Annotated in this window: 213 protein-coding genes, 1 other RNA gene and 1 pseudogene (2 of these 215 cut by a window edge); 77 read left to right on the forward strand and 138 right to left on the reverse strand. The window is 36.7% G+C overall.

Annotated elements, in window-relative coordinates:
* From COMX_RS04200 to COMX_RS04210, 3 genes are all read right to left on the reverse strand, one after another.
* Window positions 1–472, reverse strand: partial view of a hypothetical protein gene (locus tag COMX_RS04200; protein WP_051461857.1) — the 5' portion only. Its footprint begins 389 nt before the window's first position; only the first 472 of its 861 coding nucleotides appear in the window; the start codon lies at window positions 470–472; its stop codon lies off the left edge, out of view.
* A gap of 74 nt (window positions 473–546) precedes the next feature.
* The gene (locus tag COMX_RS04205; protein ID WP_034337362.1) at window positions 547–1,029 is read right to left on the reverse strand and encodes a kinase inhibitor; all 483 of its coding nucleotides are present in this window, start codon (window positions 1,027–1,029) and stop codon (window positions 547–549) included.
* Between the two features lie 79 nt (window positions 1,030–1,108).
* On the reverse strand, window positions 1,109–2,197 hold the full coding sequence (locus tag COMX_RS04210; RefSeq protein ID WP_034337366.1) for an aldose epimerase family protein: 1,089 nt from the start codon (window positions 2,195–2,197) through the stop codon (window positions 1,109–1,111).
* A gap of 123 nt (window positions 2,198–2,320) precedes the next feature.
* Here COMX_RS04210 and COMX_RS04215 point away from each other — a divergent pair, with 123 nt between their 5' ends.
* A complete protein-coding gene (locus COMX_RS04215) occupies window positions 2,321–4,435 on the forward strand; it encodes an FUSC family protein (RefSeq protein ID WP_034337369.1) in 2,115 nt (704 codons plus the stop codon).
* 32 nt (window positions 4,436–4,467) lie between these two features.
* Here the strand turns inward: COMX_RS04215 and recO are convergent, their stop codons facing one another.
* The 7 genes from recO to cydD form a co-directional block, all read right to left on the reverse strand.
* Window positions 4,468–5,208 carry a DNA repair protein RecO gene (gene recO, locus COMX_RS04220; RefSeq protein WP_034337372.1) on the reverse strand — a complete coding sequence of 247 codons (741 nt, stop codon included), beginning with the start codon at window positions 5,206–5,208 and terminating at the stop codon, window positions 4,468–4,470.
* Between the two features lie 29 nt (window positions 5,209–5,237).
* Window positions 5,238–6,143 carry a translation elongation factor Ts gene (gene tsf, locus COMX_RS04225; RefSeq protein ID WP_034337374.1) on the reverse strand — a complete coding sequence of 302 codons (906 nt, stop codon included), beginning with the start codon at window positions 6,141–6,143 and terminating at the stop codon, window positions 5,238–5,240.
* A gap of 118 nt (window positions 6,144–6,261) precedes the next feature.
* Window positions 6,262–7,050, reverse strand: coding sequence for a 30S ribosomal protein S2 (gene rpsB, locus COMX_RS04230; RefSeq protein WP_034337377.1), 789 nt, complete (start codon window positions 7,048–7,050; stop codon window positions 6,262–6,264).
* Window positions 7,051–7,465: 415 nt separating this feature from the next.
* Complete coding sequence (recQ, locus tag COMX_RS04235; protein WP_051461858.1) at window positions 7,466–9,301, reverse strand: DNA helicase RecQ; 1,836 nt, start codon at window positions 9,299–9,301, stop codon at window positions 7,466–7,468.
* A gap of 12 nt (window positions 9,302–9,313) precedes the next feature.
* Window positions 9,314–9,703 (reverse strand): OmpA family protein, encoded by a 390-nt coding sequence (locus COMX_RS04240; protein WP_034337380.1) that lies wholly within the window; start codon window positions 9,701–9,703, stop codon window positions 9,314–9,316.
* A gap of 88 nt (window positions 9,704–9,791) precedes the next feature.
* Window positions 9,792–11,474, reverse strand: coding sequence for a thiol reductant ABC exporter subunit CydC (gene cydC, locus COMX_RS04245; RefSeq protein WP_034337383.1), 1,683 nt, complete (start codon window positions 11,472–11,474; stop codon window positions 9,792–9,794).
* Between the two features lies 1 nt (window position 11,475).
* Window positions 11,476–13,179 carry a thiol reductant ABC exporter subunit CydD gene (gene cydD / locus COMX_RS04250; protein WP_034337386.1) on the reverse strand — a complete coding sequence of 568 codons (1,704 nt, stop codon included), beginning with the start codon at window positions 13,177–13,179 and terminating at the stop codon, window positions 11,476–11,478.
* Window positions 13,180–13,393: 214 nt separating this feature from the next.
* Here cydD and COMX_RS04255 point away from each other — a divergent pair, with 214 nt between their 5' ends.
* The 10 genes from COMX_RS04255 (at window position 13,394) to arsH (ending at window position 23,913) form a co-directional block, all read left to right on the forward strand.
* Window positions 13,394–14,134, forward strand: coding sequence for a glycosyltransferase family 2 protein (locus COMX_RS04255; protein ID WP_034337389.1), 741 nt, complete (start codon window positions 13,394–13,396; stop codon window positions 14,132–14,134).
* Window positions 14,135–14,140: 6 nt separating this feature from the next.
* The gene (locus COMX_RS04260; RefSeq protein WP_235176754.1) at window positions 14,141–14,857 is read left to right on the forward strand and encodes a TVP38/TMEM64 family protein; all 717 of its coding nucleotides are present in this window, start codon (window positions 14,141–14,143) and stop codon (window positions 14,855–14,857) included.
* A gap of 51 nt (window positions 14,858–14,908) precedes the next feature.
* Window positions 14,909–16,231, forward strand: a complete 1,323-nt coding sequence (locus tag COMX_RS04265; RefSeq protein ID WP_034337392.1) for a hypothetical protein — start codon at window positions 14,909–14,911, stop codon at window positions 16,229–16,231.
* 8 nt (window positions 16,232–16,239) lie between these two features.
* Window positions 16,240–17,496 carry a hypothetical protein gene (locus COMX_RS04270; protein WP_034337394.1) on the forward strand — a complete coding sequence of 419 codons (1,257 nt, stop codon included), beginning with the start codon at window positions 16,240–16,242 and terminating at the stop codon, window positions 17,494–17,496.
* A gap of 35 nt (window positions 17,497–17,531) precedes the next feature.
* Window positions 17,532–18,797 carry a hypothetical protein gene (locus COMX_RS04275; protein ID WP_034337397.1) on the forward strand — a complete coding sequence of 422 codons (1,266 nt, stop codon included), beginning with the start codon at window positions 17,532–17,534 and terminating at the stop codon, window positions 18,795–18,797.
* A 15-nt stretch (window positions 18,798–18,812) separates the two neighbouring features.
* Complete coding sequence (locus tag COMX_RS04280; protein WP_034337400.1) at window positions 18,813–19,913, forward strand: acyltransferase family protein; 1,101 nt, start codon at window positions 18,813–18,815, stop codon at window positions 19,911–19,913.
* A gap of 61 nt (window positions 19,914–19,974) precedes the next feature.
* On the forward strand, window positions 19,975–21,780 hold the full coding sequence (locus tag COMX_RS04285; RefSeq protein WP_200867621.1) for an ABC-F family ATP-binding cassette domain-containing protein: 1,806 nt from the start codon (window positions 19,975–19,977) through the stop codon (window positions 21,778–21,780).
* A 98-nt stretch (window positions 21,781–21,878) separates the two neighbouring features.
* Complete coding sequence (locus COMX_RS04290; RefSeq protein WP_051461859.1) at window positions 21,879–22,154, forward strand: metalloregulator ArsR/SmtB family transcription factor; 276 nt, start codon at window positions 21,879–21,881, stop codon at window positions 22,152–22,154.
* A gap of 8 nt (window positions 22,155–22,162) precedes the next feature.
* The gene (arsB, locus tag COMX_RS04295; RefSeq protein ID WP_034337406.1) at window positions 22,163–23,212 is read left to right on the forward strand and encodes an ACR3 family arsenite efflux transporter; all 1,050 of its coding nucleotides are present in this window, start codon (window positions 22,163–22,165) and stop codon (window positions 23,210–23,212) included.
* Window positions 23,209–23,913 carry an arsenical resistance protein ArsH gene (gene arsH / locus COMX_RS04300; RefSeq protein WP_034337409.1) on the forward strand — a complete coding sequence of 235 codons (705 nt, stop codon included), beginning with the start codon at window positions 23,209–23,211 and terminating at the stop codon, window positions 23,911–23,913. Before arsB ends, arsH begins: the two co-directional genes overlap by 4 nt.
* A gap of 49 nt (window positions 23,914–23,962) precedes the next feature.
* On the opposite strand, the gene COMX_RS04305 is transcribed toward arsH, so the two are convergent.
* Window positions 23,963–24,961: a Gfo/Idh/MocA family protein gene (locus COMX_RS04305; RefSeq protein WP_034337412.1), complete on the reverse strand. Its 999-nt coding sequence runs from the start codon at window positions 24,959–24,961 to the stop codon at window positions 23,963–23,965.
* A gap of 77 nt (window positions 24,962–25,038) precedes the next feature.
* Here COMX_RS04305 and COMX_RS04310 point away from each other — a divergent pair, with 77 nt between their 5' ends.
* Window positions 25,039–26,094, forward strand: a complete 1,056-nt coding sequence (locus COMX_RS04310) for a SecDF P1 head subdomain-containing protein (RefSeq protein ID WP_152534152.1) — start codon at window positions 25,039–25,041, stop codon at window positions 26,092–26,094.
* Window positions 26,095–26,232: 138 nt separating this feature from the next.
* Here the strand turns inward: COMX_RS04310 and COMX_RS04315 are convergent, their stop codons facing one another.
* Entirely contained in the window at window positions 26,233–29,346 is a 3,114-nt protein-coding gene (locus COMX_RS04315) for a Hint domain-containing protein (protein WP_051461860.1), read from the reverse strand.
* 385 nt (window positions 29,347–29,731) lie between these two features.
* Here COMX_RS04315 and secD point away from each other — a divergent pair, with 385 nt between their 5' ends.
* Both secD and secF read left to right on the forward strand, forming a co-directional pair.
* Window positions 29,732–31,291: a protein translocase subunit SecD gene (secD, locus tag COMX_RS04320; protein ID WP_084051506.1), complete on the forward strand. Its 1,560-nt coding sequence runs from the start codon at window positions 29,732–29,734 to the stop codon at window positions 31,289–31,291.
* Between the two features lie 10 nt (window positions 31,292–31,301).
* Window positions 31,302–32,240, forward strand: coding sequence for a protein translocase subunit SecF (gene secF / locus COMX_RS04325; RefSeq protein WP_034337420.1), 939 nt, complete (start codon window positions 31,302–31,304; stop codon window positions 32,238–32,240).
* A 63-nt stretch (window positions 32,241–32,303) separates the two neighbouring features.
* Here secF and COMX_RS04330 read toward each other — a convergent pair whose 3' ends face one another.
* The gene (locus COMX_RS04330; RefSeq protein ID WP_034337422.1) at window positions 32,304–32,633 is read right to left on the reverse strand and encodes a hypothetical protein; all 330 of its coding nucleotides are present in this window, start codon (window positions 32,631–32,633) and stop codon (window positions 32,304–32,306) included.
* A 40-nt stretch (window positions 32,634–32,673) separates the two neighbouring features.
* The gene (mscL, locus tag COMX_RS04335) at window positions 32,674–33,081 is read right to left on the reverse strand and encodes a large-conductance mechanosensitive channel protein MscL (RefSeq protein WP_051461976.1); all 408 of its coding nucleotides are present in this window, start codon (window positions 33,079–33,081) and stop codon (window positions 32,674–32,676) included.
* A 272-nt stretch (window positions 33,082–33,353) separates the two neighbouring features.
* Here mscL and rpmE point away from each other — a divergent pair, with 272 nt between their 5' ends.
* From rpmE to COMX_RS04355, 4 genes are all read left to right on the forward strand, one after another.
* On the forward strand, window positions 33,354–33,581 hold the full coding sequence (gene rpmE, locus COMX_RS04340) for a 50S ribosomal protein L31 (protein ID WP_034337426.1): 228 nt from the start codon (window positions 33,354–33,356) through the stop codon (window positions 33,579–33,581).
* A 180-nt stretch (window positions 33,582–33,761) separates the two neighbouring features.
* Entirely contained in the window at window positions 33,762–34,433 is a 672-nt protein-coding gene (locus COMX_RS04345) for a DUF1013 domain-containing protein (protein ID WP_034337430.1), read from the forward strand.
* A gap of 6 nt (window positions 34,434–34,439) precedes the next feature.
* Entirely contained in the window at window positions 34,440–34,937 is a 498-nt protein-coding gene (purE, locus tag COMX_RS04350; protein WP_034337433.1) for a 5-(carboxyamino)imidazole ribonucleotide mutase, read from the forward strand.
* 31 nt (window positions 34,938–34,968) lie between these two features.
* Window positions 34,969–36,096, forward strand: coding sequence for a 5-(carboxyamino)imidazole ribonucleotide synthase (locus tag COMX_RS04355; RefSeq protein WP_034337435.1), 1,128 nt, complete (start codon window positions 34,969–34,971; stop codon window positions 36,094–36,096).
* Here COMX_RS04355 and COMX_RS04360 read toward each other — a convergent pair.
* The gene (locus COMX_RS04360) at window positions 36,065–36,700 is read right to left on the reverse strand and encodes a JAB domain-containing protein (RefSeq protein ID WP_161631844.1); all 636 of its coding nucleotides are present in this window, start codon (window positions 36,698–36,700) and stop codon (window positions 36,065–36,067) included. The two genes, COMX_RS04355 and COMX_RS04360, sit on opposite strands and share 32 nt — an antisense overlap.
* A gap of 168 nt (window positions 36,701–36,868) precedes the next feature.
* On the opposite strand from COMX_RS04360, the gene argH reads away from it, so the two are divergent.
* Both argH and COMX_RS11190 read left to right on the forward strand, forming a co-directional pair.
* Entirely contained in the window at window positions 36,869–38,275 is a 1,407-nt protein-coding gene (gene argH / locus COMX_RS04365) for an argininosuccinate lyase (RefSeq protein WP_034337437.1), read from the forward strand.
* Window positions 38,276–38,277: 2 nt separating this feature from the next.
* Entirely contained in the window at window positions 38,278–38,427 is a 150-nt protein-coding gene (locus COMX_RS11190) for a hypothetical protein (protein WP_200867603.1), read from the forward strand.
* Window positions 38,428–38,465: 38 nt separating this feature from the next.
* Here the strand turns inward: COMX_RS11190 and COMX_RS04370 are convergent, their stop codons facing one another.
* On the reverse strand, window positions 38,466–39,260 hold the full coding sequence (locus COMX_RS04370) for a trypsin-like serine peptidase (RefSeq protein WP_034337439.1): 795 nt from the start codon (window positions 39,258–39,260) through the stop codon (window positions 38,466–38,468).
* Between the two features lie 136 nt (window positions 39,261–39,396).
* Between COMX_RS04370 and lysA the strand changes: the two genes are divergently transcribed.
* Genes lysA through blaOXA form a run of 3 tightly spaced genes read left to right on the forward strand, consistent with a single transcriptional unit; the run spans window position 39,397 to window position 44,193 of the window.
* Window positions 39,397–40,737 (forward strand): diaminopimelate decarboxylase, encoded by a 1,341-nt coding sequence (gene lysA, locus COMX_RS04375; protein WP_034337442.1) that lies wholly within the window; start codon window positions 39,397–39,399, stop codon window positions 40,735–40,737.
* A 16-nt stretch (window positions 40,738–40,753) separates the two neighbouring features.
* Window positions 40,754–43,327: a DUF4175 family protein gene (locus COMX_RS04380; RefSeq protein WP_034337445.1), complete on the forward strand. Its 2,574-nt coding sequence runs from the start codon at window positions 40,754–40,756 to the stop codon at window positions 43,325–43,327.
* Window positions 43,328–43,368: 41 nt separating this feature from the next.
* Window positions 43,369–44,193 carry a class D beta-lactamase gene (blaOXA, locus tag COMX_RS04385; protein ID WP_034338922.1) on the forward strand — a complete coding sequence of 275 codons (825 nt, stop codon included), beginning with the start codon at window positions 43,369–43,371 and terminating at the stop codon, window positions 44,191–44,193.
* Window positions 44,194–44,242: 49 nt separating this feature from the next.
* Here the strand turns inward: blaOXA and COMX_RS04390 are convergent, their stop codons facing one another.
* Complete coding sequence (locus COMX_RS04390; RefSeq protein ID WP_034337448.1) at window positions 44,243–44,926, reverse strand: Fe2+-dependent dioxygenase; 684 nt, start codon at window positions 44,924–44,926, stop codon at window positions 44,243–44,245.
* A gap of 32 nt (window positions 44,927–44,958) precedes the next feature.
* Entirely contained in the window at window positions 44,959–47,271 is a 2,313-nt protein-coding gene (locus tag COMX_RS04395; RefSeq protein WP_034337450.1) for a TonB-dependent receptor, read from the reverse strand.
* A gap of 476 nt (window positions 47,272–47,747) precedes the next feature.
* Here COMX_RS04395 and COMX_RS04400 point away from each other — a divergent pair, with 476 nt between their 5' ends.
* The 8 genes from COMX_RS04400 (at window position 47,748) to hpf (ending at window position 54,326) form a co-directional block, all read left to right on the forward strand.
* Window positions 47,748–48,176 carry an EVE domain-containing protein gene (locus tag COMX_RS04400; protein WP_034337453.1) on the forward strand — a complete coding sequence of 143 codons (429 nt, stop codon included), beginning with the start codon at window positions 47,748–47,750 and terminating at the stop codon, window positions 48,174–48,176.
* Window positions 48,177–48,247: 71 nt separating this feature from the next.
* Window positions 48,248–48,913 carry a ribonuclease D gene (locus COMX_RS04405; RefSeq protein WP_034337456.1) on the forward strand — a complete coding sequence of 222 codons (666 nt, stop codon included), beginning with the start codon at window positions 48,248–48,250 and terminating at the stop codon, window positions 48,911–48,913.
* Window positions 48,914–48,992: 79 nt separating this feature from the next.
* Window positions 48,993–49,985, forward strand: a complete 993-nt coding sequence (locus COMX_RS04410) for a KpsF/GutQ family sugar-phosphate isomerase (RefSeq protein WP_034337458.1) — start codon at window positions 48,993–48,995, stop codon at window positions 49,983–49,985.
* Window positions 49,982–50,740 (forward strand): LPS export ABC transporter periplasmic protein LptC, encoded by a 759-nt coding sequence (lptC, locus tag COMX_RS04415; protein ID WP_034337460.1) that lies wholly within the window; start codon window positions 49,982–49,984, stop codon window positions 50,738–50,740. Before COMX_RS04410 ends, lptC begins: the two co-directional genes overlap by 4 nt.
* A 5-nt stretch (window positions 50,741–50,745) precedes the next feature.
* A complete protein-coding gene (locus COMX_RS04420) occupies window positions 50,746–51,690 on the forward strand; it encodes an LptA/OstA family protein (protein ID WP_034337463.1) in 945 nt (314 codons plus the stop codon).
* 35 nt (window positions 51,691–51,725) lie between these two features.
* Complete coding sequence (gene lptB, locus COMX_RS04425) at window positions 51,726–52,502, forward strand: LPS export ABC transporter ATP-binding protein (protein WP_051461863.1); 777 nt, start codon at window positions 51,726–51,728, stop codon at window positions 52,500–52,502.
* A 217-nt stretch (window positions 52,503–52,719) separates the two neighbouring features.
* Window positions 52,720–53,568, forward strand: a complete 849-nt coding sequence (locus COMX_RS04430; RefSeq protein WP_034337469.1) for a DUF817 domain-containing protein — start codon at window positions 52,720–52,722, stop codon at window positions 53,566–53,568.
* A 161-nt stretch (window positions 53,569–53,729) separates the two neighbouring features.
* A complete protein-coding gene (gene hpf, locus COMX_RS04435; protein ID WP_034337471.1) occupies window positions 53,730–54,326 on the forward strand; it encodes a ribosome hibernation-promoting factor, HPF/YfiA family in 597 nt (198 codons plus the stop codon).
* A gap of 56 nt (window positions 54,327–54,382) precedes the next feature.
* Here the strand turns inward: hpf and COMX_RS04440 are convergent, their stop codons facing one another.
* Together COMX_RS04440 and COMX_RS04445 are read right to left on the reverse strand one after the other, a co-directional pair.
* Window positions 54,383–54,649, reverse strand: a complete 267-nt coding sequence (locus COMX_RS04440) for a DUF1150 family protein (RefSeq protein WP_051461864.1) — start codon at window positions 54,647–54,649, stop codon at window positions 54,383–54,385.
* Between the two features lie 57 nt (window positions 54,650–54,706).
* On the reverse strand, window positions 54,707–55,234 hold the full coding sequence (locus tag COMX_RS04445) for an Hsp20 family protein (protein ID WP_051461865.1): 528 nt from the start codon (window positions 55,232–55,234) through the stop codon (window positions 54,707–54,709).
* 211 nt (window positions 55,235–55,445) lie between these two features.
* Here COMX_RS04445 and def point away from each other — a divergent pair, with 211 nt between their 5' ends.
* The 3 genes from def to truA are packed head-to-tail and all read left to right on the forward strand — an operon-like array spanning window position 55,446 to window position 57,728.
* Complete coding sequence (gene def, locus COMX_RS04450; protein ID WP_034337473.1) at window positions 55,446–55,982, forward strand: peptide deformylase; 537 nt, start codon at window positions 55,446–55,448, stop codon at window positions 55,980–55,982.
* Between the two features lie 21 nt (window positions 55,983–56,003).
* Window positions 56,004–56,939: a methionyl-tRNA formyltransferase gene (fmt, locus tag COMX_RS04455; protein ID WP_034337476.1), complete on the forward strand. Its 936-nt coding sequence runs from the start codon at window positions 56,004–56,006 to the stop codon at window positions 56,937–56,939.
* 6 nt (window positions 56,940–56,945) lie between these two features.
* Window positions 56,946–57,728, forward strand: coding sequence for a tRNA pseudouridine(38-40) synthase TruA (gene truA, locus COMX_RS04460; protein WP_034337479.1), 783 nt, complete (start codon window positions 56,946–56,948; stop codon window positions 57,726–57,728).
* On the opposite strand, the gene COMX_RS10630 is transcribed toward truA, so the two are convergent.
* Genes COMX_RS10630 through rpmH form a run of 9 tightly spaced genes read right to left on the reverse strand, consistent with a single transcriptional unit; the run spans window position 57,712 to window position 64,619 of the window.
* The gene (locus COMX_RS10630; RefSeq protein WP_051461866.1) at window positions 57,712–58,338 is read right to left on the reverse strand and encodes a hypothetical protein; all 627 of its coding nucleotides are present in this window, start codon (window positions 58,336–58,338) and stop codon (window positions 57,712–57,714) included. The genes truA and COMX_RS10630 overlap by 17 nt on opposite strands.
* Before the next feature lie 30 nt (window positions 58,339–58,368).
* Window positions 58,369–59,505: a succinyl-diaminopimelate desuccinylase gene (gene dapE, locus COMX_RS04470; protein WP_034337482.1), complete on the reverse strand. Its 1,137-nt coding sequence runs from the start codon at window positions 59,503–59,505 to the stop codon at window positions 58,369–58,371.
* A 30-nt stretch (window positions 59,506–59,535) separates the two neighbouring features.
* Entirely contained in the window at window positions 59,536–60,384 is an 849-nt protein-coding gene (gene dapD, locus COMX_RS04475) for a 2,3,4,5-tetrahydropyridine-2,6-dicarboxylate N-succinyltransferase (RefSeq protein WP_034337483.1), read from the reverse strand.
* 39 nt (window positions 60,385–60,423) lie between these two features.
* Window positions 60,424–61,353 (reverse strand): acetylglutamate kinase, encoded by a 930-nt coding sequence (argB, locus tag COMX_RS04480; protein ID WP_034337485.1) that lies wholly within the window; start codon window positions 61,351–61,353, stop codon window positions 60,424–60,426.
* Window positions 61,354–61,384: 31 nt separating this feature from the next.
* On the reverse strand, window positions 61,385–62,050 hold the full coding sequence (gene yihA / locus COMX_RS04485; RefSeq protein ID WP_034337488.1) for a ribosome biogenesis GTP-binding protein YihA/YsxC: 666 nt from the start codon (window positions 62,048–62,050) through the stop codon (window positions 61,385–61,387).
* 3 nt (window positions 62,051–62,053) lie between these two features.
* A complete protein-coding gene (gene yidC, locus COMX_RS04490; protein WP_034337492.1) occupies window positions 62,054–63,823 on the reverse strand; it encodes a membrane protein insertase YidC in 1,770 nt (589 codons plus the stop codon).
* A 43-nt stretch (window positions 63,824–63,866) separates the two neighbouring features.
* Window positions 63,867–64,085 carry a membrane protein insertion efficiency factor YidD gene (gene yidD, locus COMX_RS04495; protein WP_034337494.1) on the reverse strand — a complete coding sequence of 73 codons (219 nt, stop codon included), beginning with the start codon at window positions 64,083–64,085 and terminating at the stop codon, window positions 63,867–63,869.
* Entirely contained in the window at window positions 64,086–64,454 is a 369-nt protein-coding gene (gene rnpA, locus COMX_RS04500; protein WP_235176756.1) for a ribonuclease P protein component, read from the reverse strand.
* Between the two features lie 30 nt (window positions 64,455–64,484).
* The gene (gene rpmH / locus COMX_RS04505; protein ID WP_034337496.1) at window positions 64,485–64,619 is read right to left on the reverse strand and encodes a 50S ribosomal protein L34; all 135 of its coding nucleotides are present in this window, start codon (window positions 64,617–64,619) and stop codon (window positions 64,485–64,487) included.
* Window positions 64,620–64,812: 193 nt separating this feature from the next.
* Between rpmH and COMX_RS04510 the strand changes: the two genes are divergently transcribed.
* Window positions 64,813–65,220, forward strand: coding sequence for a hypothetical protein (locus COMX_RS04510; protein ID WP_034337499.1), 408 nt, complete (start codon window positions 64,813–64,815; stop codon window positions 65,218–65,220).
* Here COMX_RS04510 and COMX_RS04515 read toward each other — a convergent pair.
* From COMX_RS04515 to folK, 21 genes are all read right to left on the reverse strand, one after another.
* A complete protein-coding gene (locus COMX_RS04515) occupies window positions 65,213–65,566 on the reverse strand; it encodes an MmcQ/YjbR family DNA-binding protein (protein WP_034337501.1) in 354 nt (117 codons plus the stop codon). The genes COMX_RS04510 and COMX_RS04515 overlap by 8 nt on opposite strands.
* A 16-nt stretch (window positions 65,567–65,582) precedes the next feature.
* Window positions 65,583–65,981 (reverse strand): lactoylglutathione lyase, encoded by a 399-nt coding sequence (gloA, locus tag COMX_RS04520; protein WP_034337504.1) that lies wholly within the window; start codon window positions 65,979–65,981, stop codon window positions 65,583–65,585.
* A 12-nt stretch (window positions 65,982–65,993) separates the two neighbouring features.
* The gene (locus COMX_RS04525) at window positions 65,994–66,839 is read right to left on the reverse strand and encodes an LpxI family protein (protein WP_152534186.1); all 846 of its coding nucleotides are present in this window, start codon (window positions 66,837–66,839) and stop codon (window positions 65,994–65,996) included.
* A gap of 27 nt (window positions 66,840–66,866) precedes the next feature.
* A complete protein-coding gene (gene lpxA, locus COMX_RS04530) occupies window positions 66,867–67,736 on the reverse strand; it encodes an acyl-ACP--UDP-N-acetylglucosamine O-acyltransferase (RefSeq protein WP_051461867.1) in 870 nt (289 codons plus the stop codon).
* A 79-nt stretch (window positions 67,737–67,815) separates the two neighbouring features.
* Window positions 67,816–68,259, reverse strand: a complete 444-nt coding sequence (fabZ, locus tag COMX_RS04535) for a 3-hydroxyacyl-ACP dehydratase FabZ (protein ID WP_235176805.1) — start codon at window positions 68,257–68,259, stop codon at window positions 67,816–67,818.
* Window positions 68,260–68,386: 127 nt separating this feature from the next.
* The gene (gene lpxD, locus COMX_RS04540; RefSeq protein ID WP_034337509.1) at window positions 68,387–69,460 is read right to left on the reverse strand and encodes a UDP-3-O-(3-hydroxymyristoyl)glucosamine N-acyltransferase; all 1,074 of its coding nucleotides are present in this window, start codon (window positions 69,458–69,460) and stop codon (window positions 68,387–68,389) included.
* A gap of 11 nt (window positions 69,461–69,471) precedes the next feature.
* Window positions 69,472–70,383: an OmpH/Skp family outer membrane protein gene (locus tag COMX_RS04545; RefSeq protein ID WP_034337512.1), complete on the reverse strand. Its 912-nt coding sequence runs from the start codon at window positions 70,381–70,383 to the stop codon at window positions 69,472–69,474.
* A 9-nt stretch (window positions 70,384–70,392) separates the two neighbouring features.
* Window positions 70,393–72,816: an outer membrane protein assembly factor BamA gene (gene bamA, locus COMX_RS04550; RefSeq protein ID WP_084051543.1), complete on the reverse strand. Its 2,424-nt coding sequence runs from the start codon at window positions 72,814–72,816 to the stop codon at window positions 70,393–70,395.
* Window positions 72,817–73,012: 196 nt separating this feature from the next.
* On the reverse strand, window positions 73,013–74,122 hold the full coding sequence (rseP, locus tag COMX_RS04555) for an RIP metalloprotease RseP (RefSeq protein WP_034338944.1): 1,110 nt from the start codon (window positions 74,120–74,122) through the stop codon (window positions 73,013–73,015).
* A 44-nt stretch (window positions 74,123–74,166) separates the two neighbouring features.
* The gene (dxr, locus tag COMX_RS04560; RefSeq protein WP_034337515.1) at window positions 74,167–75,327 is read right to left on the reverse strand and encodes a 1-deoxy-D-xylulose-5-phosphate reductoisomerase; all 1,161 of its coding nucleotides are present in this window, start codon (window positions 75,325–75,327) and stop codon (window positions 74,167–74,169) included.
* Between the two features lie 36 nt (window positions 75,328–75,363).
* Window positions 75,364–76,242, reverse strand: a complete 879-nt coding sequence (locus COMX_RS04565) for a phosphatidate cytidylyltransferase (protein ID WP_051461868.1) — start codon at window positions 76,240–76,242, stop codon at window positions 75,364–75,366.
* Window positions 76,232–77,008: a polyprenyl diphosphate synthase gene (gene uppS, locus COMX_RS04570; protein WP_051461869.1), complete on the reverse strand. Its 777-nt coding sequence runs from the start codon at window positions 77,006–77,008 to the stop codon at window positions 76,232–76,234. The genes COMX_RS04565 and uppS overlap by 11 nt, the downstream gene beginning before the upstream one ends.
* Window positions 77,009–77,034: 26 nt before the next feature.
* Window positions 77,035–77,556: a ribosome recycling factor gene (gene frr / locus COMX_RS04575; RefSeq protein WP_051461979.1), complete on the reverse strand. Its 522-nt coding sequence runs from the start codon at window positions 77,554–77,556 to the stop codon at window positions 77,035–77,037.
* 89 nt (window positions 77,557–77,645) lie between these two features.
* Window positions 77,646–78,389: a UMP kinase gene (gene pyrH, locus COMX_RS04580; RefSeq protein WP_034337521.1), complete on the reverse strand. Its 744-nt coding sequence runs from the start codon at window positions 78,387–78,389 to the stop codon at window positions 77,646–77,648.
* 114 nt (window positions 78,390–78,503) lie between these two features.
* Window positions 78,504–79,382: a GTPase Era gene (gene era / locus COMX_RS04585; RefSeq protein ID WP_034337524.1), complete on the reverse strand. Its 879-nt coding sequence runs from the start codon at window positions 79,380–79,382 to the stop codon at window positions 78,504–78,506.
* A 5-nt stretch (window positions 79,383–79,387) separates the two neighbouring features.
* A complete protein-coding gene (gene rnc / locus COMX_RS04590) occupies window positions 79,388–80,134 on the reverse strand; it encodes a ribonuclease III (protein WP_034337527.1) in 747 nt (248 codons plus the stop codon).
* Window positions 80,131–80,976, reverse strand: coding sequence for a signal peptidase I (gene lepB / locus COMX_RS04595; RefSeq protein WP_034337530.1), 846 nt, complete (start codon window positions 80,974–80,976; stop codon window positions 80,131–80,133). The genes rnc and lepB overlap by 4 nt, the downstream gene beginning before the upstream one ends.
* Before the next feature lie 78 nt (window positions 80,977–81,054).
* Window positions 81,055–81,465, reverse strand: a complete 411-nt coding sequence (gene acpS / locus COMX_RS04600) for a holo-ACP synthase (RefSeq protein ID WP_034337533.1) — start codon at window positions 81,463–81,465, stop codon at window positions 81,055–81,057.
* Window positions 81,466–81,474: 9 nt separating this feature from the next.
* Window positions 81,475–83,751, reverse strand: a complete 2,277-nt coding sequence (locus tag COMX_RS04605) for a RelA/SpoT family protein (protein ID WP_084051508.1) — start codon at window positions 83,749–83,751, stop codon at window positions 81,475–81,477.
* 74 nt (window positions 83,752–83,825) lie between these two features.
* Complete coding sequence (rpoZ, locus tag COMX_RS04610; RefSeq protein WP_034337537.1) at window positions 83,826–84,230, reverse strand: DNA-directed RNA polymerase subunit omega; 405 nt, start codon at window positions 84,228–84,230, stop codon at window positions 83,826–83,828.
* Between the two features lie 61 nt (window positions 84,231–84,291).
* On the reverse strand, window positions 84,292–84,834 hold the full coding sequence (gene folK, locus COMX_RS04615) for a 2-amino-4-hydroxy-6-hydroxymethyldihydropteridine diphosphokinase (RefSeq protein WP_152534153.1): 543 nt from the start codon (window positions 84,832–84,834) through the stop codon (window positions 84,292–84,294).
* 106 nt (window positions 84,835–84,940) lie between these two features.
* Between folK and COMX_RS04620 the strand changes: the two genes are divergently transcribed.
* The 3 genes from COMX_RS04620 to COMX_RS04630 all read left to right on the forward strand — a co-directional run bounded on the left by COMX_RS04620 (window position 84,941) and on the right by COMX_RS04630 (window position 87,887).
* Entirely contained in the window at window positions 84,941–85,525 is a 585-nt protein-coding gene (locus COMX_RS04620) for a LabA-like NYN domain-containing protein (RefSeq protein ID WP_051461871.1), read from the forward strand.
* Between the two features lie 11 nt (window positions 85,526–85,536).
* Window positions 85,537–86,175 (forward strand): uracil-DNA glycosylase, encoded by a 639-nt coding sequence (locus COMX_RS04625; protein ID WP_034337540.1) that lies wholly within the window; start codon window positions 85,537–85,539, stop codon window positions 86,173–86,175.
* A gap of 236 nt (window positions 86,176–86,411) precedes the next feature.
* Window positions 86,412–87,887, forward strand: a complete 1,476-nt coding sequence (locus COMX_RS04630; RefSeq protein ID WP_034337544.1) for a PepSY-associated TM helix domain-containing protein — start codon at window positions 86,412–86,414, stop codon at window positions 87,885–87,887.
* Window positions 87,888–88,240: 353 nt separating this feature from the next.
* Here the strand turns inward: COMX_RS04630 and COMX_RS04640 are convergent, their stop codons facing one another.
* The 3 genes from COMX_RS04640 to COMX_RS04650 are packed head-to-tail and all read right to left on the reverse strand — an operon-like array spanning window position 88,241 to window position 92,839.
* Window positions 88,241–89,755, reverse strand: a complete 1,515-nt coding sequence (locus COMX_RS04640) for a Ppx/GppA family phosphatase (RefSeq protein WP_034337550.1) — start codon at window positions 89,753–89,755, stop codon at window positions 88,241–88,243.
* Between the two features lie 52 nt (window positions 89,756–89,807).
* On the reverse strand, window positions 89,808–92,027 hold the full coding sequence (locus COMX_RS04645; RefSeq protein ID WP_034337553.1) for an RNA degradosome polyphosphate kinase: 2,220 nt from the start codon (window positions 92,025–92,027) through the stop codon (window positions 89,808–89,810).
* An 11-nt stretch (window positions 92,028–92,038) separates the two neighbouring features.
* Window positions 92,039–92,839 (reverse strand): P-loop NTPase family protein, encoded by an 801-nt coding sequence (locus COMX_RS04650; RefSeq protein WP_051461980.1) that lies wholly within the window; start codon window positions 92,837–92,839, stop codon window positions 92,039–92,041.
* A 119-nt stretch (window positions 92,840–92,958) separates the two neighbouring features.
* On the opposite strand from COMX_RS04650, the gene purM reads away from it, so the two are divergent.
* Window positions 92,959–94,074, forward strand: a complete 1,116-nt coding sequence (gene purM / locus COMX_RS04655; protein WP_034337555.1) for a phosphoribosylformylglycinamidine cyclo-ligase — start codon at window positions 92,959–92,961, stop codon at window positions 94,072–94,074.
* Between the two features lie 19 nt (window positions 94,075–94,093).
* Complete coding sequence (purN, locus tag COMX_RS04660) at window positions 94,094–94,711, forward strand: phosphoribosylglycinamide formyltransferase (protein WP_034337557.1); 618 nt, start codon at window positions 94,094–94,096, stop codon at window positions 94,709–94,711.
* A 178-nt stretch (window positions 94,712–94,889) separates the two neighbouring features.
* Here the strand turns inward: purN and COMX_RS11350 are convergent, their stop codons facing one another.
* On the reverse strand, window positions 94,890–95,021 hold the full coding sequence (locus COMX_RS11350; RefSeq protein ID WP_255343273.1) for a hypothetical protein: 132 nt from the start codon (window positions 95,019–95,021) through the stop codon (window positions 94,890–94,892).
* Window positions 95,022–95,164: 143 nt separating this feature from the next.
* Window positions 95,165–95,587: a nucleoside-diphosphate kinase gene (ndk, locus tag COMX_RS04670; RefSeq protein ID WP_034337563.1), complete on the reverse strand. Its 423-nt coding sequence runs from the start codon at window positions 95,585–95,587 to the stop codon at window positions 95,165–95,167.
* Between the two features lie 124 nt (window positions 95,588–95,711).
* Between ndk and abc-f the strand changes: the two genes are divergently transcribed.
* On the forward strand, window positions 95,712–97,601 hold the full coding sequence (gene abc-f, locus COMX_RS04675; protein WP_034337566.1) for a ribosomal protection-like ABC-F family protein: 1,890 nt from the start codon (window positions 95,712–95,714) through the stop codon (window positions 97,599–97,601).
* Between the two features lie 67 nt (window positions 97,602–97,668).
* Here the strand turns inward: abc-f and COMX_RS04680 are convergent, their stop codons facing one another.
* The 5 genes from COMX_RS04680 to COMX_RS04700 form a co-directional block, all read right to left on the reverse strand.
* The gene (locus COMX_RS04680) at window positions 97,669–98,952 is read right to left on the reverse strand and encodes a hypothetical protein (protein ID WP_034337568.1); all 1,284 of its coding nucleotides are present in this window, start codon (window positions 98,950–98,952) and stop codon (window positions 97,669–97,671) included.
* Window positions 98,953–98,971: 19 nt separating this feature from the next.
* On the reverse strand, window positions 98,972–99,478 hold the full coding sequence (locus COMX_RS04685) for a hypothetical protein (protein ID WP_034337571.1): 507 nt from the start codon (window positions 99,476–99,478) through the stop codon (window positions 98,972–98,974).
* 11 nt (window positions 99,479–99,489) lie between these two features.
* The gene (locus COMX_RS04690) at window positions 99,490–100,614 is read right to left on the reverse strand and encodes a DegT/DnrJ/EryC1/StrS family aminotransferase (protein ID WP_034337574.1); all 1,125 of its coding nucleotides are present in this window, start codon (window positions 100,612–100,614) and stop codon (window positions 99,490–99,492) included.
* Window positions 100,615–100,685: 71 nt separating this feature from the next.
* Window positions 100,686–101,066 carry a VOC family protein gene (locus COMX_RS04695; protein WP_034337576.1) on the reverse strand — a complete coding sequence of 127 codons (381 nt, stop codon included), beginning with the start codon at window positions 101,064–101,066 and terminating at the stop codon, window positions 100,686–100,688.
* A 127-nt stretch (window positions 101,067–101,193) separates the two neighbouring features.
* Window positions 101,194–103,164, reverse strand: coding sequence for a polysaccharide biosynthesis protein (locus COMX_RS04700; RefSeq protein WP_235176759.1), 1,971 nt, complete (start codon window positions 103,162–103,164; stop codon window positions 101,194–101,196).
* A gap of 117 nt (window positions 103,165–103,281) precedes the next feature.
* On the opposite strand from COMX_RS04700, the gene COMX_RS04705 reads away from it, so the two are divergent.
* Window positions 103,282–104,262 (forward strand): MraY family glycosyltransferase, encoded by a 981-nt coding sequence (locus tag COMX_RS04705; protein ID WP_161631845.1) that lies wholly within the window; start codon window positions 103,282–103,284, stop codon window positions 104,260–104,262.
* Between the two features lie 46 nt (window positions 104,263–104,308).
* Here the strand turns inward: COMX_RS04705 and COMX_RS10995 are convergent, their stop codons facing one another.
* From COMX_RS10995 to COMX_RS04720, 3 genes are all read right to left on the reverse strand, one after another.
* Window positions 104,309–104,899, reverse strand: coding sequence for a hypothetical protein (locus COMX_RS10995; protein WP_152534154.1), 591 nt, complete (start codon window positions 104,897–104,899; stop codon window positions 104,309–104,311).
* 208 nt (window positions 104,900–105,107) lie between these two features.
* On the reverse strand, window positions 105,108–105,458 hold the full coding sequence (locus COMX_RS04715; protein WP_371827968.1) for a MarR family transcriptional regulator: 351 nt from the start codon (window positions 105,456–105,458) through the stop codon (window positions 105,108–105,110).
* Window positions 105,459–105,783: 325 nt separating this feature from the next.
* Window positions 105,784–107,202: an amino acid permease gene (locus tag COMX_RS04720; protein ID WP_034337582.1), complete on the reverse strand. Its 1,419-nt coding sequence runs from the start codon at window positions 107,200–107,202 to the stop codon at window positions 105,784–105,786.
* A gap of 223 nt (window positions 107,203–107,425) precedes the next feature.
* Here COMX_RS04720 and COMX_RS04725 point away from each other — a divergent pair, with 223 nt between their 5' ends.
* The 3 genes from COMX_RS04725 to fdxA all read left to right on the forward strand — a co-directional run bounded on the left by COMX_RS04725 (window position 107,426) and on the right by fdxA (window position 110,712).
* On the forward strand, window positions 107,426–109,954 hold the full coding sequence (locus COMX_RS04725) for a helicase-related protein (RefSeq protein ID WP_051461873.1): 2,529 nt from the start codon (window positions 107,426–107,428) through the stop codon (window positions 109,952–109,954).
* Window positions 109,947–110,228, forward strand: coding sequence for a S4 domain-containing protein (locus tag COMX_RS04730; RefSeq protein WP_051461874.1), 282 nt, complete (start codon window positions 109,947–109,949; stop codon window positions 110,226–110,228). Before COMX_RS04725 ends, COMX_RS04730 begins: the two co-directional genes overlap by 8 nt.
* 151 nt (window positions 110,229–110,379) lie before the next feature.
* Window positions 110,380–110,712, forward strand: a complete 333-nt coding sequence (gene fdxA, locus COMX_RS04735) for a ferredoxin FdxA (protein ID WP_034337584.1) — start codon at window positions 110,380–110,382, stop codon at window positions 110,710–110,712.
* A 122-nt stretch (window positions 110,713–110,834) separates the two neighbouring features.
* Here fdxA and cyoD read toward each other — a convergent pair whose 3' ends face one another.
* The 5 genes from cyoD to COMX_RS04760 all read right to left on the reverse strand — a co-directional run bounded on the left by cyoD (window position 110,835) and on the right by COMX_RS04760 (window position 115,983).
* Window positions 110,835–111,176, reverse strand: a complete 342-nt coding sequence (cyoD, locus tag COMX_RS04740) for a cytochrome o ubiquinol oxidase subunit IV (protein WP_034337586.1) — start codon at window positions 111,174–111,176, stop codon at window positions 110,835–110,837.
* Window positions 111,176–111,790 carry a cytochrome o ubiquinol oxidase subunit III gene (gene cyoC, locus COMX_RS04745; protein WP_034337588.1) on the reverse strand — a complete coding sequence of 205 codons (615 nt, stop codon included), beginning with the start codon at window positions 111,788–111,790 and terminating at the stop codon, window positions 111,176–111,178. Before cyoC ends, cyoD begins: the two co-directional genes overlap by 1 nt.
* Window positions 111,790–113,778, reverse strand: a complete 1,989-nt coding sequence (cyoB, locus tag COMX_RS04750) for a cytochrome o ubiquinol oxidase subunit I (protein WP_034337591.1) — start codon at window positions 113,776–113,778, stop codon at window positions 111,790–111,792. The genes cyoC and cyoB overlap by 1 nt, the downstream gene beginning before the upstream one ends.
* 5 nt (window positions 113,779–113,783) lie before the next feature.
* Window positions 113,784–114,764, reverse strand: coding sequence for a ubiquinol oxidase subunit II (gene cyoA, locus COMX_RS04755; RefSeq protein ID WP_084051509.1), 981 nt, complete (start codon window positions 114,762–114,764; stop codon window positions 113,784–113,786).
* A gap of 445 nt (window positions 114,765–115,209) precedes the next feature.
* Window positions 115,210–115,983: a Bax inhibitor-1/YccA family protein gene (locus COMX_RS04760; RefSeq protein WP_034337594.1), complete on the reverse strand. Its 774-nt coding sequence runs from the start codon at window positions 115,981–115,983 to the stop codon at window positions 115,210–115,212.
* 142 nt (window positions 115,984–116,125) lie between these two features.
* On the opposite strand from COMX_RS04760, the gene thpR reads away from it, so the two are divergent.
* A complete protein-coding gene (gene thpR / locus COMX_RS04765) occupies window positions 116,126–116,662 on the forward strand; it encodes an RNA 2',3'-cyclic phosphodiesterase (RefSeq protein WP_034337597.1) in 537 nt (178 codons plus the stop codon).
* Here thpR and COMX_RS04770 read toward each other — a convergent pair.
* Together COMX_RS04770 and COMX_RS04775 are read right to left on the reverse strand one after the other, a co-directional pair.
* Entirely contained in the window at window positions 116,654–118,750 is a 2,097-nt protein-coding gene (locus COMX_RS04770; RefSeq protein WP_161631846.1) for a lysylphosphatidylglycerol synthase domain-containing protein, read from the reverse strand. The two genes, thpR and COMX_RS04770, sit on opposite strands and share 9 nt — an antisense overlap.
* A 50-nt stretch (window positions 118,751–118,800) precedes the next feature.
* Window positions 118,801–120,417, reverse strand: coding sequence for a lysine--tRNA ligase (locus COMX_RS04775; protein WP_034337599.1), 1,617 nt, complete (start codon window positions 120,415–120,417; stop codon window positions 118,801–118,803).
* A 128-nt stretch (window positions 120,418–120,545) separates the two neighbouring features.
* Between COMX_RS04775 and COMX_RS04780 the strand changes: the two genes are divergently transcribed.
* Complete coding sequence (locus tag COMX_RS04780; protein ID WP_051461876.1) at window positions 120,546–123,365, forward strand: ATP-dependent DNA helicase; 2,820 nt, start codon at window positions 120,546–120,548, stop codon at window positions 123,363–123,365.
* 97 nt (window positions 123,366–123,462) lie between these two features.
* Here the strand turns inward: COMX_RS04780 and COMX_RS04785 are convergent, their stop codons facing one another.
* The 3 genes from COMX_RS04785 to groES form a co-directional block, all read right to left on the reverse strand.
* Window positions 123,463–123,666 carry a cold-shock protein gene (locus tag COMX_RS04785; RefSeq protein ID WP_034337601.1) on the reverse strand — a complete coding sequence of 68 codons (204 nt, stop codon included), beginning with the start codon at window positions 123,664–123,666 and terminating at the stop codon, window positions 123,463–123,465.
* Between the two features lie 1,158 nt (window positions 123,667–124,824).
* Window positions 124,825–126,480 (reverse strand): chaperonin GroEL, encoded by a 1,656-nt coding sequence (groL, locus tag COMX_RS04790; protein WP_034337603.1) that lies wholly within the window; start codon window positions 126,478–126,480, stop codon window positions 124,825–124,827.
* 68 nt (window positions 126,481–126,548) lie between these two features.
* A complete protein-coding gene (groES, locus tag COMX_RS04795; RefSeq protein ID WP_034337605.1) occupies window positions 126,549–126,839 on the reverse strand; it encodes a co-chaperone GroES in 291 nt (96 codons plus the stop codon).
* Between the two features lie 274 nt (window positions 126,840–127,113).
* Here groES and COMX_RS04800 point away from each other — a divergent pair, with 274 nt between their 5' ends.
* The 3 genes from COMX_RS04800 (at window position 127,114) to COMX_RS04810 (ending at window position 129,599) form a co-directional block, all read left to right on the forward strand.
* The gene (locus tag COMX_RS04800; protein ID WP_034337608.1) at window positions 127,114–127,776 is read left to right on the forward strand and encodes a dienelactone hydrolase family protein; all 663 of its coding nucleotides are present in this window, start codon (window positions 127,114–127,116) and stop codon (window positions 127,774–127,776) included.
* Between the two features lie 72 nt (window positions 127,777–127,848).
* A complete protein-coding gene (locus COMX_RS04805; RefSeq protein WP_034337611.1) occupies window positions 127,849–128,436 on the forward strand; it encodes a TetR/AcrR family transcriptional regulator in 588 nt (195 codons plus the stop codon).
* Window positions 128,437–128,519: 83 nt separating this feature from the next.
* Window positions 128,520–129,599 carry an alkene reductase gene (locus COMX_RS04810; protein WP_034337614.1) on the forward strand — a complete coding sequence of 360 codons (1,080 nt, stop codon included), beginning with the start codon at window positions 128,520–128,522 and terminating at the stop codon, window positions 129,597–129,599.
* 115 nt (window positions 129,600–129,714) lie between these two features.
* Here the strand turns inward: COMX_RS04810 and COMX_RS04815 are convergent, their stop codons facing one another.
* The 6 genes from COMX_RS04815 to COMX_RS04835 all read right to left on the reverse strand — a co-directional run bounded on the left by COMX_RS04815 (window position 129,715) and on the right by COMX_RS04835 (window position 133,803).
* Window positions 129,715–130,095, reverse strand: coding sequence for a hypothetical protein (locus COMX_RS04815; RefSeq protein ID WP_034337617.1), 381 nt, complete (start codon window positions 130,093–130,095; stop codon window positions 129,715–129,717).
* A gap of 363 nt (window positions 130,096–130,458) precedes the next feature.
* A complete protein-coding gene (locus tag COMX_RS11450; protein ID WP_152534187.1) occupies window positions 130,459–130,647 on the reverse strand; it encodes an alpha/beta hydrolase in 189 nt (62 codons plus the stop codon).
* Window positions 130,648–130,693: 46 nt separating this feature from the next.
* The gene (locus COMX_RS11355) at window positions 130,694–130,861 is read right to left on the reverse strand and encodes an alpha/beta hydrolase (RefSeq protein WP_152534155.1); all 168 of its coding nucleotides are present in this window, start codon (window positions 130,859–130,861) and stop codon (window positions 130,694–130,696) included.
* Between the two features lie 23 nt (window positions 130,862–130,884).
* Entirely contained in the window at window positions 130,885–131,772 is an 888-nt protein-coding gene (locus COMX_RS04825) for an S-methyl-5'-thioadenosine phosphorylase (RefSeq protein ID WP_034337620.1), read from the reverse strand.
* Window positions 131,762–132,553: a cytochrome c1 gene (locus COMX_RS04830; protein ID WP_051461877.1), complete on the reverse strand. Its 792-nt coding sequence runs from the start codon at window positions 132,551–132,553 to the stop codon at window positions 131,762–131,764. The genes COMX_RS04825 and COMX_RS04830 overlap by 11 nt, the downstream gene beginning before the upstream one ends.
* Complete coding sequence (locus COMX_RS04835; RefSeq protein WP_034337622.1) at window positions 132,550–133,803, reverse strand: cytochrome b; 1,254 nt, start codon at window positions 133,801–133,803, stop codon at window positions 132,550–132,552. Before COMX_RS04835 ends, COMX_RS04830 begins: the two co-directional genes overlap by 4 nt.
* Window positions 133,804–134,011: 208 nt before the next feature.
* On the opposite strand from COMX_RS04835, the gene COMX_RS04840 reads away from it, so the two are divergent.
* Window positions 134,012–135,085, forward strand: a complete 1,074-nt coding sequence (locus tag COMX_RS04840; RefSeq protein ID WP_034337624.1) for a hypothetical protein — start codon at window positions 134,012–134,014, stop codon at window positions 135,083–135,085.
* A 2-nt stretch (window positions 135,086–135,087) separates the two neighbouring features.
* On the opposite strand, the gene COMX_RS10635 is transcribed toward COMX_RS04840, so the two are convergent.
* The 5 genes from COMX_RS10635 to COMX_RS04865 all read right to left on the reverse strand — a co-directional run bounded on the left by COMX_RS10635 (window position 135,088) and on the right by COMX_RS04865 (window position 140,111).
* A complete protein-coding gene (locus tag COMX_RS10635; protein ID WP_051461878.1) occupies window positions 135,088–135,687 on the reverse strand; it encodes a Smr/MutS family protein in 600 nt (199 codons plus the stop codon).
* Window positions 135,688–135,782: 95 nt separating this feature from the next.
* On the reverse strand, window positions 135,783–137,198 hold the full coding sequence (locus tag COMX_RS04850) for a cytochrome c peroxidase (protein ID WP_200867604.1): 1,416 nt from the start codon (window positions 137,196–137,198) through the stop codon (window positions 135,783–135,785).
* A gap of 94 nt (window positions 137,199–137,292) precedes the next feature.
* On the reverse strand, window positions 137,293–138,135 hold the full coding sequence (locus COMX_RS04855; protein WP_051461984.1) for a DNA-methyltransferase: 843 nt from the start codon (window positions 138,133–138,135) through the stop codon (window positions 137,293–137,295).
* Window positions 138,136–138,192: 57 nt separating this feature from the next.
* Complete coding sequence (mltA, locus tag COMX_RS04860; protein WP_235176761.1) at window positions 138,193–139,386, reverse strand: murein transglycosylase A; 1,194 nt, start codon at window positions 139,384–139,386, stop codon at window positions 138,193–138,195.
* A gap of 23 nt (window positions 139,387–139,409) precedes the next feature.
* The gene (locus COMX_RS04865; protein WP_034337628.1) at window positions 139,410–140,111 is read right to left on the reverse strand and encodes a Tim44/TimA family putative adaptor protein; all 702 of its coding nucleotides are present in this window, start codon (window positions 140,109–140,111) and stop codon (window positions 139,410–139,412) included.
* A gap of 282 nt (window positions 140,112–140,393) precedes the next feature.
* On the opposite strand from COMX_RS04865, the gene secB reads away from it, so the two are divergent.
* Window positions 140,394–140,921 carry a protein-export chaperone SecB gene (gene secB / locus COMX_RS04870; protein WP_034337631.1) on the forward strand — a complete coding sequence of 176 codons (528 nt, stop codon included), beginning with the start codon at window positions 140,394–140,396 and terminating at the stop codon, window positions 140,919–140,921.
* 8 nt (window positions 140,922–140,929) lie between these two features.
* Here secB and COMX_RS10640 read toward each other — a convergent pair whose 3' ends face one another.
* Together COMX_RS10640 and hemC are read right to left on the reverse strand one after the other, a co-directional pair.
* The gene (locus tag COMX_RS10640) at window positions 140,930–141,667 is read right to left on the reverse strand and encodes a uroporphyrinogen-III synthase (RefSeq protein WP_051461879.1); all 738 of its coding nucleotides are present in this window, start codon (window positions 141,665–141,667) and stop codon (window positions 140,930–140,932) included.
* Window positions 141,660–142,733 (reverse strand): hydroxymethylbilane synthase, encoded by a 1,074-nt coding sequence (gene hemC, locus COMX_RS04880; protein ID WP_034337634.1) that lies wholly within the window; start codon window positions 142,731–142,733, stop codon window positions 141,660–141,662. Before hemC ends, COMX_RS10640 begins: the two co-directional genes overlap by 8 nt.
* Window positions 142,734–142,790: 57 nt before the next feature.
* Between hemC and tsaD the strand changes: the two genes are divergently transcribed.
* The 6 genes from tsaD (at window position 142,791) to COMX_RS04910 (ending at window position 152,702) form a co-directional block, all read left to right on the forward strand.
* Window positions 142,791–143,891: a tRNA (adenosine(37)-N6)-threonylcarbamoyltransferase complex transferase subunit TsaD gene (gene tsaD, locus COMX_RS04885; RefSeq protein ID WP_051461880.1), complete on the forward strand. Its 1,101-nt coding sequence runs from the start codon at window positions 142,791–142,793 to the stop codon at window positions 143,889–143,891.
* A gap of 10 nt (window positions 143,892–143,901) precedes the next feature.
* Window positions 143,902–144,864, forward strand: coding sequence for an NAD(P)H-dependent glycerol-3-phosphate dehydrogenase (locus COMX_RS04890; protein WP_034337637.1), 963 nt, complete (start codon window positions 143,902–143,904; stop codon window positions 144,862–144,864).
* 51 nt (window positions 144,865–144,915) lie between these two features.
* Window positions 144,916–145,407: a glutathione peroxidase gene (locus tag COMX_RS04895; RefSeq protein WP_034337639.1), complete on the forward strand. Its 492-nt coding sequence runs from the start codon at window positions 144,916–144,918 to the stop codon at window positions 145,405–145,407.
* Between the two features lie 64 nt (window positions 145,408–145,471).
* Window positions 145,472–147,025 carry a murein biosynthesis integral membrane protein MurJ gene (murJ, locus tag COMX_RS04900; RefSeq protein WP_034337641.1) on the forward strand — a complete coding sequence of 518 codons (1,554 nt, stop codon included), beginning with the start codon at window positions 145,472–145,474 and terminating at the stop codon, window positions 147,023–147,025.
* Between the two features lie 60 nt (window positions 147,026–147,085).
* Window positions 147,086–149,707: a DNA mismatch repair protein MutS gene (gene mutS, locus COMX_RS04905; protein WP_034337644.1), complete on the forward strand. Its 2,622-nt coding sequence runs from the start codon at window positions 147,086–147,088 to the stop codon at window positions 149,705–149,707.
* A 64-nt stretch (window positions 149,708–149,771) separates the two neighbouring features.
* Window positions 149,772–152,702: a [protein-PII] uridylyltransferase gene (locus tag COMX_RS04910; protein ID WP_034337645.1), complete on the forward strand. Its 2,931-nt coding sequence runs from the start codon at window positions 149,772–149,774 to the stop codon at window positions 152,700–152,702.
* Here COMX_RS04910 and COMX_RS04915 read toward each other — a convergent pair.
* A complete protein-coding gene (locus tag COMX_RS04915) occupies window positions 152,699–154,582 on the reverse strand; it encodes a tetratricopeptide repeat protein (RefSeq protein ID WP_034337646.1) in 1,884 nt (627 codons plus the stop codon). The genes COMX_RS04910 and COMX_RS04915 overlap by 4 nt on opposite strands.
* 198 nt (window positions 154,583–154,780) lie before the next feature.
* Here COMX_RS04915 and COMX_RS04920 point away from each other — a divergent pair, with 198 nt between their 5' ends.
* The 5 genes from COMX_RS04920 to COMX_RS04940 are packed head-to-tail and all read left to right on the forward strand — an operon-like array spanning window position 154,781 to window position 161,066.
* Window positions 154,781–155,917: an L-dopachrome tautomerase-related protein gene (locus COMX_RS04920; RefSeq protein ID WP_034337648.1), complete on the forward strand. Its 1,137-nt coding sequence runs from the start codon at window positions 154,781–154,783 to the stop codon at window positions 155,915–155,917.
* A 34-nt stretch (window positions 155,918–155,951) separates the two neighbouring features.
* Window positions 155,952–157,352 (forward strand): threonine synthase, encoded by a 1,401-nt coding sequence (gene thrC, locus COMX_RS04925; protein WP_034337651.1) that lies wholly within the window; start codon window positions 155,952–155,954, stop codon window positions 157,350–157,352.
* An 18-nt stretch (window positions 157,353–157,370) separates the two neighbouring features.
* Window positions 157,371–158,636, forward strand: a complete 1,266-nt coding sequence (locus tag COMX_RS04930) for a M16 family metallopeptidase (protein ID WP_034337653.1) — start codon at window positions 157,371–157,373, stop codon at window positions 158,634–158,636.
* Window positions 158,633–159,970 (forward strand): TldD/PmbA family protein, encoded by a 1,338-nt coding sequence (locus tag COMX_RS04935; protein WP_034337656.1) that lies wholly within the window; start codon window positions 158,633–158,635, stop codon window positions 159,968–159,970. The genes COMX_RS04930 and COMX_RS04935 overlap by 4 nt, the downstream gene beginning before the upstream one ends.
* 28 nt (window positions 159,971–159,998) lie before the next feature.
* Entirely contained in the window at window positions 159,999–161,066 is a 1,068-nt protein-coding gene (locus tag COMX_RS04940) for a Tim44 domain-containing protein (RefSeq protein ID WP_034337659.1), read from the forward strand.
* 829 nt (window positions 161,067–161,895) lie between these two features.
* Here the strand turns inward: COMX_RS04940 and COMX_RS11075 are convergent.
* The 4 genes from COMX_RS11075 to COMX_RS04955 form a co-directional block, all read right to left on the reverse strand.
* A complete protein-coding gene (locus tag COMX_RS11075) occupies window positions 161,896–162,054 on the reverse strand; it encodes a hypothetical protein (RefSeq protein WP_161631847.1) in 159 nt (52 codons plus the stop codon).
* Window positions 162,055–162,069: 15 nt separating this feature from the next.
* Complete coding sequence (cyoE, locus tag COMX_RS04945) at window positions 162,070–163,017, reverse strand: heme o synthase (protein ID WP_034337662.1); 948 nt, start codon at window positions 163,015–163,017, stop codon at window positions 162,070–162,072.
* A 10-nt stretch (window positions 163,018–163,027) separates the two neighbouring features.
* Window positions 163,028–164,341 carry a cbb3-type cytochrome c oxidase subunit I gene (locus COMX_RS04950; protein WP_034337664.1) on the reverse strand — a complete coding sequence of 438 codons (1,314 nt, stop codon included), beginning with the start codon at window positions 164,339–164,341 and terminating at the stop codon, window positions 163,028–163,030.
* 74 nt (window positions 164,342–164,415) lie between these two features.
* Window positions 164,416–165,054 (reverse strand): class I SAM-dependent methyltransferase, encoded by a 639-nt coding sequence (locus COMX_RS04955; protein WP_051461881.1) that lies wholly within the window; start codon window positions 165,052–165,054, stop codon window positions 164,416–164,418.
* A gap of 250 nt (window positions 165,055–165,304) precedes the next feature.
* Here COMX_RS04955 and COMX_RS04960 point away from each other — a divergent pair, with 250 nt between their 5' ends.
* On the forward strand, window positions 165,305–165,535 hold the full coding sequence (locus COMX_RS04960) for a hypothetical protein (protein WP_034337667.1): 231 nt from the start codon (window positions 165,305–165,307) through the stop codon (window positions 165,533–165,535).
* 3 nt (window positions 165,536–165,538) lie between these two features.
* On the opposite strand, the gene gshB is transcribed toward COMX_RS04960, so the two are convergent.
* Genes gshB through uvrB form a run of 4 tightly spaced genes read right to left on the reverse strand, consistent with a single transcriptional unit; the run spans window position 165,539 to window position 170,066 of the window.
* Window positions 165,539–166,510 (reverse strand): glutathione synthase, encoded by a 972-nt coding sequence (gene gshB, locus COMX_RS04965; RefSeq protein WP_152534188.1) that lies wholly within the window; start codon window positions 166,508–166,510, stop codon window positions 165,539–165,541.
* Between the two features lie 23 nt (window positions 166,511–166,533).
* Window positions 166,534–167,025: a transcription elongation factor GreB gene (gene greB / locus COMX_RS04970; protein WP_034337671.1), complete on the reverse strand. Its 492-nt coding sequence runs from the start codon at window positions 167,023–167,025 to the stop codon at window positions 166,534–166,536.
* A 14-nt stretch (window positions 167,026–167,039) separates the two neighbouring features.
* Window positions 167,040–167,927, reverse strand: a complete 888-nt coding sequence (locus COMX_RS04975; protein ID WP_034337674.1) for an aldose 1-epimerase — start codon at window positions 167,925–167,927, stop codon at window positions 167,040–167,042.
* A 9-nt stretch (window positions 167,928–167,936) separates the two neighbouring features.
* Entirely contained in the window at window positions 167,937–170,066 is a 2,130-nt protein-coding gene (gene uvrB, locus COMX_RS04980) for an excinuclease ABC subunit UvrB (protein WP_034337677.1), read from the reverse strand.
* Between the two features lie 124 nt (window positions 170,067–170,190).
* Here uvrB and COMX_RS04985 point away from each other — a divergent pair, with 124 nt between their 5' ends.
* The 5 genes from COMX_RS04985 (at window position 170,191) to COMX_RS05005 (ending at window position 175,575) form a co-directional block, all read left to right on the forward strand.
* On the forward strand, window positions 170,191–170,460 hold the full coding sequence (locus tag COMX_RS04985) for a hypothetical protein (RefSeq protein ID WP_034337679.1): 270 nt from the start codon (window positions 170,191–170,193) through the stop codon (window positions 170,458–170,460).
* A gap of 716 nt (window positions 170,461–171,176) precedes the next feature.
* Window positions 171,177–172,997: a M3 family oligoendopeptidase gene (locus COMX_RS04990; RefSeq protein ID WP_034337682.1), complete on the forward strand. Its 1,821-nt coding sequence runs from the start codon at window positions 171,177–171,179 to the stop codon at window positions 172,995–172,997.
* Window positions 172,998–173,000: 3 nt separating this feature from the next.
* Window positions 173,001–174,362: an ABC1 kinase family protein gene (locus tag COMX_RS04995; protein ID WP_034337685.1), complete on the forward strand. Its 1,362-nt coding sequence runs from the start codon at window positions 173,001–173,003 to the stop codon at window positions 174,360–174,362.
* A 358-nt stretch (window positions 174,363–174,720) separates the two neighbouring features.
* Entirely contained in the window at window positions 174,721–175,158 is a 438-nt protein-coding gene (locus COMX_RS11195) for a hypothetical protein (protein ID WP_034337688.1), read from the forward strand.
* Window positions 175,159–175,248: 90 nt separating this feature from the next.
* A complete protein-coding gene (locus tag COMX_RS05005; RefSeq protein ID WP_034337691.1) occupies window positions 175,249–175,575 on the forward strand; it encodes a hypothetical protein in 327 nt (108 codons plus the stop codon).
* Window positions 175,576–175,651: 76 nt separating this feature from the next.
* Here COMX_RS05005 and xylB read toward each other — a convergent pair whose 3' ends face one another.
* From xylB to COMX_RS05025, 4 genes are all read right to left on the reverse strand, one after another.
* On the reverse strand, window positions 175,652–177,106 hold the full coding sequence (gene xylB, locus COMX_RS05010) for a xylulokinase (protein WP_034337694.1): 1,455 nt from the start codon (window positions 177,104–177,106) through the stop codon (window positions 175,652–175,654).
* A 111-nt stretch (window positions 177,107–177,217) separates the two neighbouring features.
* On the reverse strand, window positions 177,218–179,083 hold the full coding sequence (locus tag COMX_RS05015; protein ID WP_051461882.1) for an SEL1-like repeat protein: 1,866 nt from the start codon (window positions 179,081–179,083) through the stop codon (window positions 177,218–177,220).
* A gap of 111 nt (window positions 179,084–179,194) precedes the next feature.
* The gene (locus COMX_RS05020) at window positions 179,195–180,391 is read right to left on the reverse strand and encodes an SEL1-like repeat protein (RefSeq protein ID WP_051461883.1); all 1,197 of its coding nucleotides are present in this window, start codon (window positions 180,389–180,391) and stop codon (window positions 179,195–179,197) included.
* A gap of 267 nt (window positions 180,392–180,658) precedes the next feature.
* Window positions 180,659–181,519, reverse strand: a complete 861-nt coding sequence (locus COMX_RS05025; protein ID WP_051461884.1) for an SEL1-like repeat protein — start codon at window positions 181,517–181,519, stop codon at window positions 180,659–180,661.
* A 103-nt stretch (window positions 181,520–181,622) separates the two neighbouring features.
* Between COMX_RS05025 and COMX_RS05030 the strand changes: the two genes are divergently transcribed.
* Window positions 181,623–182,096, forward strand: coding sequence for a GNAT family N-acetyltransferase (locus COMX_RS05030; protein ID WP_051461885.1), 474 nt, complete (start codon window positions 181,623–181,625; stop codon window positions 182,094–182,096).
* Here the strand turns inward: COMX_RS05030 and COMX_RS05035 are convergent.
* A complete protein-coding gene (locus tag COMX_RS05035) occupies window positions 182,079–182,336 on the reverse strand; it encodes a hypothetical protein (protein WP_034337697.1) in 258 nt (85 codons plus the stop codon). The genes COMX_RS05030 and COMX_RS05035 overlap by 18 nt on opposite strands.
* Window positions 182,337–182,561: 225 nt before the next feature.
* Between COMX_RS05035 and COMX_RS05040 the strand changes: the two genes are divergently transcribed.
* Window positions 182,562–184,751 (forward strand): TonB-dependent siderophore receptor, encoded by a 2,190-nt coding sequence (locus COMX_RS05040; RefSeq protein WP_034337700.1) that lies wholly within the window; start codon window positions 182,562–182,564, stop codon window positions 184,749–184,751.
* A 50-nt stretch (window positions 184,752–184,801) separates the two neighbouring features.
* On the opposite strand, the gene COMX_RS05045 is transcribed toward COMX_RS05040, so the two are convergent.
* The 4 genes from COMX_RS05045 to COMX_RS11015 form a co-directional block, all read right to left on the reverse strand.
* Window positions 184,802–186,301 carry a PepSY-associated TM helix domain-containing protein gene (locus COMX_RS05045; protein ID WP_034337702.1) on the reverse strand — a complete coding sequence of 500 codons (1,500 nt, stop codon included), beginning with the start codon at window positions 186,299–186,301 and terminating at the stop codon, window positions 184,802–184,804.
* Between the two features lie 106 nt (window positions 186,302–186,407).
* Complete coding sequence (uraH, locus tag COMX_RS05050; protein WP_235176763.1) at window positions 186,408–186,860, reverse strand: hydroxyisourate hydrolase; 453 nt, start codon at window positions 186,858–186,860, stop codon at window positions 186,408–186,410.
* Between the two features lie 27 nt (window positions 186,861–186,887).
* Entirely contained in the window at window positions 186,888–188,240 is a 1,353-nt protein-coding gene (locus tag COMX_RS05055; RefSeq protein ID WP_034339019.1) for an AtzE family amidohydrolase, read from the reverse strand.
* A gap of 5 nt (window positions 188,241–188,245) precedes the next feature.
* A complete protein-coding gene (locus COMX_RS11015) occupies window positions 188,246–188,413 on the reverse strand; it encodes an AtzG-like protein (protein ID WP_152534157.1) in 168 nt (55 codons plus the stop codon).
* A 204-nt stretch (window positions 188,414–188,617) separates the two neighbouring features.
* On the opposite strand from COMX_RS11015, the gene COMX_RS05060 reads away from it, so the two are divergent.
* Entirely contained in the window at window positions 188,618–189,403 is a 786-nt protein-coding gene (locus tag COMX_RS05060) for a DUF1460 domain-containing protein (RefSeq protein WP_051461886.1), read from the forward strand.
* On the opposite strand, the gene recR is transcribed toward COMX_RS05060, so the two are convergent.
* From recR to COMX_RS05085, 6 genes are all read right to left on the reverse strand, one after another.
* A complete protein-coding gene (recR, locus tag COMX_RS05065) occupies window positions 189,400–189,993 on the reverse strand; it encodes a recombination mediator RecR (RefSeq protein ID WP_034337705.1) in 594 nt (197 codons plus the stop codon). The two genes, COMX_RS05060 and recR, sit on opposite strands and share 4 nt — an antisense overlap.
* Before the next feature lie 53 nt (window positions 189,994–190,046).
* Complete coding sequence (locus COMX_RS05070; protein ID WP_034337708.1) at window positions 190,047–190,370, reverse strand: YbaB/EbfC family nucleoid-associated protein; 324 nt, start codon at window positions 190,368–190,370, stop codon at window positions 190,047–190,049.
* 26 nt (window positions 190,371–190,396) lie between these two features.
* A complete protein-coding gene (locus COMX_RS05075; protein ID WP_034337711.1) occupies window positions 190,397–192,337 on the reverse strand; it encodes a DNA polymerase III subunit gamma/tau in 1,941 nt (646 codons plus the stop codon).
* 82 nt (window positions 192,338–192,419) lie between these two features.
* An RNA gene (ffs, locus tag COMX_RS10875) (signal recognition particle sRNA small type) lies at window positions 192,420–192,514 on the reverse strand.
* Window positions 192,515–192,577: 63 nt separating this feature from the next.
* Entirely contained in the window at window positions 192,578–194,383 is a 1,806-nt protein-coding gene (gene ggt, locus COMX_RS05080) for a gamma-glutamyltransferase (protein WP_034337714.1), read from the reverse strand.
* A gap of 387 nt (window positions 194,384–194,770) precedes the next feature.
* Window positions 194,771–196,426, reverse strand: a complete 1,656-nt coding sequence (locus COMX_RS05085) for a dihydroxyacetone kinase subunit DhaK (RefSeq protein ID WP_034337718.1) — start codon at window positions 196,424–196,426, stop codon at window positions 194,771–194,773.
* A 184-nt stretch (window positions 196,427–196,610) separates the two neighbouring features.
* Between COMX_RS05085 and COMX_RS05090 the strand changes: the two genes are divergently transcribed.
* Window positions 196,611–196,892: a hypothetical protein gene (locus COMX_RS05090; protein ID WP_034337720.1), complete on the forward strand. Its 282-nt coding sequence runs from the start codon at window positions 196,611–196,613 to the stop codon at window positions 196,890–196,892.
* A gap of 311 nt (window positions 196,893–197,203) precedes the next feature.
* Here COMX_RS05090 and COMX_RS05100 read toward each other — a convergent pair whose 3' ends face one another.
* The 3 genes from COMX_RS05100 to COMX_RS05110 form a co-directional block, all read right to left on the reverse strand.
* Window positions 197,204–198,124 (reverse strand): glycosyltransferase family 2 protein, encoded by a 921-nt coding sequence (locus COMX_RS05100; protein ID WP_034337725.1) that lies wholly within the window; start codon window positions 198,122–198,124, stop codon window positions 197,204–197,206.
* A gap of 11 nt (window positions 198,125–198,135) precedes the next feature.
* The gene (map, locus tag COMX_RS05105; RefSeq protein ID WP_034337728.1) at window positions 198,136–198,924 is read right to left on the reverse strand and encodes a type I methionyl aminopeptidase; all 789 of its coding nucleotides are present in this window, start codon (window positions 198,922–198,924) and stop codon (window positions 198,136–198,138) included.
* Window positions 198,925–199,037: 113 nt separating this feature from the next.
* Window positions 199,038–200,156 (reverse strand): D-alanyl-D-alanine carboxypeptidase family protein, encoded by a 1,119-nt coding sequence (locus COMX_RS05110; protein ID WP_371827969.1) that lies wholly within the window; start codon window positions 200,154–200,156, stop codon window positions 199,038–199,040.
* Window positions 200,157–200,542: 386 nt separating this feature from the next.
* Here COMX_RS05110 and COMX_RS05115 point away from each other — a divergent pair, with 386 nt between their 5' ends.
* Window positions 200,543–200,905, forward strand: a complete 363-nt coding sequence (locus COMX_RS05115) for an ATP-dependent Clp protease adaptor ClpS (RefSeq protein ID WP_084051545.1) — start codon at window positions 200,543–200,545, stop codon at window positions 200,903–200,905.
* 146 nt (window positions 200,906–201,051) lie between these two features.
* Window positions 201,052–203,370, forward strand: a complete 2,319-nt coding sequence (gene clpA, locus COMX_RS05120) for an ATP-dependent Clp protease ATP-binding subunit ClpA (protein ID WP_034337732.1) — start codon at window positions 201,052–201,054, stop codon at window positions 203,368–203,370.
* A gap of 12 nt (window positions 203,371–203,382) precedes the next feature.
* Here the strand turns inward: clpA and COMX_RS05125 are convergent, their stop codons facing one another.
* The 3 genes from COMX_RS05125 to COMX_RS05135 are packed head-to-tail and all read right to left on the reverse strand — an operon-like array spanning window position 203,383 to window position 205,643.
* Entirely contained in the window at window positions 203,383–203,844 is a 462-nt protein-coding gene (locus COMX_RS05125; protein WP_034337735.1) for a DUF3465 domain-containing protein, read from the reverse strand.
* A gap of 8 nt (window positions 203,845–203,852) precedes the next feature.
* Window positions 203,853–204,860 carry a PPK2 family polyphosphate kinase gene (locus COMX_RS05130; protein ID WP_084051513.1) on the reverse strand — a complete coding sequence of 336 codons (1,008 nt, stop codon included), beginning with the start codon at window positions 204,858–204,860 and terminating at the stop codon, window positions 203,853–203,855.
* Window positions 204,861–204,881: 21 nt separating this feature from the next.
* Window positions 204,882–205,643 (reverse strand): SDR family NAD(P)-dependent oxidoreductase, encoded by a 762-nt coding sequence (locus COMX_RS05135; protein WP_034337738.1) that lies wholly within the window; start codon window positions 205,641–205,643, stop codon window positions 204,882–204,884.
* Window positions 205,644–205,818: 175 nt separating this feature from the next.
* Between COMX_RS05135 and COMX_RS05140 the strand changes: the two genes are divergently transcribed.
* Window positions 205,819–206,400 carry a YqgE/AlgH family protein gene (locus COMX_RS05140; RefSeq protein WP_034337741.1) on the forward strand — a complete coding sequence of 194 codons (582 nt, stop codon included), beginning with the start codon at window positions 205,819–205,821 and terminating at the stop codon, window positions 206,398–206,400.
* Window positions 206,401–206,406: 6 nt separating this feature from the next.
* Here COMX_RS05140 and COMX_RS05145 read toward each other — a convergent pair whose 3' ends face one another.
* The 11 genes and pseudogenes from COMX_RS05145 to aroA all read right to left on the reverse strand — a co-directional run bounded on the left by COMX_RS05145 (window position 206,407) and on the right by aroA (window position 223,513).
* Entirely contained in the window at window positions 206,407–206,787 is a 381-nt protein-coding gene (locus tag COMX_RS05145) for a hypothetical protein (RefSeq protein ID WP_034337744.1), read from the reverse strand.
* A gap of 10 nt (window positions 206,788–206,797) precedes the next feature.
* On the reverse strand, window positions 206,798–207,322 hold the full coding sequence (locus COMX_RS05150) for a GNAT family N-acetyltransferase (protein ID WP_034337747.1): 525 nt from the start codon (window positions 207,320–207,322) through the stop codon (window positions 206,798–206,800).
* 80 nt (window positions 207,323–207,402) lie between these two features.
* Complete coding sequence (locus tag COMX_RS05155) at window positions 207,403–208,470, reverse strand: CgeB family protein (protein WP_371827970.1); 1,068 nt, start codon at window positions 208,468–208,470, stop codon at window positions 207,403–207,405.
* A 15-nt stretch (window positions 208,471–208,485) separates the two neighbouring features.
* Window positions 208,486–213,774 carry a glycosyltransferase gene (locus COMX_RS10645; protein WP_051461887.1) on the reverse strand — a complete coding sequence of 1,763 codons (5,289 nt, stop codon included), beginning with the start codon at window positions 213,772–213,774 and terminating at the stop codon, window positions 208,486–208,488.
* A gap of 129 nt (window positions 213,775–213,903) precedes the next feature.
* Window positions 213,904–217,257, reverse strand: coding sequence for a glycosyltransferase (locus COMX_RS05165; protein WP_034337750.1), 3,354 nt, complete (start codon window positions 217,255–217,257; stop codon window positions 213,904–213,906).
* Between the two features lie 243 nt (window positions 217,258–217,500).
* A complete protein-coding gene (gene rpsA / locus COMX_RS05170) occupies window positions 217,501–219,225 on the reverse strand; it encodes a 30S ribosomal protein S1 (protein ID WP_034337754.1) in 1,725 nt (574 codons plus the stop codon).
* Between the two features lie 259 nt (window positions 219,226–219,484).
* The gene (locus COMX_RS05175; RefSeq protein WP_034337757.1) at window positions 219,485–220,543 is read right to left on the reverse strand and encodes a beta/alpha barrel domain-containing protein; all 1,059 of its coding nucleotides are present in this window, start codon (window positions 220,541–220,543) and stop codon (window positions 219,485–219,487) included.
* Window positions 220,544–220,801: 258 nt separating this feature from the next.
* Window positions 220,802–221,026, reverse strand: a complete 225-nt coding sequence (locus tag COMX_RS11420) for an aspartate/glutamate racemase family protein (protein ID WP_200867622.1) — start codon at window positions 221,024–221,026, stop codon at window positions 220,802–220,804.
* A gap of 107 nt (window positions 221,027–221,133) precedes the next feature.
* A pseudogene (locus tag COMX_RS11205) lies at window positions 221,134–221,292 on the reverse strand (aspartate/glutamate racemase family protein); the annotation flags it as partial.
* A 245-nt stretch (window positions 221,293–221,537) separates the two neighbouring features.
* Window positions 221,538–222,173: a (d)CMP kinase gene (cmk, locus tag COMX_RS05185; protein ID WP_034337760.1), complete on the reverse strand. Its 636-nt coding sequence runs from the start codon at window positions 222,171–222,173 to the stop codon at window positions 221,538–221,540.
* Entirely contained in the window at window positions 222,170–223,513 is a 1,344-nt protein-coding gene (gene aroA / locus COMX_RS05190; RefSeq protein WP_034337763.1) for a 3-phosphoshikimate 1-carboxyvinyltransferase, read from the reverse strand. Before aroA ends, cmk begins: the two co-directional genes overlap by 4 nt.
* A 158-nt stretch (window positions 223,514–223,671) precedes the next feature.
* Here aroA and COMX_RS05195 point away from each other — a divergent pair, with 158 nt between their 5' ends.
* On the forward strand, window positions 223,672–223,992 hold the full coding sequence (locus tag COMX_RS05195) for an FYDLN acid domain-containing protein (protein WP_034337765.1): 321 nt from the start codon (window positions 223,672–223,674) through the stop codon (window positions 223,990–223,992).
* Window positions 223,993–224,410: 418 nt separating this feature from the next.
* Here COMX_RS05195 and COMX_RS05200 read toward each other — a convergent pair whose 3' ends face one another.
* The 11 genes from COMX_RS05200 to thyX all read right to left on the reverse strand — a co-directional run.
* Window positions 224,411–225,211, reverse strand: coding sequence for an ABC transporter permease (locus tag COMX_RS05200; protein WP_034337767.1), 801 nt, complete (start codon window positions 225,209–225,211; stop codon window positions 224,411–224,413).
* 129 nt (window positions 225,212–225,340) lie between these two features.
* Window positions 225,341–226,339, reverse strand: coding sequence for an SEL1-like repeat protein (locus COMX_RS05205; RefSeq protein WP_255343279.1), 999 nt, complete (start codon window positions 226,337–226,339; stop codon window positions 225,341–225,343).
* Window positions 226,340–226,360: 21 nt separating this feature from the next.
* Window positions 226,361–226,618, reverse strand: a complete 258-nt coding sequence (locus COMX_RS10650; RefSeq protein WP_051461889.1) for a hypothetical protein — start codon at window positions 226,616–226,618, stop codon at window positions 226,361–226,363.
* 77 nt (window positions 226,619–226,695) lie between these two features.
* Window positions 226,696–226,851, reverse strand: coding sequence for a Sel1 repeat protein (locus COMX_RS11020; RefSeq protein WP_152534159.1), 156 nt, complete (start codon window positions 226,849–226,851; stop codon window positions 226,696–226,698).
* 39 nt (window positions 226,852–226,890) lie between these two features.
* On the reverse strand, window positions 226,891–227,016 hold the full coding sequence (locus COMX_RS11365; RefSeq protein ID WP_255343275.1) for a hypothetical protein: 126 nt from the start codon (window positions 227,014–227,016) through the stop codon (window positions 226,891–226,893).
* Window positions 227,017–227,081: 65 nt separating this feature from the next.
* Window positions 227,082–227,699, reverse strand: a complete 618-nt coding sequence (locus tag COMX_RS05210) for an ABC transporter ATP-binding protein (protein ID WP_051461890.1) — start codon at window positions 227,697–227,699, stop codon at window positions 227,082–227,084.
* A gap of 3 nt (window positions 227,700–227,702) precedes the next feature.
* Complete coding sequence (gene folB, locus COMX_RS05215; RefSeq protein WP_034337770.1) at window positions 227,703–228,104, reverse strand: dihydroneopterin aldolase; 402 nt, start codon at window positions 228,102–228,104, stop codon at window positions 227,703–227,705.
* A 12-nt stretch (window positions 228,105–228,116) separates the two neighbouring features.
* Window positions 228,117–228,923 carry an SDR family oxidoreductase gene (locus tag COMX_RS05220; protein ID WP_051461891.1) on the reverse strand — a complete coding sequence of 269 codons (807 nt, stop codon included), beginning with the start codon at window positions 228,921–228,923 and terminating at the stop codon, window positions 228,117–228,119.
* Window positions 228,924–229,153: 230 nt separating this feature from the next.
* Window positions 229,154–230,143 carry a zinc-binding dehydrogenase gene (locus COMX_RS05225; protein WP_034337773.1) on the reverse strand — a complete coding sequence of 330 codons (990 nt, stop codon included), beginning with the start codon at window positions 230,141–230,143 and terminating at the stop codon, window positions 229,154–229,156.
* Between the two features lie 274 nt (window positions 230,144–230,417).
* Window positions 230,418–230,558, reverse strand: a complete 141-nt coding sequence (locus tag COMX_RS11080) for a hypothetical protein (RefSeq protein WP_161631848.1) — start codon at window positions 230,556–230,558, stop codon at window positions 230,418–230,420.
* Window positions 230,559–230,588: 30 nt separating this feature from the next.
* A protein-coding gene (gene thyX / locus COMX_RS05230; RefSeq protein WP_034337777.1) for an FAD-dependent thymidylate synthase crosses the window boundary here: on the reverse strand, window positions 230,589–230,686 show its 3' end. 829 nt of this gene lie beyond the right edge of the window; the window shows 98 of its 927 coding nt (coding positions 830–927); its start codon lies beyond the right edge, outside the window; the stop codon is at window positions 230,589–230,591.

Genomic DNA, 230,686 nt, shown 5'->3' on the forward strand with positions numbered 1-230,686 from the left:
CTCCAAAATTCTTTAAAAACGGACTATAAGCTCCATCTTTATTTACAGCTTCAAGCAAAATCTTAATCTTTACTGCCAATTGTTCTTTAAACGCATTAATCTTGATATAGTTTAAATCTCTGGGATATTCTAAATGCTCAATTGGTGAGGTATCAAAAGAATAAGATGTACAATCATCCTTAATTATAATCGTTGGTTTATCAAATGCCAACCGCATCCCGAGCTCAAACATAACATTCGGATTTTTACAACTCACATCACAAATCACAATAGGGTTATGATATAAATTATCAATGATACGCTTTTGAATAATACCTACTTCATCAGCATAACTAACGACATCCCCTTTTAGGCCTGCAGTATTAATAACTTCTTTTAATATAGCCAACACTTCCGACCAATGAGATTCATGACAACCATCAATGGCTGAAATCGGCATAATAATTCCACATGGCTCGTTGGTTTGACTCATTTCCACATCCCTTAGGTAATTAGTTGTTCAAAATAAAGCCCTTTCTATTCAAAGAACTTTATCGCCATAAAAACTTACTTTTCTGTTTCAACAAAACACGTTAATTGTGCTGAACCCAAAGAGTGAAAATGCGTATTAAAGCCAACAAATGCTGGGGATACATCTTTGGTGATATCGAGTTTTTCAACATCCATTGCATGGATCGTTATAATATAACGATGTTTTACCCCAGGAGGTGGTGCAGCACCGCCATATTCATAAAAACTAAAATCATTACGAATTTGGATGGAATCCTCTGGCATTTTTTTAGAAGATGCACCTTCTTCAAGATGAGTTACCGTTGCTGGAATATTTACAACCACCCAATGCCACCATCCTGATCCCGTTGGTGCATCTGGATCAAACATTGTTATGACAAAACTTTTAGTGCCTTTGGGTGCATTTTCCCAAAACAAAGAAGGCGATAAATTATCTCCATCTTGACCCATGCCATTAAAGCATTGTGCTTTTGGCATAGTATCACCTTCTTTATAAGAATTACTCCATAATTTAAACATTGTCTGATCCTTTTCATAAACTTTATGGCATAAAATCTTATCATAAACCTCATGATTTAATCAGAATTATCTTTGAGAATTATTCCACAACAGAAAAATGATAAACTGTTTTTTGATCGTAAACTTCACCTGGTTTTAATATTGTCGAAGGAAAATTCGGTTGATTAGGACTGTCTGGATAATATTGAGGTTCAAAAGCAATACCTTCACACTGACGATAAGCTTTGCCAGAATATCCTTTTAAATTACCTTTCAACGCGTTTCCTGTATATACCTGCATTCCTGGTAACGTTGTATATAGATCTAATTTTCTGCCACTGGCAGCATGAACTAATTTAGCGGCAGGTCTTACTTCTTTACTAACCTTACCATCAACAACCCAGTTATGATCATATCCAATTGCTCTGTATAGCTGTTCAAAATTATCACGAATATTGGTGCCAATATGAGTTGATGCTCTGAAATCCATCGGGGTATTGGCAACAGGTGCAATTTCACCAGTCGGTATCATATTTTGATCTACTGGCGTATAATGACTACAGAATAATTGAAGACTATGATTTTCAATAGAGCCATTCCCCTCACCTGACAAATTAATATAGCTATGATTTGTTAAATTAACGACAGTTGTTTTATCAGTTTGTGCTTGGTAATGAATGGTAAATTCATCATTGTTATTTAAACTGTAAATGACACGAACGGATAAATTTCCTGGAAAACCTTGATCTCCATCCTCACTAAGTAACGATAGAGATACAGAAACTTGTTGATCATCTTGAGGTAAAATTTCTGCCTGCCAAACACGTTTATCAAAACCTATTTTACCACCATGTAAACAATTAGAATTCTCATTTAGTGATAAATTATAGCTTTTACCTTCGAGAGAAAATTTACCTGCAATACGATTACCATAACGACCTATCAATGCGCCAAAATAAGGCCTAGGGCCAGGATCATTCTCATATTGCTCTAGTGTTGAGAATCCTAGAACGACATTTTCAAAATGTCCCTTATTATCAGGAATTAACAAAGAAGTAATTGCACCCCCAAATGTGAGAAATTTGACTTCTATACCTTTGGCATTTCTGAGTGTAAATTCTTTAACAATCTCACCACCACTGGTTTTACCATATTCTTGTTCCTGAATAGAAAATTGACCGCGAGCCATGATAATTTATCCTTTGTTTCCACTATCGTTATAGAATAGATTAATTATGACTCAGCTTTGCTAATTACTGTTATATAATTTACATCACAATAAAGTGATCAATATCTATTTAAACTTTAACATATGAAATTATTCTTGCCCGTTATCAATTTAAAAAAATGGCAGTGGTTATATGCACCCAGCAAACCTGCATTGGGATTTGCATGTAGAACAGGAGTTACCTCTATTGTTGCTCTATATATTGCTTTATGGATGGAGATGAGCTCTCCTTTTTGGGCTCCCTTAACTGTATGGATGGTATCCCTTTTAACCCCAGAAGAAAGCAATGCAAAATCTCGTTGGCATTTGTTTGGTACAATCTTGGGAACATTCGCCGCAGTAACGTCGGTCGTGATTTTCCCTCAACAAGCATCCTTATTTATGATCACGCTTGCTTTTTGGGTATCGTTATGCTGCTTTTTGGCAACGCTCCTTAATAACTATCGCGTTCATGGGATGCGCGTTTCTGCTTTTACATATGCTTTGATTGCTATTGATGCCATTCCTAATCCTAATCAAGCTTTTGATATTGCTATGGCCAGAGCCTCCTATATTATACTCGCTATTATTCTTCAAAAGACTGCGACTTCTATTTGTGTAGGAGGTCAAAGAACGATACAAATACAATGGTTACAAAACAATCTAGATCAAGCCATCAGTAAAACTTGCTTTGTTTTATCAAGCTTTTTCAAAGGAAATATTTCTATCTTAGAAGATAATAAAAATATTTTTTCTATTTTTTATAAACTTAATCAACAATCTGAATTTACAGACATGGCAATTGCTCCACACAGTCATCTTGGGGCACATGGCAGAATGATATTGGCAATCGCTAATAACATTTTATTTAAAACTTTTTGTTTACAAAAACTAGCTCCAACCAGAAATACAAACAACACTATTCAAGATTTACCAAAAAAAGCAGCTATTTTTTTTACAGAATTACCTGATTTAATAAAAAGCAATACCAACGTTAACGACACATTAAAAAGAATTAAAGAAGTTAGAAATAATATATACAAACAACTTCTTAAAACTGCAGAATTTTTGCTCAATTTGCAGGATAAAACTATTTCAAAAGAAGAATTATTGTTTGCGGAGTTATCTATTGTTTATGATTCTTTATCTCATTTAGAATATATGTTTATTCAACTTAACAATCATACAAAAAGTAAAAAAGCAACCTATTATAACTATCGAATTAACACCTATAGAAATTTGAGAAAATCACTCAGCAATGGGCTGCGTGTATTTATCTCTATTATTTTAGCATCGATTATATGGCAGGTTACAGCATGGAGTAACGGAATGTTATTCGTCATGTATGTTGCGATTATCTGTGCGATTACCTCAATTGCGGATCGCCCAGCAAAAGCAGCTAAGCATTATTTAAATGGTGCTGTATATGCCATATTAAGCACTTTTTTGATCAATTTTATATTAATCCCACCTGTCAGCAATTTTGAAATATTAACCATTATTGTTCTACCTTTTATGTTTATTGCTGGTTTAGCATCTTGTAACCCAGCAATAGCACTGACTGGTATTGCTTATAATTTTTTATTTTCTGTATTAATCAGCTATAATAATCAAAGTCGTATTAACGAAATAACATATTTTAATCTTTGCCTAGCTTTGATCTGCGCCATTATTTTTACTTGGTTAATGTGCCGTTTGATTTTTCCCATTAATGACACAAAAGAATATTGCTTTACCTGTAAACAAATGATTTTAAATTTGAGCAATCTTCCCAATAAATATATTTTACCTTCAACACAAAAATGGATTGATCAACAAATCAGTAATCTTGTTTACCTTATTGACGATACCAAAAACCTACCAAAAGAAAATCAGAATATTTACTTTTACGGAGCACAATCCATTATTTTGACAGGCGTTCAAATTATTCAAATACGCATTTTCTTGCAACAAGAGAAAAATCTTCCTGTTGAATTAAAAAAAATCCTTAACTCTTTATTATATCAAATTCATATTCTTCCTAAGCTATTGAATACACAATCTATAGATAAAGATTATCAAAGATTTAAAGAATTTCTTGTCAAAGATGAAAACGCTTATCTAAAGCAAACTCTATTACCAATTTTATCTTCTATTTGTATAATCAAAAGCCAATTAAACAGTTATAAAAAATTCATAAAACTATTTTCATTGTCTCAAAAAAAATATTTTAAATTATAAAATCAAAATTTACTTCTCAGTATTATGAAAATTCAAAGCTGACTTTTGATTTTTTCAAGCAATAATACTCTAGCATTTGGCAAAGGTTTGTTCTTTAAATAAAAAATATGCTTTTCTAAAAAGTAACCAGTTAAGCGTAACCCGTCATACCAATCTTGTAAATTTCCTTGGTTCTGATCATCAATAAACAAAGCAGGCAAAGGTAATAAACGAGGCTTCCACTCTCCTGCCATTTCTTCTGTTACGACTTTTCCTGTTTTAGGGGAAACCCAATAAGAAATACCCGTTCCATATTCCTTACAAACAGAAAAATCCAAACCATATCCCAACTCTGCCAACAGCATGACTTCCCATCGAAGAAGTTGAGACAAGGCTTTTTCTTCGGCTTCCTGAGGATCTAGTGTCAGAAACGTCAATATTTTAAATAATAAACGTGCAATATCAGGTACAGACTGTCTTTCGATTAAACTGCCCTCAGCAACGGCACATATCGAAGATAAAATGGAAAAAGCAAAAGGAAATGACGCCAAAGAAGCAAAATTAGCTCTGACAAGCTCGCCTTTGAAATGACCAAGCTGATCTTGTAACCTTGCAGACCACTCTGCTGCAATAAAATTACCCATTTGCCAAATTGAGGAATTTTTACGAGCCCCCATTGCTCTCACTACGCCACGATATAATCCATGATCTAAGGACAGAACACTGACAATTCCATCGATCTCGCCATAATACCGTGTGCTTAGGATAATAGAAGGAGAAGACCATTCAAGCATGAATAACTTCTCCTCCCTTTATCGTCAGATTAGCCTTTAGCAGCCTGAGCAACTTCAGCAGCAAAATCTGTTTCTTCTTTTTCAATGCCTTCACCAAGGTGGAAGCGTTCGAAAACAACTAGCTTAGAACCACTTTTCTCAACAACAGCTTTAACTTTACTTTCGCCGTCATGAATCCAAGTTTGTTCAAGTAACACGACTTCTTCATAGAATTTGCGGATACGACCATCAATCATTTTTTCAATGATATTATCTGGTTTACCAGAAGCACGAGCTTGTTCTACAAAGATCGCTTTTTCACGCTCTAATTCTTCAGAAGATACTTCTTCAATACGCAATGCAATTGGACGAACAGCAGCAACTTGCATTCCGATTTTACGACCTAGGTCTTCAAGATCAGCAGATGCTGATGGTGCTTCAAGAGCAACCAATACCGCAATTTTACCAACAGTTGGACGAAGTGCGGAATGAACATAACTTGCAACAACACCAGAGCCAACTTCGAGAACGCTTACGCGACGAATGGTCATGTTTTCGCCAATAGTCGCAATCAAAGAAGTTAAGTTCTCAGCAACAGTTTTACCATTATCCATGGTTGCATTTTTTAATGCTTCGACGTCATTCCCTGTTGTTAATGCAACTTTTGCTGCATCTTCAACAAATTGTTGAAACTGTTCGTTACGCGCAACAAAGTCTGTTTCAGCATTGATTTCCACGATGGCTGCTTTGTTACCTGCAGTTGCAACGCCAACAAGACCTTCAGCCGCAACACGACCTGATTTCTTAGCCGCAGTAGCAAGACCTTTAGTACGTAACCAGTCAATTGCTTCTTCAACATTTCCAGCAGTTTCATTCAGTGCTTTTTTACAATCCATCATACCAGCACCGGTTTTTTCGCGCAGTTCTTTGACTAACGCAGCTGTAATTTGTGCCATATTTTTCCTCTTTTTTAAATGCAGAGGCGTCCCGATAGTTCGAGACGCCCACTTATCACTATTCAGACAAAGTTATTGGTTTTGTCTATATCAAATCAAGTTTTGATAACTATGATAATTAAGCTGGGATTTCAGATGTTTCTTCAATAGAAACTGTTTCCATCATTACTTCAGGAGGCAGTTCTTCTGAAGCACCAAGATCTTGACCTGAAGCACCTAGTTCAGCAGAAATACCATCTAAAACAGCACCAGCTACAAGCTCACAGTAAAGATTGATAGAGCGTAATGCATCATCATTTCCAGGAACAGGATAGGTAATTCCTGCTGGATCAGAGTTACTATCCAAAACAGCAACAACAGGAATACCCAGTTTATTTGCTTCTTGAACAGCTAGTTTTTCTTTGTTTGTATCAATAATGAAAAGAATGTCTGGAAGACCTCCCATTTCTTTAATACCGCCCAAAGAACGTTCCAATTTTTCACGCTCACGTGTTAATTGTAGAACTTCTTTCTTTGTTAAACCTGCTGTATCGCCATCAAGGGTTTCTTCTACATGACGTAAACGTTTAATGGAATTAGTAATAGTTTTCCAGTTGGTTAACATTCCGCCCAACCAGCGGTGATTAACATAATATTGACCACAACGTTTTGCAGTTTCAGCAACGCTTTCTGCTGCTGTACGTTTTGTTCCAACAAAAAGAACACGTCCACCATTAGCAACGGTATCACGAACAGCATTCAATGCGCGATCCAACATAGGAACGGTTTGTTGCAAATCGATGATATGAACCTGGTTACGAACCCCAAACAAAAATGGAGCCATTTTTGGGTTCCAACGACGGGTATGATGTCCAAAATGAACACCAGCTTCTAATAATTGACGTAGGGTAAAATGTGGCATCGCCATTTGACGTGCATCCTTTCTTTCTGGTTAAACCTCCGTAAAGCGCCGATCCATATTTCAGGCACCAGTGGCAAAGACTTTACGTGTGAATTTATCGAGCAATTTCGATAGAGTTTATATGTAAGAATTTCCGAAAAAAATCAAGTGATTATTTAAAGATATAAAGAATAATCTGCATCATTAATAATACATTCCTTCTAAATTTTATTTTTGAAAAAACGTAATAATCAACTCATGCAAAAAAAAGATAATCTAAATAGCCAACAATGGTATTTCCAAGATTTGTAACACTTAGTTCACCATGAACACCACAATACAAACGAAAATTACATCAATAACACGAATTAAATAGTTAACTTTAAAATGAGTGAGCTCGCTAATAAATCATATCCATAGTCTAAGAATATATAAGATTTCCTTAACGGTGAATATACTCCAACAAAATCTGACCGTAACGTTCAATTTTACTGTCTCCAATTCCTTTTACATTTTTCAATGCTTCTATATTCTGAGGGCACGTTATTGCTATTTCTCGTAAAACCGCATCATGAAAAATGATATAAGGAGGAACTTCTTGCTCTCTGGCCTCAGATAAACGCCACAATTTCAATTGATCAAAGATATGTTGCTGTTCTTGAGAAAGTTCTATTTGCTGTGGATAAGCATGCGTTTTCTCAGAGCGAACCTGAACAATATCCTCTCTTAAGTAAAGCTGTTCGTTGCCTTTTAAAAGTGGCAACGCTTTGTCTTGATTAAGAAACAAGTTAGAATGTTCTGCACCTTGCCTTAATGCATCTTTGGCCATTAATTGTCGGATGACAGCACGCCAAAACTGATTGGGTTTATCTTTACCAATACCAAATACAGGCAACTGATCATGTTGATAATTATCAATATGATCACTCTTTTTTCCTCTTAAAACATTAATAATGTGTATAGCACCAAAACGTTGGCCAGTTCTATAAACCGCTGATAACACTTTTTGTGCGGCAACCGTACCATTAAACAAAGAAACAGGATACTTACAATTATCGCAATGACCACAAGGTTCTTGTAACTCTTCACCGAAACAACGCAGTAAAATCTGTGTTCGACAATCTGTTGTCTCAGCGAATGCGATCATGGTATTTAATCTTGACCTAGCAATTCTTTTTTGTTCTTCATTACTGTTGGATTGTTCTAACCAATAACGAGCCTTAACTATATCCTCACCCCCATAGAGTAATACAGTTTCTGCTGGATCACCATCCCTGCCCGCACGGCCAATTTGTTGGTAATAGTGCTCTGGTCCTTTGGGCATATCCAAATGCACGACCAATCTTACATCAGGGCGATCAATTCCCATACCAAAAGCAATCGTAGCCACAATGATAACAGGCTCTCCTGAGCGAAATCGCAACAATACCGTTCGTTTTTCAAGAGCAGATAAGCCTGCATGATACGCCAAAGCCGTAAAGCCACGATCAACAAGCATAGCCGCAATGCGCTCTGCTTTATTACGGCTACCACAATAAATAATACAGGCTTCTTCTGAATGTTTTTGTAAAATCGTTAAAAGCTGCTTTGTTTCACCTTCTTTAGGTATTGCTCTAATGAATAAATTAGTTCGATGAAAACTAGCCTGTAAGATTTGAACATCTGGCATACCCAAAGAAACAATAATATCTTGCTTGGTTGTTGGATCTGCTGTTGCTGTTAAAGCAATTCTGGGAACGCCTGGAAATTCTTTGGATAAATTTGTCATTAATCGATATTCAGGGCGAAAATCATGCCCCCACACTGAAACGCAATGCGCCTCATCAATAGCGATTAATGATAATGGAATTTTCTTTAAAAATCGTAACATTTCATCAGAAAGCAATCGTTCTGGTGAAATATAGAGCATATCAAGTGATCCACTGAGCATATCTTGACGAATAGTCGTCGCTTCTTGAGGCTCTAGCTCTGAGTGTAAAGCCCCTGCATTAATACCCAGCTGGCGTAAGGCAGCGACTTGATCGTTCATTAATGCGATAAGTGGGGAAATAATTAACCCCATACCTGCTCTGCATAAAGATGGGATTTGATAACAAATGCTTTTTCCACCCCCTGTCGGCATTAACAACAGCACATCTTGACCTTGCATAACAAAATCAATGGCTTGTTGTTGTAAACCTCTGAAATGTTCATATCCGAAAACATGTTCCAGAACCCCTTGGGGGGAGATACCCTTCCTTATTGAATCTTCGTCATTTAATAAAGAAGGTAATATCATAAATCAGATCTGTTATTTAACTTCAATTTCAACGCGACGCGCTGCAATTTGGCTTTGTCTTTGTTCTGGTTGTTGTGCTTTGTCATCAACACGACTTTTATCAATACCCTCGGAAACGATTTGTTGTGCAACTGCTTGTGTGCGTTGAGCAGCCATCATTTCATCCAAGGATAAATCACCATAAACTGCTGCATATCCCTCTACATAAACTTTTTTCTCTGGAAAGCTTTTTGCATATCTTACTGCTTGATCAATTGTTGTCATTGCAGCATCATCCAATTCACTGGAAGCAAATGGAAAAAACACCACATAAGTTCTATCATTATTAGGTGTTAAATTTGATGGTTGTGAACAAGCCGCCAGCATAAAAGAGCCAAATATAATTGGTAAAAAACGACGCATTTAATTTTCCTTAACTTTAAAGCACAAAGCTATAATAACTTACCTCGTAACATACCCACATTTTAACATAAAAAATATAAAAATTTTTTTAATTTAAAGAAATCAAACGAGTGTCAGATAAACGCCATACTTTATCAAGCTTTTCCACGCCCGTAAGGCGATGAGCAATCAAAATAATAGTTCGATTAGAGGCAACCTGATTTAAAATATTAAAAAATTCAGCCTCTGTATCTGCATCAAGTCCTGTTGTGGGCTCATCAAGTAACAGAATCGGTGCCTTCGATAGTAAAGTTCTGGCCAACGCAATACGACGCCCCTGCCCTCCAGAAACCTTTATACCACCTTCACCCAACCAAGTATCCAATCCATCAGGCATAGCTTTAACAACATCAGCAACCGCAGCCTCGGACAAAGCCTGCCATAACTCATCATCAGTTGCCTGAGGATGGCTGAGTAATAAATTTTGACGAATCGTATCATCAAATAAATGCGTATTTTGTGAAAGCCAAGCAATTTTTGTGCGTACAGAATCCTCGCTTATAAGGGCAATATCTTTCCCCCCTAGGGTAATATTACCTTCTTGAGGTACGATGACCTTTAACAACAATGCTGCTAATGTCGATTTACCCGCACCTGAAGGGCCGATAATAGCCACTCTTTGTCCTTGAAGGATTGTAAGGTTTAAATCACGATATACAAAAGGTTGATTCTTATCCCACTGAAATCCTAAATGATTAAACTGAATATCTGTTTGCTCAGGAGCTTGCTCTGTCCCTTTGGGAATATTATCAACATGATCTTGATTAACGCCAACTACACGCGTTGCAGCATTAATAATTTGACCCGTTAATCCACCAGCTCGGGTTAAAGGAATCACGACTTCAAAAGCAGTAATAACTAAAAATAAACAAACAACAATATGAGCTGCACCTATTCCGTGAAAGCCAATATTCAAAGCTGCCGCTAAAACAAGTAAAACAGCTATTTGACTTAATACAAAAGAGATAAAACTCATCAAAGCTATTTTCTTAGCCTGATGAAATTGCTTATAAAATAGTACCTTTTCTCTATCTTCTAATAAATCCTCAATACGGCTTTCAGCACCAAAGGCACGAATTTCCCTGAGACCGTGAATAAAATCCAAAACACTTATTCTGAGCTGTGCGACAGAGTGCAGCAAGGTTTGTCCATGTTTTTTGGTAATTAATGCTGAAATAATAGGACAAACAAAGCCTGCCAGAAAATATAATCCAGCAACACATACAGCCAAAGGTATGTGAATAGACCCAATAATAACTAGTAAAACTATGAATGTTAATATTGACCCCGCAAAAGGTAACATTAACCGTAAATACAAACCATCTAACGTCTCAATATCAGAGACAAGACGGGACAAAACGTCTCCACTGTGACGAAAACCCAGGCCTGCTGCTGCCCCTTTGGATAGTTTAGAAAAAAACCAAACTCGAAGATCAGCAATCGCTTTGAACATTACATTATGAGTGTATAAACGCTCTACATAACGCATGCACAGGCGTCCGCCACCTAGCATTTTTAAGAACACAGAGCTGATAATCGCCATTCCCATCGCTGCAAATGCGATCTTACCTCCAGCAGAAGCCATTAAGGTCAAACCCAAAGCCAGTGCAATTAAAGAGAAGACAATCCCTATCATTAACGAAACGAAATGAGGTTTCCAAATTTTAAAAATTTGCTGAAAAGCTGCTTTGGGTGTTTCTTTTTGTGCCAAAGGATCTTGAAATTCAGACATCTTATTTCACCTCTGTCTGAGCAATAATATGCCCATGATCAAGTTCAATATGATTTCCCTTGAGTTTTTGTCCCAAAGCAGAATGTGTTGCCATAATAACGGTTCTGTTTTGTGCTAAATCAACCAAGCTCTTGAAAATATCTTGTTCGGTAACTGGATCTAAATGTGCTGTTGGCTCATCAAGGAATAATAAAGACGCATTTTTAAGATAGGCTCTGGCGATTGCTACTCTTTGTGCCTGCCCTCCCGACAATCCATATCCTCCCTCACCAATCACAGTATCAAGTCCTTTTGGTAAAGATTCTAAATATTGATCAATTGCTGCGGCTTTTACGGCTTTTTGTAGTTCTTCTTGTGTTGCATCAGGTTTTGCAAATAGGATATTTTCTTTGATAGTTCCTAGAAATATAACAGGTTTTTGACCAATCCAAGCCGTTAAATCAGATAGTGAATTATGATTAATCAGAGAAGCATCTTGACCATTAAATAAAATCTTGCCTGAAGTTGGTTTAATAAAACCTAGTAACATACTGATAATTGTAGATTTTCCTGCACCAGACGCCCCAATTAAAAGCGTTGTGCTATTCGGTGCAACTTCAAAACTGATCTGGTCAACTGCACGCCCTCTTTTTTTATCCCAAATATATGAGACGTTATCAAAAACAATACTAACAGGTTTATTTTTAGATAAAATTACTGTTTTTTCTACCTCATGACCAATCTCTGGCAACTCAACCGCTGAAGCCGCTGCACCTGTTAATTTCGCTTTGTCTTGGTATGCTAGGGCAAGGCTACGTAAGGGTGCAAAAAAATCAGGAATGATTAATAAAGCAAATAAAGCATGAACTACTGGAATTGTGACTGCACCTTGTTCAGCAGCTGCAAAATGTCGCACATCCATGATCGCAACCAAAATAATAGCGACAATCATAGCACAATCAATTGAGGCCGAAGATAAAAAAGCCACGCGCAACACTTTCATCGTCCTAAACCTGAGCTCATTTGCAGATTGCGCAATCTTTTTTGCTTCATCTTCAGCTCTACCAGCCAAGACAATTGTTGCAATTCCTTGAATACGGTCCAAAAATCGAGCTTGCAAGCGTGTCATTGCTAAAAATTGTTGTCTTGCCGCAACGGCAGCGCCGATACCAAAAACTGCTTGTGCAATTGGTACCATTAATCCGCATACCCCTATTACCAAAGCTGCCCATGGTTGAACTAAATAAACACAAACTAAAATAATTAACGGGGATACTAGCCATAATACTGAAGCAGGAAGCCATCTGGAAAAATAACCATCCAAAGACTCTACCTGATCGACAATTAAGGTTGCCAAGCCACCCCCTGATTGTCGATATAAAATCGATGGACCAATTTGCATAATTTGTTGAACAAAATCTTTGCGTAACCGATGACGCGCTTTTAACCCAATTTTAGCACTTAATAAATCTTCGCTATAAATAATCATCCCTTTAATTATAAATAAAATAACAAAACTAGCTAGTAATATAGATGGATCAAACCCAAGAGAAAACAATAAAGAAGGAACCAGTAAAATACCCAAGATTTGCGCAACACAACATGCCAATGCAACAGCAATAAAGCTGGATATAATTCCCAATATTATAAGTGGCAAAACTGCCTTTTTTCCAATTTTAGTTTGCTGTTTCGTCCAATTTTTAATTTTTGCTTTATTATTTTGCATGTAAATCCGCTTTGTCCAATCCACAAGACCAAGTGTTTATAGGCGTTTAACTATGGTTCTATCTATAATTAGCCGACCTAACAAGTAAAATTTATTTTTTTACTGTTACTAAAATAAAACAACTAATTTACTTTCAAACATTAATGCTTTTAAAAAATAAGTCTCATGTGTTAAACAATTATTTAATTCATAATTTAAATGAAACACAAATATCATGATGAATAATAAAAAAATAACGGTTGTTTTACCTGCATATAATGCGGCTCAGACATTACAAAGAACTTTTGATGAGATTCCTCAAGATCTTATAGATGATATTATTCTAACTGATGATGCAAGCAAAGATGAAACAGCTAAAATCGCCCAAAAGTTAAATATTTATACCATTATTCATGCCAAAAACAAAGGATATGGTGCAAATCAAAAAACCTGTTACAAAGCCGCTTTGGAAAGAGGGGCTGATGTCGTTATTATGTTACATCCTGATTATCAATACAGCCCTAAATTATTGAGAGCTATGGTCAGTATGTTAACTTCAGGCCATTATGATGCTGTTATTGCCTCTCGTATTTTGGGAAAAGGTGCTTTGAAAGGTGGAATGCCACTTTATAAATATATTGCCAATCGTGGCTTAACATTTATTCAAAATATTTTACTTAATAGTAAGCTTTCAGAATACCATACAGGATACAGAGGATGGACCAAAGAAGTCCTAAAAGCCTTGCCTCTTGATCGCTGTTCAGACGATTTTATCTTCGACAATCAGATGTTAGCACAAGCTATTAATCAAAATTTTAGTATTGGGGAAATTTCTTGCCCAACTAAATATTTTAAAGAAGCTTCTTCTATTAACTTAAAACGCAGCACTATTTATGGGCTGGGCGTATTAAAGACATCAATTGAGTATCGGTTACATAAATTGGGGCTGATTTCAAATACACTATTCAAAAAATAAATTATTATGTCTCAAAAAACTTCTAAAAAATCATTTTGTTTATTTATCTTTTTTTTGGTCGCGATTAGCATAATTGGAGCCTGGATCTTAATCAGTCGTAATACAGATACTCTTCATCAATTAATAGAATTCTATCAACAAAGAAAACAAGCCTCTACCCTCAAAGAGCTTATTATCAGCGAAATTATACAAGTTATTATTGCCTTATGTGGCGTATTACCTGCATCCACTGCTGCTTTTGGTTCTGGTGCTTTGTATGGTATATTGCAGGGGTTTATCCTTTCTGCTATTGCCACCTTGATTGGCGCTTTTATTTCGTTTTATCTTAGTCGCTCTATCTTTAGATCGTTTATAGAAAAATTTTTAAAACGATCTTCAAGAATGCAAAAACTGGATAATTTACTTCATCTTGATGGTTGGAAACTGGTGTGCTTATTACGTATTTCACCCATTATGCCTTTTGCTTTAACCAGTTATGCTTTGGGGTTGACGTCTATTTCTGTAAGAGCTTATCTCATTGGAACTCTTGCTTCTTTACCAGCCTTGTTTGGTTATGTCGTCATGGGGCATATCGCCAGCACAGAAGTTACTTCTTTACAAACACAACATATTGCTTCTATTAAACATCTATTATTAGCCATTGCTTTTATTGGAACAGGACTACTAATTTGGCATTTAGGAAAAATTGTCAATAAAATTATCAAACTCCCTGACCCTAACTAAATAAATTTAAAACGTATTTTATCTTTTAGTATATAGTGAAAGTCTTATATTTTGTCTGGCAATATATTAGATAAACGCAGTAATCAAACCAGCCTCTTACTATTTGTTTATATATTATTTCTTTTTATTCGTGCTCCTAATATCTTTACTCAAGGCCGCTTTTGGGCAGAAGAAGGATATATATTTTACGCTAATGCTTATAATATGAGCCCCTTGAACGCTTTATTTGTGGTTTTTGGTGGATATATTAATCTAGGTGCCAGCGGCGCCACCTTAATTGCCAGATATTTATATATTCCTTTAGAATTCGCACCTTACTTTACAATCTTTGTTGGATTGGTTGTTCAAATCACTCCTATATATTTGTTATTAACAGCTAGAGATGAATGGCTATCCCCTTTTTACGTTCGATTACTGGCAACTTTATTGCTATTATTCGTTCCAGAATCCTCTGAAATATCTTTACAAAGCCTTCATCTTCAATTTCACCTTGCGTTGGCCTGTACAATCATAGCATTCTTAAAAACGGACATCAAAAATAAACGTTACTTTAAGCTTTTTTTACTTTTTTTTGCCCCTTTATGCGGCTTACTCCCTGTTGTTCTTATTCCAGTTTTTGTCGTAAAATCTTGGCTAGAAAAAGAAAATTTACGCAATGAACAAACTATTGCACTTGTATTAGGTAGCTCAATTCAACTTTCCTTTTACTTATTTAACTTAGTACATAAAATCGATATTGATAACTTTGCAATCGTACGTCAACGCCATTTTTCTTATAATGATTTTTGTAGTGTTCTATATGTTAGAGATATAATCTTTCCATTTTTAGGGCATCGTTATCACGTGTCTATAGGAATTATGGCCAATATATTTCATAAAGTTGAGGCTCATCAGATTTCAATAAAAGCCTGTTTAATTTCAAGTTTTTTTATTATTTTTATCTCCAGTATTTTCATCAAATATTCCAAAACACGCAAAGGATTACTTTTTTTTATCACAGCTATACTGATGGTTTGTATTTCCATTTATGGTGTTGTTGGTGGCACAATTCAATTAGTTAATCCTTATTTTACAGAACGCTATGCATTTCTCAGCCAAGCTTTATTTGCTCTAATGCTTCTTTATTTTTCTGTAACATTACCCAGAGCAGGAAAAATTGTAGCTAATGCTACTATTATATGGGTGCTTATCGTTGGTTCTTTTAATTTTTTTCAACTGCTTCCTGAAGCTAAAGATGGCGCTGGACATGTTTGGAGGCAAGAGTTAGAAAAATGGAGAAATGATCCTGAATATCACCCTAAAATCTGGAGTAGTGGTTGGTATATGGTTATACCTAAACAACTATCTACACACACGGCACCAAAAAATAATTAGACATTCTGATGAAGATAACTATTCAAAATTATTATGACAAAAAAAAATATCAAACTTTTTTCCTATTATTAGTAATAGCCTGTATCCATATAACGCGCTCACCAGAAGTTATCATTGAAAGTCGTTTTTGGGCAGAGGAAGGCGGATTTTTTTTAAATGCTTGGCTAAGCAATCCTATAAAATCGCTATTTTTCTCTTATGGTGGTTATCTAAATCTTCCTGTTAATGGAGCAACACTTCTTGCCAAATGGTGTGTACCTTTAAAATACGCGCCTTATGTCACTATGATAATAGGCCTATTATTTCAACTTTTACCAACTTTTCTGATTTTAACCGCCAAAGATAAATGGCTGAGTTCTTTTAAAATCCGTTTGTTAGCCGCTTTATTACTTCTTTTCGTTCCTGAATCCCTGGAAATTTCATTACAAAGTTTACATATTCAATTCCAGTTAACTTTAGCAACTGCAATTATTTTAATACTAGATACCCAGCCAACACATCAAAGATGGTTTAAATTAAGTATTCTATTTTTAACCGCTCTTTCTGGTGTAATAAGCATTATTTTAATTCCTCTATATTTATGTCGCTGCCTTATTGATAAAGACCGTCCTAGAATAGAACAATTCATAACATTGCTTGTTGGTAATATCATTCAATTTTCTTTTTTTTATACCTCTTTTAATCAGCGCCAATATCATACGTCCTTTACAGATTTTCTGAGTATTTTCTTTGCTAAAGATATATATCTTCCGTTATTTGGTAATAATTCTTTATCAAATCCTTATCTATTATATTTACAATCATTAGTTAAAAATCAGCAACTACCTATATTTGCCTGTAGTGTAAGTATATTTGTTTTGCTGCTCCTAATATATTGTTTTTATAATTATCCGAGAACAAGGCTTGCTGGCTACTTATTAATTAGCGCTTTATTGAACCTTGCACTTTCCACTTTTGGAGCAATCGGTCCAAGTTACTGGTTTTTTGAACCTTATTTTAATCAACGTTATGCTTTTATAAACCAATCATTAATGTGTCTATTATTGGTTTATTTTATTTATTCTCTACCTAAATTGGGGAAATATTTTTGTATTACTTTAAGTATTTGGTTATTAATTGCCAATACTTATAATTATTATCATTTTGTCTCGCATTCTTATGGTGTCCCCCCGTGGAGACAACAGATAAAATTAATAAAACAAAATCCCAATATTAATATTGCAATATGGCCCAAAGGGTGGTTTATAAAAATACACTCTGACTGAAATTATATTCATTAAACATATTCAAAGCTTTAAATATGCCATCATTCAAACGTAACCGCTCTATCCAAACCATTGCGCTATTGTTCTTGTTTGTAATCATAATGTGCTTACGTGCACCAGACGTGTTTTTATATGGGCGCTTTTGGGCAGAAGAAGGGTATATTTTCTTTTACAATGCTTGGACTATGTCTCCTCTACAAGCATTGTTTCATCCTTTTGCTGGCTATTTAAACCTTTCTACAAATGGGGTCACCCTGATTGCAAGATGGTGTATTCCTTTTGAGTATGCACCTTATTTGACAACAATTATTGGAATTTTATTTCAACTGTTACCTTTGTTTTTACTCTTAACTGCAAAAGATGAATGGCTTGTCTCTTTTCAAGTAAGATTATTTTTAACTTTATTGCTGCTCTTTGTTCCTGAAACAGCAGAGACATCTTTACATAGTTTACATATTCAGTTTCAATTAACTTTGGCTTGTGGTGTTATCCTCATTCTTCAACCCAGTTACTCTTATCAAAGATGGTTAAAAATAATCATTTTACTGCTAGCAGGGCTTTCTGGTTTAATGGTTTTTGCTCTTTTACCTATTTATGCGATACGTTGCTGGATCGATAAAAATAAACTTCGGATTGAACAATTTTCAATTTTATTACTCAGTTGTTTAATACAGTATTTTTTCTTTTATGAGAAAGTAGACGGTCGCCTTCATGCGTTCTTTGTAAGTGATTTTTTGAATATTTTCTTTATTCATGAACTATATATTCCCTTTTTAGGTAATAATTCCTACACAGTGCCATATATGGCGTTTTTACATGATCATATGCATGATCTATATGCATTCGTATTCCCTTGTGTCATTGTGGCTTTATTCATCACAGGTATAATTTACATTTTTTATAAAAACGCAACGACAAGACCCGCTATATTCCTTTTCCTAGCGGCTTTAACACTTTTTAGCATTTCTATTATCGGATCAATCGGGGATAGAAATAGCTTTTTAATTCCATTCGCTAATCAACGTTACGTATTTATTAGCCAATCTTTATTATGTATTATGCTTGTTTACATAACATATCATTTACCTAACGTAAGACGAAAAATTGGCAAAATCATTATTTGTTGGTTGATTTTCGTTGGTGGAATTCATTTTTTTACACAACCAGCATTTATTGTCAAAGCACCTAAAAATTACTTATCTTGGCAACAGCAAGTAGCATTATGGAAAAAAGATCCAGATTACACTTTCCAAATATGGCCTTCTAATTGGGTCCAAATAAAACTTCCTGTAAAAAAATAATCAAAAGACCTAGAAATGACAAAACAAACTTTTAATAGCATACAGGCACTTCGTGGTATCGCTGCTTTATTAATATGCTGTGTACACTGCATCACATCTAAAATTGGATCTAATGAAAATACCCACTCTGTCATTTCGGAATTAGGACGTATCTTTATATCTATTGGTAATTGGGGTGTTGATTTATTTTTTATTATTAGTGGATTTATTATAACTTTGTTAATTTTTAAAACAAATGAGTGCTCCTTTAAAAATGCTTTTTGTTTTTTAATTAAAAGATTTTTTAGAATTTATCCTCTTTTTTGGATTACTATATCTGTAGCTGCTTTTATAACATTTCTAATCGGTTACCGCGGTATTGAATTTCAAAAATTATATGATTTCAAAGTTATATTATTATTAGCACATATTTATCCATTTTTAGGCGTAGCATGGACTCTTTCTTTTGAAGTTTTTTTCTACTTGGGTGTATTCTTATTTTTATGTTTTTTTAACAAAAAATACTTCATTCAATTTTTATTATGTTGGGGAGGAATTCTTTTTATATTTATAATCCTCCATCATAATAATATATTCACTTTTAATTATTATACTATGACAGACCCCAGAGTCTTAGAGTTTTTTATAGGAGGCTTACTTTTACCTATTTTAATTAGAAGAAAAAATGTTTTCTATGATAAATATATAAGTATTACATTTGGAGCAATAGTAATTCTTATTGGTGCATCAAATGCTTATGTAAATGTTCCTAAACACGCTTACCTTGGATATTGGGAGATTGTATATTTGAATGGATTTGGTTCAGCATTGCTCTTATATGGTTTTGTTGGATTAGAATATCATAATAAAATATATATACCAACATCTCTAAAAAAACTTGGTGATATATCTTACTCTATTTATTTATGGCATTTTCCGATAATAGGACTAAGTCTTCTAATAAATCTTAAGTTAAACTTCTATCAACATTTACCAATTATTTATCATTCTATTATAGAAATAATAACAACTATTTTAATTAGTATATTAAGCTATTATATGATTGAGCGCCCCAGCATTCATTACTCTCAACGACTTTCTTTTAAAATACTATCAAAAAACAAAGTTGGAAATTAAATATTTCAATATAAACTTTTTACTATATTAAAAATATAATATCTGACCTTAGGTTCTATTCATTATGTCCACACCTATTCTTTTGCTACAAGATGTTTCTTTTACCCTTGGGGGAAAACCGCTTATCGACAATGCAAGCTTCAGCCTTGGCGCAGGAGAGCGTGTGTGTTTAGTGGGACGTAATGGGTCTGGAAAATCAACTTTATTAAAAATTACAACAGGACAGCAACATGCTGATTCTGGCAGTATCTTTTTACAACCTGGGACGTCTGTGCAATATTTAACACAAGAGCCAGACCTCTCGGGATTTAATACGACATTAGACTATGTGTGTTCTGTGTTACCTGACCATGAAGACCATTATCGTGCACGAATTTTACTTGATGCGCTGGAGCTAGATGGCACCGAAAATCCAAAAAATTTATCAGGTGGGGAAGCTCGCCGTTGTGCTTTGGCCAAAGCATTGGCTCCTAAACCCGATTTATTATTGTTGGACGAACCTACGAACCATTTAGATCTCCCTGCAATTGAGTGGTTGGAAGCTGAATTAAAATCACTATCATCGGCTATGATTATCATCAGCCATGATCGTCGCTTTTTGGAAAATATAGCGAATGGTATTATTTGGTTAGATCGAGGACAAACGCGACAATTAGAGCAAAAATTCTCGCAATTTGAACAATGGAAAGAAGAATTCTTTGAACAAGAAGCCCTTGAGCAACATAAACTCAACCGTCAAATTGTTAGAGAAGAACACTGGGTTCGTTATGGTGTTACGGCTCGTCGAAAACGCAATGTTCGCCGGATGGCAGAGCTGGCTGACTTACGCACGAAACGCCAAGAGATTGTTAAAAACCCGTCTATGACTTCTATGCAAGCTACTCAAGCAGATATTTCAGGAAAATTGGTGGTAGTGGCAGAGCAAATCAACAAAGCCTATGGTGATCAGGTCATTGTTCAAAACCTTGATCTGCGTGTTTTGCGTGGAGATCGTCTGGGAATTGTTGGCCCGAATGGTGCAGGCAAGACAACTCTTTTACGCCTTTTAACAGGCTTAGAAACCCCCGATAGTGGGGAAATTAAAATTGGGGCAAACCTTGAGGTCAATACATTAGATCAACAACGCAGATTATTAGATCCCAATAAAACGCTTGCGGATACAATGACCAGTGGCAGTGGAGATTATGTTCAAATTGGAGATGAAAAAAAACATGTCGTAGGTTATATGAAAGAATTCATGTTTAACCCAGAGCAAGCCAAAACCCCTGTTCATGCATTATCTGGTGGGGAAAAAGCTCGGTTACTTTTGGCATGTGCACTGGCAAAACCCTCTAACGTTTTAATTCTTGATGAACCGACCAATGATCTAGATTTGGAAACTTTGGATTTATTACAAGAACTGCTTGCATCCTATCCTGGCACTGTTCTGGTTGTTAGCCATGACCGTGATTTCTTGGATCGCGTGGCAACCTCGACTTTGATAGCCAATGGAAATGGCGAATGGCTTGAATATGCTGGTGGTTACTCAGACATGATGGCACTGCGTAAACAAAGCCAGAAAGAAGAGGAAGTTGTTAAAAAAGCTGCCTCTAAAGCTGATAATTCTGGCAAGCCAGTCAAAAGCAAGACACAGAAACTCTCTTATAAAGATCAATATGAGCTGGATCATTTACCTGAAAAAATAGAAAAAATAGAAACTCAGATTGCGTTACTCAATGAAAAACTAGCTGATCCTGTTCTTTATGAAAAAGATCCAAAATCTTTCCATAAATTCACAGAGCAACTGACCAAAGCCCATCAAGAACATCATCAGATGGAAGAACGTTGGTTGGAGTTGGAAATGTTACAAGAAGAATTAAAACAATGATAATCTGATTTAAAATGCCTCTAAATCAGAAAGTGATTTTGTGATTGAATATATATGATTATTCGTATATATATATATTCGTATTAAAGGATATATCAATGAACCAAACAGATTTCTTCAAATGTCTTTCTGACCCTACCCGTTTGCAAATCATAAAAATGGTAATCAGCAAGAGTAATATTTGCGTTTGCGAATTCACAGAGCAACTGGCATTTAGCCAACCAAAGATTTCTCGTCATCTAGCATTACTTCGAACTCATGCGATCTTGCTGGATCAACGCCAAGGTCAATGGGTATATTATCGTTTAAATCCAGACCTTCCCATTTGGGCAAAAGAAATTTTAACTACTCTTTCCCACCATCCCTTAGCATAAAAAGCAATATGTCCCAATCAAAACTCTCTTTTTTAGATCGCAACCTGACGCTATGGATTTTTATTGCCATGGCGATCGGCATTACAATTGGAAATTTTATTCCACAAATTCCACAATTTTTAAACCAATCTAGCGTTCATAATGTCAATATTCCAATTGCTATCGGATTAATTTTAATGATATATCCACCGCTGGCTAAAATCAATTATGCAACTCTACCAAAAATATTTAAAGATAAACGAACACTAACTTTATCTTTAATTTTAAATTGGATTATTGCGCCGTGTTTAATGTTTGTGCTGGCATTTATATTTTTACGTTATAACTATGAATATATGACAGGATTAATCCTGATCGGGTTGGCCAGATGTATTGCGATGGTATTGGTTTGGAATGATTTAGCAAAAGGAGATAATCAATATGTAGCAGCCTTGGTTGCTTTTAATAGTATTTTCCAAATTCTATTTTTCAGCACATATGCATGGTTCTTTTTAACCTACCTTCCTCCATTTTTGGGAATTAAATCAGAAGTTATTTATATTGATTTTTGGTTAGTAACCCATTCTGTATTGATCTATCTAGGTATTCCCTTTTTATTAGGCTTTTTAACCAGAGTTATCTTCATCCATATAAAAGGTGCTAATTGGTATCAAGATCAATTCTTACCAAAAATCAGCCCTATTAGCCTGATTGCACTGTTATTAACAATTATTGCGATGTTTTCCCTTAAAGGCAACGATATCGTTCATTTACCTTTAGATGTCATTAAAATTGCTGTTCCTCTGATTATTTATTTTGTGCTGATGTTTATGATTAGCTTTTTTATCAGCAAATGGATGGGCAATACATATCCCATTACGACCTCAATTTCCTTTACCGCAGCAGGGAATAATTTTGAACTTGCTTTGGCTGTTGCAATTGCAACATTTGGGCTCAACTCACCCGTTGCATTTACAACCGTCATTGGCCCTTTGGTCGAAGTACCAGCTTTGATTTTATTAGTAAATGTTGCGTTAAGCTTTAACCGCAAATATTTTAAGAAAGAACAATCCGCATGATTCTTCCAAATATTCATATAGAACAAATTGAAAAACCTTCTTTTGACAAAGTGCAAGCTAAAAACTTAACCCATCCACCACGTTTTTTATTACTTTATGGGTCTAATCGTGAGAAATCTTATAGTCGATTGACAGTACAAGAAGCAGGCCGAATTCTAGAATATCTTGGTGGTGAGGTAAAAATATTTCATCCCAAAGGATTGCCTTTGCCCGAAAACGCCGAAAATACTCATCCAAAAGTCAAAGAACTTTATGAATTATTAGCATGGTCAGAGAGCATGGTATGGTGTTCTCCCGAACGCCATGGCTCAATGAGCTCTATTTTTAAAGCTCAAATTGATTGGATCCCATTAGCTGCGGGAGCTATTCGAAATACTCAAGGCAAGACCTTGGCATTAATGCAAGTTTGTGGTGGATCACAATCCTTTAATACCGTGAATCAAATGCGTATTTTGGGACGATGGATGAGGATGATTACTATTCCTAATCAATCCTCTGTTCCCAAAGCTTTTTTAGAATTTGATGAGCAAGACCGTATGAAACCATCTCCTTATTATAATCGTATCGTCGATGTGATGGAAGAACTCTACAAATTCACATTACTAACCAGAGGACAAAGTGATTATTTAACCAACCGCTATTCTGAACGCATCGAAAGTGCAGAAGAATTGTCAAAACGAGTTAATCAGAAAGAAATATAGCTCATCAACCTATCTTTTAAATGGAAAGGTTAATTTCTTCCATTTAAAATCAAAAACTCATCTTCTTCGGGCTTAACAACCCTGATGCTTGCATCCGCTCTCTTGACTCTTTCACACTATTAATCACTGCCAAGGCAGCCTCCAACGCATTTCGTCCAGCCACCGCATCGACAATCACAGGTGCGCCATCGAGGCAAGACGCAGCAAAGGCGGCGTGTTCTTGTTCTAAATTATCGTGATCTTTCCATTTAACTGCTTCGCGTCTGAACCCATTCGTGCCAGGCAGAGGCAAGCCTTTTTCTCGACCAATCATGACCAATTGTTTTTCCATAAAGTCCGCTGATAAATAGCCTTCTTCAGAGAAAATTCTCATTTTACGTTCAGTTTTTAAGGAAATCCGACTGGCCGCAATTGTGGCAACGCACCCATTGACAAAAGTCACCCTTGCATTTGCGATATCTTCGAATTCGGAAGTTACCGCAGCCCCCAATGCATCGACTTTATCTATCGGAGAATTTACAATTGCCATCACCAAATCCAAATCATGAATCATCAAATCCAAAACCACAGAAACATCTACTCCACGAGGCTTAAACGGTGCAATACGGGTTGTTTCAATATAAAGAGGACGTTTGATCCGTTCACTAATCGCTTTTTGTTCAGCGGAATAACGCAATAAATGTCCAACTTGTAAAACAATACCCGCCTTTTCAGAAAGCTCAATTAAGTGATCAGCCTGTTCTAGGGTGGAAGCAATGGGTTTTTCAATTAAAACATGTTTGCCTGCCTGAATAGCTTGAACTGCAAGTTTATAATGCTCCTCGGCAGGAGCCGCAATAATCAGAGCCTCGCATTGATCCAACAGCTTATCCAAAGGCATGTAAGGTGCACCACCTGCCTCTTTGCCTACTCGTTCAGCATTTTCAACAACAGGGTCATAAACACCAACCAACGCTTCACGTTGAGAGGCGGCCGTTTTTAATGCATGAAACCGTCCAAAATATCCTGCGCCAACAAGCCCTACTCGTAATATTGTTTTTTCTTTCATGCTGCACTCTTTTAGTTTAAAAATGTTTCTTTGTTGAAGTTAATAGCTATATGAAAATAATGATGACATACCTCAAGATGAATAAAAATATCTTTCTTTATTGTGTAAGTTTTTTTCTCTTTATTACAAACCTTGGTTATACGAAATCAGTTCAAGCAAAACCAAATTGCATTCATAGCGTTCTCTCTGATCTAGCTTCTTATCCAAACAATCTTATAAATATTTTGACTGCTAAAAAATATTTCATCATCGAAGCCAATATGGACAAAGTTATTGATTATAAATTATCAAAAATTTCTCTACAGCTCCAAAATGAAATCGATAAGCGGTCTATTCATAATATAGAAATCGCAAAAAAAAATAATGATTTAATTATTTTTTACAAAAACGCTCTAGATTCCACAAATATATTAAACATCATACAAATATTACCTAAAAATATACTTAATAATGCAGAGGTAAAAAATGAATTAATTGGTAACCAACTGCAAATGACTTTAACAATTCCCAAACAAAGCATTGAAAAAGAATTATATTTAAAGTCTAAATGGATTATTCAAGACGTTTTGATGATCAATAATATACACGCAATAATGTTGCCTATGGCGCTTAATAAATTCATAATTATACCAATAGAAGATAATAAAAATAATCTATCAAACCTTTTTCAAAATGTTGGAAATATAACATTCCATCTTGTTAATGAGAATTCTATTTCTCATAACACTTCCTCTATTGATACAATCATTCTACCTTTTTTATTTTCACAACACACCTCATTGCCAATCTATGAACAACAATTAATGAGCGGTCAGTCTATTATCAACGCAAACTCAAAATTCGACCCGTATTTAAAAAATTATTCCGTAAATATAAATTTTGATAATTCTAATAAAGAACAACTTTATAATATTACACGCCAAAATGTAGATAAAATTATAGCAACCGTTATGAACAATGAAATTATATTTGCATCACATATCAGAGCACCTATATACGGTGGAAGGGTAATGATTGAAGGGAATTTTTCACAACAGCAAGCTAATGCAATCGCTAATTTACTTTCTTTGAACTATATTCCAATCACTTTCAAAGTCACTGAAACTGAGAGGTTAACTATTTTTCAAAAATAAATTGTAAGCTCGTCTTATATTTTTATTAACTCGAAATTGATATTTATATATATTCTTGCATTTTTACTTAATACAACGAATAAAAGCCTGCTTTACAACAAGCTTTTTATCAAGAATTAAATCAACCGAATAAATCTCTTAACTTGCAAGAATAATCTCATCTTCTTGAGCAATCTCTAGATAAGGGCCACCAGCCAATATCTGCATTGAAATATACAATACTGAGTTATCTGATAAGTTCTTACTATTAATTGGTAAGAAGGCCTTTCCGTTTGTCCAACGCCCTAATTGTTCTTGTCTTGCATGCCAACCCAATAACTCCTCTTGCTCTTTATGAGCTTCTATGAACTCTAGTGCACTATCAGCATAAATTTTTATTTCATTAATCAATACACCCAGGAAATGACGGTTATCTATGAAAGGACCAATCACATCACAAAGGCGGTTTCTTCTTGAGTTAATCCAAACAAATTGAACTGTTGATGGAAGCATAAAAGTTACATAACCATTGAAAACGCGTTTTTGACGAATGATTACACCTTGATCAGTAACCAAATAAATATCTGGATCTTCTATTAGTTTGTAATTACGTCCTTGATACTCTGTTTTTACGATAGAGTTGCGTTCTTTGAGTTCATTATATAATGGTTCTACCACACCTCTATCAACAACAAGAGGTGCCGCAGCGTTCTTCGTCCAATCTTTTGCAGAGCATAAAGAAGTTTCTATTACTTTATGATGGTGATTAAAAGCATGACGATTACCTGTATCTAAATAACTCTCAGTAAGCATACCATCTGCAATAATTACAGAATGTTCCTCTAATTCAACGTGATAATATTCATACGAAGTTATAGAGTAATCATAAAAAATTGTTGATCCATTGACCAACATACGAACTGGTATGAATTTATCTTCAAAGAATAAACAATGTTCAGCGGTAATTAATAAATCTTTGTAAGGAACATTTTCAGCAATAGCCCCCTTTAATATACGTACAGGATACCCTGCCATATCATCAGGAAGATGTTTATTAACGCGACAATATTTTTGCCCAACCCACGTAACTACACGTTCAATATATTTCTTTTTAGCCCAATCATAAGTCGTTACTAAGTCACCCGATTGCAAAGCTTCAATATTTTTAACTCCTGTTTCTGTTTGAATTTCTGTTCCCGACAAGAAACAAACTGTTAGAACTAACCCTAATCCTCCATCACTTGGTGTCTGAATTGAATATCCTGTTTGCTTAATACCAACAATATTCAACGTAAGGGAAAAGCCTGTATCCATTGTAATGGTAATATGATCATTATCTGGGAATGTTACACCAGTTAATTTTCCAAATTCGATATCTTCATATTCTAATAAAATACTATCTGAATGATCTGCATCTGTTCCAGAGAATCCTTGAATTTGAGTGGTAACACTTGCATCATTCCCTTCCCAGTTAATTAATGGTGGTTCACCAATAATCGTTAATCCACCATTTGTATCACCTACTAGATTAATAACCCCACCATTAGATGTTGTTATCAACGCACTGCCACCTGGATTTAATGTAACCTCGCCTTTAATATTTGTACCCATAGATACATCTAACCAACCACCATTATTAATAGTAATATTGCCTAAATTTGAACCATCACCAGCATAAATAGCACCATTAGTCACAGTCGTATTATTTGCTGTCGCACCATCACCAACATTTTGATATCCACCACTAATAAATGTATTACTTGCAATACCTCCTGATAATATTGTTTGACTTGTTCGCCCTGTACCCTGCCCAGAACCAAGAATACTCGTATTATATACAATGGCACCAGAAGCAACTGTTTGGGAGCCACCACTAACAATATTTGTATAATCAACAGTAGCACCAAATAAAACAGATTGAACTGCTCCAAGTGAAACCGTTGTATAGCTAATATTAGCACCAGAACTTACAAACTGTTTACCCCCATTAATAAGAGTAGTATTCTCAACAATAGCACCAGATGAAATAAATTGACTACCTAAATTTCTTACAACAGTCCTATCCACAAAAGCACCGGATGATACTACCTGAGATCCAACCCATATAATGGTTCCATAAGCGCTTCCTCCACCTAAAACAAATTGTGAGGCACCGTCTCCTGAATAGGAAAAACTATTACCAGATGAAACAGAAAAATCTGCATCAAGAATTGTTCCACTCGCAACAGCACCAGATGAAATAACCTGTGTTATTCCATGCATTGTATTATTGTAAACTGCTCCACCTGATGAAATTATTTGACTTCCAGAACCACTAACAACTGCGCCACTCAAATAAACACCTGACATAATTACTTGAGAGGCATTCGTGTATAAATGCGTAATACCGCTGATTGCCCCACCATAAATAATTTGTGCGCCACTATTTACACTTGTGTCATAAACAGTTCCAGCTGAAACAATTTGAGATCCAATGTTAATATTAGTGTTAGAAACAATTCCTCCAGAAATATACTGATTGCCATTGTTTATTCTTGTATTAGTAACACTTCCACCTGAAATAGTTTGATAACCACTATTAATTTGTGTATCAACAACAATTGTGCTTTTAAGGTACCCATCAAGTTTTCCATTAGAAATAATTTGATATCCAGTATTAATACTAGTATTACTAACAACTCCAGCATGAATTATTTGAAATCCATTATCAATAAAATTATTAGTATAATTAGCTCCACCAGCTTCTTGAGATCCACTAATAAGTGTAGTATTACTAACTACTCCTGCTCCCCAATCTTTTTGCTTCCCATTACCAATTTTGGTATAAAGAACATTACCTCCCCAAATATCTTGCTCACCATTATCAATAGTAGTATTAGATACATATGCAAGACCACCAATCACTTGTATACCACTACCAATACTAGTATTTATAGCACTTCCTAGTATTCTTTGATATCCACTATTCATACTAGTGTTAGCTACGAAAGCGTCTGTTGCAGAAACAACTTGATATCCGTATCCATCATAAAAAAAATTTCCGTCAGCACTACCACCTGAAGAGATAACTTGAGATCCATTATAAAAACTTGTATTAATGGCTCTCCCTCCTGAAACGTACTGTGTTCCACTACTAATCGTTGTATCGCTAGCAATTTGTCCTTGATCAACATACTGATTACCTGTAATCACAGTAGCTCTGTTAAGATAAATGTTACCATTATCACTATTGGTGTTAATTATATTTCCAGAAGAAATTATCTTATCATTCACAGTTTTATTCCTTGACTTGTGTTTATTGCCATAAATCACAACGGCGAATATCGGCAACTCATAAAAAATATATACTGATAATTACATGAATACAGAAAAATATTTACCATCACTTAACAATTAATTTTCTAAAACAATTACTCAGAAAATAATTTGATACATATTATGGTTTTTTATCAAAAATAGTGTAAAATAGGCACGAATTTAATTATCTTATTTAATACTCTTCATTTTTGTTTTATATATCTTTAACTTTGATAAAGTTTTTGTTGTATATGCAAAACTTTATTCCACACCCTGCGTCACAACGACATCGTCGTTAAGCGTTCTCATCAACCATTTTAGTCCATGATGGTCTATAAATAAGGATTTAGTCGTTACTGCGATGATGTATTACAGCCGCAAGAAACTAGCCCTGGTTATTCTTACCTGTTTTATTGGGCTATTATTATGTTTACCGAATTTTATGTCCTCTCCCTCGCCCAAAATCCCTTGGCGCCAAGTGCATCTTGGATTGGATTTGCGAGGTGGATCTTATTTATTAATGCAGATTGATTTAAATACAATTACAAAAAATCGTCTGCAAACTCTCAGCGATAATATCCGCCAAACCCTGATTTCTAAAAATCTGGGTTATAAAGATATTCATATCTCTGATAAAACTCGTAGTGTAAACTTTACCCTACGCAGCCCTTCTGAAAAAGATGCCGTATTACAAGCTTTGCGCGCTATGCCCAAAGCTGTTGTTAATGAGTTTTCTGTTAATGACGGTGCTAATGATCAGATTTCATTAACGCTTTCAGAAACAGCCATGCAAAAGCGTGGTGCTGAAGCCATTGCACAATCTATCGAAATTATCAGAAAACGTATTGATGCCACGGGGGCCGTTGATCCATCCATTACACGTCAAGGTGAAGACCGTATTGTTGTGCAATTACCAGGCGTTGATGATCCTGAACGTATTAAGAAACTGCTGGGAACAACAGCAAAAATGACATTCCATCTATTGGATGAAAGTGCGACAAACCCAGATTTTCCTCCTCCTGGGGTTACTTTTATGCCAATGACGGAAGATCCTTCTAGAAAACTACCGATACGTGATCATGTAGAGGTCGATGGTTCAGAATTAACCAATGCCAGTGCTGGACTAAATCAAGAAAGTGGTGAATATGCTGTCAATTTTCAATTTGATACAGCTGGTGCCCAAGCATTTGCAAATGTAACCAGAGCAAACAAAGATAAACCTTTTGCTATTGTTTTAGATAATCAGGTTATTACTGCTCCAGTCATCAGAGGTATTATTCCTAATGGTAGAGGGGAAATTACAGGTGGCTTTACTGCACAAAAAGCAACAGATCTTGCGTTAATGTTACGCTCTGGTGCATTGCCTGCTCCTTTAAAAGTCGTTGAAGAACGTACGATTGGGGCTTCACTTGGTGAAGATGCTATTCGTGCAGGGGCTATCAGCTTAGTTGTTGGTTTCGCTTTTGTTATCGTCTTTATGTTAGTATTTTATGGTCGTTTTGGTTTTTATGCCGATGTTGCCCTATTTGCAAACTTGATATTAATGATGGCAATCTTATCCTTATTCGAAGCCACGCTGACTTTGCCTGGTATGGCAGGTATGTTATTAACGTTGGGTATGGCCGTGGATGCAAATATCTTGATTAATGAGCGTATCCGTGAAGAAGTTCGTAATGGACGTACCCCTTTAAATGCGCTTCAAACAGGATTTGATAGAGCCCTCAGCACTATTGTTGACAGTAACGTTACAGCATTTTTATCTCATGTCATGCTTTTTGTGTTTGGCACAGGACCAGTACGTGGGTTTGCCTTAACCATTACCATTGGTATTGTTACCACGATCTTTACGACTTTATGTTTATCTTGGATGTTGATTATCCGCTGGTATGCGGTTACTCGTCCCAAAGAGCTACCAATTTGAAAGAAAGAACATGCTAGGCCGTCCTTTATTACATTTAGTTCCTCATGGCACTAAAATTCACTTTATGCGTGGACGCTTTATTGGGCTGATTACTTCTGCAGTTCTGTCTATTGCGTCTCTTATCTTATTTTTCCACCCAGGGTTAAATCTGGGGTTGGATTTCCGTGGCGGGGTGGTTGTCGAAGCCCAGACCCAAGGTCCTGCTGATTTTTCTAAAATTAGAATGGAGCTTAATCAAGCTCATATTTCAACGGCTGGATTACAACAATTTGGTGCAAAAAATAATGTGTTAATTCGTTTGGATGCTCCCAAAGAAAATAATGCCGAAGCAACCCAAACACTGATTAACCAAGTTAAACAGGCTGTTACTTCAGCGCAAGATGGTACGAAAATTGTCAGAGCAGACGCAGTTGGTGCCTCTGTGTCTTCCGAATTGTTTTATCATGGTTTGCTAGCTCTTGGATTTAGTTTGCTGATGATCATGATTTATATTTGGTTTAGATTTGAGTGGGAGTTCGCGGTCAGTGCAATTATCACATTGCTTCTTGATTTAACCAAAGCAATCGGTTTCCTAGTCATTACTCGCTTTGAGTTTGATTTGGTTATGGTTGCTGCACTTTTAACTATTTTAGGCTATTCAACGAATGATAAAGTGGTTGTTTATGACCGTGTAAGAGAGAATTTACGCAAATATCATTCCATGCCAATTCGTGAACTTATAGATATGTCGATTAATGAAACACTAAGCAGAACCCTTGCTACTTCTGCAACTGTTTTTCTAGCTGCATTGCCTTTGGCACTATTTGGAGGCGCATCCTTATCAGGTTTTGCTTGGGTTATGTTATTTGGTATTGTCGTTGGGACATCTTCTTCGATCTTTATTGCGGCACCTTTATTACTCTTTATGGAAGAAGGAAGCCTTAAAAGAAAAGCAAAAAAGGCTTCTTAAAACTTTGATAAATTAACTCTATAAAAAAAGGTAGTTCATTATTTGAACTACCTTTTTTTGTTATCAATGATCCTGTTTATCAGAGGATATAAAAGCAATTATCTGTTTCATCAAATATTGAGCTTGCTCTAGATTAGCAGAATTGGAATGCGTTAGTGCTTTTACAACAGATAATTTAGCTTGTTGATCTAACTGAGCCAAAGCCAGAAATTGCTCTTTGGTAATTGAGGAATTTTGTAAATAGCCAACACACATACCATGAACAAATAAATAATTTAACGCAACAGAGTGCGGTGTTGGCTTATCATAAGATTTGCTATTCTGATCGATTTGACACCCTAATAGTGGGGTAACCAAAATAGCTAGGACAAACAAACATTTTATTTTTTTCATTCACTGTAATCTTTGTGTATTGGTTATACATCCTTTATCTTTAGCTATTATTTTTATTTTGCGCAACCAGAGCATCTCTGATTTCACTTAATAAAACTTCTTCTTTTGATGGTTTTTCAGGTGTTTTCTCTTCTTTTTTCTTGGTGCTTACATATAGCTTATTTAAACCTCTAACAAACCAAAAAACTGCAAAACCAACAATTACAAATTGAATAACGGCATTTAAAAATACACCTACATTGATCGTTACAGCCCCAATCTTTTGTGCTTCAGCCAAGGTTTGAACGTGTTGGCCTTTAAGTGTTATAAATAAATTACTAAAATCTATTCCACCAATAATTAATCCGATTACTGGGTTTAAAATATCTTTAACCAAGCTATTAACAATAGCCGTAAAGGCTGCACCAATAATGATACCAACAGCCAAATCAATAACGTTTCCACGCATGATAAAAGCCTGAAAATCAGCTAGCCATTTAGGTGTTTTACTTTTTACTTCTGTTTGATTTTCACTCAATTTATAGTCCCTTTCTAATACTGATGAAACAAAATCGTTTTAATATTATAATCATATATATTCATTACCTGTATAATAAAAAAGAGCAGAAATTAAAAAAGATTACATAGAATGGATTGATTTCAATTTATAAACAGATTATAAGGAAAAACTGTTTCTCCGTCTGTTGCGGAGGTTTATTTATAGTCTGTTAAGAGAAAATCATGAAAGCCGATATTCACCCAGAGTATCACGAAATTACTGTTGTCATGACAGATGGTACTGAATTTAAAACTCGCTCTTGCTATGGTAAAAGCGGGGACACCTTACGTCTTGATGTAGACCCAAAGTCTCATCCAGCTTGGACTGGTGTGCAACGTATCAATGATTCTCGTGGTCAAGTTGCCAAATTTAATAAACGTTTTGCTGGTATTGGTCAAAAAAAAGGTTAATTCCTTTTTCTTTGATTTCTATTGTCAAAATAGATTATCTAGAGTTAAGAGAAGGTTTTAACTTTTCTTAACTCTAGATTTATTTTCTTTTGCACATATAATGATTATGTAAAATAAGGTCTGTATCATATTTTATATAATCATTAACGCTTACGCCTCTATATCATTCATAGGATTAATATGACTTTACCTCTTATGCCAAAGGCAACCGCAGTATGGTTAATTGAAAAAACTGCATTAACCTTTACTCAAATTGCAGATTTCTGTGGAATGCATCCTCTAGAAGTACAAGCTATTGCTGATGGTGAAGTTGCACAAAGTATCATTGGTTATGATCCTGTATCTAATGGTCAGCTAACGCAAGATGAAATTACACGTTGTGAAGCTGATACTTCTCGTAAACTTCGTTTGTCTTCTTCCAGAATGCAAATTGTAAGACGTTCAAAAGGGGCACGATATACCCCTATTTCTAAAAGAAATGATCGTCCTGATGCTATTGCATTCTTACTTCGTAATTATCCACAATTATTGGATCAACAAATTGCTAAACTATTAGGGACAACCAAAGATACGATTGCCAAAGTTAGAGATAAACAACATTGGAACTCTTCTAATATTAAACCTCGCGATCCAGTTATCTTGGGCCTTTGTAGTCAAATGGATTTAAATACTGCTGTCGCAGAAGGTAATGAACGCTTTGCCAAAGAAGGCATTCAAGCTCCTGCTCCCGTACAAGATTTAGAAGACGCATTTACACCACCTCATTCTTCTAGCTCTCAAGAGCCAGAATATGATGTTAATCAGATTTTTGCTGGATATGCTGATAAATCTGATACTTCAGAAGAAGAATAATCAGCGATGTCTTTACCCAAAGAATCCTTCCCTCTTGTTGGAATTATTATGGGCAGCCAATCTGATTGGGATGTCATGAGCCATACGGTTAATTTCCTTGTCGAGCTTAATATCCCTCATGAGGTTAAAATCGTTTCTGCGCATCGGACTCCAGATCGGTTAAGAGAATATTCTGTATCCGCGGCCACTCGCGGTATCAAAGTTATTATTGCTGGGGCTGGCGGTGCCGCACATTTACCTGGAATGACCGCAGCCTGGACGCATTTGCCTGTTTTGGGTGTCCCTATGCAAACCCATGCGTTAAATGGTAAAGACAGTTTACTTTCTATTGTGCAAATGCCCGCTGGAATCCCAGTAGGAACTTTGGCAATTGGCAAAGCTGGTGCTATTAACGCGGCTATTTTAGCAACCTCAATTTTATCTTTATCAGACATCGAAATTGAACAACGCCTGATGCAATGGCGTAATCAACAAACCGAATCAGTTGGTTTAGAACCTGTATAATCCCTTCATATTATTTTAAAAGAGGTCTTTAATGCTTTCTTCTAATTCTACCATTGGTATAGTTGGCGGGGGGCAATTGGGACGCATGTCAGCTGTTGCCGCGTCTCGCCTTGGGTTTCAAACGCATATTTTATCCGATATTCCAAATGCTCCAGCCAGTCAAGTTGCGTCAAAAACAACGATTGGAGCTTACGATGACCCAAAAACACTGGAAATTTTTGCCAATGCAGTTGATGTCATTACATTCGAGTTCGAAAATATAAGTGCGCAAGGCATTGATCTATTATCCTCCATTCGTCCTGTTCATCCTTCTGGAAATATCTTACGGATCAGCCAAGATCGAATTTTGGAAAAATCTTTTTTAAATCAACATAATATTCCTACCACTCGATGGATCAAAATAGAACAACCTGCCGATGGTGAGTGTGCTGCTTTAAATTTAGGATACCCTTATATTCTAAAGACCACTCGCTTGGGCTATGATGGCAAAGGGCAGGCTGTCATTCACAACTTAGAAGATTTTATAACCGCATTTGCTCATTTAAAGCCTCATCCTTTAATTGCTGAAAAAATGGTTGATTTTAGTTGTGAGGTCAGCGTGATGGTCGCTCGTAACATTCATGGTGTTGTACAGACATTTGACGTTACCGAAAACCGGCATAAAAATGGTATTCTCGACATCAGTCTTGCCCCTGCTCGCATTCTGCCCGAGCTTCAAAAACAAGCTCAAGAACTAGCCATGCATATAGCGAGGTCTCTCGATTTAATTGGAATTATGGGTGTAGAATTATTTATTGATTGTAACAATAAAGTATTGGTTAATGAAATTGCCCCAAGGCCTCATAATTCTGGGCACTGGACCATGAATGCTTGTCCTATTGATCAATTCGAGATGCATATTCGAGCTGTCACAGGGTTACCTTTGCCACCCGCAATCAGGCATTCTGATGCTGTGATGAAAAATTTGATTGGCCCAGAAGATATGGCGTTATGGCCTCAAATTTTGGCTACACCAGAATTGATTGGGCATTTATATGGCAAGGACATTGCCAAAAAGGGTCGTAAAATGGGCCATGTTAACGTTATCTTCCCTTATAACAGCTTGCCTGGTGATTTCGGTATTCAAGCTATTTTAAACGGCTTATATTCGAAGGAATAACAAGGTTATTTTCTGCAAAAGAAAAAAAACAACCATTCCCAATAATTAAATGGTCAACGACTTGCACATTGATAACCTTTAACGCATACGTGACCATTTCAGTTAATTTTTCATCTGAACCAGAGGGAGCTGCGACCCCACTGGGATGATTATGCACCAAAATTAACGAGTGAGCATTGCATTTTAATGCACTTCTCGTCACTTCACGAATATATAAAGAAGTAGCATTAACCGTTCCATTTCCTTGCAACGTTTCTTGGATGATTTGACCTTCTTCATCCAAAAAGTAAATTAAAAAATCCTCGGTTTGTTTACGCGACAAATGAGCAATTAAATAATCTGTCAAAAAAATTTTATTTTCTAATATGTTACAATTATATATTCTTGCTTTTAACAACCGCAAAGAGATTTCATAACATAGTTTAATATTTGCCGAATCTTTCTCTGATAAATTCAACCCTTTTTGGAGTTCATCTTTACTTGCCGTTAAAATTGCAGGAAAAGAACCAAAACGTGACAAGGTAAGACTCTGCCAATCTGTTATATTTTTATTAAGATTGATCCATTGAGATAAATATTCCAGTAATTTTTTATCAGAAAGCACATGTTTTTCTTTTGATTTTATTCTATGTTCAATTTTAATATAAAATGATTCGTTTTTTTGTTCACACATTTTATCCAAATGATTCTTTTTTGAAATTACCTGTTCTTATCCTTAACATAAAAGAATAATGACAGTATACTTATAAATAATTCTGGGAGCTATAACTCATTGACACAAGATAAAAATAAAAATTTGGCCAATCAACAATGGGGCGGGCGTTTCGCAGAGGGGCCTTCTGCTATTATGGAGCAAATTAATGCTTCTGTTGATTTTGATAAAAGGCTCTGGCACCAAGATATAAAAGGGTCTTTGGCACATTCTGAAATGCTTGCTAAAATGGGTATTATTTCACAGCAAGATAAAATGACTATTCACGAAGGCCTTGCACGCATTAAAACTGAAATTGAAAATGATCAGTTTCAATTTAGCCGTGCCCTCGAAGATATTCATATGAATATTGAAGCTCGCCTTGCTGATAATATAGGTGAAGCTGGTAAAAGATTACATACTGGACGCTCTAGAAATGATCAGGTTGCAACCGATTTTCGCCTCTGGGTTCGTGATAATATTGATGCAATGATTCTGTCTACTGAACATCTCATGTTGACTTTGGCACAACGTGCTGAGGAATATGCTGATACGGCAATGCCAGGTTTTACGCATCTTCAATCCGCACAACCTGTTACATTCGGCCATCATCTACTAGCTTATGTTGAAATGTTATCCAGAGATAAAGGACGTTTAATTGATGCACGCAACCGTCTAAATGAAAGTCCATTAGGCGCTGCGGCATTGGCTGGTACCTCCTTCCCTATTGACCGTCAAATGACAGCTAAACTATTGGAGTTTGATCGCCCGATGGCAAATTCATTGGATGCTGTTTCTGATCGTGATTTTGCTTTGGAATATTTATCTGCTTTATCCATTATGGCCATGCATTTATCCCGAATGGCCGAAGAAATCGTTATTTGGTGCTCTTCTCCATTCTCATTTATCAAATTGTCTGATGCCTATACCACTGGCTCTTCGATTATGCCACAAAAGCGTAATCCTGATGCAGCCGAATTAGTTCGTGCGAAAATAGGTCGTGTTTCTGGCGCGTTAATTGGGTTATTAACCGTCATGAAAGGGCTACCTTTGGCCTATGCCAAAGATATGCAAGAGGACAAAGAGCAAGTATTTGCAGCTACTGATACGATGATGTTATGCCTTGCTGCATGTTCGGGAATGATTGGGGATTTACAAGCCAACAAAGAGAATATGCGTCGTTGGGCTGGATCTGGATTTTCTACGGCAACAGACCTTGCTGATTGGCTTGTGCAAAAACTACAAATGCCTTTTCGTACAGCGCATCATGTTACAGGTCAAATTGTAAGCCTCGCTGAACAAAAAAACCTTACTTTAGATCAAGTATCCATAGAGGATATGCAAAAAATCGAACCTAAAATTACGCAAGATATCTTCTCCGTGCTCAGCGTCGAAGCTTCTTTGGCTTCTCGTGTCAGTGAGGGAGGCACCGCGCCAAGCAATGTCATCACTCAAGCACAAAAATGGATAAAAATATTACAGGATTAACCATGAAAAAATATATTTCTTTTTGCTTGTTAGTTAGCTGTTTAACAATGGCAACTTTACAACTCTCTGGTTGCGGACGGAAAGGCTCTCCTAAACCACCTGGACCAGCAGATAAAATAACTTATCCTCGTGGATATCCCCCTGCAGATTGATTTTCAAAAAGCTTGTCTTTATTAATAAAGGCAAGCTTTTATTTTTGAATCAAAGAACCAGCTATTCCACCTGATTTGCCATCAAACGCTGCCACTTGTATTCCAACAATCGTCCATTTTCCATCTGTATTTTTAGTAAATAAAGGCGCACCGCTACTGCCATATGTTGCTTGGCACGTATGGAATAATTTAGAAGGTTTGTCAGGGTAATAAACACGTTCAGATATTTCGCAATTTTTATCAGCATATAAAACCTCCTGACGATCTTGCTCATAACCACCCAACCAAAGAGGGGTCTTTTCTACAGGCAAGTCTTTAGCAAGAGGAACGAGTTTTGAAGCTGGCAAAATATCTTTGGATAGTAATAAATAAACACGATCTGAGACAATATCATCCAAAGGCTTATTTAAGATTAAATTATCGACCCTATTCATCATTAAATCGCGATATGCTTCAAAAGATAAAATACGACTAACAGATGCAGCAATTTTATATTTTTGACGTTGGTACCCTAATAAAAAATGAATCGATTGAGGTGCAAAAAACTGTTTCGTTTTTTTTATCCACAAACAATGTGCAGCCGTCACAACAATTCGAGGAGAAATCAAAAATCCAGTACATTTTTTACCTGCATTCGTTTGCACTTTTCCGATAATTTGCCAAGGCTCCTCTGAAACATCAACGGTTTGTCGATGCTCGTCTTCTTTATTTAACCCAGGTAATTTGGGAATTTGCACATCTTGGGCAATTACTTTGTTGCTGTTTAAAATGATCATACTAGTGATAGCACAAATAAAAACATAAATTGTAAACAGATTTATTGATAATCTCATGAAATCTTCCCAAAAAATATTATGAAGCTTCTAGTTCTTGTTTGCACGTACAGTGAAGAAAAGATACACTACACGCTTATATATATTCAACTGCTTTAATAATGTTTAAGTTTTTAGAAAAAGGCTTTCTAACTATATGACTTCGTTTTTTCAATCCTTGCCTGCAACGATAGAAGCGCTTTTGCAAACTCATCCAGATTTAACCCTTGATAAAGACCAGGGGTTACTTTTTGGACAAGCTTCTTTACAATCAATTGCAACCGAATATGGCAGTCCCACATGGGTTATTAATGCTGATATTTTAAAAGCACGTTACAACAAGCTGGACCAAGCATTTAAAGCAGAACAACTGGATGTCTCTATTCATTATGCCATGAAAGCCAATGGGCATATAGCGATTCTAGATCTGCTAGCCAAAGAAGGTGCTGGGGCTGATATCGTCAGTGGTGGTGAGCTATTAAGAGCGTTAAAAGCGGGCATCTCCCCTGCCAAAATTTGCTTTTCTGGTGTCGGAAAAACTGAAGATGAATTACGTTTAGCCATTGAGACACAAATTGCACAAATCAACGTAGAAAGCCGTGAAGAATTACATTTATTATCAAAGATTGCTCAATCAATTGGTAAAAATGCAGCCATTTGTTTACGAATTAATCCTGATGTAGATGCCAAGACCCATCATAAAATCACAACAGGACTAGCAGAAAATAAATTTGGTATTGCTTATAAACAAGCGATTGCGGTTTATAAAGAAGCCTATGAGTTGCCAAATATTACACCTTTAGGATTTGATGTGCATATCGGCAGTCAAATTTCATCAACGGATCCTTATCGTCAAGCCTTTATTAAAATGGTTGCTTTGATTAAAGAAGCACGCAATCAAGGATTGGAGGTTTCCACACTGGATTGCGGGGGTGGTTTTGGAATCTCTTATCATGATGAAAAAGAAGCTCGTCCCGATGCAATTGCAACATTGATGAAAGAAGTCCTAGGTCCTTTGAATTTAAAACTTGGAATTGAACCTGGTCGCTGGCTTATTGGCCCATCTGGCGTGTTAATCAGTAAAGTTGTTATGCATAAGAGCAATGGTCCTGATGCAGCACCTTTTATTATTATTGATGCGGCAATGAATGATTTAGTTCGCCCTGCAATGTATGATTCTTGGCATGGAATTTTGCCAATTTCCCCAGAAATCTATCAACGTCCTTGTCAATCGTTAAATATTGATGGTCCTGTTTGCGAATCAAGCGATATTTTTGCGAGAGATCGCTTATTACCGAATTTATTACCTGGAGATTACATTGCTATCTTGGATGCTGGTGCTTATGGCAGCGTCATGAGCTCTACTTATAATGCACGCCCTTTGGCCGCACAAATTATGGTTTCTGGTAATCAATCTGCTGTTATTCAACCTCGTCAATCTATCGAAGATTTATGGAAAGATGAAATAATACCTTCTTGGTATCCTAAAAACTCTTAACAAGCTTTGTAAATTAATGAATATTCCCCAAGAACATAAAGCACAGATTAAAAAAGCTATTTTTCTTACCAAACTCAATGTTTGGATAGAGAAATATTGGCCTATTTTTTTATTATTTCTCTCTTTATGGGGGATATATCTTTGTTTAGGGTTGCTGGGTATTCCTCAGCGTCTACCCGATATTTTACGTATACTTATCCTTGCTATTATGTGCATTGGCAGTATTGGACTAGTAATTTACCAAATTAAACGTTTTCCTTTTACTTCTTTCAAAGAAAACTTAAACCGTATTGAACAAATTAATAAATTACCAAATCAACCTTTACAAACGCTTTACGATACTCCTGTGCAAACGGAAAATAGAGCTGTTTGGAATATTCATATACAAAGAATTTTTAAAAACTTTCCTGATTTAAAAGTTGGTGCACCTAAAATCTTTAAAGGGCATTACCATATAAATCGCATTGCAATTGTTACGATTTGTATTTTTGCAGCACTTTTCGTATCAAACAAGCATATTGCTTCATCTCGCTTATTATCCGCGATGCGACCAGGGTATGATGATGCCTCAATGCCATTGCCTAATTTTCAAGCTTGGGTGATTCCACCTTCTTATAGTAATGCTGCCCCCATATATATTAAATCTAGAACTGAGACGATTGCGACTGATCCCAAAGCACGGTTACATATAGCCCTTACAGATCTAAAACAACGCCCTGAACTTATTTACTCTGAAAAGAAAAATGTAATAAGCAACATTTCAATTCAACAGCCTGAGGCTAATCAATGGCAAATTGAGGCAACAATTGAAAATCCTGGAACTATCAATATACAAGCTCGTGGCAGAGAAGTTGCTTCTTGGAATATAAACTTACCTGATAACTTGCCTCCCAAAGTCACATGGACAGGCCCTATTGAAAAAAGCAACTATGACTGGAAAACTGCTTTTCCTTTTGAAGCTTCACAACATTATGGTATCCAGTCCTTTCGCTTAGTTGTAACGGTGCCTCAAAATAAGGAGCACCCCAAAGAAAAAATTCTCTCTTTAACGCAACCTTTAGGCGATCATCCAAAAAAAATTACACAAATTTTACATCAAGATTTATCTAACAATATTTGGGCTGGCAGCCAAGCACAAGCAATCATCAGTGCGACCGATGTCACAGGACAAAATACCACCAGCAAAGTGGTTACTTTTACCTTACCTAGAAGAACCTTTTCCTCTCCTGTGGCACAAAAACTAGATCAAATTCGACAAGCCTATGGAACAGATAAGCTCTCTAAAGAAAATACCCTCAATGAGCTTATTCAACTACAAAACATCCCTAATGCGTTTCAAGATTATGATCTCTTTTTAAATTATATCAGCATTATTTATTTCCTTGATAATGCCAATAAAAATACCCCACAAGTCAAAACAGAAACGCTATCTCGTCTTTGGGATCTTATGATTGATACCCAGGAAAGAAAAAGTAGTAACTCTGAAATTGCTAAAGCCAATATAGAGCTGCGCGCAGCACAGGCAAGCGTACAAGAACAACTTGATAAAATGCAACGTCTTGGCAAAGATAAAATTACTAATCAAGATCGACAAGAGCTTAATAAAAGACTAGAGCGCTTGCAAAATGCAGTCGCACAAAAAATGATGGCGCTTGCAAAACAAAATGCCAAAGATAATCCTCAAGATGGTAATAGCAAAGAGTTGCAATATACCAGCACGCGTTCCTTCGAAGATATGTTCAAAGATATGTCCAAAACCATGGAAAATGGCAATATGGACAAAGCTATGCAACAATTGGAATATACCAATCAAGTTTTAAATACGATGCGAGGTGCTACTCCTAAAGATATTAAAAAGCTGGAAGATCATCTTAAATCCCAAAAAGAAATGGAAAAACTGACCAAGGATATTGAAAAGTTAATTAAAGAACAGCAAGATTTATTAAATCAGACTTATGCCAGACTTAATCAGTCTGTCCCTCTTCTTTTGCGTCCTAGTCAAGATTTAAATAAGCTTTCTACTTCTGACCTTATCAAACAAATAACACCGCACAAAGACGAAGAGAAATCTGAACCCGCCCTGGCCTCTGTTGAACAAACAGCACAGTCTCAACAGGGATTAATTGAAAGTTTGACCAAACTTCAAACTCAAATGCACGCAATCACAAAACAGCCTATCCAAAATCTGGATTTGGCAAAAATAAATATGCAAGATGCGCAGCAAGCTTTAGAAAATAAAGATGATAGCAAAGCTGCTGCAGCTCAACAAAAAGCGTTGATTAATTTGCAAAAAGGGAAAGATTCAGCCAAAAAAACTATGCAACAAGAAGCACAGCGTTTTTCTAATTTTTTCCCAGTTTTTACAGCAAAAAATCCTCAAGAAGATCCCTCAGCAGACAACAAAGCTGACGTTGATAAAAAGAAAGATCCATTAGGAAGGTCTCCAAATGAAAATAATAGTCAAATTGAATTGTCTGGGAATGCATCTACTGCTCGAAAAATAGAAGAAGAACTTCGTAAACGTGCTGATGACCCCAATCGTTCAGGAAAAGATCTTGATTATATCTATCGCTTATTAAATATGTTTTAATGCTGGCAATAATGTTGAATGATGATCACAGAGAATATCAAATGAAAAAAAACTGGCAGTTTTTTATACTGCTTCCCTTGATCTCTTGTGCTGGATTGGTTTCTATTCCTGCTCATGCCGAAAATAAAGTAATTCAAATAACACAACGTCAACAACTTAAAATAAAACAACTTTTTGATCAATTACATACTCAAGGCGTTATTATTATTGATAGCAATAATAAAATTACAGCTTATGGAAATTCTTTAACACGTGCGCAAACCTATTATATCCCCGCCTCTACTTTTAAAATATTAAATGCGTTAATAGGCTTGGAAAATAACAAAGCAACTCCTAAAACTATTTTTAAATGGGATGGCAAGAAACACTTTTTGTCTTCTTGGGACAAAGATATGACCCTTGGAGAAGCTATGCGATTATCAGCTGTTCCTGTTTATCAAGAGTTGGCTCGCCGTACGGGTTTATCCCTGATGCAAAAAGAAGTTAAGCGTGTCCACTTTGGGAATGAAAATATAGGTCATCAGGTTGATAAATTTTGGTTATCAGGACCTTTAAAAGTAACACCCGTTCAAGAAGCACAATTTGTCTATAAACTTGCACATCAACAATTACCATTTAAGAAACAAGTCCAAGATGAAGTTCGTAACATGCTTTTTATTGACGTGATCAATGGTAATAAAATATATGCAAAAAGTGGTTTGGGTATAAATAAAACACCACAAGTGGGTTGGTTAACAGGATGGGTTGAAAAAACTAATGGAGAGAAAATTGCTTTTTCTTTGAACCTTGAAATGAAGCCAGAGTTCCCTCCATCTTTACGTCGTGATTTGATTAATAAATCCCTTAAAATTCTTGAGATTTTATAGTCATAAAATCAACCCTACAAATATTCATGTAGGATTGATTGAATATAACCTACAGCTCACACCATATACGCATCAAATTATGATACACATTGGTTAACTCTAAAATCTGTGGGTCATTATCATCCATTCTGGTACGTAACTTAATGATTGTCATATCTAAATCAAAAAGAACTTTCCTTTTATCGGCTTCTTTAATCATCGATTGGGTCCAAAAGAAAGACGCCCAACGACTGCCTTTTGTAATTTTACTTACCGAGTGCAAATTATATGTTGGATAAACAATCATATCCCCTGCAGGCAGTTTAATTGCCTGAGACCCACTGTGATCGTGAATTATTAACTCTCCACCCTCATATTCTTCTGGATCATTTAAAAACAAAGTCGATGATACATCTGTACGAATACGCATATTTGTCCCAGGAATAGGGCGAAGTGCATTATCAACATGATCGGGGAACTCCATCCCCGTATCATATCGGTTAAATAAAGGGGGCACCACACGATAAGGCATAACTGCAGAATTAAAAATAGGATTACGCCCTAAAGCTTTTAAAACAATTTCTCCTAATTCTTTACTTTCAGGAGAAGATTGGTCAATTTGTACATTTTTCTTTACCTGCATCGATTGCTCACCCGCAGTGACTTTTCCATCAACAAACTGAGCTTTTGCAAAGACAGAACGCACATAAGATAATTCTTCTGAGGTCAAAACCTCTGGAATATGAATAATCATGACTTAATCTTCTCCTCTAGAAAAATTGATAATTATTGTGTCATATTCAAACTAAACAAAAATGCTCTACCAGCAGAAGGTGTAACACGATTACTAAATAAAGAATCATAATTTAAACGATTGGTCACATTATACATATTAAACGCAACCTTCCAATGTTCATCAAATTTATGAGAAAGCATTGCATCAATACTCATATTTGCAGGCGCTTTCCCCCTTGGTGCCTGACGTGTATTCACATAACTGAGCCATACATCGCCCCTCCAAGTAATTCCCCCTCCAACTTGTAAATTATAGGGGGTATTCGGTAGAATTTCATACGTTGTCCAAAGTGACCCTTGTTGTGTTGGTACATATTGAACACGAGATCCTTTCATTCCCTTTGTTTGAGAGTCTGTTACCTTACTGTGATATGCAGCAAACCCACCATAAACGTCCCAATGTTTCGTAATATTTCCTGAAATTCCCAGCTCAATCCCCTCGTTATAAACTTGATCGCCTGAGCTGACTACTGAACCATCCAAAGGATCACTAACTAATTGATTGTTTTTTTCAAGTCGAAATAACGACGCCGTTAAACCGAGACGTTTATCCATCAAACTCCATTTTCCACCTAATTCGTATAAACGACTTCTTTCTGGTTTCATGCCCCCTTCGCCATCTTGCATCGGCGCATAAGAGTTAGTTAAATACATTCCAAGAGGTGTGGTCGACAAAGCCCATGTAAAATAATACATTTGGTTATCATCTGGATTGAACATTAAACTTGCGGTGGGATTAACAACATTATTATTCGTTTTCATATTATTTGCGGTAAACGAACTTCCACCTTCAGTATTATATTTTGCTCTCCAATTATCGTATCTTACACCACCTTTGATAGACCATTGTTCGGTAAACCAGATTTGATCATAAATAAATACACCAACATCCCGAGTATTTCCTTTTCTGGAAGCTGGATCACCTGCCCCTGTCGCACCACTGATTGATGTGTTATGAGGATTCCCAGGTAACACAACAATGTTCGTTGGAAGATAAGGGCTTGGATTTAACACATTATTATCTGGGAATGTCTCGGAAAATTCACCGTATTCTCTGCGTTCACTCGCATAGACAACGTCGACACCAGCGGTTAACTGATGTTTAAATTTCCATGTTTCAAAATTAGCAACTGTTGATAGCACATTCTGAAATGACCAAGTATCTTGATTATAAGGCGATGGCCCATCCGTATTCATCATAGCTGCGCCTGGATTATTAGAGAAAAATAATCCACTGCAAGTAGGTCTGCCATTACATCTTGGTCGTGTCACCGCAAAATAACGAGAATAATTTCCATATCTGGTATCATTATGAATAACGATGTCAGGATTAACATCATAAGTTAATCTGCCTGTTAATTGATTATCTTGTGTCTGATCACGATCTATTTCTTTTCTACCATACCAATTACTTCTTCTGACCCCATATTTTGTCATCGGTTTGGCAATACTGTTCCCTGGTTTAATTAATGTAGGAATTCCATAGTCAGGCATACGATCATCTTGTTGATGCATAAACTGTACAACATAGTTTATTTTGTCATTAAACTTAAAGAGAGCAGAAGGTGCTAGTCCCCAACGTTTCGAATAGATATAATCACGGCCAACAACATTGTTACTGTTCCCCACAGCTGTCAGGCGAACAGCTATATGATCATTAATTTCTTTATTTAAATCGATTGTTCCTCGATAATAATCCCCGTTACCTCCCGTGAAATTAACATCATAGCGATCTGTTAACATTGGTTTCTTGGTGATAACATTAATAGCTCCACCCGTCGTTCCGTTTCCGAAAACAGAAGAGGATGGTCCTTTAATCACAACAACACTGTCATAATTAAAACTATCACGGCTATAAACCCCAAAATCTCTTAATCCGTCTTCATAGATATCATTTTGAGCTTGGAATCCCCGAATCAAGAACTGATTTCCAGACATACCACCACGTCCTTCACCCACAGATGACGTGACCCCTGGAACATTTTTTAATGCTTCATCTAAAGATTTTATATTTTGCTCTTGAAGGATTTTTTGAGGCACGACATTGATATTTTGTGGTGTATGCATCACATCCTGAGGCATTAAATCCACGCCTGTATCATGCGTTAAAATATTCGACGTTTTTTTTCCACGCACAAGAATATGCTCATTTGCTTTGGAACTTTCTGTATCTCCGTCTCTTGCTTCTACTTCTTTTTTATCAGTAGAAATATCTTTCGCTAATACTGGGCTGCCAATCAAAGTAACCATCACCGTCGCCAGTGATACTGGTTTAACTATTCTTTTGATACCGTTTTTCTGCATTGCATATTGCTTTATAATATTAAGAATGATTCTTATTAAAGATGTTAATGAGAATAATTATCAATAAGAAAATAAAAAAGCAATAACCTTAATGTATCTTATAAAAAATGTTGTTTATTTATCACAATTCATTATTACAAAGAAATTTATAAGATTTTATTTTATATATAACAATAAGTTAGAAATAACTCTTAAACGTAATACTGTGACATAAGAAATCCTTACATCTATAATAAAAATTAATGAAAAATTGGAAAGCAAGAATACAAGCAAAATTACAAAATAATTTTAAACATTCTTTTGTTATTCATTTTTCGTAATACACAATCGACTATTTCTTCATACTTATGATTTAAAATCACTTATCAAAATAAATTTGTTTTAAACTGAAATTTTCATCAAACTTTATTATACAAAAAAAAGTCATAATATATAATTAAGTAACCACTATATAATGAAGAATAAGGACAAACATGATGAATTACTGGTTAATTAAATCAGAACCTGATGCATTTTCATGGCAAGAACAAATACAAAATAATATTGAGCCTTGGACAGGTATTCGAAATCATCAAGCTAAAAAGAACTTACAATCTATGAAAAATGGAGATTTGACATTTTTTTATCATTCTAATGTTGGTAAAGAGATTGTTGGTATTGTCCGTATTGTCAAAGAGGCATATCCTGACCCCACCGATCCAGATCAAAAATGGTCGTGCGTGGATGTACAAACAGTCTGTTCCGTTCCAACACCTGTGACCTTAAAACAAATCAAAGCAATCCCTGAATTACAAGAAGTCAGCCTGATTAAACAATCACGTCTGTCCGTTATGCCTATTACACCTGAACATTGGAAATTACTATGTAACTTGGGAGGAATTACTCAAGCTGATATAAAAAAATAATAATATTCTTATTTTATTTTATGTCTTATTATAAATCACTTTTTACTTAAAGCCTTTACTGGATTTTATTTATGCCAACAAATGATAACACTGCCCTTGATTACATTCATCTTTATCAACATGATTTACCTGATCATTTAGACCTTGGGTCAATAATAGCTATTGATACAGAAGCAATGGGATTAAATCATTATCGAGATCGTTTGTGTCTGGTACAAATTTCCAGTGGTGATGGTCAAGTTCATTTAGTGCAATTTATTCCTGAATATTTAGGGGGAAAAGGCTTTACTGCGTGTCCTAATCTTAAAAAACTTTTAACCTCCCCTTCTGTAACAAAAATAATGCATTTTGCCAGATTTGATGTGGGTATTTTACAATATGCTTTGGATATCAAACTTTCATCAGTAGTTTGTACTAAAATTGCTGCCAAACTAACAAGAACATTTACAGATAAACACGGTTTAGCTGCTTTATGTAGAGATATTTTAAAAGTTGAGTTATGCAAGCAACAACAAAGCTCTGATTGGGGTGCACCCACCTTAACCCCAGAACAACTGGTCTATGCTGCATCTGATGTCTTATATTTACATCGACTATGGGATGCATTAAAACAACTTTTAATTCGTGAAAACCGCTTAGAACTGGCTCAATCCTGTTTTTCTTTTCTCTCTGCACGTGCAGATCTTGATATTTTAGGATATGAAGAACCTGATATTTTTCAACATCGTAGTTCGTAAAAGATCTATTTGATCCCTGATGATAACTGTTTTATAGTATGAATACTTTATAATTTATCAATTTTTAAGTGTATAATAAATGGAACCTATGTCTATTTGTGATATTCAAAATGCTTGTGATGCTTTGCTTATCGAAAAGCAAGGGATTCAAGAGCTTATTGATGCCTTGCAAAATAATCATGTCCTATCAGAAGCTTTTGATCAAACCGTTCAAACATTATTTACACTCAAAGGGCGCGTTATCTTAACAGGAATTGGTAAATCTGGTCATATTGCAAAAAAAATTCAAGCAACCCTTGCTTCTACTGGAACAGCTTCTTTTTTCGTTCATCCTGCCGAAGCTGCTCATGGCGATCTGGGCATGATACAACCTAGCGACGTCGTTATAGCGATTTCAGCCTCAGGTGAAAGTGCAGAGCTGACCAATATTATTTCACATACAAAACGATTTGATATTTTTTTAATTGCTATGACTACCAACGAGCAATCTACCTTGGCTAAAGCTGCGAATATTGCTATGATACTACCAAAATCTAAAGAAGCATGTCCTTTTGGATTAGCACCTACAACCAGCACTATAATGCAATTAGCCCTTGGTGACGCCCTTGCAATTACATTATTAAAAAAACGCCATTTCACTGCATCCGATTTTGGTATATATCATCCAGGAGGACGTTTGGGCAGCAAGTTAAAAGCTGTACGCGACCTTATGCATACACATCAAGAAATTCCACTGGGTACACCTAACATGCCAATCTTAGAAGCAATTATGGAAATGACCAAAAAAGCCCTTGGATGTATTGGTATTATTTCTGAACAAGGAATATTAATCGGTTTAATTACAGATGGTGATCTTCGCAGGACGCTTGACAAAGATATTCGCAACTTAACAGCTCAGGACGTAATGAATAAAAGCCCCATGACTGTTCATGAAGATATTCTTGCCGCAGAAGCTTTGCGGTTAATGAATAGTAAAAAACATCCCATAACATGTTTATTTGTGATAGACCAAAACCATAAACCCACTGGTGTCTTACATATTCACGATCTTTTACGTGCAGGAATAGCATGACTGACAATAAACAAGATCAGCCAAAAACGACTTCGCAGATTGAAAGAACTGACTTTCAAGCCAAGCAAAAATATTTAAAGCAACGTGCAAGCTCTAATATTACGAGGCGTCAGGTACCCCATGAAAAAGATATTCTGCGTCGTAAAAAAGTAATTAAATGGACAAAATGGGTTTTACCGATCCTTGCGTTGTTTTTATTAGGCTCAATTGCTATTTGGCCAGAGATTGACCGTATGATTAATACGAATAAAGAAGTCGTTAAGCAATTATCTAGAATCAAAGTAGAAAGTGGGACAATGATCGGGGCAACGTTTCACGGCCTTGATTCTTCAGAACGACCTTACACAATTACTTCGAGTAAAGTTATTCAAAAATCCAACAACAGCGATATGATCCGTCTGGCTGATCCAAAAGCTGATATTCTATTACAAAATAATAGTTGGATAATGGTTACAGCTAATAAAGGCATTTATATGCAGCATCTTCAAAACCTCAACCTTTACGAAAATGTTGTTTTATATAGAGACGATGGATTGTTTATGTATAGTGATATTGCTGATATTGCTTTAAAAGATTCAATCGTTACCGCTAATGACTGGATCCATGCCGAAGGTCCTTTTGGTCAACTTGATGCACAAGCTTATTTCTTGGATATGCATACTAATGTTGCTCAATTCAAAGGCCCTGGTCGTTTAATTTTAAATGATGATAAAAATTCTTCTCCTCCTTCGCAACCTTCTAAAACGTCGGAATAATCTCCATGAATACTAAACAAGCTTTATTTTTATCTTTTGCATCTTTAATAGGTATTGGATTATTCCACGTTTCCCCTGTATCAGCTCAAAACATTGATTTGTCTCATGGAGGACAAATCACGGTTACCGCTCTTGGTGGGTTTGACTGGGATCAAAATAATAAATCTGTAACCGCCTATACTCAAGCAAAAGCTGTCAGAGGAAATGTTACTGTTACCGCTGATCGGTTAGTTGCGTTATATCGTAAAAAAGCTGGTTCAGATCAACCTAAACCAGAAGAAAAAGCTCAAGAGAAAACTGGTGACATCACCCAAAAAGATTCTGGTTCTAACGAGATTTATCGTTTAAATGCTTATGGGCATGTACATATTTACACCAATACCGACCAAGCTTGGGGAGATAAAGCCGTTTATGATATTGATCAGGCTACGCTTGTCTTAACAGGTAAGAATATGAAGCTGACGACACCACAAAACTTAATGACAGCCAAAGATGCCATGGAATATCATTCCCAAACCCGTATGTCTGTGGGGCGTGGAGATGCAACTGTTACCAATCTAAAAGATGGTCGTCGTATCACAGCAGATGTGTTAGTTGGATATAGTAAACCCACAGATCAAAAAGATCCCAACGCAAAAAACAAACCGTCTAATAACAATGACGCTGATGATATGAGCAGATCTAGTAAGTTAGAAAAAGTGAATGCTTTTGGTAATGTTGTTGTCAGAACACAAACAGAAACCGTCAGAGGAGATCGGGGTGTTTACGTCCCTGATTCTAGTATTGCTCGGGTTGTGGGTAATGTACATATCACCAGAGGATCTAATCAATTAAATGGTCATGCCGCCATTATTAACATGAAAACAGGTATCGCCCATATGACAGAAGCACCTGGACGACGTGTTCAGGGTCTAGTTGTTCCAAACGAATCTAATAATCAACCTAAATAATCACTACTGCTTTTTATACAAGGTACTATCCTATTATGAATACTGATACTGGTACACCAACCCATAAGAATAATCCTCATTATGTTCCTGGAGAAGGATTAGTCGCCACCAATATTGGCAAAACCTATAAAAAGCGTTCTGTTGTTCAAAATGTTTCTTTGCGTGTTCATCGTGGAGAGGCTGTTGGATTATTAGGACCTAATGGTGCAGGAAAAACAACGAGTTTCTATATGATTGTAGGCCTTGTCCAACCTGATACAGGCTCAATCAAATTGGATGGTGCAGATATTACAAAACTTCCAATGTATCGCAGAGCACGTCTAGGTATCGGTTATCTTCCTCAAGAAGCCAGTATTTTCCGTGGACTTAATGTTGAGCAAAATATTATGGCTGTACTAGAGGTTGTTGAACCTGACTTTCAAAAACGTCAAGAAATTCTAGATGGCTTGCTGGCTGAGTTCGGGATCAGTCATTTACGTCGCTCTCCATCTTTATCTTTATCTGGTGGTGAACGTCGTCGTTTGGAAATCGCAAGAGCATTAGCCAGTGACCCAAATTATATTTTGCTAGATGAACCTTTGGCTGGAATTGACCCAATTGCAGTTGGGGAAATTCGTGACCTTGTTTCCCATCTGAAGGATCGTGGAATTGGGGTATTAATTACAGATCATAATGTTCGTGAAACATTGGAAATTATTGATCGCGCTTATATTATGAATAGTGGTCAATTACTGATGGAAGGCGCTCCGTCCGAAGTTGTTGCTAATGAAGATGTTCGTCGCGTTTATCTTGGTGAAAAATTCTCTATGTAAATCAAGTTATCCCCTTAACTTTTACTGAGTAAGGGGATAACTTGATTTACAAGTTGCGAATAATTTCAATTAATTTTAACTATGCTCTTTTGCTTGTTCTTGAATTCTTTCTCTAGAATTCTCTTTTATAGAATCATAATTTTAAAATATCTTTTTGTATTAAATCATATTATTCAACAAGCCTAATAAAGTCAAAAATGCCTTGATTAGAGAAAAAATGCACTCATTGCAGTCTTTGGACGAAAAACTCCTGCACCCTCCTCTTATCCCACATCTTTATGGATGGAAGCGGTTTTGTGTTGAATTTTTATTTTTTGGCGCTAAAGAAGCACGTTCTTGCCTGTTTGTGGGGTTATTTTTTCTCTCTATTTTTATCGTCCCCAAAAGTGGTATTTGGATTATTCCACGTTATGATGTCTTATTCATTATTGCCATTACAATTCAATTATGGATGGTCTATAGCAAACTAGAAACATTAGATGAATTAAAGGCCGTGATGCTGTTTCATATTGTAGGCTTTGTGTTAGAAGTTTTCAAAACATCTGCCAATATCCAATCATGGAGTTATCCTGATTTTGCTTATACCAAAGTGCTGAATGTTCCCTTATTCTCAGGCTTTATGTATGCAGCTATTGGCAGTTATATCATCCAAGCATGGCGCTTATTTGATCTGAAAATATATCATCATCCCCCTTATATTTTTGCAGTTATTACTTCTTTGTTAATTTATATAAATTTTTTTACTCATCACTATTTTGGTGACTATAGATGGTATATTGCTGCTGGTGTATTGGGGCTTTATGCTCGTACAACCGTTGTCTTTACCCCTTATGACCGTGAAAGGAAAATGCCACTTTTACTCGCATTTATTTTGATTGGTTTTTTTATTTGGCTAGCGGAAAATATTAGTACCTTCTTTGGCATATGGAAATACCCAAATCAAATTACCTCTTGGTCAATGGTACATACAGGAAAATGGAGTTCATGGGCATTGCTAGTCATTATGACATTTACCATTACTGTGTTTTTAAAACATATAAAAAAGACCGTTTATATTCCAAGATAATCTTTTGAAGCTCAATAGTTTATTCTCTTATCTCTGTGAATTCTATTAAATAATATAGTATCGATAATATCTTCGTCATACTTAAAAATCAGTGTTGCACAATGATCAAGACATGAGTAACCTAACTATAAGATATTTATAAAAAAAGATGGAGAGTATTAATGAAGATATCAATTTATGGAAAAAAAATAGAAATACCCGATTGGTTTCGCCAAAAAGTTGAAGAGACATTAGAAAAAACTACACAAAAATATTTTGATAATATTAATGATATTTCTGTTACTTTTAATAAATTACCATCTTCTTACACCTGCCAAATTCATACTCATGCATCTCGTGGTCTTTCTATTCGCAGTGAGGGTTCAGCTACAGAACTACAAATTGCATTTGACAATGCAATAGAGCATATTACAAAACGCTTACGCCGTTATAAAAGCCGTTTACTAGGACGTCGAGGTACAAAAGCTGCCTTCAATAAATTTGTTGAAGGTCGTCAATATGTTATTCGCCCTGACCAAGAAATAGAAGAGCAAGAAAACACACAACAAGAGCAACTGGAACAAGCAATCAAAGAACGTATCATTACAGAAAGAGCTACCGAGATTGACAGCCTTACTGTATATGAAGCGATTATGCATCTTGACCTTTCAGAACGTCCAGTTCTAATGTTTAAAAATTCTGAAAACGACCGTATCAATGTTGTTTATCGCCATACAGATGGCCAAGTCGTCTGGCTTGATTCTGGTATAAGCAACTAAAGCAAAAGGGAGGATTTCATATCCTCCCTTTTGCTTTAACAATATTTGCCTTGTGTTTAATTTACAAAAGAAGGCACCATTTCATGCTGAACAATAGCTGCAAACGCTGTCTTTACGTTATCTGCAACTGCCATTGGGGTTCCATCAGCTGCATGAATAGCAAAAACTTGTTCACCATTAATCATAACAATTTTTACATATGCCATTTGGCTGACACCCAATGCTTTTAATTGCCCGTCTGTCAGATTACGAACATCGATAACATTCTCATCTTCTTTAGCAGCGATTAACTTAGCCTTATCATTTATATCTTGATCATTCATATTTATGACCCTTTCCATCAATGACATCAAAAAAATATAAAACCTTGTGCTTTATCTCTATTTTTCGATCGTTTGAATGTTTCTCTCTAAACCAGAGCGTTCTGTATGATGGGGTTCAGCCAGATGCCCTTTGTAAGCAGGAACTTTGGTATTGGTTTTCTTACGAGAAACTGTATTTTGTGTGATTTCAATACGCCTTACCTTCATTTCTGGTTGAGGACGAGTAATATCGATATGTAAAAGGCCATTATCCAACCAAGCACTCTCGACTTCTATTCCTTCAGCCAATACGAAGGCGCGTTGAAACTGTCTTGCGGCGATCCCTCTGTACAAAAAAACGCGTTCTTGAGTATTATCTTCGCACTGTCTTCCACGAATAACCAACTGGTTATCCTCTTGAGTAATTTGCAGATCTTCCATCATAAACCCAGCAACAGCCAATGTAATACGCAAACTAGAAGAATTAATTTGTTCTATATTATATGGCGGATATCCATCAGACGTAGATTTAGCAGCACGTTCTAAAATTTGTTCCAAATGATCAAATCCCAGGAACATAGGCGACGTAAAAAGCCTTCCTGACATGAAAGCCTCCTCCTTTAATTATGAGCGAGACATGTATTCAAATAAGCCCACTATGGCACTTACCTCAATATATAATATGGGAAAAATAGGTTGTTATGCAAGCATATCTTATAAAATTATGATTTATCATCATGACAAAATATTGTAATATCAACTGTATTATATATATAAAAACGTAACAAACACCTTTTATAACGGCATAAAATTAAACATGAATACTGAAGAAAAAAATTTAGAGCTTTTACCTATTCTGGTTGCAACAGATCCTTTTTTAAGAAAAAAGGCACGACTAGTTGAAGAAAAAGACCTTGAAGAAGTCAGAAAAATCGTTCCTGTCATGTTTAATACTATGTATGATGCACCAGGCATTGGTTTGGCCGCACCTCAGGTAGGAATTGGTTTACGTTTCTTTATTATGGATTTAGCCAAAGAAGGTGACGAGAAAGAACAATATGTTATCCTAAACCCTGAGATTATCGAAGAATCAGAGGACTGTTCAGAAGCCAAAGAAGGATGCTTATCCGTTCCCGAGCAGTTTTCAGAAGTTATTCGTCCAGAGAAAATCAAGCTGCGCTATATGGATCTTGATGGTAAACAACAAGAAATGCAAGCTGACGATTTGTTGGCCAGATGTATTCAACATGAAACCGATCATCTTGATGGTATCTTGTTTATAGATCATCTTTCTTCGTTAAAACGTAATATGATTATGCGTAAGATTATTAAAGACCAAAGAAAAAGCCGTTAATTATATTCAAGGAAAGCCAAAATGCGCATCGCCTTTATGGGGACACCTGATTTTGCGGTTCCTGCTTTACAAGCATTACATCAAGCTGGACACGAGATTGTTGCTGTTTATTGCCAACCTGCTCGCCCTGCTGGTAGAGGACGTAAAATTCGCCCTTGCGCAGTACAACAAGCAGCCGAGCAATTAAATATTTCAGTTTATTCTCCTACAATACTGAAAAATCAACCCGAAGAATTTGAACGTTTTGCTTCTTTTGATCTTGATATAGCAATTGTGGCTGCATACGGCCTTATCCTTCCTTCTGAGATGCTTAATATACCGAGGTTAGGCTGCCTGAATATTCATGCCAGCCTTTTACCACGTTGGCGTGGAGCCTCTCCTATTCAAAGTTCTATCTGGGCTGGAGATACCCAGACTGGGGTTAGCATCATGAAAATGGATGTTGGATTAGATACTGGAGACGTTTATAAGGAAGAAATTCTACCTATTACGCATCAAACAACCGCTCAATCATTGCATGATGATTTATCTCAACTCGGTGGAAAATTAATCCTTCAAACTTTAAACGCTCTTGCTGATAATCCCTCTTTATCCCCCCATCCACAATCAGAAGAAGGGGTAATATATGCTCGTCAGCTCAACAAACAAGATGGTAAAATTAACTGGGCTTTAACAGCCAAGGAAATAGACCAACAAATCCGTGCTTTAACGCCTTGGCCTGGAACTTTTACATTACTTGATGGGAACTTGCTGAAAATAACCAAAGCTGCAATCAGCACAGAAAAAAACACAAACACCCCAGGTTCTACTCTCGTATCTTCTAATGCGTTATTAGTAACTTGTGGGGATCATCACACTATAGAACTCTTAGAAGTCCAACTGGCTGGCAAAAAAGCCATGTCCGTACAAGATTTCCTTAGGGGTAATTCTATCAATTCTAAAGCTATACTGGGCTAGTTGATTATGGATATTCAAAGATGGGCCGTCAAAATTGAATATGACGGCACAGGACTGGTAGGTTGGCAACGTCAAAAAAAAGGCCTTTCCATTCAGCAAGTTTTGGAAGAAGCTGCGGAAAAAATCTGCAATAATCAATATAAGATCAACTCTATTACCGCGGGACGCACCGATTCTGGTGTGCATGCAATGGGACAAGTCGCCCATTTGGATTTTCCAGCGCACCTTCCCTTGACTGCAAAGAAAATATGCGATGGGTTAAATCATTATATGAAACCCCATGCCATTGCAATTTTACAAGCTGGTCAAGTCGATTTACAATGGAGTGCCAGGTTTACAGCTGTCCAACGTAAATATCGTTATGTCATTCTTAATCGTCTCAGCAGACCTGCACTGAATACGAATTACGTCTGGCATGTACGTAAACCACTAGATGTCGACAAAATGGTTCGAGCCGCACAATATCTATTAGGACAACATGATTTTACATCTTTTCGTGCCACAGCTTGCCAAGCAAACTCACCTATTCGTAAACTAGATCGTTTCGATATTTATAAAAAAGATGATTATATATACTTTGAACCTGAAGCTCGCTCTTTCTTGCACCATCAGGTAAGGAATATGGTTGGCACCCTTAAAATGATTGGTGACGGCTATTGGCCAGAAGAGCAAGCATTCACTATTTTACAAGCCAAAGATCGCAAGGCCGCAGGAATCAACGCCCCTGCGACAGGATTATTTTTAACCGAGGTTATTTATCCAACAGATCCATTTATTGAGCAGATTTAGCTTGATGTTGCATTTGTTGTTGTAAATCATGTGCCATTTGCATCATGTATGGATAGTTATGCATCATAAATATACCATAAATAACCATACTTGCCGTGATTAATGTTACAACAATCACAGCAGATCTGGCCGCAGTGGTTTGTAAGCCAACCTTAATAACAAACCAATTTAACCAAAGACTATATGCCAAATATAAAATGCTGGCCAATCCAAGTAAAGCCATCAAAATATTAGGAGAACCTGAAAATAATAAGCCAACGATCATGAAAAACAAAATACAATCGAGAATTGGCACCCAAAAACACCATAATACGGCAACAGTCGTTTGTTTCCAATAATCTTCGTGTTTCCACAAAACAGCAAAAGCATGAATAATCGCAACAGTTATCAATAACGAACAAATTTTAACTAGGAAAATAGATACACTGATATAAACCGCATGTGTGTCTTTGAATTTCATCATCAAAAGTGGTAAAAGATTTCCAACAACTGCCAACGCGATCCATGGGGCTAACGCACTTAATACAGAATCTGAGCTGTTAGAAAATTCGTGAATACCCTCACGCTTTCCTCTTCCTAACATAAACATTCCACGAATAGTACTTTTCACTTTTACCCTCTTTATAGTTTATAGCTCAGATTATTCTTTAAATAACGCTTCTATCACATTTTGATAAATCGTGGTTAACTGATTTAAATCCAGAATGGAAACTGCCTCATTTACTTTGTGCATCGTTTGTCCGACCAGACCAAATTCTGCAACAGCACAATATTGAGAAATAAAACGTGCATCAGAAGTACCTCCACCTGTATCAAGACGTGGTTTTACCTGATTAACTTGATGAATCGCTTCACAAAGAGCCCTGACTTCTTCACCAGGCTCAGTTAAAAATGCCTCACCAGAAATGGCAACATCAATCTTACAATACTCTGCAACACGGTGACATTGTGTGGCAATCCAACCTTTCAAGGCTGTGCCACTATGTAAATTATTAAAGCGAATATTTATACGAGCTGTTGCAGTACCTGGAATTAAATTCGTAACCACATTTCCAACATCAATAGAGGTTACTTGTACAGATGAAGGTTGAAACCATTCGTTCCCATTATCTAACACAGGTTGTGTTAATGAGGTCAAAATCGTCATTAATTTATGAATAGGATTATCAGCCAAATGAGGATAAGCCACATGCCCTTGAGTGCCCTCGACCTCAATCACCGCGTTCAAACTGCCTCTTCGGCCAATTTTAATAATATCTCCAAGAACCTGTGCAGAAGTAGGCTCTCCAACCAAGCAAAAATCCGGAATATGATTATGCTTTTGCATCCATTCCAAGACTTTTACCGTGCCGTTAATGCCAGGACCTTCTTCATCCCCAGTGATAAGAAAGCTCAAAGATCCTGAAAATTCAGAATGACCCTCAAGGAAATTTTCAACAGCCGATATAAAAGCAGCAATACCACCTTTCATATCACAAGCCCCACGGCCATAAATCACACCGTCTTTAAGCTCTGCTGAGAAAGGATCACTATCCCAATTATTCTTTCCAGCTGGCACAACGTCTGTATGACCTGCAAAACAAAAATGAGGATGGCCTGAGCCTAACCTTGCAAAGAAATTCAAAATCCGATGTTCGCCTTCGCCAAATGGAAGGTCAAAGATTTCAAATCCTATTTTTTGTAATCGTGCCTTTAAAATATCTTGGGCACCAGCATCATGTGGGGTAACCGATGGACAACGAATTAACTCTTGTAACAGAGAAACTGGATCGCTCATTGAATAGTCACCCCTTCTATATTTTGTAAATTAGCTTCTTAGTAAATCATTAATAGATGTTTTAGAGCGTGTGCGTTCATCAACACGTTTAATAATCACAGCACAAGCCAATCCTGGCAATGGATTACCTTGTTCACTGGTGGCTTGTTTAGGAGGCAATGTGCCAGGTACAACCACAGAATATGCAGGAACACGTCCCATAAATACTTCGCCTGTATTACGATCAATAATCTTGGTAGATGCACCCAAGAATACACCCATGGACAAGACACTACCTTTTTCTACAACCACACCTTCTGCAACTTCACAGCGTGCGCCAATAAAACAATCATCTTCAATAATGACTGGGGCTGCTTGTAAAGGTTCTAAAACCCCTCCAATACCAACACCACCACTGATATGACAGTTTTTACCAATTTGCGCACAGCTGCCAATAGTTACCCAAGTATCAACCATAGTACCGCTGTCAACATACGCACCTACATTGACAAAACTGGGCATTAAAATAACATTTGGTGCAATAAATGCTGAACGGCGTACAATAGAACCAGGAACTGCACGGAAACCTGCTGTCGCAAAATCCGCATCACTCCAATTTGCAAATTTTAATGCAACTTTATCATAAGCAGGAACGCCTGCCTCACTTTTCATGCCATAATTATCATATAAACGAAAAGACAATAGTACAGCCTTTTTAAGCCACTCATTAATCGTCCAACCACTAACACCAGGAGTTGCTACGCGTAGTTCCCCTGCATCCAACATTGATAATGCTTTTTCCACAGCATCACGTGCTGAACCAGAGGTTGATGGGGAAATATTAGTACGATCTTCCCATAATTTTTCAATTTCTGCTTGTAACATCGAATGATCAGTCATTTGTATTTCCCTCTTTCTTAAATCAATACTTAAATAATTTTATGAACGATTAGCACGAATTAAAGTGCCTGACCCGCCCTCAGTAAATAATTCTAATAAACAGGCATGCGGAACACGCCCATCCATAATCACGGCGGCCTGAGCACCTGTTTTCACAGCTTCTAAACATGTTTCAATCTTTGGAATCATACCCCCTGTGATCACACCTGTAGCAATCGCCTCTTTAGCTTCTTCCTCAGTTAACTCAGAGATTAAATTCCCATCTTTATCCAAAACACCAGGCACATCCGTCAGCATAAATAATCTAGATGCACGCACGGCACCTGCAATAGCACCGGCAGCAATGTCAGCGTTAATGTTATAGGTCTGTCCTTGTTTATCCATCCCAATAGGTGCCACCACAGGGATAAGGCCAGAACCAGATAACGCATATAAAACTCTAGGATCAATACGCACAGGCTCCCCTACTAATCCAAGATCAATAGCCCGTTCTCTTTTTAATGAATCATCCCAAACATGCTTAACCAGCTTGTGTGCTTCAATTAAGCCACCGTCTTTTCCTGATATACCAACTGCCAAAGCCCCTGCTTGATTGATCAAAGTTGCAACTTGTTTGTTCACTGTGCCAGCCAAAACCATTTCAATAACATCAATAATTGCAGCATTTGTCACTCGTAGCCCATCAACAAATGTTGTTTCAACGTCCATGCGTTCCAACATAGCATTAATTTGTGGACCACCTCCATGAACGATAATTGGATTGATGCCTACTTGTTTTAACAAAGCAATATCATTTCCAAATGCGTTGGACAGGCCATTATCAACCATTGCATGACCACCATATTTTACAACAATAGTATCCCCTGTATATCGTCGCAAATAAGGCAAAGCTCTTGCTAAAACGCTGGCCTGTTCGTGAGCCTCTTTTGCAGCCTTTTTTACAGAATCTAATGATTTTCGGTTGGTCATAACTTTACAATCCTGATCGTTCTAATAGAACTTAGTTCTTAGTAATTAAACGTGCTAAATCCGCACGCAAATCCTCAATACCAATATTTTTTTGACTGCTGGTCACACGAATAAAAGGATATGCCGCAGTATGTTCTTTAATGACGTCTAAGATTTCGCCTTGTTTCTTATCTAATTGCGCTGCAGATAACTGATCTGCTTTTGTTAAAACAACTTGAAAAGTAACCGCAGCACGATCTAATAAATCCATAATATTATGATCGCTTTGTTTCAACTCTATCCGTGCATCTAGCAACAACATTACCCGTAACAAAGTCGGTCTGCCTCTTAAAAAAGCAAACATCATTTTCTGCCAGTCACTTTTAACATCTTTTGAGGCTTTGGCGTAACCATAACCTGGCATATCAACAAAAACGAGCTGATTACCAATATTAAAGAAGTTTAACTGTTTTGTACGCCCTGGTTCAGAAGATGCTCTGGCCAGCATCTTACGTCCAGTAATCGCATTAATTAAAGTTGATTTTCCAACATTTGAACGGCCAGCGAAAGCAACCTCGGGTAAAGTTGCTGGCTCTAATTGGTTTAATCGTTGAGCACCAAAAAAGAATTTGGATTCTTGGGCGAAGAGAAGTCGCCCAGCCTCTAACTTTGCTTGATGCTCTAAATCATCAGCAGATGGTGGTAATAACTCGGCCACAATTTATCCTTTTGCCTTTTTAAAAGATGCTTTTTTAGCTTTAGCTTCCATACGCTTTTGAATCACCAACTGTTGTAATGCGGTTAATGTATTATTCCAACTATAGTAAATCACCAAACCTGCTGGTTGTGTAGCCAAAACAACCGTAAAAATAAATGGCATAAACTGGAACATTTTCTTTTGAACTGGATCCAATACCGCAGGGTTTAACTTTTGTTGCAAGAACATTGTAAAACCAAAAATCAAAGGCCAGATACCAACATGCAAAAATGGTGAAATCGTCGATGGATCAAATGGTATTAATCCAAATAAATTTAAAATATTCGTCGGATCAGGAGCAGACAGATCATGAATCCAACCAAAGAAAGGTGCATGACGCATTTCAATTGTTACATACAAATCTTTATACAAACACCAAAAAATTGGAATTTGAAGTAAGATTGGTAAACAACCACTGGCAGGATTAACGCCTTGCTCTTTATAAAGACGCATCATTTGTTGATTCATCAACTGTTGATCATCTTTATAAGTTTCGCGAATTTCTTTCATTTTAGGCTGTAAAGCCTTCATTTTACCCATTGAATGAAATTGCTTTGAAGCCAAAGGATAAAACACAGCTTTAACAATCAAGGTAAAGGTTAACAAAGCTAACCCAAAATTACCCCAAAAATTATTCAACCAATCCAAAACAATAAAAATAGGATACGTTAAAAACGCGAACCAACCGAAATCAACCGCCTTCCAAAAATCAGGAATATGATATTGTTTTTCATATTGGTTTAAAAGTTCAACAACCTTAGCCCCAGAAAATACATGTCCAAAAGTTGAAACAGTTTCACCTGGTGCAGCAACCATTGGTTGACGTGAGGTAAAACCAACTTGATATGTTCCTTTTTCAACACCACCGGTGTTGATATTCTCAGACTGATCAGCATCTGGTGTAAAACCATAAACAACACTAACATTTTTATCTTGTTGAGGAACGATAGCCGTTAACCAATATTTATCAGTTATACCAGCCCAACCACCAGTTGTATTCTTGCTCCAAGAAATATCAGAAGGTGCTTTTGAATCTTTACGAATCGTTTCATAAGAGTATTGTTCAAGACGCTGATCAACAATCCCAATCGGGCCATCATGTACTAAGTAACCGTTTAACTCTTTTGGTGTAAAGCCACGACTTACACGGCCAAAAAAGAAAACAGAAACAGGTTTATCTGATGAATTAACGACTTTTTGTTCAAACTTGAACATATAATTTTTATCAATTGAAATCGTTTTTTCAAACTTTACCCCTTGCCCGTTATCCCATGTCATGGTGACAGGCTGTTCAGGGGTTAATTCTTTTTGATCAGTTTTCCAAACCGAATTGATATCAGGAAGTTTTGTTGTATCATGATCGGCATTGACCCAACCTGTTTGCACATAATTTGCATCTTTGGATTTAGGGCCAGAAAGTACACGAACAAGTGGTGAATCTTTTTTAATCGTTTCACGATAGTTTTTTAAAACCAAATCATCTAATAAAGCACCTCTTAAATTAAGAGAACCCTTTACCTGATTTGCATTAATAGGAACCCTGATATCTGGCCCTGTTTCTGCAACTTCTTGATTTGATGATGATTCAACTTTTTGCGTTGAAAGCGGCGTTTGCTCTTGTTTCACCTGTTGTGTTGTGTTGTGTGTTTCTTCTTTTTTTGGGGTAAAATACTCAAATGCAAAAAGAAGAAAAACAGAAAGCAAAGTCGCCAGAAAAAAGCGCTTGTTATCCATTCAAAGCCAGCCAATCATTCATTGAATTTAAAAAAATATCGCCTTATTTTTTAGGGGGAACAGGATCATCCCCACCCAAATTCCAAGGATTACACCGTAAAATACGCCATCCACCCATCATGATTCCTTTAAAAACACCATGTGTTTGAATAGCTTTTTGGGCATAATGACTACAAGATGGGTTAAAACGGCAATGATGCCCAAGTAATGGCCGTAAAGTCAGCTGATAAAGATAAATCAAACCAATAAAAATTCGTTTCATTTATTTATTCAATATAACCCCAGCTTTATACAAAGCCCAACGAAAATCTTTTACAATTGCTTGGTATGGTTTTTCAAAGGTATTTTTACGACCTATCATCACCATATCAATGCCTTGAAAAGAATTTTTTTGCGCTAATTCTTGCATAACCCCTCGCAACCTTCTTTTTACTCGGTTACGAACAACGGAATTTCCAACTTTTTTAGTAACGGTAAACCCTACTCTACCTGCTTCGCAATCATTTCTATGTAATAATTGCAAGACAACACTAGATGTAGGGACTTTCTGACCGTTTGCAGCTACATTTAAAAATTGTACCCGCTTTTTTAAACGCAAGACAGGCTGGAGCTTGTTACCTATATCAGTCACAAACCATACTCGCTTTAACGCCAAACGCCATTAAGCTGAAAGACGTTTACGTCCTTTTGCTCTACGGTTGGTAATTACTTTACGTCCACCAACAGTAGCCATACGTGCACGGAAACCATGACGATGTTTACGAACAATTTTTGAAGGTTGATATGTACGCTTCACGAAATCTCTCCTTTAAAGCCTTCTGAAAACAAATAAATATTATAAATTGCATTCAGACTTAACAAATAATTATAGTCCTAAAGACGTGGTTATAATCTGAATATAGAAAATCGTCAATCTAAGTCCATAGGCAGAATTGCTTTTTTATGCTATTTAAGGAAAATAATTTGTTTTCCAAAGGATTTTTTCATAGATGGCAAGCTCTCTGCCCAAACCATTACAGAAAAAAAGATTTTTTCGCTACTTTATCGGAATAAGTTCAGGAATCCTTTTATGTGTTTTAACATTTTCTCTATATGATGCAACCCTTCCTTTATGGTGCATATTTGTCCTAATGGGTCTATATATTACTACTGTAACCACCTTGATAATCACTGGGTATCAAAGAAAACTTGCAAAAATAGAAACACAACATGCCTCACAACTCTCTATTTTACGACATGACGTCAAAGGCATATTATCACCAGCTCTTTTGATGGCTGACCGTATCTTGTTAAATAAAACAGCTGATGAAAAAACATTACAATCAGCAGAATCTATTGCACAATCTATTGAAAAAGTTGCGGAATACTTAAAAGAGACAAAAAATAAATCTATTTAGTTAATTTATAACTCTGCTCTAATAATAAAATAATTTCATCATCTGAAGCACTGCCATTCAATAGAATACTGACCCAGTGTTCACGATTCATATGATAAGCAGGAAAAATATAAGGCTTAAGTTGCAGAAAATAAGAAGATTCTGGGTTAACTTTGACATTCAAAATATCAACATGATCTTTAGATTTTAAACCCAGTCGATCTCCTGACACGTTCATGACTAAGCCATACCATTTTTTATTGCCTTGATGCCTTAAAACAACATATTCAGAAAATCTTAGCCATGGATAATCAGGAATGGTTTTAAAATTTTCTTTGGCATACGCAAGCAAATCTTGTCTATTCATAATTATCCATGAAATCTTATTTGTAAGTATCGGTTTGTATTAGCTCAATCTTATATCCATCTGGGTCTTCGACAAAAGCAATCACTGTCGTTCCAAACTTTACTGGACCAGGTTCTCTGGTTACTTTTCCACCTAATTTACGAACTGCTTCTACTACAGCATTAATATCATCAACGCCCAAGGCTAAATGTCCAAAACCTGTGCCCATATCATAGGGCACATCATGTCCCCAATTATAAGTCAATTCGATTTCAGCTTCACCAGCAGCATTATCGTCAAATCCAACATAAATCAGTGTATATTTACCCTCTGGGACTTCTTTACGACGAATTTCTCTCATTCCAAGAGATTGATAAAAAGCTAAACTTTTATCTAAATTGTGAACTCGAATCATTGTATGAAGATAAGTTGCCATTTTGTTTCTCTTTCATTTTATATATTTTTGTTTGAATGTATCTGGATTATAACTTAACAGAAATATTCCTTTTTCATCAGCCAAACGAACGACCTCTTCTTGATGCACAATTAACGTACCTCCTGCCTCAAACGCTATTCCTCTTAAGCCTGACTCATATGCACCAATGACCGTGCGTGGACCAATTGTCGGCATATCCGCACGTCTTTCTTGATCAGGTTTAACTTGTTTAATTAAAATAGCACCTAAACCAGGTTGCTGACAATCCTTGGCTCTTTTTAACATAGAATCCGTTCCCTCCATCGCTTCAACAGCAATGACCAAGCCATTTTGGACTATGCACCCCTGCCCGATATCTAAACGACCCAAGACTTGATTAACTTCTATTCCTTTATCAATATCATGCAAGCTTTGAGAATCAGGTTGTATTTTTCCAAAAACACCCTCAATCACAGGATCTAGAAACTCATGCGCACCACGAACCTTAAAGCCTTCTTCATCAAACACACGAACCAACGCAGCTAATAAACCATCATCCCCTGCAAATAACGCTTTACCTATGCGGGCAAGGATTTTTGCCCCCTCTGCATCTGGTCGTAAATCACGCCAAGATGGACGTTTGACTGGGCCGATTAACACAATATCTTCACAATGATTTTCACGAAGCGCAGCAAGAATACGCCCAGCCGCAGCCAATCTTACATATTCATGAGGCCATTTTTCAATAATTTGCGGTTCTGCAAAATCCTGAAACCCAACAATAAATACAGAACGTCCCATAGCAAAAACAGCCTCTGCAACTTTACCTGGCAGAGGCCCTCCCCCAGCTAAAATTCCAACGGCTGTTTTGTTTTCCATTAATTGGCTTTGCATTTAAATGATTATTTATCCCTCTTTTTCTGAAGAGGAAATTGAACGTCCTACTTTTACCAATCCTCTACGGCTGGGCTGCTCAATAAAATCAATAATTTCTTGAACACGATCTATATGTCCAAATTTATCTTTTACATTTTGTAAACGTTCTTCAAAAACGCCACATAATTCTTCATCTTTAGGAAATAAAGCGCGGTATACGTTTCTTAAAATATGAATTTCTGAGCTTTGAACACCATTACGCTTCAGCCATATCCAATGCATTCCTACTAAACGCGCCCTATTTCCAAGCACACTACCATAAGGAATAACATCTGATTCAACTCCAGTCACACCACCAACCAAAGCTGCTTTACCAATTCTAACAAATTGATGAATAGCCGCAGACCCCATTACTCTGGCATCATCATCAATATGAACATGTCCACCTAATACAACATTATTGACAATAATAACACGGTCACCAATATAACAATCATGAGCAATATGCGCATTAACCATTATTAAACAATCAGAACCAATCGTAGTAATCCCATTTCCTGAAGTCGTACCACGATGAATCGTTACTTGTTCACGAACTACTGTTCTACTGCCAATCACACAACGCGTTGGCTCACCTTTATATTTTAAATCTTGTGGAGCCAATCCTATGGTTGAAAATGGATAATACACAGAATCTTTACCCAATGTAGTATGACCATCAACAATTACATTAGCAATTAACTTGACACCATCTTCAATAATAACATCTGCACCTACTGAACACCATGGGCCAATACAAACCCCACGACCTATTTTAGCTCCAGAAGCAATAATCGCAGATGGATGAATTTCGCTATTACTGACAGTAGCGTTTGAAATATCTACCAGAATTTCCTCCATCTTTTAATTTTTTTTGATGTCATTTGTGCTTTACCAAATAAAGAAAAATCAAAATATACACGATAACGATATATTTTGATTATCCCATAATCATTGCACCAAACGTTGCTTCTGCAACAGAAACACCATCCACTTTGGCAATACCACGAAATTTCCAAACATTGGCACGTTGGCGTTCTTTTACTACATCAATAAATAATTGGTCGCCAGGCCCGACTGGACGTCTAAATTTAGCGTTTTCAATCGTCATAAAATAAACTATTTTTCCCTCAAATTCTGCGCCTAGCGTTTTAACAACTAATACAGCAGCAGTTTGAGCCATTGCTTCGATGATTAAAACACCTGGCATAACAGGACGAGAAGGAAAATGCCCTTGAAAAAAATTCTCGTTAACAGAAACATTTTTTATACCGGTAGCAGACAATCCTTTTTTTACATTGATCATCCGATCAATTAATAAAAATGGATATCTATGCGGAATTGCACTCATAATGCCTTCTATATCAATGACGGGAAGATCAATAGCAGAATCTTGGTCTTGAGGGGCAACATTTGTTTTATTTGTTTCTATGCTCACTTTTTTTAACCACTTATAAATAATATCAGTTTTATAGTTATCTATTAATACTTATTTTGTCAAAATCATCAATTCACTTTTGACTATCTTCTTTGCCTTTTGACGATTTTGCCATCCGTCTTAAAAACGCAACGTTTTTAAAGAACTCTTTAAATGGCATTGCCGGACTACCAATCACATCTGATTTCGCCTCAACATCAGACATAACACCACATTGGGCGCCCACTCTGGCATGGTCTCCAATATGAATATGCCCAATTAACCCAGCTTGCGCAGCAATAGTAACAAAATCACCCAATTGTGTTGAACCTGATATACCTGCCTGAGATACAACAATACAACATCTTCCCATTTCTACATTATGGCCAATTTGAACCAAGTTATCTAGTCTGGAACCCTCTCCAATAATAGTATCTTTGACTGAACCACGATCAATTGTTGAGTTTGCACCAACCTCAACGTCATTTTTCAAAATTACTTTACCAATTTGAGGGATACTTACAAAACCTTGCTCACCAATAGCGAAACCAAAACCGTCTTGACCAATCCTTGCGCCTGAATACAAGGTTACACGATCCCCAAGCACTGCATGACTTAAAGATACATGATTACCTATACGACAATACTGACCGATTTGCACACCTTGCTCAATTACTGAGTGAGCTCCGATAATACATTCTTTATTGATATGCACCCCATTCATCACCACTGCAAAAGCCTGCACTTCTACACTAGGATGAATGACTGCATCAGGATGGATGTAAGCTGTAGGATGAACCCCAGGCTTTGCAGGCGTTTTAGGATAAAATAAAGTTGCAACTCTAGCCCAAGCTAAATAAGGATTTGAGGTCACTAAAGCATGGCTGGTTTGTGGCACTTTATCTGCAAAAGCAGGGGCAACAATCACAACCCCAGCTTTGGTCTGTGCTAGTAGTGGTAAATAACGTTTATTATCTAGAAAACTAACTTCTGAGGAACTAGCAATTTGTAAAGGAGCAATACCTGTATATTGTATATCTTTAGTAAGAACATCAGGTGAGTTGAGTTGAGCACCTGTTTCCTTAACCAAAGTTTCTATAGTATAAGGACCAGATTTAGAAAAAAAACGACTGTCACCAGGATGATGATTTTCTTGCTCAATACTCACGCGATACACCTTTATTTTTTAGGATTATTACCCTGTTGTTGCTCAGGAGCTTTTTTAACAACACTACTTGTTTCTGTTTTTGGTTCAGCCTCTGGGTTGGCTGTTGTTGGCATTGAACCACTTTTTGCTAATTCTTCAGGATCAACATCTGCTGCTGGAATAAATACAGAAGATAAATTTTTATTTAGCTCTTTAACAACTTCATTCGTTATATCAAGCTCATTTACACTCAAAGCAACTTGCTCACGGTGTAAAACCAAATTCATATTACGACTTGCAGCAACATTTTGAATTAACAAAATAAGTTCACGTTCTACCTGACCAAAAGCAACTTGTGCAGCTTCTTGGATGATACGACTGCGGTTACGGAAGTCCTTTTGAGCGTTAATCACGCGCGCTTGCAACTTGCGACCACGTGCTTGAAGTTGCTCATCAGTCATGGTTTTTGCTTTGGCTTGGATTTGCTGTTGCTCAGCTCGCCAAGCTTTTTGCTCCTTTTGAACATCTCTTTGCAATTGGTCACGACGCTCTACTAATATTTTTTCAGCCTCACGTGCTGCAACTGATTGACGCATCACATCTGGAACACTAATGACCCCAATAACTGCTGTTGGTGGGGAATTAGTCTTTGGCAAAGCTGCTGGTTTAGGAACTGGTGGCAACGGCAAAACGGCCTGAGCTTGATTTTGCACGTCTCCATCTTCAGAGCCATCATCATTAGGAAGTGGTGCTGGCGCTATAGCTCTTGGAGCTGCATGCCTGACAGCTGCTTTCGGTGCAGTAGTCGCAGTTTTAGGCTGACTATTTTTGGGAATAAACCAACCACTTGACTCTTCAGCATGTGCTGGGGATGCAATCGTAATAAAAGACGGTGCTAAAAAAGCCCCAGCAACAGCAAAATATAATCCTAACTTATTAACCATTATCTACCCTTAAAACTGTTGTCCAAAACCAAATCTTACTAATTGCTTACGGTCATGCTTTTCTTTAACCAAAGGAAGTGCCGCATCAACGTTTAACAAACCAAATGGACTTTTCCAAGAAACACCTAAACCAGTACTGACGCGCGGTGATAAACTATCGCCATAAACACCAGTATATTTATCACCAGCCGTTGATTGGTTAGTATATTTACGTTTTACCCTTAACCCATCAAGTGCACCCATATCAACAAAATAACGTCCACTTAACCCTAAATCTCTTGCGGCTGGCATAGGAAAATTAACCTGTGCAGAAGCTGTATACATCGTACGCCCACCCAAGAAATCTTCTTGAGTATGGGCTCTATACTTACCCCTTGCTGGAATACCCTGACTTCGTGGACCAACACCTCCGTCATAAAAACCTCTTAAGTTATTACCCCCAAGATAAAAGTTATCAATAACCATTGTGTCTTTATCACTGCCCATATCAGCAATATACCCAGCACCTGCGGTTAAGCTTAATGTCCAATCACGGTTGCCTGTAATTTCATCCAATGGAATATAGTGAGATGCGTCAATTTTACCACGAGCATATTTTGCATCACCACCAAGACCTGCAATATCTCCACCTAGTTTAACCAACGTACCAGTATGAGGATTAAATCGAGCATCCCGAGTATCATAAGCAATCGTTGTGCTTAACTGAGATAATAAAGAATGCCCTTTTTGATCCAAAATATAGTAAGAAGAATCATCCCAAATGTCATGAACACGACGGTCTATAATTGAATATGTCCATTGTTGAGATAAAACGTTATTAAACGCATACCCCATACGGAATGAGGCCCCAAAACGATCTTCACCATAGTTCTGATAGGTTTGATAACTGTTTTGAATATAGAATAAATCTATACCAGCAACCATATTCTTATTAAGAAAATAAGGATCAGTAACAGACAAGTTCACTTGCTTTGCATAATAAGCTGCTGTTCCAGAAATACCTGCATCAACACCAGTTCCAAGGAAATTACGCTGCCTTAGACCAATGTTTCCCAAAACACCAGAATCGGTAGAATAACCACCCCCAAGTGAAAATTCACCGGTTGGTTTTTCTTGAACATTAATAGCGACGACACGTTTATCTGGAGCAGATCCCTTGACTTGCTGTACTTTAACCTCTTTGAAATATCCCAAATCATCAGCTGCCATTTTCATGTATTTTTCAGTTGTGTTGGTATATGGATCATTTTCCGCAGCAGGTAACTCACGACGAATTACATTATCTTTTGTGACGGTATTTCCGTTAATATCAATACGTTCAACATAAACACGAGGCCCTTCCATCACATCAAATAAAAGATCAACTCTTTTCTTTTCAGGATTACGTGCAATTTCAGGTCTTACAACTGCAAAAGGGTGACCTTGTGATTGTAATGTTTCTTGAATATATTTCGCAACATCTTCGATCTCTTTACCATCGTAAATTTGACCTTTATGCATCACAATCATTTCTCGGACTTTATCTTCCTTAACCCCTTCGAGGTTAGAACGAACATCAACTTTACCCAATCGATATTGAGGCCCCTCTACCATCGTATAGGTAATATAAAATGATTTGTGATCAGGAGACAATTCACCTGTAGCGTTAACGATCTTAAAATCGACATAACCATTACGAAGATAAAAACGACGAAGCAATTCAGCATCGTATTTTACGCGTTCGGGGTTATATTCATCAGCAGAAGATAAAAACCGATACCAAGCTGTTTCTTTGGAGGATGTCACTTGGGCTAAACGTGCCTCACTAAACGCATGATTGCCAACAAAAGCTAATTTTTCAATCGCTGTTTTAGGACCTTCATTGATTTTATAAATAACATCAATACGATTTTTTGATAAATGGATGATTTGTGGCGTTACTGTAACAGAGTAACGTCCTTTGGCAGCATACATTGCCAAAATACGTTTACGATCCTCTGAAATCAAAGCAGGTGAATATACAGCACGTGGCTTTAAAGACGTGTATTTAAGCAGATCCCCATCTTTCATCTTGTGGTTGCCTTCAAAAGCAACAACATTAACAATAGGATTCTCTACGACTTTAACTTGCAAATCATTGCCGGAACGATGGAAAGTTATATCTTTAAATAGCCCTGTTGCGTATAGGGTTTTTAAGGAACGATCTAACAAATCTTTGTTAAATGGATCGCCAGGTTGTGCCAACATATATGATAATACTGTTGGTGTTTCAACACGATCATTACCAACAACCTGGATGGATTGAATAATTCCACCTTGTTTTGTTAAGTTTTTACCAACAGAACCTTTTTTCCCATGGTGAGTGCTTTTTACAGCTTTCTTACCGTGTGAGGAATTATGAGACACGTTACCTGTTGTTTGCGCATGCACAGAGCTACACACAAACGGAAACATACATACAGAAGCAAACAGCGCCGAACGTTTACCTGACAAATCAGCCACCCTTTATTACCAATGGAAACCCACTAAATTGCATATCACAAGAGTTTTTATAAGCAAATACAAATCGTCTTATTTAATCTTAATTCAGTGAGTATCCGTTTTTTATACCATTTGACAAGTCGTTACTTGCTATAAACATAACAGATTTTTAATTAGTGTGACCTGTAAGCCAACGAAATACACTTAATTGAGAGATATCATTGTACATTGAAAATACAAAAAGTAATAAAATCAAAACAAATCCAATCTGAAACGCCCAATTCTGTATTGGTTTTGGCACAGGTTTTCTAAAAATTGCTTCGAATGCATAAAAAACCAAACGGCCACCATCAAGAATAGGAATCGGAAATAAATTAATTAATCCCAAGCTAATCGAAAGAATAGCCATAAAATTAAAAAGATCAGCAAACCCGCCTTTAGATACTTGCCCTGATAATTGTGCAATTTTGATAGGCCCACCAAGATCTTTGGCAGAACGCTGACCAGTAATCATTTGCCCCAAACCCACAACTGTTTGAGCACTAACGTCCCATGTTTTTTCTACAGATGCAATTGCTGCACTCCCGATAGACATCGGCTTACCTTTGATAATATTCATATCAAGTCCAATACCTAATTGGCCAATTTTTTTACCATCTTGGCTGTGACTGCCAATTGTAATAGGCAGAGAGATATCTTTACCCTCTCTATTGACTGTAATTGTTGTAGATAGATCAGGATGTTGTTGAGCAAATAAAATGACTTTCTCAACATTGAGTTTGTCAATATCACCAATCTTAATCAATTTATCTTTTGGTTGAATCCCAGCTTTGGCTGCAGCACTATCTGCGATAATGGATTGTGCAATGGGCTCACCTAATTTAGGTTGACCAACTGTTACGAACAATCCAAAATAAATAATGATCGCTAATAAAAAATTAAATATGGGTCCTGCTGCAATAACAATAGCCCTGCTGCCGACATCCTTTCCGTGAAAGGTTTTTCCGTCGATATAAGTCGCTCTTTCTTCTTCGGTAACGTCTTCTGGATCAGCAAATCCATGGGGCCTTACATACCCACCCAAAGGAATAGGACAAATACGCCACTCGGTTCCGACTTTGTCGTACCAGCGATATAAAGGTTTACCAAAACCAATTGAAAACACATCAACATGAACACCACGCCAACGTGCAGCCAAATAATGTCCTAACTCGTGTACAAAAACGAGCACCCCTAGGACAAACACAAATGATAAAATCATTCGCAAGAAATCATACATAGCCAACATTAAAATTTACCCTACACGCTTACTATTTTATAAAATTACATACTATTACGGTTTTTGATCCATTCTTCGGCATGTCTTCTGGCTTCTTGATCCCAGTAAATAACTTCTTGGATACTATTTGCTTCTGGAGCACCTAATTTCTTCATTACAAATTCAACAGATTGAGGAATATCCAAGAACCCAATTTGCTCTTTTAAAAAAGCATCAACTGCAATTTCATTTGCAGCAGATAAAATCGCAGGAGCACATTTGCCAGCACGTAAGGCTTCACGAGATAAGCGCAACCCTGGAAAACGCACTTCATCTGGAGCTTCAAATTCTAATTTAGCTACCTCAGTCAGGTTTAAACGGTCTACATTAGAACACATTCTGTGTGGCCATGCCAATGTATGAGCAATAGGAATACGCATATCTGGCGCACCAAGCTGAGCAATCATACTGCCATCTTCATATTGAACCATACTGTGAATAATTGATTGCGGATGAATTAACACATCGATTTTTTCTTCTGGCATATCAAATAAACGTGCAGCTTCTATGATTTCTAAACCTTTATTAAACATACTAGCTGAATCAATGGTGATTTTTGCACCCATTGTCCATGTTGGATGTTTCAAGGCCTGCTTTAAAGTAACTTTTTTCATATCTTCAAGGGATGTATTACGAAAAGGTCCACCTGAAGCAGTAAGAATAAGTTTTTCAATTGATTGAATTTGCTTATCAGCCATAGACTGGAAAATTGCATTATGCTCTGAATCTACAGGTAATAAAGTAGCACCTGCTTTTTTTACTGCTTTCAACATCACATCACCAGCAGAAACCAAGGCCTCTTTATTAGCCAAAGCAACATATTTACCATTTTTTACAGCGGCCATTGTCGGTTCCAAACCAACAGCTCCCGTAATAGCTGCCATTGTCCAATCAACAGCAATTGATGCTGCTTCTAAAACAGCTTGCCTACCACCGCTTACTTTGGTTGCATGGCCCGATAATAATTCTTTTAACTCTGGCAAAAACTGCTCATCAGCGATCACAGCATAGTTTGCATTTAAAGCAATCGCTTGTTCAGCTAGCTTTTTAACATTTTTACCACCAACCAAAGCAACGGTTTGAAATGAGGACGGATCTTGTAATAACAAATCAACTGTTGAACAACCGATGCTACCAGTACATCCCAATATAGAAACTGTTTTCATTTTTAAATATCCTTACACATAAGTTGATCAGTTATTTTATCTAAAAATCGTCAAAGGAACAAAGATAGGCTGTTGGTCGCCAACTGGTTTAGTTGATAATAACGCCCCACCCCATTTATCCAAAGCATTGCCAGTAGGTAAGACACAGGAAATAAAAGCAACAAAAATAGATACAAGCAATAAAGCATCAAAACGATCCAATACCCCACCATGACCAGGGATAATTTTACCAGAATCTTTGACACCCAATTCTCTTTTAAGCTTACTTTCTGATAAATCGCCTATTTGGGCAACAATACCTGTAACCGCACTAAACAACGCTCCACCAATAAAAGCAGTAGTTAAACCACCACATAAAAACCAAACAATACCACCACCAACGCACCCTGCGCCAATTAATCCGCCAACAGCACCAGACCATGTTTTTCCAGGGGAAACTGAAGGCATAAGCTTAGGCCCACCAAAAGTTTTTCCTGCAATATAAGCAAAACTATCGCTTGCAATCACCACAGCTACAATAAAAATAACCGTCCACATTTCATAAAAAGTCATAAAACGCAACCAAAGTAGCGAAAGCCCTGCACCACCAATAACCACAGAGCCCAACCATAATTTTGATCCGAAAATAAATGCAAAACATCCCGTAATAACAAGCGCAGGAAACCACATCCCTTGCAGTGCAGCTGCATAAGCAACTAGGGGCCAAATTAAAAAGATAGCCACTCGATAATTAAACAGGTTTGCTTTAAATAAGTTAGCCCACTCCACAGTCATGGCAACTGAAATAATAACCAATAACCCGATATAAAACCAACCACCATAAACAATACAAAATAAAGCTACGGGGATAATCACAAGAGCAGACGCAATACGCAAAGGCAAATCTTGCCAAGAAGATTTCGTTTTATTTGTCACTGACTTTTAATCCTGGCCTGCTGCCAAAACGCCGTTCACGACGAACATACACATCCAGCAAATGATTGAAATGATCTTCGTTAAAATCTGGCCATAAAGTTTCTACAAAGATAAGCTCTGCATATGCAGATTGCCATAATAAAAAATTAGACAAACGATACTCACCGCTCGTCCTGACAATTAAGTCTGGATCAGGAATATCAGGAGCAAACAAATATTGAGAAAATATTTCTTCTGTCACTTGCTCTGATATGAGTTTGTGTTCTTGAACATCATCAGCGATCCGCTTAACGGCCTGAAGGATTTCCCCTCTACCGCCATAAGATAAAGCAAGCGTTAAAATCAAACGATTATTTTTTTCTGTTAATTGTTCAATTGCTTTGAATTCTTGCTGTAATTTTTTATCGAAACGCGTTATGTCACCAATAATACGCACGCAAACACCTTCTTTGTGTAATTTGCGCGCTTCGAATTTCAAGTAATAACGCAACAGAGCCGTTAAATCAGCAACTTCCTCTGGCGTTCTGCGCCAGTTTTCCGAAGAAAACGCATAAAGGGTTAGCCATTGAATATGGTTGCTAATTGCGCCTTTTATGCACCGTTTTACAGCTTGCGCTCCTTCTTTATGTCCAGCAACTCTTGGCAAAGACTTTGCCTTAGCCCATCGGCTATTACCATCCATAATAATCGCAATATGCTGAGGCAAAGATTTTTGTTCAGACAATTTTAAACATTCGTCAGAGTGATCTATTAAAGAAAAAGCCATACTATAAATATCTATTCAGTCTAAAACTAGACTTGCTTGATATCACGTTCTTTTTCAATAAAAATTTCATCAATTTTACTGATAAATTGATCTGTAATCTTTTGAATTTCATCAGACCAATCCTTAACATCATCTTGACTGATGTCACCTTTCTTCTCAGCAGCCTTGGTTTTATCCATACCATCTCGACGAACACCACGCACAGAAACTTTGGCAGCCTCAGTATAACGACCTGCAGCTTTCACCATTTCGATACGACGTTCTTCGGTTAGTTGAGGAATAGGCACACGAATAAGCTGACCGTCTGGCATAGGATTTAATCCCAATCCACTTTCACGAATAGCTTTGTCAACAGCACTAACTAATGTTTTATCCCAGACTTGTACGGTTAACATTCTGGGTTCTGGTGCTGTGATCGAAGCTACTTGAGTAATAGGGGTTATACTGCCATAAGCATCAACGCGAATAGGTTCCAATAAAGCTGCTGTTGCACGGCCAGAACGCAGTCCCGCTAAGTCATGCTTAAAAGAATCAATTGCGCTGTTCATACGACGTTCTATATCTTTTTTCAGGCTATCAATATCATCAACCACAGAAAAAATCCTTTTTTAATAAAATCAATTTTGAATATAGTGAACTAGGAAGCAGTTTCAGCAGAAACAACAACTTTGGTAAAAGTGCCTTGATTATTTAAAACTCGACTAAAATTCCCTTTTTCATGCACATCAAAAACAATAATAGGCAATTGATTATCACGAGCCAAACTTAAAGCTGTCGCATCCATTACATTTAATCCTTTGGCCAATGCCTCTGTATAAGTCAGAGTATCATAGCGTTTTGCTTCTGGATTTTTTTTAGGATCTGAATCATATACACCATCAACCTGTGTTCCTTTTAACATAAGGTCACAATCCATTTCAATGGCACGCAAAGCAGCTGCTGTATCCGTTGTGAAATATGGATTACCAGTGCCCGCAGCAAAAATAACGACATGCCCTTTGTCCATATGGCGCATTGCTTTGTCACGAATATATGTTTCAGCAATCTGCGGCATAGAAATCGCTGACATAATATAGCTGTCAATATTATGTTGTTGCAAAACACTATTCATCACAACCGCATTAATTACGGTTGCCAACATTCCTGCATAATCGCCTTGAACTCTATCCATTCCTTTGGCGGCAGCGGTCATTCCACGAAAAATATTACCCCCACCAATCACCAAACAAACCTCTATACCAGAATTGGCAACACTTGCTATATCTTCCGCAATTGCATTGGCAATCTCGGGATCAACACCATAGGCTCCGCGCCCTAACAAGGCTTCTCCGGATATTTTTAATAACACACGTTTAGGGGTATAATTTTTTGAAGAGCTCATTATTTTTTCACATCTAGTTTAGGATTATAAACGGTAAAGAATACTACATCAGCAGGCGGTTTTTTAAAAGTATGAAATCATTTTTGACAGCGTTTGTTGTTTATAAAAAAATTATCATTCCAAACCAATAGCTTTCAATCGAGCTTTTTCACCATCCCAGCCTTTACGTTCTTTAACAATCAAAAATAAATGACAAGGACGCTCTAACAAACGATTCAACTCTTTACGAGCACGTTCACCAATCATTTTAATTTTTTGTCCCTTGTCACCAATTATAATAGCCTTATGATTAGCACGCAAAACATAAATTGTCACATCAATGCGAACAGAACCATCTGGTCTTTCTTTGAAACTCTCGGTTTCTGCAGTCACAGAATAGGGAACCTCTTCATGCGTCTGCATAAAGATTTGCTCTCTGACTAATTCGGCTGCTAATAAACGATCAGGCAAATTGGTTAAATCATCTTCGGGGTATAACCAAGGCCCTTTAGGCAAATCTTCAGCTAAAGCATCAAGTAAATCATCAACTCCACTGCCTGTCTTAGCGCTAACCATAAAGCTTTTTTCAATAGGTAGTAACGCTGTTATTTCCTCGGTCAAAGGTAATAGTTTTTGTGTATTAATCTTATCAATCTTATTAAATACCACCCAAATACGACGAGAAGTTTCTTTTAACTTATTAATAATTTCGATATTTTCTTCAGTTAACCCAAAAGTTGTATCAATTAACAAAAGCGTAATATCAGCATCCACAGCACCTGTCCAAGCAGCAGAAACCATTGCTTCGTCGAGCTTTCTTTTGGGTTTGAAGATACCTGGCGTATCCATCAACAAAATCTGAGTTTGCTGGCGCATGACAATACCCAAAATACGCATACGCGTCGTTTGTGCTTTAGGGCTGACAATTGATAGCTTTGCGCCTGCCATTTTATTAAGTAACGTTGATTTTCCAGCATTTGGCGCCCCTATCAGAGCCACAAATCCACAATGCATTTTTTTTATCCTGCTTTTTTTGGTTTTTTTATTGAGTTTAATTGAGTAAGCAAATTCTTTGCCGCAGCACTTTCTGCAGCACGTTTATTACCGCCTTGCCCTTGGCCTTCATGTTTTTGCACAACGACTTTGATTACAAATATCGGCGTATGAGAAGGCCCTTCTTGAGAAACTAACTCATAAACAGGCAAAGGTAATCCTCTTGCCAACACCCATTCCTGCAATGCAGTTTTAGAATCTTTTGGCGGCAAAGGCTGGGATTCAATAATTTTTTCCCATAATTTGTGAACCAGCTTCTGAACAGGTTTTAACCCACCATCAAGATACATAGCTCCTAAAATAGCCTCTACAGCATCAGCCAAGACGCTGTCTGTATGATGAACACCTGCTTTTTCTTCATGTAAAGCCACATGGATAGCTTCGGAAATATTAAGAAGCTCTGCAATTTGTGCCAATACAGTTTTAGAAACCAAGTGCGCATGTCTGGGACCAAGATCACCCTCTTGCTCATTAGGATAGCGCTTTAGTAACCATTCTGCCATCACCAACCCCAGAACTCTATCACCTATAAATTCTAATCTTTCATTGGAGCTGACACGCTTTACTTTTTTCCTCGGAGTTCGATTTTCATAAATCGCAGAACGGTGAGTCAATGACTTTTTTAACAATGCCTTTGATTGAAATTCATATCCCAGCTTGCTTTCTAATTTTTTTTCAAAAACGCCAAGCGCCTCTTGCTTTTCTACTATCATTTTACGCTCTTAAATAACCGATTCCAGCGTATTTCCTCAGGCCAATGCCAAAATTGCCATACAGGATATTTACTATCATAAGAGTAAAAAATAAACTGAACTTTGCCAATTAGATTTTCAATAGGTACAAATCCCAAATAATTCGACGTATCAGGATTATTAAAACGACTATCAGCACTATGATCTCGATTATCGCCCATAGCAAAAAAATGATCTGCAGGAACATGATAAGGAATAGTATAGTTTGGATTAATATCCCCTTCGCATACAAGATCTTGACCACAAGGACTATTCATACTTTGTAAAATTTTATGCTCAACAATTGAGCCATCTTTACGAGGTAAATATTCTGTATATAAATTTTCAGTAAGATCTGACTCGTTCAAAGATTCTTGATATGTATAAGGCCCGTCTAAACGACGTTTAACAGGCTGATCATCAATATAAAGCACCCCATCCTTGACCTGAACCGTATCGCCAGGCAGGCCGATCAATCTTTTAACATAATAATCAAATGGCGCCTTGGTACTTCTAAAAACAACAACATCTCCTCTTTGAGGAGGCGTATACCAAATTCGCCCTTTAAAATCAGGTTGGGAAAAGAAAAATGAGTGTTTTGAAAAACCATAGCTATATTTGCTGACAAAAATATAATCCCCAATTAATAGAGATGGGATCATAGAGCCTGATGGAATATTAAAAGGTGCAAACAATAAGCAACGAACAACAACAATAATCAGCCCTGCCCAAAAAACTGTGGAAATCAACTCTGTGATACCACCAGGTTTTTTCTTTCCCTGTTGTGGGATTTGATCTATCTCATTTTTCAAATTATTATTCATAAACTCTTATCTATCACGTTGGGTCATTTTATATAGTTTGCGATAATGCCAAATGCGTTATCACAATTTTCCTCCTATTTATTCCTTACTGGGCAATAATTCAATCATTACTTGCGCAAAGGCATAAGGAAGCTCATCCGTCATCGTTAATAAAATGTTCGGCTCATAACCCTCTTTCCCTAATTTATTTAACTGCTTTAATGCACCATTTGTTAACTTTAAAGAGGGTTTTCCACTAGGTAAATTAATAACCTCAATATCTTGGTAAAATACGTCCTCAGTAAATCCCGTTCCTAATGCTTTGGCACATGCCTCCTTTGCAGCCCAACGTTTTGCATAAGTCCCAATTCGCGTTTTTCCGTAACGTGCTTCTGCTTTTTTTATTTCATTAGGCGTAAATATGCGTTGAGTAAAACGCTTTCCATGTCGGTTTAAGACTTCTTCTATTCTTCTTACATCACATAAATCAGAGCCTATACCTAAAATCATTTTTAACCCTTAAGACGTAGATCGTTCAACGTGAATAATACCTTTGATTACTTGCAGTCCTAAAATTAGAGAATTTAAATGTTCAACATCTTTCACCTCTAAATCCAATAGAATTTCAATAAAATCTATATGACGATTTAAAATCTTTAAATTTAGAATACTACCATTATACTGTGCTGCACGATTAGTAATGCTGGCCAAAAGCTCTGAGTTATTTTCTCCGACAACCTTGACGCGACCGACAAAATTTTTCTTGGCATCTACATGGCCCAGAATATCATAATCCCAATCCATACTCATAAAACGTTCAGGTGTAGAAGCATAGTTACTGAGCATAGAACAAGATTTGCGATGCACTGTAATCCCCTTACCCGTTGCTACAATTCCAACAACCGTATCCCCGGGCAAAGGATGGCAACATCCTGCAAAATGCACACTGATCCCCTTACTCATTCCCTTTAAAGGGATCACGTTATGATGATGCGCATTTGCATTCAACACGGCGGATTGTGTTTTTTTCTCGGTCAGTCCAGGGACAAAGCGTGGAGCTCTTTTGATAGGGCGCAACTCAGGATAAGCTGTATAAACAACATCTTTTGCCAACAAGGAATTACTGCCAACTGAAACATATAAATCAGTAACGGACGCTTGTTTTAACGGTTTTAAAACCCCTTCAAGAATTTTCTGAGATCCGTCAACACCCTCTTGACGAAATGCTTTAGCCAACGCAACGCGCCCTGCTTCAACCTTAATTTCTTTTTGTTGACTGCTGACGAAATGGCGAATACGCGCTCTAGCCTTACCCGTGACAACAAAACGCTCCCAAGAAGGAGAAGGGTTTCCTTCACGGGCAGTCATAATCTCAACTTGAGCACCATTATGCAATTGCTCTCGCAAAGGCACCAAACGCCCATTTACTTTGGCTCCGACACAGCGATCCCCTACCTGACTATGTACAGCATAGGCAAAATCTACAGGCGTTGCCCCTCTTGGCAGCTGAATCAACTCACCTCTTGGGGTAAAGCAAAAAACTGAATCTTGATATAATTCTAATTTGGTATTTTCTAAAAACTCATCAGGTGCTGCAGAATCCTCTAAAATATCCAAAAGATCCTGAACCCAGCGCAGTTTCTTTAATTTAGGAGCCACCACACTGACTTCAGAGTTGAGTTTTTGTTGCCCTTTATCTGCAACAGGTAATTGTTTGTAAACCCAATGAGATGCCACCCCATTTTCAGCAATATCATGCATTTCACGCGTACGAATTTGTATCTCAATACGCTGATTACGCGGTTGCCTTAAGTTAACACCTGTATGAATACTTTGATAACCATTGGCTTTGGGTGCTGAAATATAGTCTTTAAACCGTCCAGCAACAACAGGATAGCTGCTATGCACAATCCCCAAAGCAGTATAACATTCTTCTTTACTATCAACGACAATTCTAAATGCCATAATATCAGATAGTTGTTCAAATGCGACTTGCCTTCTATTCATCTTTTCCCAAATAGAATAACAAGATTTTTCACGCCCTGTTATTTCAACATTTTTTAAACCAGAATGCTCGCACAATTCCTTTAATTCAGAGCAAACCTCTTCAACAATATCAGCCCCTTGCCCCCTCAAATAATTTAACCGAGCCCGTATAGAAGCATCACCTTCTGGCTCTAAAACAGCAAAAGCAATATTTTGCAACTCTGTTTTAACATTATCCATACCAATGCGCTCGGCCAAGGGCGCATAAATATCCATGGTTTCACGCGCAATTCGTTGTTTGCGATCCAAACGTTGAACATAATGAAGCGTTCGCATATTATGCAAACGATCGGCCAGCTTTACAATTAATACCCTGATATCTTTGGACATTGCCAAGACAAGCTTGCGAAAATTTTCCGCTTGCTTTGTGCGATCTGATTGTAATTCTAAACGGGTAAGTTTGGTAACACCATCGACAAGATCAGCAACTACAACCCCAAATTCTTTTTCCAAGAACTCTCGTGTGACTTCAGTATCTTCGATTGTATCGTGCAATAAACCTGTAATAATAGAGGTAGTATCAACCCTTAAATGAGCCAAGATATTAGCAACAGCTAGGGGATGAATAATATAAGGGGCCCCATTATCTCTGAACTGTTTTTCATGCGCTTTAAGCGCTACTTTGAACGCTTTTTCAACAAGTGAAAGGTCTGATTCACTATCATATTTACGAATATGACGAATCAAACCTTCACAATCAATATGATCGCTTTCACTTAATGAAACTGTGGGAAGATAAATATTTTCCACTTAACCCCTGATACTGATTAATTACCATATCATTAAGTATAAGCATAAAAACCGATAATAAAACAAGGGTTTTACTAAAAATTTTCAGACCCAGAGCGGCGACGATCTAACTCACTCATAATTTCATTAATGTTTTCAAAAGAGTTCTGAGAAGTATGACGTTTTTCTTCTTCAGCAGTTACATCTTGTAAACCGAAAATATTTTTTTCAGTTGGAATTAAATCCACAACTTCTTCATCAACAGGTTCTGGTTCTGGTGCTCTGGCTAATGAACGAATAATATCCGCTTTAATCGCTTCTAAATCTAATTTTTCTTCGGCGATTTCACGCAATGCAACGACAGGATTCTTGTCATTATCACGTTCCAAAGTCAAAGCTTCCCCTCTTGAAAGGTTACGTGCTCTTTGTGCTGCGTGCAGAACAAGATCAAAACGGTTAGGAATTTTTTCAATACAATCTTCGACAGTAACGCGTGCCATGAATCATTTATCTCCGGATTTTAAATCAATCTTGTATGTTTATTCTAAATTTAACTAAAAATCAAATTTCTTCTTGTTTATTATCTATAAAAGGAATGATTTCTTGATCGCTAGGAAGCTCCGAGATCAATTGATCAACACTTTTATGTGATATGGGGTGTATCCATTCAGGGTCAATATCACGTAATGGATATAATACAAACCCCCTTTGATGCATCCTGGGATGAGGTACTATGAGCTTGGGTATATCATTGATTATTTCGCCGTTAACATCCAAAATATCCAAGTCTAACGGTCGTGCATCGTTAAGTTTCTGACGCACTCTACCAGCCTCTTTTTCCATCTCATTTAAAATATTCAGCAAGTCAATTGGCTTGATTTTTACATCCAATGCAACAACCCCATTCGTATAAAGAGGTTGAGAAGATGGAGGAATTGGGCTAGTTTGGTACCAACAAGATTGCTTTATAGAACATTGCAATTTAACGGATAAACGACGCAACGCCTCTTGACACATACCATAAGGAGTATCAGACCAAACGCCTCCAAGATTGCTACCAACTGCTATAATAATCATATTTTCATCTAACACAAAATTCGTCACTTAATTGAAACATATTAAGATTGTTATCATTATACTATCTGCTACTTTATTCATATCAATTATACTGATTTTTTACATAATTGTTTTTTTAATTGGGATTATTTGCATGCTTTTTAGAGAAAATGAAAAGGTTTGCCTCTTTATTGATGGCGCTAATTTATATTCTGCCTCTCGCAACTTGGGCTTTGATGTTGACTATAGAAACTTATTAGCCTTCTTTAGAAAACATTGTAATGTTGTACGCGCTTATTATTATTCTGCTGTGCTGGATACCGAGGAATACTCTCCTTTAAAGCCATTAACTGATTGGTTGGCTTATAATGGATTTTTCCTTGTAACCAAAAATGCACGCGAATTTACTGACCAAAATGGCCGTCGCAGAATTAAAGGAAGCATGGATATTGAGCTTGCAGTCGATATGATGGAAATTGCACCACATATTGATCATGCTGTATTGTTTAGCGGAGATGCTGACCTACGCCGTTTGGTTGAATCGGTACAAAAACAAGGTGTGCGTGTAACTGTGATATCTTCTGTAAAAACGAACCCTCCAATGATTGGTGATGAGTTACGAAGACAAGCTGATCAGTTTTTAGATCTTGTTGATATTGCCCCTGAATTTACACGTCGCTCGGGGGATAACACCGTACAAAATGATATTCCCAATCCTGTTATTCCTTTCACAGAATAAGTTACAGAATAATGATACCCGGCTTGCAACCTGATATGAATTGCCCTTTATGCCCTAGATTACAGGAATATAGAGAGAAAAATAAACAATTATATCCCAAAGGATGGAATGCACCTGTACCACCATGGGGAGATCCACAAGTAGAATTTTTAATTGTGGGTCTTGCACCTGGGGTCAAAGGTGCAAATCTAAGTGGTCGCCCTTTTACAGGGGATTATGCAGGCATGTTATTATATAACACATTAGTCAAATATCATTTTGCCAGCGGTATTTACAAAGCTGATCCCCAAGATGGTCTTTCTTTAGGTAACTGCCGAATTATCAATGCGGTACGTTGTGTCCCTCCAGAAAATAAACCCACCTCTCAAGAGGAAAAAAACTGTCGTCCTTTTTTATTAAAAGAGCTACACCATATGCCAGCTTTGAAATTTATTTTAACTCTGGGTGTAATCGCACATAAAAATATTTTAGCTTGTTTTAATCGTCCCGTAACCAGTATCAAATTTAAACACGGCCAATTTTTTAAAATCAATGATCACATTACTGTGGTAAACAGCTATCATGTTTCTCGTTACAACACCAGCACAGGTGTATTAACTACACAAATGTTCGAAGATATTGTTGATTCTATTCAACAAAAGCTAAAATAGTTCAATTATTTTTTAAAAAATTTCTTATAAATAATTAAAACAATCATTCCAACTATAATTAATATATACCCAATAAGGGGTGAAATAAGTAATGCACCTTCTACTGTCATAAACTTCCACTTATTATAAATAATAAAGCAATAATTTTATTCATACTCTTATAATTATTAATTTAATAGTAGATATTTTATAAACTTATTGATAATAATAATCATTATTATCAATAGGCTACTTTTATGAATAAAAAAACTTTTTCTTTTTTTAGTATTTGTCATCAATGGATTGGATTAGTCGGAGGTTGGTTTTTATTTATCATATTTATTTCAGGCAGTATTTCTATTTTTGATAAAGAAATTACGCAATGGATGCAACCGGAACTGGCTTTATATTCTCCGACAAAGGATGTGTCTACACAAGCCTTGAACCAAGCTTATGATAGTTGGAAAGAATATAAGGATATTCGTAAAAATTTAATTATCCTGCCCTCAGCCCGAGATCCGTTTATTAGAGTTTTACATTATCAAGATGAACTACTCCAAGGTGTGGTTATTCATCCTCAAGAGGGAAATGTCATTCCTGCCAGAGCCACTGGAGGAGGCGATTTTATTGATAGTTTACACCGCCATTTATTTATAGGCCGCTCAATTGGCGGAGCTATTGTTTTAACGATAGATATCGCATTTATATTAATTTTAATTTCAGGTATCGTTATTTACCTACCGACATTGATAAAAAAGTTATTTTTCATCTATCCAAAACCTAAATCTTTACGATTTAAATCTGATCTACATACACTTATTGGAATTTTCTTTTTACCTTTCCTCTTTGTTATTGCCATAAGTGGTTTTTTATTTTTAGCCCCCCGTTACTTGCCTAGCACAGAAACTAAACCTCATATTTCTGCGCAACATCATAAAAAAACGAATGCTGACACACGTCCCGATCTATTCCCTCTCCTTGCAAAAGCAGAAACTTATTTTGGAGCTATGCCCAGTGCTATTGTGTTTGCAAAAAAAGAAATTCGCTTTATGGAAAATGATGAGGCGAGAATTGCACGACTTAAAAACTATGTCGCATTTGATCGCAATACCATGCAACAAACTTCATCCTCCACGCCCCCTACGGCACTTAGTCTTTTAAATAAAACGCTATTAGGTATTCATATGGTCAGGGCTGGCGATACCATCTTAAGAATTGTTTTTTTCCTCATGGGTATAGGCAGCTCAGTTTTAGTAGCTTATGGCCTATTACTTTTCTGTAATAAAAAAAGAAACAGTGTTTCATCGAATACTTCGATGTATAAACAATATTTTTATAAAACCGTAGAAGGTATTAATATTGGAATTATTATGGGAATATTAATCGCATTAGTTGCCTTCTTTTGGCTTAATCGGTTACTTCCCATATCATTACCTCAAAGATTACACTGGGAAATAACTGGTTTTTTTTCAGTTTTTTTTATTATACTAATCACATCTATCTTAAGCACAACCTGTAATAAAACTTATCTTACTTGGATAAGTTCAATAGGATTTTTCTCAATATTATGTTTATTTTTACCTGTTTTAGACATAGCCCTATGTTCTTCCTATCTGAAAGCAGCCATCTTTAATCAACATTATTTATATATTATAATGGATAGTGTCATTTTCTTCTTAGGCTTGATTTTTCTACGATTATTTTTTTATATCCAAAGCATAGGAAGAAAATAATGTTTATTCTTGTGATTACAATTAACCTGATCAGTATATTTTTCCTGATTTGCGCACTTAACGTTATTAGAAAACGTTATAATCTTGCGAATACATCGCCTACTGAAAATCTTTGTTATAAAAGTGGTTTTGTAATATTAAATTGTTTGAGTTTGCTAGTTTGTCTATATCATTGGGACAATCCAGGATGGTTGATCTGGATCAATCTGACCTCAATCAACGCATTTATCGTTGCACTAGGCTTAGGATTTTATCCATCAATTTATATAAAATGGATAGGTATAAAAAAATAAATGTAACTTTGTAATTAGGATACACAGTAATGAATATCCTAATTCAAAAATATTCTGTTGTTATTTTACTAATAGTTTAGATTCATCTTCGTGCTCTGGTAATAATTGAGTTTCAACACCCATTAATTGTCCTAGACGACTTAGGCGTCTTGTCACGGCATCACTAATTACCGCATCAAGGTTATGAGAGAAATATAATGTTAATTTCTTTTTACCTACTTTCAACCGTGTTCTTAATAGTAAACTGGGTAAGTTCCCAGATAAGGTATAAGCAACCCGAAAAGCCATCCCTAAAATAATCGCTTGTTCAAACTGTTTATGTGTCAAAATTTTTCTTGCAGAAGATAGAAATCCCTCATCAACATCTGCCTCATAACGCATTGCTGTTGTTAACGCTAAGAAAGCTCGAGTTGGATGGTCAAAAGCCATGCCCGCCATACATAAAATTCTAAAATAAGATTGCTCTTTACGATAAGATGGATGATCATGACATCCTGCATCGGAAATTAAACATGCATTCCAACGTAATCTTTTCATATTAACGTTTTCATTTTTAAATAAATTGCTGGTCCATTGCATTAATGCCAAAGGAAATTCTTTTACTCTTCCTAAACGTTCACTGATATCCAATGCTGCTGCTTCTTGTGGATCTTGATATCTTGCTATTTCAGAAACCACATTACGCATATACCATCCTTCACGCACCCCCTCCGCACAAAAGACAATTTTTTCAGGGCGCATTCTCATCAAGAGTTGACCCAAAACAGTTGCCGCATAAGGCAAATCATTCAAGCGTTTATGAATGAAGGTAGGAATATTATTTACCCCTCCTTTGGATTTTTCTATCGTCCATTCAACCATACGTTTTGCTTCATCATAAGGAAGCGTATAGTAATGAACAATTGAAAGTGGATAAGAAGTAAATTCCATATAAAGCTGAGCCATGGCACGAAACGCACCACCCACTAAATATAGATTTCTTTTCTTAACTTCATCCATCCACTCAACTGTTTTTAAATCTTTATTTACAATCTGTTTAGCTTTGGAAAGTTTTTTCTCGGAACGATCCATCAATCGAATAACACCCAAAGGCAATGTTTGGGCGTTAAAACGTTGTTGACCCCGTATCTGCACCAACTCCATGGATCCGCCACCAATATCAGCAACAACACCATCTGCATTTGAAATGCTACATAAAACACCTGCTGCTGCATAATCAGCCTCTTGTTCCCCAGTTAAAATTTGAATGGGAACATTGGGCATCCATTGCTTCAGCTTTTCAATAAATTCTGGTCCATCAGTTGCATCTCTGACCGCAGCTGTTGCGAGTACAACAAAAGGATCAGCACCCATCGTTGTGGCCACAGCATAAAACCGTTTAAAAACGCCTTCTGCCAAAGCCACGCCCTTAAGATTAAGCTTTTTAGTCGTTTCTAAACCACTACCTAATCTAAGAGTTGCTTTTTCATTAAAAATAATTACGGGATTGCGTTCTCTCCCCTCAAAAACGACCAAACGAACAGAATTAGAACCTAAATCAACAATTGCTGAGCGTATCAAGGAGTGAGAATTCATATAAATGACCCTTATCGTTTAATGTTCACGTATCTTTAGTATTGATTGAAAGTTAATGCTTTTTTGCCGTCAAAGATGGGTTTTCCATGAAATATTCATGAGCCGAAAAAGGCTTATCTGTTGGCTCTACTCTTCGCCAATTTTTATCATGATCCAAACGCCATGATTGCAAATTATCTTTCAAATTTGCAACCATTAATTGGTTAAGCACTTTATCATGAATTTCCTCTGGAATAATAGGAATCATTTCCTCGATACGACGATCCATATTACGTTCCATCCAATCAGCAGAAGACATATAAACCTTGGCATATTTAGAAGGAAGCTCGTGCCCATTGCCGAACACAAATATCCTTGCATGTTCAAGAAAACGTCCAACGATGGATTTGACTTTTATATTTTCGGATAATCCAATAACACCAGGTCTTAAACAGCAAATCCCGCGAACAATAATCGAAATCTTAACCCCTGCACAAGACGCTTCATAAAGGCGATCAATAAGCCTTGGATCTACCAAAGAGTTAATTTTTAACCATATGGAACCTGCCTTACCCGCTTTCACAAAGTCAATTTCTTGATCAATTAGCTCATTTAAAGTTTTACGAATAGTTAGCGGAGAAAAAGCGATAGATTCCATCTGTGAAGGACGTGCATATCCAGTTACATAGTTAAATAATTTTGCCGCATCGCGCGTAAGTTTGGGGTTACAGGTAAAATATGATAAATCAGTATATATTTTTGCTGTAATCGGATGATAATTTCCTGTGCCAAAATGAGCATAAGTTCGAATAACATTCCCCTCTTTGCGAACAACAAGACTGAGCTTTGCATGTGTTTTCCAGTCTGCAAATCCAAAAACCACTTGCACACCAGCTGCCTCAAGATCACGTGACAAACGAATATTTGCTTCCTCATCAAATCTTGCACGTAACTCAACAATAGCCGTAACCGATTTTCCACTTTCTGCAGCCTCAATCAAGGCTCTGACAATTGGACTGTTGCTAGAAGTGCGGTAAAGCGTTTGTTTAATAGCCAGCACTTGAGGATCTTGGGCTGCTTGACGTAAAAACTGTACAACAACATCAAAGCTTTCAAATGGATGATAAACTAATAAATCCTTGGAACGAAGCGCGGTAAAAATATCCCCTCCACATTCACGAATACGCGCAGGAATAAGAGATTTATAATATGGAAACAATAGATCAGGTCGATTATCAACGATAAGTTGTTTTACATCGACCATCCCTAATAATCCATGATGCACAGTGACTTCTTCTGGAGGGACTTCCAACGCATGTGCAACCATATCAGCTAACTTACTTGGCAGCTGATTATCTATATCCAGATGAATAACAACCCCTCTGCGCCTACGTTTCAACGCCGTTTCATAGGAGCGTACTAAATCCTCAGCTTCTTCCTCAAACTCAACATCTGTATCACGAATTACACGCAGAAGCCCATAATTTCCGATTTTATAACCTGGAAATATAATAGATATAAACTGCGTAATAATATCTTCCAATAAAACAAAGCGTTGTATTTTAGGATGCTTTGTTGAGATGGGTAACGCTACAAATCTGGGAAGCTGCGAGGGTAATAAAATTAATACATATTTACGATTACGATCGTTCCTTTGGCTTATCAAACGTAATGCAAGTGCCATATTTAAATTGGGTATAAAAGGAACAGGATGAGCTGGATCTAGCGCTATAGGTGTTAATATAGGGAATATTCGCTCTAGAAAATAGGTTTTTAACCAGGACAGATCATCATGAGTTAAATCATGAGACTGACTAACAACTATACCCGTTTCTGCTAATAATTGCTTTAGCTTTGTATAAGTGTCTTGCTGATCTGCAAACAGGCCTTTTACACGTTCTCTGATCGCAGCCATTTGTTGAGCAGGCGTTAATCCATCAGGAGAAGATGTAATCAATTTCTCTCTGACTTGTCCTGCCAACCCTGCTACGCGAACAGAGTAAAACTCATCAAGATTACTAGCACTGATCGATAAAAAACGTAACCGTTCCAACAAAGGGTTTCTGATATTTTGAGCTTCTTCGACAACTCTTTGGTTGAACCCCAGCCAAGATAATTCGCGATTAATAAATCGCTCTGGGCTTTTTTTAATGGGCACGGTAACAATTTCTGGCTTTACGTGCGCAGGCACAACTTTGCGATTAGGCGCCACTTTGCGAGCTCGCACCGTTGTTGTTTTATTAACGGATTGACTTACTGGTTTACTCTCAGCATTTTTTGGTTTGGGCGTCATCGAATCCTACTTTAAAATTTCAAGTCAGAAAAAAATAATGTCTCCTCAGTATCCTTTAATGATTCTACAAAATCAAAGGAAAGTAAATCTTCTAATACACGGATTGCTAAATTTCTTGTAACCCCACCTCCATCAGCTAGGGTGGCTTTATCCAAACGATTTACGGCATCTCGAATCGCAAAAGCCGTTCTGGGCAATCGAATAATCAACCATTCTATCATAGAAGACGATACGATAAGTTGTCGTTCAGCTAACAAGCGTAAAAATAAAATACGTAACAACTCATCTTCTGGCTGTTCAATTTTAACCGTCGTCATTGCCCGCAACCGACTAGCCAAGTCAGGCAAACCAACATCCCACCGTGCTGGTGGAGAGCGACCACTTAGAATAATAGAAAGGTTCAATTCCTTAGCAAGGTTTAATAAATGCAATAATGCATTCGAATTTGTGATGATATCTGCATCATCTATAACCAATGCTTTGACCCATTCTTCTTTTATTTGTTCCAGCCAATAAACCGAAGAATTTTGAGCCAAGATTGATCCTGGTAAAAATAAAGCAGATTCTTTTTCTGCCCATATTTGTAACAAATGGGTTTTCCCCGTACCAGAATCGCCCCATATAGCCAACCGTTGATCTGGCCAATCAGGAACAGAGCGAACACGCTGATTAATTCCCAGCCACGCTCTGGCCCCTGCATTAGAGGGTGCACTGATAAATTCTGAGTAAATAAAGCGCGGAGTATAGGGAAAAGGCAATGCCAACTGCCGCGAATGCTCTATAAAATGCTGTTGTTGTATTTTTTTCTGCATTCTTGCTTTGCCAAAAATCATATCTGCCCGTAAATATAAGTTTAATATGAAGCAAAAATCATTCATAATCAAATTCAACGTCAATTACTTCAAGTATATAGATAAAAGGCTGCTTAATAATGACTTCAGATTTCTCAGAACCGAAACAAACCCCTTGTGAAAATGACAGTGCAACCTATGCACAGTCTGGCGTAGATATAGCAGCTGGGGATGCTTTAATTGAAGCAATCAAACCAGCTGTTTCTAAAACACGCCAACCAGGTGTCATGGGTAATCTTGGGGGGTTTGGTGCTTTATTTGATGTCAAAGCCGCAGGGTTCAAAGATCCTATCCTCGTTTCTGGTACGGATGGTGTTGGTACCAAGTTATTATTGGCCATTGAAACAAGTCTTTGTGACAACCTAGGATTTGACCTTGTTGGTATGTGCGTTAATGATTTGATTGTCCAAGGGGCGAAACCTCTATTTTTCCTTGATTATTTTGCCACAGGAAAGCTGGAACTTGAACAGGCACAACGCGTTATCACAGGGATCAGTAATGCTTGTGAGGATTGTGGATGTGCATTAATCGGTGGCGAAACAGCTGAAATGCCAGGGATGTATCAACATGGTCATTATGATTTGGCCGGTTTTGCCGTGGGAGCTGTCGAAAGAGATTCTTTACTTCCTCAAAATATCGCGCCTGGTGCCAAAATTATTGGTTTGGCTTCTAGTGGTCCTCACTCTAATGGCTTTTCTTTAATTCGTTCAATCGTTAAATCTCAAAATCTTGCTTGGGATGATATTGCTCCTTTTGATCCAGATCAACTTTTGGGTGAAGCTTTGCTGGCACCGACAAAATTATATGTTAAACCTGTTATTGCTTTACATAATGCAGGATTACTTCATGGTGCTGCTCATATTACAGGGGGTGGTATTCCAGGAAACCTTCCACGCGTAATGCCCAAAGGAAGTGTTGCGATTATTGATGGAGAAAGCTGGCCTATGCCTGCTGTCTTTTCATGGTTAGCATATGCGGGAAAAGTATCTACTGAAGAAATGTTAAAAGTCTTTAACTGTGGTATCGGTATGATTTTAATTGTTTCTGACGTTGCTGCAGTTAATGAGCTACTCAAAGATACAGATACCGAGGCCTATGTCATTGGTCATATTACCGCAGCGGAAGATCAAAACAGTGAGCCAACAGTTGAATTTAGCGATTTTCCAGACTTTACCTTTATTTCAGGTGAAGACTAACCCCTAACAGGAAACGCTTATGACTTTTAAAGAACGGATTGCGATACTTATCAGTGGTCGGGGCAGCAATATGGATGCCCTGATTGAGGCTTGTAAAAAACCTTCTTTTCCTGCCTCTATTAAACTGGTGATCAGCAACAACCCTGATGCTGCTGGGTTGGATGCTGCCCGAGAAGCTGGTATTCCAACTCAGGTTATAGACCATCATGGTTTTGGCAAAGATCGCCAAGCACACGAACGTCAAATTGATGCCGCCCTGCAAGCTCACAATATTTCAGTGGTGTGCCTTGCTGGATATATGCGGATTTTAACCCCATTCTTAATTAATAATTGGGAAGGTAAAATTCTTAATATCCATCCCAGTATCTTACCATTATTTCCAGGTCTGGATACGCATGCCAAAGCCATCAAGGCTGGCATGAAAGTGCATGGGTGTACCGTGCATATTGTCACTGAAGTTATGGATGAAGGCCCTATCCTAGGCCAAGCCATTGTTCCTATTCTTCCCGACGATACAGAGCATAGTCTTGCCAAGCGTTTATTGAAACAAGAACATCTTCTTTACTCTCAAGTCTTAAAAAACTTTATACATAAAGAAGAACCTGAGGCAAGCGTTGACGCACTCATAAATGGTTAAAACAAAGCTCAAGAAAGAATATTTCTTGGGCTTTTTTGATGAAATAACCTGATCCAAAATATAAATATAATTATTATCTACATTTTTTTAATTTGTTCCAAAACTATTTTTGTAACATCTTCAACATTATCAATATCACCCGTTATTTCAAATGATGAATTATTAAGGCTAGTTCCTTTTAATCTAATATTAATCTTCTTATGATATCAATCAAAAAAAACTTTTCTACACGCTTACATTTGGCATTTAATTGATCTAAAGTAGCCTTTTCCAGTGCACTTTTAAGATCACCTTTAGATGTAACTGACATTTTCTTATAACCTCTTACAAAATAAAAATTTATCTTAATATAAAAGGCATTTACTTTAGAAAAAATATTTAAAATATTAAAACAAAAAGGGCTGAAAGTTTCCTTTACAGCCCATAAAAAAAGCAAATTAAACAGCTTAATAATTAAGCGTTAATTTCGATTTCAGCAAAGAAGAATTTAATTTCATTTACTGCATTTTCAGCAGAATCAGAACCATGAACAGAGTTAGCTTCGATTGATTCAGCAAATTGAGCACGTACAGTATGTGGTGCAGCGTCTTTAGGGTTTGTTGCACCCATAATGTCACGGTTTTTTTGAACTGCGTCTTCGCCTTCTAAAACTTGAGCAACAACTGGGCCACTGATCATGAAAGATACTAACTCACCAAAGAAAGGGCGTTCTTTATGAACTGCATAAAAAGCTTCTGCCTGAGCTTGGGTTAATTGCAAACGTTTTTGCGCAACAATTTTAAGGCCAGTGCTTTCGATAACAGCATTAATTTTACCTGTTAAGTTACGACGTGTTGCATCTGGTTTTAAAATTGATAATGTTCTTTGAATAGCCATGATATATTTCCTTATTTCGATATAAAGCAAATCATTCTTTGTAAATGACACGCGTTATTGGTAAATAAAGGAAATTTTATTATTTTGTCGATCATTATTTACACTATTTTACACGAGCAACGTTGTGAGCACTCTGGTTATCAATAATCTGACCCTTCGCATTTTCGGTCGCCCCCTTTTGGAAAATGCTTCTTTAACCATTGAAAATGGCCAAAAAGTAGGATTGGTTGGGCGTAATGGTACAGGAAAATCTACATTACTGGCCGCTATCGCTGGGGATATGCCTATTGATGATGGTGAAATCCTAATTCCAAGCCGAATCAGAATGGCTCGTGTAAAACAAGAGGCTCCTTCTGGTCCTCTATCCTTAATTGATACTGTCTTGGCTGCTGATCAAGAACGTGCGAGTCTATTGCACGAAGCAGAAACAATCCAAGATGGGTATAGACTGGCAGAAGTCCACGAACGTCTTATCGCAATTAATGCCGACAGCGCCCCTGCCCGCGCTGCTATTATTTTAGCAGGGTTGGGCTTTAACGAAGAAAACCAACAACGTTCAGTCTCTGATTTTTCTGGTGGATGGCGTATGCGTGTTGCCTTGGCCAGCACCTTGTTTTTAAATCCTGATCTTTTATTACTTGATGAGCCTACCAACCATTTGGATTTAGAAGCTACCTTATGGTTAGAATCTTGGTTAGAGGCTTTTCCTGGTAGCGCTTTGATCGTCAGTCATGATCGTAACTTATTAGACAGCTCTGTTAATGCGATCGCCCATTTACATCAACGCAAACTTTCTTTGACAATCGGTGGGTATGAAGAGTTCATTCGTATTAAAAATGAAAAAGCCTTACAGCAAAATAGAGAAGTCGAAAAAATTGCCGCCAAACGCGCGCATATGCAGTCTTTTGTAGATCGTTTCAGAGCCAAAGCCACCAAAGCACGCCAAGCACAAGCTCGATTAAAAGCCCTTGAAAAACTACCACCATTACAAGCAATCGTTGAAGAAACCCCTATTCACTTTGAGTTTCCACAACCCATAGAACTTCCTCCACCGCTGATTACTTTGCACCAAGTAAATGCTGGATATGGGGATCGCACTATTCTATCTAATCTCTCCCTACGTATTGACCCCGATGATCGTATTGCCTTGTTGGGAGCGAATGGTAATGGTAAATCAACTTTTATTAAGCTGATAGCTGGACGGTTAAACCCTTTTACCGGCACTATTCAAAATAATCCTAAATTATCTGTAGGATATTTTGCCCAGCATCAACTGGAAGATCTTATCCCCGAGCAAACCCCTCTTCAACATATTCAAACTGCTTTACCCAAAGCTGCTCCTACCGAACTTCGTGCTCAACTTGCACGTTTTGGTCTAGATGCAGATCGTGTAGATACCAAAGTCAACTCTTTGTCTGGTGGAGAAAAAGCACGGTTAGTACTGGCATTAGCCACACGTCATAACCCCAATATTTTACTGCTTGATGAGCCAACCAACCATCTGGATCTGGATGCCAAGGAATCTCTGGTTCATGCTCTGTCAGCCTTTCAAGGTGCAGTTATTCTTATTTCCCATGATGCACGCTTGATTGAATTAATCGCAGACACCTTGTGGCTCGTCAATAACGGTACCGTGGCACCCTTTGATGGAGATATTAAAGAGTATCGCCAATGGTTGGATGATCAACGAAAAGAAGCCAATCAACAAGCAAAATCAGAAAGTAACTCTGGTGGCAGCTCTCAAAAAGAAGCTCGAAAAGAAAGAGCAGAAAAACGTAAATTACTTCAACCTTTACGTAACAAAATTAAAGATGCTGAAAAAATAATGAACAAATGCTCTTCTGAGATTCAAAAACTAGAGGATAAACTTTCCGATACAAAATTTTATAGCTCTGCCAAACCAGAAGAAATCACCGCCATTCAGATTAAAATGGCTGATTTTCAAAAACAACAAACCGAAGCTGAAGAGTTATGGCTAGAACTCCATACAGAGTTGGAAGAAAATCAAGAGTAACTTAAAACAATGTAGTAAATAAAAATAAAAATAAAAATATTTATTTACTACTCATTCATTTGATAGCTTATTTCTTTTTTAAATCCATCTGCCAACCTTGTGGGTTAATTCGAATAGACATTTCTTGCCCTTTTGGTAGCAAATCAAATTTTTTAATATCCTCTCTAAACCCAACATGAGCCAAAGGTGGTATCGAAAAATTTAAAAAGAACAAAGGTACTATGCATATCATTAAACAAGATAATAAAGCCTGCGAGAATTTTCCCATTTGGCTAATTATAAATAAAATGAAACAAAAAAAAGCAAAATTAGTAATAAAAAAGTATCTTTCTCCTCCACCTGGTATCAAAAAAGTTGGCCATTGATCCTCTGTTAAACTCATCATTGGATTAGCCAAAGTAAAACCAATAATCAATGAAGGGAAAATTACAGATATCCAAAAACGCCATCCAGAAGATATAATTGCTTTACAAATACTAATCATAACCACAAACATCAAAGCAAAACTTAACCAGCCTTTAAAAAAAACAAAACATTCTTTAGACGCAAAATTAAAAACCATATCGTTAGAAAAAAAAGTTCCCAAAACGATACGAGTTGATAAAATTTTAATTAATAGTGAAAAGCTAGCTCCTAAAGGAGCTGAAGATCGTGCATGTGAACTGACAGTTAAAATAATGGCAAGAGCTTGTATAACAAAACAAATAACCATTATTATATCAAAATAATTAATTCGCTTCACAGCATTAATTATACCACCCCATTGTGCAACCCGTTTAATAAATAAACATGCAGATAAAAAAATGACAAAAGGACCACTCAATGCAGCAATAATCAAAACAATATAATCATGTAACTTCCAACTAAAACTTTCGGCATCATCGGCAAAAATAATCATAAAAAGATATATAGACAAATACCATTGTACATTAGTTATATTAACATATCCCTCAGAGAGATTCGGCATAAATAAAAAATAAATAACAGCTGCAATACGGTAAGATATATGAATAAACGATATTCTTGAAGATAAAATAAACATCACCAAGCAACAACGTATTGATATAGCAATAATATTTGCAACCAAAGCTGCTTTAGACAAACCAAATAGCAATCCAATACTAAAAGTCAGTCTAGAAATTGTTTGATAATATCCATTTTGCGGTAAAAGAAAAGAATATATCCCTTGATTATAAGCTCCTGAAAGCCAAATTTTACCATCTTCGGCCCAAAGCTGAGGATGTAAAAGAATATCAGGCCTTCTAGCTGCAATAACAAAAAAAATAGCAACAAATATCAAAATATATAATAATATTTTATTCAATAATGCGATTTGTACTTGTGATGACATTTGATAATCTTTTATTTAATTAGGGAAATAATGTCCGTTGATAATCATACTGATCAACCAATTTTCTTAATGGGTCGAATTCATCATCATCGCAGTTTTTCAAGAATACTTTTGTCTTACCATCTTTGTTTGCTTCATAAAAAACTCTGTTATTCCAATCTGCTTGGCTGATCCCCAACCATAATACCAAAGTAAAAGGATAAGGCTGTTGCTCTTTTGGCTTGTCCGCATATTCTTTTGGATCAATATTCTGATTAAAACGTATTTCTACATCCCCTGTAGAGGGTGGGTTACGTTTCAAAGGTCCCCATCCTTTTTCGTTCTTTTGAATCCAATCTTGAACAATTTTTAATTCTGCTGGTGTTAAAACACGTTTTTTATGTAATGGCCCAACAATCAATTCAGCATTCACAACAGGAGGAAATGTTACAGGCGTAAGCTCTTTACGAACCAACAACCATACAACCAGCACCACTAAAACACAAAATGCCAAGAGTGAGGTTAAAATAATATTCTGTTTACGCATAGAACGAGGCCTTATCCTTTGATTGCATGGATAATTTGCAGAACCTCTTGATCCGTTAATTCTGGATGAATGGGCAATGCAAGTATTTGTTTAGATATTCTTTCTGAAACAGGTAATACACTGCCATCATGAGAATTACAATAAGCGGGCTGTTGATGTAAGGGTAAAGGATAATAAATTGCTGTTGGAATATGTTGTTCTTTTAATTTGTTTTGCAATTTAATACGTGAATGTTCATCTTGTAATAAAATTGAATAAATAGCCCACGCACTTTGACTCTGGGGAACTCTAATGGGAACTTGAACAATTGATGCTAAATGTTGATCATATAAACATGCAATTTGTTCTCGTCTCGATAGTTCCTCATCAAAAAAATCCAACTTCGCTAATAAAACAGCCGCCTGTATGGTATCTAAACGACCATTCATTCCAGTTCGCAATACTTGATACCGCGTTTTGCCCTCTCCATGACTTCTTAAGGAGCGATATAATTCGGCTTTTTCTGCATCATTGGTAAAAATTGCACCGCCATCGCCATATCCACCAAAAGGTTTAGATGGAAAGAAAGAAGTAACGGTTGCATCTGCCTCACTTCCAAGCTTGTGACCTTGATACATTCCTCCAAAAGATTGCGCACAATCATCTAACAAGAATAATTGCTCTTGCTTGGCAATTTGACGTAATACATCCCAAGGAGCTGGTTGTCCAAATAAATCAACTCCAATAATCGCTTTTGGTTTTAACCTTGCCTCATTACGAATTTTTTGAATACAAAGTTTTAAATGCGTAGGATCAATCTGAAATGTTTCAGGATCAATATCTACAAAAACTGGGGTTGCCCCTAAAACCAAAGGAACCTCTGCTGTTGCAGTATAAGTAAACGCTGGTAAAAATACAGCATCGCCAGGTCCAATATTTTCTGCCATCAAAGCAATTTGTATTGCATCCGTTCCAGAAGAAACTCCAACACAAAATTTAGCCCCAACATAGTTTGCTAATCGCTCCTCTAACTCTTGGACTTCTGGCCCGAGAATAAATTGACAATGCGATAACACTTGATCAACACGTTTTTTAATGGCATCGCCTAAACGAAGTTGTTGTTTTTTTAAATCAAGAAAGGATATCATATTGTTCATCTTTGTTCTCTTTTGCTAAAATGAATTGATTATATTTTTTAAACCTAATCAGTTAAATAAAGTTATATCAATTACGCTATTGAAAAATAACCACAAAGTTTATTTCCATCGGGGTCACGTAAATAAGCTAAATACATTTTTTTGTTACCTGCCTCTCTGACACCAGGAGGATCCTCAATCGATTTACCACCATGATCTATGCCAGCTTGATGCCACTGATTTACTTGCTCTGCAGAATTTAAGATAAAGCCAATTGTTATCCCATTCCCACAGGTTGCAGCTTTACCATCAATAGGCTTGGTAACTAATAAAAGTTGACCATCTTTAATATACATTAAACGCCCTTTAGGATCTGAAAGAGCTTCTCCACCAATAACGCTGAAGAGCGCGTCATAGAATTTTTTTGATTTTTCTATATCATTGCTTCCAACTGCCACATGACTAAATAACATTAGAACTTTCCTTAATATAATGTGAAAATAAAGTTTAATTATTTAAAGCTATCACACAAATTAAGATTTAATAAAGAGACTGTATAAATAAAGTTATGGCCAATAAAGAATAAATTTTTATTAAACTTCAACTCTCATTCAATTTATGTTTAAATTCGGGGACAAGATTTTGAACAATCGTAATCGCTTTTTCTACATCTTCTTGCTGACAAGCTTCGGCAATTTGATCAATTAAAAAATTAACCTCTAGCAAATTTACTATTCTCGGAGTCGCCATCATTAACCCTGCATGATCTGTCGGCATCGGGGCTTCACGCCCATGAAAGAGTTCTTCAAACAGTTTTTCACCCGGTCTTAATCCTGTAAATACGATTTGAATATCTTCGTCTGGTTTCAATCCTGCCAAACGAATTAATTGGCGTGCAAGATCAATAATTTTAACGGGTTCCCCCATATCTAAAACAAAGATACCCCCATTACGCAACATCTCATCCGTTGCAACATCTCCGTTTTTATGTACAGTCGCCCGCACACTTGCCTGTAAAACCAAACCTACAGCCTCTGGAACCGTCATAAAATAACGCTTCATTTCTGGATCCGTTACTGTCAAAGGGCCACCATGACGTAATTGTCGCCTAAATAGCGGCACAACTGACCCTGTTGATCCCAACACATTTCCGAAACGTACGGTAACACAACGCATTTTACTGTTATCAGGAATATTCAAAATATCTTGCGTTTCATCTGACTGATGATGCATCGCCATATCCAATGCTTGGCAATACATTTCTGCAATACGTTTGGAGGTTCCCATCAAGCTAGACGGATTAACGGCTTTATCCGTAGAAATCATAATGAGTGCTTTAACACCTGCTTGTGCCGCAGCGTTGGCAATGATACGTGTGCCAATAATATTCGTTAAAAACCCTTCTATAGGATTATTTTCAATCATGGGAACATGTTTTAATGCCGCTGCATGGAAAACAAGCTCTGGTTTATAATGTTGAAATACTGCTTCGATTCTTGCTTGATCACGAATATTAGCCAGCACTAACTTTCGCTCACCTGGGATTTTATTTTCTACAAGTTCTACGTTAATTTTCCATAACGCATATTCACTATGATCAAGTAAAATTAATAACTTGGGTGATAATCTTGCGATTTGTCGAACTAACTCTGAACCAATACTGCCTCCTGCCCCAGTGACCAAAACCACTCTATCTTTGATCATATACTCCATTCCCTCTTCATCCAAAGGGACTTGCGGTCTGTTCAAAAGTTCTTCAAGAGCAATAGGTTGCAATTCTACATTGCTGGCGGGCGTTAGACTGGTTAAACTTGGCGTTCTCTTTACTTGGATTTTCCATTGTTCAGCAACCGACAAGAGTTGACGTAACTGTGGCCCTCTCAACTCCGATCCTGTGATAACCAAAGTAGAAGGTAATTTTTTTTGAGATTCCAATGTCGCTAACGCTTTGGGCAACTCTTCTAAATTACCTAAAATAGGCGCATTATGAATACGGTGTCCTTTACGACTTTGACGAAAAGAAATAAGACCTACTACTTTTAAGGAATTCTGCACATCTTTTTTTGTTGCTCTAATAAAAAGGTCAATGTCTTCATCACTACCTAGCAATAAGATTTTTTGTTTTTTCTTACGGTCTAGTTTTATATTTTCAGAAGTGCATAAACGATATCCAACGCGCCCCCCCCCCATCAATATCAATAAAACCATTGCGTATATAATAGGGAAAGTAATTGATGGCGTTGAAAATCCTGTAACTAATAAAAGGCATGTAAATAAAACGGAACTGGCAATCGAGGCAGCAGCAATATTCAACAAATCTGCTATACCAGAAAAACGCCAATATTGCTGTGGGATATGAAATGGCAATCCGCTAACCAATAAAGTCAACACTCCCCCTGTTAAAAACCATAATGGATGCAACAATCCACCTTGAGGATCAGACAACCAACGCGCCAGAGGTGCCGCAATCGCAGCAAGCATAGCGTCCATAAATATATTGATCGCTATCCGATTATATCTCTTAGTTTGCTTTGTTGTCGTTGATAAATTAGACTGTTGCAATGTCGTCATTCCATCTTTATAGCCTATAACACATCATCAACTCATATCACTGATCTATTCAAAAAAACAATGACCCCTGACACAAATCATCTATTATTTTTAGCCTGGCTTATCGGAACGACGCTTTTGTCTGCTCTTATTGTTAAAACAATGGCACGAATTGGGGTCATGGATAATCCTGTAGAACGCAGCTCTCATACAGTTCCAACACCTAAAGGAGGCGGTGTTGGAATTATCTGCGCATTCTTGACAGGCAGTATAGTAATTTTTCCATTACTACATCAACCTTATCTTTTTTCGATCATTGCTTTATTAGGAACCGTTGCATTTCTATCCATCATTTCATGGTTAGACGATATCAAGCAGTGGCCTGCACTTATCAAATTAGCAGCTCAGATAATCTGTGCTATTATTATAACCCTAATCATTCCTTCACTTTCATTGCTTCAACAATCATATTTTCTTTTATTACCTATTATCCTTATTTGGCTAGTCTATATCGCAAACGCCTTTAACTTTATGGATGGATTAAATGGTCTAGCTGCGGGCATTGCAGCAATTTGTTGTATATTTTTTTATTATTCTACACATCAAATCGAGTTTGGATTAATTGCACTAGCTTTACTTTGTGGGTTAATTGGTTTTTTACCTTTTAATTATCCCAAAGCAGAAATCTTTATGGGAGATGTCGGCAGCCAAGCTTGTGGGTTACTTTTAGCAACTTTTGCTGTTATTCCTTTGAATAACATTGATCATATAACGCTCACTACGATACCTACAGAAACAATCTTGATCTTTTTCTTATTATTTGGTGTGATTTACGATGTAACATTTACATTAATCAGACGAACAAAAAATAGAGATCCAATTTTACAAGCACATCGTAGCCACCTTTATCAAATGGCACATCGTTGTGGCGTTAAAGCTGCCATTGTAACATTAGTTCAATGGAGCTTTTGTATTTGGGGAGGGGTAATCATATTATTTATCCCTTTAAGCACTATGTTTAATACACTTTGTGCCTACAGCTTATTAATTGTTCCCCAATTGATTTGGACCCTTTTTATCCTTAACAAAACCAGACAATACCATATAAAAAAATGGTAGGAGGAACTCCTACCATTTTTTCAAATATCGCTTGTATTAAATATAATTACTTACTAATTTTATTTAATTGTTGCTCGTTTAAATCTTCTGTTGTTGTCTTTGCCTTATCAGCTTTTTTATCAGCTTTATTTTTGGCTTTGGCAGCATGTTGTAATTTTGAATCTGTAAATTTGATTGTAAATCCACCAGGTGCACCAGCTACGCGCCCACCCATTGTATTCGTATCAAAAGCAATAACAACATTTTTGGTATTTTTCAAATTACCTGCACCAACACCTACACCAGCAGTTGCTTCACCACTTGCAGAAGCATAGTTTCCAGCAAAATCATAAAGATGTTTTAAGTTATAAACATGACCTGAAGCTTGAGATTTTGAAAAACCAAGAGCTACAATATCTCCACCCTTAATACGGAAATTATAGCTTTTACCACGATACTTCAGAACACCTTCACCCCAAGTATACCCAACTCCTACATCTGCAGAATGAAAGGTCATATTCACTGTGCCTGATGGTTTCTCAGATGCAGCAGCAGGATGCTCAACTGGCTTATGATCATTAGCAGCAAAAGATTGGTTGCTGAACAACAAAGGTGCACTAATAAAAGTAGCAGCTAATAAGACAGATATTTTTTTCATTATAAATCCTTCAAAATAAATTATAGTTAATTATTTATATACTTGTTTTATCTAACAATAAATACAGAAATAACTCAAGCCTTATACAAAAACAATATACCTTATTGGGTATATTGTTTTTGTATTCGTTAGCCATTTTTTATTTTGAATACCCATATTAAAATTGACCTTTTCTGATCATCTTTAAATAAGGTCAGTTTTAATATGTTTATGCATCTTCCTGAGAGGCACTATTCATAATTTTTTGAATATTTAATAAATATTCATTACCAGCATCACTACGTTGAACTAAAACAGAACGACGGTCCAATGGATCCGTTTTTCTAGATAAGAATTCTAATTCCTCTAAACGATCTAAGGCACGCGTAATTGCCGGTTTAGATACATTAAGACTAGCTGCCAAACCTCTAACGGTTTGAACAGTATCATCCAAATAGCATATTAAAAAAACCGCTAATTGACGTGCAGATAGATCAGGGGCTTCTTGGCGAACCATTGTCGTGATTGTTTCTTTTAATATAACAATTTGTCGTCTAGAAGATAAAGTTTCGTTAACCATATTATTTAAACCATTCATTTTATCAAAACTGTTTCAAGATTATTTCTTTATGTCCAACAAATGAGTATCCACATCATTAATATCAAGATTGAAATCAAAATAATGTTGGTGAAATTATAATTTTAAATATAATTACATGTATAGAAAATACTTCAAATGTTTTGATCAATATTACAATGTAGTTTTACAGATTTATAAATACATTTAATATATTTTTAAATAAAAGGTAAGGTTTATTTATGAAATAAGGTTTATTTATGAAAATAAACCTTACATATTCGTAATAATGGCTATTTAATTACTTACATATTCGTAACAATTAAGATTAATATTTATTTGTACTTATAGTTGAATTTAATAATACTTTCCATCTCTTCTTTACACTTTGAGGTATTAAAAGATAACTACCGCCTAAAAAGGCAAACCATATGACTCCCAAATATAAACCAATACGTGTATTGGGTTGTAAAGTAAGCGTTAAAATAATAAGAAAAATAAACACAATACAGACCCAACACGTAAAAACACCTCCTGGCATTTTAAATGTTGAAGCCTTGTGGCGTTCTGGATATTTTTTGCGATATTGAATATAAGAATAAACAATTAAAAACCAAGTAAATAAGGTAATAATTGTTGCTACAGAAGCCACTAAAGTAAAAGTATCTATTATACTTTTATCTCCAACAGCCAGTAAAACTACGGCTGATAACAAGCATACACAAGAAAAAAGCAATCCATTAACTGGAACTGATGATTTAGATAGTTGCATAAAAAAACGTGGTGCTTTGTCCAATGATGCTAATCCATATAACATACGGCTACTTGAAAAAATACCACTATTGGTTGATGAAGCAGCAGACGTCAGAACCACCACATAAACCACTGCCGCAGCAGCTGGTAGCCCTGCAAACAAAAATAAAACGATAAACGGGCTTTTATTTGGATCAATGCTGTGCCATGGAATTACAGCCATAATTACCATTACAGACAAAACATAAAACATAATGATTCGCAGTGGAATGTTATTGATTGCCTTGGGTAGATTTTTAAAAGGATTTTTCGATTCTGCTGCCACTGTTCCAATCAATTCTACACCTATAAAAGCAAAAGTAGCACTTTGAAATCCAGCCAAAAACCCTCTAAACCCATTAGGAAGTAAATTACCACCGTTAAAGATGTTGCTCAAAGAGGCCACCTCACCAGAGGATGCTTTAAAAGAGACCGCAACAAAAGTTCCACCCACGATAATTAAAACACAAATAGCTATGACTTTAATAATTGCAAACCAAAATTCCATTTCTCCAAAAAGTTTAACGGTTAAACAGTTCAATGTATAAAACAAAAAAATACAAACAAGGGCAGGAACCCATGATGGCAGATTGGGATAAAACATATGCGTATAACCTGAAATTGCTACCAAATCTGCAATTCCAACGACTACCCAACATAACCAGTATGACCACCCCAAAAGGAATCCCGCGAAAGGTCCCAGTAACTCACTAACAAAATCAACAAAAGACTTATAGTTCAAGTTAGAAAGTAACAATTCTCCTAACGCTCGCATGACCAAAAAAACAACTATACCAATCAACATGTAAATAAAAATAATTGAAGGTCCCGCCAATTGAATAGTACTACCAGATCCTAAAAACAGACCTGTACCAATACATCCTCCAATAGCAATTAATTGTATATGACGATTGCTTAAATTACGCTGTAAGCTGTCGTTTTGATCTTGATCCATATAAAAGCCTTTATCACCTTATGTATTTACAATAATGAAACAAGATCATATCGATTGATTTTGTCTCATTATTTTTTAACTGTTATGACACCTAAAATACAAAATAAGAATTATTTATGATATCCTAGATTCTAAAAATAAATTTCAAAATATATAAAGCTTATGTCATATTTTTTTTTAACAGAATAATAAATTTAAATTTTCATTAAAATAAAGTTTTTGTATGCCTCAAACTCATATCATCAAAGCAATTCTCGGACCAACCAACACAGGTAAAACACATCTTGCTCTTGAGCGTATGATGGCACATGGATCTGGCATTATTGGTTTTCCTTTACGTTTGCTTGCCAAAGAAAATTACGACCGTATGGTTGGAATCAAGGGTGAAAAGAATGTTGCCCTGATTACGGGCGAAGAAAAAATCATTCCACCCAAAGCCAAATGGTTCTCTTGCACAGTCGAGGCAATGCCTACGCATATTTCTGTTGATTTTATCGCTATTGATGAAATTCAGCTATGTGCTGACCCTGATCGTGGACATATTTTTACGGATAGATTGCTTCACTGCCGAGGTCTTATTGAAACAATGTTTCTAGGAGCAGATACAATTACTCCTATCTTGAAACAGCTGATTCCCGAAATAGAGATTGATACCCGCCCTCGTCTTTCTTCTTTGAGTTATACAGGCTTTGATAAATTTACAAGATTGCCCCCTCGTTCGGCGATTGTGGCCTTTTCAGCAAATGAAGTTTATGCCATTGCGGAATTTATCAAACGACGCCATGGGGGATGCGCTATTGTAATGGGGCGCCTTTCACCACGTACCCGCAATGCACAAATGGAGTTATATCAAAATAAAGAAGTAGACTACCTCGTCGCTACAGATGCTATTGGAATGGGATTAAATATGAATGTTAATCACGTTGCCTTTGCCAGCTTATCTAAATATGACGGTCGGCAATTGCGTCATTTGTTCCCTTCTGAAGTCGCTCAAATAGCAGGAAGAGCGGGTCGAGGGATGCAAGATGGTACTTTTGGCACCACGGCGAATTGCTCTGGCATGTCTGAGAAATTAGTCAATGCAGTGGAGAATCACAATTTTGATTCTTTAAAGCAAATTTATTGGCGCAATCACACACCAGATTTTTCAAATCCATCCCGCTTACTAAGCTCTCTCAGCAAATCTGCCCCTCTGAAAACATTAATCACCAGCCAACATGCTACTGATCTACAAACGTTGATTTATTTAATCCAAGACCCAGAAATAATGGCGGCTTGTACGACGATTGAAAAAACACAATTGCTTTGGGAAAATTGCCAAATCCCAGACTTTAAAAAACTTGGAAACGACAATCATGCAAGAATTTGTAAAAAAACATTTTTATTTTTACTAAAACAAGGTCATATTCCAGAAACATGGATGCACCAACAAATTGAACAGCTAAATCATCCTCACGGAGATATTGATACCTTGATGCAAAGGCTTTCTGGTGTTCGAATTTGTTCTTATATTGCTGCTAAAAACCAATGGCTAGAAAATGCTATATATTGGCAAGCTCAAGCCAGAGAAGTTGAAGACAGCCTTTCGGACTCACTGCACACTGCATTAATGAGCCGTTTTGTAAACCAACGAGCAACCTCATTATTACGTAACTTAAAAAACGAAGAACAAAATAATCTGTTCACTTCTATTTCTACAACAGGGCAAATTTTAATAGAAGGTCAATCAATTGGCTCATTCAAAGGATTTTCAATTGAGTTACAAGAAGCAATCCCTCAAGAAGATTATAAGCTAGCACTTAAAAGTATCAGACGTAACATCCGTCTGCTTATACCTCAACAACTCCAAAAATTTATCAATGCAAAACCTGAAGAGTTTCACATCGATATTAAAGCAAAGCTGATTCTATGGGAAAACACAAATATTGCAAGGTTAAGGAAAGGCCATGATTTATTTCATCCAGAAATTCAACTGATTGAAAATGAGTTTCTAGAAAATGACATACAACAAATTGTTTTAAAAAAATTACAAGACTATCTTAATGCACAAATTAAAACCTTGTGCCCTGCTCTTTTTACATTACAATATAATACAAAGCTTCCAGCATTAATCCGTGGTCTGTTTCATCAAATCAGTGAAAACGGCGGCATTTTATGGCAAGACAAACCTTTCCAGCTTTCAAAATCTATGCTGAAAATTTTATCCAGACACGGCATTAATCAGGGACAATATGCATTTTATGTAAAAGATATTTTTAAAGCTCATAAAGTTAAACTTAGAGCATTAATTTATCATGTATATTATGCACCCATTGATCCAGAAACGATCCCGCTGCCACATCTCGTCCATATTCCAGCGATTACTCAGAAAGCAGACCTTAATTTTTATCGTTATTTGGGATGGATCAAAGCAGATAATCAATTTATCCGTTTGGATATTGCCGAAAAAATAGGGCAAGTGCTACATAATAAAATCAAAAATCATCCTGCTGCTATAAAAAAACAAGATATATCACCCCTGCCTTATATTCATGAAGCGCTCCCTTCACTATTAAAATCTCTAAATTTATTTGTGCAAAAAGCTCAAATCCCATCAAAGAAACTCATGGGCCCCCCTGCTCCTTTATTAATCGCTAATCGTCCTTTTCAAATTCATAAAAAAGTTAAAAAGAAACCTTTTCTAAAAAGGAAAAATCTTATCCATTCTGTTTCTGATCTACAACAACTCTATAATAACAACCGACATGATTGACCACGATATTGATACACAAAGAATAGACATTTGGCTTTGGCATGCCAGAATATATAAGACACGAAGCATCAGCACACGTTTTGTAAGCCAAAATATTTTTCGTATAAACGCTTGTTCTGTTTGTAAACCAGCCTATCAAGTCAAATTAAATGATATTTTAACCTTTCCTTGGAATGACACGATCAGAGTAATTAAAATCCTAAATCTAACTAAACAACGTGTTGCAGGAAAAAATATATCTTTGATTTATCAAGAAATTCTTGAAAATTCATAAGTAAAGTAATAAAGAATATAAATATTTCCTTGTCATAGCTGTAAATAGTTACTAAATCTCTATGACAAACCATTCAGCCTTTGCCTGAATGCCAAAGAATTCTTAATGATCAGGGAACTACCCCTTTAACAGATATGAATCGGAGAAAGCAATGACCTATGTGGTCACAGAAAACTGCATCCGTTGCAAATATATGGATTGTGTCGAAGTCTGCCCCGTAGATTGTTTCTATGCTGGTGAAAACTTCCTTGTTATTAGCCCAGAAGAGTGTATTGATTGCGGCGTATGCGAACCAGAATGCCCAGCTGAAGCCATTTTCCCAGATAGTGATGATCGTGCTGCAGATTGGTTAGAAGTCAATGCTGAACTTTCGAAATCATGGCCCAATATGAGCAGAAAAGGTGATACCCCTGCTGATGCAGATGAATGGAATGGCAAAACAGATAAAAAAGATATGCTTTCAAAAGAACCTCATAAAGACTAGTTCCATTTTCAAGCGTTAATTTGCTTATTAAAAAAGCCCTTAACTTTATTTAAAGTTAAGGGCTTTTATTGTATTCAATAAGCTGTCTTTACCAGTTAAGTAAAGACAGCTTGTTATGAAAATTATCGAGCCATCATTAAATGACCAACATTATGCATAACGAATAGCGTGCCAAAACAAATAACCAAAGCAACAAATACAGAGAATAAGAAAGAAACTACCTCTGAACGTTGTTCAGGCGCTGCACTAACATGCAAGAAGAAGGAGACTTGAACAAAAATTTGTATTACAGCCAACACTCCTAATGCAATTACTGTCGCACTATTTGATAAAGCATGTGCCAAAACAATCCAAAAGGACGCTACAGTCAACACAACGGATAATATGAACCCAACAATATAAGAAACTATAGAGCCGTGTCCATGGTCTTCCCCATGAGAAGAAACTGCATGATTTTCTACCATTACACCATACTCAACAGATATACAAAACTAAATACACAGATCCATATAATATCCAAGAAATGCCAGAATAGACTTAAACAAGTTAAACGAGGCATCATATTTGAATTTACACCTTTAGTAGCAACTTGGATCATTAAAACAATCATCCAAATTAACCCTATGGTCACATGCAACCCATGTGTACCAACAAGTGTAAAGAATGCAGACCAATGTGCACAGGATTCAGGAGTCGCACCTTTAGAAATTAAATGTATGAATTCCTTGATTTCAAGCCCAAGAAATCCTGCACCTAATACAGCTGCAACCACCATCCAGAGTAATGTTCCAGATTTATTACTTTTACGTGCAGACAACATCGCAAAACCAAAAGCCAAAGAACTGAGCAACAACAAAGCTGTTTCATAAGCTACTGTGGTAAACTCGATATCTCCAGCATCCAGAAGTTGTTTAAATGTTGGCGCGCCGAAAAATTGTCCGTGTAAAACAGCATAACTGGCAAACAAACATCCAAACAAAATACAGTCAGACATAAGGTATAGCCAAAAACCAAATGCTGAATGATTTTCATGTTCGTGATGAGCACCGTTTGCTGTCATTGTAGTATTTTCACTCATTATTCAGCCACCTGTGTCATAAGTTTACGAGAATGCTCTTTCTCAATACGTTCAACTTCTGCTGCAGGAATAACAAATTCTTTGTCTTCCTTAAAGCTATAGCCAATTACAATCAACAGTATGAGAATAGCACAAACAACAACTAACCACCAAATATGCCAAACTGCACCAAATCCTAAAACGAATGCAATCATACCAATCCAGAAGCCTGCAGAAGTATTTTTTGGCATAACAATATCTTGATATGGTTCAGATGTGCGACGTGTATCAATGCCATGCTCTTTATCATATGCAAATGCATCACGTGCATGAACAACAGGAATATGAGCAAAGTTATAAATAGGCGCTGGTGAAGATGTTGACCATTCTAAAGTACGACCATCCCAAAGATCACCCGTAACATCTCTATGACCTGGTTTGTCCATATTCCAAATACCAAGGAATATTTGTAACAATTGGCAAACAACACCACAAAGAATACAGAAAGCACCAATACAAGCAATGATTAACCACATATGCCAATCAGGATTGTCATAATGGTTCAAACGACGAACCATACCATCGAAACCTGTAATATACAAAGGAACGAATGATAGGAAGAAGCCAAAGAACCAGAACCAGAATGCAGCTTTACCAAGTCCTTGGCTCATTTTAAAGCCAGTTACTTTTGGAGCCCAGAAATTCATACCAGCAATATATCCAAAATATACACCACCAATAATTGTATTATGGAAGTGGGCAATCAAGAATTCACTGTTATGTAATACGAAGTCACTTGCAGGAATAGCAAGCATAACACCAGTCATACCGCCGATCACAAAGACAATCATAAAACCAATCGTCCAATACATAGGCGCCGTAAATTCAATACGACCTCTATACATTGTGAATAACCAGTTAAAGATTTTCACGCCTGTTGGAATAGCAATAATCATCGTCATAATACCAAAGAAGGCATTAACGCTTGCACCAGCACCCATGGTAAAGAAATGGTGAACCCAAACTAACAATGACAAAACAGTAATTGTTAAGGTTGCATAAACCATCGTAGCATAACCAAATAACGGTTTTTTACAAAATACAGGAACCAATTCAGAGAAACAGCCAAAAGCAGGTATAACAAGAATGTAAACCTCTGGATGTCCCCATGCCCAAATCAAGTTCAAGTATAACATGACGTTACCACCAAGATCGTTGGTAAAGAAATGCATACCAAGATAACGATCAAGTGTAAGCTCAGCTACTGATACGGTTAAAGCAGGGAAAGTCGTATAAATCATTATACATGATGCTAATGTTGTCCAGCAGAATACTGGCAAGCGCATCCATGTCATGCCAGGTGCACGCATTTTTGCGATTGTGGTCATAAAGTTAACCGCAGTTAACACTGTACCAATACCAGAAATCTGAACAGCCCAAATATAATAATCAACACCAACGCCAGGACTGAATTGTAATTCAGATACTGGAGGATATGCTAACCAACCTGCAGTTGAGAACTCACCAATAAACAAAGAGATGTTAACTAAAATTGCACCAGCTGTTGTTAACCAAAAACTTAATGAGTTAAGAAATGGGAACGCAACGTCACGAGCACCAACCTGTAATGGAACAATTAAGTTGAACAAACCTTGCATAAACGCCATCGCCATGAAGAAAATCATGATGGTGCCGTGCGCTGTAAAGATTTGGTCATAATGATGAGGCGGCAAATAGCCTGGGCTATCAAAAGCAATCGCTTGTTGCGTACGCATCATTAACGCATCACAGAAACCACGGAATAACATAACTAACGCAAGAACGATATACATAATACCGATACGTTTATGGTCAACCGAGAAAAGCCAGTTTTTAAACAAAACTGTCCATTTGCCATAGTAAGTAATAGCAGCAAGAACTGCCAACCCGACAATGACTACACCGACAAATGTTCCCACCAAAATGGGTACATTATACGGAATATCTTTAAGAGTTAAAATTCCTAACATTTTTCCTATTCCCCTGAGTGATTATCATTAGATTGAGTAGGAACTGCTTGGGGGTTGCCATGAGTATCAACTTCATAATGACCGTGGTTATATTGCATAACAATATCATCAAACAAATGATGCTTTACAGTACCAAAATATTGTACTGGTTCAGGAAGAACATTTCCTTCATTTTGCTTAGCATATTCCATTTGATTGTTTTTTAGATGTTTATAGGCGTCACCGTCTTTTCCATCTAATTGTTTAGAAGAAGCTTTAACTTTCTCAACCCACTCATCAAAACCTTTTTGATCAGTTGCAATCGCACGGAATTTCATATCTGAGTATCCAGCACCACTGTAATTATTAGAAACCCCTCTATAACCTTCTGCTGAAGGAGAGGTTGCCATTAAGTGCAATTGTGTTTGCATACCAGCCATGACGTACACTTGAGACCCCAATTGTGGTATCCAAAATGAATTCATAGTTGCATCAGATGTCAAACGAAACGCAACAGGTGTATTCACAGGTATTGCCATTTCGTTAACTGTTGCAATTCCGTATTCTGGGTAAATAAATAACCATTTCCAGTTTAATGCAACAACTTGTATTTTTATAGGTTTTACATTTGGATTATCAGCAGGAGCAGCAATCGGTTTATAAGGATCTAATTCATGAGAGGATACGTATGTATGATATGCTAGGAATGCAATCAAACACATTGGTATTCCCCAAACAAGAATTTCAATCGTTGTTGAAAAGTCCCATTTTGGTGCATAGGTCGCATTCGTATTAGATTTACGATAACGATATGCAACCAACAAAGTAGCAATAATTACTGGAATAACAATACACAGCATTGCTATTACAGACATTATAATTAATTGCTTTTCACCTTGCCCAACGGTTCCTTTAGGATCCATTATAACCAAATTACATCCACCTAACATTAAGGTAGATGCTAAACCCACTACCGATAATGTAATTTTCGGTAATATTTTTTTCATTCTATGCCTCGTTGATTCTGACATTGCTCAACTCATCAGCCTGTTCATTTAATAGAACATCTTTCTTTGTTAGAATTCCTTATAAAATAATGGTTTACCTTATAAAAAACCCTGTACTCATAATAACACCATTTTATACACTTAAAAAAGACACAAATCTTTGTGTAGCAATAATGTTAAGTTGGTGCCTTACTCCTACTATAAATAACAATATGTTACAACCAACTTTCGTAAGACATCAAAAAAACTCTATAAATAACAACATTATTCATAGAGTTGATTGACTTATATTACTCCTAATACCTAATAAAAACGATGTAAAAAATAACTCAATTATAACTTTGCTAGGTCAGTGATAATTACAACACAATTTCAAAAATATAAAAAAACGCACAGTTTTTTTTCTGTGCGTTTTTAAGATAAAAGCCGACTTTGTTAACTATAATTAGTTATCACTGCCTGCTCTGACCCCCATGAATTGCAATAAAAATTGAAATAGGTTAATAAAGTTCAAGTAAAGCGTCAACGCATCAAACACACTATGTTTTGCTGCCATTTCAGCACCTTCATATTGATAAATTGTTTGATAAGAAAGTTTAATTCTTTGTGTATCAGTAGCCGCTAAACCTGTAAACACAACAACACCCACCAAACTAATCAAGAAAGACATGCCTGAGCTGTGCATAAATATGTTAATTACCATCGCAATAACTAGACCGAACAACCCCATTCCCAAGAATGAACCGAGTCTTGTTAAATCACGATTTGTCGTATATCCCCACAAAGACATCCCTGCAAACATGCTGGCTGCTACCAAAAATGTTTGAGTAATGGATCCTGATGTATATACAAAGAAAATATTAGCCATACTGATTCCCATAACAGCACAAAAAGCCCAAAATAACGCTTGTGCAGTTTGAGTTGACAGACGGTTAATACCAAAGGACATTACTAAAATAAATGCCAACGGGGACAAGATTGCAATAAACCCAAGTGTTGTCGGGGCAGTTGTAACAACACCATTCACTGAACCTATTTTATAAAATAGGCTTCCTAGTGAGGAGTTCGCAACAAGATATGAAACCAGTGCTGTTAATAATAAACCAGACGCCATCCAGTTATAAACACGGAGCATATAGCTGCGAAGACCTGCATCGAATGCAACTTGAGCATCAACATGTTGTGATGTATCGTTATATGAATTAGGACGAAATGCCATTTACTCTTCTCATAAAATAGTTTTCATTAACTAATAATATATTGCAATTGTTAGTTAAATATCAAGTGTACAAAAAAATATGTTGTTTTTATGTTTATAAAAATTCTAGATTTGACAAACTTATAGTAAAAAAGTGGAAATAATGAGGCTTTTTATTGGTTTAACTATCCCTGATCCGATCTGCACGCAAATAGGATCATTACGTGGCAGTTTGCCATCAATTCACTGGAACGATCCAGATACTTATCACATATCCCTTTGCGATATTGGTGAAATTAAGAGCAATGTTTTACTCAATGACCTTGATCTCGCCTTAGAGAAAATCGGGTTTAATAATTTTGAACTTAGCATACAAGGTGTCAGCCATTATACATCACCTACCCAAGAAATAAAACTTTGTGCGACTGTTTTACCAACATCGTCTTTGTCGCTTTTAAAAAATAAAATTGAGTATATTAACCGCAAGCTTGGTATAAAGACTAAAAAGAAACATTTTACTCCTCACATTACGCTTGCAAAAGGTATCGGTATTAACCAAGAGCAGATTTCAAATTGGCTCTTTAAATATAACTTATTTAAAACAGAACCTTTCCAAATCTGCCAATTTTCACTTTTTAGCTCTTTTCCCAATAAAAAAGAATTTAATTGCGATATTGTATCAACCTATCTATTACGATAAGATTTCACACCATTCTTTTTCTTCTTTTGTTTTCCTTTCAATAGCTTGATGTAAATAGTTCATGTAATACAGCTCACAACAAACATAGCGCTCGTCTTTTAATACGATATTGGCCAGACCTAAATCTTGGTAAACAGACAAATATTTTGAACTAACATTCCAAAATGCAATAGAGCGGTGCTCTTGGGTTGCTAAATCACGCAGTCGCCATATTGTATTAATAATCTCACTTTCTTTTCCAACAGGATCACCAATTCCTACCAACAGCCCTTCTTTCCTTAAAAATGGTGCGACAGTGCCTTCTGTAGAGCAAATCAAAATCGCACTAGGCAGAATATGATCAACTAAACTATTAATCGTAGAATTTGATAGTACATTATATAACTCTTCTGACTCATGAGACCAGCTTTTGAACTTTATTTGTGCAGGCAACATCATTTTAAATAAAATAACACACCCAACGACAACCATTAAAAAAACGACCCATTTTGTTTCAGAAGGAACAACACGAGACATTAAAATTTCGACGATGCCATGACTTTTGGTATAATGTGGACTAATCCAAATAATTACATAAATTGTAATAAATAGCACCATGATTTCTATCAAGGTTTTCAAAGACAAAGGTGCCGCACAAAAATTTGCCTTGCGATAATAGCAATTTCTGAATGGTGCAATAAAAAAGGCTGAAAGTGCTAACAAAAATGGTATAAATAAAGGTGCACCTCGAATTAAAGTAATAGCAACCAAAACAACCAAAGTAATTAAACTTAGCCGCCACGCTATTGTAATCCGTCGGGTCAAGGCAACTGTTAATATTAACAAAAACATCCCTAGAAAAGATAGCAAGTAATCTCCCGCAATCTCTATAAATAGGAAAATAGATTGCTGCGCCACCCATTTCGTCGGATCGAACATCGGAAGTACTAAAACAATTATACCACACAAAGCGGTTGTCGCTGCTGCAATATTAACCGAGAATGCAGCATCACTTTCTCTAATATTGGCTGTGGAGGATGATCTTGGACGTAACTTGAAAATAAAAAACTTTTTCGCACTGTTCTGAAGGGCGTTCTCACCTCTCAAAAAGACCTCATGACCTGCGAACATAATGCCCGCAAAAAACAAAGGAACAAGGTAATAAAACAGTCGAAATATAAAAATAACACAAATAATATCAGAAGCTGGCATATAAGGTTTTAATGCCAGCAACATACTGCCTTCAAATACACCTGCACCGCCAGGGACACTCGCAATTAGTCCAGCTGAGTAAGCTGCAATATAAACTCCTAAAAATGTTGCAAAATCAATCGATTGATAACCGATCAAATGTGAATGATCAGGAATAATACAATAAGGAATGGCCGCTGTTGCAATCACTTCAGCAGTAGCAATGATGATTTGAGCAATGGCCATAACAGGTCTAGGAAAAGAAAAACGATATTTCCAAAATTTTAATTCATGACAATAAAAAGAAATGATCACATATCCAGCAACAAATAACCAACATAAGCTGCCTAAAATAACAAAAATATATCCAGGCAACTCATGACCTATTACAGGAAGATCACTTGCTTTGAAAATAAACAACCCCCCGATTAAAACAGCAGCACCTAGGAAGTAAGTAACTGAGCAAAAAGCAATAACTTGAACAATTTCGATGGCTTGCAATCCCCAGCTGCCGTATAATCGAAAACGAACAATCGCCCCAGAAACCGCTGAAAACCCGATATTATGCGATAAAACATAAGAGCAAAATGAGGCAAAAGCAGTTTTTAAAAAGGATAAACGATGGCCAACTTGAATGACCGCTAACTTATCGTAAAAAGATAAAATTAAAAAAGATAAAAATGTGCATGCCCCAGCAGCATATAAAGCCACATTCGGAATTTCTCTTAAAGAAGCCTTAATTTCTTTAAGGCTAAGATGTTTAAACTCATTCTGCACCACATAGATTGCAGCCGCAAAAAGAATAATTCCGAACAGTTTGGAACCATATTTAAAATATGTTTTCCAGCTTCTATCTCTAAAATGGTTTCTTTCAGTCGAATTTGTCAGTTCTTGTGAACAAGATTTTTTTGGCTGCATATCCATACTATATCGTTATTAAAACAAATTACTTATGATCGATAACCTGGTCATTCTCGGGTTAAAGCTGTTTCAATCAACTCAATTGTTTCTGAAACCCCGTATAAAGCAATAAACATTCCAAATCGTGGTCCTTCTTTTTGCCCCAACAAAACTTCATATAAACATCCGAACCAGGCTCTTAAAGGTTCAAACTCGAACTCTTTACCGACTGCAAAAACCATATTTTGAAATTCATCTGCATTGATAGATTGGCCTTGAACTTCACGCAATTTATCCGCAAGCGCTGTCAAAGCTTGCTTTTCTTTGACTTCAGGAGCACGATATACTTTATGAGGTCTTATAAAGTCAGCATAGTATGCCAATGCATACTCGACTAGCTGTGACAACATAGGATGACTTTCAGGAGAAACGCTTTCGTCATAACGTTTTAAAAAGCCCCATAAAATTTCTGCACGCTCCGCATTCGCGACAGACGCAAGGTTTAATAACATCGCAAAACTGATTGGGCTACCAACTTTTTCTGGGACTTTCCCTTGATGAATGAACCATGCTGGATTATTGAAAATTTTCTCTTTTTCTGCTGCTTCTAGATTATCTTTATTTTTTTCCAATTCTGCCCAATCAGAAACATGCTTTAAATACTCATCTGTAGCCTTTGGAATAACATCGAAAAATAATCTTTTCGCACGTTTAGGCGCATTATACATGTACAAAGCCAAACTTTCCTCTGGCGCATATTGTAACCATTCTTCAATAGACAGACCATTACCTTTAGATTTAGAAATCTTTTGCCCTTGATCGTCCAAGAATAATTCATAGGTCAGATTGATAGGAGGTTCTCCTCCTAAAATTTTACAAATCTTACTTGATAACTTCACACTATCAATCAAATCTTTTCCTGACATTTCATAGTCAACACCCAAAGCATACCAACGCATCGCCCAGTCTGCTTTCCACTGCAATTTGGCATGACCACCTGTAACCAACGTTTCAAAAAATTTACCATTTTCGTCACGCCAAGCCACAGTTCCTGCAACTGGATCAATTTTTTCCATTGGCACTTGCATCACAATCCCTGTTTCAGGATGAATAGGCAATACAGGTGAATAAGTCGCACGTCTTTCTTCTCTTAAGGTCTTACCAACAACAGCCACAATCTCATCATGAACTTCCAGCACACGCTTTAATGCCGCATCAAAGCGACCAGAATTATAATAATTCGTTGCAGAGGCAAATTCATATTCAAACCCAAAACGATCTAAGAAAGAGCAAAGTTGCGCATTATTATGCGCCCCAAAAGAATCATGTGTTCCAAATGGATCAGGAATACGTGAAAGTTGTTTATTTAAATGCTGTGCCAACATATCTTTATTTGGAACATTATCAGGAACTTTACGCAAACCGTCCATATCATCAGAAAAGGCCAAAATATGAACAGGCTGTACCGTTAATGCTTGGTATGCCTGACGTACCCAAGATGTTCTGGCGACTTCACCAAAAGTTCCAATATGAGGCAATCCCGAAGGTCCATACCCCGTTTCCAACAAAGCAGGTTTATCTGATTTATCTTTCTTATTTTTTATACGATCAACAAGCTTAACAGCTTCCTCAAAAGGCCAAGATTTTGGTATCGATGTAAAAGAAGAAAAGTTATTTTCAGACATTATTTTACAGGCATTCTAAACATGCCTACCCTCTGTAATAAATTAAATTAACAACAAAACACTCTGTTCAATTGAACAGCACAAAAAATTAGAATATCATCATATATTCTTAAACTGTTAGTAAAAAAATGTTTTTAGACAAATATTCAGCACTCACGATCCATCAACATCAATGCTCTCTTTTAACTTCTGAAGGAGAAATCCTCGACTTATCTATAGAGCAAACTATAAAAAAAATCAGTAAAGAACCGGCTGTTTTTGTCATTCATGCCCCCATAACCTATCGCAAATTACATTCTCCTAAACATATCAATCCACATGAATGGTTCGATATTTTAGAGCTGGCCGCATTTATTTATCCAACAAAATCGTTGGGCTTTACCCCTCAAAGCATAGCTAAGTCACTGGGTATTCCTTGTCCAACCCCTGTAGAAGCAGATTTTCTTCTTATTATTATTCAGCATCTTGCTCAATTATTACAAGAAAAGCAACTGCACTTTCCTTCGGAATCTCTTCAAGCCCAAGGTGCAGCATTATTTTACGCACAATGGAAATGGGCACCTTTAATTCTGGATGTTTTAAAGATAACTTTACCGATCCCAGCCAAAAATCTGCAACCTAATGATAGTCTCAAAATATGGCGCAATCTGCCTAAATGGCAAGATACCCCACCTCGCCCACCTCCAAGGCAATTGCCATTAGAACGCAAAGAAACATTACAACGTTTATCAAATCTTTTGGGGCCAGATGCCGAAACTCGAATAGGACAAATCGACTTTGCCGATATATCCAGAGCAGCCTTTGCCTCACGCAATCACCCAGAATGCCCTAATGTTGTCTTGGCCGAAGCAGGAACAGGGACAGGAAAAACTTTGGGTTATATGGCTCCTGCTACGTTATGGTCAGAAAAAAATGAAGGATCTGTTTGGATTAATACCTATACCAAACATCTTCAACGTCAAATCGAGGACGAATTTACAAGATTTTATCCCGACCAAGAAGAAAAAAATAAGCACGTTGTCGTGCGCAAAGGACGGGAAAATTATCTATGTTTATTGAACTTAGAGGAATATCTTAATACTTTACCTCAACAACAATATAGAAATAAAATTGGACTTATTCTACTCTGCCGTTGGGCCGAAGAAAGTAACGATGGTGATTTATTTGGTGGCGATTTACCCAACTGGTTTAATGATCTGTTTAACGAAAGGTTACTTTATCAACTGGCTGAGCGTAGAGGAGAATGCATTCACGGAGCCTGCCCACATTATCAATGCTGCTTTGTTGAGCATTCTATTCATAAAGCACAAAGCGCAGATATCGTTATTGCCAACCATGCTTTGGTGATGCAGCATATCTCTTGGCAAGCAAATAACGATTCTGCTGAACAATCTAGCTTTCCCACACGTTTTATTTTTGATGAAGCCCATCATTTACTAGACGCAACCGATAGCGCTTATTCTGTTGCATTTTCAATGCTAGAGACCAGTGAACTTCGCCGATGGTTGCTGGGTAATGAAGGCAACAAAACTCGCTCTAAAGGGTTAAAAAAACGGATACACGACGTTATTGTTGGCGATAATAAGCTTGAAAATTTACTTGAAGCTATCTTACAAGCCACACATGCCTTACCTGTCTTGAACTGGTCTTCACATTTTTCCACAGAGCTTGATGATCGACATATTCCGAACAGCAACCCAACTGAATATTTTTTCCATTTAGTATATACACAAATTAAAGCGCGCTCTCAGAAAAATGCTTCCCCTATTCCTATGCCAGAATATTATGATCAAAACGAATGTGATTTATTCCCTATTCTGCCACAACTTCAAGAACAAGCATCTATTCTCTCTGAATATTTTCTTCAAATTTTAACCCCTTTAACTCAATTTATCCAAACGCTGGAGCATAAATTAAAAGCTGATATCGATACGCTGGATAAATACACTAAAGATCGTATTGAAACCACGATGAGCTCACTTGAACGACGTGCTATTAATCCATTGAGTGTATGGGTAGATATCTTAAACCTATTGGATCAACCTAACGAAAATCAACAACAGCAACAAACTCATGTAACATTCTTGAAAATGGATAAAGTTGGCACACGTATTTTGGATATTGGTATTTTTCATCATTGGCTAGACCCCACCTTCCCTTTTATGAAAACCATATCAAATTATGCCCACGGTATGATATTAACCTCTGCTACACTCAGAGACGATAGCCATCATGATACTGAAGCTACTTGGCAAGCTGCGGAAAAACGTATTGGCACCCCGCATCTACCTCTTGCCCCAATTCGGGCGTCGCTTGCATGTCCTTTTGATTATTCCAAACAAGCACGTATTTATATTATTAATGATATAAACAGCCATTCTATTAGCAATCTAGCACATGCCTATCTCAATCTTTTTGTAGCTTCCAAAGGCGGAGCCTTAGGATTATTTACGGCTATACAACGTTTAAAAGCCGTGCAGCAACGGATCATTCAGCCCCTTGAAGAAAAAAATATTTCTTTGTTTGCTCAACACGTCGACCCTATGAATAACAACAGTTTAATAGAGCTCTTTAAATCAGAGCCACATTCATGTTTATTGGGAACAGATGCTATGCGTGATGGAATTAATATCCCAGGGGACGCTTTGAGATTAGTTGTTTTTGAAAAAATACCATGGCCTCGACCTGATATCCTGCACCGAGAAAGACGTAAGTATTTTTACCCAGAAAATCCGAATCTTTATGACGAACAATTAGTTCGCCTACGCTTGAGGCAAGCTTTCGGTCGATTAATACGGACACAAACGGACCGTGGTATTTTCGTTATCTTGGACCGCCGCACACCCACTAAAATGCTTTCTGCATTTCCTCCTGACGTGCCGATTGTACGAATCGCATTACAAGATGCAATAACATCTATTCATGAATTTTATCAAGATATTAGTTGAAGGATTATTAAAACGACAAAACCGGCTCTTTTACAAGAACCGGTATGCTTACGGTAAACGAGCTTACTCTAATACCAGTAATCTAATGCTTTAAACCTTACAAAGGCTTTAAGTTAGCTGCAGCAGCTTTACCGCGCTCTGTCACGATATCGTAACTTACACGTTGATTTTCTTTCAAATCACGTAAACCAGCCGCCTGAACTGCAGTGATATGAACGAAAACGTCTTTACCACCTTCTTCAGGTACAATAAAACCAAATCCTTTTGTAGGATTAAACCATTTCACGGTTCCAGTTTGCATTAACCGCGGATCCTTTATCAATTAGAGAATCAAGCCCTTGAAAAACAGACCTGATATCAGAGTTAAAATATCTAAATAAAGTTTTACAACCTTATTTACTTTGTACGAAAGAATTATAATAATCCTTTCTGAGTTACATTTGACACTGAAAAGGGTCTTTGTGTCAAATAAAATATGCAAAAATATGTAAAAAAAATAAATTATTTAATCAAATATTAATTTTGAATGATTGATTATTAATAAAAAGTTAATTTTTTATTAACAAAGGACTAGTTCGCTATTTCAGTGACATTTAAAATAATTTGATTAAAGGAAAACTTAATTTCATATTTTCGAACTCTAAATCTTCTTATTTTTTGTATAAATTAATAATATTATTTATTTTTAATAGAATATTAGTCACTTATAGTTGAAATTGTTTCTTCAAATCATTCTTAAACTATAAATCACATAAAAATAAACCAAAAAAATTAGTCTAAAATTAAAAGTAATTGAAAAATAATTATACAATAATAGATAGTATAAAAGATATAACATATCTTAAAGTAAGTAACGACTATTATAAGAAGTTATATTTAATAAAATAATGCGGGTTTAAACTTATTAAATATCATTTAGCAGCTAATCACCATTAATTTGCTTTTGATCACATTGGTACGAGGTAATAGTATAAAGAATCATACTATAAGCATATATACTTATCAGAACACCTAATAAATCACGCTATCCAGTTAAAATTTGATACAAATATCCGAATTTAACCAAACATTTATAACTATATTAAAATATATTGCCTAATAAATCACTTTAATATCAACTACGGTTTTTTCTAAGATAAAGACTTTTGGTTTTGTTATTTTTTCAATATTATATTTAGCGTGCTTAGCATCATCAAAACGATATCTTAATATTTATCTATATTTGAAATATATTAGAATCCATATTATTAAAAGCCCTTTGGAAATAAACAATTTATCAACTCTATAGATATAATACTGGAAAAAACTGTTTGGTATGACTTAGTTCTTAGATAATTAACGCAGCCCCAAATACACATATCCATAATAAAAAACCGCTACTTTTGAAAAGTAGCGGTTTTTAACTTTAAGAGGCGTCCCTCTTTTTATTTATCAAGCTAATAAGGGTATTAACGTTGGACTAGAAGCCCATTCCGCCCATACCACCCATTCCGCCCATACCATCCATTCCTGCACCAGCGTCAGATTTCTTTTCTGGACGTTCAGCAACCATAGCTTCGGTTGTAATCAATAGACCAGCAATAGAAGCTGCATCTTGCAATGCTGTACGAACAACTTTAGTTGGATCAATAATACCAGCTTGAACAAGATCTTTATATTCACCCTCTTGAGCATCGAAACCGAAGCTATAAGAGTTATTTTCAAGAACTTTACCAGCGATTACAGCACCGTCTTCACCAGCATTTTCTGCGATTTGACGTAATGGCGTTTGCAATGCACGACGAATGATTTCTACACCAACGCGTTGATCATCATTGGTATGAGATGCAATTTCAGCAAGTTTCAATGATGCACGAGCCAACGCTGTACCACCACCAGGAACAATACCTTCTTCAACAGCAGCACGAGTTGCATGTAAAGCATCATCAACGCGATCACGACGTTCTTTCACTTCAACTTCGGTAGAGCCACCAACGCGAATAACAGCAACACCGCCAGCTAATTTAGCTAAACGTTCTTGTAATTTTTCACGGTCATAGTCAGAAGTTGTATCTTCAACTTGTGCACGGATTTGGTTACAACGACCTTTAATTTGATCAGCATCACCAGCACCTTCAACAATGGTGGTGTTTTCTTTGTCGATATGAATTTTTTTAGCATTACCAAGCATTTTCAAAGTAACGCTTTCAAGTTTAATGCCAAGGTCTTCACTAACAACTTGTCCGCCAGTAAGAATAGCAATATCTTCCAACATTGCTTTACGACGATCACCAAAACCAGGAGCTTTAACAGCAGCGATTTTTAAACCACCACGTAATTTATTAACAACTAAAGTTGCCAATGCTTCACCGTCAATATCTTCAGCAATGATCAATAATGGACGACCACTTTGAACAACGCTTTCCAATAATGGAAGCATAGGTTGTAAAGAAGATAATTTCTTTTCATGGATCAAGATTAAAGGATTGTCTAAATCAGCTGTCATTTTTTCTGAATTAGTTACAAAGTATGGAGAGATATATCCACGATCGAATTGCATACCTTCTACAACATCAAGTTCTGTTTGTAGACCTTTTGCTTCTTCAACAGTGATCACGCCTTCTTTGCCAACTTTTTCCATGGCTTTGCTGATCATTTCACCGATTTCTGTTTCACCATTTGCAGAAATTGTTCCAACTTGAGCAATTTCAGATTGTGTAGAAATCTTTTTTGTTTTTGATTGTAGTTCTTCAACAACAACGCCAACAGCTTTATCAATACCGCGTTTTAAATCCATTGGATTCATACCAGCAGCAACTGATTTCAAACCTTCACGAACGATTGCTTGAGCCAATACGGTTGCAGTTGTTGTACCATCACCAGCAATATCATTGGTTTTAGATGCAACTTCGCGCAACATTTGTGCGCCCATATTTTCAAACTTGTCAGCAAGTTCGATTTCTTTTGCAACAGATACACCGTCTTTGGTAATACGAGGTGCACCAAAGCTTTTATCAAGAACAACGTTACGGCCTTTTGGACCTAATGTTACTTTTACTGCATCAGCAAGGATATCAACACCACGTAACATACGTTGACGAGCATCAGAACCAAATTTTACATCTTTGGCTGCCATAATTCATTTCTCCAATTAAAGTATAAAGTCAAAAACAAAGCGTATCATACATCAAAGAAATTGTGGAATTAACCAACAATCCCCATAATATCGCTTTCTTTCATGATCAGAAGATCTTCACCATTGATTTTTACTTCTGTGCCTGACCATTTGCCGAACAATACTTTGTCACCAGCTTTAACATCAAGGGCAACAATTTGACCTTGCTCGTTACGAGCACCAGGTCCTACGGCAACGACTTCACCTTCTTGAGGCTTTTCTTTTGCTGTTTCTGGAATGATAATACCACCAGCAGTTTTTTCTTCACCATTTAAACGGCGAACGACCACACGGTCGTGTAGAGGACGAAAATTCGTCATTTGGATCGCTCCATATTTCTATATAATGCCCTTCTATGAAAGCAGCATTATGGGTTTTAACTACGCGCGTATTGCCGCGTTACTCCAAGATATATCAATAATATAAATTGATATTTCATTGTTTAATTTATGTATTGCTTAAGACATTGTCAAGAAAATTTAAATCTATTTCAGCCACAAATTCTTATTAAAACCATCATTTGAAACATATCTTAGAATAATCTATATTATTCTTAATTTTTACGTATTATATTACAGAGTAAGGGTTTTATTTATGAAACGTGATATTCAATTAACAACTTCTGATCAGCATATTTTAAATGCTTATGAGCATATCCCTGCAAAGCCTTTGGCTGGGTTAGTTGTATTACAAGAAATATTTGGGGTTAATCCTCATATTCGTGATGTTTGCGATAATTTTGCCAAACATGGCTATCATATTATTTCCCCTGCTTTATTTGACCGGGCTGAACGCAATGTTTCACTGGGTTATGAAGCAGAAGATATGAAGCAAGGGATCGAATTAAGAAAAAAAATTGAACCTGAAAAAACCTTGTTGGATATTATTGCCGCGGCTCAGCATCTGAATTATGACAAAATAGGCATCGTAGGATATTGCTGGGGTGGCAGCCTAAGTTGGCGCGCGGCCACAGAAACAAAACTCTTTTCCGCAGCAAGCTGTTGGTATGGAGCGATGATTCCTTCATTACTTGATCATCCTCATCATTGCCCTGTGCAAATGCATTTTGGCGAGCTTGATCACAGTATTCCTTTGGATGCGATTGAAAAAATCGAACGCACCTATAATGATGTCGATATTTATGTGTATAAAAATGCCGATCATGGTTTTGGATGCCAAGCACGTGCAAGTTTTCACAAAGAAGCTTATGAATTAGCTCAACAAAGAACTTTAGATTTTTTTGCAAAAAACTTATAAAACTCAACATTAAGCGCAATATTTACACTTATAGTGCTTCTTAAACTAATAATAAAAAGATCTCAAATAATTATGAACTCTATACCTAATAATAAAAAAAATTTACTTTTAAAAACTGGACAAGAAATCTTTGCGAGCCACGGATTTACCAATGTTGGACTAACTGAACTTTTAAAAAAAGCAGGGATTCCTAAAGGGTCATTTTATTATTACTTCGACTCTAAAGAAGATTACGGCGTTGCTGTTATTCAATATTATATGGATCAATATACAACTCACCTTTCTACATTATTTAATACTCCTGATCTATCGGGTAAAGAACGTTTATTGAGCTGTTGGGAAAATTGGAATGAAAATCAATGCAATAATGATTACGAAGGTCGATGTTTGGTTGTAAAATTAAGTTCTGAGGTAGCTGATTTTTCTGAAGCAATGCGTCATGAATTCTGTAAAGGCATCGATAAAGTTCTAACTTTAATCGCCAGCGTCATATATAAAGGCCAACAAGATGGCTCAATACCCGATCATCTAAATCCTGATTTAACAGCACAAGAATTATATCAACAATGGCTTGGAGCCAGTTTACTTACAAAAATCCAAAGAAATAAACACCCCTTCAAAATTGCACTTCGTTATACAATGAATATTTTGGAAAAATAAAAATACTTTGATAAAAGTATAGACGACCGGTCTATTTTTTGTTAACTTACTTTTAATATATTTTAAAAAAGGAAATTATCGTTATGCCAAGTCTATTTGACCCTATTCAGTTGGGCGCAATTCATGCATCAAATCGTATTATCATGGCTCCTATGACGCGAGGACGTGCGAGTAAAGAACATATTCCCACACCTTTGATGGTTGACTATTATCGACAACGTGCAAGTGCAGGGTTGATCATTTCCGAAGGCGTAGGCATCTCACAAGAAGGTTTAGGTTGGCCATATACACCAGGGATCTGGAATAAAGATCAAATTGAAGCTTGGAAGCCTATTGTAAAAGCCGTTCATGAAGAAGGTGGAAAAATCATTTGTCAAATTTGGCATATGGGTCGAACAGTTCATCCTTCATTTCACCCCTCACCTATCTCTGCTTCCGCGACAACATCACCTCGCCATACACACACTTATGAAGGTAAAAAACCGCTTGAACAAGCCAGAGCATTACCAGTTGCAGAAATCCCAAGATTACTACAAGACTATCGTCAAGCTGCTTTAAATTCGATGGAAGCAGGCTTTGATGGTGTTCAGATTCACGCTGCAAATGGTTATTTAATTGATCAGTTTTTAAGAGATAGTACAAATCTCAGAACTGATGATTATGGCGGAAGCATTGAAAACAGAATTCGCCTACTGACGGAAGTAACTCACACTGTTTGCCAAGCAGTTGGTTCAGACCGGACCTCAGTTAGATTGTCACCTAACGAACCTATCCAAGGTGTTTTTGATAGCAATCCAGAACCCCTATTTATTGCAGCCTCACAAGCGATGAGCAATGCAAAAATTAATTTTTTAGAGGTGCGTGAACCAAGACCAGGTGAGAATAATTTCATCATGGCGGATTTAACTGACGATGACTTACATTCACCAATCGCCCCTGCGATGCGAGAGAATTTTAATGGCCCATTCATCATTAATGGTTCTTATAATGGCGCATCTGCAAAAAAAATAATGGAAAATAACCAAGCAGACGGCGTTGCATTTGGACGCCCTTATATTTCCAATCCTGATCTTGTGAATAAAATAAGAAACGATATTCCATTTACACCTGATGATGCTGAAACATGGTTCACTCAAGGAAAAAAAGGGTATACCGACTATTGAAATTAAAAAAACTCACCCCATATAATCTAATATATGTTAAATGATCCCATTCTTTAGCTCTTCTGACGTAATGTAAGAAGAGCTTTTTTTATTTTTCCTGCAATTTTAACCAATTTTATTCACTTCGAATAACTTTATTCGCTCCAGTTATTTTGACAAGTCGATTATTTTCCAAGATAAAATAATCATCCTGATATTGATTTGTTCTTTCTGCATTTACTCCAGAAACATGAATAAGTTTACTATTCACTTTACAATCAATCTTGGGCGTATATTGATCCTCGACGTCTCCTATATAACTGGTTGGAAAAATGGCAATGTTTTTTCCTGTTATAGCATCTGCAATAGCATATAGAATACAACCGCCTGTCCCACAACTATCCATATAAATAATATAGTGACCAGCACAATTAACTTTTTTACAGTTCAAAACTTGCTCAAGGGTGGTAGAATGATATTCATCACCTTGTTGCGCAGGGTGATTTTGCCAAAGCATAAGACGATAGCATCAAACTAAAAGTAAACATTATAACAAAACGAACCATTAAGCTCTATCCTGTAAACACTCGCTATATTATCAAAAAAATAGTTTACAGTATCTTTATTCATATCAACTTTGTGACCGATAAAGAACTCTTAAAACTTATCAGAGAAACAACCTTTGATAATTTGTTTCGTATTAATATCACTTAACTTCTAAAATTGGCAAAATATCAGCAAATTCTTTATATCCATCCCTATCAAGAAAATGGCCAGCATTTTTAACATAAACGATCTGTGCTTTAAGTATTATGGCTAAATTTTCAAAAAGCTTTGGCTAAACAATTTCATCACTCGAAGAAATTATAGAAACGCGCTGCTATGTGAAGGATAGTAAAGCCTTATAATCTAACTTACTATCTGTATGTCTTTTTAAAAATGGAAGTGTTTCTAATGGTTCAGTGAAACCAGAAACCAATATATACCCCCCTATTCTATCGATCTCTTTACAGGATTTATTTACAAAGTTAAGCACGCTGACACACCCTAAACTATGACTTATAAAAATAGTATTTTCATCTAAAGGTAAAGAGAGGTTGTCCTAAATATTGTAACTACTCCACAGGGTCAGGGGTCGATGAGTTGGGCATACAAGCAATAGTCACGACAGCAACTTGGCTTTCTAAAGTTTCCTTTAGCCAAGGAAACCAATGTGACTGAGATGGAGCTGCATAACCATGAACGATAACTACGTTTTTATTTCTAAAATTTTGCTTATTCATTCATGGTTTTCCTATTCTATTTTTTATAAAACTCGTCCAGCGATCGTTTTTAAATCTTCTACCAGTTTAGGATCACGTTTTTGTGGTGCTGTCATTAACGCATATTCTAATGCGTGATCACATCCAGCAGAACAATCCGGTCTTTGCTTTCCTAAACTAGGAATGATTTTTTCAACCAAAGAACGTGCATTGCTGGCATTGGCTGTTAATGTTTTAATCACAGCCTCGACACTTACAGCATCATGGTCTTCGTGCCAACAATCATAGTCCGTCACCATTGCCACGGTTGCATAACAAATCTCTGCTTCACGAGCCAAAGCAGCTTCTGGCATATTCGTCATGCCAATTACTGATGCTCCCCATGAACGATAGAGATTACTTTCTGCACGAGTAGAGAACTGAGGTCCTTCCATCACAAGGTAAGTTCCCCCTTTAACCACCGATAATCCTAATTCTTTGGCATTATCAAATAATATTTGTCCTATTCTATCACAAAAAGGATCGGCCAAAGAAACATGCGCAACACATCCTGTGCCAAAAAAGCTTTTATCTCTTAGGCGAGTACGATCAATCACTTGATCCACCACCACAAAAGTTCCAGGAGCCAACTCCTCTTTTAACGATCCCACCGCAGACACAGAAACAATATCAGTAACACCCAGTTTTTTCATCGCTGCAATATTGGCTTTGTAATTGACCTCTGTAGGGGAAATGACGTGCCCACGACCGTGACGAGGTAAAAATACACAAGAAACCCCTTCAAGTTTTCCCATCAACAACTCATCAGATGGATCGCCCCATGGTGTTTCCACTTTGACCCATTGTTGATCGGTTAATCCTGAAATATCATACAGGCCAGAACCACCAATAATCCCAATAACTGGTTGAGCATGTGTTTGTTTATTTGACATTAGACCAAACTTTTCGTTTTATAATAAAGGTTAATACAGCAATAAAGGCCACATAAATCAGGGCCATAATCCCAATACGATGACGTTCTATCAGATGTGGATGCGCTGTCCAACTCAAAAATGTAGTCACATCTTTGGCTTGCTGTTCAATCGTTGTATTCGTACCATCCGTATATTGAACACCCCCCTTGACCAATGGAGGCCTCATGGCAATTTGATGGCCAGGAAAATATCGATTATAATATAGTCCATCCTGATCAAGCTTAAAATCTACGGGAGATTTTGTATAGCCTAATAAGATCGCCATAATATAATCTGCTTGACCATCAACAGTCATGGCATATCTGGATAAATCCAAAGGCACTTTTCCCATATTAACAGATTGTGCCACTAGCTTATTCGCATATGGCGAAGGGATATAATCAACAACAGTTGCTGGGCGATAATGGTCTTTGCCTTGCGCATCTTTACCATCCAGAATTTGATCTGTTTTCGCCATTTTATCAATTTGGTCCAGTGTTAACCCCATCTGCTGTAAATCAGCATAACGCATATACTCTGTAGAATGACAAGAGGCACAGCTTTTACGATAAACAAGATATCCTCTTTGCACGCTAGATAAATCATAAGATCCAAAGATACCTGAAAAGCTCCAAGGATATTTTGGGTAGGAATTTTTATCAGTTGCTACTCTCTCTGCATATCCAGCAACATTCAAAGAAAACATCACAATCAATAGTCCAATGGCTTTAAAAGTAAGCTTGCGAGTAATTTCCATCATGATTTAGCCCCTTTATCGTCATCTAACAAAGAGACTGGTAATGTTCGTTTTAATTCAAAACGATGTGAAAATGGCAAAATCATTAAAAAATGTAAATAATAATATAGCAACGCTAGTCTACCCAACCAAATTAACCCACCATGTGTATGATATTTCCCAACAATACCCAAAATCACAAAAGCTATTAACAAGATAAATAATGATAAGCGATATAGGGGACGATATGTCGCGGATTTAATCGATGATCTATCAAGCCATGGCACAGCAAATAAAATAAGTAATGAACCCGCAGATAGAACCAACCCTAAAAATTTAAAAGGAATTAATTGTAAGATTCCATAAAAAGGTAAGAAATACCACTCAGGGGCTATATTCGCAGGGGTTTCCAAAGGATTAGCTGGGGTATAGTTCTCACTATTCGTTAATAGGTCAGGAAAAAGGAAAGCCAGCAAAATTAGTAATAACAAAGAAACAACAATAACAACCGCGTCTTTGGCTACATAATAAGGATAAAAAGGTAAGGTTTCCTCTTTAGTCTTCGGTTCAATTCCTTTGGGATTATTTGATTTAACGAAATGCAGACAAACTACATGAATAAACACAACCCCAATAATTAAAAAGGCCATGACAAAATGTAATACAAAATACCGATGCAATGTTAAATCATTTGGTGAGCTGCCACCCATTAACCAATGAGCCAACCCTTCCCCAATCCAAGGAATAGAAGAAATGGCTTGGATAACAACATTTGCAGCCCAATAAGACATTTGCCCCCATGGTAGAATATACCCAGCAAATGCCGTCATCATCACCATGAGCATTAAGAACAATCCCGAAAACCAAACTAATTCTCTGGGATTTTTATAAGAACCGTAATATAATCCTCTGAAAATATGTAAATATAAAAAAGCAAGAAATAAATTAGATCCTGCCATATGTAATGATCTTAACAACCACCCACTGGGCACACGTCTCTCTATCATTTCAATAGATGCAAAAGCCCCCTCAGCAGAGGGTGTATAAGACATGGCTAAAAATATACCCGTTGCCAGCATTAATACTAAAACAACCGTAAGCACAGCTCCAAATGTCCACCAAATATTTAAGTTACGCGGCATAGGAAACCGAATATACTCACGTTGAATCATTGAAAAAACAGGTAATCGTTCTTCAATCCATTGTGAAATTGTTTTTTTATTGATTTTTTTTTGTTTGTCTTGATCTGGACAGGGTTTAGAGGTTTGAGACATTACAACCGCTTTGCATCAAATGATATGATAAACTTTACTAATTCTAGGCATAAAACCATTTTTTTGAAATAGTTTTGCCTTTATATTGCTATATTTATATGGAAAATAAAATTAAGTAAAAAAAACCTTTAAAGAAAGTCTAAAATCTTTCATAATTGCCACACCCTTTTTTCATCAACCTAAACACTAACAAAGAAATACTACTCGAATGCCATTATCGGTAACTAAACGTCAATTTTTTCGTCTTCTTTCCCTAGCAGGAGCAGGTCTAACCACTGGTATATTACAAGCGAATGCCAATGAAACTTTGCCTATGACCTCTATTAAAACTCATAAAGATGACGATTTTTCTTTTTTAGTAGGAGGACCCGAAAAAAGCGAACTCGGTTCTTGGGCATCTCAACTTTCGTCTGCTTTTGCGACTAGTTTACAAGAAGACACCCCCTTACCTGTACATTTCACCACTGGTTATGATGGGGTAACAGGAGCAAACTTGTTCGATACCAGAACAACACCTGATGGAAATACAGCTTTTATTACTTCTGGAAATACATTTATCGCCTCTATGTCTGGTGATAAACGTGTCCATTTTGATTGCGAGCGGTGGATCCCTGTTTTATGCAGCCTTTCACCGTCAATCACCATAGCTCGTCAACCTTTCCATAATTCTATTCCAGATCTTTTGAAAAATAGATCTATGAAAGTTGCCGTATCGTCTATTATTGGCCGTGAGCTACCTACTTTACTGGGCATTGAGTTACTGAAGATAAATACGATTCCCGTTGAAGGATTAACTGATTTTTCAACCGCAGTGAAGGCTTTGAAAAAAGGAGATGTTGACGCTTTGCAACTGAGCACTCCTCAAGCAATTGCGGCTTTACCAGATTTATTAAAAGACGGACTACACAGTTTTTTCTCTCTTGATAATTCGACGACATATGGCCCTCGCTTTGCTGATTTATATAATCAGCTACATCACTATAAAACAGATAATACGTTATTTGATGCGTGGAATGCGATTGCGTTGGCTTCTCGAACGAATATTGCAGTTATGCTTCCTATGCTAACACCTTCTGCACTCTTGGCTAAATGGCGTTTAAATACAGGTAAAGTTATAAAGGATAATGCAATTGTTAACTTAGCAAAAAGCGAGGAAATGACATTACAAGAGAACCCTGTTTGTAACGATACGATAAGTAAAATGTGTCCACCTATTATTACAACAATGGCACTCCAACGTTGGTTATCTGTTAAATTTCAAAAATGGTCACCTGGCCAATAAATTTAACGATTACGCTTAAGTAAAATTCTGACTGCCCCGCCATTCCATTGTGCGGGATAAGTTGTTCCCAAGATCAAAGATTGAATCGCTGGACGATTTAACCAATAAGGGAGCTCTCGTTTCAAGATGCCTCCCTCTTTATATCCAGTTCCAATGCCAGTAATAATTTCAACACAGCGTATATTATTACGCTGTGCTCGAATTAAAAATTCTTCTAAGACAAAAAAAGCTCGTTGCGCTGTATAACCATGAAGATCTAGAATCTTTTCAGGCTGCATTTGTCCTTTATGTAGTTTTTTCCAAGTATTCGTATCCAAACCTGCTTGCTTTTGTCCTATTGTTATAAAGCTTTTGTGTTCAAGAGGTTGTTCTTGTCTCTTCTTAAATAATTTATAATACTGAATAAAACTATCTGTTTGAGTAAGCCTTTGTGAACGATAAGCGTTCGCTAATAATTTCTTTTTATTATCTGGTCGCTCATGAAATGCCACTTTAGCAATAGGTGTTTCCCTTGGTGTGTCTTTACGAATCCCTTTAATGCGATTGGCAAAATTATCCCATAATGATTGTTCTTCTTTATTTAACTGTCGCCCTCTTGCCAATTTATTTTACCTTTAAATTCTTTAAACATAACCAATAAAAAACCTTTCACCAGTGAACCAGTGAAAGGTTAAACGATTTTACAAATCTTTATTTGTTATGGTGCCAGCTTATCTATTGATTGGCCTTGGTATTTACCCGTCAATGTTTTTAAGAAAGCAACAATATCATCAACCTCTTGATCTGTTAATTTATGATAAGGGGTTTGATATTTCAACATTTTTTCAACAGCTTTTTTTAATGTTTTTACACTTCCATCATGGAAATAAGGACCTGTCAGAGCAATATTACGTAACAATGGCACTTTAAAGCTATGTTTATCCATGTCTTTATGAGTGACATTAAAACGACCCATATCGGCATCAGTTAATTTACCACCACGATCAGCGAAATAATCTTTTTGTAAACCAAGCTCTTCATATGCAGCACCACCGAGGGCAACACCGTTATGACAACTGGCACATCCATTTTCTTTGAATAACTCATAACCACGCTTTGCTTGTGCATTAATAGCACCGTCCACACCTTTTAAATACATATCAAAAGGACTGTCAGGTGTAATTAATGTTTTTTCATAAGCACCAATCGCATCAGTAATTCTTTGTTTATCAATGACTGGCGTTCCAAAAGCTTCTTCAAATCTTTTTTCATAAGAAGGTTCTTGACGTAATTTATTAATAACATCTTCCCAAGTTTTTGATCCCATTTCCAATGGATTCATCACAGGACCTGCGGCTTGCTCTTCAAGATCAGCCGCACGACCATCCCAGAATTGACTGTGATTGAAAACAGAATTGTAAACTGTTGGGACATTAATAGGCCCTTTTTGCCCAAAAATACCTGTTGCAGTCACTAGTCCATCTACACCACCTTTTTGTAGATCATGGCAGCTTGCACAACTTAATGTATTATCACCTGATAATCTTTTTTCAAAGAATAGCTCTTTACCCAAAACAACCAACTTAGGATCAACAGGCACAGATTCAGGGACAGGTTGTACTGGCTCTGAAGCAAAACGATCTGCAACACCTTGAGTAGCATAATATTTTTGGCGTTCTTGTCGAACCCATTTAATCACATCATCACGTTGTTGCTCGGAAAGACGCGCATGCCAATGCATGATCAAGTACAATGTAGGAGGCATTAAATTACGTTGCATTACGAATTCAATTCGTGACAACGCAACTAAACCAACAGGTTTACCCTCATTAATTGCTGCAATAACGGGTTCCATACGAAAATTTCTTAACCCTTTAAAGCGATCTTGTTCCATTAAACTACTTGCAATGGGTAATTTAAAGTAAAAAGGTAACTCAACATTTTCAGCATGACAGTAATCACAACGTGCTTCTTTTAATACATCAAAAGCAGCCATTGTCACAGCATCTGAATGGGAAGGTGAGTTTTCAGCCAGTCTAGGAGCTGTTTTACGGTCAAAACTAGACAAATATAATGTCGTGCCACCATAGACTACGGCGCCTAAAACAATGATGGCTAGGATCAGTTTTTTCATGATCAGCTTTCTATCGAATATCTAAAAATTTATTTAATCAAAACATTTTAATCAGTGGGGATAATATCAAAAGCTTCGTTTTCTGCAAATAACTTTACAATTTAGAGCCATTTTTACCATCTGAGTGTAACATTTTTACTCTTTCTATTGCTATTTTGACATAATTTTTATCCACATCAATCCCAATTGCCTGTCCCCCCAACTTGTCTGCTGCTAATATAGTCGTACCAGTCCCCATAAAAGGATCTAATACAACAGGCTTCAAATTACCATGAAGCCTCAAACACATTTCTGGCAAAGCTACAGGAAAAGTCCCCGGATGGTTGAATTTTTCAGATTTTGTTCGAACCGTATTATAAGGGATAAACCAAACATCCCCCCGACAACGTAAATCATGAGCATGAGATCTGCGTTTAATATTGGTTTTATCCTTATAAGGAACACCAACATTAAGACGCTGCAAAGTTACTTTACCTGTTTTAGTTAAATGAAATAAATGTTCGTGGTTTCTATGTAGAAAACGGCTACCTGGCACTGGCTTAAAATGACCATGGCTATCCTCACCAATTGAAATAGACTTGATCCATTCTATATGGTTTTGTAAGTAAAAATGTTGTCTTAGCCTGACCATCAACTCAAAAGGTAACCAAGGATAAGAAGAAGATCCTGCAATATTTAAGAAAAAAGATCCATCCTTTTTCATAACCCTTTTGATCTCGACACAAATTGTCTCTAACCAGTCTAAATAATCCGTTTCTTCTTTTTTATCTTTATAAGAACTATAGGCTATACCAAGATTATAAGGCGGAGACGTCACAATGACATCTATACTTTCCTCTGTCATTTTCTTTAAAACAGTTAAACAATCGCCACGCACAAATGTGTGCTGACCTACCTTAAAACTATAAGGCCGAGAAGTTTCCCTCTCGACCACCATATCGATTTTTTTAATTTTTTTAGGAGACACCCTAAATCCTCACCATTAAATAGAAGATTATTTTGTCGTCATTACTGGCAAAGATTGTTGTTCAGAATGACGCGGTAATAACATTAAGATTTTACCTTGTTCATTCATAAACCCTGCATACCATGCGGCTTGACTGCCCCATCCTGTAAATAAATCAATACGATTTATCCCATTGATACCACCACCAATATCTTGTGCAAAAACCATATGTTTCCAAGGCGATCTGCCTTGGGAATTTGCAGTTGTAGGCATTGTCGTTTCCAACCACAAAGGTACACCTAGTGGTATCCATTGTCTATCCACAGCAACAGAGCGGCCCGCAATTAAAGAAGAACCAAAAGCCCCAATAGGCCCAGTATTCGGGTTTTGATCTTTTAAGCTTCGAAAAAATACATAATTTTTATTTTGTTCCATCAGCGCGACAGCTTGATCTGGATGACTATGTAACCATGATCTTACAGAATACATATCTACAGATTGAGCATCCAGTAAACCTTGATCAATCATTACCTTACCCAAAGCTGTATAGGGTTGGCCGTTCTTACCCGCATAGCCCAAACGTACAATATTACCATCTGGTAAAACTATTCTTCCTGAGCCTTGAATTTGCATAAAAAATAAATCTATTGGGTCTTTGACCCATGCAATCTCAAGATTTTTACTTTTTAACGCGCCACGATCAATTTCTGCACGAGAATAATAGGGGACCAAAATACCATCTTGAACAACGCCATACTCAACCTGCCCATCGGTATTTTTTCTGGCAATTAAATCGCTGGGTTTCGCATATACTGGGGTTTGATAAGCTCCAAAACGAACTGTTGATCCTTGCACCTCAGGTTCATAATAGCCAGTAACTTTACCTGTTTGCCCTGATGATGTATATTGATAAGGTTGCAGCCAAGTTTCAAAAAACTGTTTTGACTGTACAGGATCAGAAATATTTATCGTCATTGCCGCATTACAAGCGGGAAGCCAATCTTGAGCTTTTCCGCCAAACAAACCTTTAACCCCTCCCAAATATCTATTAGGAGGTAATTTTTGAATTTGCTGACAATTTTGACGAAATAATGTTAATAATTGGCTATAATTCTCTTTATCCCAACCTGATAAATTCTGATATGAAACAGGATAAAAGTCAGAAAGATTCTCTTGAGTTTGTACGCATGCGACAAGTCCACCTGCTAAAAACAAAGCACAAAAACGAACAAACGATTTCATAATTATCCCTTTAAAGAATTAATTTAATTACCACTACGTGCTGATTTTAAACGCCAAGATATGCCTTGACTATTTACACCTAATAAACGCTCAAAGGTCCAGAAATCAATGAACTCTGTAACAGATTCCGTCCCTGTAACAGGATTATTGTCTTTATCAAAAGTACAATTAATTTGATTAGAAATAAACTGTACCTCTATGATTGCACGATTAACCGCTGCATCCTCTATAACTTGGGCTTTATTAATTGTAATAGAGTGAATAGATTTTATTTCAATCGTTTGTTTTTGTTGAAGATTACGTCGTGCGATAATTGCTGATTCAAATGCATTATAAGCATCTACAACCAACATTGATTGTAAGACTGATAAATCTTCAGCAGAAAAGGCTGTTAACACTTTACGAAAAACAATTTCTGCCCCATCAACAAATTTTTGTGTTGAAAAAGATGCATCTAATTGCGTTATTTTACTAAGGGCTTGCCCAGCTTCTGTTTCAGGTGCAGGAACATTAACTTCAACCTTGGGCTTCACTGGCTCCGTCGGTTTGTCCTGATTATTACTCATCACTTGTTGCATATTTGATGAACGACTTGTTGGTGCGGCTACTCTATCTTCTTTATTAAAGCCCGTTTTTTTTCCTAAAACACTGCGTAAGCGTAGGATTAAAAAACCAGCAACTAAAGCCAGAATAATAATATCCACTGGGAAATTAGCAAAATCCATTTTCAAACCTGTTAACTTAATGAATTCCTGATAAAGAGAATTGCGTTAATTTATAAATCTATACTAACAATATATTTATAATTTGTCACATTACAAAAAAAAATTCATATTTATTTTTTATTAATTTTATCTTTACGTATAAAATACAAAAATAAAAACAAAGCGTTATATTATTATCTATGATGATAAAAATTTTAATATTAATTTTTTATCATTTTTAAATATTATGGTATAATTCTTAGTAATAAAATGAATAACGTTCAATAAATTTAAAGGATAATTATGTCTGAAACAATGAATGATGTCGCTGATTCTCATCTAGAAGAAGGACCTCCACCACTTCCACTGACTTTAAATGTTCAATTTACCAAAGATCTTTCTTTTGAAGTACCTCATGGTGCATCAATTTTTGCAACCCTAGAGGAATCTCCTCAAATTTCTGTTGCGATTGATGCAAATGCTAATCGTCTGAGTGAAGAGGGTGTTTACGAGGTTAGTCTTTCTATTAAAGTTGATGCAACAGAAGCAGAAAGAAAAGATAAAATTACACCTCGCACTGTTTTTGTTACAGAGCTCGTTTATTGCGCAGTTGTAACTTTAAATGAACCTCCTCAAGAACTAATCGAGCCAATACTACTTGTCGAAGTTCCTCGTTTAATTTTCCCATATGCTCGTAATATTATTGGTGATGTAACTCGTGATGGTGGTTTCCCACCCGTTATCTTACAACCAATTGATTTTGTCTCTTTGTGGCAAAATAAACAAGCACAGCAAGCAGCTCAAACACAAACTGAAGCTGGTCACGCATAATATCAGATTCAGGAATGCTCTTTTATCAAAGAGAGCATTTCTTCCGTTCTTGGATAGCTGGGAATTTCAATAGAGCGCCAAGAAACACGTTCAAGTATTGATTTTGTTTTGATACTTATTCCCACAGCTTGAATAAATTTTAAATTTCCTTGTAAGTTTTCTGGAAATAACTCAAGAAAAAAACGCACCGTTTCAGAAGAGAAAAATAAAATACTATTAATTTTATCTGCTTTTAAAGCTTGTAAAAACGCAGCAGACAAATTTTTCACAGGCCTTGTTTGATATACTTCACAATAAGAAATGATAAACCCAGCTTGTTTAAGCAACGCAATCAGTAATTTCCCCTGCCCTTTTGCACAGGGAAACAGTAATCTTCCTGCTTGAGGATTTAATTTTTTTTTAATTAAAGAGGCCAAAGCAACAGCATCTTGGTCAGCACTAATTACATTGCAAAACCCAGCTTGCAGAGCATCTTTGGCGGTAATATCCCCAACCGTAAAGACTGGAATTTGTTGATACGCAATATTCTGTATTGATAATTGCTCTGTCATTGGTGTGATGGATTGGCGACTGGTAAAAATGATTGCTTGAACATTTTCAATCGTAACAAAGTCAATAGGCAATGACTGTATGATCATTACAGGCATTAACAAAGGTTCCCACCCTAGTTGGCTTACTCTTTGTGCCGTTTCACTTAAACCAGGCTCTGGCCTCGTAATAACCAAAAAGGGCTTTTGCTTATTCATCAAAAATATCAGAGGGGCTATCTTTGCGCAATTGTTCGCCTAATTCACGCCCCAGAGCCTCGGCATCATCAGGTGAACCGCTAATCTCTTTTTTAAGTAAAAACGAACCATCTTCTCTGGCAACTAAACCAACCAAATGCAACTCTGGTTCCCCACCCGCGACAACAGGTAATAATTGAGCATAACCTCCGATTGGTGTACGACAAGACCCGTCAAGCTCGGCTAATAACGCACGTTCTGCGGTTGCAACTGCTTTTGCTTCTTGATCTTCAATGGCAACCAACATTTCTCTGAGCTCAACATCAGCTGCACGAACCGTAACGCCGACAATTCCTTGACCCGCAGATGGAACCATAACAGATGGATCTAGTAACACATCAATACGATCCTCCATTCCTAATCTTTGCAATCCAGCAGCCGCCAAAAAGGTTGCATCATATTTATTTGCGGTCACTTGATCTATACGTGATTGAACATTTCCGCGTAACAAAGCAATTTCCAAGTCTGGACGCATATGCAAAAGCTGAGCTTGCCTGCGCACCGAAGACGTTCCAATTTTTGCGCCTCGGGGTAAGCAATCAAAAGGATAATCCACATCAATAGGCCGATATTTGGCATTAACAATCAATGCATCTCGGGCATCTTGACGTTTTAAAGTGCAAGCCAAGACTAATCCATCAGGCAAGGTTGTTTCCAAATCTTTTAAACTATGCACAGCAAAATCAATATTTCCAGCCAAAAGCTGCTCATGAATTTCCTTGGAAAATAAACCTTTACCACCGATTTCAGCTAAACGACGATCTTGTACTCTGTCCCCAGTGGTATGAATTTGAAACTCTTGAAATGCGCCTAGCTCTCGTAACAATGGACAAAATTGTGTTAATCTTGTAAGAAAATTACGAGTCTGCACCAGGGCAAGCGGAGATCCTCTGGTACCAACTCTCAAAGGTAGGCCTTTTCTTTTATACGTATCATGATTTTCTTGTAACCCTTTATTAGCTGCTTTGGCTGCAATATCTTGCAAAGCAGAGTTAGAAAAAATATTAAATACTGTATCCGTGCTCATTTAAGATCTACTTTACGCTTTAATAGTGACTATTTTTAACTAAAGAAATGCTTTATTATGCCATCCATACACCAAAGTGACGTAAAAACAAATAACAACATGATAATTCTATCAATAGAATCATCATGTGATGATACTGCCTGTGCGATCGTATGCTCAGATGGAACAGTGCTGGCAGAACAGATTTATTCACAAAAAGAACATGTTCAATTTGGTGGTGTCGTTCCAGAAATTGCTGCTAGAGCCCATCTTTCTCATTTATCTGATCTAGTTAAAAAAACATTAAATCAAGCAAATATCGACTGGAAAGACATTAATGCCGTTGCTGCGACTTGTGGACCTGGATTAATCGGTGGTGTTATTGTAGGCAGCTGCTTTGCCAAAGGGTTGGCCTTGGCTCGAAACCTTCCATTTATCGGAATTAATCATATAGAAGCTCATGCATTAACCGTGAGAATCCCCCATATTTCTGAACATCAAGTGCACTTTCCCTATCTCCTCTTTTTAACCTCTGGGGGGCACTGCCAATGCATCCACGTGAAGGATATTGGTGATTACCATCGCCTAGGAGGGACAATTGACGACGCTGCTGGTGAGGCTTTTGATAAAGTTGCCAAAATGTTAGGGTTATCTTGGCCAGGGGGACCTGCATTAGAAGCTTTAGCCAAAGAAGGTGATGAGAATACATTTTCTTTACCCCGCCCTTTATATGGCAGGCCAGGATGTGATTTTTCATTCTCTGGGTTAAAAACGGCTGTGGGGAATTTGTTAACAGAATATGAAAATATAGACACACTTCCACGTAAGCTGGCTGCTAATATTGCCGCAAGTTTTCAAAAAGCGATTACCAGTGCCATTATTAATCGTTTGGAAAACGCGATCAAAGCCTCTCCAAACAGCACCTTACTAGCTACTGCTGGTGGGGTTGCGGCCAATCAATATTTACGCAAACATATACAAGAGCTTGCCAATAAATATAATCTGCCCTTTGTTGCCCCCCCCATGAAATATTGTACTGATAACGCAGTTATGATTGGTTGGGCAGCCATAGAAATATTGCAACAAGCTGCCAAAAACAATAAAGTCATAGATGATATTTCTATGTTGCCTCGTCCACGTTGGCCTTTATCAGAAATGTCACAAATTTTTGACTCTTAAAGGATATAATATGCCTATAAATATTGCTGTTATTGGTGCAGGTGCTTGGGGAATAGCCCTTGCCCTGCAAATGGCCAGAACAGGTGCTAATGTATATTTATGGAGCAGAAAAGAGCTTCCTGATCCTCAAACAAATATATTATCACGTTTAAATTGTATAGAAATCCCTGAAACAATTACCGTAAGCAATGCTTTTCCAAAACAAGCTGATATTGTTTTTCTAACTGTTCCTTTACAGTATATGCGCTCTATTTTACCTTATATTCCTGATGGTCATGGCCCGCTGATTGCTTGTTGTAAAGGTGTTGAAACAACTAGCCTTAAGTTTCCTTTGGAAATCTTGGAGGAAATTTATCCCCACCGTAAGCATGGGGCTTTGTCGGGTCCAAACTTTGCTCATGAAGTGGCTAAAGGTTATCCCACAGCAAGTGTAATTGCCTCTAAAGATCAAGAGCTTGCCCAAGATTTGGCCAATAAGCTTTCTACTTCTACGTTCCGCCTCTATGCTAATAATGATCCTATTGGTGTCGAAATTGGTGGCGCTGCAAAAAATGTTTTTGCGATCGCATCTGGAATTGCAATGGGGGCAGGCCTCGGAGAAAATGCCAGAGCCTCAATTATTACACGTGGTATCTCCGAACTTTCTAAATTGAGCACTGGACTTGGTGGAGAACCAATGACTTTATCAGGTTTGGCAGGTGTTGGAGATATGATCTTAACTTGCACAGGCCAAGGGTCAAGAAATTACTCCTTGGGATATGAGCTGGGACAAGGGAAAACCCTAGAAGAAATTTTATCACAAAGAACAACCATTGCCGAAGGCGTTACCACTGCCCCTGCAATCCTACAAAGAGCCAAGCTGCATAACGTTAATACCCCGATTATAGAAGCCGTTACCCATATTTTAAATAAGAAAATTACTATTAAAACGGCGCAAAATATTTTAATGTCTAGACCCCTAGGCAGTGAATAAGACTCTGTTAAACTAATAAATAATAATATTAGACGATACCAAGGAACAAAAATGCCCACACAAACTATTTATGATTTTAGCCTAACGATGCAATCTGGAGAAACCCTCAATTTAAATGACTATCGCGGTAAGCCTTTAGTAATCATAAATACAGCCTCACATTGTAAATTCACACCTCAATATGAAGCTATACAAGATTTATGGGTTATGTATCGCCATTGGGGATTAACAATTATTGGTATTCCATCTGGGGATTTTGGGAATCAAGAATTTAAAAGTAATGAAGATATTCAAAATTTTTGTAATAATAATTACAATATCAGCTTTCTTTTGGCCCAAAAAAGCCATGTAAAAGGCAATGATGCAATTCCTTTGTTCAAATGGTTATCAGAACAAGGCGGAATCCTTGCAAAACCTCGTTGGAATTTTTATAAATATGTTATTAATCGTCAAGGAAAACTTTATAAAAGCTTTTCCAGTATAACCAGCCCTGCTTCTAAACGATTTGTTAATGCAGTTGAACGGACTTGTTATGATTTCTAAAAGAGAATATGTAATCTTAACAGATTAACTATCCTCAAATGCATTCAATTTCGTTAAGGTAAGAATGTTAAAAAATATTTTAACTGTGGGCAGCTGGACAATGCTCAGCCGCCTACTTGGGCTGGTCAGAGACCAACTTTTGGCGGCTTTTTTAGGGGCTGGCTCTTTACAAGATGCATATCAGGTGGCTTTTCGCCTTCCCAATATGTTTCGCAACCTTTTTGGTGAAGGTGCTTTTAACGCAGCTTTTGTACCTTTATTCACCACGACATTAACGAAAAAAAATCAACAAGAAGCACAACGTTTCGCCAATGAAGCATTTAGTGTTCTTATAACTTTATTAGTTATTATTACAATTTTGGCTGAAATTTTTATGCCCGAAATTGTAAGAGTGATTGCACCTGGTTTTACCGTAGACAAAGCGCGTTATGATGAAGCGGTTGCCCTCAGTCGTATTACCTTTCCCTATATGGTATTAATTTGTGCAGCAGCATTGGTTGCCGGTGTTTTAAACAGTCTTCATCGTTTTGGTGTTGCAGCAGCGGCTTATGTCAGCTTTAACGTTGTAGGAATTGCAGCTCTTTTATGGTTAACCCCTTTTATGCCTAATGCTGCTTGGGCTGCGGCATGGGGCGTTACTTTATCAGGGTTTGTGCAATTAGGTATTTTGTTATTTGCAGCCCACAAAGCGGGAATGCGAATAAGGATATGTTTTCCAAAATTAACCAACGATATACGCCAATTATTTAGAAAAATGGCTCCTGGTATTGTTGGAAGCGGTATTACTCAAATTAATTTAACTATTAGTACAATTATTGCAACTTTACTGCCAGCAGGCAGTGTTTCCGTGATGTATTTTGCCGACCGTATCAATCAACTTCCACTCGGGGTCTTAGGTGCAGCAGCAGGAACAACCCTTTTACCCATCTTAACCAAAGCCCTTCATAACAAAGATCCCAATGCAGCGTTTGATGCACAAAATAAAGCCCTTGATTATTCTTTACTGTTGACCCTGCCAGCGGCTTTTGGATTATTCAGTATTGCAACGCCAATTATTTCGACTTTATTTGAGCATGGCGCCTTCACAGTTAAAGATGTTTATTATTCTGCGCAATCTTTACAAATGTACTCGATCGGATTACCTGCTTTTGTGTTAATCAAAGTCCTTTCACCTGGATTTTTCGCCAGAGGAGATACCACAACTCCGGTTAAAATCGGAATATTTACAATTTTTCTTAACCTTATTCTTAATCTGATTTTTATGAAGCCTCTTGCCCATATGGGTCCACCCCTTGCTAATAGTTTAGCAGCTATAACCAATGTCATTATACTGGCTGTTGTGCTCTATAAAAGAGATGCTTTGTCCGTACCTTTTTCATTGTTGAAACGAATCGCTGCTATGACAGTGGCCTCACTTTTAATGTGTGTGGTTTTAATGAGCGTAATGCATCTATGTTTCGTTGAAATTCCAGAACAAAATATTTTATATCGCTTATTTTCTGTGATTTTATTGACCTCTTTAGGAGGGTTATTGTACGGTATTATTTTACATATTTTCGGAGTTATTAACTTTTTGCAATTTTTTGCAAAAGTTACAAAGAGAATATTAAAAAAATAATACAAAGCAATTTTATCTTGAAAATTGTTGATCATTCACTGCTGAACTAGACGAGTTAAAATGACAATTCCATCCTCTGAAGGTGCCACACCTGTAATGGCACAATGGTTTTCATTAAAAGATTGGTATCCTGATGCGTTACTTTTTTTTCGTATGGGAGATTTTTTTGAATTATTCTTTAGTGATGCAGAAGCCGCAGCAAATGCTTTAGACATCGCTCTTACCTCACGTGGCACCCATGGAGGAAACCCAATTCCCATGTGTGGAGTTCCTGTTGGTACTGCATCCAATTATCTTTCCAGATTAATTAAAAAAGGATTTAAAGTCGCTGTTGCAGAACAAACAGAAACTCCTGCAGATCGCCCTAAAGGACAAAAAGGACCATTATCGCGAGCTGTTGTTCGCCTGATCACTCCTGGTACATTAACAGAAGATGAATTGTTACATGCTGGACAAGCCAATTATATTGCATCTATTATCCCTCATCTCAAAAATAAAGGGTCTACAATTGGTGTAGCATGGGTTGATATTTCTACTGGCTTTTTTGAAACAACTTTTATTGATCACTCTAAATTAAATGATTTACTGGGGCGAATTAACCCTTCAGAAATTTTATGTTGCAAAGATATTATACTAAATGATTATGATAATCGTCGCACCCTTATTCGAGACCATCATTCTTTAAAAACAGCAGAAAAAGAATTATCAGAGCTTTTCAATGTGAATACATTTGATGCGTTGGGTAATTTTAGTGATGAGGAGATTATCGCTAGCTTTGAATTAGTTCATTATATTCAAAAAACCCAAGCTGGTAAAATCCCTCAATTAGCCCGCCCACAATCCCAACAATATGAAACCATTTTGGCTATTGATCCCGCCACACGTAACAGTCTTGATATTTTACAAAATAGTAACGGCAGTCAAAAATTTACTCTTTTTTCCAGCGTATCTTATACCGTAACGGCCTCTGGTGCTCGTATGTTGGCCAATTGGTTATCAGCCCCTTTGACACAAATTAAATATATTAAACAACGACAAGAAGGCTGGATATATTTACACCAAAACGCAGCTCTTTTAGATGAGCTACGCAAAATATTAAAAGGAGCACCTGATATTGCACGTGCCCTGAGTAGATTATCTTTGGGCAGAGGTCAACCCAGAGATTTAGCTTCTATTCGTAATGGTCTAGAAATTAGCCGTAATATAGCGCATATTTTTAAAAAATATGAAAAAGAAACAGGACGTTATTGTTCAATCATTCAAAATACTTCTGGCTATCTGTTATATGGTGAAGAACTACTCATTAAATTACGCACAGCATTAAATGAAAATCCTCCTTTAAAAGTTGAAGAGGGTTTTATAATCAAAGAAGGCTATAATGATGAATTAGATGCTTATCGACGTTTAAAGGATAATAGCCGTCAAGTTATTATCAGTTTGCAAGAAGAGTATAAAACTAAATTTAATATCAACACATTAAAGATTAAGCACCATAATCAACTTGGGCACATTATCGAAGTTAGTAATGCTGCAGGCAGCAAACTTAGAGAGCATCCAGACTTAATATTACGACAAGGCACCGCCAATCTTTCACGTTTTACCACCGTCCAATTAAACGAACTAAGTGAAAAAATCCTTGAAGCAAATTCCCTGGCTGCGGACAAAGAATGGCAACTATTTTCGGAATTAATAGAGGAAGCTCTAAAAGAAAAAAAGCTGCCTTTACTGGCAAAATCGATTGCCATGATAGATGTTTTACAATCTTGTGCCACTTTATATTTATCCTATCATTGGTGTGTTCCAACACTTAGTGATGATACTGTCTTTAAACTAACCAACTGTAGGCATCCCATTGTTGAAGCTGCTTTGCGACACAAAGCTAATTTTACTCCCAACTCTTGTGATTTATCTCAAAAAACAAAAATTATGTTGCTTACTGGTCCTAATATGGCTGGGAAATCTACTTTCCTTAGGCAAGTGGCTTTATGCGTAATCTTAGCCCAAGCAGGTCTGCCTGTTCCCGCAGAAGAGGCTGAAATTGGTATTGTTGATCATTTATTCTCTCGGGTTGGAGCCTCTGATGATCTGGCTCATGGACGTTCAACTTTTATGGTTGAAATGACCGAAGCTGCTGCAATTTTAAACCAAGCTGGGCCAAGATCTTTGGTCGTTATCGATGAAATCGGCCGTGGTACATCAACACTGGACGGTATGGCCATTGCGTGGGCTATGCTAGAAACATTACATAATATTATTCAATGTAGAACTATTTTTGCTACTCATTTTCATGAATTAGTTCAATCAACCAAGCACTTAAAATCATGCAAGCCTTTTACCATGAAGGTTCAAGAATGGAAAAATAGTATTATTTTTCAATATGAAGTCATTCCTGGAGCTGCCGAGCATAGTTGGGGTATTCATGTTGCTCAACTAGCGGGTGTTCCTTTACCCACTTTAAAACGTGCAGGGCAGATTTTACAAAATTTAGAAAAACAATATCTAAATCCTCAAATTACCCTTCCTTTGCCTACACCTTGTATTGAAGAAAAAAACAAGCAAGAAACGTTACCAAAAAAATATGAAAAAATTGTTGATTTGATCAAAACAATTGATCCAGACGAATTAACCCCAAAAAAATCGTTAAATATTCTTTATGAACTGAAAAATCTTATTGATAAATAATTATATCCCCTTAAATTAATATATAATACTGGTTTTTTATTAATTTTGCTAACAGGTCAAATAATTGAAGCATCCTACAGCTGACTTTCCTTCTAATCCTACTCTCGCCACACAAACATTACGAGAACAAACTCGTATAGCGTTTCGTGACAACTCTAATCTATCAAGAGATGAGTTGCTTCAAATTTTTCGCCGCCATTTAGGACGCGTACAAACACAAGTTCGTACTGAATTTGAAATTAACAGACTCTCTGGATTGCAAGCAAGCAAACAACTGACTGCATATATAGATGGGTTAATGAGCGTCCTTTTTGATCTGTTTTATAATAAATTATTAAACTCTGATGATCCAAATAATTATATTGCACTTGTTGCCACAGGTGGATATGGCAGAAACTGCTTGGCCCCATTTAGTGATTTAGACCTACTATTCATAACTCCAAAACAACCATCCAAAGAATTACAGGATACGATCGAACAACATCTGTATTTCTTATGGGATTTAGGATTGAAAATTGGCCATGCTATTCGCTCTATACCGCAATGTTTAACGGCAGCAAAAGAGGATGTTACAATCCTTACCGCATTATTAGATATCCGTTTGCTAAGTGGTTATCAAGGGCTTTATAACGATTTTATTCCTCAATTAAAAGAATTATGCAATGAAATTGGTGCCTCTCGTTTTATTTTGGAAAAAAGTAAAGAGCGTGAAAATCGTCATAAAAAATTTGGAGATACACCTTATTTTGTTGAGCCTAATATTAAAGAAGGCAAAGGTGGTCTAAGAGACTTACAAACCATATACTGGGAATATCATTTTACTTTGGGATTTGATCAATTTGCTGATTTCTCATCTCCTAAAATTCGTGAACTTAACCTCCTAACTGAACAAGAAATTCATCGTTTACAACGAGCACATAATTTTCTATGGACGGTAAGATTTCAACTTCATTATATTTCTGGTAGAGCAGAAGATCGTTTAACGTTTGATATGCAACCAGTTGTCGGTGGGCGTATTGGTTATACGAAACATGGTCAACAAGTAGGTGTCGAGCGTTTTATGCGTCACTACTTCCTTACTGCCAGAGAAGTCATGCGTTTAACTTATGTGATCGAATCTGCATTAACACTTTATACTCAGAAAACAACACTTAACAAGTTTGAATCTGGCAAATTTATTCCTCATACAGGATGCACGTTATTAGAAGGAAAAATCCTTCCAACAGCACATATTTCTTTTGAAAAAAATCCTATTGAAATGATGTGCTTATTAAAGCTTGCACAAACACAAAAACGCGCTATTCATCCCTTGGCCGTTCATCAACTTATTCGTTGGGAGCGCAAAGCAGCATCTTTACGTGGGAATGCCGAGGCTTCAGAGATTTTTCTTGATCTTTTATGTGATACCCCTATACATTTATCACCCAAAGCACGTTATCGCTTATTAAATAACAAAGATAATCAGGAAGAAAGAACAACCTATATTCTGCCTCCACCTGAAGAACAATTTAATATGCACTGGTTGCATATTTTGAATGAGACTGGAATCCTGGGCCAGTTTATGCCCGAATGGCGACGTATGGTAGGGCAAATGCAATTTGATACTTATCATATCTTTACTGTGGATCAACATAGTATAGAGGCCGTAAGATTACTTGCATTACTAGAAGCTGGATATCACCAAGACGATTTACAATTTGCTCATAAATTATTACAAGGTATTCAATCCAAAAGAGCTTTGTATATGGCGACCTTATTGCATGATATGGGTAAAGGCCGAGGTGGTGACCATTCAGAAGTAGGTTCTGAAATGGCGCTAACCATTTGTTCAAGGTTAAACATGTCTGCTGAAGAAACAGATACGGTTTCTTGGCTTATTCTGCACCATTTATTACTCAGTCATACTGCTTTTCAACGTGATATTGATGATCCCAAAACCATTTTGGATCTAGTCGATACCATACAATCCCCTGAACGTTTAAGATTATTGTTCTTATTAACTGTATCAGATATGCGTGCAGTTAATAAAAAAGTATGGAATGCTTGGAAAGCAACCTTGTTAACCGAGCTTTACAATCGTGTTGCTGAAGTATTAGAAGGTAGCCTTGCTACTCAAGAGCGTGACACACGCGTTTATCGCGTTAAAAATCATTTAGAAAAACAATTTGCTATTCAAAATTTACCAAATTCTGCGGTCGAATTTTTTATGAACTTGGGATATGCAAGCTATTGGCTGTCTTTTGATGAAGACACACATATCCGCCATGCGCATCTCATTACCCAAGCACACAAAGAAGAATCACCTTTAACCATCCGTTCTTATCCTTTACCAGATCGTGGAGTGACAGAGGTTACAGTTTATGCAGTAGATCACCCTGGATTATTTTCTAAAATAGCTGGAGCGTTAGCTGTCGCTGGAGCATCAATTGTTGATGCACGTATTCATACCCTGACCAATGGGATGGTGTTAGATACTTTTTGGGTACAAGATGCAGCGCAAGATGTGTTTGATGATCCCCATCGTTTAGAACGTATCATAGAATTAATCTCTGATGCTTTGGCAGAAAAAATTGATATTGAACAACGTTTAAATGACTGTAATCGTCATATGCTATATGGCCGTCGCATGCGTGCCATTCATGTACCTCCACGCGTTGTTATTGATAATCAGGCCTCTAATGGTTTCACTGTAATTGAGGTTAACGGCAGAGACCGTCTTGGGCTTTTGTATGATGTTACTAAGACTATTAAGGAACAAAAACTACAAATCAGCTCTGCACATATTACAACTTATGGCATTCGTGCTGTTGACGTATTTTATGTCAAAGATGTTTTTGGCCTTAAAGTTCTGGATAAAAAAAGATTATCTATCATCCGTGAAGCGATCTTGAAAGTACTAGAAGAGGTTGAAGAAAATATTACTGGTATTCAACCCAACAGCACAGCCTCTATTGTGCAAATGGAAGTGGTGCCTCCAAAGGAAGAAAAAAATTAATTTTTTGCAGTTGATTGCATTTTGATTAAATCAGTTTTGACCTCTTGTATCAAAGATTTCCATGCTTGATCAGGAGGCAAAGACTGAGCTTGTTGGTAAATTTTAAGGCTTGGATACCAAAGACTATATCCATATTGGTCTTGATGCGCTGGATACCACCGCCAATCTCCTCCAAATCGGTTTAATAACCATACTGGTTTACCAAGCGTCCCTGCTAGGTGGGCTATAACCGTATCCACACTGATGACAAGATCAAGCTCTTGTAGAAAGCAAGCGGTTTTATATAAATCTCCACTGGGTATCATCCCAGCAAAGCCTTTGAGGAGATCTGATTTTTGAAGCCCTGTTTGCAATGCATAAAAATCAATCCTAGGCACACTAAATAGTGGAAAAAGCTCAGATACAGCAAGGGAACGTAGTTGATCAAAACGATAATCTTTATTCCCAAACCAACATAAGCCCACTTTCAAATGATCTGAGCTAACTAATGGAACCGTTTCTTGGAATAATGAGTTATCAAGGGAGTATAAAGGAACAGTGTTTATATCTAATAAATAAGGCAAACTCATCAGCATGACTTGATGTGTTATTCCTTGGGGTAAACCCTGCCCCATTTCGATGACTTGCCATGAATTACCCTCATTATATGACCTCATTATCTCTTGCAACAACCTTACCAGGTTTTTAGGGGCTTCTATTATAATCGAATATTTTTGTAACAAAGCCCCTAAAAACCTGGAAAATTGAATCGTATCTCCTAAACCTTGCTCAACACGAACCAATAAAAGATCGACTTTTTCTTTACCATTCCAAACTGGAATAGCTTCCTTTTCTTTGAAATGATGTAACAAGCGATGACGCACCTCCATTTGCTGCCACCCTTTTTGAAATTGCCCTTTGGCAAGCAATATGGTTGATAGGTTATTTTTTATCTTATCTTTATCATTCTGAATTAATGCTAAATTTTGTGCTTGTTCCAATAAATAATGATCAAGTTTTTCGGCCTTGTCTAATTCCCTAAGCTCATAATAAAGAGTTCCCAGATTTAGTCCTATTCGTGCATCATGTGGAGAGTGTTGATATGCATTTTCAAGTAATATTTTAGCATCAGCTAATGCTCCAAGCCCCATTTGCACCAAACCAAGATTAACTTGCGTTTCTATAATTTCTGGAGCCTGTTTCAATGCCTCAGTCAAATAAGCCTTTGCTTCCCTCAGCTTGTTCAACTGGAATAAAATAGCCCCCAGATTTGCATAAGCTGAGGCTATTTTAGGGTTTAATCGTATGATTTTTCTAAACACACGTTCCGCATCACCCAATTGGCCAAGCTGATATAAAACCAAGCCCAATTCGTGTAAAAATTCGATCTTTCCTGGATTATTAGTGACTGCATCCTTGGCAATATTTAAAGCTTGATCAAATGCTTTACCTTGCCAGTAAAAACGCACCAGTTCTTTCCAAAATATCAAAGAATCAGGTGCTAACTCTATCGCTTTACGCAAGGATAATTCTGCCTGTGCCTTATCCTCAAGTGCGTCTTGGACAATTGCCAATCCATGATAGGCTCTGGGATCATATGGCTCTGATAAAATCGCATTTTTAAAAGCTGTTTGAGCTTCGACAAGATGCCCTCCTTCATATAAAGCCCAACCCAGTGTAATATAATAATATGATTGGGGTTCAATTTCTATAGCACGACCCGCAAATCCAATCGCCAATGCAATCTCTCCTGCTGCGCGAGCAACACATGCCCTGCCATGCAATGCCTCAGGAAAATCTGGTGTTTCTTGTAAAATATCACAGAAAATTTTATCAGCTTCTTTGAACAGCCCTTGAGATAGTAAAGACAGTCCTGTTTTAATTTTTTGTTCATTTACCATAAATTCACTCAATTTTTAGTTATACAAGGCAATACATCATATCAATACTATACAAAAGCTTTGCACAAACACAAAATAATGAATGTGTAAAAAAAACTCGCCCAAATATCAGCTTTTATCTTGGATATTCCCTATCATCTTTTGTAAAATTACCTTATAAATGAAATCTATATTTTATATCAGGAATAGAAATCGGTTATGGTCATTTTAAAATCTTTTACCCGTTCTGCATCTCTGGCCTTGGCATTAAGCCTGTTACCTCCATCTTTGGCTTATTCAAAACAAAAACTAGATCAACCTGCTCTATTGTCTTCTGATGCCTTAAAAGAAGTCGCAACAATTAATAAATATTTGCCCGATTATATCGTTGTAGATGATAATAAGCGTATGATCGCCCAATTCCCCCGATTTACGGACGAGCAAGGCCTTTCTATGGCTGTGGTCAAATCTGATAATACACTTGTTCCTTATCCCAATCAGCAATGGAATACCATTAATACACAAGATCCCAGCAATAATTTTATTGGACTTGCTGGGATGACTTTGACCCCAGATGGTAATTTATGGGTATTAGATAGTGGCATTTCAAAAATTGGTGATACCACTAATAAAAAAGCGGCTAAAATCGTAAAAATTGATACTAAAACAGATCAAGTCGTCAAAACATACCCTATTCCTGAGAATGTTATCCTTGATAAAAGTGCTTTGAATGGTATTGCTGTATATCAGAACCATATTTATCTTGCTGATAGAGGCACGCCTGCAATTGTTATCTATGATCTTAATACGGGCAAAGCAAGACGTTTGCTTGAAAATTCGCCTTCTTTGTATTCAAGGCAAGCTGTTATTGTCAATAATAAAATGATAAAGCCGAATTCTGATAAAACGTCACAATTTAACGTTAACCAAATTGCCGTTTCTCCTGATGGCCGACGTTTATATTACCAAGCTGTCAGTGGACCTTTATACCGTATTGATACCATGTATCTCAAAGATGCAACCTACTCCCCAGCCGAACTGAACGAAGCAATGATGATTTGGTTTAAAACACCTTCATCAGGGGGGATTGTTTGTGGGCCAGATGGAACTATATACATTGATGATATTGCAACCAACAGTATTTATCGATTTACCACAGGGCGTATTTTAAACAAGTTAATCACGGATGAACGTTTAAAATGGCCTGCCCATCCTTATGTGGATAAGAATAACCAGCTTTATATCCCAACGATACAACTTGATCAAACACAAATTTTGAATAAACAAGACCATTCAACGATTGAATGGCCTTTAAAAATATACAGTTTAACCCCACCTCCTTTACAAAATAAATAAATTCCTCAATTGATTATTTTTTACTAGGTATACAATGCGTTACGTTTCTACCAGAGGGCAAGCCCCCGTTTTAAATTTCTCTGACACCCTTCTTGCAGGTCTTGCCCAAGATGGTGGATTATATATTCCTGAAACTTGGCCTCAAATCTCTGCGGATGATTTGCGCAACATGAGGGGATTAAGCTATCCAGAACTAGCTGCAAAGATCGTTCATCTTTTTACAGGAAATGAAATTCCCGAAGCTGTTTTACTTGATATTTGTAAAAAATCTTACTTAGGATTTAATCATCAAGCCATTGTTCCTTTGGTACAGCTAGACCATAATCTTTTTGTCCAAGAATTATTTCATGGGCCAACGCTTGCCTTTAAAGATATGGCGATGCAGTTATTGGGTCATTTATTTGACTATGTCCTCAGTCAAAAAAATAAGAAAATAACCATTGTTGGAGCGACTTCTGGAGACACGGGCTCTGCTGCAATTGAAGCATTTAAAGGCAGCAAATACCTCAGCGTTACAATATTGCATCCGTATAACAGAACCTCAGAAGTGCAACGTCGTCAAATGACGACCGTAATGGAACCTAATATTAATAATATTGCCGTTGAAGGTTCTTTTGACGATTGCCAAGACTTGGTCAAAGCAATGTTTGCAGATGCGCCTTTTCGAGATGAAATGCATCTCTCTGCTGTAAATTCTATTAACTGGGGGCGTATTGCAGCCCAAGTTCCCTATTATATTTATGCAGCTTTGTTACTGGGGGCTCCTGATAGAGAAGTTTCCTTTACCGTTCCAACAGGCAATTTTGGGAATATCTTGGCGGCTTGGACTGCACGTAAAATGGGACTGCCCATTAACCTTCTGTGCGTGGGTTCTAACCATAATGATATTCTTACACGCTTTTTACTTAATAATGATATGAGTATCCAAGGCGTTCGCCCAAGCTTGTCTCCTTCTATGGATATTCAAATTTCTTCTAATTTTGAACGCTTATTATTTGAATTACTTGATCGAAATACTGATCAATGCCGCCAAATTATGCAAGATTTCCGTAAAAATAACAAAATGGATATTCCTTCCAGCATTTGGAACAAAGCCTCTGAAAACTTCAAAGGTATGGCACTAAGCGATCAAGAAACCAAAGAAGTTATTCAGCAATATTACAAAAAGTCAGCTTATTTGGCAGATCCCCATACCGCTATTGGGATTGCAACAGCACAAAAATATCGTCATCCTGAAATTCCAATGGTTACTGTTGCGACAGCTCATCCTGCTAAATTCCCCGATGCCATTAAACAAGCAACAGGCATAACACCTGCGTTGCCATTGGCTTTGGCTGATTTATATGAACGCAAAGAACGCTATGAAGTTCTACCTGCAGACCTTAAAAAAATCGAAGATTCAGTTCGCGCCGTTGCGCATAAAAACAATATTTAATTTCACTCTAGGATAAATATGAACCAAGCTATAAAGATCACACGCCTACCCTCTGGAATGTTAGTTGTAACGGAAAAAATGGATCGTGTTGAAACGATTTCCCTTGGTGCGTATGTCAATGTTGGAACACGTTATGAAACTGCCGAAGAAAATGGGATTTCCCATTTTCTAGAGCACATGGCGTTCAAAGGAACAAACACCAGATCTGCTTTGGATATTGCGGAAACTGTTGAGAATGTTGGGGGGCATATTAATGCCTATACGGCACGTGAAATTACCGCGTATTACATCAAGCTTTTAAAGAATGATCACGAGCTTGGCGTTGATATTTTAGGGGATATTTTAACCCACAGCACTTTTGACCCAGCTGAGTTGGAAAGAGAACGTGGTGTCATCCTGCAAGAAATTGGACAATCAAATGATACCCCTGATGATATTGTATTTGATTACTTCCAAGAAACTGCCTATCCTGATCAGCCAATGGGTCGCCCAACGCTGGGTACAGAAAACCTGATTCGCACTATGCAACGTGATCATTTGCAACACTATATGACGCGTCATTATAACAGTAACAATACAATTTTTGCTGCGGCGGGAAATCTGGATCACGATAACATCGTAACCTTAGCAGAAAAATATTTCAAAGATCTGCCTCAAACACCTGCACAATCCGCCTTACCTGCAAATTATCAAGGTGGTGAATTTCGTAAAGAAAAAGAGTTAGATCAAGCTCATATTTTAATGGGGTTCCCATCCGTTAATTATAACCATCCTCAATATTACGCAGCAATTCTACTCTCTATTATTTTGGGTGGTGGAATGTCGTCACGTCTTTTCCAAGAAGTACGAGAAAAACATGGTTTAGTTTACTCTGTTTATGCTTATAACACGGCACATCAAGATGATGGGTTATTTGGTATTTATGCTGGCACAGGTGAAGAACAAACAAAAGAATTGATGCCCATTTTAATCCAAGAACTCAAGAAAATCCAAAAGCTGATCAAACCAGAAGAGCTTAACCGTACCAAAGCCCAGCTTAAATCCTCTTTGTTAATGTCTATGGAAAGCACCGCCAGTCGTTGTGAGCAAATAGCACGACATTTACAAATTTATAATCGTATTATTTCTCCACAAGAGATGGTTGAAAAAATTGATGCCGTTACAATCGAAGATATCTATCAGATTGCCAAGAGTATTTTTCATGGAAAACCTACTCTAACCACGTTGGGGCCTATTCGCCATGTGCCTTCTCTTGCCGATATTACTGAAAGTCTGAACTCATGACACAACATCAAAAATTTATCAAAGATTTGATCCATCAAGCTAAAAAAGCGGGCGCAACTGAAGCTGATGCAGTAATGTTAGCGTCGACCTCTGTTGGCGTGCAGGTCAGAAATGGCCAGCCAGAGGAGTTGGAACGTTCAGAAACAAAGACTGTTGGGTTACGGGTTTTTATTGATAAACGTTCTGCTACCATTTCCACCACAGATTTACAAAAAGATAATATCGAAAAATTGGTGGAACAAGCGATTTCTATGGCCAAGATTTTACCAGAAGATCCTTTTTCTGGGTTACCAGAACCTTCTGATAAACCCTGCATTGATCCTAGAATTCTTGACTTGTTAGATGCCTCTGAACGTTCTACACAGGAAATGTTAGAACAAGCCAAAAGGGCAGAAGCCGCAGCTTTGGCGGTCAAAGGCATTACCAACTCTATGGGCGGCAGCTGTGGTTATGGCAAAACTGAAATGATTCTGGCCAACAGTAACGATTTCTTTGGCACTTATGCCCGCACGTCTCACTCTTTATCTGCTTGTGTATTAGCAGGCACAGGCACAGACATGCAGCGCGATTATGATTATCATTCAACCGTACATTTAAAAGACCTGGAAGATGCAGAACAAATTGGGCGCAGTGCTGGTGAAAAAGCAGTCGCTAAATTAAATCCAACCAAACCTAAAACGGGTATATTACCAGTTATTTTTGATCCCAGAGTAGCAAACTCCATTATTGGACACTTGGCTAGTGCTTTAAATGGTTATGCCATTGCCAGAGGCACTTCTTTTCTTAAAAATGATATGGGGAACCTGATCTTTCCTGAAGGCATAACTATTATTGATCAACCTTATCAAGTAAAAGGGTTAGCCTCTCGTCCATTTGATGTTGAAGGGTTATATCCCGAAGAACTTAAATTGGTTGATCAAGGAAAAATTGCGAATTGGTTGCTAGACAACCGCACCGCCAATCAACTTGGGTTAAAAAGTAATGGGCATGCAACCAGAGGCCCATCCTCTCCTCCATCACCAACAACTACTAATCTATACGTTATGGCAGGACAGCAAACCCCTACTGAACTGATGGCCGATATCAAAGAAGGACTTTATATCACAGAGATGATTGGTTCTTCGGTAAATATGCTCACAGGGGATTACAGTCGTGGCGCCAGTGGTTTTATGATCCGCAATGGTCAAATCGCAGAGCCAATTATGGAATTTACCCTTGCTTCGACACTCAAGGAAATGTTTTCACAACTACATGTCGCTAATGATTTAAAATTCCGCTATAGTACTAACAGCCCAACATTACGCATTGATGCAATGAGTGTTGCGGGCAATTAACATACGTTTACCGAAATGGATGAAAGAAATGAATCGTACGACCTTAAATAGCCGTACCCTACTTTGTCTTTTAAGTTTTACTCTTGTTGCTCCTCCTATTCTTGTGGATTTAATTCCTCAGGCAGAGGCAAGAGCGGGTCGAGGCTCATCAATGGGCAGCCGTGGCAGCAGAACATTTAGTGCGCCTTCTTATACCAGAAGTAGCCCTATGGGTGCACAACCCATGCAACGTTCGATGACACGTCCCCCAGCTGCAACGCCGAATGCTGCTCCCACAGGTGTAAATTCAGGAATGGCTGGTGGCGGGATGAATCGCCCTGTTCAACCACAACAACAAGCTGCCCCTGCATCAGGAATGAGTAACTTTACGCGAGGTCTTGTTGGGGGTGCTATTGGTGCAGCAGGTTATCATATGCTGACAGGCAGCAAAGAAAGTAATGCTCAACAACCAAGTAATGGTGCAGAACAACAAGGCCAAGCACAAAACCAACAACAAGCCCCACAAAAGCAAGGCGGTGGTTTTATGAGCTTGTTAACACGCCTGATTATCATTGGGTTAATTGTTTGGTTAGTTATGCGCTTTATTCGTAGACGTCGTAGTGCAAATCTTAATAATAACAATAATAATATGTCTGCTAGTCGTGTTAATCCAGCAATGAATGCTGCTCAACCTCCTACACAGCAAGCTAATATTCAGTTACAACAACAAGATTATATCGCATTCCAACAACGTTTAACTGAAGTGCAAGAAAGTTGGAATAGGCAAGATCTTGCTGGATTACAAAAAATCACCACACCAGAGATGTTGGCTTACTTCAGTGAGCAATTAACTGATCTTTCTACCAAAGGTTTGCATAACAGCACCTCTAATGTTCAGTTCTTGCAAGGTGATCTGTCAGAAGCATGGCAAGAAGGAAACAGAGAATATGCAACCGTTTCTATGCGTTATTCTTTGATTGATATTACCACAGACAATACTGGACGCGTTGTTGAAGGTGATCCAAATCAACCTGTTATTATTACCGAGCTTTGGACTTTTGTCAGAGCTGTTAATAATAATTGGTGGTTGTTGTCTGCTATTCAGCAAATAAACTAGCAATCTCATCTAATCTAATCCAAACTAGAAAGAGGACTATATAGTCCTCTTTCTTTATTAAAATATAGTAATTAGTAGTTTTAAGTTTATAATATAAGTAATTACTTGTTTTATACATGCACCTCTTTAACTTATCAATTACTCATATAATTAAAAAATTGGTCAGTCCTAATAGATTGTAAGTTGCATTTACTTTATTAACGAATACTCTTCCAGAACTTAATTGATATTCTTTTTCTTCTTCCTCGGTATAGTTTCTATATTTTGAGAAACCATTCTTTCTTTTATTCTTTTAAAAATTTGTGGTTCTTAGAGTAAGTAATATCCTCAAAAGGATTAGCTTTTCCTCAAGCTTCAGATTTTTCTATTAGTGGTTGTAAGATTGAACTGACAACACCATCACCTAAAAAGCAAACTTTAGGCATTTTTTGATAACAGTCATAGATTTTTCAGCGGCGACTTTATTTGAATACCATCAACTGTCATTGCACACAAACTTGGACCAAATTGTTATACAACAGCATCAATAGTGGCATTGATATTCGGTCTGATTATCCACAGCCATACCGCTTGAAGGTAAATAGAAAAAATAACATCTGAAATGCTACCTTACTTTTCCGATACAACTTATGTAATAACTTTTAAGGTATGAAAAACTTACCTTTTGAATATTTCTTCTTTAGAAATAAATAATAATATCAAATCATTAATTAACTATAAAATATGATAAACCCTCATGATATTTCATAGTTTTTATAAACTAATTACACTCAATATAAATAAAGCAGATAATTGAAAAACTATCTGCCTTTTAGTATAAAGCCATTGATTATAATTGAATCAACGCTAGAGTATATAAAATCCCACTTAATCCAAGCAACGCTGAAAGTAACGCCATATTCCGTTTATTTTGACGTCGGTCAAACTCTTTTTGTTGTTCCGCAGTTAGCGAAATTGCAATTGCTTTGGCCTGTTGTTGTCTTTTCATTAAGACGATTTCCTTTTAAACAAAATGATCAATAATCAAAGAAAAAAATAAGAAAAATAAATAAATCAAAGAAAAACGAAAAGAATATCTGGCAGCTTTATCATTATTCAAACTTAATCCGTCAGCGGTTTGCTGTTCTGATAACACTCTAACCGCCATGTAAATAAATCCAGCATTTAATAAAATTGCTGTACCCATATAAATATAAGAAGTATATCCTAAATAAACAGGTAATAAAGTAACAATTGCTAAAATAATTGTATAAATTAAAATTTGCCACCGTGTATAACGCGCACCTTTTACAACAGGCAACATAGGGATACCTGCACGTCCATAGTCTTTACACGCATACAAAGCCAATGACCAAAAATGTGGTGGTGTCCAAAAAAACGTAATAGAGAATAAAATAATAGGGAATATATCAAGACTGCCAGTAACAGAAGTCCACCCTATTAACGGAGGAAAAGCCCCAGCTGCCCCGCCAATAACAATATTTTGTGGGGTAGAACGCTTTAACCACATTGTATAAACAACGCTATAAAAGAAAATAGAAAAAGCTAAAATAGCTGCGGTTAGAAAATTAGTAGCCAAAAACATTAAAATTACAGACAGGACAGAAACGCCAATTCCGTAAATCAACGCATCATCAGATTTAACTCTGCCCGCAGGTAAAGGGCGTGTGATTGTTCTTTGCATGATCAGATCAATATCACGATCATACCACATATTAATTGCACCAGCCCCACCAGACGCCATACAAATACATAGAATACTAATCAGTGCAATAATTGGATTAATATGACCAGGTGCAAGAACAATTCCAACCACACCTGTAAAAACTACCAAAGAAATCACTCTGGGTTTTAATAAAGCAACCCAATCTTTAACATCACTGCCTACCATAGCCGGATCGAATCGAACCCGTTTTGATCCTACGACTTCATCTGAAAGTGATTGCCCCATTCTGTAAATCCTATTTTACATGAGAAAAAACAGGGGAAGGAAGCTGCCACTCATTAGTTATTGCACCTTCTCCCCAATAATTACTTGGTAATTTCACTTCACTACGTAATGCATTCACCAACATCACAATAAAGGATAGCAAAGAAAGCCCCATGAAAACTGCCCCAATAAGAATGGATTTTTCACCTATTACAAACATATCTAGTGTAAAGACAACACCAACACAGGTCGTTATAAAATGTATTTTTGCTAATAATTCTGAATATTGCTTACCTAGAATTTTGCCCATCCAAAAATAAAAGCCTGCAAAAACCGCAAAAAGAATTCCATAGGAAATAGAAGAATGGATTAATCCAACTTCTTTCGTGATCCCTTGATATGGCCAACCAATTGCTAATAACCCTATAAAACCAAAAGACCATAGCACAGGTGCTGGACAGTGTTTTTTACCTACAAAGAAAAGTTTAATACAATAAACTAATAAAAATAAAGTCAGCGCATATAACGCACATGCATAAAATACTTGTAATGTAATATTCTGATGCATGCTTATTAAGTGCGTGTTAAAAATCATTTTATTCCATGAAAGTAAAACAATAAAAGGCACCAAAATAAGCATTAAAATAACATTTTTATTTTGTTTTATAGATTGATTAGAAATCGTAGTAATAATATGAAATACCATGCAAATTGCTGGGATGATCAAAATCATCAACATTGGATATGAAAAAGAACGAACAGTTTGTTGAAGTGCAGCAGCTGAATAAGCAGCATGATAATAATTTTTTGTTAAGGCTGCTAATAAAATAGACGCCGTAGGTAACAATAAAGCCGCAGAAATCCCTTGTCCCCAAACGAACAAAGGCAATGACGCATAACTAACGTCAGGTGCTCTATTATTAATGATCGTAATTAACATATTTATTGAAAACAAAACTGCTGATATCGACCACAACCCCAAACTATACAAAGCAAATAATGCATGATCAGGGTATAAAAAAGTTAAGAAATTACAAATAAAGCCTATAACAAGACATAAAAGAGAAAAAGCATTCACTCCTTTGAAGGCCATATCTTTTGCTTTAATTAATAAAGGCACGAACCAAGCCCCAAACCCTAACATTAATGCTGGTTGAAGGACAAAAAACACCATCATTCTAGCATGCGTTCTTGGTAAATTTTGTATAAAATCAACTGTACTGAACTTGCCCAAAACAGGAATATATGTATTGAGTTGAACAAACAAAGCTGCAATACCACCACTAATCCCTGCCAATATAGCCAGAAATAAAGCACTCATTCCAATTTTATAATGTGTATTCATTACATATTCTATCGCATTACTAATAAATAAAGCTATGATATAACATAGCTTTTACAAAGTATCACCATCAAATTTTATCGAGGGAGACTGACCAATGTAAACAAACCAAATGGGTGAACAGGTTGCAGAGTCGCTTGTTTTAACTCCTCTGGTGGAAGCAAAGATTCTATTGAGAAGTCTGGGTGCCAACCTAATGATTTTGATGCAGGGGCCATAATACGTTCAACATGATAACGGATCCCTTTTTGTGCTAAAAAATGATTTACAAACAAAATATGACCGCCTGGCTTAACCACTCGCTTTAGTTCTGCAAATAAACGATCTGGATGTGGTACTACAGAGGCAACGAACATACCTACTGCAATATCAAAAGAGCCACTCTCAAAATTTGTCTCCTCAGCATCCATCTCGAATAGATTGTCTACATTAGATAAATTTTGACGTTGAACCCGTTGCCTTGCCCTTTTAAGCATGTCTGTCGACAGATCAATTCCTGTAATTCTCTTATCAAGATTATAAGAAGGAAGAGCTAATCCTGTCCCAACCCCTACTTCTAAAACTTTTTGTCCTGGCAAACGATTAGCTTCGGCAACAGCACAGCGGCGCCCAAACGAGGATATACTTCCAAAAACAGCATCATAAACCATCGCCCAACGACGATAAGCTAATTTAACAGCATCTGCGCTTAACGCAGTATGAGGTGAAGGAGGCACGTTATTGCTCCTAAAAACAATTAACAAAATTACTATACAACAAGTCTTATTAACCAAAAACAAAGAAAAATCTAGTTAGATTTTCTTTTTTTTACATTTTAACAAGGAAAAAAATACTAAAAAGCAACATATTTAATTACTTTATTTTTTTGATGCCCTTTAATTGTTTATTATAAAGCAAATATGTATTATAAGTATCACAACAAGTAAGTAAATAAATAATTGAGCAGATTCAGGAGCAGCTCCCCTTATGTGGTTGACATATTTTAATTGGTTTATGGCGATATTAAGCATCACTATATGGGTTGGAACATATATTGTATATGATCGCGCAAGATTTACGGACTGGTTAGACAATAAATTTGGTAAAGACGACCCTATGCCTCCTATACCTAAACAACAAGAAAGTTCTTTAAATATAGGAGAAGGAACAACTTTCAATTACGAAAAAACATCAAAAGCTGAACCTTCTAAAGAATAAACCTTATCTTACATAAGAATTAATAACATCCCAAATCATAGCGGCAGAGTTGATCTGATTAAATCGATCTAATTCTTGTAGGCCTGTAGGGGATGTTACATTTATTTCTGTCAAATAATCCCCAAGCACATCGATTCCAACAAATATTAATCCTTGCTGTTTCAAAGTAGGTCCTATTATTTTACAAATTTCTTTGTCTCTTTGTGTTAACTCGACTTTGACCGCAACACCACCAACATGCATATTAGAACGCAAATCACCTTTTTGTGGAACACGATTAATCGCCCCAATAGGTTCTCCGTCAACCAAAATAACTCTTTTATCCCCTTTACGTACAGCAGGTTCATAACGTTGAATCATCAAAGGTTCACGCGAAGCAGCAAATTGCATTTCTAATAAGGAGTTTAAATTTTCATCATCTTCTCGAATGCGAAAAACCCCTATTCCACCATTTCCATATAAAGGTTTAATAATTATATCTTTATATTCAGCGCGGAATTCACGTATGGCAATAATATCTCTTGTAATCAGAGTGGGAGGCATAATCTGAGGCCATAAGGTTGCAAAGATTTTCTCTGGTGCATTTCTTACGGATGCAGGATTATTCACAACGAAAACTTTATCTTTACCGATACCGTGAATTTGTTCAAGCAAATGTGTTGCTGTTATATATCCCATATCAAATGGAGGATCTTGACGCATTAACAATACATCAAAATCATTCAACACAACCGTTTTTTCTTCACCAAATTGAGCGTGGTTACCCTGTATGCGTTGCACAGTAACATTTTTGCCCCTGGCGGTAATTTTTTTTGAATTAGAGTTGCTACATAAACTTAGCGTATCAACAGAATAAACAAATAATTCATACCCTCTGGCCTGAGCCTCTAACATTAATGCAAACGTAGAATCGCCATTAATATTAATATTTTCCAGCGGATCCATTTGCACAGCAATTTTTAGCATAGATTTTATACTCACTTATATTAAACTATCTTTTAAGATGGATAAGCAATCTCTAGAATTTCAAGAAATTTTTCTCCAGCAGGGCTTTGATATTTTACCTCATCGCCAACTTTCGACTTTATTAAAGCTCTAGCGATAGGAGAAATCAAGCTAATTTGACCTTGCTCGGTAATTGCTTCATCCACACCAACAATGGTAACTGTATATTCCTGATCTTCTTCAGTGACATAAGTCACAGTTGCACCGAAATAAACTTTATCCTTTTGGGGTTGTTCTTTGGGATCAACCACAACGGCATTATCAAGACGTTTTAACAAAAAGCGGACACGACGATCAATTTCCCTTAATCGACGTTTACCATATATATAATCGCCATTTTCAGATCGATCACCATTACCCGCAGCCCAAGAAACAATCTCTACAATCTTGGGACGTTCTTTGTGCAATAAACTATTAAGCTCATCTTTTAAACGATCAAATCCTTGTGGCGTTAAATGTGGAGGCGTTTGAGATGCAACTGCCATTTTTTTATTCCTCTTCAGTCCCCTGAAAAAGAGTAAAAAATATTACCCTCAAGACGTTGCCCTGGCTTTAGAATAGTTAAGCCACGATCTGAAATTTCAGGCATATTAATAGCATTATTCATATTCATCACAGGCTCAAGTGTAAAATATGGTTTATTTTCAGGATTAAATAACACTAAATGTTGAAAATTATGACTGCTGGTAATGCTTAAATATGCATTAGAATATCGCCAGCGAATAAATGCGAAATTATCCCACCCTGCATAACAATTATCTAACTGTTCATCTTGAGTCAAAGCGCGCATTTCGTTAAAAGCCCATCGACCATCAATCGACATACGACCTTGTGGTAATCCATCATTACCGTTATTCCATACTGTTTTCGCTGTAAAACCGACTTCAACGGAATCTTTGCGAGGAAAATAAGGATGGAATCCAAGCCCTACAGGTTGATTACAACGATCACTGTTCTGTAAGGATAAATGAACAGATAATCCTGTTTCCAATATAGTATATTTTATCTGAGCTTTATAAGAAAAAGGCCATTGCTTTTTAGAATCTTTGTCGGGCTCATGACACAAAATCATGGTCACACTGTTTTTGGAAAAACTTTCTAGCTCCCATTCTCTTTCCCAGGCATTGCCATGAATAGCATCTTTTTCATTTAATGCATTCACATCAAGTTGGTATTTGCGTCCTTCAAATTCGAATTTTCCGTCTGCAATACGATTTGAATAAGGTAATAGTGGATATGCGGCAATAATCTGATTTGCGCTTTTTGCCAGATGTGAATTAATCAAAGGATAAAATATAGGAGTATCCTGACATAACCAATACCCAATTGCACCACCCAAAGCAGGATATATACCAACCCTATGGTGCCCTGATTTGATTTCTAACATATCTGCCCCTCAGCCTTTCTTATTTTTTTTGAACTTAGGAGAAATTACAGAAGATTGCTTCTGATCTAAAAAAGACCCTCCTATCCCTAATTCTGTTTCTTCTAGCTTTTTAATTTCATCTCGTAAATGCGCTGCTTCTTCAAATTCTAAATTTGCGGCTGCAGCATGCATTCTTTTTTCAAGCTCTGCAATGGTTTGTTGTAAATTTTTACCCACAAACGAAGTATCTGAAAATATGTTACCCTTAGAAACCGTCACATAGTCTTGTTCATACACCGAAGCCATCAACTCCCCTATCTTCTTTTTCACCGAAGCAGGCGTAATTCCATGTTCCTTATTCCACTGCGTTTGTTTTTCTCGCCTACTGGCCGTTACGGAAATTGCATAATTCAGACTGTCCGTCATTTTATCAGCATAAAGCAAAACGCGACCATCAACATTACGCGCTGCCCGCCCAATTGTTTGCACAAGTGAAGTCTTGGAACGTAAAAATCCTTCTTTATCTGCATCTAAAATTGCAACTAATTGGCATTCAGGAATATCCAAACCCTCTCGTAACAAGTTAATTCCCACCAGGACATCGAAAACACCAAGCCTAAGATCTCGGATAATCTCAATACGTTCCAACGTATCAATATCTGAATGAAGATAACGCACTTTTATCCCAGATTCATTCATATAATCGGTTAATTTCTCGGACATTTTCTTGGTCAATGTTGTAACCAACACACGCCCACCTTGGCCAATAACTTTTCTGCATTCTGCTAATAAATCATCCACTTGAAGCTCAACAGGGCGAACCTCTGTCACAGGATCTACCAACCCTGTGGGACGAATAACTTGCTCAACGAAAACCCCTTGTGTTCGCTCCATTTCCCAAGGGCCTGGCGTTGCACTGACAAAAACAGTCTGAGGACGATAAGAATCCCACTCGGCAAAATTAAGGGGTCTGTTATCTAGGCAAGATGGCAGTCGAAACCCAAAGTCTGACAAAGTTTTTTTACGCGCATAGTCCCCTCGCTCCATCCCGCCTATTTGCGGAACACTGACATGACTTTCATCAACAATTAATAATGCATCTTCAGGCAGATATTCAAACAAAGTCGGTGGTGGCTCACCAGGATTACGACCTGTTAAATAACGAGAGTAATTTTCAATCCCTTTACATAACCCAGTCGTCTCAATCATTTCCAAATCAAAAGTCGTACGTTGTTGCAGGCGCTCTGCCTCCAGCAACTTCCCTTCAGAAACAAATTGATCAAGCCGTAATTTTAGCTCTGATTTGATTGTTTTCATCGCTTGAGTAAGGGTTGGTCGCGGTGTAACAAAGTGACTATTTGCATAAACGGTAATAGAAGGTAATGATCCCGTTTTAATACCTGTCAAAGGATCGAATTCGTCTATTTCCTCAACCTCATCGCCAAATAAATGCACGCGCCAAGCACGGTCTGCATTTTGCACAGGAAAAATATCAATTGTCTCACCACGCACCCGAAAAGTCCCACGTTGAAAGGCCAAATCATTACGACGATATTGTTGCTCTACCAATCTTTTTATTAAAAGATCCCGACTGATCTCAGCCCCAACTTCTATCTTCACTACCATTTGCGAGTAGAGTTCGGGGGACCCAATACCGTAAATACAAGACACAGACCCAACAATAATTACATCATTGCGTTCTAGCAAAGCCTGCGTTGCAGAGTGGCGCATGCGGTCAATTTGCTCGTTAATTTGGCTATCTTTTTCAATATATGTATCAGAGCGGGCAATATAGGCTTCGGGTTGATAATAATCATAGTAACTTACAAAATACTCAACTGCATTATTTGGAAAAAACTCTTTCATTTCCCCATAAAGCTGAGCTGCTAAAGTTTTGTTGGGTGCCAAGATTAACGTTGGTTTTTGAACAGTCTCAATGACTTTGGCCATCGTGAAGGTTTTACCCGAACCTGTCACTCCTAACAAAACCTGATCTCTTTCCCCGTTCATTATCCCTTGTGATAGTGCTTTGATTGCCGCTGGTTGATCGCCAGAAGGCTCAAACTCAGAGACAACCTGCAACTGATATGTTTTAGGTTTTGCGGGTATCTTTTCAGGATGGAAAATAACTTTATAGTCTGCAGCCTTGGTTTTTTTCATGAAAATTAATATATAACCTACTGTAAATATTGCAAAGTAAATAGCAATCAAAATGATATTATTATCATATTAAATTTTATAATTATAAATTAGATTTTTTTATATTAGCAAAAGGTTTTTTTTAATGAAAATGCTTCATGCCTACTCAATCGACCTTCAAAAAAATATAACAGCAACACAAGCTCATGATTTTTATTCTAAATTAATAAAATCTTCTCAAAACTTTCAATGCTCTGACGAAGATTGTCGGGCTCCAGTCATTTGTGTTAATTTTGGCAAAAAACCAGGGGAATATAAAATGCCAGTACATTTTCGAATATCTCCCAAACATACCGAGAATTGCAGTATTCAAAAGGATATAGACGAACAAGCAAAAAGATTATCTACAAACTAAAATAATCGTCATAATATCAGTGAAAGTATGGAATTTATATATCGAATTTCATTAGATAAAAACAAATCAATAAAAAGCATATGCAACGCAGAACAACGCCATAATAGTTCTTTTATAAATTCTAGTTTAAAAAAAAATTTACTAAAAAATCATCTATTACTGAATGTTATCTTGAAGAAATAATAGATCGCTCTCAAAGTAATAAAAACCTTGAAATTTCGATAGAATATGAAAATAACTTTTTTAATGTTCAAGAGCTAATAATGAATTTAAATAATCTTCAAAATGATAAAAAATGGCATATTTATTATGGTGACGGCTGGATAAATAAAATAAAAAATGACAATTATCTAATTAAATTTAAAAATAAAATCTCATAACTTAATAAAAATTATACAGCTACTTTTTTTATCAATCAAAAAGACATTCTAAAACTAAGTTGTAAGTATTCCCTTTTAAAAAGATTAAAAAAGCTATCAGAGTCTAAAAAGCTGTATCAATTATTTATTTTAACAAATAGCTTTAAGGAGAATGAAAGTTATATTAATTTAAACCTACAAGGGTTACGTTATTGTGCTTTCAAAGAAAAATAATCTTATGTCTAAAAATATAATATCATTCATCCCTTATGTTCCAGTTAATCTTTCCTTTTTTTAATAATCTATACTAAGATAACTTCTTAACAGTATTGACTCAGCTAAAATTATAGGAACAGCATGTTTTCATTAGATCATTTTAAATATAATACTCAAAATCAAACAGCTTCAGGAACCTCGAATAATGAAGACCTTCCCTCTTGGGATTTGTCCGATCTATATCCCTCACCTGACAGCCCAGAATTAAAAAATGATCTGGAAAAAGCACATTTAAAGGTAGAGGCCTTTGCGGCTAATTGGCAAGGCAATCTTAGAGAGGCGTCTGGTCAAGAGCTTTCGATGGCGATTGATCTTTATCAAGAAATTAGTGAAATACTAGGACGTGTTGGCTCTTATGCTCAATTAATGTTTGCTACCGATTCAACAGATGCCAAGGTTGCTCAATTCTATCAGTATATCAACGAACAAATTACCAATATAAGTTCTGGAACTCTGTTTTTTACATTAGAGTTAAACCGCATTTCCGAAGAAGAGTTACAAGCAAAACTAAGCAATGAAGCTTTGTTATCTTGGAAACCTTTTCTTGATAGTATACGTGTTTTTAAATCTTATCAGCTTAACGATGAAATCGAAAAAGTTCTGCATGAAAAATCTGTTACCGGCAGAACGGCCTGGTCAAGATTATATGATGAAACTTTGGCCTCTATGCAAGTAACCGTGCAAGATGAAAAGGTTACTCTGGGTGAGGCTTTAAACAAACTTTCTTCTGCTGATCGTCAAATGAGAGAAAATTCAGCCAAAGGATTAGGTGAAAGTTTTAATGGCAATATACGCCTCTTCTCTTTGATTACAAATACCCTGGCCAAAGATAAACATATTACGGATGAATGGCGCAAATTTCCCCGTGTTGATTCAGAGCGTAACTGCGATAATATGATTGAAGACGAGGTTGTTGACGCTTTGGTGAATGCTGTAACCCAAGATTATCAACGTCTTTCTCATCGTTATTTTACACTCAAAGCAAAATGGTTGGGTCTTGATAAGTTACAACATTGGGATCGTAATGCCCCTTTGCCTGATGATACAGATCAAACCATCCCTTGGGAGCAAGCCAAAGAAATCGTTCATACAGCATATAACGAGTTCAATCCAGATATGGGTAGTATGATCAAGCAATTCCTTGATCAACCTTGGATTGATGCAACATTGCGCCCTGGAAAATCCTCTGGAGCCTTTGCACATCCAACAGTTCCCGACGTTCATCCTTATATTTTATTAAACTATCATGGACGAAATCGTGATGTCATGACCCTTGCGCACGAATTAGGTCATGGTATTCATCAAATTTTAGCTGCTAAACAAGGTTACATTCAATCCAATACTCCTTTGACTTTGGCTGAGACGGCCAGTGTATTTGGAGAGATGTTAACTTTTCAAAGTCTGTTACGATCTCAAAAGACTCCAGAACAACGTCGCATCATGCTCAGCCGTAAGGTTGAGGACATGTTAAACACTGTCGTAAGGCAAATTGCGTTTTACCAATTTGAACGTAAAGTTCATGAAGCACGTCAAACGAATGAGTTGTTGCCCGATGAAATAGGCAATTTCTGGATGGAAACTCAACAAGCAAGCTTAGGGCCTGCATTCGAGTTTACTCCAGAATATAAATCTTATTGGACTTATATTCCGCACTTTATTCATTCTCCATTTTATGTTTATGCTTATGCGTTCGGGGATTGTTTAGTAAATGCCTTGTATAAAGTTTATCAAGATGGGCATGAAAATTTCCAAGAAAAATACATAGAAATGCTGCAAGCTGGTGGTACAAAAAAACACAAAGAATTATTGGCTCCATTTGGGTTGGATGCTTCTGACCCAGCGTTTTGGCGCAAAGGACTTGATGTAATTTCTCAATTTATCGATGAACTGGAACAAGCATAAACCATGGAAAAAGATGACGATCTAGACAAAACAAGCCTTTTTGGTGGTATGCGTCGCATGATTAAATCCACGACAACTGTCGGTGGGATTGCTGCGCGTTTAGCTGGCGAAAAAATGGGAATTCCTGTAAATAAAGCAGCGCACGCAGAAGATTTAAAAAATGCACTGGGTGGTCTTAAAGGCCCCATTATGAAAGTTGCTCAATTATTAAGCACTATTCCTAATGTATTACCCGAAGAATATGCTGATGAATTGGCTAATCTTCAATCTAATGCGCCCCCAATGGGTTGGTCTTTTGTTCGCAGAAGAATGAAAGCAGAATTAGGAGCCAATTGGGAACAACATTTTACCAAATTCTCTCAAGAGGCTGCTGCTGCTGCAAGCCTTGGGCAAGTACATCGTGCTACGTTACCAAACGGAAAAGAGGTTGCCTGTAAATTACAATATCCCGACATGGCAAGTTCTGTTGAATCAGATTTAAAACAGCTAAATTTATTAATTGCTATTTATCATCGATTAGATAATGCCATCAAACAAGATGAAGTTTATAAAGAGCTGGTTACTCGCATTCAAGAAGAGCTTGACTATAAAAGAGAAGCCGCAAATATACGCCTATTCTCTCTGATGCTTAAAGATTACGACCAAACCATTGTCCCAAATATAGTTGAGGAACTTTCGACTAAACGATTATTAACAATGGAATGGATTGAAGGGCAAAGCTTACAAAAATTAATAGATAGTGGGTTAAATCAAGAAAGTCGTAACGAAATTGCACGTTCTTTATTCTGCTCGTGGTATGTTCCCTTCTATCATTACGGGGTCATTCATGGCGATCCTCATATGGGTAACTTTTTAATCAACTCGCAAAATAAACTATGTTTACTTGATTTTGGTTCCATCCGTATTTTTGATGGTAAATTTGTACAAGGTGTAATTGATCTTTGTCGAGCGATTGAAACACATGATGATGAACTGGCTCATCATGCTTATACTTCTTGGGGATTTAAAGATATTTCCAAAGAAACAATGGAAATCTTAAATGAATGGGCACGTTATTTATATGCACCATTAACTCAAGATAGAGAACGATTTATTCAAGATAGTCAAGATCCTGCTTTTGCGCGAAAACTCGCTGAAAAAGTCCATAAAGGCTTGCAAAGAACAGGTGGCATTACCCCTCCACGTGAATTTGTGCTAATTGATCGCTCTGCTATTGGTTTGGGAAGTATATCCACAAAACTACATGCAAAGTTAAATTGGCATAATCTTTTCCAAGAAATGGTTGAAGGCTTTAATCAAGACAAGATGAATCAAGATCAAGCCCGAGCGTTAGCAGAGGCAAAGGTTCCTCCGCCATTACAATAATCTAAAATTAAGCATATTTTCTATAATTTTAAATATGCTTAATTTTAACTTTTATACATTTTATAATTTTTTAATATTAATCTTGAACTATAAAGATACTTAAATACAGAAACTTATTTGCATTATAATACAAAGCACAATGAGAACTTCAATACATATAGATGTATCTATAAATTATATTTCTCGTTGAGTAACAAAATAAATAACTGATAATTAAAAAAATCAGAAATATTTTTAAAATTTGGCTTACTCTAATTTTCCAATTATGGAATAATTACCTTTATAATTTCATAAAATAACCATAATAAAATACAAAAAATATCATTATAAATTAATAAAACGTCAAAGAATTTAAATAATGAACAAATATACTTTACTTGCTTTATCTGTGCTCATGGTGCCATCAGTATCCTTCGCACAAAGCACTGATACAATTACAGACCAAACACAACAAACAAATACCCAAGATAACAACAATTCTAAACGTCATGATAATTATCATAACGACCGTGAAAGCAGTCGTGATAATGATCGCAATGATCGTGGAAACCGTCATGATAATGATCGCAATGATCGTGGAAACCGTCATGATAATGATCGCAATGATCGTGGAAGCCGTCATGACAATGATCGCAATGATCGTGGAAGCCGTCATGACAATGATCGCAATGACCGTGGAAACCGTCATGATAATGATCGCAATGACCGTGGAAACCGTCATGATAATGATCGCAATGACCGTGGAAACCGTCATGATAATGATCGCAATGACCGTGGAAACCGCCACCAACATTAGTTGTCAAACCAACATATGCGAAAAAGGTTTCTTATGATTAAAGGAACCTTTTTATAACAAACGATAATCAATTAAATATAATGAGATAAAATGAAAAAATATTTAGTATTTGCTTTATCTATAACTTTACTGCCAACAGTTTCTTTCGCCCAAAACAGAAACAATGCCTTACAACAAATTAGCAAACAAAGGGATATTGCGGATAATAATTGCCGTAATAACCTTCCTAACCCCAGAGCTGCAATTGGTTTTTGCAAAAAAAGAGACGGTTTACAGAAAAAATTAGATAATATGAATAATCGTCGCAATAATTATAATTATAATAATAACAACATTAACAATTCTGATCGTAATGGGGATTATAACAATAATCACCATAATCATCACAATAACCATCGTCAAAATCACAATAATTAGTCATAACAGTGACTTTAAAAAAATAAAGCTATCCCTTTTAATAAAGGGATAGCTTTTTATGTATTATTTCTTATTTTTAAAAAATAGGTTTTAACGCTTTATAAATAGCTTTAAATTGTTCATATTTTTCAGTATACAAAACACTAATATCAGGATGTGGTATATAAGATGCCTCAACAGGAGGTTGCGGCAACAAATCTCCAAATGAAGTGTTTTGGTTACAACTTAACATCGCCAATCTTGCCGCGCCAAGTGCAGGACCAACATCCCCACCTTCACGATAATCCAACGGATATCCAGTAATATCAGCTAATAATTGTCTCCAAAAAGCACTACGTGCACCACCACCAATCAAACTGATATTATCAGGCTTAATTCCTGTAGCATGTAAAACTTCCATTCCCTCTGCAAGACCAAAACTAACACCTTCAACCACAGCACGTGCAATATCTTGTCTGTCATGCTTATGTGTTAGCCCCATAAAACATCCTGTTGCTTTGGCATTATTATGTGGAGTACGTTCACCTGATAGGTAAGGCAAGAAAATAACAGAAGAAGGATCTTTGCCTGTTGTTTCAGCCAGTGCTAATAACTCAGGAACAGACTTAACACCTGTAATTTTAGCAGCCCAATCTAAACATGACGCAGCACTCAGCATTACTGACATCAAATGCCATGTATTCGGTAAAGCATGACAAAAACTATGAACTGCTTTTTCAGGATTACTTAGGAAACCATCACTTGCAACAAAATACACTCCAGAGGTTCCCAAGGACAGCATTGCCTGACCTTTACGCCAAATACCAACACCAATTGCACCCGCAGCATTATCACCACCACCAGCAGTAATCGTTACAGTCTTTGGCATCCCCCAACGATTAGCTAACTCGGGTTTGATTGTTCCTGTAGATTCATTACCCTCGAATAATTTAGGCATATTATCTTCAGTTAAACCACAAGCATTTAATAAAGGTTTATACCAAGAACGTGCCCCAACATCCATCCACATGGTTCCTGCAGCATCAGACATATCAGATGCAAAAACACCATTAATTAACCAACGAAGATAATCTTTGGGTAATAAGATTTTATCGATTTTACTGTAAATTTCAGGTTCGTACTTACGCACCCAACAAATTTTAGGTGCGGTAAATCCTGGCATCATCAAGTTACCAGTAATTTTACGAGATTCTGGAACCGCTTGTTCAAGTTCCACACATTCTTGATAGCTACGTCCATCGTTCCACAAAATTGCTGGACGTAATATTTTGCCATTTTTATCTAATAAAACAGCCCCGTGCATTTGACCTGTTAGGCCAATTGCTTGGACATCTTTCAAAGAATGTTTTTGACCTAAAGCAGACATTACTTTGTCTGCAGCTTCCCACCATGAATGAGGATCTTGTTCAGACCACAAAGCTTGTGGGCGCGATACTGTTAGACTTTCAGTGTGACTGGCAAGTATTTGATGTTTATCATCTAACAAAATACCTTTGATTCCAGACGTTCCAATATCAATACCAATATACATTGAACAGACTCCTACTTCAAATTTGAAAAGAGATCACTTAAAAATGAACATCTTTATTTATATATTCAAATCATAAAAATAGCTACAGAATTGATTAAAAAAACAACGTAATTAATATGTAGTTTTTAAAATATGACAAGCGTTTTCAAAACCCTTTTCGCAACTTTGCATAAACAATTCTTTGGCAAGTTTGGTATCTTTGGTTACATGATTACCATTTAAATATAAATTTCCTAGTATGAACATAGACTCCGCATCACCATTTTTTATCGCTTCTTGAAGATAAGATATCACTGTTTGCATATTGGGATCTTGAACCTGATTTGATAAATCAAGTTTAGCATATTCACGTTGCGCTACGACTAAACCTTGTTGAGCTGCTTTTTTTAAGAAATTTCTCGCTTTTTCAATATCTTTGGAAACCCCTAATCCTTTTGCATATAACATGCCAACAGCATATTGCAGATCAGCATTGTGACTACTTAATCCTTTACTATATATTTCAAAGGCCTTCTGATAATCTTCAGTCGTTCCAATACCTTGTTCGTAAATCTGGCCCAATGCCAACATTGCTTGAATATTTCCTTGGTCGACAGCCTTTTGATACCATTCAATTGCTTTTGCTGGGTTTTTTGGTAAATTCGTTCCCGCTAAATAAAACGATGCAATTTTTAATTGAGCCTCGACATTTCCACCCTCAGCAGCTTTTTGATAAAATCCTACTGCCTTTGCTTGATCTTTTGGAACGTCTAACCCTTGATCAAAAATATTTCCCAAAGCAAGTAAAGCCTCTGAATTATTTTGATTAGCAGCTTTTTGATACCATTCAATTGCTTTATTATGATCAATTGGCGTATTCATTCCTTTGAAATATATTGTGGCCATCTTTAATTGGGCCTGAACATTTCCATCCTGAGCAGCTTGTTGAAATAATTGAAACGCTTTGTCGAAATTTTCATTCACACCACGACCATCTATATACATTTCACCTAATCGATAAGCAGATCTACTATCCCCTTGTTTTGCAGCTTTATCATACCAAAAAGCTGCCTTAGCACTGTCTTGTGGAACATTGTCCCCTTTGTCATAAAAATTAGCCAAATAATATTGCGCCTGAATATTATTTCCATTCGCTGCTCTTTTTAAGAGTTCAAAGGCATGGTTATAATCAATCTCTACTCCCAAACCATTTTTATACATTTTGGCTAAATTAAATGCTGCACTCGAGTGGGTTTTTGATGATTTTTCATACCAATATATTGCTTTGGTATAATCGCGCTTTACCCCATTCCCATTTTCATACATCACCCCTAAATAAAATTGTGCATCATGATTGCCTTTGTAAGCAGCCTTTTCGAAATATGAAAATGCTTTTTTGGTATCCTGAGGAATATTTTTACCTTCGAAATACAAGGATCCAATATAAAAAAGGGCTTTAACATACCCATTTTCTGCGGATTTTTGAAGATACTGTAACCCTTTATCAATATTTTTAGTGGTGCCGATACCATTATAATATGCATAGCCCAACGCATACTGCGCCGCAGGGTTATTTTGATTTGCTGATTTCTCATACCACCGAACGGCTTCGGTATGATCCTCTGGCACGCCACGTGCATGGTCATACATACTACCTAATGCATATTGAGCTTTGGCATGATTTTTATTAGCAGCTTGTTTGTAAAAATTCATCGCTTTTGAAAAATCTTGAGAGGCCCCTTGGCCTTTCTCATACATAACACCCAACATATATTGAGCATTATCACTGCCAGCAGTAGCAGACTGCTCTAAATATTCACGTGCTTTTTTAAAATCTTGAGGATTACCCTCACCTTGCATATACATACTGGCACGATCAAATTGTGCCTCAATAAAACCAGTTCGAATTGTTTTATAAAAACAAATACAAAAAACAATAAAAATAATACAGGCAATCGCTGCTATTTTTCCAACAAGAGCAATATGAGATCTGGACATAAAAAACCGATATAACAAAGACAAAAAGCGAATATTAGGAGTGTGAAAAGACTATACTACGTTTTATGATCTCATTATAGAAAAAAATACCTTTATAATTGAAACGCTTATTTAGCCTTCACTTTTTGCAATCAGCGCCATTCCTTTATCATGATTATGAGGAACACCTTGCCCCTCTAGATACATTTTTCCAAGAATAAAACTGGATTTTTTATGACCCTGAGCCTCAGCTTTTTCAAACCAAAACGCTGCTTTTAAAAAATCTTGGGGGACACCATCACCTTTATAATACATAATCGCAAGGTTAAATTGAGCCAGATCATACCCATTTTCCGCCGCAGTTTGGAAATATTCAAAGGCTCTCACAAGATCAATCTTAATAATTTGCCCTGCTAAATAGACATATCCCAAACTATATTGTGCCTGAACATCTCCACAGTTAGCAGCTTGCTCATACCAATATATCGCTAGCTTGTAATCTTTGGAAACACCTTGCCCTTCTGAATACATGTAGCCAATCATATTTTGAGCCTGTACGTGACCTTGACGTGCGGCTTTTTCGTAAAAATAAGCAGCTCTTTTATAATCCACAGCCATTTCTTGACCATGATAGTAAATATTAGCCATAAAAAACTGAGCTTCAACCTCACCTTGATAAGCAGCCTTTTCGAAATACCCTCTGGCTTTTGGACGATCTTGCTCTCCTCCGTCACCATTCCAATACATTAATGCTAATTGATATTCACCCTGCTTATTTCCCTGTCGAGCCGAAAAAGAATAATATTCTCTAGCTTTTTCAAGATCTTTTTCTACGCCTTTGGCTTGGACATACATGTAAGCTAGATTATTTTGTGCTTCAGCAGCCCCTTTTTGAGCAGCTTGCTCTAAATATACTCTTGCTTTGCTATAATCCTGAGTAACTCCAACCCCCTCGTAATACATCATACCAAGGTTTAAAAGCGCTTCCACCTCACCTTGACGTGCAGAAGATTCAAAATATTCGCGGGCGGTATCATAATTTTGCTCTACCACATGACCCGTAATATAAATTCTTCCCAAAGCAAACATAGCTTTGGCATTACCTTTTTTAGCAGCCTCTTCAAAATAAGCTAGGGCTTTGGAATCATCTTGTTCAACGCCCAACCCCTCATAAAAAATAATAGCTAGGTATAAAATTGCTTGAACATGACCACCAGACGCCGCTTTTTCAAAAAACTCTTTGGCCTTTTTATAGTTTTGAGGTACGCCATCCCCTTTAAAATGCATCAAACCTTTATCCATAGGCGTACTGGATTCAATGAAATCCACTTCTACTTCATTATTCGAATTGATAGCGGAACTGGCATGATTTATATGATTGGATATTCGAAATTTACGTATTCCTATATCATATACAACAAATGCAATACAAATTACGCATATGATGATCAGTATAATAAAAATATAATGAATCATATAAACCCTAATCAATGCCCGAGAAAAATAAAGACAGCTAGTTCGTTAAAATTAATAAGACTATGACGGATAATCAATAATAAAAATCAAGAAAATATGTTTTATCAAACCATTGTGTCTTTAATTCATACTGGAGATTATCTCACAGGCAGAGTTATTGTTTTGTCGACAAGATTTAAGCAACCATACTTTTGCTTCTGGCTTGTTTTCTTTGGTTCCATGCCCTGTTAAATAAGACACTCCAACAGCGAGTTGGGCCTCGGGAACATTTTGTTTGGCTGCTTGTTGATAATAATAAAACGATTTTTTATAATCTTTTTTAACACCGTGACCATTATCATATGCAATTCCAAGCATTGCATTCGCATGCTTGTTTCCTTGCTTGGCAGATTTTTCAAACCATTCTATTGCTTTGTGATAATCTTGTGGAATTCCTTGTCCACTATAATACATCCGCCCAAGAAAATATTGAGCATCACTGTTACCTTTTTGAGCCGACAGTTCAAAATATTTTTTTGCTCTTATGTATAGTCTGGGAACTCTTAATCCTTTAAAATAAATCAACCCTAAATAAAAATTAGCTTCTGGTTCACTTTGAGCAGCGGCCTGCTCTAAAAACTTTCTCGCTTGAATATAGTCGCGCTCCACACCAATACCCCCACCATAAAAAATTCCTAATGCCAATTGTGATTTGGCATTACCGTTTTTAGCCGCTTTCTCGAACCATTCTATTGCTGTATTTTGATCCTGAAGAACCCCTTGGCCTTGTTGATACCTAAGGGCCAAATGATATTGTGCAACCGCATTCCCAGCTGTGGCTGCTTTGGTTAATTGATCCAAATTTTGTTTTGTATCGGCTTGTTCAAGATGAACCGTATGCTCAAGTACCTGAAATGCTTTTGACTGTTCAGGAAAGTTGGCATAAATTACGAATGCACAAAATATTCCATTACAGAAAAAACGTTTATAGACTTGTTTCATTATAAACTCTTTTAAGATCAAAGATTAAAAACCTACATTATCAATAAATTAAATTTCTACTAGAAAATAATAACATATCTATTACAAAAAAAAGGAGTCTACGATGTTACATAATTCAATTAAACAAATTGAACTAAGCGATTGCCTGAATTTGAGAAGGGATATCTTATGGCCTAATGGCACTTTACAAGACTGTATTGAAGAAGATGATGAGAATGCCACTCATTATGGGTATATTAAAGACCAAAAAGTCATTAGTTGTTTATCTGTTTTTTACCGTTCGCCCATACGATATCAAATTCGTAAATTTGCAACAAAAACAGACTATCAAAATCGAGGTATTGGAAGTTTCTTGTTTCATCATATTTTACTAGAGTTAGCAAATAAAAAAATTGAAACAATATACTTAAATGCCAGAGTAACAGCTATTCGCTTTTATGAAAAATTTCAGTTCCAACCTTTTGATAAAGAATTTTCAAAAAAAGGCGTGTCTTTTTTACCCATGGAACTGAATTTGACCCAGTGGAATATAAAAGCAAATAAAAATACTCATGATCCATTAACGCTGATCAAATAATTCTTTTTGCTGTTGTTGTATTAATGTATCTTTTCTCTCTTTGAGAATTTGAAACGCTTTTTTCTTCTTCTCATCCGCTTCTTTTAAAATGGATTGAGCCTGATCTTGTGCTGAATCCATAATATCATCAAAACGCTGTTGAACATTAAAGTTTGTATTGCTGTTATAAGATTTGATATACGTAACAAACCATATACAAGCCCCCACTGCTATCGCTACGGTTAAAACTCGTTTTATCATTTTTTCACACCATGATTTTACATCAAATAAAGTCCCAACTTTATTTAAACTAAAAATAGATGAAAAGAAATAACTTCTACAAATATAAGACGTTTAAAATACGAAATAAAAAATCAATATTATAAATATACTTATTTAAAAATTTAGGTTGAAAAGAGTATTCTTATATACTATCTGATAACGATTATCATTATCATTTATTAATATAGAGTGTTTGTCAAACCCATGACCTGTACGTATCGTTATTTATTATTAGTTACCTCTGGTGTTGTCTTATTTTCTTTACCAAAACAAAGTTTTGCACAAACAACTTCATCAACAACACAAAATACAAATACTACAAAAGCATCTGACGATTCATCATCAAATGATGAGCAAATTGTCGTAAGAGGTCAGAAAAACTCTATTGTAGTCAAGTCATCTTCAGCAGCCACTAAAACGAATACACCTCTGATCTATACACCAGAATCAGTATCCGTGGTGACCGCTTCACAAATGGAAATGCAAAATGCCACAACACTAGGGCAAGCATTACGTTACAGTTCGGGTGTCGCTATGGAACAACGTGGTGCAAATAACAGATATAATCTTGGGACGATCCGTGGTTTTGATTCCAGCGAATATCTTGATGGTCTATTAATGTTCAAAGGGCAATATTACGCCGCTCAACAAGTAGATGTCTACTTATTGCAAGAAATAGAAGTCGTCAAAGGTCCATCTTCCGTTGTGTACGGTCAAAGTAGCCCAGGGGGCATTATAGCCTTAACCAGTAAATTTGCCAATGGATCACGCTTTCGTCATGTATCCATTGAAGGTGGAAATTATGATTATGTCCGCGGCACTTTTGACTTGGGCGATACGTTCAAAGGTCTTGATAATCTTTCTTGGCGCGTTGTTGGAACTGGATTTAGAAAGGATGGAATGGATTGGTATACCAAAGCAGAAAGCTATGCAATCCAGCCATCCTTATACTGGGAACCCACCGATGATATTAACTTAACAGTTTACGGTCGTTACCAAGCTGATCCTAGTGATACATCCTATCAAACCTTTCCTGCCTATGGCTCTGTTTTATCCAGCCCATATCATTTTCCTTCTAATTTTTATTCAGGAGATAAAAATTTCGAAGATTATGATCGTACTCAAGCTTCCGTAGGATATAAATTTATCTATCAACTTAATCCAGAATGGCAATTTCGTTCTCTAGGACGTTATACCAATGTTGGAACCAACTATAATCAAGTTTATGGCACAGGTGGAGCTAGCAATAGTAGTGCTGGATACTCCCCAGGAAGTCAATATATGTATCGTCTAGCAAATGGTTCCAAAGAACATCTCGATACGATGACTATTGAAGAACAATTACATGGAAACGTTCATACTGGTCCTGTTGAACATGATTTATTATTAGGGGTCAGTTGGCAAAATCTACGTGATGGGTTTGACTATGGTTGGGGCTCTGCCCCCCCTCTTAATTTATATCACCCAAATTATTCAGCCCCGATTAAAATTCCTGCAATTAGTACTCAAACGAGTGCAACAACCAATCAAGAAGCTATTTTCTTACAAGACAATATGAGTTATAAGCGCCTACACGTGCAGTTAGGATTTCGTAATGATTGGTCTACTATTCATACGAGAAATCACCTTAGCCCATCAAACAGCTTCACACAAAGTGATCAGGCATTTACCTTTCGTGGAGGTATCCTTTATAATTTACCTCATAATATCTCTCCTTATTTCATCTACTCACAATCGTTTCAACCGCTTAATCAAGTATCTCAAAAAGATCAAAAACCGTTCCAACCTACGCGAGGAGAACAATATGAATTCGGGGTTAAATATCAACCCGAAGGTTTCAATGGGTTCTTTACAGCAGCTATTTATAATCTAGAACAAACAAATGTCTTAACTCCAGATCCTGAAAACGCTTCATGGAGTATTCAAGCAGGAAAACAGCGTTCTCGAGGTCTAGAATTGGAAGCCCATACATCGCCAATTGCTGGGTTAAACTTAATCTTAGCTTATACACACCAAAATGTTAAATTTACTGAAGGACAATATAGCGGTCTTCGTCCAACTCAAGTCCCTGCAAACATGTTTTCCTTTTGGGGAGATTACACCATTCAGTCTGGCACACTTAAAAACCTAGGGGGTGCTATTGGTGTCAGATATAACGGCAATACAAATGGGGATTATACATCTTACCTTAGAACCGCTGCATATACTTTGATAGATATGCAAGCACATTATAAATTCGATGATACACTTCCAACCTTAAAAGGGCTTGATGCTCAACTTACGTTTCAAAACCTAACGAACAAACGTTACTTTACTGCTTGTTACAGCCAGTCTTTTGGTTGTGCCATCGGGCAAGGCAGAACTGTTATTGGAAAGCTTTCTTATAACTGGTAATTTTAGCTTACTTTTATCCAAGATATTATCAAACTTGGATAAAAGTTTCTTTACGCTACTCGCTTAAAAACATTTTTCCGTTGCAAATAAAAATATAATATTCCAAAAATCAAACCAATACTGATAAACGTAATACTCATCACAGTGTAAACACCATTTTGATTAAAAATTGACGTCAGGATTTGTGGGAATAAAATAGCTTTTGCAACGGGTAATAAAATACATAAGCATGCAAATAATCCAATTTGATATTGCCATGCTTTCATCACTGTCAAATAAAAACTATAAAACAATCCTTGAATAAACGATAAAATAAATACACACAAAAAGATTGTCACTTCCCAAAACGGTTTATCAATAATATGTTTAGGCACAAGCATATTCACCCAAAATACTGATAATAACGCCATTAAAGCACCCATTATAACCCCGACATGCAACCCATCAGTTAACTTATAGAACATCAACAATTTTGCAGAGACGTGCTTTGTATTATAATGGCGGCGTTTATTCGAAAAGAATAATAATCCCGTCGCAATTAATGCCGCAGACCCAACCCCAGCTATAAAATAAATACACCTCAACACATCTCCCCCTGTGCGCGCCAAATGTAGTCCAAACATTAAATTAAGGAAATATCGTCCATCTGAGGATTGATTAATATTACGAGAAACTTGATCTGTGGCTCTATCAAACTCGATATAATTACGCATAATTGCCAATTGATCCACATCACTTTGCACCACACGGATTTGCTTTGAGGTAATTAATATAAACCCTGGCATAGAGTGAAAAGAAGTTTGTGCCTTTTGCACCAAAGAATATAAATTCTGTGCTGGAAGATCATGGGTAGCAGAAACATCTTTCAAAGTTTCTGAGTGATAATGATTGGTGGATGGATTAAAGAATGAAATATAATTGGGTGCATAAAATAAAAAGCCACTAATAACCATCATGAGTAAAAACGGTAAAAAGAAAACCCCTATTCCCAAATGAATATCTAAAACAAAACGTAGTGCGGATGCTTTAGGTCTGATTTTAAAAAACTCTTTCCACAAATGCTGCAGATGAATTATAAAGCCGCTGAGAATAAAAAGAAAAAACAATATAGATAAAGTAATAATCGCTATATCACCCGCTGGACGACCCATTAAAAGATTATTATGTAAACTATCAAAAAAATATCCTCCTACAGTAGAGGGAGATTTTATAACCTCTCCAGTAGTTGGTTCGATATTCTGCCAGCTTAATAATTTACCGTGACTGTTCAGCACTTGTAAAAATGGATATCGTTCAGAAGGTAAAATTACAAAACTAAATTGGTTCTTGCGCGCATTTTCTTGCCAGACATTATAAGCACTTTGTAACCCCGTTTCTGACACTATTTGTGTTGGCTTGTAATTTGCCAATTCTGGCTGCATCCATTGTGAAATTTCTTGGTCAAAAATTGAAATCGTACCTGTTATCACCAAAAAAAAACAAAACCATCCTCCAATTAAACCGCCCCAACGATGGATAAATGTTAAGATAAACAGTATTTTTTTAATCATAAGAAGTTTTTCTGGTTTATGAGAATAAGAATGAATAACACTATAGAATATTTAACCAGAAATTCAATTTGTATATATTACTATCTTAATTTCAATCGATCTATATTCAGCTGCCTTTATATGTTGAAAATCCATAAGGAGAAAGCAATAAAGGCACATGATAATGATCTGAAGCAGGGTTTTCAGCAATTCCAAAGTCTATTCGCACAATATTTAAAAAAGCAGGATCGGTAACTGCGTAATGTTGCCGTTTAAAATACTCTACAACATAAAAAGCCAGTTGATAATATCCTGCTGCCAGTTTCTCTTGATGACGAGGTAAAATCACGCAGCGCCCATCCTGATTGGTTTGACCCTCAAATAAAAGCGTTGTTTCTTGATATAAATTTACTTTAACATTCGGCGCAGGTTTTCCTGAAACCATATCCAAAATATGAGTGGATAAAGTTACCTTGTATGAATTTACTTTATTCCGAGCAACGGGTTCTGCTGCATTAGCAGCGGGAACAATCAAAGAGCCCCCTATACCACTAAGAAAATGTCGACGTTTCATCTCCATTTAGATTTTCCTTTCTTTAAAAAATACTTATGTAATAGCATCACGGTGAATAATAGATGCTTTTGCCAATCCATTTTGCTCTAATACTGAACCTACAGCAAATAATAGCTTTTCTTGATAAGGTTGTGCAATCAGTTGCAGACCAACTGGTGGCTTTCCTTTTCTTTGAAAAGGTATTGATAAAACAGGACATTTACTCATACTAAAGGGTTGAGTATAAATCCCCAAATGCACTCTGGCAGGAACTGGCTGTCCATCGACATACACAATAGGATTATCAATAAGTGGTGCTGCAGCCCCTACTGCTGGCGCAATCAGCAGATCATATTCCTTAAAGATCTCGGCCAGATAATTTTGAAACCATGTTTTAACTTTTTGTGCTTGCAAATATGAGGCAACAGGTAACATCGCCCCTGCCATCAAACGGTCTCGGGTTGCAGGATCATAATCCAAAGGCTGTGTTCTGAGCATGGGTAAGTGTAGATTTCCGCCTTCGGAAGCAGTCATTAAATAGGATGCTGTGCGCACTTGCTCTATATAGGGAATTTCAATTTTTTTTTGCTGACCAAAAAGATGCATAATTTCTTGAATAGTTTTTAAAATATCCTGCTCAACATCTCTTTCAAACCAGCCCCCTACTTGTGCAATCTGCAAATCAGAAACAGATGGTAAAATAGAAGCGTTATCCTCAACCCCTGCCATCACATTAAAAACAAGCTTTAAATCCTCAACCGTTTGGCAAAAAGGACCAATAGTATCAAAGCTTTTAGCAAAAGGATAAACCCCTTGCATCGGCATAAGACCAAAAGTTGGCCTTATGCCCCATACACCGCACAAAGATGCAGGCACTCGAATAGATCCATTCGTATCAGATCCCAAAGAGAACGGAATAATCCCTCCACCAACGGAGGCAGCAGATCCTCCCGATGACCCTCCTGCAAAGCGCGATAAATCATGAGGATTATATGTCATACCATGATGAACATTGTCAGTAACAAACCCATAAGCGAATTCGTCCATATTTAACGTCGCCACAGGAATAGCACCCGCTTTACATAATCGTTGAATAACCTCAGCATCTTGGTTGGCACATGATTTTTTTGATAAAATCTTTGAACCCGCAGTGGTTACCTCATCTTGCACATCAAAAAGATCTTTGACCGCAAAAGGAACCCCTGCCAAAGGCCCTGGATCTTGACCTGTGGCAATAAGAAGATCGATCCGCTCTGCCGCTTTTAACGCACGTTCATCCAAAATACGCGTTACACTATTTATTGGTGGATCATATTGCCGAATAATTTGCAAATAATGAGATATAGTTTGTTGTGCAGAAGCGCGTCCCAAACGAATAGAGTTGGCAATGTCTTTTACAGAACGCATTCCGTTCACCCATTCTCTTTAATTTCAGGAATTTTAAATTGATGAATAAGCTGACTATAATCGTGCAATATTTTCGTGTTTTTTAAGACACCTTCTTTGCACGGCTCGGGAATAGATAATAAAATACTTTCAGAGAGTTGCTCTAGTGCATGATATAAAAGATCATCCTTCATTTTTTACAAACCCCCTTTATTTATATAAACTTTAATGAATTAAATAATCCTAACAAGTTTTTTCTATTGATACAGAATTATCTTTGATAAAATCTATTATGCACAAAAAGTTGATATTTTTATTTAATTTTTTCTTTACTTTATGCCTAATCCCAGAAGAAGATAATACAATTATAGCTAAATTAATTCTAAAGCAGAAACATCATGATTATTTCCAAAAAAATTACGCTTTTATCTTTTGCTTTATATAGCTTTTGTATCTCTTTACCTGATGCCAAAGCTGCTTATCATTATTATCTTGATGATAAATCCCAACAAGAAATCAATACTGTTTTACAAAATAAATCACATTCTATCGAAGAAATTTCAAAACAATTTCTGAACACGCCTTATCAAAGTGATACCTTAATTGGCTCTTCAACCCAGCCTGAAAAAATGGTCGTTAATTTAAATGCTGTAGATTGCTTTACTTTTATTGATTATGTATTGGCATTATCTCTATCAAATAACGTTGATGCTTTTATTGAGAACCTTATCAGAGTGCGATATATTGATGGAACCATCAATTTTTATAATCGTAAACATTTCTTTTCTGACTGGTATTATATCGCCCCTAAAAATGCTGAAGAAATAACAAAAAAAATCAGCCCTAACAGTATTACTGTATTTAAACGCCTTAATGAAAAACCTGATGGCACAGAATATCTGGCAGGGATTGGAGCCATCCCCAGAAATATCAATTACATCCCAAGCAGCTATGTCAATGAAGCAGTGATTAGTAAATTAAAAACAGGGGACTTTATCGGAATTTATACTAATCAAGTAGGGCTTGATGCATCCCATGTAGGTATTTTAATTAAAAAAGGCAACCAAGTATATTTCCGCAATGCTTCCTCTTTGAAAAAAAATAGAAAAGTCGTTGATAGTCCTTTTTTAGAATATATAAAAAATAAACCTGGAATTATGGTTTTGCGCACACAACAAAACTAAACAGATCGTCTTGTTGTCATCGCCGCGGTCAACGTTCCCTCGTCCATAACTTCCAAAGATCCACCCATAGGAATGCCTTGGCTAACCCGCGTGATCTTTACTCCATAAGGTAACAGTTGATCATACAACCAGTGCATGGTCGTCACCCCATCTACTGTCGCTCCCAAAGCTAGAATAATTTCTTTAACTTCAAGCTTCTCAAGGCGATGCAATAATGGGGTAATATTTAAATCTTCTGGTCCGATACCTGATAATGGAGACAAAGACCCACCCAAAACTTGATAGCGTCCTTTAAAGATCGATGTCTTTTCCAATGCCCATAAATCACCGACCGTTTCAACAATACAGATTTGCTCGTCATTTCGATCTGGATTACTACAAATTACACAAGGATCTGAACTATCAAGATTTCCACATTCTGAACAGATTTTAACATGATCGGCTGCATGTTGTAATGCCTGAGCCAATGGCAACATACGAGATTGCGGCTGCTTTAATAAAGCAAGTGTTGCCCTGCGAGCAGAGCGTGGCCCCAATCCTGGCAATTTGCTTAGTAACGCAATTAATCGTTCTATTTCAGGGCCACCCATTATTCTGTCCTTTGATAATATTACTGATCTATAATCCAGCAATATATAATCAATTAAAAGGGTAAATTTAACCCCTCTGGAAGATTCATTCCACCAGTTACTTTTTGCATTTCTTCTTTGGTTTTCTCATCTAAACGACGACGCGCTTCGGTATAAGCAGCAACGATTAAATCTTGCAATATTTCCATTTCATTCGCATCAGCAAGTTTAGGATCAATTTTAATCGATTTCATTTCCCCTTTACCTGCCAATTCAACCGTCACCATGCCAGCACCAGAAACACCTTCTACTGTAATCAAAGCCAGCTTTTCTTGCATTTCATTCATTTTGCTTTGCATTTGCGAGGCTTGCTTCATAAGATTAGCAAAGTTTTTCATAGTTTATACACTCCATGAGTTAAAAATTAATATTCATCAGGATCATAAGGGGGAATATCTTCGTCATCAAAACGCATTGCCCCCTCGTCATCTTCCATTGATGGGATGTTTTCTGGAAATAAACCATACTCATCTAGTTGAGGATTGACAAGCTTTCCAAGTCGTGCCCCTGGAAATATTTCCAGAATCCCTAATATAAATGGGTCTTGCCCAACCTCTTTTAAATCCGCCTCGGCTTGTAAAGATTCTTGCTCCATCAAAGAGGGTTCCCCTTGATGTTGAGACAGAACAATCGTCCAACGTTGATTTGAATAGGTATTAAGTAACTTGGAAAGTTGCTGTGCCAAATTGTTTGGCGCTTTATCCTCTACTCGAATTTCGATCGTAGGTGGCGCAAATTTTACTAAATGTACTAAATTACGCAAATGCGCATGGAGTAAACGCTCTTGTTTTTCTTTGACAAAAACAACAACTTCTCGCCAACTCTGCCAAGTGATTTTTTCTGGTAAAGTTTCCACTTCTTGAACCGCAGGAACGCCCACGGCCTGCATAACATCCGCCTGAGGATATCCAGAAGATACAGAACTATTTTGCCCTACTGCATATAAAAATGTGTCTCCATCTCCTTGCACAGGCGACGAGGCTGTTGAGCCAGAAGAAGACGATGAAGATATATGAGGTTTATTATTATTTCCTTGTGGGCTACCTCCCCCATTCTTCATTTGCTTGATCAACTCATCAGGAGACGGAAGATCAGAAACATAACATAAACGAATAAGCACCATTTCTACCGCAGCCTTACGGTTAGGTGCCATATCCACTTCATTTGTGCCCTTTAAAAGCATTTGCCACGTACGCCCCAAAACCGGCACAGAAAGTTTATCTGCTAACTCCCCACCTTGAACGCGTTCTAATTCAGAAAGTTCAGCACTCTTTTGTAACGTAGGCACCGCTTTCATCCGAGAAAGCAAATGCACTAAATCCAACAAATCTGTTAATAACACCCCTAAATCAGCACCAGTGGCATAAGCTTGATCGGTAAGCTCTAAAACTTTATCAGGCTTGCCCCCCATCATTGCTTTGAACAAATCAAACACCAATGCACGATCAGCAAAACCCAACATTTCTGAAACAGTGGATGCCTCAATTAGTCCAGCACCTTCTTGACCATATCTTTGAGCGATGGCTTGATCAAGCAAAGACAACCCGTCTCTTACCGATCCATCGGCAGCTCTGGCAATTAAATTAATTGCTTCTAGGGCAATCGATACGTGCTCTAACTCGGCTAATTTAGCAAAATGATCTTGTAATTGCTCTTGGGGTACACGGCGCAAATCAAAGCGCTGGCAACGTGATAATACCGTAACGGGGACTTTACGGATTTCCGTCGTGGCGAAAATAAAAGTAACTTGTTCTGGAGGTTCTTCCAACGTTTTTAGCAATGCATTGAACGCATTACGAGATAACATATGGACTTCGTCGATAATATATACTTTCATCCGTGCTTGTAACGGACGGAAACGAGACCCCTCAATGATCTCTCTCACATCATCTACCCCTGTATGAGAGGCAGCATCAATTTCTAATACATCAGGATGACGATCTGCTAAAATTGCTTTACAATTAGGGCAAACCCCACAAGGATCAGCCGTCGGGCCACCTTGACCATCCTCACCAACACAGTTTAATGCGCGTGCGATAATACGAGCCGTCGTTGTTTTTCCAACACCGCGCACCCCCGTCAACATAAATGCATGCGCCACACGTCCCATGGCAAATGCATTGCGCATCGTGCGCACCAAGGCTTCTTGGCCAATTAAATCATCGAAATTTTGGGGACGATATTTACGTGCCAGTACGCGATAAGATTTCTCAACTTTTGGCGTTGATTTGGGTAAATCTTCAAATAAACCAGCAGCTAGTGTTTCGTTAGGTAAAGGAAAATTCTCGTCCGGAAGATCTGTCATAAACTCATTCCAGGAAATAAAATAACAAAGGCAGGTATAGATTTTAAAAACCTGCATCCTTACCTTTAACGATGAATGTAAGGTGGCAAGCCACAAATGACCCGAATGATACTCGCAATGGCTGCTTCCTTCCGGACCTGACCGAGTTCACAAGGTATTCGTCCACTCATGACTTCCCACCCCTCTTCTAGCACAAAAGGGTGGGTAGATGACAAGTCTTTTTTTTCATTTTATGAAAAATTATTCACCCACAGCGGCACCGCCAGAATGACGATAGTCCGTACCTCCATAATAAATACGTTTTCCATCTTTATCTTTACCAACAACAATGCCCTCTGCAATCCCCCATGTAGAGTATAAATCCAAAGGATATCCTTTTTTCTTTAGCTCTTCACGAACTTTGGGACTTAATGCATTAAATTCTAACTGCACAGGAACAGGCTCCCATTGTTGATGGATACGCGGTAAATTAATTGCTTGTTGAATATTTAAATTATAATCAATCACCCCTGTCAACACAGATAAAACAATTGTCGGAATACGAGACCCACCAGGACTTCCAATAACCATGAATGGTTGATTATCCTTAGAAACAATGGTTGGAGTCATTGAGGATAAAGGCGTTTTTCCTGGAACAATCGCATTGGCTTTGCTTCCTACAATTCCATACATATTGGCTTGACCTGCTGCGGTTGCAAAATCATCCATTTCATCATTCATAACGATTCCTGTTGACCCCGCAACCACGCGCGCACCAAACCAACCATTTAAAGTATAGGTCATTGAAACTGCCATGCCGTCTTTATCAATAATAGAGAAATGCGTGGTTTCATTCTTTTCATGCGTTTGTTGAACGCCAGCTTTTATAGTTTTAGCCAACGCCACTTGTCCTGGAACCAAAGCGGCAGAATCAACTGCATATTTGAAATTTAAAGTTTTACGAACATCCGCTGCATATTGTGGATTTAAAAAACGTTCGATATTATTTTGCACAAACGCAGGGTCCCCTAAATCTCGACGATCAGAATACGCACGACGCATGGCTTCGATTTCTCTTTGGGCTGCTGGTAATGTTTGCAATCCCAGCTTGCGCATATCATACCCACCAATGATATTCAGCATTTCACATAATGCCACCCCACCACCACTTGGAGGCGGTGCCGTATCAATCACATATCCTCGATAAGAACACGTTAAAGGTTGCATGATGCGCGGTTGGTACGTTTCAAAATCTTTCATTTGCAAAATACCCCCATGTTTCACACTGGCAGCAACAATTTGTTTGGCAATTTTGCCTTTGTAAAATGCGTCATTCCCTTTTTTCGCAATTAAAGTCAGCGTTCTTGCCAAATCTTCTTGACGGAACACATCGCCAACTTTCCAAGGAGACCCATCTGCTTTTAAGAAAATCTTTGCAGCTTCTGGGTTCTTAGCAAAGTCAGAAGTAGAGGTTGAAAATAACTCAATATCTTCTTTGGTTAGAACATACCCATCTTTGGCAAGTTTAATCGCAGGGGCGATCAAATCTGCTCTGGTTTTACTGCCCCATTTTTCACGAACCAGTTCCATACCTGCCACTGTTCCAGGAACACCGACCGCTTTCCAACCCAGAACAGATGCGTTCGGAACAACTTTGCCATCTTTGTCTTGATACATTGTTTCAGTCGCAGCGCTAGGGGCTTTTTCGCGGAAATCAACAAAATGAGCCTGACCATTGGGCAAACGTATGGTTAAAAACCCACCCCCACCAATATTCCCCGCCGCAGGATACGTCACCGCCATTGCATAAGCCACCGCAACCGCAGCATCCGCAGCATTTCCACCATCTTTTAACACTTGTGCGCCAACTTTGGCAGCCAAATCACTGGCAGAAACAACCATCCCATTATATGCCGCAACGGGTTGTGTTGACACCGTTACCGCTGGTGTTCCACCGAATGCCAACGCATCAGCCCCATTACCCGCTTGTGCAAAAGCAGGAACAGAAAAACAACTACTGGAGAGCAATAATGCTCCAAAGGTGGATTTTAAAACATTTAGTTTCATTCGGGGAGAAATCGTTCTCACGGCAATTCTTTCTTGTTATGTGTTCATTCAATATATTTCAAAAATACTATTCTATTTTTTATTGCTCTGTCCAGAGTTACACAATTCAAATCTAATGAATTGTATGGTGGCATTGCCCCAATAACATCACTATTCAGTAATATATGACTATACTATGTTATCGCCTTATTTATATTTTGTATTAATTTGAAAATTCAGAAATTGAAGACACTCAATCAGTCTTAGCAAGAATGAAATTCTTACATAATTCTTTAATTAAAAACAGTTCATAAGTAACATCAGACTCTATCAATAAAAAAACCGTAATCCTTAGCTGGAATACGGTTTTTTTTATTTACTCAAAACATTAGTTTTTCAGGTTAATTATTAAACAATACCTGCTTTAAGCAATGCTGCAAATACTTTTGCCACAGCCACCGCTCCAGGATCAGGATTGCCAGCCAAGCTGTCACTGTTTAAATAAGACGAACGTCCTGCATTCGCTTTGGTGGATTTTGCGGTGCCTTCTGCTCCATTATTTGCAGCTTTGGCCGCATCATCCAAGCTGTTACTTTGTTTTAGAGCCTCTAGTGCAGGTTGTAATGCATCAATCATAGTTCTGTCACCTAAATCAGCACCACCATAATGCTTCATTTGTTTTAACCCGAACAATAAACCATCAACCAGAGACTGACCTTCTGCCAACTTTTGTCCTGTGCCAGTAAAGAAAATTGACATCAGAACACCGCTAGAACCACCCATAACCACAGCCAAACGTTCACCAATAACCAAACATAACTTAGATTGATCAGCCAATGGTAAATCTTGAGCTTTTAATAATGCTGCAATACCACGCGCACCCGCTGCAAAGGTTGCCCCTGTATCACCATCACCTACTTTAGCATCAAGGGCATTAAGCTCGTCTTCAAGCTCGCTTAATGTCTGAGTAACCACATCGACGATCTTACCAGAAACTTTGTCATCAGAGGGTGTATATTGGACTTTGGTTTCAACTGCTTCCAAAGAAATAACAGACATTTTTTCAGGTTGTACAGCTTTAATCCAAGCTGGAGCTTCTGTAGGCGCTGTTAAAGCTTTTTCAATTTTTTCATCAAGTGCTAAAAGAGTTAATGACAAACCCTTCATATCCAAAGCTGTCACGATTAAAGCTGGCCCAACAATCCAAGAGATTTTTGAAGCAATGGCACTGTGATAGAGTTCTTTGGTTAAAATCCCCATTTCTAATGCAGACACACCACCAAGATTATTAACCATCACTGCAACACGATCTTTACCTGTAACATGAGGAGTAAGCTTTGATAGCATTAGCTCAATAACTTCGCGGCTATTTTGGGTTGCAACTGTGCTGGCGCCAGGCTCTCCGTGAATACCCAACCCAAGTTCAATAGAACCTTCTGGAATACGTTGTGCATCACTTTGTGCTTGAGGTAAATGACACCCAGACATTGCAGCACCGATACTGAACACTTGTTTATTTGCATGATCAACGAATTCTTTGACTTCAGCCAAAGAATAGCCTGCTTCTGCTGCATAACCAGCCATTTTATGAATAAACACTGTTCCCGCAATACCACGAGGTTGTTTATTGTCAGGTAAAGAAATATCATCACGAACGATGACCATTTCCACTTTATATCCCAGATGTTTTGCTTTTTCAGCAGCAAGCCCAAAATTTAAACGATCGCCTGTATAATTTTTAATAATTAATAAACAACCAGCTTCACCAGTCACTGCAATAATTGCAGTTAATACAGCGTCAACGCTAGGGGATGCAAATAAATCACCACAAACAGCAGCCGTTAACATTCCTTTTCCAACGAAACCCAGATGTGCTGGCTCGTGTCCTGCACCTCCTCCTGAAACAACCGCTACCTTTTTTTTATCCCAATCTTTACGCACGACAACCCGCATTGAAGGGTCTGTATCAAGTTTAGCAAGGTTTTTATGGGGTGCTGTAACCAAAGCACCTTCTATCGCATCATTTACAAGAGCTGTACGATCATTAAAAAAGAAATTTGACATGATCCATCCTTAAATTTTAAAAATTATTCAAATAACTGTTTCTACTATGCACCAAGGCAAATGGGCATGACAAGACACTATTCAAGATTCTGTGAAAAAATATAATTTTACTTGTTATTCCCTTGATTCTTTAAAAAAAAAGGAGATAATATTTGTTCTTTTGTAACAAAAAAAGTAAGCAAATATGCTCCATAACGCTTGGAAAATCACATTGCAATGGACATTACGACTTTTACTGATAGTTGGTTTATGCTTTGCTTGTTATAGGCTTGCTTTAATGACCGCTTTTGACGATAGTAGCCGATATTATGAAGAATTCATCCCAATTATTGCCTATGCATCTTCTCTACGTATCGATTTTAATCGGCAAACGATTGTGCAACAACAATTTGATCATTGTATCAAAACAGCGAAAGTTTTTACTTATTTCGAAGCTGTTAAAAAATGTACATATAGGATCCAATGAATTTATCTGAAATAATTCATATAACCAATCGTGTTTTTGTAGGATCTTATTGGATCATTATATCTTTGCTCAGTATTGTTTTAATTTATTTATGCATAACATATTACCAAAATCACTACTTTGATCCTAAAAAAAATCTATTTCAGAAATATATATGGGATGCAGCAACATTAAACTTAACTCGACAAACTCAACAATCTTTCGAACAATGCTTACAAAAACAAGATACAAGCAAAAATTATCCGTCACAAATAATGAAAGAATGTATATTTAAAGCTGCTGCAAAATTATAAATTAGTTACTCTACTGCACTATAAACATTGACGTATATGCTCATCAAGATACCATTTTAACGCACTATCTCCTTTTTCCTGATAGTCTGCAAAATAAGCACGCCAATGATGCCCAATGGATTGATCATAGTTGGTAAGTGCAAGCGCCCTCATTCCATCAGTAATTTTTAAACGAAACTGATCTAAAGAACGAAACGGGAAATGTAACATACAAAAACCAATATCAACCATAGAACGTAACCCCTCATCCGTGCCTTGATAAGCATTGACAAAATGATTACCCATGGTTGGAGACATATTGTGACCCGTTCTATAGGCTGATTTCGTAACACATGGCTTCATTTTTTTCCATACGACGAACTCTGTTTGCGACAAAGTTTGCTCAAAAGTAGTAAGCTCATTTCTTTCTTTTGAAAACAAAGCGGATTGTGCCCAATTAAAAACAAAAACTTGAGCATGAGGATCCATCAAATATTTCGTAAAATTCTCAATAGCTTGATCTGTTTCCTTAGTGCAACACGTAATAAACTCATCCGCATCAATAGGAAATATCCAAGATGGAACCCCCTCTTCTCTAAGATAAAATTCAGCAAAACGTGCCATTGCCTCAGTTTTCGTCTGCTGGTAATGCCCTTCTAAAAAATCTGTACTATAAAAAACACTGGCATCTTTATGATCATATTTAAACGATTTGATAATACTGGCAGTTGTATCATTACTGTTATTATTCAAGATAAAAAATTTACGAAAACCTAATGTATAATGATGACGAAGATTAATTCCGATAATATCTTCTACATTTTTAACCAACATAACCAATACAGCATGTTGCAATGTAGGGATATAAACGTCATCCCTTACTTGCCACAACTCACTATTTCTAAGTTCATCAAATACTTGACGAGATTTATTATGAAAATTTTCACTTGGAATACCCATTTATATCCCTATTACTCGTAAGGGGGCTGATTTAACCCTTTGGGTGAGTACGTAAAGACCTCACATCCATCCTCAGTCACACCCATCATATGTTCAAATTGTGCACTCAAAGAACGATCACGTGTAACCGCCGTCCATTCATCATCTAATATTTTCACATCAGGTTTTCCAACATTCAACATGGGTTCAATTGTAAAAACCATACCAGGTTTTAACTCTAGTCCATGTCCTCTTTTACCATAATGCAAAACATTAGGCTCTTGGTGGAAAACACGTCCAATACCATGACCACAGAAATCTCTTACTACAGAGAAACGTTGAGCCTCGGCATATTCTTGAATAACATACCCGATATCACCCAGAGTATTTCCAGGTTTAACCTCGTTAATTGCACGAACCAAAGATTCATACGTCACATCAATTAATCTTTGTGCTAAACGAGATATCTTACCCACAACATACATACGGCTGCTATCACCATACCAACCATCTAATATTGGCGTCACATCGATATTGAGGATATCCCCATTCATTAAACGACGATCACCTGGAATACCATGACAAACAACATGATTAATTGAAATACAACAAGATTTAGGAAACCCTCTATAATTCAATGGTGCTGGTATAGCCCCGTGTTCAATCGTGTAATCATGAATAATTTGGTTTAACTCTTCCGTTGTAACCCCTTCCTTAATAAAAGGAGCAATCATATCCAAGGTTTCAGCAGCCAAACGTCCCGCCGCCCTTAAACCAACGAAATCCTCTTGAGTATAATATACCATCCGTCTATCAGCCATCAAAGTCTCCAATATAAGCAAGCTATAAAATATAATACCCAACTAATAATACATATTAGTTGGGTAACGTAAACTTATTCTTTATAGATTTTTTTATATTTTAATTAAAAAAATTATCTTTTTTTATGTTTGGCTGCTGTCGTTTTGCTATTTACAGCACGGCTTGTCGATACCTTAGAAACGGTAGCTTTCTTTGACCTACTTGATGCTTGTGCGACTTCGACAATTCGCACTTTAGAAGAACGACTGGCCTTTGCAAGGATCACTTTAGAGCGCCCCCTTGATTTTACACGTTTACTGGCTCTTGCTAAAAATAAGGGTCTTTCGGCAGGCGAGACACCGTTTTTAACAAATCCGCTATCAAGCGCATTCATCATAATCGTATTACGTTGACCATTACTTGATGCTCCCATCACAACACCAAATAACCTGACGTTTCCTTGGACAGCGGAACCCACCAAATTATGCCCTGCAGCAGCTGTATATCCTGTCTTTAAACCATCTGCACCCGCATAACCCTTGATCAAAGGGTCATGATTGGGAATATTACGTCCTCTGAAGTTATAAGAGGGAACTTTAAAAAAAGGATAATATTCAGGATAGTCTAAAACTAGATGACGCGCCAAAGTCGCCATATCTCTTGCTGTTGTAACTTGATCAGGATTGGGCAAACCAGAAGCATTACGGAATGTTGAGCGACTCATTCCAATCACTCTGGCCTGTTGGGTCATCATCTGGGCAAAACGGGTTTCATCCCCTCCACCAATAAATTCACCCAGAGCACAAGCCGCATCATTCGCTGATTTCGTTACGAGACCTAAAACGGCCTCTCTGATGGTAATCGTAGATCCCGCTCTTAGCCCTAACTTAGAAGGCTCCATAGAAGCAGCACGAATAGATACAGGAATACGTTGATCTAAGGAAATCGCATTGGCATGCAAAGCACGAAAGGTCATATATAACGTCATCATTTTGGTTAAACTGGCAGGATAACGTTGTAAATCAGCATCATCTTTAGAAAGAACACTTCCATTAAGATCCGTAACGATTGTACTAATTCGACCTACATATTGTGCATGCACCATCGGGGACAAAATAAAAGAGCATAACCACACAGAACACGCAACGAAACCTGCTGTTTTCTTCCTCTTTATTTTCAATAGTGAGTTTGCCATTAAAAGCCGTGTCTTTGATAGAACGTCTTTCTTATGATGAGAAATATATCTTGTCACTTTGCTCCCCTAATGCTGCCCCAATAATCAGAGATTAATATTTTTCTTCGTAACGGATACCACGTAACGCACTATTTAATGTCAACGCTATACGAACTTAATCTATGTAATTTTAACCAATTAACTCTATCATTTTCGTTCCATCCTATCAATCCAAAATATAATAAAAATTATAAAATACAATCAGATACTACATATAATTAAAGTATATTATCAAGAAATTATAATCAAAAAAATAAACTTTAAAGCCAAATAAAATAGATATGCTTGGAATTCAATAATGAATAAGCTTTTGCATGTTTAAAAAAAGATATGTTTCTTTTTTTTTTATAATTTTGTAAAGTTTGGTTCAATTTTATTTTTTTCCTGAAAATTTATCACTTAATATGTCTGTTTTTTCATCTCTATATACACATATTTGCTTTTGCGCTGTTTTTAATGATGCCGATTCTCAAACTCTTGAAGAAACAAATATCCTTACATCTGCACAAATACAAAAACCCCCCTTGTATAAAATTATTATGTTGAATGATGACTATACGCCAATGGATTTTGTTGTTTATGTCTTAGAAACTATTTTTCAAAAAAATAATGAAGAAGCCACAAAAATTATGTTCCAGATTCACAATACAGGCTTTAGTGTTTGTGGAGCGTTCACATACGAGATCGCCGAAACGAAAAAAAAAGAAACGATAGAATTAGCAACAAAGTATCAATATCCTTTACAATGCATCCTTGAAAAAGAATAATTAGACGTTATCTATTTGATTATTAATAAAAAATAGCTTTGAAGGCACAGACAGTGCATCTATATAGAAAATAGTGTTTGAAAAATAACTTTCTTGCAATACAATCAATCTTCAAGCATTTTGTAGTTATAAAAGGTACTAATATTGTGTTATCCAATAATTTAGAGCATTCCCTGCGCCGGGCTTTTGAATTAGCTGGGAAATATCACCATGAGTATGCAACATTAGAACATCTGTTATTTGGATTAACAGAAGATCCTGATGCTTTGGTTATTTTTGATGCGTGTCGTATTAATATTCAACAATTGCGTCATGATATTCAATATTTTGTACAAAATGATTTATCAATCTTAACAACGAACATAGATACCCAACCCAAACCCACAACGGCTTTTCAGCGCGTAATACAACGTGCCAGCATTCACGTTCAATCCAGCGAAACACAAGAAGTCACTGCTGCCAATGTGATTGTCGCGCTGTTTTCGGAACACGAAAGCCACGCTATTTATTTTTTACAAACTCAACATCTTACAAAACTGGATGTTCTTAATTTTATTGCTCATAAAATCAACAAAGCCCCCCCAATGCATCATTATGCAGGCGAAGAAAATGATGATTTGGAAGATTTCTTTTTAGAAGAGCATAAAGAGCCCAATCAAAATAATGAAAACCCCCTTCATCTATATTGTGTTAATCTCAATGAAAAGGCTGCATCGGGTCTTATTGATCCTCTGATTGGCCGAGATGCAGAAGTTGAACGCACAATTCAAATTTTATGTCGTCGTACCAAAAATAATCCATTATTGGTTGGCGACCCTGGCGTTGGCAAAACAGCAATAATTGAAGGATTAGCCTTAAAAATAGTGAATAAAACTATTCCTGCTATTTTACAAAAAAGTACAATATACGCCCTTGATATGGGAGTTTTGATGGCAGGAACACGCTATAGAGGAGACTTTGAAGAACGATTAAAAGCCATCGTTCAAGCTTTGCAAAACGAAGATAAAGCAATCCTTTTCATTGATGAAATACACACAATAGTTGGTGCTGGATCTACATCCAATGGATCTTTAGATGCTTCTAATTTATTAAAACCTGCTCTGGCGGATGGCAGCTTACGTTGTATAGGTTCAACTACTTATAAAGAATATCGTCAGCATATTGAAAAAGATCACGCCTTAGTCAGACGTTTTCAAAAGATTGATGTTGTAGAGCCTTCTGCCGAAGAAACTTTCCAAATCTTGTTGGGTTTGAAAGAAAATTATGAAAAACATCATAATGTTTCTTATACTAAAGAAGCCATTAAAACAGCCGTTGCTTTATCAGTAAAATATATTCATGACCGTAAACTTCCTGATAAAGCTCTTGACATTATCGATGAGGTTGGTGCTATCCAGGCTTTACTTCCTGATGGCAAAAGGAAAAAAACGATCAATATTATTGATATCGAAAAAACAATTGCCAAGCTTGCTAGAATTCCAGAAAAAACTGTTTCTTCAGATGATAAAAAATCCTTAAAACAAGTTGAGGGTAAACTTAAAAAGGCAATTTTTGGACAAGATCAGGCTATCGACATATTAACCTCTGCGATTAAAATGTCCCGAGCAGGGCTGCGCTCTTCTGAAAAGCCAATCGGCAGTTATTTATTTTGTGGATCAACTGGGGTTGGAAAAACCGAAGTTGCACGTCAACTTGCACAAGTCCTTGGGATACAACTTATTCGCTTTGATATGTCTGAATATATGGAAAAACATTCTGTTTCCAGACTTATCGGTGCACCCCCTGGTTATGTTGGGTTTGACCAAGGTGGGTTGCTGACCGATTTTGTAGATCAACATCCTCATTGTGTTTTATTACTTGATGAAATTGAAAAAGCACATACAGATATCTATAATATCTTACTGCAAGTGATGGATCATGGCACATTGACTGATCATAATGGTAAGCTCGTTAACTTTAGAAATGCGATTATTATTATGACGACAAATGCTGGTGCAGCCGAGTTCGGTAAACCCTCAATTGGCTTTATAAATAACCACGTTAATATTGATAATAATGAAGCTATCAAAGAAACATTCTCGCCTGAGTTTAGAAACCGTTTAGACGCAATTGTTCCATTCTCTGCTCTTTCTAAACTAACAATTGCCAAAGTTGTTAATAAATTCATTCAAGAACTTCAAGATAGATTAAATGAGCAAAAAGTTATTTTAACTTTATCCCACAGTGCAAAAGAATGGTTAATAAAACACGGATATGATCCTGTTTACGGTGCTAGGCCTTTAAATAGAATTATTCAGGATAATATCAGTAAAATTTTAGCCGAAGAGATCTTATTCGGTCAGTTAATGAATGGTGGAGAAGCCCATATTCAAACACATAATGATCAATTATCTTTTGAATATAAACCTAACTCTTTACCAAAAAAACGTAAAGCTCAGAAAAAAGCTGCTTTGGAATCTTCATAAATAATTAGTGAACTAGTCGTATTTGATACCATGAACTTTGACATATCCTGGATATGGCCATTTACGACTGGTTCCTTTATGCGTCCAATCAACCCCTTGACGCCTAGGGTTATCATAATAATAACGCCCTGCAACCTCTACATAATCGCCTTTTTTTACCCAAGGCCAAAGGGGTGCATGCATCTCATCAAGATTACTGACAATACGAATTGAAACACCAGAACCGATGTTCAAATAAAAATATCCATGTTTACCACTACGTGTAAAACGTGACGCTGAAATAGCCAAAACTGTTCCACAGATATGCACGGGCACATCAGCTTTTGAATAATCGCTTTTATTTTCAAAATTCTGCTGTGCTTGTAAAAAGCCTCTATTATCACAAGAGGCCGCATAATCTTTTGCCAATGCGGCTACATTGGCAAAAGTGCAAATACAAACAAAAATAAGGTTCAAAAATTTGCGAATATACATTTTCTTCGTTATTTAATCTTTTTACTTTTTAATTTCTCTTTTTCCATTTGTATCTTTTTTTCTATCTCCTTAAGCTCATTAATTTTTTTGACTTCTAATTCTTTCTCAAGCTCTTGATGATCAGGAACCCCACCCAACTCTTTCTTTAACAAATTCAAAGAGGCTAGCACTTCAGGATTAGGTTTGGGAGCAACCATCTCAAACTTTTCAAGCTCTGCAATCATTAACTCAACAACCACAAGACGGGTAAACCACTTATTATTCGCAGGTACCACAAACCAAGGCGCCTCAGTTGTTGCCGTGGTCGCAATAGCTTCTTGATAAGCATCTTGATATTGATCCCAGAAATTTCTTTCTTTTGGATCACTTGGAGAGAACTTCCATTGCTTTTCAGTTAGATCCAAACGGGATAAAAGCCGTAAACGCTGTTCTTCTTTGGAAATATTTAGGAAAATCTTGACAAATTTGTAACCTTGGCGATCAAGGTAAGTCTCGCAATTACAAATATCTTCATAGCGATGCTGCCAGAATTTTTTATCCTTCATAATTTCTTTAGGTAGGTTTTGTTTTTCTAAGACATCTGGATGTATTTTTGTAACCAAAACTTCTTCATAATGGCTACGATTAAAAATACCAATTTTACCCTTAGCCGGGACTGCCATATGGACACGCCATAAATAATCATGAGATAACTCCACTGGTCCAGGTTGCTTAAATGATGCCACAGAAATACCTTGAGGATTAATACCAGACGTTACATGTTTAATTGTTCCATCTTTGCCTGATGTATCCATCCCCTGCAAAGCAACAATTAATGTGCGTTGAGCATTGGCATATAATAGCTCTTGCAATTCACAGAGACGTTTAACACGCTTTCTGAGCGCTTTTTTGGCTTCTTTTTTGGTTAAGGACAAGCCAGCTGTATCAGCAGGATCAAAATCAGTAAGTTTAAATTTTTTACCATTTTCAACGCGATATTTTGTTCTTAATATCTCGCGAATAGATTTATCAATCATATTTGTTCTCCAATAAGTTATTTATTTAATACTTTTGAATACCGCAACACCTGCAGGTGCTTGGCATACTGGCATCATTTCAATTCGGTTTATATTTACATGAGCAGGCAACCCAACAACCCAACTGATCGTTTTGGCAATATCATCTGCTGTTAAAGGTGTTGTTCCTTCATATACTGCTTGTGCTTTTTCATGATCTTTTAACCTAATATCACTAAATTCAGTCCCTCCACACAGTCCAGGTTCAATATTTGTTACGCGAATAGGTGTACCGATCAAGTCGGTTTTTAAATTAAGCATAAACTGAGCAACAAAGGCCTTAGTTGCTCCATAAACATTTCCACCAGGATATGGATAAGTCCCTGCAATACTGCCAAGAGAAATAATATGTCCCTTCTTTCTGTCCAGCATTCCACCTATTATAATCTGTGTCAAATGAATTAACCCAATTACATTGGTTTTGATCATTTGATCCCAATTGGACAAAGATATATTAGGAATACGATCTACTCCCAAAGCCAAACCTGCATTATTGACCAAAACATCAATCTCTTGCCATTCTGGGGGAAGTGTATGAATAGTGGTTTCCATATTACGAGTATCCGTCATATCCATCACAACAGGATAAATCTGATCTGGAAAATCATGAGAAAGTTGTTCTAATTTTTCTTTACGCCTCGCAACTGCAATAATTTTATAGCCATCTTGAACCAATTGATAAGTGATTGCCTTACCGAAACCAGCAGAGGCACCCGTTACCAGCGCAATCCCTTTATGCGTCATAAATTGTTTCCTTGAAATAATAAACTATTTGTACCATTATAAAATCATATTGATACGCAATTATAGTAAATTAATTTTGATAGTTTAAAAATATATTTCAATTATAACCTTTAAAAAGCTTCATTATTCTCATAAAATAAACTCATAGTGTTTAGTTCCTTATGTCAAAAGGTAAATGATTTTGCATTTCTCTGATCTTACCAATGGTCTTGCTGGTTATATCTTAATTGCCAGCCCCTTTATTACAACGCCTCCTTTTGCACAAACAGTAATCTTTATTTGTGCTTACTCTCCTCAAGAAGGGGCTATGGGAATTATTGTCAATCGTCACCTTACAAAACCAACTCCCGAAGAGTTATTGCAACAATTGGGTATTCCACCTATTCCACAACAAGCACAATTCTCTGTCAGTGCTGGAGGACCTATTGAAAATGCCCATGGATTAGTCCTGCATTCAACTGATTGGGAAACGAATGGATGTATTCCTGTTACAGATAAGGTTATGCTGAACGCCAGTCTTGATGTTTTGCGTGATCTTGCGATGGGAAAAGGCCCTAAACATGCATTGCTTGCATTAGGGCATGCAAATTGGGCCCCTGGGCAAATAGAAGAAGAGTTAAAAAATAGTATTTGGCATATTGCACCTTGTGATGAATATCTTTTATTCAGTCCCCATTACACACAAAAATGGCGCAACGCTTTACACGCCATTTCTATCGATCCTGGTAAATTATCTTATTTTGTTGGCAAGTCATAACAAATATCAACCGCCAGATCTTAAATTTTCAGTTTCTATACTATTTATATGAAAATGACCTGGCTTTCTATCTGAGTGTATCCCTAAACCTTGGACCTCCCAATAAAAATCAGAGTAAAGATTTCTCAAATCAGGATAATAACGATCATATCCTGAATCAGAAATTTGATAACCAGCGCAACTCAGAATAGCATTTACTGAAGATTTACCATCAAAAATTTTCTCTACTTGCCTTTCATATACTCGCTGGAATAATGGCTGTAATATTTCGTATAATGCTTTAAGACCATATTCACCGTCTTTATATGTAGTTAACAAATCCTCTAATCGCTCTGTATTTTTTATTAATAAATCATAATTTAAATTAGGTTTAAGAGGTTTAGCCATTCTAAGCATCTCATTCAGAAGAAATAGTAATATATTTACGCATTAAAATATCTGTTTGTATATCTTTCCCTAATATAAACTCATGCTTGTCAAAAGCAGTCAATCCATTCTTTTGATAAAAAGAAATTGCTTTTAGATTTTTCTCCCAAACCCCTAACCACACATAATCAACAGATTTTTTATGTGCAATTTCCAAAGCATAATTAAACAAACTCTGTCCTATTTGTTTTCTATGATATTGTTGCAGTACGTATAATCTCTCAATTTCAAGAGCATTATCTTCTTGGAACTCATTCTGAGCCGTTCCATAATTTAATTTAATATATCCAACATAATCCTGATCATATTTTACTATAAAAAAATCTGATTGAGGATGCATAAGCTCTTTCGTTAATTGTTCAACAGACAAATTATTCTGCAAATAAGCATTCATATCTTCTTGGGTATTAAATTCCACAAATGTATCAAAGAAACTTTTTCTAGCAACTTGTTGTAAATCACCTATTTTATCTCTCGTTACTTTCTCTATAATCATTAAGTAAGCCCCTAAATTATTAAAAAAGGCATGCTTTTAAAAAACATGCCTTCTATATTTCCATGAATATTACTACTCACTTATGACAAGAAACCATCCTGTTTCAAAATCTGTAGTACGGTTTCAATACGCTTGGTATAAGTATGATCTTTTAATGTTCGTGCCTGAGCCTTTTTAGCAGTATCAAGAATTAATTCTGGATCATTTAAATATTTATCCAACAATTGTTGAAAATCATAACGTGTTGAGAAAACCGGCAATTCATCACGTTCATAAAAATCATGAATGGCATAGTTATCTTCATGAAATAACTGCATTGCGCCTGCTGCTGCTGCTTCAAACGTTCTTGGGCCAGGATTAGAAGGCATGATAATAAAACGTTTATTTTCAAAATGTAAGCTACGGCCTAAATTCAGAACAATCTTGGAGCGTTGATATAATTCAACCAACTGATCTTTTTCAATTCGGGCATCAGAAAAACCAATTCCAAATTCACCCCATCCAGGTCCAACAATTTTAATATTTAAATCTGATAATGCTGGTCTGATACTGCGCATAACGTCTTTACGACTGCCAAAAGCAACACCACAAAACATAACATCAATATTTTTTTCCATTGTCTCGTCCAAAGGACGATAATGTAATTTCTCACACGCTGCTAATGGTAAAAAATGTACATGAGGATGCTCATAAAAATTAACCCCCCAACGATCGCATGATAAAATTACATCAAAATCATCAATAATGCGATAATTTGCATCTTGCTCATAAGGATCTTCTGTAGCCCAAAAAATCGTTATTGCTCCAACTTCTTTGGCTTTTTGACAGACTTCTCCAAAATATGTACTTTCTGGCAAATAAGACCCAATTGAGAAAACAATTTTAGGTTTAATATACTCAATCGCTGCTGCCGCGCCTGCGATATTCGTAGAAATTACATTTCCTTCACCAAAAACATTTTCCCACCCAGACATAATTGCTTCGCGAATTTGAGCATTGGCCTGAGATTCATAACGACCACCACTACAAACCATGATTTTGCCACTCATTTTATCATTGGTTACTTTGATAGTAGCCGTTTCTTTGATTGTCGTGCTACTCGCCTTTGTTTGTGTTGGAGTTTTTTTTCTTGTCGTTTTTACTGCCATTTTTTTGCCCATTCCCTATGTATGAGAAGTTACTTGTGTTAAAATTTGTTGAAGAGTGTCTCTAAATCTCTGCTCGTTACATTCTGTATCAATACGTGTCAAAGCATTCTTTCGCAGCTTATTCCATAATTTTTTCTCTTGATAAAGACGTATAATTTGTGATGCAAAAAATTCTGGGTTATCAATCGATGCTGCTAGAATATCTTTATCGTCATTCCATCCTAATTGATGAACCAACAACTCTGTTGCTACGATTGGAATACCAAAAGAAGCTGCTTCATGCAGTTTATAAGGAATTCCCCCCGCAAAGCGCGTTGGCGCTATATATACACGATGGTTATTATACAACTCTGTTAAATCCTCAACAGGACCCAATAGTTTTACTTGTGGATATTTTGCAAATATAGACATATCAACAGATGGATGTACATAACCAGCAATTGTTAATGTAAATTCATCTCCCATTTTTTCAACTAAAATTGGCAAAACTGCACTAGCAAACCATTGCAAACTGTCAAAATTAGGTGACATATCATCATGCAAAGCACCTACAAACAATATACCCTTGCGATCTTCCCATGCCTTAGGTGTTGCCCTAATATGCACCATATGACCCAAAATTGAGACCTGATTGAACCCTGCCTCTTTTGCATAATCAGCATCGATTTGATTGACAGTAATCATTGTTTGGCAATGTCGTGCACAAGACAATTCAACTTCCAAAGCATCTTGTAATGTTTCATCTTCGTCAGTTTCCAGACCCAGAATTTGTTTGCGCAATATAGTTCTAGGCGCTGCTATTACTTCTGTATCTAAAACTAGACAATCTTGAGGTAAATATCGATTAGCTTCACCCATCATCGGTAAAATTCGATGTAAATTATGAGTACGTCCAATCCAAATTGCATCATAATATCCTGCACGTTCTAAAAAGAAATCACGAATATTATCAATAGTCTTATTAAATAAGATTTCTACTGTTTCTGGAAGATCAGAATAGATTTGATAAAGATGTGGAAAATTATTATTAATTGGGTAAACAGTTACCTGATAGCCTAATTTTGCCATTTGATGAATAATATCATTAGAACGAACATAGCCAGAACCCAAACGACGAAGTGGAACACGATCCTCCACAAATAAAATTCGTTTACCTTCACCTTCACGTTGTCTTGCAATCGTTATATTATCTGAGTGCCGAGGATGCTGAAAACGCAAAAATTCTGTATGTTCTTGAACAAATTTTTGATGATTACGACGAATCAGCCCACTAGACACAATCGGATCACTTGACGCATATTCCATATGCTCTACAACAGCATCAGGATGATAAACAACGCGATACCCTGCCTTAATAATCCGAACACATAAATCAGTATCCTCGAAATAAGCGGGATAATAAATAGGCGAAAACCCTTTGAGTTGTTGTAATAAAATTGTTCTTACCGCCATCATTGCCGTTGAACAATAATCAACATCACGGACGAAATTTGCTTCTGCAATCGATGGGTCGTTTCCACGTAGATATCCCGTCGTCGTTCCATCTCGCCAAATAATTGAACCTGCTTCTTGTAAATTACCATCCGGATGAATAATTTTACCACCAACAGCACCAATATCTGATTTTGACACTAAATATTGGCATAAAACGTCAATCGCACTGGGATATAAATAAATATCATTATTTAAGAATACAGTTATTGGAGCATCAACTTGTTCAATCAAATAATTACATGCCCTGCCATATCCAAAATTATAAGCAAAACGAGTAATATGGGCACCTATCAAAGAATTTTGCATAAACCGCGTATCATCAGTTGAATAGTTATCCCCTATTAAAAGCTGAATTTTTCCTTTGTAATTTGTCCGTAAAGAAGCTAATGCCGTCAATGTAACAGCCAGCTGATTTTTAACCAACATAATCACACTAATATCTGGTTTTCCTTCATAAGAAAAATCCAGCTTTTGATGTGCTACTGTAGGTAATATAAAATGTGCTTTTTTACGAAAATATTCTCTAGATTCAATAGTTTTATTATTTAAACGATAATGAGAATCTTCTGGAAGAGTATTAATCCATGTCTCTAAACGCTTATTAAAAATCCAATGTGCAAATGCATCTCGATAAAGCTTGTTCTCAATATCTTCTCGAACTGAACCTGATAAGAAATATTCTCTTAAATGAACATCAGGATAGGGATTCCTAAACTCAAAAGTACCGTGCAAAATAAAATGTTCATACCCATTACGAAAAAAGCCACTACCATCTTGCAAAATGGCACCTGCTAAATCAGGATAAGTCTCTATGTAAAATCGTTCAGAAAACCAAGGTAAAGGATCAAATAACGTTGGTGTAGAATTCATAAAATAATGCTGTAAAGGACTTGTCAATTCTCCTGCTTTTATCTTTTCCAACACTTGAGGGTATCTGTCTAGATACCATCTTGTATCAAAATATAAAGAAACAGTAGCCCTGAGATCTGCTTTACTGATATTCAATAAATAATTACGATATGGAAAAAAAGTTTTCTCTACATTGCCACTTTCGTAGCAATGACGCTCATAAACCAAAGGATCAAAGAAAAGAGAACCTGATTTACGTAATGCATCACCTTTTTTTAGATAATGATCGTAAGCATTGATATACTCTTTCGAATTATTAATTTCAAAAGTAAATTGAGGGTTATGATATAAATAATATTCAGAAGAAAAAAGCCAATGAGGCTGATATTTCTTATATCCTATTTGACAATAATGCTCAAAACCTGTTTTGAATTTTCCTCTTTTGATCGTTTTTTTTATAGCTTCATCGTGATTAAGATACCATTCTTCATCAAAATAAGGATTGGGGGATTGTCCTAAAAAGGCACCAATTTGTTCATAATACTCTTGGACGGTCTCAATACCACAGATTTCCATTTTTTCTGAAACATCAGGATACATTGTTAAATACCACTCTTCATCAAACTGTGCCCACACAGCACCTTGATAAGCGTTATTATCCTCAAGAATATCACTAATAACTTTATAAGTTTCAGTATCTTCTTGTTTTAAATCATCAATATGCTGAATATCAATATGATTAGACAACCAATGCACATAAATATTAGGGTATAGTCCTTCCTTCATATCATGTACTACGTCTTTTTTAAGGGAATACGCTCCTAAATTTACATACATTGATGGTTGTAGTAATAAAGCGATCCCTTTATCTATGAAATGAGCATAACCATTTCTATATAATTCAATCTTATTTTGATCTACCAATAAATCCGCATATTCAGAAACGTAGAATTCTTCATCGAACCAAAGTAATGGTGAATATTTTTTTGGAATATCATTCGTTAAATAATGATGTAATAAATTAATAAATTTTTGCTCTTGTATCAATAATTGAACATCATGATATGTCTGAGAATACCACACAGGATCAAAATACCAAGATGTTCTTATCAAACCATCAATGCTATCGATATGCTTTAAATAATACGAATAAATTCCCATATTATATTGAATTGGTTTATTATAATGACCTATGAAAAATTCTGGATCGAAAAACAAGCTTCCGCTCAGCCCTTCTTTATCTCCAGCTTTCAAATAATGATCATACCCATTAACAAAGCCACTTTCTGCAAGGACTTTATCTGTTAACCCGGTGTTTATCTTTTTATAATAAGCCTCAGAAAATAGCCAATGCGGGGAATTTGTCAAATATCCCTGTTTACAATAATGATCAAATCCAGAAATATATTGGCGTTTTTCTACGGCTTCTTTAACATCTAAGTAAGTTTCGAGATACCATTGCTCATCAAAATATGGATTTGGAGAATGACCCGCATGACATCCAAACGCATTATAATATTCTTCAACGCTATCTAGTTCTAATGCTTTCATTTGAGAAGTTACATCTTTATATATGCGAGTGTACCACTCTTCATCAAAATCTTTCCAAAAAGCGTGATTAGAACTAACAGCAATTATCTCTGATTTCTCTTTAGTAACTTGAATAGCATCTACATCATTTTTTGCTTTAGAAGTTTCTGTATGATGCGCAACAAATTTAATTTCTTTCTTGGGTGGATCCACCAAGAATAAAGAAGGATCTTCCTTTACAGTAAATGATAGAACCTCTTCCTCATTATCAATTTTAACTTCTGAAACTTGTGGTTTAACATTCACTTGTTCTTCATTTAACGTTTTAGTATCTAGATTTTCTTTGATATGAGTATGTTCAAGATCATCTTGTTTAACATCCAAATCAAGCCGTTCTAAGTCTTGATCATCTGATATTATCTCAGCATCAACAAGGCTCGTCTTATCTTGTGATATTTCGGTCTTCTCAGAAATATGAAGATTATAATCTAGTTTATAGGTTTCATAAAACTTCTCAAATAATAATGACTGACGCTGTGCAACCCAATATTCAAACGCATTATAAAATAGATGACTAGATACAACTTCAACAATATCTTCTTGTTTTTTAAATTGCTCAAGATCTAATGTTTCATTAGGTTTTCTTCCTTCTTGAAAACCATATAGAATAAAATGGATAAACCCACTTCTAAATGCCTTATCAACACCAATAGAAGAGGCAACATCAGGATATTGTTTGCAATAAAATTCCTCTGAAAAATCGATTAATGGAGAGAAAAATGAAGGTGTCTCATTTGATAGGTAGTGGTGCAGCCCGTTTAAATACAAATTACGAGATATTAAAACTTTAACTTCAGGATAATTTTGCAAATACCATTCTTCATCAAACAACCAAGAAGTTTTGAACTTTTTATCTTTTAGAACTAATGTTTTTAAAAAAAATTGATAGGGACCTCCCTGCTCATTTACTATTTCTTTATTAATTCCTTGTAACAAATAAAGCCTAGGATTAAATAAAAGGCTTCCTGAATATAAAGACTGATCCCCCTCACTCAAATAATGATCATAACCATTTTTATAACCAGAAAAGTTATTAGTTTGCTCTTGATATGCTTGGTTATAAAAATTTTCATCAAATAACCAATGCGGTGAATGACTTTGAAAACCTTCTTGACAATAATGATCAAAACCTGACTGAAATTGATTTTCTCGAACAGCCTTAGCAATCAGAGGATAGCGTAAGAGATACCATTTTTCATCAAAATAAGGATTAGGTGAATGACCAACTTTTCTCCCTTTTTCTCGATAATATAAATGAATATCCCCTCCGTAAATATCTTGAACTATTGGATTAACAGAAGAATAACGTTTACAGTACCATTCAGTATCAAACTGCATCCATTTTATATTTGATCGTTCTATTTGATTCATATTACTCTTCAATCATTATGTAGAATAATCTGACTTACATAACTGCAAGCCAGATTACCCTTATTTTCTTACATTTTATTTAATATAAAATATAATCAGATATCATTTAATAAATTATAAAATTACGAATTATTTAAATTTTCTATCAATCAGCTGAATACTTTTGGTGATCACATCATCTGTTAAAATACTATCTGCTATATCCTCAACTGTGTTGTCAACGATGTGCATGATTATATTTGTTTGTGCAACTTTATATTCATTCTGTATAACATTAACTAAATAAAGGTGATAATGCCCATTTACCGTAGAAAAACAACCTTGCTTCAGATCTATTTTAGAAACAAAACCATTATTTAATGGCGCAGATTGAAAATATTCTGAGGTCTCTGGTCGCATAAATCTTGATGTACCAACGACAAAACAATCATCATTTTGTTCGTTAATAAATGCTATATACATCCGACCAGCCATTAAATTATTACGATTAAATGCCCATCCCGAAATTTTTAATAAACCCTTGTCATTATCTATAACTTCTTCATCATCTTGAATAAAGCCTGTCAAATACTCAATACAATACTCTAACTCTCCAAAACGTTGAGCGTGAATATTTTTTTCTACAAATGCATTCAATTTAATCCCTCGCATTAATCCATCTTTTTCAATAATACGAAAGAAATCATCCAAAATATCTTGATTACTATGAGCCACATTATGAATTGATTTTACTTGCCCTTCACTAACATCAATTTCATTTGTTGTCAGTTGAAACGCAGCAGAACCGTTAACGATATTGATCAACCCTATTCTAAAGCGACCTTCACACCATTTTCCTCTTAATGCAGCAGTCCCTGAAAAACCATTACGAATAGGTGCGTTAGCAAATGTTTGTGCAACATCTCCACGATTTTCACGTTGGCATTCCAAAAATATAGTCAAATCACCATCCTTTTGAATTAGTACCGTATATAAAGTACCAGCATTCGAAAGCTCTGGAAAAATAAACCATCCTCGAATATGAAATTCATTTGCAGGTTTAAAACTATTAATATCATCTACATTCAAAATATGATAACAAATATCATCTAAATAATAATGTGCACCTTGAACTACAGCCCAATCATCAACTGTTTGAGGCAATTCAACATGCAGGTCATTTCCTATTGGTGGATCAAAAATATGACGTGGTGGCGCTTGGTCTTTCCATGAAACATGTGGTAAATAATGAAGGCGACCAATATCCCATTTTAAATTACTCATGCCTAATTTATCATAAGGAGTAATTTTCTCGTAAATAGTCAACAATTCTTTAGAATAGTCTAGCGCAGTTACCCATAAATCTGGCACTATATTTTCCATCATCTGTTGACGTAATTTTTCATCAGAACGAATAAGCTCTAAACGATCAATTACTTCATTAACAGCGCCTATCTTAACTTTAAAACCATTCACACCATCAGTGATGCGATCACCCAACGCACCAACATCCGTAACAATAGGTATTAAACCATTTTGCCATGCCTCTGACAAAGAAATACAGTATGTTTCCGGCCATATAGAAAGCGTCATCGCCACATCAGCAACTTGTAATGCTGCAACTTCACCTAAACCATATGCACCATGTAATACGACGTTCTCTTTTTTCATTTCTTTCAAAACGTTTTCATAGTCGGGCTGCATATATCCAAAAATATGAAACTCATACAAATCAGGATTGGCCGATTGTAAAATTGAAAGAATAGTATCCGCACCCTTAGAGCGAATAAAATTACCAACCGTCGCAATTTTTAGTTTTCTACCATTTAGTGGCTCATATTTTTTCTTTCTCAAAGGGATTGTAGTATCAGGAGAAGGAATGCCTAAAATATAATTTTGTTTTGCATTCAAAACTGGATAAATTTTACGTGCTAACTCATATGAATGCTCAGTTCCGTATAAACAAACATCAACATTTTTCATAATTTTTGCGACAAAAGCACGTCTTGTTTGTTGAACACCAAACTCAAGTTTCTCTGACGTCTTTAAGCAAATATCACATGCACCTATATTTTTTTTATCAATTTCACAATAACGTTGCTCGTAATTCAGTAAATTATAATGGGAACAAACTGCTAAAAAGTCATGAAATGAGAAAACGACACCAACGCCACAGGCTTTGGCTATAATAGGCAAGGATAATGTATGATGCCCCAAATGCTGAATATGAACTATATCGAACCCGTATTGATTTATAACACTTGAGAATGCCATTTCCTCGCCAGCATCATTCATAGAATCAAGCCAGCCCACATCAGGCATATCAAACCGCTCAATTTCTTTACCGTTTGCATCAGTTAAATAACATGCACCTCGTCTGCGCAACCAGTAAAAAAATTCAACATCTTTTACTAAAGTCGTAGAAAGTATTTGTTGATAAACTTCAATTCCACCCCAAACATGCTCATGAACAGTTGAATGAGTTACGAATAAAACTCTTAATTTACCTTGTTTTAGTGGTCTTTCTGGTAAAATATCTTGCTTATGTTTTTTCTTAAAATTCGCATCTGTTATTTCTGCAATTTTTTGCAAGCGATTAAGATATAAATGCTGACTTAAAGCTACTTTTTGTGTATCAGTTGCTACTTTTTTTCTTAAACCTTTTTCATTTAAGATTTTAGCAATGGATTCAATAACTTCATTCGTATTACGCGCAATGGAAACACCTTTTAATTCTTTGAGGTATTTCTCATCCATCTCAGTAGGAAGCTCTACAACCTGCGCCGTTCCAGCCAAAGCCAACTCATATAAACGTGGACCTGGAGCCGTTGCCTGCCCAACATCCCCGTGGCTGGCATAATTACGAAACATTGTTAAAGTAACTTGGCTTGCATTTGCAAAATCAATAAATGATTCAATACTCACAGGCCTTGGAATAATACGCTCAACCAAATCTTTTGGTAAAGGCGGCAAATAATCATTGCCGGGGCAAATTAACTTAAAGCGTGCTTGAGGGAAAGCGATTAGTAAGCGGCGCAAAACATCGACACGGTTAGGCCACATTGTGCCCGCGAAAAAGATATCATAATCTAGATCTTCGGTATTTTTTACATCACGCAAATGAATAGATGTACTCGCCCCTAAGGGTAAATAATAAGCTTCAACTTGATATGAATCTACACAACTCGGATCATTTGTAAACACATAATCAAAATTGGATGTCACATGTACATTAAAATCCAACATAAATGGGTCTTCAAATGCCCAAAAAATCATCGTCTTAAAGCAGGGACGCAAACGCTTCATTAACTCAAAATCAGTGCGCTGGCCATCTATACAAATAAGAACTTCATGCTCATGTGTTGCTGCAATAGATAGTAAAGTCATATTATCAGCAACTTCAACATTCTCCTCTCCCCACAGTTTTTTTGCAGCTCTAGCAACAGCAAGTGTTAAATAGGAGTTAGAATTATGCGTATAATTCGTATTGTAAATAACGGCCATGATTTAATCTTATCATCCAGTTGATATTTTAAAACGCAATTTATTGTTTGTTAATATAAATTGTTTAATTGAGACTTGTTTAATAAATGTATTTATAATCTAAATAGTCAATAGTTGCTATTACTTAATTGCCTTAAGTTATAAATATATTTGAACATAATAAAGGCTAAGCATTATATATAACACTTAGCCTTATATTCATTCTAAGTTATTTTTTTATTAAGTTACTACTTAAAATAGAAATTATTCTTCATCGGTATCGTTTTCATTACGACGACGAATAGCAGCCCCAAGAATATCACCCAATGAAGCTCCACTATCAGCAGAACCATAATCAGAAATAGCTTGTTTGTCTTCTTCAACTTCACGACCTTTAATAGTCAAAGTTAAACGACGAGCAGCTTTGTCAACTGTAACGATTTTAGCATCAATACGTTCACCAACAGCAAAACGTTCTGGACGTTGCTCTGCTTTGTCACGAGAGAGTTCTGTACGGCGGATAAAGCCAACAAGAACATCATTCACGCTAACGTCAACACCATTTGCTTGAATACCTGTAACGGTACAAGTAACAACACTACCTTTGTTAACTTGAGCTAATGCATCAGCAGCAGGATCTTCTAGAAGTTGTTTAATACCCAAAGAAATACGTTCTTTTTCTACATCAACATCAAGAACCTTAGCTTTTACCACATCGCCTTTTTTATAATTGGCCATTGCAGCTTCACCTGCTTCATCCCATGACAAATCTGACATATGAACCATGCCATCAATATCAGCAGACAAACCAACGAATAAGCCGAATTCTGTAATATTACGGATTTCACCTTCAATTTCAGAACCAACTTTGTGTGTTTCTGCAAATTGTTCCCAAGGGTTAGGTTGAACTTGTTTTAAGCCCAATGAAATACGGCGTTTTGAACTATCAACGTCTAATACAACCACATCAACTTCTTGAGAAGTAGAAACGATTTTACCAGGATGTACGTTTTTCTTTGTCCATGACATTTCAGAAATATGAACAAGACCTTCTACACCAGATTCCAACTCAACGAATGCACCATAATCAGTGATGTTAGTTACGCGACCCGTGTAACGAGCACCAGAAGGATATTTGCTTGCAACATTTTCCCAAGGATCAGCTTCAAGTTGTTTCATACCCAAAGAAATACGATGTGTTTCTGGATTAAAGCGAATAACTTGAACGCGAACTGGTTGACCAATTTGCAATGCTTCTGAAGGATGGTTAACACGTTTCCAAGCAATATCGGTAACATGCAACAGACCATCAACACCACCAAGATCAACGAACGCACCATAATCAGTGATGTTTTTAACAACACCGTCAAGAATCATGCCTTCTTTAAGACCTTGAATTAATTCGCTACGTTGTTCTGCACGTGTTTCTTCAAGAACTGCACGACGAGAAACAACGATATTTCCACGAGCACGATCCATTTTCAAAATTTGAAAAGGCTGAGCAACACCAATCATTGGGTTAATGTCACGTACTGGACGGATATCTACTTGTGATCCAGGTAAAAATGCCATTGCACCACCAAGATCAACTGTAAATCCACCTTTAACACGACCAAAAATTGTTCCGTTAATACGTTGGTTGTTTTCGAATGCTTTTTCAAGAGCAGTCCAAGCTTCTTCACGGCGTGCTTTTTCGCGTGAAAGTAGAATTAAACCGTCACGATCTTCGTAACGTTCAATATATAACTCCACCATGTCACCAGGTTTAATTTCTGGTTTAGCACCAACAGGTGCGAATTCTTTTAAAGGAACGCGTCCTTCACTTTTTAAACCAACGTCAACAATCGCATAATCGTCCGTCAAACGAACGATTCTTCCTGTTACAACGGAACCTTCGAACCCAATATCCTGACCCAAGCTTTCTTCAAGTAGGGTTGCAAAATCTTCACCAGCAAAGTGATCTTGATGGTTTTGTGTGGCTTCAGCCATGTGCTTTTATAATCCTAGCTATAACATTAACGCTTGACTTGCCCTAATATTATACAACTTTAATTTGCGCGTTTTTACTTTAATTACGATAAAATAAACATACGACTTTTCTTTGAAAATTTTCAAAAAACAGATGAGAGTAATACTTGTAATATTTCTGAAAAAATATTATCGGGGATTATATAGAAACAATATAAGTAATTCAATCATTTCTTAGTAAAATTTTTAAAAATATTTAAAGATAATAACTTAAAATTACTCAGCTATATTGTGTCTTTATATCAAACGCTAAATTTGGGTTCCACATAGCCCCCGTAGCACTCATTACAGCATCGGCTCCAGCATCAATATATTCTTGATAATGCTCTACGGAACAAACACCCCCAACACCAATAATGGCAAAATGATTGGTTAACTCATTCCGTAATCTAACTAAACGCTTTACCATATCAAGCCCAGCCCAACGAATAGCATCCCCACAAACACCCCCTGTTGGTCGGTCAGCCCCCAAGGCTGGTTTTCCCTCTTGATCAACGGGCTTTGCTGATAAGGTGTTAATTGTGCTGAAACCATCAACAATACCATCTAATTTTTTAAGAAGCGGTAAAACCTCTGCATCATTAGCAAAATAAGCAAGCTTTAAAAATAAAGGTCTATCTGGAACACTGTTTTTAATTTCTTTTGCAATACGTTCAACCCTGTCAAAATCAAAACACAGTAATTTATTTACACCTTCATTAGGACAACTTAAATTAGCCTCTAAAATAGGCACTTCGGTCTCAGCAACCAACCGTGCAGCCAATGCATAATCCTCTTCGATATTAACAGAATTTCCTGGTGTCCCTTGAAAACTGCCAATGACATATTGCCCCTTTTGAGCCGCATTTACGGCATTGGCCAAATCCTCTTGCCAAATTTCAGGACTATAAGAAGGCACGCCAAAAGAATTGGTAATTGAAATTGGGGATTGATAATGATAATCAGCTAATACAGTATCAAGGTTGGCTGATAGCATCCCCTGAGGATGAATGGATAATATATTAGGTAAAGCATGGCTTTTATGCGCTTTGGTGCGCACGGTTTTATAAACACATAAATCAAACCCATATGCAAAAGCAGCTTTGATATAATTAGCATTCAACAAAGGGCCAGCTGGTATACCAAATGGTAAATTAACATCCAAATCCAAAAAACGTGTTGGTTTGGCAACTTGGATATTTACCTTAGGAGGCTTTGAAAAATCGCCAAAAGGACCTTGTTGGTAATTATTTTCATAACTTAACGATGGATTATAAAAGGGAGTATTTGTATTTTTCATCAGCGCACCTGTTATTTAAATAACGGTTTAATTTTCAAAAACTATATACTTAACAAGTTACATTGAAAAGCTGATTTAAAATTATATTTTACAATATAAATAATTAAAAAAACATTGATAAGATCAACTTCGATGCGAAACAACGAATATTCAGCTTTCATAATTACAACTTATTTTTCATTAAGTGAGTCATTCCTGAAAATTAAAACAGTAATCATTAATTATATAGTCATCACTTTGCTTTAAAAATATTGATTATTACATATCAACCAGATACTTTTTATCACCTAAAGCTGAATCTTGTTGCTGGATCAATAGTGGGATTTCAGTGCAACCAAGAATAATCCCCTCTGCACCTTGTTTATGTAGATCCTGAACAATATCCAAAAATATCCTCTTAGAAGCAGAATTTATTATTCCTAAACAAAGCTCGTTATAAATAATATCGTGAATGATTTCACGTGGAGAAGAGGAAGGAATAATTGTTTAAATATCAAACTTATCCAATAAACGAGGCTTGTAAAAATCTTTTTCCATTGTAAATTTTGTGCCTAACAGCCCAACAGTTTTAACGCATCATTCTATATTTTTTAAGCCGTGACATCTATAATATGACTGACTGGAATAGCAATCACACTTTGGATTTGATCTACAAATTTATGCATTGTATTGGTGCGAATAACCAAAAATTCTGCTCCACCCGCCTCAACTTTACGAGCAGCTTTGGCAAGTAATTCCCCCACTTCATCCCATTTTCCTTGATGTTGTAGTTGTTAAAGCTCACCAAAATCAACGCTATAAAGACAAATTTTAGCACAGTGTAATCCACCAAGCTTTTCTTTGACTTTGTGGTTGATGAGTTGATAATAAGTTACGGTTGACTCTCAGCTCATACCACCCAATAAACCAATTACTTTCATTGTCGACTCATTTTTATAATGTATCGTAATCCAATTTAATGATAATTATAAAAATAAGACAACAAAAACTCTCTTTAGTAACGATGTATTATTTCCAGTGCTTGAGCAAGCACCGCATCAGCACTCAGATGATCTGTATCAATGATTTTAGCATCTTCTGCTGGACGAAGGGGCGCAATCGCACGAGAAGCATCCGCTTCATCTCGCTCGGAAAGCTCTGCAGCAATTTTTTCAATTTGCTTTGTCTTCAAAGGATCATTGGGATCTTTGGTATATTGTAACCAACGACGCTCTGCACGCACCTTGGCCGAAGCAATCACAAAGAGCTTAATATCTGCACTGGGAAAAATCACTGTACCGATATCACGACCATCCATGACTACCCCTTGTTGCGTAGCAAAGTGACGCTGCATATCTAACAAAGCAGCCCTTACCTTGGGCTGTGCTGCAACCTGACTGGCCGCTTTATCAACTTCCGGTGTGCGTAAATCATCCCTACTCCAATCTTTTTGGGATAACTGCTCTGCGATATGAATAACAGCTTCACTTTCTACTGCAACACCCGCATTCAGCATTTTTCGGCCTACTGCACGGTATAATAAACCCGTATCCAAATATGGAAGGGATAATTGCTTTGCCAGCGCTTTGGCCAAAGTGCCTTTGCCAACCCCTGACAAGCCATCAATTGCAATAATTAGTTTCTTACTCATATGTCAAACTTTGCCCCCAAAGCATTCATTAATGGAAAGTAATTTGGGAAACTGGTACGAATAAAAGTAATATCATCAACCTTCACCGGCTTTTGCGCAACCAGACCTAGAATAGATGCACTCATTGCCAAACGATGATCCATATGTGTAGCAACCAATCCACCACCAGGTATATTGCCCGCAGTGCCATGGATAATTAAATCATCCCCGTCTATATCAACCTGTACACCGTTACCACGTAACATTTCCACGATACTAGTAAAACGATCGCTTTCTTTAACTCTTAACTCTTCTAGTCCTCTGAAAATTGTCTTGCCATGAGCAAATGCAGCTGCAACAGAGAGAATCGGATATTCATCAATCATAGAAGGTGCATGTTCAGGAGGGACATCCACTGCTTTTAACTCGCCTGCTTTGATCACTAAATCTCCAACTGGTTCCCCACCTTCAATACGTTCATTCAAGATTTGTAAATCTATACCCATCCATTTCAAAACTTCAAAGGCACCAGTGCGTAATGGATTTAATCCAACATTTTCAATGCAAACATCTGATCCCTTGATCATTGCAGCCGCAACCAACATAAACGTAGCCGATGAAGGGTCCCCTGGAACTTTGATATCTTTTCCCGTCAATGTTACTGGACCTTTAACACTGATTTTTTTGCCTCCTTTGGGCAAGTTCTCAACATGAACCTCGACCCCAAAATGACTTAACATATTTTCAGTATGATCACGCGTTGCAACAGGTTCTTCAACACAAGTAATCCCATGTGCATTTAACCCTGCTAGCAAAATAGCTGATTTCACTTGAGCAGATGCAACAGGCAGGCAATATTCTAATGGCTTGGCTTTCGCTGTTCCTATGATTGCCATAGGCAATTTACCGCCTTCTCGTGTCTCAAACCTTGCACCTGTTTCTGACAAAGGCACAGTAACACGCTTCATAGGTCTTTTACGCAAGCTGCCATCACCAGTCATAATGCTTAAAAAACCATGGCTGGCTAAGATACCACTCAGCAAGCGTGCAGAGGTCCCAGAATTTCCCATATTCAGCACATCTTCTGGTTCAGTTAATTGACCAATGCCTTTACCGATAACATGCCACTCACCCTCGGCAATACGTTGTGGCTTTGCACCTAATGCCTGCATTGCTTGTGCTGTTTGCATTACATCTTCGCCTTCCAACAACCCTGTGATATGACTTTCCCCCGTAGCAAGGGCTGCAAACATTAATGCACGGTGGCTGATGGACTTATCCCCAGGGACTTTAATTTTCCCTTGTAATGGCGATTGTAAAAAAGAAACAGTAAGTGGTTTTGTTGCAGAAGAATTGGTCATATCTTTACTTTCTAAAATAAATTATTGCTAAATAATTCACTACGCGTCATAAAACTTTTATCAGAAATATTGAAATTGTCATTTTAAAGTTTGACATATGGGCTATAAACTGGCATGTCGCCTGTGTATACTTTATTGGTTAGAGGTAGAATAAATCAATGGTTAAAATAGAGTTGGGTATTAAACGAGTATGTTGTTCATGTGGTACTCGTTTTTATGATCTTAACAAAATGCCACCTGTATGCCCTAAATGCAGCACTGAACAACCTGTCGAACTGCCCCGTGGCCGTCCTCCAGAAGAAGATGATACTATTCATAATAAAGGTTTAGATACTTCTATAGATACAGATGATTTAGATACAGATGATACAGATGTTGATACTGTGATCGAAGACACTTCAGATCTTGAAGATGATGACGATACAATCGGCTCTGAAATCGAAGTTATCAAAGATGATGGCAGAGACGACGATTCTTAAAAACAGATTTATATCAACTTTTTAAATAAAGGCTTTGAACTTTTTTCAAAGTCTTTTTTATTGTCCTAGTATAATCGAAACTTCACGATAGATATACGCGATCACTAAGATTGTAATATTTATCATACCAATGTTAAAGACATAAACTTGGTCAATATTTGTTTTACGTATTTTTAGCGCCAGGAATAAGCCATATTTTCAAATATTCTTCGAGTTCACCTTCCCCCTCTTAGCAAAAAAACTTAACTATATTAATAAGTATAAATCCTTTACTACAACCATTTTTTGCATGGTTATCACCATCATCTTGTTCCTTGGCACCAGGATATTCCTCTTCGGTTTTTTCGCTACATAAGTGCAAATGTATCTTTAACAAGTATTGAAGCTGTTCTTGATTATAAACAGCTTTATTAAATAATTATTTTTTAAATAAATGATCTATTCTCAACCTGTCTCTGTGGTCTGTAATGCGTAAAACCGCCAGAAAAGATACCCCAATTGCAGCTAAAATCCCCGCACTCGAAATAAGCAGCATTAATAAAATCTGGTATTTTGCTGCATCAAAAGGATTTATTCCCGCCAAAATTTGCCCAGACATCGTTCCTGGTAACGTTACAATCCCTGCGGCAGACATTTGATTAATTAAGGGCATAATTCCAATCACCACCGCCTGACGTATCAATGGATTAAAAGTTTCCCCACGTGTATACCCCAACGCCAAACGTGCCTCAATGGTTCGCTGCTCTCTTTGGATGATATCCAGCAACCCTTTTAAAGACAAAGAGGCTGCACTCATCACATTCCCCAAGATCATTCCCGTTAAAGGAATAAAATATTTCGCATCATACCAAGGATGCGGGCGCAATGCTGTATTCAAAGCAACAAAGCTTACAATCAATGTCACAATACCCGTTACTGTGCCACTTATACCCAAAGTCCAGCGCCATTTTATTCCTGATTTAAGACGAGCAACGATCTCTCGGCTGGCAGCCAGCATCATCACAATAACAACCAACAGGCTGTACCAAAAAGATTGTAATGCAAAGACTTTTAATAATATAAAACCTACCAATAATAATTGCAGTACCAACCGAGTGGCAGCAATTATAACAGTTCGCCCTATACCAATCGATAACACCATCGATAAAATTGTAATGAACAATAATAACGATGTCGCCAAAGAAAGATCAATAAAGCTGAGATGGATATAGCCATTCATTTAAAATATACGCTTATAAAGTAATTACTGTTGGCTGTTATAAATGAATTCTGATGAGATGCTAAGACGTATTTGATATTAAAAAGTCAAACCACAACATAATATGCAATCTTTTAAACTATATTTACTCTACTCGTTATTAAGCCTCTTATAAGCATCACAACCATCCTGTGATTCATTTAAACAGGCTTGTTTATAATATTCTTTGGCTTTTTCATTATCTTGAGCGACTCCCTCCCCATTTTCATACATAACACCAATATTATATTGTGCCGAAGCATGATCCTGACGAGCTGCATCCATAAAATACTCTATTGCCTTTTCATAATCCTGTGGAACCCATTCGCCTTCGCTATAAATTAAACCCAAATTATAACATGCAGACGCATGGCCTTGATCTGCAGCCTGTTGATACCATTCAATCGCTTTTGCATAGTCCTGTGGAACCCCTTGCCCATGCCTGTACATCAATCCAATATTATATTGCGCACCCTCATCCTCTTGATCCGCAGCCTTGAGATACCATATCATTGCTTTTACATAATCCTGTGGCACACCAAGCCCTTGTTCGTGCATATGACCAAGATTATATTGAGAATCAACATCCCCTTGATCTGCGGCTTTTTGATACCAAACCAGTGCCTTTTGATAGCTTTCGCAAACCCCTTGACCCGCATAATAAGCAGACCCCATTCTATATTGTGCTAAAGCATCTCCTTGGTCTGCAGCTTGTTGATACCATTTTATTGCTGCATCGATATTCTGAGGAACATCATCACCATCGTGATATATTTCACCAAGTTGAAATTGTGCTTTTATATGACCTTGATCTGCGGCTTTGCGATACCATTCAATTGCTCTATTAGCATTCTGAGGAACGTCATAACCCAGACTATATATTTCCCCAAGCTTAAATTGTGCTTTTACATATCCTTGATCCCCAGATTGTAAGTAATAAAACATTGCCGTCAGATGATTTCTGGAAATACCAACACCATAATCATACATATAGGCAAGGTTAAACTGAGCTTCTGCATCCCCTTGGTCTGCGGCTTGTTGATATAATAGGCGAGCTTTTTCATAATCTGGAGGAAAAAAATCACTATCTTCATATAGTTGCCCCAATATTCTTTGGGATACAGCATCCCCTCAATCGACTTCTTGCTCTAATTCTAGAATGTCTTGTTGACTAAGATGAGAGTGAATATTAATCAATTGAGTTTGTTCGCTTGCGCTATTTCTGAAGAGTTTACCCATATTTTTCTGGATTTCTGCGGCTTCCAAACCTGCTTCTTGCTCTAACTGTGCGATGTCCTGTTGATTAAGGTTGGAATACGTATCAATAAATTGTGTTTCTTTATTCGTATTTCTTCTGAACTGTAAAAAGAATTTTTTAAAAAAGCTCATAACTGAATATCCCTACACTTGTTAAATCATATAAAACAAGTTAGACAATTTTGTCCAATATTTAACCCATAGAAACTTTACTCTTGCTCTAGTCTTTCATAATCATAACAACACGCTTGTGACTTATTAAAGCAGGCTTGCTTATGATATTCTCTGGCTTTTGATAATTTTTGGTCAACACCACGACCATCAGCATCCATATACTCAAGATCCAATTCCGCCCTATCATTCATTTGTTCAACAGCTTTAGTATAATATTTAATTACTGGATCTTATTCTTTAAATATTTCATAAAAGAAACTAAGTATAAATAGTGCTTCACTATCCCCTTCATCTGCGGCTTTTTGATGTACTGCTTTTAATTGATCTGCATTGATAACCTTATTCTTTTGAATCAATTTTTAAAAGTTTCCATCATTGGACACCCTGAAAACCATTTGAACTATCAATTAGTTTTTTATAACTATTCACAAAGAACTAACTGATCTGCTGTTAACTGATAATGCCTTGTTGCCAGCCGTTGCACTTGTTCCATATTATGAGAGACCAACAAAATACCGATATTTTGCTGTTGTAACTCTTGCACACATTTCTCTACAACCAATACTGTTTTGGGGTCTAATGCAGACGTTATTTCATCAAGTAATAAAAAACGAACTTTCGCAGAGATCGCTCTTAATAATGCCATTCGTTGCTTTTCACCCGTTGAAAGTTGTAGAATATCTGCATCCAGCAATGTTTCTTTTAAGTTAAATTTAGGTAACCAATAGCGCACTAAATCAAGGTTAGCAAAATGTTCTTTAACCGTTTGCGCCCACCATCCAGATTCAGCTGCAATATAAGTTACGCGTTTACGCCATTCTGGTGCCGGAAAAAAATTACGTTCTTTATCATCTAAAAACACTTGGCCTTCATTAGGGATTAAATCGGCAATCATTCGCAAGAAAACTGATTTACCCACACCAGATTCCCCTGTAATCACAATACAATCACCACTAGCAACCTCAAGGGAATATGGTCCCTGATCAAGAGCAGATATTTTTTTAATTGATAAAACAGAATCTTTGCTGGCTTCAATCATTCTTTAAATCTGAGTATCCTCATTCCAACGCTCTATTTCAACGCCCACAGCTTGCGCTTCAGAAATAATATCCAGTTTTTCTAGCATCACACGCGCTACATAGACACGTTTATCTTCTAAAATTGTTTCAACAATTGTTTCTGCCAATGTTTCAACTAAATGAAAATGTGTATTTCTTATAATCGTTTTAACCTGATTGGTAATATCTTCATAAGAAACAGTGCGGGCAATATCATCAATACCTACGCCTTTTTCCTCTATCACTCCAATAGAAATATTAACCTGTAAGCGTTGCGTAGTTTCCTGCTCAAAAGGATAAACCCCAATTCGAGCTTGTAGAACTAAATCTTTAATAAAAATACGCCTTAGTGCTGGTCTATTTGACCATGAAGGAAAAAAACTCATTTTTAAATTCTATTACTCATCATTATAAACCCCTAGCGCAGGAGACCATTGTAAATGCTGCCCACCATCCAATGCAAGCATTTGACCCGTCACTGATGGTAAGCAAAGCAACCCTAATACTGCTCTTGCCACTTCTTGTGAAGAGGTACCTTGTCCCAAAGGTGTCGACTGGCACTGACGATTAAATTGTTCATCACTTTGCCGCTTGTGCGCCATGGCTGGGCCTGGGCCGATTGCATTCACCCGAATAGATTTTGATGCCAGCGCTAAAGCCATTGTTTGCGTCAACGTCCATAAAGCTGCTTTAGAAATAGTGTAACTGACAAAATGAGGGGTTAGTGACCAAACACGTTGATCCAGCATATTGATCACACATCCTTCTGCACCAGTAGGAAGAGCCTTTGCAAAATCTTGAATTAATTGAAAAGGTGCCCACAAATTAGGGTTTTGATGATGTTGCCACGTTTCTAACGTTACAGTATCCCATTCATCCCGATCAAAAACACTGGCATTATTAACCAATACACCTATTGGCCCCAACTTTTGAGTAGCTTGTTCTATCAAAAAGCCTACTTCATCAGGATTAGAAAGCTCTGCTGTTAATAAAATAGCAGAACGACCTAGATCTTGGATTTCTTGTAAGACTTGATCAGCCTGAACAGTATGACAGCGTGCATGAATAGCAACATCAAAGCCAACCCTTGCCAACGTCAAGGCTATCTCTCTTCCTAACCTAATAGTAGCCCCTGTAATCAATGCCACTTTGGGGATTGTTTGTGGAACCAAGAAAAAATCATTTAGTAATAAACTACCATCCATTTAAACCTCATTTTCAACTATTATTGGCTTTGACCATAGTTTGCATATCTTTTGTTAAATTTTAACTTTTTTAATATATATTTCATATAATATAAAAGTCAGAATATACCGTTATTATCAGCATCAAATAAACACTCTACTATTATACTTCTATCTTATGAAATAAATATATTATTTAACCGTTTTTTCACCTCACTGATATTGTTAAAAGCTTTGGTTATTTTAATTTTTTAATTAATACAAGCCACATATTTTATTCCATTATTATTTTGTTTTAATGATGACAAAACTTCTGGAATATCTTCAAATTGCACGGTATGTATCTGTGGCAAGTGTAATTTATAATCAGCAATGTGATTAAGTAACAGTTGTCCATCTTGCACCAAGCATGCCCATTGCTGATCATTGCCAAAGACATGTGTTGAAGCCAAAGCAATTTCATGTAAAGAAATACTGGTTGTAAATGCAGGCAATGGGGCTTTTTCTATTCTATCTTGAATACAAATCAAATGCCCATAAAACCCTAATAAAGGGGCAATTTCTGCTGCACTTTGACCATTTACTGTATCATATGCTGCATAAAGTGGCTGCCCTGCCAAAGCTTTTTGCAATTGTTGATGCCAATCTTGATCATGATAGTCAAACGTTGCAATTGCTCCATAACTGCGCAACATTTGATGGCGATGTGAACTGGCAGTTACGTAAACTTTAGCCCCAGCATCAATTAATAATTGTGTCAAAAGACTACCAACACCGCCCCCTGCACCATTAACCAAAACTGATTTTCCTCCAAGATTTGAAGTTTTTTGGAAAGCTTGCCATGCTGTTAAACCTGGACAAGGAAAAGCAGCTGCAGAGACATTGTTTAGTCGATCAGGTACAGCAATCAGAGCACGCCCATCAACCACTATGTGGTGGCTGAAACTGCCTGGAAAGCGAAGATCAGTATGATAAGTATATCGTGAGCCAATACGAATATGACGCATATCTTTACCAACAGCTACGACAACTCCCATACCATCTACACCTGGAATTTGACCTTGTTTCCAATCTTTGGAAAACCCTAACATTAATTTCCAATCAACAGGATTTAATCCTATTGCTCTATTTTCAATTAATACTTGATGATCTGCTAAAGGACCCATTTGGTATGTTTTTAAATCTAATTCCATTGGATTGTCTGAACCATACCAATGCCAAGCCTTAGTCTCAATGAACATCTTTTTCCCTCTACAAGATTTTTTTTGAATTCTTAATTTAATTATTTGAAAGATGACTTTATTTCAGTCATAAGCCCTTAGTACATATCAACTTGGCAATTTTGAATTACTGACCTAAAAAAATTATCTCTTATAAAATCTTGTAAATAACAACATAATAATTTCTTAATTACAGCATTTATATAACTTATGTAAATCATCAGCAACTTTAGATCATATTAAAAACTATAATCCAATTAGCGATTTAATTAAATGAATACTTTACAAAATTTGACTAATTAGAATTTGGAATAACTGATTGATGTAAATAATCTTTATCCACCTGTAAATCACGACCGATAGGGAGGAACCACATAGCAGCTATTACAATAATAAACAATAAAGCAATGGCACCACAATAAATAATTTTTTGCACTTTATTCTTCCCTATTCGTCATAATAATACTTATTTTTGATGATACGGCGCAAGCATTTGCATCATTTCCGTCCATTCACGTTTTGTTAAACCACTATCAGCCTGCTCAACAACTTCACCACCAAGCA

Source organism: Commensalibacter papalotli (ex Servin-Garciduenas et al. 2014) (genome assembly GCF_000527695.1).
GTDB lineage: Bacteria > Pseudomonadota > Alphaproteobacteria > Acetobacterales > Acetobacteraceae > Commensalibacter > Commensalibacter papalotli.

What these genes read in the sequence shown, in the direction of transcription:
- dapD (WP_034337483.1), bottom strand. Translation starts at nt 60,384, where the DNA reads ATGACTGATCATTCGATGTTACAAGCAGAAATTGAAAAATTATGGGAA.
- COMX_RS10995 (WP_152534154.1), bottom strand. Translation starts at nt 104,899, where the DNA reads ATGAAAAAAATATCTGTCTTATTAGCTGCTACTTTTATTAGTGCACCT.
- COMX_RS11020 (WP_152534159.1), bottom strand. Translation starts at nt 226,851, where the DNA reads ATGAATGATAGGGCGGAATTGGATCTTGAGTATATGGATGCTGATGGT.
- secB (WP_034337631.1), top strand. Translation starts at nt 140,394, where the DNA reads ATGTCTGAAACAATGAATGATGTCGCTGATTCTCATCTAGAAGAAGGA.
- lptB (WP_051461863.1), top strand. Translation starts at nt 51,726, where the DNA reads ATGAATACTGATACTGGTACACCAACCCATAAGAATAATCCTCATTAT.
- aroA (WP_034337763.1), bottom strand. Translation starts at nt 223,513, where the DNA reads ATGACCAATTCTTCTGCAACAAAACCACTTACTGTTTCTTTTTTACAA.
- COMX_RS04270 (WP_034337394.1), top strand. Translation starts at nt 16,240, where the DNA reads ATGAAGATAACTATTCAAAATTATTATGACAAAAAAAAATATCAAACT.
- rseP (WP_034338944.1), bottom strand. Translation starts at nt 74,122, where the DNA reads ATGTATGATTTCTTGCGAATGATTTTATCATTTGTGTTTGTCCTAGGG.
- blaOXA (WP_034338922.1), top strand. Translation starts at nt 43,369, where the DNA reads ATGAAAAAAAACTGGCAGTTTTTTATACTGCTTCCCTTGATCTCTTGT.
- acpS (WP_034337533.1), bottom strand. Translation starts at nt 81,465, where the DNA reads ATGATTTTAGGTATAGGCTCTGATTTATGTGATGTAAGAAGAATAGAA.
- rpmE (WP_034337426.1), top strand. Translation starts at nt 33,354, where the DNA reads ATGAAAGCCGATATTCACCCAGAGTATCACGAAATTACTGTTGTCATG.
- COMX_RS11015 (WP_152534157.1), bottom strand. Translation starts at nt 188,413, where the DNA reads ATGAAGGATGATCTTTTATATCATGCACTAGAGCAACTCTCTGAAAGT.
- COMX_RS04395 (WP_034337450.1), bottom strand. Translation starts at nt 47,271, where the DNA reads ATGCAGAAAAACGGTATCAAAAGAATAGTTAAACCAGTATCACTGGCG.
- COMX_RS04715 (WP_371827968.1), bottom strand. Translation starts at nt 105,458, where the DNA reads ATGGTTAACGAAACTTTATCTTCTAGACGACAAATTGTTATATTAAAA.
- lysA (WP_034337442.1), top strand. Translation starts at nt 39,397, where the DNA reads ATGACTTCGTTTTTTCAATCCTTGCCTGCAACGATAGAAGCGCTTTTG.
- COMX_RS04810 (WP_034337614.1), top strand. Translation starts at nt 128,520, where the DNA reads ATGCCAAGTCTATTTGACCCTATTCAGTTGGGCGCAATTCATGCATCA.
- COMX_RS04525 (WP_152534186.1), bottom strand. Translation starts at nt 66,839, where the DNA reads ATGGAAAACAAAACAGCCGTTGGAATTTTAGCTGGGGGAGGGCCTCTG.
- COMX_RS05150 (WP_034337747.1), bottom strand. Translation starts at nt 207,322, where the DNA reads ATGATTATAGAGAAAGTAACGAGAGATAAAATAGGTGATTTACAACAA.
- pyrH (WP_034337521.1), bottom strand. Translation starts at nt 78,389, where the DNA reads ATGAGCTCTTCAAAAAATTATACCCCTAAACGTGTGTTATTAAAAATA.
- COMX_RS05015 (WP_051461882.1), bottom strand. Translation starts at nt 179,083, where the DNA reads ATGTCCAGATCTCATATTGCTCTTGTTGGAAAAATAGCAGCGATTGCC.
- COMX_RS04625 (WP_034337540.1), top strand. Translation starts at nt 85,537, where the DNA reads ATGATACCCGGCTTGCAACCTGATATGAATTGCCCTTTATGCCCTAGA.
- COMX_RS04355 (WP_034337435.1), top strand. Translation starts at nt 34,969, where the DNA reads ATGCTTTCTTCTAATTCTACCATTGGTATAGTTGGCGGGGGGCAATTG.
- dapE (WP_034337482.1), bottom strand. Translation starts at nt 59,505, where the DNA reads ATGAGCGATCCAGTTTCTCTGTTACAAGAGTTAATTCGTTGTCCATCG.
- COMX_RS04895 (WP_034337639.1), top strand. Translation starts at nt 144,916, where the DNA reads ATGCCCACACAAACTATTTATGATTTTAGCCTAACGATGCAATCTGGA.
- COMX_RS04960 (WP_034337667.1), top strand. Translation starts at nt 165,305, where the DNA reads ATGTGGTTGACATATTTTAATTGGTTTATGGCGATATTAAGCATCACT.
- COMX_RS11355 (WP_152534155.1), bottom strand. Translation starts at nt 130,861, where the DNA reads ATGAATAAGCAAAATTTTAGAAATAAAAACGTAGTTATCGTTCATGGT.
- groL (WP_034337603.1), bottom strand. Translation starts at nt 126,480, where the DNA reads ATGGCAGCCAAAGATGTAAAATTTGGTTCTGATGCTCGTCAACGTATG.
- COMX_RS10640 (WP_051461879.1), bottom strand. Translation starts at nt 141,667, where the DNA reads ATGAATAAGCAAAAGCCCTTTTTGGTTATTACGAGGCCAGAGCCTGGT.
- COMX_RS04835 (WP_034337622.1), bottom strand. Translation starts at nt 133,803, where the DNA reads ATGTCTCAAACCTCTAAACCCTGTCCAGATCAAGACAAACAAAAAAAA.
- cyoE (WP_034337662.1), bottom strand. Translation starts at nt 163,017, where the DNA reads ATGGGGCAATCACTTTCAGATGAAGTCGTAGGATCAAAACGGGTTCGA.
- secF (WP_034337420.1), top strand. Translation starts at nt 31,302, where the DNA reads ATGCTAGGCCGTCCTTTATTACATTTAGTTCCTCATGGCACTAAAATT.
- rpsB (WP_034337377.1), bottom strand. Translation starts at nt 7,050, where the DNA reads ATGGCGATGCCACATTTTACCCTACGTCAATTATTAGAAGCTGGTGTT.
- COMX_RS05155 (WP_371827970.1), bottom strand. Translation starts at nt 208,470, where the DNA reads ATGGCAGTAAAAACGACAAGAAAAAAAACTCCAACACAAACAAAGGCG.
- era (WP_034337524.1), bottom strand. Translation starts at nt 79,382, where the DNA reads ATGCATTGTGGATTTGTGGCTCTGATAGGGGCGCCAAATGCTGGAAAA.
- COMX_RS04685 (WP_034337571.1), bottom strand. Translation starts at nt 99,478, where the DNA reads ATGCGTAAACAGAATATTATTTTAACCTCACTCTTGGCATTTTGTGTT.
- bamA (WP_084051543.1), bottom strand. Translation starts at nt 72,816, where the DNA reads ATGTTTCCGTTTGTGTGTAGCTCTGTGCATGCGCAAACAACAGGTAAC.
- COMX_RS04850 (WP_200867604.1), bottom strand. Translation starts at nt 137,198, where the DNA reads ATGAAAAAACTGATCCTAGCCATCATTGTTTTAGGCGCCGTAGTCTAT.
- uppS (WP_051461869.1), bottom strand. Translation starts at nt 77,008, where the DNA reads ATGGCTTTTTCTTTAATAGATCACTCTGACGAATGTTTAAAATTGTCT.
- COMX_RS04445 (WP_051461865.1), bottom strand. Translation starts at nt 55,234, where the DNA reads ATGTCAGGAAGGCTTTTTACGTCGCCTATGTTCCTGGGATTTGATCAT.
- yidC (WP_034337492.1), bottom strand. Translation starts at nt 63,823, where the DNA reads ATGGATAACAAGCGCTTTTTTCTGGCGACTTTGCTTTCTGTTTTTCTT.
- COMX_RS04855 (WP_051461984.1), bottom strand. Translation starts at nt 138,135, where the DNA reads ATGGTGGTCGAGAGGGAAACTTCTCGGCCTTATAGTTTTAAGGTAGGT.
- COMX_RS04780 (WP_051461876.1), top strand. Translation starts at nt 120,546, where the DNA reads ATGTTTTTAGACAAATATTCAGCACTCACGATCCATCAACATCAATGC.
- COMX_RS04275 (WP_034337397.1), top strand. Translation starts at nt 17,532, where the DNA reads ATGCCATCATTCAAACGTAACCGCTCTATCCAAACCATTGCGCTATTG.
- COMX_RS05005 (WP_034337691.1), top strand. Translation starts at nt 175,249, where the DNA reads ATGAAAAAATATTTAGTATTTGCTTTATCTATAACTTTACTGCCAACA.
- cydC (WP_034337383.1), bottom strand. Translation starts at nt 11,474, where the DNA reads ATGTCTGAATTTCAAGATCCTTTGGCACAAAAAGAAACACCCAAAGCA.
- COMX_RS04305 (WP_034337412.1), bottom strand. Translation starts at nt 24,961, where the DNA reads ATGAAAGAAAAAACAATATTACGAGTAGGGCTTGTTGGCGCAGGATAT.
- COMX_RS05070 (WP_034337708.1), bottom strand. Translation starts at nt 190,370, where the DNA reads ATGAAAAACTTTGCTAATCTTATGAAGCAAGCCTCGCAAATGCAAAGC.
- COMX_RS05195 (WP_034337765.1), top strand. Translation starts at nt 223,672, where the DNA reads ATGGTTAAAATAGAGTTGGGTATTAAACGAGTATGTTGTTCATGTGGT.
- cyoB (WP_034337591.1), bottom strand. Translation starts at nt 113,778, where the DNA reads ATGTTAGGAATTTTAACTCTTAAAGATATTCCGTATAATGTACCCATT.
- COMX_RS04215 (WP_034337369.1), top strand. Translation starts at nt 2,321, where the DNA reads ATGAAATTATTCTTGCCCGTTATCAATTTAAAAAAATGGCAGTGGTTA.
- COMX_RS04515 (WP_034337501.1), bottom strand. Translation starts at nt 65,566, where the DNA reads ATGAATAGACAAGATTTGCTTGCGTATGCCAAAGAAAATTTTAAAACC.
- COMX_RS05045 (WP_034337702.1), bottom strand. Translation starts at nt 186,301, where the DNA reads ATGATTAAAAAAATACTGTTTATCTTAACATTTATCCATCGTTGGGGC.
- lpxA (WP_051461867.1), bottom strand. Translation starts at nt 67,736, where the DNA reads ATGGAGGAAATTCTGGTAGATATTTCAAACGCTACTGTCAGTAATAGC.
- COMX_RS05075 (WP_034337711.1), bottom strand. Translation starts at nt 192,337, where the DNA reads ATGACAGATCTTCCGGACGAGAATTTTCCTTTACCTAACGAAACACTA.
- rpsA (WP_034337754.1), bottom strand. Translation starts at nt 219,225, where the DNA reads ATGGCTGAAGCCACACAAAACCATCAAGATCACTTTGCTGGTGAAGAT.
- COMX_RS04405 (WP_034337456.1), top strand. Translation starts at nt 48,248, where the DNA reads ATGCCAACAAATGATAACACTGCCCTTGATTACATTCATCTTTATCAA.
- COMX_RS04940 (WP_034337659.1), top strand. Translation starts at nt 159,999, where the DNA reads ATGAATCGTACGACCTTAAATAGCCGTACCCTACTTTGTCTTTTAAGT.
- COMX_RS05145 (WP_034337744.1), bottom strand. Translation starts at nt 206,787, where the DNA reads ATGGCTAAACCTCTTAAACCTAATTTAAATTATGATTTATTAATAAAA.
- hemC (WP_034337634.1), bottom strand. Translation starts at nt 142,733, where the DNA reads ATGAGCACGGATACAGTATTTAATATTTTTTCTAACTCTGCTTTGCAA.
- COMX_RS04545 (WP_034337512.1), bottom strand. Translation starts at nt 70,383, where the DNA reads ATGGTTAATAAGTTAGGATTATATTTTGCTGTTGCTGGGGCTTTTTTA.
- COMX_RS04210 (WP_034337366.1), bottom strand. Translation starts at nt 2,197, where the DNA reads ATGGCTCGCGGTCAATTTTCTATTCAGGAACAAGAATATGGTAAAACC.
- COMX_RS05200 (WP_034337767.1), bottom strand. Translation starts at nt 225,211, where the DNA reads ATGAATGGCTATATCCATCTCAGCTTTATTGATCTTTCTTTGGCGACA.
- COMX_RS04720 (WP_034337582.1), bottom strand. Translation starts at nt 107,202, where the DNA reads ATGGATCAAGATCAAAACGACAGCTTACAGCGTAATTTAAGCAATCGT.
- cyoD (WP_034337586.1), bottom strand. Translation starts at nt 111,176, where the DNA reads ATGGTAGAAAATCATGCAGTTTCTTCTCATGGGGAAGACCATGGACAC.
- COMX_RS04730 (WP_051461874.1), top strand. Translation starts at nt 109,947, where the DNA reads ATGATTGACCACGATATTGATACACAAAGAATAGACATTTGGCTTTGG.
- folB (WP_034337770.1), bottom strand. Translation starts at nt 228,104, where the DNA reads ATGAGTTTTTTTCCTTCATGGTCAAATAGACCAGCACTAAGGCGTATT.
- COMX_RS04840 (WP_034337624.1), top strand. Translation starts at nt 134,012, where the DNA reads ATGCCATTATCGGTAACTAAACGTCAATTTTTTCGTCTTCTTTCCCTA.
- COMX_RS04695 (WP_034337576.1), bottom strand. Translation starts at nt 101,066, where the DNA reads ATGTTATTTAGTCATGTGGCAGTTGGAAGCAATGATATAGAAAAATCA.
- COMX_RS04800 (WP_034337608.1), top strand. Translation starts at nt 127,114, where the DNA reads ATGAAACGTGATATTCAATTAACAACTTCTGATCAGCATATTTTAAAT.
- thrC (WP_034337651.1), top strand. Translation starts at nt 155,952, where the DNA reads ATGCGTTACGTTTCTACCAGAGGGCAAGCCCCCGTTTTAAATTTCTCT.
- cyoA (WP_084051509.1), bottom strand. Translation starts at nt 114,764, where the DNA reads ATGAAAAAAATATTACCGAAAATTACATTATCGGTAGTGGGTTTAGCA.
- COMX_RS04620 (WP_051461871.1), top strand. Translation starts at nt 84,941, where the DNA reads ATGCTTTTTAGAGAAAATGAAAAGGTTTGCCTCTTTATTGATGGCGCT.
- frr (WP_051461979.1), bottom strand. Translation starts at nt 77,556, where the DNA reads ATGAACAGCGCAATTGATTCTTTTAAGCATGACTTAGCGGGACTGCGT.
- COMX_RS04310 (WP_152534152.1), top strand. Translation starts at nt 25,039, where the DNA reads ATGAATAAAAATATCTTTCTTTATTGTGTAAGTTTTTTTCTCTTTATT.
- COMX_RS11075 (WP_161631847.1), bottom strand. Translation starts at nt 162,054, where the DNA reads ATGAAAAGACAACAACAGGCCAAAGCAATTGCAATTTCGCTAACTGCG.
- cydD (WP_034337386.1), bottom strand. Translation starts at nt 13,179, where the DNA reads ATGCAAAATAATAAAGCAAAAATTAAAAATTGGACGAAACAGCAAACT.
- COMX_RS04380 (WP_034337445.1), top strand. Translation starts at nt 40,754, where the DNA reads ATGAATATTCCCCAAGAACATAAAGCACAGATTAAAAAAGCTATTTTT.
- COMX_RS04510 (WP_034337499.1), top strand. Translation starts at nt 64,813, where the DNA reads ATGGCAAGCTCTCTGCCCAAACCATTACAGAAAAAAAGATTTTTTCGC.
- COMX_RS04400 (WP_034337453.1), top strand. Translation starts at nt 47,748, where the DNA reads ATGAATTACTGGTTAATTAAATCAGAACCTGATGCATTTTCATGGCAA.
- COMX_RS04440 (WP_051461864.1), bottom strand. Translation starts at nt 54,649, where the DNA reads ATGAATGATCAAGATATAAATGATAAGGCTAAGTTAATCGCTGCTAAA.
- ndk (WP_034337563.1), bottom strand. Translation starts at nt 95,587, where the DNA reads ATGGCTATTCAAAGAACATTATCAATTTTAAAACCAGATGCAACACGT.
- COMX_RS04430 (WP_034337469.1), top strand. Translation starts at nt 52,720, where the DNA reads ATGCACTCATTGCAGTCTTTGGACGAAAAACTCCTGCACCCTCCTCTT.
- COMX_RS05225 (WP_034337773.1), bottom strand. Translation starts at nt 230,143, where the DNA reads ATGTTCATTGAGACTAAGGCTTGGCATTGGTATGGTTCAGACAATCCA.
- COMX_RS04805 (WP_034337611.1), top strand. Translation starts at nt 127,849, where the DNA reads ATGAACTCTATACCTAATAATAAAAAAAATTTACTTTTAAAAACTGGA.
- uraH (WP_235176763.1), bottom strand. Translation starts at nt 186,860, where the DNA reads ATGGAGATGAAACGTCGACATTTTCTTAGTGGTATAGGGGGCTCTTTG.
- COMX_RS11350 (WP_255343273.1), bottom strand. Translation starts at nt 95,021, where the DNA reads ATGTCAGTTACATCTAAAGGTGATCTTAAAAGTGCACTGGAAAAGGCT.
- COMX_RS04390 (WP_034337448.1), bottom strand. Translation starts at nt 44,926, where the DNA reads ATGATTATTCATATTCCAGAGGTTTTGACCTCAGAAGAATTATCTTAT.
- COMX_RS04985 (WP_034337679.1), top strand. Translation starts at nt 170,191, where the DNA reads ATGAAAATGCTTCATGCCTACTCAATCGACCTTCAAAAAAATATAACA.
- COMX_RS04255 (WP_034337389.1), top strand. Translation starts at nt 13,394, where the DNA reads ATGATGAATAATAAAAAAATAACGGTTGTTTTACCTGCATATAATGCG.
- COMX_RS05210 (WP_051461890.1), bottom strand. Translation starts at nt 227,699, where the DNA reads ATGATTGAAGCCAGCAAAGATTCTGTTTTATCAATTAAAAAAATATCT.
- COMX_RS05165 (WP_034337750.1), bottom strand. Translation starts at nt 217,257, where the DNA reads ATGGCCGTTATTTACAATACGAATTATACGCATAATTCTAACTCCTAT.
- cmk (WP_034337760.1), bottom strand. Translation starts at nt 222,173, where the DNA reads ATGAGTAAGAAACTAATTATTGCAATTGATGGCTTGTCAGGGGTTGGC.
- COMX_RS04785 (WP_034337601.1), bottom strand. Translation starts at nt 123,666, where the DNA reads ATGCAAACTGGAACCGTGAAATGGTTTAATCCTACAAAAGGATTTGGT.
- uvrB (WP_034337677.1), bottom strand. Translation starts at nt 170,066, where the DNA reads ATGAAAAAAACCAAGGCTGCAGACTATAAAGTTATTTTCCATCCTGAA.
- COMX_RS04825 (WP_034337620.1), bottom strand. Translation starts at nt 131,772, where the DNA reads ATGTCAAATAAACAAACACATGCTCAACCAGTTATTGGGATTATTGGT.
- greB (WP_034337671.1), bottom strand. Translation starts at nt 167,025, where the DNA reads ATGGCAGTTGCATCTCAAACGCCTCCACATTTAACGCCACAAGGATTT.
- COMX_RS05025 (WP_051461884.1), bottom strand. Translation starts at nt 181,519, where the DNA reads ATGAAACAAGTCTATAAACGTTTTTTCTGTAATGGAATATTTTGTGCA.
- COMX_RS05040 (WP_034337700.1), top strand. Translation starts at nt 182,562, where the DNA reads ATGACCTGTACGTATCGTTATTTATTATTAGTTACCTCTGGTGTTGTC.
- COMX_RS04420 (WP_034337463.1), top strand. Translation starts at nt 50,746, where the DNA reads ATGAATACTAAACAAGCTTTATTTTTATCTTTTGCATCTTTAATAGGT.
- truA (WP_034337479.1), top strand. Translation starts at nt 56,946, where the DNA reads ATGGATATTCAAAGATGGGCCGTCAAAATTGAATATGACGGCACAGGA.
- hpf (WP_034337471.1), top strand. Translation starts at nt 53,730, where the DNA reads ATGAAGATATCAATTTATGGAAAAAAAATAGAAATACCCGATTGGTTT.
- COMX_RS04205 (WP_034337362.1), bottom strand. Translation starts at nt 1,029, where the DNA reads ATGTTTAAATTATGGAGTAATTCTTATAAAGAAGGTGATACTATGCCA.
- purM (WP_034337555.1), top strand. Translation starts at nt 92,959, where the DNA reads ATGACTTCAGATTTCTCAGAACCGAAACAAACCCCTTGTGAAAATGAC.
- COMX_RS04345 (WP_034337430.1), top strand. Translation starts at nt 33,762, where the DNA reads ATGACTTTACCTCTTATGCCAAAGGCAACCGCAGTATGGTTAATTGAA.
- COMX_RS04830 (WP_051461877.1), bottom strand. Translation starts at nt 132,553, where the DNA reads ATGATGGAAATTACTCGCAAGCTTACTTTTAAAGCCATTGGACTATTG.
- tsaD (WP_051461880.1), top strand. Translation starts at nt 142,791, where the DNA reads ATGCCATCCATACACCAAAGTGACGTAAAAACAAATAACAACATGATA.
- COMX_RS05115 (WP_084051545.1), top strand. Translation starts at nt 200,543, where the DNA reads ATGTCTGTTTTTTCATCTCTATATACACATATTTGCTTTTGCGCTGTT.
- COMX_RS04725 (WP_051461873.1), top strand. Translation starts at nt 107,426, where the DNA reads ATGCCTCAAACTCATATCATCAAAGCAATTCTCGGACCAACCAACACA.
- murJ (WP_034337641.1), top strand. Translation starts at nt 145,472, where the DNA reads ATGTTAAAAAATATTTTAACTGTGGGCAGCTGGACAATGCTCAGCCGC.
- mscL (WP_051461976.1), bottom strand. Translation starts at nt 33,081, where the DNA reads ATGCGTGGAAACGTTATTGATTTGGCTGTTGGTATCATTATTGGTGCA.
- fdxA (WP_034337584.1), top strand. Translation starts at nt 110,380, where the DNA reads ATGACCTATGTGGTCACAGAAAACTGCATCCGTTGCAAATATATGGAT.
- cyoC (WP_034337588.1), bottom strand. Translation starts at nt 111,790, where the DNA reads ATGAGTGAAAATACTACAATGACAGCAAACGGTGCTCATCACGAACAT.
- lptC (WP_034337460.1), top strand. Translation starts at nt 49,982, where the DNA reads ATGACTGACAATAAACAAGATCAGCCAAAAACGACTTCGCAGATTGAA.
- COMX_RS04330 (WP_034337422.1), bottom strand. Translation starts at nt 32,633, where the DNA reads ATGAAAAAAATAAAATGTTTGTTTGTCCTAGCTATTTTGGTTACCCCA.
- COMX_RS04260 (WP_235176754.1), top strand. Translation starts at nt 14,141, where the DNA reads ATGTCTCAAAAAACTTCTAAAAAATCATTTTGTTTATTTATCTTTTTT.
- fmt (WP_034337476.1), top strand. Translation starts at nt 56,004, where the DNA reads ATGCGCATCGCCTTTATGGGGACACCTGATTTTGCGGTTCCTGCTTTA.
- xylB (WP_034337694.1), bottom strand. Translation starts at nt 177,106, where the DNA reads ATGTATATTGGTATTGATATTGGAACGTCTGGAATCAAAGGTATTTTG.
- purN (WP_034337557.1), top strand. Translation starts at nt 94,094, where the DNA reads ATGACTTTTAAAGAACGGATTGCGATACTTATCAGTGGTCGGGGCAGC.
- COMX_RS05135 (WP_034337738.1), bottom strand. Translation starts at nt 205,643, where the DNA reads ATGACGCATAAAGGGATTGCGCTGGTAACGGGTGCCTCTGCTGGTTTC.
- COMX_RS11190 (WP_200867603.1), top strand. Translation starts at nt 38,278, where the DNA reads ATGAAAAAATATATTTCTTTTTGCTTGTTAGTTAGCTGTTTAACAATG.
- COMX_RS04640 (WP_034337550.1), bottom strand. Translation starts at nt 89,755, where the DNA reads ATGAATTCTCACTCCTTGATACGCTCAGCAATTGTTGATTTAGGTTCT.
- rpoZ (WP_034337537.1), bottom strand. Translation starts at nt 84,230, where the DNA reads ATGGCACGCGTTACTGTCGAAGATTGTATTGAAAAAATTCCTAACCGT.
- COMX_RS04990 (WP_034337682.1), top strand. Translation starts at nt 171,177, where the DNA reads ATGTTTTCATTAGATCATTTTAAATATAATACTCAAAATCAAACAGCT.
- COMX_RS04680 (WP_034337568.1), bottom strand. Translation starts at nt 98,952, where the DNA reads ATGTCATCACAAGTACAAATCGCATTATTGAATAAAATATTATTATAT.
- COMX_RS04930 (WP_034337653.1), top strand. Translation starts at nt 157,371, where the DNA reads ATGAACCAAGCTATAAAGATCACACGCCTACCCTCTGGAATGTTAGTT.
- COMX_RS04935 (WP_034337656.1), top strand. Translation starts at nt 158,633, where the DNA reads ATGACACAACATCAAAAATTTATCAAAGATTTGATCCATCAAGCTAAA.
- lepB (WP_034337530.1), bottom strand. Translation starts at nt 80,976, where the DNA reads ATGAATAATAATTTGAAAAATGAGATAGATCAAATCCCACAACAGGGA.
- COMX_RS04630 (WP_034337544.1), top strand. Translation starts at nt 86,412, where the DNA reads ATGAATAAAAAAACTTTTTCTTTTTTTAGTATTTGTCATCAATGGATT.
- COMX_RS11195 (WP_034337688.1), top strand. Translation starts at nt 174,721, where the DNA reads ATGAACAAATATACTTTACTTGCTTTATCTGTGCTCATGGTGCCATCA.
- arsB (WP_034337406.1), top strand. Translation starts at nt 22,163, where the DNA reads ATGTCCCAATCAAAACTCTCTTTTTTAGATCGCAACCTGACGCTATGG.
- COMX_RS05030 (WP_051461885.1), top strand. Translation starts at nt 181,623, where the DNA reads ATGTTACATAATTCAATTAAACAAATTGAACTAAGCGATTGCCTGAAT.
- COMX_RS05100 (WP_034337725.1), bottom strand. Translation starts at nt 198,124, where the DNA reads ATGGGTATTCCAAGTGAAAATTTTCATAATAAATCTCGTCAAGTATTT.
- COMX_RS04815 (WP_034337617.1), bottom strand. Translation starts at nt 130,095, where the DNA reads ATGCTTTGGCAAAATCACCCTGCGCAACAAGGTGATGAATATCATTCT.
- recQ (WP_051461858.1), bottom strand. Translation starts at nt 9,301, where the DNA reads ATGATATTACCTTCTTTATTAAATGACGAAGATTCAATAAGGAAGGGT.
- COMX_RS04700 (WP_235176759.1), bottom strand. Translation starts at nt 103,164, where the DNA reads ATGACGACATTGCAACAGTCTAATTTATCAACGACAACAAAGCAAACT.
- groES (WP_034337605.1), bottom strand. Translation starts at nt 126,839, where the DNA reads ATGACGAATTTTCGTCCTCTACACGACCGTGTGGTCGTTCGCCGTTTA.
- secD (WP_084051506.1), top strand. Translation starts at nt 29,732, where the DNA reads ATGATGTATTACAGCCGCAAGAAACTAGCCCTGGTTATTCTTACCTGT.
- COMX_RS05055 (WP_034339019.1), bottom strand. Translation starts at nt 188,240, where the DNA reads ATGCGTTCTGTAAAAGACATTGCCAACTCTATTCGTTTGGGACGCGCT.
- COMX_RS05085 (WP_034337718.1), bottom strand. Translation starts at nt 196,426, where the DNA reads ATGTCAAATTTCTTTTTTAATGATCGTACAGCTCTTGTAAATGATGCG.
- arsH (WP_034337409.1), top strand. Translation starts at nt 23,209, where the DNA reads ATGATTCTTCCAAATATTCATATAGAACAAATTGAAAAACCTTCTTTT.
- argB (WP_034337485.1), bottom strand. Translation starts at nt 61,353, where the DNA reads ATGACCAACCGAAAATCATTAGATTCTGTAAAAAAGGCTGCAAAAGAG.
- COMX_RS04240 (WP_034337380.1), bottom strand. Translation starts at nt 9,703, where the DNA reads ATGCGTCGTTTTTTACCAATTATATTTGGCTCTTTTATGCTGGCGGCT.
- dxr (WP_034337515.1), bottom strand. Translation starts at nt 75,327, where the DNA reads ATGAAAACAGTTTCTATATTGGGATGTACTGGTAGCATCGGTTGTTCA.
- COMX_RS04690 (WP_034337574.1), bottom strand. Translation starts at nt 100,614, where the DNA reads ATGAACAATATGATATCCTTTCTTGATTTAAAAAAACAACAACTTCGT.
- purE (WP_034337433.1), top strand. Translation starts at nt 34,440, where the DNA reads ATGTCTTTACCCAAAGAATCCTTCCCTCTTGTTGGAATTATTATGGGC.
- def (WP_034337473.1), top strand. Translation starts at nt 55,446, where the DNA reads ATGAATACTGAAGAAAAAAATTTAGAGCTTTTACCTATTCTGGTTGCA.
- COMX_RS04950 (WP_034337664.1), bottom strand. Translation starts at nt 164,341, where the DNA reads ATGAATACACATTATAAAATTGGAATGAGTGCTTTATTTCTGGCTATA.
- recR (WP_034337705.1), bottom strand. Translation starts at nt 189,993, where the DNA reads ATGGGTGGCCCTGAAATAGAACGATTAATTGCGTTACTAAGCAAATTG.
- COMX_RS05130 (WP_084051513.1), bottom strand. Translation starts at nt 204,860, where the DNA reads ATGATTGATAAATCTATTCGCGAGATATTAAGAACAAAATATCGCGTT.
- COMX_RS05090 (WP_034337720.1), top strand. Translation starts at nt 196,611, where the DNA reads ATGCTCCATAACGCTTGGAAAATCACATTGCAATGGACATTACGACTT.
- ggt (WP_034337714.1), bottom strand. Translation starts at nt 194,383, where the DNA reads ATGAAACTAAATGTTTTAAAATCCACCTTTGGAGCATTATTGCTCTCC.
- COMX_RS04920 (WP_034337648.1), top strand. Translation starts at nt 154,781, where the DNA reads ATGGTCATTTTAAAATCTTTTACCCGTTCTGCATCTCTGGCCTTGGCA.
- mltA (WP_235176761.1), bottom strand. Translation starts at nt 139,386, where the DNA reads ATGAAATCGTTTGTTCGTTTTTGTGCTTTGTTTTTAGCAGGTGGACTT.
- COMX_RS04995 (WP_034337685.1), top strand. Translation starts at nt 173,001, where the DNA reads ATGGAAAAAGATGACGATCTAGACAAAACAAGCCTTTTTGGTGGTATG.
- recO (WP_034337372.1), bottom strand. Translation starts at nt 5,208, where the DNA reads ATGCTTGAATGGTCTTCTCCTTCTATTATCCTAAGCACACGGTATTAT.
- COMX_RS05220 (WP_051461891.1), bottom strand. Translation starts at nt 228,923, where the DNA reads ATGGATGGTAGTTTATTACTAAATGATTTTTTCTTGGTTCCACAAACA.
- COMX_RS05140 (WP_034337741.1), top strand. Translation starts at nt 205,819, where the DNA reads ATGATTTTGCATTTCTCTGATCTTACCAATGGTCTTGCTGGTTATATC.
- COMX_RS05125 (WP_034337735.1), bottom strand. Translation starts at nt 203,844, where the DNA reads ATGTATATTCGCAAATTTTTGAACCTTATTTTTGTTTGTATTTGCACT.
- COMX_RS04770 (WP_161631846.1), bottom strand. Translation starts at nt 118,750, where the DNA reads ATGCAGCCAAAAAAATCTTGTTCACAAGAACTGACAAATTCGACTGAA.
- COMX_RS04865 (WP_034337628.1), bottom strand. Translation starts at nt 140,111, where the DNA reads ATGGATTTTGCTAATTTCCCAGTGGATATTATTATTCTGGCTTTAGTT.
- COMX_RS04370 (WP_034337439.1), bottom strand. Translation starts at nt 39,260, where the DNA reads ATGAGATTATCAATAAATCTGTTTACAATTTATGTTTTTATTTGTGCT.
- COMX_RS10645 (WP_051461887.1), bottom strand. Translation starts at nt 213,774, where the DNA reads ATGAATCAAATAGAACGATCAAATATAAAATGGATGCAGTTTGATACT.
- COMX_RS04650 (WP_051461980.1), bottom strand. Translation starts at nt 92,839, where the DNA reads ATGCAGAAAAAAATACAACAACAGCATTTTATAGAGCATTCGCGGCAG.
- COMX_RS04775 (WP_034337599.1), bottom strand. Translation starts at nt 120,417, where the DNA reads ATGTCTGAAAATAACTTTTCTTCTTTTACATCGATACCAAAATCTTGG.
- mutS (WP_034337644.1), top strand. Translation starts at nt 147,086, where the DNA reads ATGACAATTCCATCCTCTGAAGGTGCCACACCTGTAATGGCACAATGG.
- map (WP_034337728.1), bottom strand. Translation starts at nt 198,924, where the DNA reads ATGGCTGATAGACGGATGGTATATTATACTCAAGAGGATTTCGTTGGT.
- COMX_RS04645 (WP_034337553.1), bottom strand. Translation starts at nt 92,027, where the DNA reads ATGACGCCCAAACCAAAAAATGCTGAGAGTAAACCAGTAAGTCAATCC.
- COMX_RS04280 (WP_034337400.1), top strand. Translation starts at nt 18,813, where the DNA reads ATGACAAAACAAACTTTTAATAGCATACAGGCACTTCGTGGTATCGCT.
- gloA (WP_034337504.1), bottom strand. Translation starts at nt 65,981, where the DNA reads ATGGCAACTTATCTTCATACAATGATTCGAGTTCACAATTTAGATAAA.
- yidD (WP_034337494.1), bottom strand. Translation starts at nt 64,085, where the DNA reads ATGAAACGAATTTTTATTGGTTTGATTTATCTTTATCAGCTGACTTTA.
- thpR (WP_034337597.1), top strand. Translation starts at nt 116,126, where the DNA reads ATGAGGCTTTTTATTGGTTTAACTATCCCTGATCCGATCTGCACGCAA.
- COMX_RS05060 (WP_051461886.1), top strand. Translation starts at nt 188,618, where the DNA reads ATGATTATTTCCAAAAAAATTACGCTTTTATCTTTTGCTTTATATAGC.
- COMX_RS05035 (WP_034337697.1), bottom strand. Translation starts at nt 182,336, where the DNA reads ATGATAAAACGAGTTTTAACCGTAGCGATAGCAGTGGGGGCTTGTATA.
- COMX_RS04975 (WP_034337674.1), bottom strand. Translation starts at nt 167,927, where the DNA reads ATGTTAGAAATCAAATCAGGGCACCATAGGGTTGGTATATATCCTGCT.
- COMX_RS04890 (WP_034337637.1), top strand. Translation starts at nt 143,902, where the DNA reads ATGCCTATAAATATTGCTGTTATTGGTGCAGGTGCTTGGGGAATAGCC.
- COMX_RS05175 (WP_034337757.1), bottom strand. Translation starts at nt 220,543, where the DNA reads ATGAAAAATACAAATACTCCCTTTTATAATCCATCGTTAAGTTATGAA.
- COMX_RS04760 (WP_034337594.1), bottom strand. Translation starts at nt 115,983, where the DNA reads ATGGCATTTCGTCCTAATTCATATAACGATACATCACAACATGTTGAT.
- COMX_RS04915 (WP_034337646.1), bottom strand. Translation starts at nt 154,582, where the DNA reads ATGGTAAATGAACAAAAAATTAAAACAGGACTGTCTTTACTATCTCAA.
- COMX_RS10650 (WP_051461889.1), bottom strand. Translation starts at nt 226,618, where the DNA reads ATGAGCTTTTTTAAAAAATTCTTTTTACAGTTCAGAAGAAATACGAAT.
- tsf (WP_034337374.1), bottom strand. Translation starts at nt 6,143, where the DNA reads ATGGCACAAATTACAGCTGCGTTAGTCAAAGAACTGCGCGAAAAAACC.
- COMX_RS04410 (WP_034337458.1), top strand. Translation starts at nt 48,993, where the DNA reads ATGGAACCTATGTCTATTTGTGATATTCAAAATGCTTGTGATGCTTTG.
- COMX_RS04290 (WP_051461859.1), top strand. Translation starts at nt 21,879, where the DNA reads ATGAACCAAACAGATTTCTTCAAATGTCTTTCTGACCCTACCCGTTTG.
- rnc (WP_034337527.1), bottom strand. Translation starts at nt 80,134, where the DNA reads ATGATAGTAGAAAAGCAAGAGGCGCTTGGCGTTTTTGAAAAAAAATTA.